A 200,608-nucleotide genomic window follows, 5' to 3' on the forward strand; every position below is an offset into this window, starting at 1 on the left:
CTCCCGCGCGTCCGCCGCGCGCCGGCGCGCCGCCGGCCTCCGCTCCCCCGAACGCCGCGCCACCGCGACGGCCCGCGACGGCAGCGGCCGAGACCGTGCCGGAGGCCCCGGCGCCGCGCCGCACGCCCGCGGCGGCGCCCGGCGCGCCGGCACGACCGCCGCGGGAGGCGACGCTTGCCGAGGCTCGGTGACCTCATGCGCGCCCTCTCCGACATCGCGCCGCTGGCGGACCGCGCCGCGGCGGCGGCCGGCACCGCGATCACCGCGCTCGCCGCCGACAGCCGCGCGGTGACGCCGGGGGCGCTGTTCGCCGCCCTGCCCGGCGCGCGCGCCGACGGCCGCGCCTTCATCGCCGAGGCGGTGGCGCGCGGCGCCGCCGCCGTGCTGGCGCCCGAGGGCACCGTCTGGCCCGAGGGCGTGCCGGAGCGCCCCCTGATCACCGCCGCCGACCCGCGCCGCGCCCTCGCCCTGATGGCGGCGGCCTTCCACGGCGGCGCGCAGCCGCGCCGCGTCGTCGCCGTGACGGGCACCAACGGCAAGACGAGCACGGTGGACTTCCTGCGCCAGCTCTGGACGCTCGACGGCACGCGCGCCGCCTCGCTCGGCACGCTCGGGCTGGTGGCGGAGGGGTTCGAGGCGGGGCCCTCGCTCACCACGCCCGATCCGGTGGCGCTGCACGCGACGCTCGCCGCGCTCGCGGCCGCCGGGGTGGAGCGCGCGGCGATGGAGGCCTCCTCGCACGGCATCGCGCAGCGGCGGCTCGACGGCGTGCGCCTGGCGGCGGCCGGGTTCACCAACCTGACGCGCGACCACCTCGACTACCACGGCACGATGGAGGCCTACCGCGCCGCCAAGCTCCGGCTGTTCGAGGCGCTGCTCCCGGCCGGCGCGCCGGTGGTGCTGAACGCCGACATGGAGGCCGCGACGCGCGAGGCCGTCGCGGCGGTCGCCAGGCGGCGCGGCCTGCCGGTGCTCTCGGTGGGCGAGCAGGGCGGCGACCTGCGCCTGCTGCGCCAGGTGCCGCTGCCGGACGGGCAGGCGATCGTCGTCGCGCGCCCGGGCGGCGCGGCGGAGGAGATCCGCCTCGCCCTGCCCGGCCGCTTCCAGGCCGACAACGCGCTGATGGCCGCCGGCCTCGCCATCGCCACGGGGATGGAGGCGGCGCGCGCGCTGGCGCTGCTGCCGCGCCTCAGGGGCGTGCGCGGGCGGATGGAACTCGCGGCGCGGCTGCCGAACGGCGCCGCGGTCTATGTGGACTACGCGCACACGCCGGACGCGCTCGAGCGCCTGCTCGCGGCGCTGCGCCCGCATGTCGCACCGGGGGCGCGGCTGCACGTGCTGTTCGGCGCCGGCGGCGACCGCGATCCGGGCAAGCGGCCGCTGATGGGCGCGGTCTGCGCGCGGCGCGCCGACGTCTGCTGGGTGACCGACGACAACCCGCGCAGCGAGGACCCGGCGGCGATCCGCGCCGCCGTGCTCGCCGGCTGCCCCGGCGGCGTGGATGCGGGCGACCGCGCCGGGGCGATCGCGCGCGCGCTGGCGGCGCTCGGCCCGGGCGACGTGCTGGCGGTGGCCGGCAAGGGGCACGAGAGCGGGCAGACCATCGCCGGCGTCACCCATCCCTTCGACGACGCGGAGACGGTGCGCCGCCTCGCGGGAGGTGCGCCGTGACGGCGCCGCTCTGGAGCGCGGCCGAGCTGCGCGCGGCGACGGGCGGGACGCTCGCCGCCGAGATCGCCGCGCGCGGCGTCTCCCTCGATTCCCGCACGGTCCGCCCCGGCGAGCTGTTCGTCGCCCTGCGCGGCGCGCGCGACGGGCACGAATTCGTCGCCGACGCGCTGGCCCGCGGCGCCGCCGGCGCGATGGTGGACCGCGATCCGCCGGGCGTCGCGCCGGGCGCGCCGCTGCTGCGCGTCGCGGACACGCTCGCCGGTCTCGCCGCGCTCGGCGCCGCCGGGCGGGCGCGCAGCGCGGCACGCGTGGTCGCGGTGACCGGCAGCGTCGGCAAGACGACGACGAAGGAGATGCTGCGCCACGCGCTCTCGGCCTGCGGCGCGACCCACGCGGCGGAGGCGAGCCACAACAACCACTGGGGCGTGCCTCTCACCCTCGCCCGCCTGCCGCGGGAGGCGGCCTTCGCCGTGGTCGAGATCGGCATGAACCACCGCGGCGAGATCGCCCCGCTCGCGCGCCTCGCCCGCCCGCACGCGGCGGTGATCACGGCGGTGGCGCCGGCGCACATCGGCCATCTCGGCTCGCTCGAGGCGATCGCCGACGAAAAGGCCGACATCCTCGCCGGGCTCGAGCCGGGCGGCAGCGCGATCCTGCCGCGCGACAACCCGCTGTTCGGCCGCCTCGCCGCCGCGGCCGCGCGGTGCGGCGCGCGCGTCGTGGCCTTCGGCGAGTCGCCGGAGGCGGAGGCGCGGCTGCTGTCCTACGCCGGCACGGCGGAGGCGGGGCGCGCGGAGCTGGACCTGCACGGGCGGCGGCTCCGTCTCGCGCTGGCGGCGCCGGGGCGGCACCTGGCGATGAACGCGCTCGCCGCGCTCGCCGCCTGCGCGGCGCTCGGCGCGGATCCGGGGCTGGCGGCGGCGGCGCTTTCCGGCTTCGGCGCGGTGGCCGGGCGGGGGATGCGGGTGACGCTGCACCTGGCGGGCGGCACGGCGCTGCTGCTCGACGACAGCTACAACGCCTCGACCGCCTCGATCCGGGCCGGGCTCGCGGTGCTGGCCGCGCAGCCGGCGCGGCGGCGCCTCGCCGTGCTCGGCGACATGCGCGAGCTCGGCGAGCACGGTCCGGCCCTGCACGCGGAGCTGGCGCCGGACGTCGCCGCCGCCGCCGACCTCGCCTTCTGCTGCGGCCCGCTGATGCGCCACCTCTACGACGCGCTGCCGGCGGAGCGCCGCGGCGACCATCAGCCCGACAGCGAGCGCCTCGCGCCCGTGGTGCGCGACGCGCTGCGCCCGGGCGACGCGGTGCTGGTCAAGGGCTCGCTCGGCTCGCGCATGAAGGTGGTGGTCGAGGCGCTGACGCGCGGGGAGCGGCCGGCATGATCTTCAACCTGTTCGCCCCCTACGCGGACGAGTTCGCGCTGTTCAACCTGGTGCGCTACATCACCTTCCGCTCCGGCGCCGCCTGCCTGACCGCCTTCGTGTTCTCGCTGGTGCTCGGCCCGAGCGTGATCCGCTGGCTGCGCGCGCGCCAGCGCGGCGGCCAGCCGATCCGCGCCGACGGGCCGGAGCGCCACCTGATCGAGAAGCGCGGCACGCCGACCATGGGCGGCGTGCTGATCCTCGCCTCGATGGTGCTCGCGACGGTGCTCTGGGCCGACCTGCGCAACGGCTACATCTGGGCGACGCTGCTGGTGACGGTGGGCTACGGCCTGCTCGGCTTCGCCGACGACTTCCTCAAGGTGACGAAGCGCAACACCAGGGGCGTATCGGGGCGGCACAAGCTGATCGCCCAGGCTGCGATCGGGCTGGCCGCCGCCGTGTGGATGTACTGGCTGATGCCGCCGGCGCTGGCCGACAAGCTCGCCGTGCCGGTGTTCAAGGAGGTGCTGATCCCGCTCGGCCTCGCCTTCCCGCTGTTCGCGATGCTGGTGATGATGGGCGCGTCCAACGCGGTGAACCTGACCGACGGGCTCGACGGCCTCGCCATCGTGCCGGCGATGATCGCGGCCGGGGTGTTCGGGCTGATCGCCTACCTGGTCGGGCGGGTGGACTACGCCAACTACCTCCAGCTCCACTACGTGCCGGGGTCGGGCGAGCTCGCGGTGTTCCTCTCCGCCCTGCTCGGCGCCGGGCTCGGCTTCCTCTGGTTCAACGCGCCGCCCGCCGCCGTGTTCATGGGCGACACCGGCTCGCTCTCGCTCGGCGGCGCGCTCGGCGCGGTGGCGGTGGCGACCAAGCACGAGATCGTGCTGGCGATCGTCGGCGGCCTGTTCGTGGTCGAGACGCTCTCGGTCGTGATCCAGGTGTTCTGGTTCAAGCGCACCGGGCGGCGCGTCTTCCTGATGGCGCCGCTGCACCACCATTTCGAGAAGAAGGGCTGGCCGGAGCCGACCATCGTGATCCGCTTCTGGATCATCTCCATGGTGCTGGCGCTGATCGGCCTCAGCACGCTGAAGATCCGATGAGCGGCGCGGCGCGGAGCTTCACCCCCTTCGCCGGGCGGCGCATCGCCGTGATGGGCCTCGGCCGCGCCGGGCTGCCGGCGGCCGCGCGCCTCGCCGCCTGGGGCGCCGAGATCGCCTGCTGGGACGACCGGGAGGAGGCGCGCGCCGCCGCGGAGGCCGCCGGGCTGCCGCTCCGCGACCTCGCCGCCTCCGGCCCGTTCCGCTTCGATGCGCTGCTCCTTTCGCCCGGCATCCCGCACCGGCTGCCGGCGCCGCACCCGGTCGCCGCGCGCGCCGCGGCGGCGGGCGTGCCGCTGCTGTGCGATGCCGAGTTCCTGTTCGCGGCGGTGCGCGCCGCGGGCTCCGGCGCCCGCTTCGTCGGCGTCACCGGCACCAACGGCAAGTCCACCACGACGGCCCTGATCCACCACCTGCTGCGCGGCGCCGGCGTGGCTGCCGAGGCGGGAGGCAATCTCGGCCCGGCGGCGCTCTCCCTCAACATGTTGGGGGACGGGGGCGTATACGTCCTCGAAATGTCGTCCTACATGTTGGAGCGAATCGCCGCGGTGCGCTTCAACGTGGGGGTGATGCTGAACCTCAGCCCCGATCACCTCGACCGCCATGGCGACATGGCCGGCTATGCCGCTGCGAAGGCTTGCATCTTCGCGCGGCAGACGCCGCAGGACGTGGCCGTGCTAGGCTGCGACGACGCGCCGAGCCGCGCCATGGCCGCCGGGATCGTGGCGCGCCTGGTGCCGGTCTCGGGCGTCACGGCGCAGCGCGGCGGGATCTGGGCCGAGGGCGACCGGGTGCTGCGCGACGAGCAGGGCCCGATCCTCGACCTGCGCGCGGCCCCGGCGCTGCCCGGCGCGCACAACGCGCAGAACGCCGCCGCCGCCTGCGCCGCCGCCTTCGCGCTCGGCGTGCCGCGCGAGGCCGCGGCGGCGGGCCTCGCGAGCTTCCCCGGCCTGCCGCACCGCCAGGAGCGGGTGGCCGACATCGAGGGCGTCCTGTTCGTCAACGACAGCAAGGCGACCAACGCCGATTCCGCGGCGCGGGCGCTCGCGAGCTACGAGCGGGTGGTGTGGATCGCCGGCGGCACCGCGAAGGCGGGCGGCATCGCCGCCCTCGCGCCGCTCTTCCCGCGCGTCGCGAAGGCGCTGCTGATCGGGCGCGACGCGCCGGAATTCGCGCGCACCCTCGCCGCGCACGGCGTGCCGCACGAGGTCGCCGGCACGCTGGAGGCCGCGGTGCCCGCCGCCGCCGCCGCCGCGCGCGCCGGCGCGGCGCCGGTGGTGCTGCTCTCGCCCGCCGCCGCCTCCTTCGACCAGTTCAGCGGCTTCGAGGCGCGCGGCGAGCGCTTCCGCGCGCTGGTGCGGGCGCTCGCACCGCGGGGCGCGCGGGGGAGGGCCGCCTGAGATGGTCGCCTTCTCCCGCGCCGACACCTCGGTCCTCGGCCGCTGGTGGTGGACCGTGGACCGCTGGACGCTCTCGGCGCTGTTCGCGCTGATCGGCTTCGGCTACGTGCTGCTGCTCGCCGCCTCGCCGGCGGTGGCGGAGCGCATCGGCGCCTCCTCGCGCCACATGTTCATCGTCAAGCAGGTGGTCTTCCTCGCCCTCGCCGCGGCGGTGATGGTCGCGACCTCGCTGCTGTCGGTGAAGGGGGTGCGGCGGGCGGCGCTCGTCGGCTGCGCCGCGGCGCTGGCGCTGACGGCGGCCACCCTCGTCGTCGGCGTCGAGATCAAGGGCGCGCGGCGCTGGCTGTCGATCCCCGGCCTCTCGCTGCAGCCCTCGGAGTTCCTCAAGCCCTGCTTCGCGGTCGTCGCCGCCTGGCTGATCGCCGAGGGCAAGGCGCCGGGCTCGCGCTTCCCCGGCGCGCTGGTCGCGATCGCCCTGTTCGGCGTGATCGCCGCCATCCTCAAGGGCCAGCCCGATATCGGCATGCTGCTGGTGATCACGGCGGTGTTCTTCACCCAGTTCTTCGTCGCCGGGCTCAACATGTTCCTGGTCGCCATCGTCGGCGCGATGGGCGTCGCCGGGGCGGTCGGCGCCTACCTGATGTTCCCGCACGTGCAGAGCCGGGTGCACCGCTTCCTCGACCCCGCCTCCGGCGACAACTACCAGATCACCGTGGCGCTCGAGGCCTTCGGCTACGGGGGCCTGTTCGGGCGCGGCCCGGGCGAAGGGCGGGTGAAGAACCTGCTGCCCGACGCGCATGCCGACTTCGTCTTCGCCGTCGCCGGCGAGGAGTTCGGCATGGTGGTCTGCATGATCATCCTCGCCCTGTTCGCCTTCATCGTGGTGCGCGGGATGCTGCGGCTGCTCGCCGAGAACGACCTGTTCGTGGTGCTGGCCGCGGCCGGGCTGCTCGCCCAGTTCGGGCTGCAGGCCTTCGTCAACATGGCCTCCTCGCTGCACCTGATCCCGACCAAGGGGATGACGCTGCCCTTCGTCTCCTACGGCGGCTCCTCGGTGATCGCGGTGGCGCTCGGCATGGGCTTCCTCCTCGCGCTGACGCGCCGGCGGCTGCACCGCCAGCCGGAGGAGGCCGCATGAGGGGTCCCGCGGTGCGCCCGATCGTCATCGCCGCCGGCGGCACGGGCGGCCACCTGTTCCCGGCCGAGGCCCTGGCGGCGGAGCTGCTGGCGCGCGGCGAGCGCGTGGCGCTGATGACCGACGCGCGCTCCGCCGCCTACGAGAGCCCCGCCTTCGCCGGCGCCGAACGCCTGGTGCTGAAGGGCGCGGGGATCGCGGGCCGGGGGCTGCGGGGCGCGGCGGCCGGCGCGGCGGCGCTCGCGCTCGGCGTCGTGCAGGCGCGGCGGCTGCTCGGCCTGCTCAACGCCTCGGCGGTGGTGGGCTTCGGCGGCTACGCCTCCTTCCCGCCGCTCGCCGCGGCGCGGCTGCTGCCGGCGGCGCGCCGGCCGCTGACGGTGCTGCACGAGCAGAACGCGGTGCTCGGCCGCGCCAACCGCGTGCTGGCGCGCGGGGCGGACGTGCTGGCGCTCTCCTTCGCCGCGACCGCCGCCGTCCCCGCCGCGGCCGCGAAGCGGGTGGCGGTGGTCGGCAACCCGGTGCGCCCGGCGCTCGCCGCCCTGGCCGGGCAGCCCTATCCGGTGCCGGCGGAGGATGCGGCGCTGCGCCTGCTGGTGCTGGGCGGCAGCCAGGGCGCGCGCATCTTCGCCGACGTGGTGCCGGAGGCGGTGGCGGCGCTGCCCGAGGCGCTGCGGGCGCGCCTCCTGGTGGCGCAGCAGTGCCGCCCGGAGGATCTCGCGCGGGTGCGGGAGGCCTACGCGCGTGCCGGCGTGCCCGCCGATCTCGCGCCCTTCTTCCCCGACGTCGCGGGGCGCCTCGCCACCGCGCATCTGGTGATCGCGCGCGCCGGCGCCTCCACCGTGGCCGAGCTCGCCTGCGCCGGGCGCCCCGCCGTGCTGGTGCCGCTGCCGCACGCGATCGACGACCACCAGAGCGCCAATGCCCGCGCCCTCGCCGGCGCCGGCGCGGCGGTGGTGATGCCGCAGCCGGGCTTCACCCCGGCGGCGCTCGCGCAGCGCCTCCTCGCCTGGCTCGGCGATCCCGCCGCGCTCGCCGCCGCCGCCGCCGCCGCCGCCGCGCTGGCGCGGCCGCAGGCGGCGCGGCGGCTCGCCTGCCTCGTCCTCTCCCTCGTCGCGCAGCGCGGGCCGGCGCCCGCCCTGCGGGAGGTGCCCTGACATGCGCGCCCTGCCGCTCTCGATCGGCCCCATCCACTTCGTCGGCATCGGCGGCATCGGCATGTCCGGCATCGCCGAGGTGCTGCACAACCTCGGCTACCGCGTGCAGGGCAGCGACATCGCCGAGAACTACAACGTGGCGCGGCTGCGCGAGGCCGGCGTGCCGGTCGCGATCGGCCACGACGCGGCCAATCTCGGCGCGGCGCAGGTGGTCGTGGTCTCGAGCGCGGTCAGGCGCGACAACCCGGAGGTGGCGGCGGCGCGCGCGCGCCTGATCCCGGTGGTGCGCCGCGCCGAGATGCTGGCCGAGCTGATGCGCCTCAAGTGGTCCATCGCCATCGGCGGCACCCACGGCAAGACGACGACGACGAGCCTGGTCGCCGCGGTGCTGGAGGCGGCGCGCCTCGACCCGACCGTGATCAATGGCGGCATCGTCAACGCCTACGGCACCAACACCCGGCTCGGCGCCGGCGACTGGATGGTGGTGGAGGCGGACGAGAGCGACGGCTCCTTCCTCAAGCTGCCCGCCGTGGTCGCGGTGGTGACCAACATGGACCCCGAGCACCTCGACCACTGGGGCACGGCCGAGGCGATGAAGGAGGGCTACGCCCAGTTCGTCGGCAACATCCCCTTCTACGGCTTCGCCGTGCTGTGCATGGACCACCCGGAGGTGCAGGCGATGATCCCGCGCCTCTCGGACCGGCGCATCGTCACCTACGGCTTCAGTCCCCAGGCCGACGTGCGCGCGGAGAAGGTGCTGACCGACCGCATGGGCGCGACCTTCGAGGTGACGGTGACCGACCGCGCGAGCGGGCGGACGCGCACGCTCAAGCCCTTCCGCCTGCCGATGCTCGGCAGCCACAACGTGCAGAACGCGCTCGCCGCGATCACGGTGGGCGTGGAGATGGACATCGACGAGCAGACCATCCGCACCGCGCTGGCCGGCTTCAAGGGCGTGAAGCGGCGCTTCACCCGTGTCGGCGAGGCGGGCGGCATCACCGTGATCGACGACTACGGCCACCACCCGGTGGAGATCGCCGCGGTGCTGAAGGCGGCGCGGCAGGCCGGGGCGCGCGACGTGATCGCGGTGGTGCAGCCGCACCGCTACACGCGGCTGCAGTCGCTGTTCGAGGAATTCTGCCAGTGCATGAACGACGCCGGCACGGTGATCGTGGCCGACGTCTACCCGGCCGGAGAGGCGCCGATCCCGGGCGTGGACAAGGACGCGCTGGTCGAGGGGCTGCGCGCGCACGGCCACCGCAGCGTGGTGCCGCTGCCCGGTCCGGAGAGCCTCGCCGAGATGGTCCACGCCATCGCCCGGCCCGGCGACTACGTGGTCTGCCTCGGCGCCGGCAACATCACCCAGTGGGCGCACGCCCTGCCGGAACAGCTCGCCGCGCTGCAGGCGCGGACGCCGAACCTGCGCCGCCTCGCCGCGGCCGGGGGGACGAAGTGACGGTGCCGGCCCGCGCCGCGACCGCCGCCGCCACCCTGCCGCCGCTGCGCGGACGGGTGCAGGCCGGCGCGCCGCTCGCGCCGGGCACCTGGTTCCGCGTCGGGGGAGCGGCGGAGTGGCTGGTGCGGCCCGCCGACCTCGGCGACCTCCTGCTGCTGCTGCGCGACCTGCCGGAGGCGGTACCGCTCACGGCGATCGGCGCCGCCTCGAACCTGATCGTGCGCGACGGCGGCGTGCCGGGCGTGGTGGTGCGGCTCGCCCCGCGCGGCTTCGGGGCGGTCGCGGTCGAGGCCGACGGGGTGGTGGCCGGGGCGGCGGCGCTCGATACGACGGTCGCCGAGCACGCGGCGGCGGCGGGCCTCGCCGGGCTCGAGTTCCTCTGCGGCATCCCCGGCACGATCGGCGGCGCGGTGGCGATGAACGCCGGCGCCTACGGCGCCGAGGTGAAGGACGTGCTGGACTGGGCAGAGGTCGCCACGCCCGGCGGCCTGCGGCGCCTGAGCGCGGCCGAGCTCGGCCTCGCCTACCGCCGCGCCGACGGCCTGCCGCCGCGCGGCGTGGTGGTGCGCGCCCGCCTGCGCGCCTCGCCCGACGCGCCCGCCGCGATCGCCGCCCGCATGGCCGAGATCCGCGCCGCGCGCGAGGCCGCCCAGCCGGTGCGCGCGCGCACCGGCGGCTCCACCTTCAAGAACCCGCCTGGCGGGGCGCGCGCGTGGGAGCTGATCGCGGCCGCCGGCTGCCGCGGCCTGCGGCGCGGCGGCGCGCAGGTGTCCGAGAAGCACTGCAACTTCCTGATCAACACCGGTGGCGCCAGCGCCGCCGACCTCGAGGGCCTCGGCGAGGAGGTGCGCGCGCGCGTCCGCGCCGCCTGCGGCGTGGACCTCGAGTGGGAGATCCGCCGCATCGGGGTGCCCCCGGCATGAAGCGCGTCGCGGTCCTCTACGGCGGCATCTCGGCCGAGCGCGAGGTCTCGCTCGCCTCCGGCGCGCAGTGCATCGCCGCGCTGCGCGAGGCGGGCTACGAGGTCGCGCCGATCGAGGTCGGCGAGGACCTCGCCGCGGTGATCGCGGCGCTGACCCGGCCGCGCCCCGACGTGGTGTTCAACGCCCTGCACGGCCGCTTCGGCGAGGACGGCTGCATCCAGGGCGTGCTCGACTGGCTCGGCATCCCCTACACGCATTCGGGCGTGCGCGCCTCCGCGCTCGCGATGGACAAGGCGGCGGCGCGGGCGGTGTTCGCCGCCGCCGGGCTGCCGGTCCCGCCCGCGCGCCTCGTCACGCGCGAGGAGCTGGAGGCGGAGGATCCGCTGCCGCGGCCCTACGTGGTGAAGCCGCTCAACGAGGGCTCCTCGGTCGGGATCGAGATCCTGCGCGCCGGCGACAACCGCCGCGCCGAGATCGCGCGCCGCTGGCGCTTCGGCCCGCGCATCCTCGCCGAGCGCTACGTTCCGGGGCGCGAGCTCACCGTCGCGGTGATGGGCGAGCGGCCGCTCGCGGTGACCGAGATCGCCACCGACAACGCCTTCTACGACTACGAGGCGAAGTACGCCGAAGGCGGCAGCCGCCACGCCATCCCCGCCCCGGTGCACCCGGAAGCCGCGGCGCGGGCGATGGAGATCGCGCTGCGCGCGCACCAGGCGCTCGGCTGCCGCGGGGTCTCGCGCGCCGACCTGCGCTACGACGACACGCGGGGCGAGCCGGGCGAGCTGTTCCTGCTCGAGGTCAACACCCAGCCCGGCATGACGCGCACCTCGCTCGTGCCCGAGCAGGCGGCGCATGTCGGCATCCCCTTCCCGGCGCTCTGCGCCTGGATGGTCGAGAACGCGCGCCATGGCCCGTGACGACGCGCTGACCGCCCCGCCGCGGCCGCCCGCGCGGCGCGCCGGCGCAGCGGCCCCGGCCAGGCAGCGCAGGCCCGACCGGCCGAGCCGGCTGCGCCTCTGGCTGCGCCGCCGCCGCGCCCTGCTGCGTCCCGCCGCGCTCGGCACGCTGGCGCTCGGCGCGCTGGGCGCGGCGGCGCTGACCCTCTACGCGCTCGACCCCGCCGGGCGCGCCGCGCGGCTCGTCGAGAGCGCCGCCGAGCTCGGCCAGCGCGCGGGCTGGCGCGTGCAGGCCGTGATCCTCGACGGGCGCGAGCACACGCCGGTCGAGATGATTCGCGCCGCGCTCGGCGTCAGCCGCGGCGACCCGATCCTCGGCTTCTCGCCCGAGGGGGCGAAGGAGCGGCTGGAGACGCTCGCCTGGGTGCAGCGCGCCCATGTCGAGCGCCGTCTCCCCGGCACCATCGTGGTGCGGCTCGAGGAGCGCCAGCCCTTCGCCATCTGGCAGCACTCCGGCCGCTTCGCGGTGATCGACCGCGCGGGCCACGTGGTCGCGACCGAGAAGCTCGACCAGTTCGGCGCGCTGCCGCTGGTGGTGGGCGCGGGGGCGGAGCGCGCGGCGGCGGCGCTGCTCGACCGCCTGCGCGAGCAGCCCGAGCTCGCGCGGCGCATCCAGGCGGCGATCCGCGTCGGCGACCGGCGCTGGAACCTGAAGCTGCACAACGGCACCGAGATCCTGCTGCCCGAGGGGCACGAGGCCGCGGCCATCGAGCGCCTCGGCGAGCTGCACCGCCAGCACGGGCTGCTCGACCGTCCTCTCGCCGCGATCGACCTGCGGCTGCCCGACCGGCTGGTGGTGCGCCAGCAGGCCACCCCGCAGGCGGAGCAGCCCGCCGCCGGCGCCCCGCGCGGCGGGGGACGGAGCCAGCGCGGATGAACCACGTCCTCCGCCTGCCCGCCCCTGTCGAGCCGCCGCCGGCCGGGCGCCGGCGGCGCGGCGCGCGCAGCGGCACCTTCGGCGTGCTCGACATCGGCTCGACCAAGGTCGTCTGCCTGATCGCGCGCGTCGAATCGGACGGCGAGCCGCGCGTGCTCGGCTTCGGCTGGCAGCGCGGCCGCGGCGTCAAGGGCGGCAACGTGGTGGACCTCGACGAGGCGGAGCGGGCGATCCGCGCCGCCGTGGGCCAGGCGGAGGAGATGGCGGACACGCAGCTCCGCGGCGCCATCGTCAACCTCTCCTGCGGCCAGCCGGACAGCCGCACCCTGCACATCCAGTGGCCGATCTCGGGCCGCGCCGTCACCGAGGCCGATCTGCGCGCCATCCTCCACGAGGGGCGCCGCCGCGCCACCGAGGACGGGCGCGAGACGGTGCACGCGGTCACGCTCGGCTTCATCGTGGACGCGACACCCGGCGTGGACGATCCGCGCGGCATGGTGTGCGAGACGCTCGCCGCGCGGCTGCACCTCGTGGACGCGGCGCAGGCGTCCTTGCGCAACCTCGGCGCCTGCCTGCTGCGCTGCGACCTCGAGATCGAGGAGCTGGTCTCCGCCCCCTTCGCCTCCGGCCTCGCCACGCTGGTCGAGGACGAGCGCCAGCTCGGCACCGCGGTCGTGGACATGGGCGGCGGCACCACCTCGATCGCCGTCTTCGCCGAGGGGCACCTGGTGCACACGGCGCAGATCCCGGTCGGCGGCGTGCACGTCACCAACGACCTCGCCAGCATCCTTTCGACCCCGGTCGCGCACGCCGAGCGGATGAAGACGCTGCACGGCAGCGTGCATGCGACCTCGGAGGACGAGCGCGAATACCTGCCCGTGCCGCTGCTCGGCGAGGACGAGCACCACATCGCCCGGGTGCCGCGCGCGATGGTGGTCGGCATCATCCGGCCGCGGCTCGAGGAGACGCTCGAGCTGGTGCGCGAGCGGCTCGACGCCGCTGGGCTCGGGCGCGAGCTGGTCAAGCGCGTGGTGCTGACGGGCGGCGCCGCGCAGCTCGTCGGCGCGCGCGAACTCGCCGCCGAGATCCTCGGCCGCCAGGTGCGGCTCGGCCGTCCGCGCCCGGTGCGCGGCCTGCCGGAGGCCGCCACCGCCCCGGGCTTCGCCACCGCCATCGGCCTGCTCGCCTGGGGCGCCGGCGAGGGGCGCCCGGTGCTCGACCTCGCCCCCGGCCCCGCGCGCCCGCGGGGCCTGTTCCGCCGCTTCGTCCACTGGCTCAGGGAGCGCGTCTGAGCATGAGCGACGCCGCGCCGCCCGCCGCCCCCTCCCGCAACCCCTACCTCCCGCCGTCAGGGACCGACGCCGTCAGGAAGGACCACGCCGCATGACCCTCACCCTCACCCTGCCGCAGACCCGCTACACCGACTTCAGCCCGCGCATCACCGTGATCGGCGTGGGCGGCGGCGGCACCAACGCGGTCAACAACATGATCGCGATGGGCCTGGACGGGGTCGAGTTCCTGGTCTGCAACACCGACGCGCAGTCGCTGCAGCACTCGCGCGCCGAGCGGCGCGTGCAGCTCGGCCCGCACCTGACGCAGGGCCTCGGCGCCGGCGCCAAGCCCGAGATCGGCCGCGCCGCGGCGGAGGAGGCGACCGAGGAGCTGGCGCGCCACCTCGAGGGCGCGCACATGGTCTTCGTCACCGCCGGCATGGGCGGCGGCACCGGCACCGGCGCGGCGCCGGTGATCGCGCGCATGGCGCGCGAGAGGGGCATCCTCACCGTCGGCGTCGTCACCAAGCCGTTCGACTTCGAGGGGCCGAAGCGCCGGCGCTGCGCCGAGCAGGGGATCGAGGAGCTGCAGCAGTACGTGGACACGCTGATCGTGATCCCCAACCAGAACCTCTTCCGCCTCGCCAACGAGCGCACCACCTTCGCCGAGGCCTTCAAGATGGCCGACACGGTCCTCTACATGGGCGTGCGGGGCGTGACCGACCTGATGGTCAACCCGGGCGTGGTGAACCTCGACTTCGCCGACATCCGCACGGTGATGGCGGAGATGGGCAAGGCGATGATGGGCACCGGCGAGGCCGAGGGCGAGGACCGCGCCGTGAAGGCCGCCGAGGCCGCGATCAGCAACCCGCTGCTCGAGGACACCTCGATGCGCGGCGCGCGCGGCGTGCTGATCAACATCACCGGCGGCCTCGACATGACGCTGTTCGAGGTGGACGAGGCGGCCAACCGCATCCGCAAGGAGGTGGACGAGGAGGCCAACATCATCTTCGGCTCCTCGATCGACGAGGCGATGAACGGGCGCATCCGGGTCAGCGTCGTCGCCACCGGCATCGACGCCCTCGAGGCGCGCGAGGCGGAGCGCCCGCGGCTGGTCGCGATCGGCGGCGGCGCGGCGGTGGCGGCGGCCACGGCCGAGCAGCCGCAGAAGGCGGTGCCGGCGCAGCCGGGCGCCGCGGGGGCGGCGCAGGGGCCGGGAGGGCCGGCGGCCGGCGCCGCGGCCCCTCTCGCCGGCGCGTTCCCGGCCACCGCCGGGCCCGGCACCCTCCCCTTCATCCGCCGCGCCGCGCAGGCGGCCACGGCGAGCGCCGCCGCCGAGCCGGCGGCCATGCGCGATCCCGGCGCCCCCCCCGCCGCGGCGCCGCTCACCCACCCGCTGGCGGCCGCTCCGGGTGCGGAGCCGCCCGTGATGCTCGGCGCGGCCGCGATCGCCGACGGCCCGGCCGGCGCCGCGCCGGTCGCCGGGGCGGCGGGAGGCGCGCCGCTGTCGCGCCAGGCCGCGCCGCAGCCCGGAGGCGGCGCGCCGGCGGTGCCGGGCGGCGTCGGGACCGGCAGCCCGCTGCGCGACATCTTCCGCCGCGTCACCGGCGGCGCCAGCGGGTTGATGAAGCGGACCATCGCCGAACCGGCGGCGGTCACGCCTGCGGCCCAGCCCCCCGGGCCACGCGCCGCCCGGATCGAGCCGGATCTGCGCGGCGCCGCCCCGGCCCCGCAGGGCGGGGCGCCGCGCCCGGCGCCGTCCTCTCCCGCCCAGGACGAGATGGGCATGGAGATTCCCGCCTTCCTGCGTCGCCAGAGCAACTGAGGGGGCGGGCGCCGGCTTCCGGCCGCGCCCCATTGCTGCCCCATTTGTGCGACGCAAAAATCAGAAATTACAAGGCGTTGTAGCGTAATATAGCGAAACAAGGCTTGAATGGCGCCCCTGGGCCGGCGGTGCAAGCTTGCCCAGGGGCGCCGCGCATTCACGCGAATGCGCACGCCGCCGAGGATCCGGCGAACGGGACGGACCGGATCGCGCCGGGGCCGGGGTGCGGCCCGGCGTCGGGTTCGTGCGCGGAACAGAGGTGCGGATGGACGGCTATCTCCTGGCCGGGGCGGGACAGACGGCGCGGCGGCGCCGGACGCTCAAGTCCTCGATCGGCTGCGTCGGCACCGGCCTGCACACCGGCCGGCGCGTCCGCCTCACCCTGCATCCCGCTGCCGCGGGCAGCGGCATCCGCTTCCGCCGCGCCGATCTCGGCGGCATCGAGATCCCGGCGCGCTTCGACCACGTGGTGGACACCCGTCTCTGCACCGCACTCCGCGCGCCCGGCGCGCCGGATGCCCGGGTCGGCACCGTCGAGCACCTGATGGCCGCCTTCGTCGCCTGCGGCATCGACGACGCCGTCGCCGAGCTCGACGGGCCGGAGGTGCCGATCCTCGACGGCTCCGCCGCCCCCTTCGTCTTCCTCCTCGATTGCGCCGGCAGCGTCGCCACCACCCTGCCGCAGGGCGCGATCGAGGTGCTGCGCCCGGTGCGGGTCGAGGACGGCGCCGGCGGCTGGGCCGAGCTGCGTCCCGGCCCCGAGCCCGCCTTCGACGCCGCGCTGGAGATCGATTTCCCGAACACGGCGATCGGCCGGCAGTCGCTTGCGCTGCGCCTCACGCCGCGCGCGGTGCGGAGCGTCCTTGCGCCGGCGCGCACCTTCACCCTGGCCGAGGACGTGGCGCGGCTGCGCGCCGCCGGGCTGGCGCAGGGCGGGTCGCTGGCGAATGCCGTGGTGGTGGACGGGCCGCTGGTGCTGAACCCGGGCGGGCTGCGCTGCCCGGACGAGTTCGTGCGCCACAAGCTGCTCGACCTGGTGGGCGATCTGGCGCTGGCCGGCCTGCCGATCCGCGGCCGCTTCGCCGGATACCGCTCCGGCCACGCGCTGAACAATCGGCTGCTGCACGCGCTTTTCGCCGAGGCCGGCGCCTTCCGGGTGGTCGGCGGCGCGGAGCGGGAGCCGGCCCTCGCCGGCGCGGCCCTCCCCGGGCCGGCGATGGCGGAGAATGGCGGCTCGGCCGGCACCGCCCGGCTGCCGGCCGCCGCCGCCCCGGCCGTCGCCTGACGGCGGCAGGCGGGCCAGCGCGGGGCGCTCGCGCGGCGCCGGGAAGACCCGTTTGGCGCACCGCCGGGACGCCGTGGTATAGGACGGCGCCACCGACCGCCGAGCCATGCCGGAAGACGCCGCGATCCGATGAACCATCCTGCCCAGCACCCTCACGCCCCCCGCGGCCACGCCCCCGGCTGCCGCCGCCGGGGCCGCGCCGCGCGACTGCCGCTCCTGCTGCTCGCCGGCCTCGTCCTCGCCGCCGGCGGCTGCGCCCGCCAGTGGGACGGCTCGGAACGCAGCCTGACCGGCCAGGCCGGGCAGCGCTACGCCGACATCGCCCCGGAGGCGCTCTACGCCGCCGGCATGCAGGAGCTGCGCGCGCGCCGCTTCCGCCAGGCGGTCGAGATCTTCGAGGCGATCGAGCGCGAGCACCCCTACTCGACCTGGGCGACCAACGCGAAGCTGATGTCCGCCTACGCCGAGTACATGCAGAACCGCTACACCGAGGCGATCGGCGCGCTCGACCGCTTCATCCAGCTCCACCCGGCGCACCGCGACATCGCCTACGCCTACTACCTGAGCGCGCTCTGCCAGTACGAGCAGATCAACGACGCCCAGCGCGACCAGCGCCAGACGGAGGTGGCAATGGCGGCGCTGCAGGAGGTGGTGAACCGCTTCCCGGACACGGCCTATGCCCGCGACGCGCGGCTCAAGATGGATCTCGCGCGCGACCATCTCGCCGGGCATGAGATGCACGTCGGCCGCTTCTACCAGCGCCAGGGCCTCTACGCGGCGGCGATCGGCCGCTTCCGCAAGGTGGTGGACGACTACCAGACCACCAACCACGTGCCGGAGGCGCTGCACCGCCTGACCGAGATCTACCTCACCCTCGGCCTGGTCGACGAGGCGCGGCGCACCGCCGCGGTGCTCGGGCACAACTATCCCGGCAGCCCGTGGTACCAGGACAGCTATGCCCTGCTGGTCGCCGGCGCGCCGCGCTCGGAGGACGAGCAGCCGGGCCTCCTCGGACGGGTCTGGGACAACACCCTCGGCCGGCTCCTCTAGGGGCGTCGCCGCCGGCGCATGCTCACCTCGCTCGCGATCCGCGACGTGGTGCTGATCGAGCGGCTCGACCTCTCCTTCGGGCCAGGCCTCACCGTGCTGACGGGCGAGACCGGCGCCGGCAAGTCCATCCTGCTCGACGCCCTCGGCCTCGCGCTCGGGGCGCGGGCGGAGGCCGGCATGGTGCGCGCCGGGCAGGCGCAGGCCGTGGTCGCCGCCGGGTTCCAGCCGCCCGCGGGGCACCCCGTCTTCGACCTCCTGCGCGAGCAGGGGATCGAGCTGCCGGCGGAGGACGAGCTGGTGCTGCGCCGCGTGGTGCAGGCCGACGGCCGCTCCCGCGCCTTCGTCAACGACGAGCCGGTCGGGGTGGCGCTGCTGCGGCGCATCGGCGCGACGCTGGTCGAGGTGCAGGGGCAGCACGAGCAGGTCGGCCTCGCCGATCCCGCGACCCATGCCGGGCTGCTCGACGCCTTCGGCGGGCTCGAGCCGCGCCGTGCCGCGGTGGCGGAGGCGTGGCGCGCCTGGCGCGAGGCGGAGCGCCGGCTGGCCGAGGCGCGCGCGGCGATCGCCGCGGCGCAGCGCGACGAGGAGTGGCTGCGCCACGCCGTCGCCGAGCTCGCCGAGCTCGCGCCGGCCGAGGGCGAGGAGGAGGAGCTGGCGAAGGAACGCCAGCGCCTGCAGCAGGGGGAGCGCCGCCGCGAGGCGATCGCCGCCGCGCTCGCCGAGCTGCAGCCGCGCGACCGCCGTTCCCCCTCCCCCGCCCGCGCCCTGCGCGAGGCGGCGCGCGCGCTGGAACGCCTGCCGGCGCCCAACGACGAGGCGCAGCCGGCGCTGGCCGCCCTCGCCGCGGCGCAGGACGCGATGGCGGAGGCGGAGACGCTGCTCGAGCGTCTGCTCGCCGAGGACGGCCCCGATCCGCGGCGCCTGGAGCGGGTGGAGGAGCGCCTGTTCGCCCTGCGCGCCGCCGCGCGCAAGCACGCGGTGGCGGTGGCGGAGCTGCCGGCGCTGCGCGCCGCGCTCGCGGAACGCCTCGCCGCGCTCGACGCCGGCACCGATCGCGTCGCCGCGCTGGAGGCGGCGGCGCGGGAGGCTCGCGCCGCCTATCTCGCCGCCGGCGCCGCGCTCACCGAGGCGCGGCGCACCGCCGCGCTGCGGCTCGAGAAGGCGGTCGCGCGGGAGCTGCCGCCGCTCAAGCTCGACCGCGCGCGCCTCGCGGTCGAGGTGGTGCCGCGCGAGGAGCCGGGCTGGGGGCCGGAGGGGATGGACCGGGTCGCCTTCCTGGTCGCGACCAATCCGGGCCAGGCGCCGGGACTGCTGGCGAAGATCGCCTCAGGCGGCGAGCTGTCGCGGCTGATGCTGGCGCTGAAGGTGGTGCTCGCCCGCGGGTCGCCGGTGCCGACGCTGATCTTCGACGAGGTCGATTCCGGTATCGGCGGCGCCACCGCCGCCGCGGTGGGGGAGCGCCTGGCGCGCGTCGCAGAGCGGCTGCAGGTGCTGGTGGTGACGCACTCGCCGCAGGTCGCGGCGCGCGGCGAGAGGCATTTCCGGGTCGCCAAGGCGGTGCGCGGCGGACGCGCGGCGACGCTGGTGCAGCCGCTCGACGGGCCGGCGCGGCGCGAGGAGATCGCCCGCATGCTGGCCGGCGAGCGCGTCACCGACGCGGCGCGCGCGGCCGCCGACAGCCTGCTCTCGAGGCCGGCGTGAGCGCCGTCCGCGTGCGCGCGGCAGGGGCCGGCGACGAGGCCGCCGTCGCCGCCCTCGCCGCGGCGCTGAACGCGGAGGAGGCGAACGAGGGCGCAAGCCGGTTGACCCCGGCGGCCGTGGCGCGCGATTTTCTCGGCGAGCATCCCGCCGGCCTGCTGCTGGTCGCCGAGACGCCCGAAGGCACCCTGATCGGCTATGCGACCGCCCACATGACCTACGAGACGCACCACGCCGAGCGCGGCCTCTACATCGGCGACCTCTACGTCGCCCCGGCGCACCGCCGCCGCGGCGTCGGCCGCGCGCTGATGGCGGCGGCGGCGGCGGCGGGGCGCGCGCGCGGCGCGGCGCACCTGTGGTGGACCGCGCGGCCTGGCAACGCGGCGGCGCACGCCTTCTACCGCCGCCTCGGCGGCCGCGGCGAGGCGGTGCTCGCCTTCGCATGCGCCGAGGACCGGTTCCGGCGCCTGGCGGCCGAGGGTGCGGCGCGGCGATGAGCGCCGCCGGCCTGCGCGCCCGCCCGGTCGAGGCGCTGACCGAGGAGGAGGCCGCCGAGGAGCTCGCCGCGCTGGCGCGCGAGATCGCGCACCACGACCACGCCTACTACGTGCTCGACGCGCCGGAGATCACGGACGCCGAATACGACGCGCTGGTGCGCCGCAACCGCGCGATCGAGGCGCGCTTCCCGCACCTGATCCGGCCCGACAGCCCCTCGCGCCGGGTCGGCGCCGCCCCGGCCGAGGGCTTCGCCAAGGTGCGCCACGGCGTGCCCATGCTCTCGCTCGACAACGCCTTCGGCGAGCAGGACTTCCGCGACTTCTGCGCGCGCATCCGGCGCTTCCTCAACCTGCCGGCCGAGGAGCGGCTGCGCTTCGTCGGCGAGCCGAAGATAGACGGCGTCGCGGTGAACCTGCTCTACGAGGAGGGGCGCTTCGTCCGCGGCGCCACGCGCGGCGACGGGATCGAGGGCGAGGACGTCACCCGCAACCTGCTGACGCTCAAGGACCTGCCGCGCCGCCTGAAGGGCCATCCGCCGGCGCGGATCGAGGTGCGCGGCGAGGTGTTCATGACCAAGGCCGACTTCCTCGCCCTCAACGAGCGCCAGGCGAAGGAGGGCGGCCGCGTGTTCGCCAACCCGCGCAACGCCGCCGCCGGCTCGCTGCGCCAGCTCGACCCGCGGATCACGGCGCAGCGCCCGCTCCGGCTGTTCGCCTACGCGATGGGCGCGGCGAGCGAGCAGCCGGCGCGCACGCACTGGGAATACCTGCAGCGGCTGCGCGAATGGGGCTTCGCCGTCAGCCCGCTCTCGCGCCTGCTCGAGACCGAGGCGGAGGCGGCGGCCTTCCAGGCCGAGATGGCCGACCGCCGCGCCTCGCTGCCCTTCGACATCGACGGCGTCGTCTACAAGCTCGACCGGCTCGACTGGCAGGAGCGGCTCGGCTTCGTCGGCCGGGCGCCGCGCTGGGCGATCGCCTGGAAGTTCCCCGCCGAGCGGGCGACGACGAAACTGCTCGACATCGAGATCCAGGTCGGCCGCACCGGCGCGCTGACGCCGCGCGCGGTGATGGAGCCGGTCAACGTCGGCGGCGTGATCGTGCAGCACGCCAGCCTGCACAACGAGGACGAGATCGCGCGCAAGGACATCCGCATCGGCGATACCGTGATCGTCCAGCGCGCCGGCGACGTGATCCCGCAGGTCGTGGGCGTCGTCCTCGAGAAGCGCCCGAAGGGCGCCAAGCCCTTCGTCTTCCCCGACCGCTGCCCCGCCTGCGGCAGCAAGGCGGTGCGGCCGGAGGGCGAGGCGGTGCGCCGCTGCACCGGCGGCCTCACCTGCCCCGCCCAGGCGGTCGAGCGGCTGATCCACTTCTGCAGCCGCAACGCCATGGACATCGAGGGCCTCGGCGCCGAGACCATCCAGAAGCTCTACGACGAGGGCCTGGTGCGGAGCCCGGCCGACCTCTTCCGCCTCGCCCGCCACGCCGAGCGGATGCGGAGCTGGGAGGGCTGGGGCGCGAAGACGAAAAAGGGCGGGGAGGCGAAGAAGGTCGCCAACCTGCTCGCCGCCATCGAGGCGCGGCGGCGCGTCCCCCTCGACCGCTTCATCTTCGCCCTCGGCATCCGCCGCGTCGGCGAGGCGACCGCGCGGCTGCTCGCCCGCCACTACCACTCCTTCGCCAACTGGCGCGCGCGCATGATCGAGGCGACGCGGGAGGGCTCGGAGGCGCGCGCGGAGCTGGAGAGCATCCAGGGCATCGGCCCCGCGATCGCGAGCGAGCTGGTGGCGTTCTTCTCCGAGCGGCGCAACCTGAAGGCGCTGGACGACCTCGTGCGCGAGGTCACGCCGGAGGACGTGACGGCGCCGGGCGCCGGCGCCTCGCCGCTCGCCGGCAAGACCATCGTCTTCACCGGCACGCTGGAGACGATGACGCGCGACGAGGCGGAGCACCTCGCCGAACGGCTCGGCGCCAAGGTGACGAAGAGCGTCTCGAAGAAGACCGATTACGTCGTCGTCGGCGCCGATCCCGGCAGCAAGGCGGCGAAGGCGCGCGAGCTCGGCGTGCGGATGCTGAGCGAGGCGGAGTGGCGGGAGATGGCGGGGGTCGGCCTGGTCGCCGAGCACCAGCTGCGTTGACGGCGTGCCTTCGCGCCGGGCGCGGCGCGCCCGCGCCTCGCCGCCCGCCCGCCCTCACGCCCCGATCGGCGCGCAGGCGGCGCGCAGCCAGGCTGCCGTCGCCGGATCGAGCAGCGGCGCGATCTCCTCGGCGACGCGCGCGTGGTAGGCGTCGAGCCAGGCGCGTTCCTCGGCCGCGAGCAGGCGCGGCGCGATCAGCCGGCGGTCGAAGGGGGCGAGGGTCAGCGTCTCGAACTCGAGGAAGGGCTTCGCCGCGCCGGGGGTCTCGGCCTCGCGCACCAGGAGCAGGTTCTCGAGCCGGATGCCGTACTCGCCGGGGGCGTAGAAGCCCGGCTCGTCGGAGAGGATCATCCCCGCGCGCAGCGGCACCGGCTTCGCCGCGCGGCTGAACGCCGCCGGCCCCTCGTGCACGGAGAGGTAGCTGCCGACGCCGTGGCCGGTGCCGTGGTCGTAGTCGAGCCCGGCGTCCCACAAGGCGCGCCGCGCGATGGCGTCGAGATGCGGGCCGGCCACCCCCTGCGGGAAGCGCAGCGTGGCGAGGGCGATGTGGCCCTTCAGCACCCGCGTCGCGCGCTCGCGCAGCGCCTCGGGCGGCAGGCCGGGGCCGGTCCAGAGCGTGCGCGTGACGTCCGTGGTGCCGTCCGGGTATTGCGCGCCGGAGTCGATCAGGTAGCACTCGTCGGCGCGGATCGGCCGGTTGCTCCCCGGCGTGACGCGGTAGTGGACGATGGCGCCGTGCTCGCCGGCGCCGGAGATGGCGGGGAAGCTCTCGCCGCGGAACTCCGGCGCCTCGGCGCGGAAGGCGAGCAGCCGGGCAGCGGCCGACATCTCGCTCTCGCCGCCCCGCGGCGCTGCCTCGCTGAACCAGGCGAGGAAACGCGCCAGCGCCACCGCGTCGCGCCGGTGGGCGGCGCGCGCGCCGGCCTGCTCGACGGCGTTCTTGCAGGCGCGCGGCAGGCGGCACGGGTCCTCGCCGGCGCGCACCTCGGCGCCGGCGGCACGCAGGCGGCGCGGGAACCAGGCCGGCGTCGCCTCGACGTCCACCCGCACCCGCCGGCCGGAGAGCGCATCCAGCGCCGCCGGCAGCTCGGCGCGCGGCCGCACCGCGACGTCGTTGCCGAGCCAGGCGCGGGTCTCGGCGCCGACCCGCGCCGGATCGAGGAACAGGTCCACCGCGCCGTCGTCGCCGAGCAGCGCGAAGGCGAGCGGCAGCGGCGTGTAGGGCAGGTCGGCGCCGCGGATGTTGAGCAGCCAGGCGACCGAGGCCGGGTCGCTGAGGACGCAGGCGGCCTCGCCGGCCGCGCGCAGCGCCGCCGCCGCCTGCTCGCGCTTCTCGCTCGAGGGGACGCCGGCGTAGTGCAGCGGATGCGGCACCACCGGGCTCGCCGGCGGCGCGGGCCGATCGGTCCAGACGGTGTCGAGCGGGTTGGGTTCGAGCGGCACCAGGGTCACGCCCGCGGCCTCGAAGCGCGCGAGCTGCGGCTCGGGATGCAGCCAGGGGTCGTAGCCGATGCGCCGGCCCGCCGCGTGCCGCTGCAGCCACTCCTGCGGCGGCTGCTCGGTGATGTGGCGCCGCTCCCACAGCGCCGGGTCGGTCTCCTGCGCCGCCTGCAAGGTGTAGCGGCCGTCGGTGAAGAGGGCGGCGCGGTCGGCCAGCACCACCGCGAGCCCGGCGCTGCCGGTGAAGCCGGTGAGCCAGGCGAGGCGCTCGGCCGAAGGGGGCACGTACTCGCCGAGATGCTCGTCGGCGCGGGGCACCAGGAAGCCGTCCACGCCGGCGGCGGCGAGGGCGGCGCGCAGGGCGGCGAGCCGGGCGGCGGGGGTGGCGGCGGAGGGGGTCATGGGGCGGTCCCGGCAGTGTCACACGATTTTAACATGGTTTCCGTCACAATCATGCGTTTAAGGCATGGCTAGGTTGATGTTGCGGTGCATCATCGGCGGCTCGGCCACCCCCATGTTGCAGGTGCGAAGCGCGCCCGCCGTCCCGGCGTGGATGGGCCCCGCCGGGCTCCGGGATCGCCGGGGCGCGCCGCGCACAGGAACGCTACCGATGAACCTCTCGCTTACCAAGGACGAGGCCCGCAGCGCCGCCTCCCCCGCCGTGGCGGGCCGCGCGCGCCGGGGCCTGGCCCGCCTGGCCGAAGGCGTCGCCGCCCTCGCCAGGGCGATCGCCGAGTATCCCGCCCGCCAGCGCGCCTACGACGAGCTCTCCCGCCTCAGCGACCGCGAACTGCGCGACATCGGCCTGAGCCGTAGCGACATCGCCCGGGTGTTCGACCCCGACTTCCCGGCCGGGCTGACCGCCGGCGCCCCGGGCGCGCCGGCACTCCGCGCGCCCGGCGGCGGCGAGGCGTTCCGCGCGCCGCAGGCCGCGGGCCGTGCCGGCATCGCGGAGCCGCTCTCCGGCGCGGCCTGACACCGGCCCGCGCCGCGCCTTCGCCGGCCGCCGCGCCCGCGCCGCGGCGGCCGCTCCGCGCGCCATCGCCCGCCCCGAGGCCATCCCCCGTCGCGGGATCGCCGCGACGGCTCCGGCCTGCCGCTGCGGAGCCGGTCCGCGCTCCCGGGCGGTTCCAGCCGCCCGCGATCTGCTCTAGCGTCGGCGCGACGCCGGATGCCGTCCCGGGAACGCGAGGAGGAACCATGCGCCTCGGCCTGTTCATGATGCCGCTGCACCCGCCGGAGCGGCCGATGCACGAGACGCTGGCGGAGGACACGGAGAAGTCCCTGCTCGCCGACCGGCTCGGCTTCGACGAGCTGTGGGTGGGCGAGCACTTCTCGGCCAGCTCCGAGCCGATCCCCTCGCCCCTGATGTTCATGGCGGCGCTGGCGCCGCGCACCAGCCGCCTCACCTTCGCCACCGGCGTCATCAACCTGCCCAACCACCACCCGGCGATCGTCGCCGCCGAGGCGGCGCAGTTCGACCACATGACGCGCGGCCGCTTCATCATGGGCATCGGCCCGGGCGGCCTCGCCTCCGATTTCGAGCTGTTCGGCAACACCGAGCCGATCGCGCGCGGGAAGCGGATGCTGGAGGCGATGGACATCATCCTCCGCATCTGGGCGCAGGACGGCCCGCCCTACGACATCGCCGGGCGGAACTGGACGGCGCGCATCGTCGATTCGGTCGTGCCCGAGCTCGGCGTCGGCACCATGCCGGTGCCCTTCCAGCGCCCGCACCCGCCGATCGCCATCACCGCGCGCAGCCTCGACAGCTTCGGCGTGAAGGTGGCGGCGCAGCGCGGCTGGGGCGTGGTGTCGGCGAACTTCGTCACCACCCGCGTGGTCGCCGGCCACTGGCGCACGCTGCGCGCCGCGCTGGCCGAGCACGGCAAGGCGGCGAGCGGCGAGAACTGGCGCGTCGCGCGCAACTTCTGCATCGCCGCGACCGAGGCCGAGGCGCGCGCGCGCGTCTTCGACGAGGCGGGGGCGAACCGCTACTACTTCCACTACCTCAGCACCCTGGCGCGGCCCGCGGGCCAGCTCGCCACGCTCAAGCCGGACGCCGAGACGCCGGACGAGGCGGTGACGCTCGAGCAGATCATCGCCGACTGCGTGATCTGGGGCTCGCCGCAGGGCGTGCTCGACCGGCTGGTGGCGTTCCGCGAGCAGGTCGGGCCGTTCGGCCACCTGCTGATGGCGGGCCTCGACTGGTCCGGGCCGAACGCGGCGTGGGAGCAGGAGACGATGCGGCGGCTCGCCGAGGAGGTGATGCCGCGCTTCCGCCAGCACGTCGCGGCGACCGAAGGCGGGCGGCGGGCGGCGGGGTAGAGCCGATCGCGGACGGGCGCAGGCGGCCGGGAGCGCGGAGCGGCGCTCCGGACGACGGGCCGGAGCCGCGGCCGCGAACCGAAGGGCGCGGAAGCGGCCCCGGCGCTCAGCCGCCGTTCCCCTTGCGCAGCACCAGCGTCGTCCAGGGGCCGATGTCGAGCCGCATGGCGAGGCGGAGCCCCTGGCGCCGGTGCGCCGCCAGCACCCAGCGCGCCTGCGCGCCGAGCAGCCCGGCGAGGATCGCCGCGCCGCCGGGCGCGAGATGCCGGGCCAGATCCCTCGCCATGGCGCAGAGCGGGCGGGCCAGGATGTTGGCGAAGACGAGGTCGTAGGGCGCGCCCGCGCGCACGGCGCGGTGCCGCCAGCCGTCGGCGAGCGCGACGCGCACCAGCCCGGCGACGCCGTTGCGGCGCGCGTTGTCGGCGGCGACGCGCACGCTCCAGGGCTCGATGTCGGTGGCGAGCACGGGGCGGCGCAGGCGCTTCGCCGCGGCGATGGCGAGGATGCCGGAGCCGGCGCCGAGGTCGAGCACGCGCCGCGGCCGGCGGCTGTTCGCCAGCCGCTCGAAGGCGATCAGGCAGCCCCGCGTCGAGGCGTGCTCGCCGCTGCCGAAGGCGAGGCCGGCGTCGAGGCGCAGCACGATGCGGCCGGGGGTCCGCCGGTCCGGCAGATGCGTCGGCCGGATCAGGAAGCGCGCGCCGATCGGCTGCTCCGGGAAGCTCTCGGCGCTGCGCTCGAGCCAGCCCTCCGCCGCGATCGGTTCCGCCGAGAGCGGCGGCGGCGCGATGCCCGCGGCGGCGGCGGCCAGCGCCAGCGCCGGCTGGAGCGTCTCCTCGCCGGCCCCCGCCTCGCGCACGCCCTCGACGCGCCAGGTGTCGCTCGCCTCGTCGCGGATGTAGGCGACGGTGGCGCAGACCGTCTGCAGGGCGGCCTCGAAGGCCGGCACCGCGGACTCCGGGAGGCCCTCGATCGAGAGCAGCTCCAGCGGCTCGGCGCGGCGGCGCGAGAGCGGCGTCGGGGACGGCCCGTCGGCGCGCATCACGCCTTCTCCACGAAGCGGTCGAGCACGCGCTTGGTGCCCGCCTTGTCGAAGGCGATGTCGAGCCGATCCTCCTCCACCGCGAGGACGCGGCCGTAGCCGAATTTCTGGTGAAACACGCGCTCGCCCACGGCGATGGGCTCGGCGCGCGGCGGGCGCTCGGCGATCTCCCACGATCCGGTCTCGTAGATGCGCGGCGGCGGGCGGCGGGCGGCGAGGGCAAGCGGCCCGGCGAACATGCTCGCGGCGCCCGCGGCGCGCTGGCGCTCGAGCGCCGCCCCGCCGGCCTTCTCGACATGCTCCTCGGGCAGCTCGTCGAGGAAGCGGCTGGGGATCGCGGCGGTCCAGTTGCCGTAGACGCGCCGGTTCGCCGCGTGGCTCACCACCGCCACCTTGCGCGCGCGGGTGAGCCCCACATAGGCGAGGCGCCGCTCCTCCTCGAGCGCCTTCTCCCCGCCCTCGTCGAGCGCCCGCTGCGAGGGGAACAGCCCTTCCTCCCAGCCGGGCAGGAAGACCATGTCGAACTCCAGCCCTTTCGCCGCATGCAGCGTCATCAGCGCGACCCGCTCGCCCTCCGCCTGCTCGTCGTTCTCCATCACCAGCGCGACGTGGTCGAGGAAGCCGGCGAGCGACTCGAACTCGCCGAGGGCGCGCAGCAGCTCCTTGAGGTTCTCGAGCCGCCCCGGCGCCTCCGGCGAGCGGTCCTGCTTCCACATCTCGGTGTAGCCGCTCTCGTCGAGCATGGCGGCGACGGTCGCGACATGCCCGTCGCGCCGGAGCTGCTCGCGCCAGCGGGCGAAGCCGCGCATCAGCTCGGCGAGCGCCTGGCGCGGCCGCGGGCGCAGCCCCTCGGCCGAGAAGGCGAGGCGCTCGGCGGCGACGGCAAGAGGGCTCCGCTCGAGGCGCGCGCGTTCGTGCAGCGCGCGCAGCGCGGAATCGCCGAGGCCGCGCTTCGGCTTGTTGACGATGCGCTCGAAGGCGAGATCGTCCGCCGGCTGGACGAGGACGCGCATGTAGGCCAGCGCGTCGCGGACCTCCTCGCGCTCGTAGAACCTGGCGCCGCCGACCACGCGGTAGGGGATGCCGAGGGCGATCAGCCGCTCCTCGAAAGCGCGGGTCTGGAAGCCGGCGCGCACCAGGATGGCGATCTCGGACAGCGGATGCCCGGCGCGCTGCGCGGCCTCGATGCGCTCGCCCACCATCCGCGCCTCCTCCTCGGAGTCCCAGAGGGCGACCACCTGCACCTTCTCGCCCTCGGCATCGTCGCGCCCGGGCCGCAGCGTCTTGCCGAGCCGGCTCCGGTTGTGCGCGATCAGGCCCGCGGCGGCGGCGAGGATCGGGCGCGTCGAGCGGTAGTTGCGCTCGAGGCGCACCACCCGCGCGTCCGGGAAGTCCCTCTCGAAGCGGAGGATGTTCTCGATCTCCGCGCCGCGCCAGGAGTAGATGGACTGGTCGTCGTCGCCGACGCAGCAGATGTTGCCGTGCCCCTGGGCGAGCAGGCGCAGCCACAGGTACTGCACCAGGTTGGTGTCCTGGTACTCGTCCACCAGGATGTAGCGGAAGGCGCGGTGGTACTGCGCCAGCACCTCCGGCTCGGTGCGCAGGATCTCCGTCGTGTGCAGCAGCAGGTCGCCGAAGTCGGCCGCGTTCAGGTCGCGCAGGCGCTGCTGGTAGGCGGCGTAGAGGGCGCGGGCGCGGCCGTTGGCGTAGTCCGAGTCCTCGGCGGGCGTCACGCGCTCCGGCGTCAGGCCGCGGTCCTTCCAGCGCTGCAGCAGCGCCATCAGCCCCGGCGCGGGCCAGCGCCTGAGGTCCACGCCCGCGGCCTCCATCACCTGCTTCAGAAGGCGCATCTGGTCGTCGGTGTCGAGGATGGTGAAGTTGCTCTTCAGCCCGACATGTTCCGCGTGCCGGCGCAGCATGCGCGCGCCGAGCGCGTGGAAGGTGCCGAGCCACAGCCCCTCGGCCGGCCGGCCGATGATGGCGGAGACGCGCTCCCGCATCTCGCGCGCCGCCTTGTTGGTGAAGGTGACGGCCAGCACCTGCGAGGGGAAGGCGCGGCGGGTGACCAGCAGGTGCGCGAAGCGCGTGGTCAGCACCCGGGTCTTGCCGGTGCCGGCGCCGGCGAGCACCAGCAGCGGGCCGTCCAGCGCCTCCACCGCCGCGCGCTGCTCGGGGTTGAGGCGCGCGAGGTAGTCGGGCAGCCCCGGCGGGGCGGCCGGGGAGGGCGCGGCGGGGAACGGCGTGGATGGCGCAGGCACGAAGGGCGATATAGAACGGCGCGCGAACTCCTCCAACCGCTGCCGCCGTCCGACCGCGCATGTTCCGTCGCCTCCTGGAATGGGCCGCCTGGCGCGGCAGCGTGCTGCTCGCCCTCAGCGTCGCGCTGGGGCTCGCCCTTCCGCCCCTCGCCGCGGCGGCGCGCGCCCTGGTGACGCCGGTGGTGGTGACGCTGCTCACCCTCGTGCTGTTGCGCGTGGATTTCGGCCGGCTCGGCGCGCTGCTGCGGCGGCCGCTGCTGATCGCGGCGCTGCTCGCCTGGATGATGCTCGCCGCGCCGGTGCTGGCGCACGGCCTGGTGCGGCTCGCCGGGCTCGACGGCCCGCTCGGGGCGGGGGTGGTGGTGGTCGCGGCCGGCTGCGCCATCACCTCGGCGCCGGCCTTCGCCCGCCTCGTGGGGCTGGACGCGGAGATCGCCCTGGTGCTGGTGGTGCTCTCCACCCTGCTCGTGCCCTTCACCGCGCCGCCGCTGGCGCTCGGCCTGCTCGGGCTCGACCTCGCCATCCCGGTCGGGGCGCTGATGCTGCGCCTCGCCCTGGTGGTCGGGCTGCCGCTGCTCGCCTCGCTCGCGCTCCGCCGCCTCGCCGGGCCGGAGCGGCTCGCCCGCTGGGGCGCCGCGGTGGACGGGGCCGCGGTGCTGACGGTGTGCGTGTTCGGCGTCGCGGTGATGGACGGCGTCCAGGCCCGCCTGCTTGCCGATCCGCTCTGGGTCGCGGGCGGACTGGCCCTCGCCTTCGTCGCGAATTTCGGCCTCAACCTGGCGACCGCCCTCGCCTTCGCCCCGGCGGGCCGGCACCTCGCCCTCTCCGCCGGGCTGGTCGCCGGCAACCGCAATTCGGCGCTCTACCTCGCGGTGCTGCCGGCGACGACGGAGCCCGGCATCGCGCTGTTCCTGGCGCTCTTCCAGGTTCCGCTGTTTCTCAACCCCTTCCTGCTGCGGCCGGTCTATGCTCGGCTCCGCCGCTCCGGCCCGGCGTGATCCGCCGGCCCGAGGGCCGATGAGGGAGGCAACGCCCATGCGGCTCACCGACGCCCAGCTGCAGCAATTCCACACCGAGGGCTGGCTGTTCCTGCCGGAGATCTTCTCGCCCGAGGAGATCGCCGTGCTGCGCGAGGAGGCCGAGGCGATCTACCGCGAGAACCGCCCCGAGATCTGGCGCGAGAAGTCCGGCGCCCCGCGCACCGCCTTCGCCGCCCACACCTACAACGAGGCGTTCCGCATCCTCGCCGCCCATCCGCGCATGATCGAGCCGATCGAGCAGGTGTTCGGCGAGAAGCTCTACATGCACCAGTTCAAGATCAACGCGAAGGCCGCCTTCACCGGCGACGTCTGGCAATGGCACCAGGACTACGGCACCTGGGCGCGCGACGACGGCATGCCGGAGCCGCGGGCGATGAACATCTCCGTCTTCCTCGACGAGGTGATGCCGATCAACGGCCCGCTGATGCTGATCCCGCGCAGCCACCGCCACGGCGTGCTGGAGGCCGGGCACGACACCGAGACCACCTCCTACCCGCTCTGGACGCTCGACGAGGCGACGGTGACGCGGCTGGTGGAGGCGGGCGGGATAGTCGCCCCGACCGGCAGGCCGGGCGGGATGCTGATGTTCCACGGCAACCTGGTGCACGGCTCGGCGCCGAACATCACGCCCTATCCGCGCAAGATCGTCTATCTGACGCTGAACGCGGTCTCCAACCACATCCGCAGGCCGACCCGGCCGGAATGGATCGCGCATCGCGACTTCACGCCGATCGAGCCGGTGGCCGACGACGCGCTGCTGCAGTACGCGCGCAGCCGGCGGCGGGCGGCGGCGGAATAGGGCGCCGTCGCGCGGCCGCGACGGGCGGGTGGCGGTGCGCCCTGCGCCGCGCCGCTTCGCCGGCGCTCAGCGGCCGGGCGGGCGCCTCCGCCGCCAGTCCTCCGGCGCCTCGAACCGCCCGGCCCAGAGGCCGCGCCCCTCCCGGCGGGCAGCGGTTTCCGCCGCCGCGTAGTCCTCCGCGTAGCGGCGGAACGCCACCGCCCAGCCGGACCGGACCATCGCCTCGCCGAGATCGGTGCCGTTAGCGCGGCAGACGGCGATGGTCCGCCCGTAGCGGTCCTCCCCGCGGCCGGCGCAGCGCACCTCGCGCCCGGCCACGAGGTCCGCCAGCGCGCGCGCCGCCGCGGCGCCGCAGGCATAAGCGCGCCCGTCGCGCTCGCAGTCCTGGTCGCTCTCCGGCGCGTCGATGCCGTACAGCCGCACGCGCCGGCCCATGACCTCGAGCGTGTCCCCGTCCACCACGCGCGCCGCCCCCTGCAGCGCCGCCACCGGCCCCGGTGCGGGCGAGGACGGCGCCGGTTCGAGCCGGTCGCGATGCAGGCCGAGCCGCAGCAGCACCCCGAGGGCGACGGCAAGCAGCGCGAGGCCGAACAGGAGAGGCGCGCGGCGCGGCATGGCGCCAGCGTAGCCGGAACCGCGGCCGGAGCCGGCACGGAGCGGGGGGGCGGCGCGCGCCGCCGCGCCTCCCGGCGGCCGCGCGTCCCCGCCCCGGCCCGATCCGGACCGGGCCTGTCGCCGCGGGCGGCGCGGCGGCAGGATGCGCGGCGATTGCGCAACAACGCGACGCGGCGCGGGCCGTCCTGGCCCCTTGCCCGGCCGGCGCGCGGGCGATAGGCCCGTTGTCAACCGACAAGAGGAGGAACGCGATGTCCCGACCGACCCGGCGCGGCCTGGCCGCAGGCGCCGCAGGCGCGCTGCTCGGCGCGCGGACGCTCTCCGCCCGCGCCCAGACCGCGCCGGGCGGCGCCTGGCCGAACCGGCCGATCACCATCGTGGTCCCGAACCCGCCCGGCGGCGGCACCGACTTCGCCGCGCGGCTCTACCAGGAGCCGCTCGCGCGCGCGCTCGGCACGACGGTAATCATCGACAACCGCCCCGGCGCGAACGGCAACATCGCCATCCAGCATGTCGTGCGCTCCGCGCCGGACGGGCACACGCTGCTCCTGCAGTACAACGGCTATCACGCCGGCAACCCGGCAATGATGCGGAACCTGCCCTGGGACCCGGTCCGGGACCTCGCGCCGGTCGGCATGGCGACGGTGGCGCCACACGGCATCTTCGCCGCGCCGAACCTGCCGGTGAACACGCTCGCCGAGCTGATCGCCCACGCCCGCGCCAATCCGGGGAAGCTGAACTACGCCTCCTCCGGCAGCGGCTCGATCCAGCACATCGCGGGCGTGCTGCTCGCGCGCGCCATCGGGACCGAGATGGTGCACGTGCCCTATCGCGGCGCGGCGCCGGCGCTGCAGGACGTGGCCGGCGGCCGGGTGGAGCTGTTCATCACCACCCCCTCCTCCGCCATCGCCCTCGCCCAGGCCGGGCGCGTGAAGGCGCTGGCGATCGCGAGCGCCAACCGCATCGCCGCGCTGCCCGACGTGCCGACGACGGCGGAGGCCGGCCTGCCCGGCTTCGTCGTGGACGCCTGGTTCGCCATCTTCGCTCCCGCCGGCACGCCGCGGGAGATCATCGAGCGCATCAACGCCGCCATGCGCTCCGCGACCGGGCTGCCCGAGGTGCGGCGCCGCGCCGAGGAGGGCGGCGTGATCCTGCGCCCGCTCACCGTCGAGCAGATGGACGAGGTGGCGCGGCGCGAGATCGCGACACTCGGGCGCGTCATCCGCGAGGCCGGGATCACGCTGGAGTAGGCGCCGCGCCGGGGACGGCGGGACGCGCCGCGATCACGCGAGCCGCCGCCAGAAGATCGCCGCGTCGCGGAGCGTGATCCGGTCGGCGTCCAGCACGCAGCCGGGGATGCGGCCCGCCTCCTGCCAGCCGAGCGCCCGGCAGAGCGCCTCCGCCGCGCCGTCCGCCGGGGCGGGCAGGGTGAGCAGGCGCCGGCCGCGCTCGGCCGCCGCCTGTTCCGCCCGCCGCAGCAGCATGCGCGCCACGCCGCGGCGGCGCGCGGCGGGATGCACCAGGAGCCCGGCGATCTCCGCCCGGTGCGGCTGGCTCTCCGGCGCGCCGAGGTCAAGCTGCACCGTGCCCGCCATCGCGCCGTCGCGCCACGCCGCCAGCAGCACGCGCTTCCCGGCCGCCACCTCGGCCGCGACCTGGCGCCAGTGGGCGCGCGCCCGCTCCGGCGCGAGCGGCGGAAGGAAGGACAGCGGGGCGCCGGCCGCGACGCAGGCGGTCAGGATCCCGCCGAGGCACCGCCCGGCCGAGGCGGCGGCGGCGGCGTCCAGCACCTCCACCGCCAGGCCGTGCGCGGGCTTGGCGTAGCGGAACTCGAGCGAGTTCGAGAGGTCGCCGAGCACGCGGATCGGGCCCGCGCGCACATAGCCGTGCTTCTCGTAGAAGCGGTGCGCGCGCTCGAAGCGCGTGTCCGACCAGAGCACGAGGCGCCGCGCGCCGGCGGCCCGGGCATGCGCCTCCGCGGCGCCGAGCAGGCGGTCGGCGAGGCCGGTGCCGCGCTCCTCCGCCGCGACGTACATGCGGCAGATCTCCCAGGCGTCGTCCCCGGGCAGCGGCTGCGCGCCCACCATCCCGACGATGCGCCCCGCGCGCTCCGCGGCCCAGAGGGCGCCGCCCCGGCCGGCGAAATGGGTGGCGAGCGCGCGCAGCTCCGGCAGCTCGCCGTCCACGTCGAGCACGCAGCCCGGATACTCGGCCCAGCAGGCGCCGATCAGCGCGATGAAGCCCGGGGCGTCGTCGTCCCGCCCGGGGCGCAGAACGGGGGCGCTCACCGCAGCTCGCGGCAGAACTCCTGGATGCGGGCGCAGGCCTCGCGCAGGCTTTCGGTGTCGGTGGCGTAGGAGATGCGGAGATAGGGGCTCATGCCGTAGGCGGCGCCCTGCACCGTCGCGACGTGCTTCTCCTCGAGCAGCGCGAGGGCGAAGTCGGTGTCGGTCTCGATCCGCCGCCCGCCGCGGCTGGTCTTGCCGAGGCAGCCGGCGATGTTGGGGAAGACGTAGAACGCGCCCTCCGGCTTGTGGCAGGCGATGCCCTCGGCCTGGTTCAGCAGCTCCACCACCAGGTCGCGGCGCGCCTGGTAGATCGCCTGGCGCTCGCGGATCAGGTCCTGCGGGCCGTCGAGCGCCGCCGCCGCCGCCGCCTGGGCGACGGTGCAGACCCCGGCGGTCGCCTGGCCCTGCAGGGTGAGCATGGCCTTGATCAGCGGCCGCGGCCCGGCGCCGAAGCCGATGCGCCAGCCGGTCATGGCGTAGGTCTTGGAGACGCCGTTGACGGTCAGCGTGCGCTCCCTGAGGCGCGGCTCGACCTCGGCAATGGTGCAGAACCCGAAGCCGTCGTAGATCAGGTGCTCGTACATGTCGTCGCTCAGCACCCAGACATGCGGGTGCCGCAGCAGCACCTCGGCGATCGCCCGCATCTCCTGCCGGGTGCAGGCGGCGCCGGTCGGGTTGTTGGGGAAGTTCAGCAGCACCCACTTGGTGCGCGGGGTGATGGCGGCCTCCAGATCCTCGGGGCGCAGGCGGAAGCCGTTGTTCTGCGGGCAGGGGACGAGCACCGGGACGCCGCCCGGGATCTTCGCGATCTCGGCGTAGCTGATCCAGAAGGGGGCGGGGATCACCACCTCGTCGCCGGGATCGCAGGTGGCCATCATCGCGCTGTGGATGATCTGCTTGCCGCCGTTGCCGATCAGGATCTCGTCGAGCGCGTAGTCGAGGTTGTTGTCGCGCCGGAACTTGCGCTGCACCGCGGCCTTGAGGGCGGGGGTGCCGTCCTGCGGCGGATACTTGGTGTCGCCGCGGAGCGCCGCCTGGTGCGCCGCCTCGACCGCATGGGCCGGCGTCGGGAAGTCGGGCTCGCCGGCGGTGAGGCTGATCACCTTGACGCCCTTCGCCGCCAGCTCGCGCCCCTTCACCGTCATCACGACCGAGGCGGAGATCGAGACCTTCTTCAGGCGTTCGGCGAGGGCGGGCATGCCGGCGTCTCTCCCCAGGCGGCCGGAGGCTCAGCGCATCCCGCGGCAGAAGCGCTGGATGCGCGTGCAGGCCTCCTTCAGCGAGGCGTCGTCGGTGGCGTAGCTGATGCGGAAGTGGCCGGGGAACATGAAGGCGGCGCCGTGCACGCAGGCCACCCCCTCCTCCTCGAGCAGCGCCAGCACGAAGTCCTCGTCGCTGCCGATCCTCCGCCCGCCCGCCGTCGTCCTACCGATGCAGCCCTGCATCGAGGGGAAGACGTAGAACGCGCCCTCCGGCTTGTGGCAGTAGAGGCCCGGCGCCTCGTTCAGCATCGCCACCACCAGGTCGCGGCGGCGCTGGTAGACCTTGCGCATCTCCTCGATCGAGTCCTGCGGGCCGGTCAGCGCCTCGACCGCCGCCGCCTGCGATATCGAGGAGGGATTGGAGGTGCTCTGGCTCTGGAGCTTGTCCATCGCCTTGATCAGCTCGACCGGCGCGCCGGCGAAGCCGATGCGCCAGCCGGTCATGGCGTAGGCCTTGGAGCAGCCGTTCATGGTGACGGTGCGGGCCTTGAGCCGCGGCTCGACCTCGACCACGGTCGCCGGGCGGAAGCCGTCATAGGCGAGCTTCTCGTAGATGTCGTCGGAGAAGATCCAGACGTCCGGATGGCGCAGCAGCACGTCGCAGAGCGGGCGCAGCTCCTCGGCGCTGTAGGCGGCGCCGGTCGGATTGCAGGGGTTGTTGAGGATCAGCCACTTGGTGCGCGGGGTGATCGCCGCCTCGAGCTGCTCGGCGCCGAGCTTGAAGCCCCGGTTCTGGCCGCAGGGGACGATCACCGGCCTGCCCTCGGCGAGGCTCACGATGTCCGGGTAGCTCACCCAGCAGGGTGCGGGGATGATCGCCTCGTCGCCCGGGTTGATGGTGGCGAGCAGCGCGTTGAAGATCACCTGCTTGCCGCCGGTGGAGACGATCACCTCCTCGGGGCGGTATTCGATGCCGTGGTCGCGGCGGAACTTCTCGCAGACGGCGCGGCGCAGCTCCGGCGTGCCGGCGGTGTCGGTGTACTTGGTCTCGCCGCGATCGATCGCGGCGATCGCCGCGTCCTTGACGTTGCGCGGGGTGTCGAAATCGGGCTCGCCGGCGGCCAGCCCGATCACGTCCTTCCCTGCCGCCTTCAGCGCCCGCGCCTTGGTCGTCATGGCGATGGTGAGCGAGGGGGATATGCGGTTGAGGCGGTCGGCGATCAGGCTCATGGCGGGTCCGGGCGCTGGCGGAGAGGCCGCGAACCTAGCCGCCGCCCCGCCGCGCATCAACCCGCGCGAGCACCAGGGCGGCGAGCCCCAGCGCCGCCGCCGCCACCGCCACGATCACCGCCCCCAGCGCGTTCACCTCCGGCGTCAGGCCGAGCTTGAGCCTGGAGAACAGCACCATCGGCAGGGTCGTCCCCGCCGGGCCGGAGACGAAGCTCGCCAGCACCACGTCGTCGAGCGAGAGGGTGAAGGCGAGCAGCCAGCCGGCGAACAGCGAGGGCGCCATCAGCGGCAGCGTCACGGTGCGGAAGGCGACGAAGGGCGTGGCGCCGAGATTGAGCGCCGCCTCCTCCAGGCTGCGGTCGGCCTCGGCGAGCCGCGCCTGCACCACCACCGCGACATAGGCCGCGCCGAGCGTGGCGTGGGCGAGCAGCACGGTCAACGCGCCGCGGCCGGCGGGCCAGCCGATCGCGCCCTCGAGCGCGACGAACAGCAGCAGGAGCGAGAGGCCAGTCACCACCTCCGGCAGCACCAGCGGCGCGCCGATCAGCGCGCCGAACAGGGCGCGGCCGCGGAACGGACCGAAGCGCGCCAGCGCGAAGCCGGCGAGGCCGCCCACCAGCACGGCGAGCGTCGCCGCCCCGGCGGCGACGCGAAGCGAGAGCAGCGCCGCCTCGACCAGCCGCTCGTCCTCGGCGAGGGCGCGGAACCAGCGCAGCGAGAAGCCGCCCCACTGGAACGGGATGCGGTCGGCGCTGAAGGCGTAGGCGACCAGCAGCACGATCGGCAGGTAGAGGAAGCCGAGGCCGAGCCGGAGGCCGAGGCGCGCGACGCTCACGGCCGCGCCTCCAGCCGCTGGAACAGCCGCAGCGGCAGGATCAGGAGGGCGAGCAGCACGACGGCGAGCGCCGCGGCGAGCGGCCAGTCGCGGTTCTGGAAGAACTCCCCCCACAGCACGCGGCCGACGAGCTGCGCCTCCGGAGGACCCAGCAGGTCGGGGATCACGAACTCCCCCGCCGCCGGGATGAAGACGAGCAGGAAGGCCGCCGCCGCCCCGGGCGCGGAGAGCGGCAGCGTCACGGTGAGGAACACCGTCGCCGGCCGCGCGCCGAGGCCGGCCGCCGCCTCCTCGAGCGCCGGATCGCGCCGCGCCAGGACGGCGTGGAGCGGGAGCACGGCGAAGGGCAGATAGGCGTGGACCATGCCGAGATACATGGCGAGATCCGAGTAGAGCAGCGGCAGCGGCGCCTCGATCAGGCCGAGCGCGCGCAGCACGCCGTTGAGCCAGCCCGCGTCGCGCAGGAGCCCGATCCAGGCGCCGACCCGGATCAGGAAGCCGGTCCAGAAGGGCAGCAGTACGGCGAGCAGGAGCGGCGTCCGCCGCGCCTCCGGCACGCGCGCGATGGCGAGCGCCATCGGATAGGCGATCAGCAGGCAGAGCGAGGCGGTGGCGAAGGCGACGACCAGCGAGCGCAGGAAGGCGTCGCGGTAGAACGGATCGGTGAGGACGGTGGCGAAGTTGGCGAAGCTCCCCTGCCACGTGCCGTCCGCGGCGAACGGCGGGCGGAAGGGCGGCACGCCCGCATCCGCCTCGCCGAGCGCGATCCCGAGCAGCACCACGGCCGGGGCGGCGACGAACAGCGCGAGCCAGGCCGAGGCCGGCGCGAGGACGGCGAGGCGGCGCATCAGTCGGCCAGCACCGTCAGCGCCTCGCCGGGCCAGGCGAGCGCGACGCGCGTCCCGCGCGCCGGCACGCCCTCGGCACTCGGGCGCGAGACGCGCAGCGCCGTCCCGCCGTCGAGCCGCACGAGGCAGGTGGAAAGCTCGCCGCGATAGGCGATCTCGACGACCGTGCCGCGCGTCGCGTTCGGCCCCTCCCCCTCCGCGGCCGCCGCCCGGTCCGCCGCCTCGGGCCGCATCCGCACCCGTTCCGGTCGCAGCGCCAGCGTGACGGCACTGCCGGCGGGCCGCGCGAGCGGCGCGGCGGGGCGTAGCACGCAGCCGGCCTCGGCGCAGTCCACGCCGCCGTCCGCCCGCACCGTCCCCGCGAGCAGGTTCGCCCCGCCGAGGAAGGTCGCGACGAAGCGCGTCGCCGGCCGCTCGTACACCTCCCGCGGCGGGCCGACCTGCACCAGCCGCCCGCGCTCGAGCACGCCGATGCGGTCGGCGAGTGCCATCGCCTCCGCCTGGTCGTGCGTCACCATCACGAAGGCCGCGCCGGTCGCCCGCTGCAGGGCGCGCAGCTCGAACCCGGTCGCTTCGCGCAGGCCGGCGTCGAGCGCGGCGAGCGGCTCGTCGAGCAGCAGCAGGCGCGGACGCACCACCAGGCTGCGCGCGAGCGCCACGCGCTGCCTCTGGCCGCCGGAGAGCCGGTGCGGCCGGCGGCGCTCCAGCCCCGCGAGCCGCACCAGGGCCAGCGCCTCGGCCACCCGCCGCCGGAGCTCCGCGGAGGGGACGCCGGCGCGGCGCAAGCCGTAGGCGACGTTGTCGAACACATCGAGATGCGGGAACAGCGCGTAGTTCTGGAACATCATCGCCACCGGCCGCCGATAAGGCGGCAGCGGGACGAGATCCCGCCCCTCCAGCAGCAGCCGGCCCGCGTCCGGCGTCTCGAACCCGGCGACCAGGCGCAGCAGGGTCGTCTTCCCCGAGCCCGAGCCGCCGAGCAGGGCGAAGAACTCGCCCGGTGCGATGGCGAGGTCGAGCCCCTCGAGCGCGACCGTCGCGCCGTAGCGCTTCGCCACCCCTTCGGCGCGCAGCAAGGACAACGGTCCTAGCGCCCCGCCTTGAAGCGGCTCCACAGCCGCGCGCGCAACCGCTCCGCCGCCGGCGACGGCGTGCCGGCGACGAAGCTGTTGGCGAGCACCGATTCCGGCGGATAGACGTTCGGGTCGTCGCGCACCTCGGGCGCGAGCAGCGGGCGCGAGGCCGGCACCGCGTTCGGATAGCGCGTGTGGTTGGTGATGGCGGCGATGATCTCCGGCCGCAGCACGAAATCGATGAACGCCATCGCCGCCTCGGGGTTGGGCGCGTCGGCCGGGATCGCCAGCATGTCGAAGGCGAGCTGCGCTCCTTCGCGCGGGGCGGCATAGGCGATCTCGATGCCGCGCCCGGCCGCGCGCGCCCGCACCGCGGCCTGGATCGCGTCGCCGGAGTAGGTGAGCGCGAGGCACACCTCCCCGGTCGCCAGCGCGTCCACGATCGCGCCCGAGCCCGGGATCGCGCGCAGATAGGGGCGGATCGCCATCAGCGCCTGCTCCGCCGCGCGCAGGTCGGCGGGGTCGGCGCTGTCCGGGTCGCGGCCGAGCCAGTGCAGCACGCTGGGCAGCACGTCGGTCGCGCTGTCCATCACCATGATGCCGCAGCGCGCGAGCCGCCGCGCGTTCTCTGGCTGCAGCAGCAGGCCGAGGCTGTCGCGCGGCGCATCCGGCGCCAGCGCGCGCACCTGGTCCACGCGCATGCCGAGCCCGGTCGTGCCCCACAGGTAGATCGCGCCGTGCCGGTTCCCCGGATCGGTCCGCGCCACCTTGCTCATCAGCCCCGGGTCGAGGTTGGCGAGATTCGGGATCCGCGCCGGGTCGAGCGGCCGCAGCGCGCCGGCGCGGACCAGGCGCGCGAAGGTCGGCTCGCTCGTCGGCACGATGATGTCGTAGCCGGAGCGGCCGGCGGAGAGCTTCGCCTCCAGCGTCTCCAGGCTGTCGTAGACGTCGTAGCGCACGCGGATGCCGGTCTCGCGCGTGAAGCGCCGCAGCACCTCCGGGTCTATGTAGTCGCTCCAGTTGTACACGTTGAGCACCGGCGCGGGCTGCGCCGGGGCGCGCCGGGCGGCAGGCGGCGAGGCGAGCGCCGCGGCGCAGACGCACAGCGCGAGCAGCACCGCCAGCGCGGCGCGGCGCCGCCCCGGCAGTCCCGCCTCCCGCAGGGGCGGCGATGGCGGCGGCGCGGCGGGGTGGCGGGGCATCGGCGGGCTTCCTGGCGCAGGCGGCGGTCGATTCGCGGTCTCTCGCGGGCGCGAGGCTTGTAACACGCGGCGCCGCGGCGGGCTGAGCCCCAGGAATAATTTCCTTGACTGCGCCCCCCGCCCCGGCGTATCGAGGGCGGGCCAAGGGGCGTATCGCGCCCGCTTCGGCCCCTCCCCTCACCCGACAATCCGTCCGTCCGGCCGGGCGCACGCCTGCCCGTCCGCGCCCGCGCGCGGCGGGCGATCCCGCGCCCGGCCGGCGGCGATGCCCGAGGAGATGATCCCCGCGTGACCCACCCTGCCCCCAGCGCCGCCCCCGCCGCGCGGCCGGCCCCGCGCCGCGCCGCCGCGCCGGCCGGCGGCTGAACCCGGGAGGCTCCCATGCCCTTCGACGCGCTGGGCCTGACCGTGCTCACCCAGGCCAACGGCTTCTCGCTCTGGCACTACCGCACCGCCGACTCCCGGGCCGCGGTGCTCGCCCCCGGGTACTTCGCCCCGGTGGCCGATCGCCTGCACGCGGGCGACGTGCTGATCGTGCAGGCGGCGGACGCGACCGCCCTGGTGCCCATCCGCGCCGACGGCACCGCCGCGGCCGGCCTCACCCTCGACAGCGCGGCCGCCGGGCTCGCGCTCATCCGCTCGGCGACGCAGGTGATCGACCTGAGCCAGGCCGCGGACGCGGTCGTGCGCGCGATCGTACTCGCACCGCTGCCCGGCATCGTCGTCGCCGGCCAGGAGGTCGTCGCCACCGCGACCGTGGCCGGCCCGATCGCCGCCGTCGTCTTCGGCCTGCTCGATCAGACCGGCGCGGCGGCCGCCCCCGCCCAGACCGTGCCGGTCGCCGGCGGCATCGCCGCGGCGAGCTTCCCGGCCCCCGCCCCCGGCGACGGCTACCGCGTCCGCGCCGCGGATGCCGCCGACCCGACGATGGTCGCGCTCTCGCCGCCCTTCTCGGCCGTCCTTCCCGGTCGCCTGCTGCTCGAGCAGGGCGGTCTGCTGCTGACCGAACAGGGCGTGGCGCTTCTGCTCTAGGACCGTCGCCGTCGGCGAGCGGATGCGCCCTCCCGGCCGCCCCGGGCCGCGCGCGATCCGCCCAGGCGCGCCGGCCGCCCGTCGCATCCCCGTTTCCCTGCAACAGGACCCCCACGCGATGTCGGACACCAAGATCACCGCGCTTCCCGCCGCCACCACCCCGACCGAGGCCGACCTCCTGCCGATCGTGCAGGGGATCGGGAACGTCCCGGTGACCCGCCGCACCAGCCTCGCCGGCCTGCGCGCAGGCCTCCTCGCCGACCGGCCCGTGCATGTGCGCGACTTCGGCGCCGCCGGCAACGGCGTGGCCGACGACGGCCCGGCGATCCAGGCCGCGATCGACGCGCTCGCCGCCGCCGGCGGCGGCACGCTGCTGTTCGGCCCGCGGCACTACCGGATCGCCTCGCCGGTCGTCATCAACGACGTCTCGGTCGTGCTTCAGGGCGCGGGCTACACCGAAGGCCCGGACGCCGCGGACGGCACCTGGATCCTCCTCGACACCACAGGCTTCACGCCCTTCACCTTCACCGGCCTCGGGGCGCGCGGCTCGGCGGTGCGCGATCTCGCGGTGCGCCAGACCCACACCGCGGCGCAGGACCCGTCCTGGGCGCCGACCGACTATCCCTTCGTGTTCCGGGTGGTGGACTGCTACGGCGCGGTGGACTTCGAGAACGTCTTCCTGTGCGCCGTCAACCGCGGGATCTTCTGCGACAACTCGGGGCGCCTGAACATCCAGCGCCTGCGCGGCCAGGTGTTCACGGTCGGCGTCGAGGTCGACCGCTGCTACGACGTCGCGCGCCTGCAGCACGTCCACTTCTGGCCCTTCTGGACGGGAGACACGGATGTGCTGCGCTGGCAGCAGGCGAACACCGATTGCCTGGTGCTGCGCCGCTGCGATGGCGTCTTCCTCGACGACATCTTCGGCCTCGCCTGCCGCAGCGTGGTCCGCCTCGCCTCCTCGGCCGCGGGGGTGACGACCAAGTTCTACCTCGGCAAGGGCTATGCCGACTTCGCCAAATACGGCGTCTGGGTCGAGGGCGACGGCGTCACCGGGCAGATCGCCTGCCTGACCACGCAGGGCGAGCTGATCAACGGGGCCGGCGCGCCGCTCGCCGGCTCCTCCGGCCTGCGCCTCGACGGCAGCAACGCCCAGATCCAGGTCGGCAATCTTCGGGTCGAGGCCTGCGAGTCGCACGCCATCCGCATCGGAGGCCAGGGCAACCGGCTGGACGTGTTCGCGCTGCGCTGCGAACGGTTCAACACGCTCAACGACGGCTCGGCGGCGCTGCACATCGCGGACTCCGGCGCCGGGACGGCGAACCAGGTGTTCCTCGGTACCCCCCCGGTCGTCGCCAACGGCAACGGCGGGCCGCTGGTCAATACCGGGACCAACGGCAAGGCGAGCCAGGCCGCCGTCGCGCCCGCTGGCACCGCGAACGCGGTGCAGATCAACGGTGCCGCAGCGGGGTCGGCGCCGGGCATCGCAGCGACCGGGACGGACGCGAATGTGAGCCTCTCTCTCGCGGCTAAGGGCGGGGGCGCGATCCTCGCCGGCGCGCCGATCCAGATCCCCTCCTACGCCGTCGGCGCCTTGCCAACCGCCGCCGGGTTCCCGCGCTGCCTGATCTATGTCGCGAACGGTGCCGGCAATCGCCGCCTCGCCGTCAGCGACGGCACGACCTGGCGCTGGCCGGACGGCACGGTGGTGTCCTGACCGGCCGGCGCGAGGAGGCACGCCCATGACCGCCCTCACCGACTACGCGAAGGACCTGCTCGCCCGCGCCCTCGTCGGCCGCCAGCCGGCGCTGCCCGCCGCGGTGTGGCTCGGCCTCGGCACCGGCGGCTCGGACGCAAGCGGCCTGACCGGCGAGCCGGTCGGCGCCGGCTACGCACGCCAGCCGGTCGCCTTCACCGGCAGCGGGACGCAGCGCAACGCCGCGGCGATCCGCTTCAGCTTCACCGCCGCGGTCGGCACGCTCACCCATATCGGCCTGTTCGACGCCCCCGCCGGCGGCAACCCGCTCACCTGGTCCGCGCTCGGCACGCCGGCGACGCTGAACGCGCCCGGCACGCTGACCATCCCGGCGGAGAGCCTGACCCTGCTCGCCGACTGAGCGGCGCGCGCCGGCGGCCCCGGCCAGGCCGGGGCGCGGGCGGCGCGGGCGCAGGCACGGCCCTTCCGCCCTCGCTGCCCGCCCCCTCCGCCTTGCCCGGGGCCGGCCGCGCCATTACCGTCGCGGCGTCGGGATCGCTCCCGCGTGCCGCGCCGCGCGCCCGTGGCGGGCAGCGGATGCCGGACCGGGACTGCGGGGAAGGCCTGCGCCTCGGGCGTCCGTCCGGTGCGGCCCGGCCCCGACGGCGCGAACGGAGGGAGCGGGAGTGTGGAGAGCGAGCGCACCCTGATCCGCCCGCGGACGGGATGCATCCGCCGCCGCGCGACCGGCCCCGCGGGCCCGAGCGGCGCCTTCCCGGCATGCGCCGGCGCGGCCCGGCCCGGGGCGCCCGCCTGCCCGGGAGGCGATGGCTAGCCGCGACGAGGCGCGGTGCGCCTCCGCGCCGCGCGCCGCCGTCGCCCCCGCATCGCTGCCGCCGGGGCGCGACCGCCGGGTGCTGCTCGGCATCCTGCTGATGTGCGCGGCCGGGACCCTGTTCCCGGTGATGAACGGGCTCGTCCAGGTGCTGAGCCGCACCTACCCCTCCGAGCAGATCATCTGGGCGCGCAACACCGGCCACCTGCTGGTCGTGCTGGCGCTGATCGTGCCGCGCTACGGGCTCTCCGTGCTGCGCACCGTGCGGCCGGCGGCGCAGCTCGCGCGCTCGATCCTGCTGCTGATGTCCACGGCGATGTTCTTCTTCGGCGTCAAGCACATCCCCCTCGCCCAGGCCGGCTCGATCAGCCAGATGGCGCCGTTCTTCGTCACCCTGCTCGCCTGGCCGCTGCTCGGCGAGCGCATCCGCCCCTCGCGCTTCGTCGCGGTGCTGGTCGGCTTCGTCGGCGTGCTGATCGTGATCCGCCCCGGGACCGACGTGTTCCACTGGGCGTCGCTGCTGATCATGGGCAGCGCCTTCTGCTATGCGCTCTACCAGATCTTCACCCGCCGCGTCGCCGGGCTCGACCGGCCGGAGACCTCGGTGATGTACAGCGCCCTGGTCGGCACGCTGGTGATGTGCGCGGTGGTGCCCTTCGTGTGGAAGGCGCCGCTCAGCCTGGCCGACGCGGTGCTGCACGGCTGCCTCGGCGTGCTCGGCGCCTCCGGCCACTACTGCGTGGCGCGCGCGCTGACCTACGCGCAGGCGAACGTGATCGCGCCCTTCCAGTACTGGCAGATCGTCGGCTCGGTGATCGTCGGCTGGTTCGTCTCCGGCCTGCTCCCCGACCTCGGCACCTGGATCGGCGCCGGCATCATCGTCGCCGCCGGGGTGTACATCGCCCTCACCGCGAGCCGCGCGCCGCGGCGCGGCTGAACGCGGCCCCTCACTCCGCGAGGCCGATCACGCCGCGCGCGGCGAGCGCCTCGATCGCCGCCGCGTCGTAGCCGAGCGCGGCGAGGATCTCGCGCGTCGCCTCGCCCGCACGCGGAGGCTGGCGGCGGACGCCGAGCGGGGCGCCCTCGATCGCGATCGGCAGCAGCGGCAGGAAGGCCTTCACCGTCTCGGACAGCGCCACCTCCGCCATCGCGCCGCCGGCGCGCAGGTGCGGATCGTCGAACAGGTCCTGCGGCCGGTTGACCGGCGCCGCCGGCACCAGCGCGGCGTTGCAGCGCGCGATCACCTCGCGCGCCGGCAGCTTCGCCAGCTCCGCGCGCAGCCGCGGCATCAGCCGCTCCCGCTCGGCGATGCGCCGGTCGTTGGTGGCGAGCCGCGGGTCGGCGAGCAGGTCGTCGAGCCGGAACGCCTCGCAGAAGCGCCGCCAGTGGGCGTCGCTGGTCACCGCGACGAAGACCGGCGCGTCCGCGGTCTCGAACACGTTGTAGACCGACCAGGCGGACTGGCGCGCCGGCATCGGCGGCACCGGCTGGCCGGTGAGCGCGGTGAAGGCCATGTGCTGGGCGACGAGGAAGGCGACGCTCTCGAACAGCGCGCTGCGCACGAGCCGCCCCCTGCCGGTGCGCTCGCGCTCGCGCAGCGCGGCGAGGATCGCGACCGCACCGAACACGCCCCCCAGGATGTCCACCACCGAGCTGCCGGCGCGCAGCGGCTGGCCCGGCGGGCCGGTCATGTAGGCGAGACCGCCCTGCATCTGCGCCACCTCGTCGAGCGAGGGCAGGTGCTCGTAGGGCCCCGGCAGGTAGCCCTTCAGCGCGCAGTAGATCAGCCGCGGATTGATCTCCCGCACCCGCTCCCAGCCGAGCCCGAGCCGCTCCATCGCGCCGGCGGCGAAGTTCTCGATCAGCACGTCGGTCGCGGGCAGCATCCGCTCGACGATGGCGCGCCCCTCGGGGTGCTTGAGGTCCACGCAGAGCGAACGTTTGTTGCGGTTGAAGGTGGCGAAGAAGCCGCGGGCGAAGCCGAACATGCGGCGCGTGCGGTCGCCCCCGGGCGGCTCGACGCGGATCACCTCGGCGCCGAGGTCGGCGAGCACCAGGCCGCAGGTCGGGCCCATCACCGTATGGCCGAAATCCAGCACCCGCAGGCCGGAGAGCGGCAGCTCCCCCGTGCTTGCGTCCGCCATGCCCCTCTCTCCGCTCCGCCACCGGGCGCGCCGCGGCCGCCCTTCCTCCTCCGCAGCATAGCGCGCGCCCCGCGCCCTGGCAGCCCGCCCGCCGCGCGGATTGACGCGGCGACGCCGGTGCGGGGATGCTCGGCCCGAGGAGGACACGCCGATGCTCAAGCCCTACACCGTCGTCTATCCGGTCCTGCCCGCGCGCGACGAGGAGGAGCGGGCGCGGCTGCGCCCGATCGGGCGCAATAGCGAGCTCTACCACGCGGCGATCCACGGCTTCACCGACGTGGTGCGGGCGGCGGACGAGATGGGGGTCTGGGGCGTGGCCGCCATCGAGCACCACTTCTGGTCCGAGGGCTACGAGGTCGGCCCCTCCCCCGGCGTGCTCGACGCCTACTGGGCGGCGATCACCAGGAACATCCATGTCGGCACGCTCGGCTACGTGATGAGCACGCAGAACCCGATCCGCGTCGCCGAGGAGACCGCGATCGTCAACCACCTCGCGCGCGGGCGCAGCTTCGTCGGCTTCGCACGCGGCTACCAGTCGCGCTGGACCAACGTGCTCGGCCAGCATCTCGGCGCGGCGGCGACCAAATCCCCGAGCGCGGCGATCTACAACCCGCAGACCCAGGCCGCCGGCTTCTCCACCGCCACCACCGTCGCCAAGGACAAGGACGACGACGCCCGCAACCGCGCGATCTTCGAGGAGAACGTCGAGATCGTGCTCAAGGCCTGGACGCAGGAGAGCTTCTCGCACAAGGGGCTGAACTGGCAGATCCCCTACCCCTACGAGACCGGCGTCGCGGACTGGCCGCTGGCGCGCGCCGGCGTGACGCAGCGCCTCGGCGCGCCGGGCGAGGTGGACGAGAAGACCGGGGCGACGCGGCGCGTGAGCGTGGTGCCGGCGCCCTACACCAGGCCGCACCCGCCGGTCTTCGTCGCCGGCTCCGGCAGCCCGGAGACGATCGCCTTCTGCGGCCGGCACGGCTTCATCCCGACCTACTTCACCTCGATCGCCTCCGCCGGCCCGCTCGCCGAGCACTACCGCGAGGCGGCCGCCGCCTCGGGCCACAGCTTCAAGCCCGGGCAGAACCAGTCGCTCGTGCGCTGGATCCAGATCGGCAGGACCGAGGAGGACGCGCTCAACCGCATCCGCGCCTACGACCTCGACATCTGGAAGAACTTCTACGCCGCGATGGGCCGGCGCAAGGTGGAGAACGACGACTACCTCGGCTCCCTCGTCAACTCCGGCCTGTTCGTGTTCGGCACCGTCGAGAGCGTGCGCCGGCAGATGATCGAGCAGTGGAAGGTGTTCCCGGCGGAGTACGTGGCGCTGATCAACCACTACGCGCAGACGCCGAAGGAGGTGGTGATCGAGACCCTCGACCTGTTCATGCGCCACATCAAGCCGGCGCTCGACGAGGTGATCCACGACGCGCACCGCGCCGCCGCCTGAGGCGGCCCGGGCGGCCGCCGCGGGCCCCGCCTTCGCGCGCGGCTCCGCGCCCCGCCGGCGCCCGGCGTCAGGCTCCCGGGGCTCGCCCGCGGGCGCCCTCGGCCTGCGCGCCGGCATGCGCCTTCAGGTCGAAGGCGGGATCCGCCGCCTGTTCCGGCGTCAGGTCGAGGCCGCGCTCCAGGATGCGCCGGGCCAGGACGTGCTCGAGCGGGCGGTTGACGGACTCCACGCCGGCCAGCCGCCCGCCCCGGAAGCAGAACACCGAGAAGCCCTGCCCGCCGGCGGGGTCGCCGCGCAGCACGGCGCGGTCGTGCGGCACGGAGAGCCCCGCGATCTGCAGCCTGAGCGCGCCCTGGTCGCTCCAGAACCACGGCAGGGCGGCATAGGGCGCGGCACGGCCGAGCAACCGCGCGGCAAGGCAGCGCGCCTGGTCCGCCGCGTTCTGCACCGATTCGAGCCGCACCGGCGCCCCCGCGGCGAAGCGGCACGGGAAGCGCGCGCAGTCGCCGATCGCCGAGATCGCCGGATCCCCGGTGCGGAGCAGCGCGTCCACCACGATGCCGTCCGCGACGGCGAGCCCCGCCTCGGCCGCCAGCCCGGCGTTCGGCACCACGCCGATGCCGATCAGCACGAGGTCGGCGGGGAATCGCCTCCCGTCCGCCGTCTCGACGGCGGCGACGCGCCCGGCCTCGCCCGCGATGCGCGTCACGGCGGCGCCGAAGGCGAAGCGCACGCCCGCGCGCTCGTGCGCCGCGCGCAGATGCGCCGCGACCAGGGGCGAGACGGAGCGCGCCATCGGCCGGTCCAGCGCTTCGACGACCGTGACCTCGAGCCCGCGCGCGGCCGCGACGGCGGCGAATTCGAGCCCGATGAATCCCGCGCCCACCACCACCGCCCGGCGCGCCGTCCCGAGCCGGCGGCGCAACGCCTCCGCCTCCGCCAGGGTGCGGAGCTGCATCACGCCGTCGAGCGCCGCGCCCGGCACGGGGAGGGCGCGGTTGCGGGCCCCGGTCGCGAGCACGAGATGGCCGTAGGCCAGCGCCTCGCCGGAGGCGAGCCGCACGCGCCGCGCGGCGCGCTCGATGCGGACGGCGCGCGCGCCGAGGCGCAGCCCGATGCGGTTCTCCGCGTAGAACGCGTCCGTCCGCAAGCGCAGCTGCGGCGCGTCGGCCTTGCCCGACAGGTAGGCCTTGGAGAGCGGCGGCCGCTGGTAGGGAAGCTCGGGCTCCTCGCCGAGGAGGAGGATCCGCCCGTCATGCCCGCCTTCGCGCAGCGCGGCGGCGAGCTGGACCCCGGCCTGGCCGGCGCCGAGGATGAGGACGTCCGCTCCGCTCACCGCCGCCCCCCGCGCCGGCCCGCGGAGGGGTGGCGGCCCGCGCGCCGCGGCGCCACGGCCGCCGCGGCACGCGTCGAGCCCGGCCAAGGCAGGTCCTGCCGCATCCTGAACCCCTTCGTCGGCCCGGCACCGGCACCGTTCCGGACACGATCCTCCCGCGGCCCGCGCCGGCGTGGCAAGCCGGGTCCGCCCGGCGCGGCGGGAGCACGGACCGGCGGCCGTGCCGGCGCCCCGGTCCCGCCGTGCCGGCCGTCAGGGCGACAGGACCCGGACCGGCCTGCCGGCGAGGTAGGCCAGCACGTCCTCGACCGCAGCCTCGAAGTAGGTGCGGTAGTTCTGCTCGGTCACGTAGCCGAGGTGCGGGGTCAGCACCGTGTTCGGGGCCGAGAGGATGGGATGGCCGGGAGGCAGCGGCTCGATGTCGAACACGTCGAGCCCCGCGCCCGCGATGCGCCGCTCACGCAGCGCGGCGATCAGCGCCTCCTGGTCCACGATCGGGCCGCGGCTGGTGTTGACCAGGAACGCGGTCGGCTTCATCAGCGCGAGCTCGGCAGCGCCGATCAGCCCCCGCGTGCGCTCGCTGAGCACGAGGTGGATCGTCACCACGTCGGACTCGCGCAGCAGCGTCTCCTTGTCCACGCGGGTGGCGCCGGCCTTCGCCGCCGCCTCCTCGGTCAGGTTCTGGCTCCAGCCGAGCACGCGCATGCCGAAGGCGGCGCCGACCCGCGCGACCCGGCTGCCGAGATTGCCGAGGCCGATGCAGCCGAGCGTCCTGCCCTCGAGGCCGACGCCGATCCGGGTCTGCCAGCGCCCCTCGCGCAAGGCCTGCTGCTGGCCCGGGATGTCGCGCGCGAGCGACAGGATCAGGCCCCAGGTGAGGTCCACCGTCGGGTTCCCGGCGCTCGGCGTGCCGCAGACGGTGATGCCGCGCTCCCGGCACGCCGCGACGTCGATCGCGCGGTTGCGCATGCCGGTGGTGATCAGCAGGCGCAGGTTCGGCAGGCGCTCGACGACGGCGCGGGGGAAGGGGGTGCGCTCGCGCATCGCGAGGATCGCGTCGTAGGGCGCGAGCCGCTCGGCCACCGCGTCGGGCCCGCCGAGCGGCTCGCGGAACACCTCGACCTTCAGCCCTTCCGGCAGCCGGACCCAGGGGCCGAACGACAGCGCCACCCCCTGGTAGTCGTCGAGAATCGCAAGCCTGGTCAATGCGTTGGTCATGCGGTCCGTTCCTCCATGCCCGCCTCCCGCTCGCCGCGCGGGCGCGCGGCGCGTCGCGGATGGCGGCGACGCCGATCGCCTCTTGCACCACAGCACCCGGCGCCGGGGAAAGCCAGCCGGCGGCGGGCGGGCGCGCCCGCGCCGCGACCCGCAGCGCATCGAGCGCCGCGCCGGGGAGGCCGAACGCGAGGCCGGGCGCCGCGATGGCGAGCGGGCGCGCCCCGCCGCGGCTGCCCGCCCGCCTCCGCCGTCGCCCCGCGCTCAGCCCGCGGGGGCGACGAGCAGCTCCCGCAGCGCCGCGCGCAGCCGCTCCGGCACCGGCGTGGTGCGGTCCTGGGCGTCGCGGCGGACATAGACGTGCACGAAATGCCCCTCCGCGCTCGCCCGGTGCTCGTCGTTGCGGAACACGCCGATCTCGTAGCGGACCGAGCTGGTGCCGATGCGCGCGCAGCGCAGCCCGACCGTGACGCGGTCGGGATAGGCGATCGGCGCAAAGTAGCGGCACTGCGTCTCGACGACGAGGCCGATCGCGGGGCTCCGCGCGATGTCGAGCGCGCCGCACGCGAGCAGGAAGTCGGCCACCGCGGTGTCGAAGAAGGAGTAGTACTGGACGTTGTTGACGTGCCCGTAGACGTCGTTGTCCATCCAGCGCGTCGTGATGGTGGTGAACCAGCGGTAGTCGTCGCGCGTGCCGATACGCTTCTCCGACGCCATCGCCTGCGGTGCTCCTGCCTGGCTGCGGCCCTCGGGCGGGCCGGTTAGCGCGCCAGCGCCTCCTCGACCAGGGTGTCGTCCACGCAGAGCTCGTAGGCGGGCGCGGCGGCGATGGCGCCGGCCGAGAGCATGGCGTCGCAGAGCCGCGCGAAGGCCGGGCGCGGGAAGCGCGGCGTGGCGGGCCAGATGCCGAGGGCCTAGTAGCGGGCGAGCGCGGCGCGCAGCGCGTCCGGCGGGACGTCGGGGAACCAGGGAGCGATGGTCGCCGCGATCTCGGCCGGCGGCGCCGCCGCGATCCAGGCGAGGGTCGCCGCCATCGCCCGGATCGCCGCCTCGAACGCGGCGCGCCGCGCGGCGATGGTGGTCTCCGTCGCGTAGAGCGCGGTGTAGGCGGTCGGACCGCGCCCGGCCTGCGCGTGCCACACCGCGCCGCCCTGCGCCTCGAGCAGCGCCGCATGCGGTTCGAAGAGCTGGGCGAGGTCGAGCCTCCCCTCGGCCACGGCGGCGGCGTTCTCCGCCATGGCCCGGTCGCCGACGCGCCGCGGCATCGCCGCCGGATCGACGCCGAGCCGGCGCAGATCGTCCTGCAGGCACCACCAGGGCGTGGGCACCTCGGCGACCGTGCCGAGGCACAGGCTCGGAAGATCTCGAGCCGGAACCCCGCCGGCCGCCGCCCCCGGCCGACCAGCAGGAACGGGTCGCGCATCGCCACGGCGCAGAAGCTGCGCAGGGGCGCGCGGGGGGCGCGCGCGCTCGCGGATCACCCGCATCGGGCCGGACCAGGCGAGGTCCGCCCGGCCGGACAGCAGGGCGGCCGCGGCCGCCGCCGGGTCGCCGGCGGTCTCGAGCCGCAGCGCGATCCCCTGCCGCGCCATCTCGCCCCGGCTGATCGCGGCGTAGAACGGGGCATAGAAGAGGGCCCGGAACGGCTCGATCAGGACGAGGCTCGTCGGCATGGCGCGGCTCCCTCGGCGGCCGAGTCGGAGGTCGTTGCCCGGCCGCAAGATCGAGGAATTTCACGCCTCTGGCGCAACGAGGCTTCGCCACCGGCCCGGCCCCCGCTATAGCTTCCCCGAGCTGCGCGCGTCCGGCCAGGGGGGAGCCTGAGCGGGGTGCCGCCGGCCCCCAGTCTCGGCACGGGAACCCCCGCCCCGCCATGTCCGTCGCGTCCCGCCCCGTGAGCGCCCCGCCCCGCCTCGAGCCCTTCCGGCTGCGCGGCGGGAACTTCAATCTGCTGGTCCTCCGGCTGCTCGATCCGCGGCCGGAGGTGGTGGTGCCGGCGATCGGCGACCAGTTCCGCCGCGCCCCCGGCTTCCTGCGCTTCGCCCCGGTGGTGATCGGGCTGTCCGAGCTCGAGGGGGTGGCGCCGGGGGAGGTGGACTTCGCGGGCCTCGCCCAGGGCCTGCGCGCGCTGGAGATCGTTCCGGTCGGCACCACCGGCGGCACGCCGGAGCTGCGCAACGCCGCCCTCGCCTGCGGCCTGCCGCCGCTGCGGCAGATCGGCAAGGAGGGGGCGGAGGAGCCGGCGCCGCCGGCCGCCGCGGCGGCGGAGCAGCCCGTCCCGCCCGCCGCCCCGCCGGCGCCGCCACCGCCGCCCGCCGCCGCGGGGCGCCCGGCGCTGGTGGTGGACCAGCCGGTGCGCGCCGGCCAGCGCATCTGGGCGCAAGGCGGCGACCTGATCGTGACCGCGACGGTCAACGCCGGCGCCGAGGTCATCGCCGACGGCAACATCCACGTCTACGGCGCGCTGCGCGGCCGGGCGATGGCGGGCGGCGCGGAGAACGTCGAGGCGCGGATCTTCGCCCTGAATTTCGATCCGGAGCTGGTATCCATCGCCGGCTACTACGCGGTGCGCGACGGGCTCACCGCGGCCCCGCTGGGCCGCGCCGTGCAGGTGCGGCTGGAGGGCGAGCGCATGCGGTTCGATCCGCTCGGCTAGCGGCGACAAGCGCAGGGGATTGAGGGGGACAGCGACATGGCGGAGGTGATCGTCGTCACTTCGGGCAAGGGAGGCGTCGGCAAGACCACCACGAGCGCCGCCTTCGGCACCGGCCTCGCCCAGCGCGGCAAGCGGACGGTGGTGATCGACTTCGACGTGGGCCTGAGGAACCTCGACCTCATCATGGGCGTCGAGCGCCGCGTCGTCTTCGACATCATCAACGTCATCCAGGGCGAGGCGAAGCTCAACCAGGCGCTGATCCGGGACAAGCGGGTGGACACGCTCGCCATCCTCCCGGCGAGCCAGACGCGCGACAAGGACGCGCTCACCAAGGAGGGCGTGCGGCAGATCATCGAGGAGCTGTCGCGCGACTTCGACTACATCATCTGCGACAGTCCGGCCGGCATCGAGAAGGGCGCCATGCTCGCCCTCTACTTCGCCGACCAGGCGCTGATCGTCACCAACCCCGAGGTCTCCAGCGTGCGCGACTCCGACCGCATCCTCGGCGTGCTGCAGTCGCGCTCGCGCCGCGCGGAGGAGAAGCTCGGCCGGGTGAAGGAGCACCTCCTCGTCACGCGCTACGACCCGGCGCGGGTCGAGCGCGGCGAGATGCTGAAGCTCGAGGACGTGCAGGAGATCCTGGCGATCCCGCTGCTCGGCGTGATCCCGGAGAGCGAGAGCGTGCTGCGCGCCTCCAACACCGGCACCCCGGTGATCCTCGATCCCGAGAGCGTCGCCGGCCAGGCCTACAAGGACGCGGTGGACCGCTTCCTCGGCGAGAAGGTGCCGCACCGCTTCCTCGAGCCGGAGCGCAAGGGCCTGTTCCGGCGCCTGTTCGGCGGGAGGGCCGCCTGATGCGCTGGCTCGACCTGTTCCGCGCGCGCAAGCCGGCACAGGCGAGCGCGGCGTCCGCCAAGGAGCGCCTGCAGATCGTGCTGGCGCACGAGCGCATCGGCCGCACGCGCGAGGACTTCCTGCCGAAGCTGCAGCAGGAGCTGGTCGCGGTGGTGGCGCGCTACGTCGCCATCGATCCGAACAAGGTCGCGGTCAACCTCGAGCGCGGCGGCGACATGTCCACGCTCGAGATCGAGATCGAGCTGCCCGGTCCGCAGGCGCAGCGGCTGGAGGCAGCCGCCTCGCGCTAGGCCGGGGCGCGGCGATGCGCGGGGAGCACCGGCCCGGCCCGGGCGCGGCCGGCGCCGCCGTCCCGGCGCCGGCGCTGTTGCGGCGCCGGGCCGCCTTCGCCTAGGCTCCGCGCCGCCATGGCCCGCTTCCTCCTCCGCCGCCTGCTGGTCGCGCTGCTGGTCGCGGCCACGGTTATGACGGTGAGCTTCCTGCTGACGCGCCTCTCCGGCGACCTCGCGATCTCGATCGCCGGCCCGAACGCGACCCAGCAGGACGTCGAGCTGGTCCGCCGCGCCTACGGCCTCGACCGCCCGCTCTGGCTGCAGTATCTCGACTGGGTGGCGCGCGCCCTGCAGGGCGACCTCGGCGAGAGCTACTTCTTCAAGGACCGCGTCGCCAACCTGATCGCCGAGCGGCTGCCGATCACGATGAGCCTCGGCCTGGTCGGCCTCTGCATCGCCCTCGCCGTCGCGCTGCCGCTCGGCATCCTCGCCGCGGTGCGGGAGAACACCTGGGTGGACCGCGCGGTGATGCTGGTCGCCCTGATCGGCCAGGCGATGCCGAGCTTCTGGCTGGGGCTGATCCTGATGATCGTGCTCGGCCTCCGGCTCGGCTGGCTGCCGATCTCCGGCACCGGGTCGTGGCAGCACTACGTCATGCCCGGGATCGTGCTCGCCTTCTCCGCCATCCCCTCGCTGATGCGCCTGACGCGCGCCGGGATGATCGACGCGCTCGCCTCCGACTACATCCGCACCGCCCGCGCCAAGGGGCTCTCGCGCCTCTCGATCCTGGTCAAGCACGCCCTGCGCAACGCCGCGATCCCCGTGGTCTCGATCGCCGCGGTGCAGCTCGGCTTCATGCTCGGCGGCTCGATCGTGATCGAGACCGTGTTCGCCCTGCACGGGGTCGGCTTCCTCGCCTGGGAGAGCATCAGCAAGAACGACTTCCCGGTGGTGCAGGCGGTGGTGCTGGTGCTGGCGCTGATCTATGTCGGCCTGACGCTGCTGGCCGACCTGCTGAACGCCGCGCTCGACCCGCGGCTGCGCGCGGCATGAGCGGGGCGGTCCTCGCCCCGGCCGCGGCGCGGCGGCACGGGCGGCTGCTGCGCCACTCCGGCCTCGTGCTCGGGGCGCTGATCGTCGGCTTCGTGGCCCTGGTCGCGCTCCTCGGGCCGTGGCTCGCGCCGCACGACCCGTTCGCGATCGACCTCTCGCGCCGCCTGATCCCGCCCGCCTGGATGGAGGGCGGGACGGCCGCCAACCCGCTCGGCACCGACCAGCTCGGGCGCGACTACCTCTCGCGCCTGATCTACGGGGCGCGGATCTCGATGGTGATCGGCGTCCTCACCGTCGTCACCTCCGGCCTGATCGGCACCACGATCGGCGTGCTCGGCGGCTATTTCGGCGGGCGGGTGGACGACGCGGTGGTGTTCGCCATCACCGCCCGGCTCTCGATCCCGGTGGTGCTGGTGGCGCTCACCGTCGCCGGACTGATGGGATCGAGCTTCACCCTCGTCATCCTCGTCCTCGGCCTGCTGCTGTGGGACCGCTTCGCGGTGGTGGCGCGCTCGACCACCATGCAGATCCGCAACCTCGACTACGTCGCCGCCGCCTGGTGTGCCGGCTGCTCGCGCACCGCGATCCTGCTGCGCGAGGTGCTGCCCAACATCGCGAGCCACCTCGCCGTCGTCGCGACGCTCGAGATGGCGCTCGCGATCCTGCTCGAGGCCGCGCTCTCCTTCCTCGGCCTCGGCGTGCCGGCGCCGCTCCCCTCCTGGGGCCTGATGATCGCGGAAGGCAAGGAGTACATGTTCTTCTCCCCGTGGGTGATCATGATTCCCGGCATCGCGCTGTTCGTGCTGATCCTCGGCATCAACCTGCTCGGGGATGCGCTGCGCGACATGATCGGCACCGACATCGCGCGATGAGCGCGCTGCTCGAGGTCGCGGGGCTCCACGTCCGCTTCGGCGAGGTGGCGGCGGTGCGCGGCGCCTCGCTCACGGTCGCCCGGGGCGAGACGCACTGCCTGGTGGGCGAATCCGGCTGCGGCAAGTCGGTCACCGCCCTCGCCGTGATGGGCCTGCTCGCGCGCGGCGCGAGGCGCGAGGCGGAGCGCCTCGCCTTCGCCGGCGAGGACCTGCGCGGCCTGTCCGACCGCGCGATGTCGCGGCTGCGCGGCGACCGGATGGCGATGATCTTCCAGGAGCCGATGACCAGCCTCAACCCGTCCTACACCGTCGGCAGCCAGATGACGGAGGTGCTGCGCCGCCACCGCCCCGGCACGACGCGCGCGCGGGCCCTGGACCGCGCGGTGGAGCTGCTCGGGCGGGTCGGGATCACCGCGCCCGCCATGCGCCTCGGCCAGTATCCGCACCAGCTCTCGGGCGGGCTGCGCCAGCGGGTGATGATCGCCATGGCGCTGATGTGCGAGCCGGAACTCCTGATCGCCGACGAGCCCACCACCGCGCTCGACGTCACCGTGCAGGCGCAGATCCTGCGCCTGCTCGCCGGGCTGCAGCGCGACCTCGGCCTCGCCATCCTGCTGATCACGCACGATCTCGGCATCGTCGCCCGCGTCGCCCATCGCGTCTCGGTGATGTACGCCGGCGAGGTGGTGGAGAGCGCGCCGACCGCCGCGCTGTTCGCCGCCCCGCGCCACCCCTACACGCGCGGCCTGCTCGCCTGCGTCCCGGTCCCCGGCAAGGTGCGGCGCGACCAGCCGCTCGGCAGCATTCCCGGCGTGGTGCCGCGCATCCCGCCGGGCTTCGCGGGGTGCGCCTTCCGCGACCGCTGCGCCCATGCCCGGCCCGAATGCGCCGCCGCGGTGCCGCGCCGGGCCGCCGGGCCGGAGCACGAATTCCGCTGCACCCTCGCGCCCGACTGGGCGACGCGCGCCGAGGCCGCCCTGGCATGAACGCCGCCCCGCCGCCGCCCGCGATCGAGGTGCGCGACCTGCGCCGCGTCTTCCGCGTGCGCCAGGGCCTGTTCGCGCCGCCGCGCGAAGTGGTGGCGGTGGACGGCGTCTCCTTCCGCGTGCCGGCCGGCGGCGTGCTCGGCGTGGTCGGCGAATCGGGCTGCGGCAAGTCCACCCTCGCCCGCCTCATCCTCGGCCTGCTGGAGCCGACCGCGGGCGAGGTGCTGGTCGAGGGCCGGCGCCTCGCCACGATGGACCGCAGGGCGCGGGCGCGGCTGATCCAGCCGGTGTTCCAGGATCCCTTCGCCTCGCTCAACCCGCGCCGGCGCGTGCGCGACATCGTCGCCATGCCGCTGGTCGCGCAGGGCGACGTCCCGCGCGAGGAGATCGCGCGCCGCGTCGCCGAGATGCTCGAGCGCGTCGGCCTCTCGCGCGAGCAGGGCGAGCGCTTCCCGGCCCAGCTCTCGGGCGGCCAGCGCCAGCGCGTCGCCATCGCCCGCGCGCTGGTGCTGCGCCCGCGCGTCGTCGTCTGCGACGAGCCGACCAGCGCGCTCGACGTCTCGGTGCAGGCGCAGATCCTCAACCTGCTGGCCGAGCTGCGCCGCGACCTCGGCCTGACCTACCTCTTCATCAGCCACAACCTCGCCGTGGTCGAGCATGTCGCGACCGAGGTCGCGGTGATGTATCTCGGCCGCATCGTCGAGCGGGCGGAGGCGGAGGCGCTGTTCGCCGCCCCGCGCCACCCCTACACGCGGGCGCTGCTCGCGAGCGTCCTCACGCCCGAGCCCGGCCTCGGCGTCCCCGATGTCGGCCTCGGCGATGCCCTGCCCGACCCGGCGAACATCCCGCCCGGCTGCCGCTTCCACCCGCGCTGCCCGCTCGCCTTCGCGCGCTGCCCGGTCGAGGCGCCGCGCCCCGTTCCGACCGCGACGGGGATCGTCGAATGCCACCTCGAGGACGCGGCCGCCGCCGCCCGGCCGGCGGCCGCCTGAGGCGCGCCTACTTCCACCGCGCGAGGTAGAAGCGCGGCAGCTCGTCCGGCCAGGGCCGGAAGTCGAGCTGCTTCGAGAAGGCGTAGGCGTTGACGTAGGTGTGCAGCGGGATCCAGTAGGCCTGCTCGGTGATGCGCCGGATCGCGGCGGCATAGGCGCGCCGGCGCGCCTCCTCGTCGTTGCTCGCCCCGCCCTCCTCCACCAGCCGCGTCACCTCCGGGTCGCGCGCGTAGTCGTTGCCGCCGCCGCCGAAGAAGTTGGGCAGGATCGCCGAGACGTCGTTGATCGAGTAGCTGCCCCAGCTTCCCATGTTCAGCGTCAGCTCCCCACGCATCGCACGCTGGATGTGCGCCGCCACCTGCAGGAGGTTGAGGCGCGCGCGGATGCCGACCGCCTGCAGGTAGTTCTGCACCGCCTCCGACCACTGCCTGGGCTGCACGTAGCTGGTCAGCTCCACGTCGAAGCCGTTGGGGTAGCCGGCCTCGGCCAGCAGCGCGCGCGCCTTCGCCGGGTCGTATTCGTAGCGGACGGCGGCCTCGGCCTCGCAGCCGAACTGGCTCGGGAAGCAGGGCGCGTCCGGCACGCGGGAGCCGCCCCGCACCAGCCTCTCGGCCAGCGCCCGGCGGTCGATGGCGTAATAGAGCGCCTGGCGCACCTTCTGCTTGGTCATCGGGTTGCCGGGCCCGCTGCGCCCCGCGGCATCGGGCTGCAGGTAGCCGACGCGCATGGATTCCTGCTGGACCGCCTGCAGGTTCGGCATGCGGTTGACGCTCTCCATCTGGTCCGGGTTGATGTTCCAGATCCAGTCCACCCGGCCCGAGAGCAGTTCGGTCATCTCGGTGGCGGCGTCCGAGAGGTAGCGCGCGGTGATGCGCTGGATCGCGGGGCGCCCCTTCGGCCCGCCCTGATAGTAGTCGTCGAAGCGCTCGTACTCGACGCCGGTCGAGACGTCCACCTTGGTGAAGCGGTAGGGGCCGGTGCCGACCGGGGCGCGCGCGAAGCCCTCCGGCCCGACCCGCTCGCGGTACGCCTTGGGCCAGATCGGGGTGACGAGGGCGAGGTATTCGAGCGCCGCCGGCATCGGGTGCTTCAGGTGCAGCCGCACGCTGTGCGGCCCGGTCTTCTCCGCCCCCTGCAGCCAGGCGTAGTTGCTCGGCGTGGCGACGCGGCTCGCCGGGTCGGCCACGGTGTTGATCGTGTAGACCACGTCGTCCGGGCCGAACAGGCTGCCGTCGTGGAACTTCACGCCCTGGCGCAGCGTGAACTCCAGCGTCTTGCCGTCCAGCCAGCGCCATTCGGTCGCCAGCGCGGGGACGATGCGGAAGGTCTCGGGGTCGCGGTGCACCAGGCCGTCGAAGGCCTGGTGGCCGATGATCAGCCCGGTGCGCTGGCTGTTGTAGTAGGGGTCCACGTTCGGCACCGCGTCGCGGAAGCCGATCCGCAGCGTGTTCGCGGCGCGCTGCGCCGTCGCCTCGCGCGTCGCGATCGCCGGCAGCGCCAGCCCTCCCGCCGCCGCCCCGAGCAGCCCCTTGCCGATGCTGCGTCGCCGCATGGTCATCCCTGCCTCCCTCGCGCCGATGGCGCGAGCCTAGGGAATCGCCGGCCGCCCCGGCAAGCGCCGCGCCGGCGCTCGGCCGGACCTCGCCTTGAGGAAGTCCGCCGGATCGGCGGCGCAGCGCGCCGGCGCCATGCCGCGGATGTCGCGCGGCATGGGCACGCAGGTGCGCATCCGCCGCTCCTTCCCGTGGCGCCGCAGGGCTCGTGCCCGTCCACCCCGCGCGCCGTCTCCGCGCCGGGAGGGGCCGCGCGCGTCGGGCAGCGGCTGCGTCCGAGGTCCCCGGCCCAGGCGCGGCCGGCCATGGGGCGGACGAAGCGGGCGACGAAGGCGGGCACTCGCGCCGCGGTCCGCCGCAGGAACCGCTGCACCGGCCCGGGCTCGGCGCGGGCGCGGCCGAGGCGCAGGAGGATCGCGCGCGAGGAAGGGCGTGCCGCCCTCGCGCCGGCTCTGCGGCATCCGCCCGAGCGCCGCCGGGCTCAGGCCGGGGGGCGAGCCGCAGGTGGCGAGGCCCGGCGCGCACGGGATGGCGGAGCGCGATCGGCCGCGCGACGCAGCCGCCCGCCGGATCGCCGGCGACGGGCGCCCGCGCGCGGCCGGGGCGGCCGGGCTGCGCGTTCGCATCCGCGGTCAGGCGCGCGAGAGCGAAGGGCTCGTCGGGCGCCGGCGTGCCGGAGCGGCCATGGCCGCACAGGTCCCTCGGCGCCACCGGAGGGCGGCGCGCGGACCGATGCCAGGGCGCGGGACCGGCGCGAACCGCCCGTCGCCGCGTGCGGTGGCGGGATCGGCGGCGGGAAGCACTTCGGACCGGCGACGTCATCCGCGCAGCAGGCGCTGCGCTGGCCGCGGCAGCGGCGCAGCGTGCCGGCCGGGGTCCGCGCCTCCCGCTCCTGCAGCCCGATCCCTGCACGGCGCCTCGGGCAGCGCGGCGGCAGCCCGGCGGGCAGTCTGTTCCCTGCCCCGGCGGCCGACAGGCGGACCGCCCGATCCCGCCGCCTCCGCAAGCAAACGAGCGGCCGGCGCGCTTGACAGGCGCCACCCCCGCCCCTGTCATCGCCGCGGGCGAGCCGCCGGAGGAGCACCGTGGGAGAGACGACGCCGCAGCAGGAACCGCCCGTCCTCGTCAGCCGCGAGGGGCCCGTGGTGCGCGCCGTGCTCAACCGCCCGGCGCAGCGCAACGCGATGAACACCGCCCTGGTCGAGGCGCTCGATGCGCTGATCGCCGCGCTGCGCGACGACCGCAGCGCGCGCGTCCTCGTCCTCTCCGGCGCCGGCGGCAATTTCTGCGCCGGCCTCGACCTGGTCGAGCTCGCCGGCGGCACGATGACGCCGGAGCAGCGCCTCGCCGCGAGCCAGGAGCGCAACCGCCGCACCGCCGAGCGCTTCCTCGCCCTCAGCGCGCTGCCGCAGGTGGTGATCGCCGCGGTCGAGGGCGCGGCCCATGCCGGCGGGCTCGGCTTCGTCTGCTGCGCCGACATCGCGCTCGCCGCGGCGAACGCCCGCTTCGCCGCGCCGGAGGTGCGCCGCGGCCTGGTGCCGGCGCAGATCCTCCCCTGGCTGGTGCGGCGCATGGGCCGCGCGCAGGCGACGCGCATGGTGCTGCAGGGCAGCGTCATCGACGCGCGCGAGGCGGAGCGGATCGGCCTCGTGCACCAGGTCGCGCCGGATGCGCAGGCGCTGCGCGCGCTGGTGGACGCCACGGTGCGCGAGGTGCTGCAGAACGCGCCCGGGGCGCTGGCCGAGACCAAGGGGCTGCTCGCCGCGCTCGGCCCGCTGGCGCCGGAGGGCTACGCCGAGGCGGGGGCCGCCGCCTTCGCCCGCTGCGCCGCCGGGCCCGAGGCCGCCGAGGGCATCGCCGCCTTCCGCGAGAAGCGCCCGCCGCGCTGGGCCGTCCCCGCGGCCGGTTGAGCGCCCCGGCCGGGAGGTCCCGACCCGCGATCCTTGGAGCCGTTTCCGCTCGGCGGTGCGCGCGGCAACGGCTCCGGCCTGTTGCGCGGTCGAGCGGATTCACGCTCCCGGCTGTCTCCGGCCGTCCGCGACCCGCTCGAGCGGCGAGGCGCGCCGTCATCGTCCGGCCGCACGCCCCCGCGGCGGCCCGGCGCGCGCCAGGAGGAGGCCGACGGCGCCGCCGACCAGCGCGAGCTGCGCCGCGAGCGCGAGAAAGGCCTCCTCCCACCCGGCCCGGGCGAGCACCGCCGCGAACAGCGACGGCCCGGCGGCATAGCCGAGGAAGATCACCAGCGTGCTGCCCGCCGTCGCCTCGGCGACGCGCTCGAGCGGGCAGAGCCGCGCCACCTCGGCGAGCACGACGCCGTTCCAGCCCGCTCCCGCCGCCGCCGCCAGCGCGCCGAGCGCCGCCACCTGCCACGGCGCGGTCCCCGGCGCGTGGATCCCGAGCGCGACGAGGAAGGCAGCCGCGGCGAAGGCCTGCGCCACGAGGTTGGGCAGCGCCCGCCCGGTGCGGTCGGCGAGCCAGCCGAGCGCGATCCGCGCCGCGATCCCCGCCGCCTGCATGGCCGCGAACACGCTGCCCGCCTGCACCAGCGAGAAGCCGCGCGCCTCGACCAGCCAGGTGACGGTGAAGGAGAACAGGCTGCCCTGGACCATCGCGAAGGCCACGGCGAGCGCCGAGAGGGGCGGCAGCAGCGGGTCGAGCCGCAGCGCGCGGAAGGGCGCGGCGAGCGCGCCCGGCGCCAGCAGCGCGCGCGGGCCGAGCGGCCGCGCCGGGTCGCGCTCCGCATCGAGCGCCGCCCGCACCGGCTGCACGATCGCGGCCGTGCCGAGCGAGACGGCGAGCGCGAGCAGCACCGCCGCCGGCCAGCCCGCCCATGCCGCCACCGGCGCGGAGATCAGGCCCGCGAGCACGCCGCCGAGCGGCGCCCCCGCCTGCTTGACCGAGAAGATCAGCGTGCGGTGCCGCGCCGGCGCCGCCGCGGCGAGGATGCGGCTGCCCGCCGGCGGCGACGGCCCGTAGCCGAGGCCGAGCAGCAACCCGGCCAGCATGAGCCCGGGCAGCGTCCCGCTCGCCAGCGCCGCCATGCCGAGAGCCTGCAGCACCGCCCCCGCCTGCAGCGTCCGCACCGGCCCGAGCCGCGCCAGCACCGCGCCGCCGCAGAGCAGGAACAGCACCGTGCCGAAGGCGACGAGCGAGCTGAGCGGCCCCATCCGCTCCGGCGGCCACCCGGCCGCGGCGATGATCAGCGGCGCGATCACCGGCAGGCTCTGGCCGAGGAAGGAGGCGACGGTCTGCGTCAGCAGCGTCGCCCACAGCGCGGCGGCCCAGACCGGCGTCACCGCGCGCGCCCCGCGGCGCGAGGCCCGGCCGTCGCACCGCCTCGCGGAAGGCGGCGGCGAGCCGTTCGCCGGCCACCGCCGGCACGCCGGCGGGGAAGCTGCATCATCGGGCCTTCCTCCCCTCCTCCCGGCGCGATGCTAGTCGGCGGCGGCGCCGGGTCCAGTCGCGGCGTCTCGCCGCCGCACCGGCCCGTCCTGCTCGCCTTCGTGCCGGGGGGCGTTGCCGATCCCGCCATGGCCTCCCGCGCCGCGAGCGACGACATGCGCCTCGCCAGCCGCGTGCGCCCCCTGGGCCAGCCGGCCCGTCCCGATGCTGCCGCTGCGCGCGGCGACCGGCGCCCGCCAAGGTCCGTGCGCCCTGGCCGCGTGCGGACGAGCCCGGTCCGGGCGCCTTGCCAACCGCGCCGCGGCGGCCGACGATCGGCAGCGGACGGAGGAGAGGAAGGCAATGGGTCCGATCGGCTTCATCGGCCTCGGCATGATGGGCCTGCCGATGGCGCGCTCGCTGCTCGCCAAGGGTCATCGGCTGCTCGCCTGCGACGCCGCCGAGGCGGCACGCGCCGCGCTGCGCGACGGCGCGCCGGCGGGGCGGCTGGAATTCGCGCCCACCCCCGCCGCCGTCGCCGCCGGTGCCGACATCGTCGTGCTGATGCTGCCGACCAGCGCCGTGGTGGCGCAGGTGATGGAGGGCGCGGACGGCCTGCTCGGCGCGCTACGGCCCGGCGCGCTGGTGATCGACATGGGCTCCTCGATCCCGGCCGAGACGCGCCGCCTCGCCGCGCTCGCCGCCGCGCGCGGCGCGGCGCTGATCGACGCGCCGGTCTCGGGCAGCGTGACCAAGGCGCGCGCCGGCACGCTCGCCATCATGGTCGGCGGCGACGACGCCGCCTTCGCCAGGGCCGAGCCGGTGCTGCGCGGCATGGGCGAGACGCTGATCCGCTGCGGCCCGGTCGGCAGCGGCCACGCGATGAAGGCGCTCAACAACTACGTCTATGCCGCCGGGCTGCTCGCCCTGTGCGAGGCGCTGCAGATGGGGGCGCGGCTCGGCCTCGACCTCGGCGTCCTCACCGACGTGATGAATGCCTCCTCCGGCCGCAACGTCGCCACCGAGACCAAGGCGAAGCAGGAGATCCTCTCCGGCCGCTACGCCGGCGGCTTCCAGCTCGGCCTGATGGCCAAGGACCTGGAGACGGCGGGCGCGATCGCCGAGGAGACCGGCTTCGACGCCCGCGCCCTCACGCTCTGCCGCGCGCTCTGGCGCGAGGCCGTGACGGCGCTCGGGCCGCGGGCGGACAACACGGAGATCCACCGCTTCCTCGGCGGCGCCGCGGACGCGGGCTGAGCCGCGGCGTCACCGCCGGAAGCGCAGGTCGAGTCCGCGCGCGATCCACTCCGCCTCGATCTTGTCGAGGTCGGTCTCGCCCGACGGGTTCGCCTTGCACGGCGCGCGCGCGAGCCCCGGTTCGCGCACCTGCCGCCACAGCCCGAGCAGGCGGCGCAGCTCCGCGAGCGGCTCCGGGTGGTCGTCCACCCGGAGGTCGAGGTCGGGGAAGTCCTCGGTGGTCGTCATCACCATCGCCGCCGACTGCCTGCCGCGCCGGTCCCCGCCCGCCTCCTGGCCGGCGTCGAGCGCGGCGAGCAGCCGCTCGGGCAGCGGCAGGTCGGTGCGCGCGGCGAAGGTGGCGAAGGTCGCCTCCAGCACCGCCGGGCCCGCCAGCATGTTGCCGGCGACGCTGAACCCCTCGCCCGTCCGCTCGCCGCACCAGGGGACGCAGTTCGCGCCGGTGAAGGCCGCGGCGCGGCCGTGGCGGTCCACGCAGTGCACCTGGCGGATGCCGCGCCCGGCGTCGCCGGCGAGCGCCCCCTCGATCGCCGCCGCCGGCGGCAGGCCGCGCGCGAGCGCGTCGAGGATCGCGGGTCCCAGATAGCGGTTGGTGAAGGACTGGGTCGAGCCGGCGCCGACCCCGGCGCGCACGAAGGGACAGCTCGCCCCGACCGCGAGGTTGCAGGTGGTGACGGCAACGGCGAAGGCGCCGCTCGCCGGGTCGTGCGCGACGATGGACCAGGTCATGGCAACGCTCCCGAATCCCCTTCCGCCCCCAGCCTCGCACGGCCGGGGCGGTTGCGCATCCCGCCGGCCAGTGCCATGAGCGGGCCGACAGGCTTGCGGGAGACGGAACGCCATGCCGACGCATCCCTCGCGCCGCGCCCTCCTCGCCGGCGCCGGCGCCGCCCTCGCCCTCGGCCCGCGCGGCGCGCGCGCCCAGGGGTCCTGGCCGGACCGGCCGGTCAGGCTGATCGTGCCCTTCGGACCCGGCGGGGCGGTGGACACCCTCTCGCGCATCGTCGCCAACGCCTTCCCGGCGCATGCCGGCGGCCAGAACCTGGTGGTGGAGAACCGCGGCGGCGCCGGCGGCACCATCGCCGGCGCCTTCGTCGCCCAGGCGCGGCCGGACGGCGCCACGCTGATGATGGCCGACGTCGGGGCGAACGCGATCGGCAAGCTGCTGCAGCCGGGCCTGATCTACGACCCTCCCACCGCCTTCACCCCGATCATCCATCTCGTCAACCTGCCGATCGTCATCATCGTGCGCGCCGATTCCCCGGTGCGCACGCTCGCCGACCTGCTCGAGCGCGCGCGCGCCCGTCCGGACGGCCTGCCCTACGCCTCGCCCGGGGTGGGGCACGTGACGCATCTCGCGCCCGAGCTGCTCGCCCGGCTCGCCGGGGTGAAGCTCAGCGCCGTGCACTACCGCAGCGGCGCCGACGTGATCCGCAGCCTGCTCGCGGGCGAGACCGAGTTCACCTTCCCCTCCGTCTCCACCGCGCTGCCCTTCATCCGCGAGGGCAAGGTGCGCCCGATCGCGCTCGGCACGCCGCGGCCGGTGCCGGCGCTGCCGGAGGTGCCGGCGGTGGCGGCGATGTTCCCCGGCTTCGAGGCGATGACCTGGCACGGCATCGTCGGCCCGGCCGGCATGGACCCGGCGCTGGTGCAGCAGATCCATCGCGTCTTCCACGCCATCATCACCGCGCCCGAGGTGAAGTCGGCGGTGGAGACGCGCCAGGCCGCCGAGGTGGTGGCGAGCACGCCGCAGCAATTCGCGGCGTTGATCGCGGGCGACGTGGCGAAGTGGGGGCCGGTGATCCGCGAGGGCAACATCCGCGCCGAGTGAGCGGTGCGGCGCGCCTCAGCAGCCGAGCCGCGCGGCGAGGTCCTCGAAGTCGCGCGCGATCACGTCCCACGCCTCCGCCGGCGCGAGGTCGCTGGTCTGCCCCGGCCCGTGCTCGCGCGGGCGGGGGACGAAGGCGGTGCGCAGCCCGCAGGCGCGCGCCGCCTTGAGGTCGCCGTTGTGCGCCGCGACCAGCGCCACCTGCCCGGGCGCGAGGCCGAGGATGTCGGCGGTGCGCAGGTAGGCTTCCGGCTGCGGCTTGTAGGCCTGCGCCACCTCGGCGCCGAGGATCGCATCCCAGGGCAGCCCCGCGCGCTTGGCCATGTTCAGCAGCAGCGCGACGTTGCCGTTGGAGAGCGGGGCGATGACGTAACGCGCCTTGAGGCGCGTCAGCCCGGGCACCACGTCCGGCCAGGGATCGAGGCGGTGCCAGGCGCGGTTCAGCGCGTCGAGCTCCGCCTCGGCGATCCCCGCCGGGTCGAGGCCGTGCGCGCGCAGCACCGCCTCCAGGTTCTCGCGGTGCAGGACGTCGAGGCGGGTGAAGGGCCGCCGCCCGCTGCGGCATTCCTCCATCGCCGGCTGGTAGCGCGCCCGCCAGGCGTCGGCGAAGGCGCGCGGGTCGAGGTCCGCGCGCCCGTGCCGCGCGAGGAAGGGCGCGGCCTCGCGCGCGATCCCCTCGCGCCAGTCCACCACGGTGCCGAACACGTCGAACACCAGCGCGCGCACGCCCTCCATCGCCGTCACTCCGCTGCCTGCCCGGGCTGTGCCCAGCGCCGCTCGAACGCCCACACCTCGGGAAAGCCCATCAGCTCGCACATGCGGGCGAAGCCGTAGGACATCTCCGGCGGCAGCCCGCTGGAATCGCCGTGCGCCTTGAGGTGCGCATAGGCCCGCTCCAGCGCCGCCGCCGCCGCCAGGAAGCCGAGCGCGGGGTAGATCGCGATCGCGTAGCCGATCTCGGCGAGCCGCCTCGCGGGCAGGATCGGCGTGCGCCCGCCCTCGACGCAGTTGGCGAGCAGCGGCCAGCGCGCGCCGAGCTGCCGGCCGATCTCGACCATTTCCGCCTCGCTCTCCGGGCTCTCGATGAAGACGACGTCGGCCCCCGCCTCCCCGTAGAGGCGCCCGCGCCGGATCGCCTCCTCGAGGCCGAGCGAGGTGCGCGCGTCGGTGCGGGCGACGATCAGGAAGTCGGGGCTCCGCCGCGCCTCGGCCGCGACCCGGATCTTCAGCACCATCTCCTCGGCCGGGATCACGCGACGGCCCGGCGTGTGGCCGCACTTCTTCGGCACCTCCTGGTCCTCGATCTGGATGCCGGCGATGCCCGCCGCCTCGTAGCCGCGCACCGTCTCGCGCACGTTGAGCAGCCCGCCGTAGCCGGTGTCGGCGTCGGCGATCAGCGGCGTGCGGCAGCCCTGCGCGATGCGCCCCATGCGGCCGAGCATGTCGGTGTAGGTGGCGAGCCCCGCGTCCGGCAGGCCGAGATGGGAGGCGACGACGCCGAAGCCGGTGCCGTAGAGGCAGGCGAAGCCCATGCCGTCCGCGATCCTGGCGGAGATCATGTCGTACACGCCGGGGGCGACGATGAAGCGCCGCTCGGCGAGGGCGCGGCGCAGGGCGGGATCGGGCATGGCAGGGTCTCCGTTCGGCGGGGCGGCGGCGCCGGCCGCGGCGGCCGGCGCCCCGCCCGGCTCAGTCTATGGTCGCGCCGGAGATGCGGATGATCGGCGTCCAGCGCTCGATCTCGGCGGCGATGAACTCCCGCGTCTTCTCCGGCGTGTAGCCGAGGGTGATCACGTTGCCGAGCTGCAGCAGCCGCTCGCGCACCGCGGGCGTCTGCAGCGCCGCCTGGATCTGCTCGTAGAGGAACTGCCGGATCGGCAGCGGCGTACCGAGCGGCGCCGACCACGGCGTCCAGGTGCTGGCGACGAACTCGGGCAGCCCGGCCTCCGCCGAGGTCGGCAGGTCGGGCAGCATCGGCGAGCGTTCGGGCGTCGAGACGAACAGGCCGCGCACCGTGCCGCCGCGGATGTGGCTCTCGAGGAAGGAGATCGTGTCGAGCTGGAACGCGACGCGTCCCGCGGCCAGGTCGGAGAACGCCGCCGCCGAGCCGCGATAGGGGATGTGGTTGGCCCGCACCCCCATCAGGTGCAGCATCATCACCGCCGCGATGTGCCCGGTCGAGCCGTTGCCCGCGGAACCGAAGTCGTAGCGCCCCGGATTGGCGGCGAGCAGCGCGCGGAACTCGGCGAAGTCGCGGGCCGGCACGCTCGGGTGCACGGCGAGGACCAGCGGCGAGAGGCTGTTGATGGTGATGTGGTCGAAATGCGTCAGCGGGTGCACCGGCAGGTTGCGGTAGAGCCCCGGCGTCAGCCCGTGCGTCCCGAGCGCGCCGACCAGCAGCGTGTAGCCGTCGGGCGCCGCCCGCGCCACGGTCTCGAGCGCGACGATGCCGCCGCCCGAGGGCCGGTTCTCGACCACGAACTGCTGCCCGGTCTGCGCCGACAGCGCCTGGCCGATCAGCCGCGCGTTCATGTCGGCGTTGCCGCCGGCGGCGAAGGCGACGACGATGCGCACCGGCCGGTTCGGATAGTCGCTGCCCGGCGCCCGCGGCTGCGCCGCCGCCACGCCGGCCGAGAACAGCAGCGCGCCGAGCGCCGCGATCCACGCCTTCATCGGTTCCCTCCTCCCCCAGTCGCGCGGGCGGCACGCCCGGCCGCCCGGTCGCGCTTATCCGATCGTGTGCTCCAGCACGCCGACGCGCTCGACCTCGAGGCGCAGGCGGTCGCCCGCGCGCAGCCAGCGCGGCGGGTCGCGGAAGGCGCCGGAGCCCGCCGGGGTGCCGGTGGCGATCAGGTCGCCCGGCTCGAGCGTCATGTAGCGGCTGAGATAGGCGATCAGCCGGGGCACGGGGAAGATCATGTCCGCCGTGTTCCCCTCCTGCACCAGCTCGCCGTTCAGCCAGCAGCGCACCGCGAGCCGCCACGGCTCGCCCACCTCGTCCGGCGTGGCGAGCCAGGGCCCGATCGGGCAGAACCCGTCCAGCCCCTTGGCGAAGGAGGTCTGCGGCGGGCTGACGTCGAACTGGAATTCGCGCGCGCTGACGTCGTTCAGCACCACGTAGCCGGCAACGTGCTCGAGCGCCGCATGCTCCGGCACGTCGCGCGCCGCGCGGCCGATGACGACGCCGAGCTCCGCCTCGTAGTCGGGCTTCGTCACCGCCTTCGGGATGCGCACGACGGCGCCCGGCCCGGCCACCGCCGAGGGGGGCTTGAGGAAGATGCGCGGCGCCGCCTGCGCGGGACCGCCCACCTCCTTCGCGTGCTCGGCGTAGTTGCGCCCGACGCCGAGGATCTTGCCGGGGCGGAGCGGCGCCAGCAGCTCGACCTCCGCGAGCGGGATGCGCAGCGCCGCGTTCTCCGGCCGCGCCGCGAAGGCGAGCGCGCGCGCCGCGGCGAGCATCGCCGCCTCGTCGGCGACCAGCGCCGCCATCTCGGCCGGGATCGCGGCGGCGCGGTCCGGCTCCCCCGCCGCCCGCAGCGCCGCGGCGAGCGCCGGCCGCAGCTCGGCCACCGCCTCCGTCCCGACCATCCCGCCCAGCGACGGCGCGCCGCCCCCGCGGCGGCGGAAGGTGACGAGCCTCATGCCGCGAGCGCCGCGTAGTCGAGGGTCGCCATCACCTGCACGCGATGGATCAGCCGCGGCTCGTCCGGCCCGTAGTCGGGCACCGCGTTGTGGATCGTGCCGATGTTGTCCCACATCAGGACGTCGCCCTCCGTCCAGCGGTGCGAGTAGAGGTACTTCTCCTGCGCCTGGTGGCGGAAAAGGAATTCGAGCATCGCCGCGCTCTCCACCGGGTCGAGGCCCTCGATCCGCACCGCGTAGCCGACGTTGCAGTAGAGCACCCGCCGCCCGGTGATCGGGTGCAGGCGGAAGATCGGCTGCGGCACCGGGGGCTTCTTCGCCCGCTGCTCCGGCGTCAGCGGCCCGCGGATCGAGCCCGGGCGCTGCCGCGCCATGTCCCAGAACTTGGCGAAGTCGTGGATCGCGACCTTGCCCTCCAGCCGCGCCTTCACCTCCGCCGGCAGGTCGTCGTAGGCCGCGTGCATGTTGCGGAACTGCGTGTCGCCGAGCGGGCGGCCGTCGCGGACCGGCACGCGCTTCGCGTGCAGCACGTTGGCGAGCGCGATCTCCCTCGAGTAGCTCATGTCGGTGTGCCAGCCCTGGCCGGCGTCGCCGAGCCCGATCGGCTTCCCGCTCTCGTCCCGGATGTTGGAGAGGATCATCACCTCCGGATGCCCCGGCGCGTGGAACCCGCCGGCGGCGACGTTCACCTCGAGCTCGCCGAAGCGGCGGCCGAAGGCGGCGAGCTGCGCCGGCGCTAGGTCCTGGCCCGGGAAGCACAGCACGCCGTGCGTGCCGAGCGCGCGCAGCAGCGTGCGGAACGTCGCATCGTCCAGGGGCCGGCGCAGGTCCACCCCCTCCACGCGCGCGCCCAGGCCGGCGTTGTTCGGCGTGATCCGCATCGTCGCTCCCTCCGCGCCGCACAGTGTGGCGCCGCCGCCGCCGCCGTCAACGCCGCCGCCCGAGGGCGGGCTTCCGCCGCCGCCTGCGGCGCGCCATCCTGCCGCGGAAGGGAAGCGCAAGGGGATCGCGCCCGCATGGACACCGCGCCTCGGCACGAGGAACGGCCGCGCGTCGCCGTGATCGGCGCCGGCGTCGTCGGCCTCTGCGTCGCCTGGCACCTCGCGCGCCGCGGCGCCCGGGTGACGGTGCTGGACGGCGCGGAACCCGGCAGCGGCGCCTCCTCCGGCAACGCCGGCGCGATCAGCGCCGGCTCGGTCGCGCCGCTCGCCATGCCGGGCGTGCTGCGGCAGGTGCCGGGGATGCTGCTCGACCCCGCCGGCGCCCTGCACGTCCCGCCGGGCTACTGGCCGCGCGCCGCGCCGTGGCTGCTGCGCTTCGTCGCCGCCGCCCGGCCGGCGCGCGTCGAGGCCATCGCCCGGGCGCTCGCCGGCCTGCTGTCCGGCGCCATGGAGCGCCACCGCGAGATCCTCGCCGCCGAGGGCGCGCTCGACCTGCTGCGCGCGGACGGCCAGCTCTACCTCTACCGCGACGAGGCGCACTACGCGAAGGACGCCGCGGCCTGGGCGCTGCGCCGCCGCCACGGCCTGCGCATCGAGGTCCTGCGCGGCCACGGCGCGATCCGCGCGCTGGAGCCCGAGGTCTCGCCAACCTACACGCTCGGCCTGTTCCTCCCCGACCAGGGCCATTCGACGAACCCGCTGCGGCAGGCGCAGGCCGTCGCGGCGGGGGTGCGGCGCATGGGCGGGGAGATCCACCGCCGCGCCGCGCGCGCCATCGCCACCGCCGGTGGGCGCGTCATCGGCGTCGAGCTCGCGGGCGGCCGCATCGAGGCCGACGCGGTGGTGCTCGCCGCCGGCGCCTTCTCGGCGCGCCTGCTGCGTCCGCTCGGCGTGCGCGTGCCGCTCGAGACGCAGCGCGGCTACCACGTGATGGTCCCCGAGCCCGGCCTGCGCCTCTCCCGCCCCGTCGTCCCGGCCGACCGCAAGGTGTTCCTCACGCCGATGGAGGGCGGGCTGCGCGTCGCCGGCACGGTGGAGTTCGGCGGCCTCGACCGCCCGCCGAGCGAGCGCCGCGCCGCGCTCCTGCTCGACGATCTGCGCCGCGTGTTCCCGCACGCCCGCACCGAGGGCGTGCGCGGCTTCTGGATGGGCCATCGCCCCTGCCTGCCGGACAGCCTGCCGGTGCTCGGCCCGGTGCGGCGCTGGCCCGGCCTCTGGTGCGCCTTCGGCCACGGCCATCTCGGCCTCACCGGCTCGGCCCCGACCGGCGCCGCGCTCGCCGCGGCGCTCCTGGGCGAGCGGCCGAACCTCGACCTCGCGCCCTTCGCGCCGGAGCGGTTCGGCTGACGGCGGCGCCGGTCGGCCCGCGCCTTCCGGCCGGGCCCGCCGGCCGTCCGCCCCGCGCCGCCTTCGCGCTTCCGGACCGCGGCCGGCCGGCGTAGCGTCACCGCTGCGGATGCGGCCGCCCGCACGCGGCAGCCCGCGGGAGGGAACGAGGATGACGCCACGCCGGGCCTTCGCATCGGCCACCGCGCTCGCGCTCGCGCTCGCCGCGGCGCCCGCGCTTGCCCAGCCCGCCGGGCCGCCGCAATACGGCGCCCCGATCGGCCTGGAGGCGGCGCGGCGCGCCATGGCCGCGGCGGAGGCCGAGGCCATGCGCAACAACTGGCCGGTGGCGATCGCCATCGTGGACAGCGGCGGCCATCTCGTCATGCTGCACCGCCTCGACAGCACGCAGATCGGCTCGATCCGCATCGCCGAGGGCAAGGCGCGCACGGCGCTGGAGTTCCGCCGCCCGACCAAGGCGCTCGAGGACGTCGTCGCCGGCGGCGGCGCCGGGCTGCGCCTGCTCGCCGTCGAGGGATTGACCCCGCTCGAGGGCGGCGTGCCGATCGAGATCGGCGGACGGATCGTCGGCGCGATCGGCGTCTCGGGCGTGCTGTCCGCGCAGGACGCGCAGGTGGCGCGCGCCGGCGCCGCCGCGGCCGCCGGGCCATGACGCCCGTCTCCCCCGGCCCCGACGCGACCGAGGGCCGCGGCCGCGTCGCGGTGGTGATCGGCGGCGCCAACGGGATCGGCGCCGCGACCGCGCGGCTGATGGCGGCGCGCGGCTGGCGCGTCGCCCTCGCCGATTGCGACGCCGCCGCGGGCGGGGCGCTCGCCGCCGCGCTCGCCGCTCCCTTCTTCGCGCTCGACGTCACCGACCGCGCCGCCGTCGCGGCGCTGCCGGCCCGGGTCGAGGCCGCGCTCGGCCCGGCCGCGGCGCTGGTCGTCTCCGCCGGCGCCTTCCAGCGCAACCTCCGCGTCGAGGAGGAGGATCCGGCGGAGCTCGACCGCATCCTCGCCGTCAACGTCAAGGGCACGTGGTGCGCCAACCGCGCCTTCGGGCCCGGCATGGCGCGCCGCCGCGCCGGCAGCATCGTCAACCTCGCCTCGACCGCCGCCTCGCTCGCCACGCCGCTCTCGATCTACGGCCCGTCGAAATCGGCGATCGTCGGCATGACGCGCAGCTTCGCCGGCGAATGGGGGCGCGCCGGGGTGCGCGTCAACGCCGTCTCGCCGGGGATCACCCTGGTCGAGCGCGTGCGCGCGCGCCTGCGGAGCGAGCCCGGCCGCTACGGCGCCGACCCGGCGCAGACCACCGCGCTCGGCCGCCTGGTCGCGCCGGAGGAGGTCGCCGAGGCCATCGCCTTCCTCTGCTCCGACCGCGCCTCCGCCATCACCGGCATCGACCTCACCGTGGACTGCGGCTGGGGGGTGAGCGCCGGATGGGCGATGTACGGCGGCGTGCGCCCGCCGCCCGCCTAGCGGGTCGTGGACGGCGGAAAACGGCCGGGAGCGGCAATCCGCTCGTCAGGCAACCTGCGAGAGCCGGCGCCGCACGCACCGCCCGGCGAACCCGCGCCCGCGCGGATCGCGGAGGGCGGGAGGCCGCCGGACGCGCGAACCCGCCCGCCGGAGCGAGCCGCAGCCGTCGCCGCCCGGGGCCGCCGCCCGCCGCGCCCCCGGCCGCTCAGGTGCGCGCCGGCGCGGGCGTGTCGAGGGACGTGAGCTTCGGCAGCACCTCCTCGGCCAGCAGGCCGAGCGAGGTCCGCCACGCCTCCGGATTCTCGGCGTAGTCGAAGCCGAACACCAGCAGCACGCCGAAGCCGCCCACCTCCTCGTGGATGCGCGCGAGCTTCTCCGCCGCCGTCGCCGGCGAGCCCACCAGCCAGTTGTGGCGCGCGCAGTACTCCACCGTCACCTCGGAGTCCGCCACCTCCGGGCTGTGCTTGAGGTATTCGAGGAAGCCGAAATTGGCGAGCAGGGGGAGGAAGTACTCGCGCATCATCCGCCCCATCATGCCGCCGACCGAGAGGCGCCAGGCCTCGGCGTCGGTCTCGGCGACGAACACCTCGCGCACCAGGCGCCAGTCGCGCCGGTCGGGCGTGCGCCCGGCGCGCCGCGCCCCGGCCTCGACCGACTCCCAGTGGCTGCCGACATAGGCCGGGTTGAGGTTGAGGCTCATCGGCAGGAAACCGCGCTCGCCGGCGAGCTTGAGCGTGTCGGAGTTCTTCGACAGCCCGGCGACGCCGATCGGCGGATGCGGCTTCTGCAGCGGCCGGATGTGCGGCTTGAGGAAGCCGAACATCGTCTCCGGCGCGCTCACCTTCCAGAACTTCCCGTCGTGCGTGAAGGGCGCCTCCTCGGTCCAGAGGCGGAGGATGATGTCGAGCGCCTCGCGCGTCATCTCGCGGTTCACGCCCGACATGCCGTCCACGTGGAACATCGCCCAGTCGCTGGGGAGGCCGGAGGCGGCGACGCCGAAATTCAGCCGCCCCTCCGAGAGGTGGTCGAGCATCGCCACCCGGTTCGCGAGCTCCGCCGGGTGGTGGTAGGGCAGCAGGAAGCCGCCCGGGCCGAGGCGGATGCGCTGCGTCTCCTGGAGCGCCTGCGCGACCAGGAGATCGGGCGCCGGGTGCGGCTCCCAGGGCGCGGTGTGGTGCTCGCCGATCCAGGCCTCGGCGTAGCCGAGATCGTCGAGCCAGCGCAGCACCTGGAGGTCCCAGTCGTGGCCCGCCTTCAGGCCGCGCTCGGGCGGGTGCGAGGGCATCGCGAAATAGCCGAGCTGCATGGTCGCTCCCTCCGGTGTGCCGGTCCCCCGGCGGCATTCTCGCGCCCGGCCGCAGCGCGGCGCAACCGCAACGTGGCGCCGCTCCCGCGGCCGGGTTCCGCGCCGCTCCGCCCGTGCTAGGCTGCCCGGCATCGGCGATGCGAGGCGGGAGGAAGCGATGGCGGCAAGGCGCGTGCTGTTCGTCACCGGCGGGGGGCGCGGCATCGGCGCGGCGGTGGCGCGCCTCGCCGCCGCGCGCGGCTACGACCTCTGCCTCACCTATCGCAGCGAGGCGGCGCGCGCCGAGGCGACCGCCGAGGCCTGCCGCGCCGCCGGCGCCGCCGTGCTGCTCGAGCGCGCCGACATGGCGGAGGAGGCCGAGGTCGCGCGCGTCTTCGCCGCGCTCGACGCCCGCTTCGGCCGGCTCGACGCGCTGGTGAACAACGCCGGCACGGCGGGCACGGTCGGCACGCTGCTCGACACGCCGCTCGCGACCTGGGAGGCGGTGTTCCGCCTCAACGTCCTCGGCCTCGTCGCCTGCACGCGCGAGGCGGTGCGGCGGATGTCCACGCGGCGCGGCGGGCGCGGCGGCGCGATCGTCAACGTCTCCTCCCGCGCCGCGGCCCTCGGCGGCGCCGGCGAGTGGATCCACTACGCGGCGAGCAAGGGCGCGACCGATACCATCACCATCGGCCTCGCGCGCGAGGTCGCCGCCGAGGGGATCCGCGTCAACGCCGTCAGCCCCGGCCTGATCGAGACCGAGCTGCACGCCCGCGCCGGCCTGCCCGACCGCGTCGCGCGCCTTGCCCCCGGCGTGCCGCTCGGCCGTCCCGGCACGCCGGAGGAGGTGGCGGAGGCGGTGCTCTGGCTGCTCTCCGACGCCGCGCGCTACATCACCGGCGCGATCCTGCCGGTCAGCGGCGGGCGCTAGAGCGGATCGCGGACGGCGGGAAACAGCCGGGAGCGCGGATCCGCCCGGCAGACGACGCGCCGGAGCCGTTGCCGCGCGCAGAGCCGGGCGGAAACGCCTCGGGGGGCCGATGGCGGGCGGCCGGCACCGGCCGGGGAGCGGGAATCACCTGCGGGCGATGGCCGGAGCCGCCGCGGCGCGCGCGGCCGGGCGGAAGCGGCTCGGGCGCGGGCGCCGGCCCTCAGGCGTCCGGCAGCAGCGGCCGCCGCGCGGCGACGAACTCCTCCACCGCCGCCACGTAGCGGTCGCAATCGGCCTCCGTCACCGGCAGGCTGAGCGCCGTCATGCCGCGCCGCGCGAGATAGATGCCCGCCTCCAGCATGTCGAGGAAGAACAGCTCGCGCAGCCCGGCCTCCGCCGGCGTCTCGGCATAGGGCCGCGTCACCGGCCCGCGGCGGAAGTGCACCGCCATCATGCTGCCGGCCCCGGTGAAGTGCATCGCGGTGCCGGCGCGCGCGCAGGCGGCGTTCAGGCGCTCGCGCAGCGCCTCGCCGCGCGCGAACAGCGCCTCCGCCTCCGCCGCGCCGAAGATCTCGCCCATCGCCACGCAGCCCGCGGCCATGGAGAGGACGTTGTTGTTGAAGGTGCCGGCATGGGGCAGCGCGCCCGGCCGGTGGCCGTCGAACACCGCCATCACCTCCGCCCGCCCGCCGAAGGCGCCGAAGCTCATCCCGCCGGCGATGTACTTGCCGAGCGTCGTCAGGTCCGGGATCACGCCGGTGCGCTGCTGCAGCCCGCCCGGCCCGTGGCGGCTGGTCATCACCTCGTCGAAGACGAGCAGCGCCCCGGTCTCGCGCGTCGCCGCGCGCAGTGCCGGCAGGAACTCCGGCCGCGCCGGGATGCAGCCGCCGGAGCCGAGCATCGGCTCCACCAGCACCGCGGCCAGCTCCTCGCCTGCCTGGCGGATCGCCGCCGCCGCGCCCTCCGCGTCGTTGTAGTCGGCGAAGAGCAGCGGCACCGGCAGCGACACCGCGCTCGACCCGCCCACGGGGAAGGTCAGCACCCCGCCGTGGTAGCCGCCGCGCATCACCATCACCGTCTGCCGCCCGGTGAAGGCCCGCGCCGCGGCGAGCGCCATGATGTTCGCCTCGGTCCCCGAATTGGTGAAGCGCACCAGCTCGACGGAGGGGAAGCGCCCGACGATCAGCGCCGCGAGCCGCCCCTCGTTCTCCCCCACCGCGGCGAGGTTGATCCCCCGCTCCAGCGCCTCCCGCACCGCCGCCAGGATGCGCGGGTCGGAATGGCCGAACAGCCCGGCCGTGTACTCGCCGCAGAGGTCGAGGTACTCGTGCCCGTCCACGTCCCACAGGCGGCAGCCCTCGCCGCGCGCCATGGCGGTGGGAAAGGGCGTGTAGAACAGCACGGTGCGGGTGTTGCCCCCGGGCATCACCGCGCGCGCCCGGGCGTGGATCGCCGCGCTCCTCGGCCGCGCCGCCGCGTAGCGCGCCCGCGCCTCCGCCAGGGCGGCGTCGAGATCGCTGTTGCGTGCGGGGGCCGGGACGTCGGGCGGGCTCATGCGGACCGGTCTCCTCGGGGCGGGCTGCGTCGGTCGAGCGTCCCCCCGTCCCCCTGCCGCGTCAACGCCCGCCCGCGCGGCACCGCCCCGGGCGATGCGCGGAGTCCGTGCAACGGCGCAAGAATTTCCCGCTGCCTCCTTGCGTAACGATTTGCGCCCGGCGCCGGACGCGACTATTGCTTTTCCCGTGAAGCTTCGGAGCCTCCTGCCGCTTCTTGCCGTCGCGCTGGCCGGATCGGTCGCCGCGCCGCCGCCGACGCTCGCCGGTTCCGCCCCGCCGGCCTCGCAGATCGTTCCGACCGCCGAGCCGCACGCCGGCCGGGAGGCCCTGCTGCGCCTGCGGGACCGGCTGCAGAGGCTGGAGGAGGACGGCCTCGACCCGGCCCACTACGACATCCCGCCCGCGGCCCTCGCCGCTTCCGACCCGGAGGGCTTCCACGCCGCCCTTCTCCGCGCCGCCGCCGCGGCGCTCGAGGATCTGCTGCACGGGCGGGTGCGCGATCCGCTCCCCGGCCGCGCCGACCTGCAGCGGGACCCGGCCGCCCATCCCCTCGCCCCCTGGCTCGCCGAGCTGGCCACCGCCGCCGAGCCCGCCGCGGTGATCGAGCGGGCCGCGACCCTGCACCCCGACGCTCCGGCGCTGAGGCGCGCGCTCGCCCGGCTGCGCGCCCGCGCCGCCGCCGGCGGCTATCCCGTGATCCCGCCGCTCGCCGGCCCCGGCGACACGATCGAGCCGGGCAGCGCCGATCCGCGCCGCATTCCCCTCCTGCGCGCCCGGCTCGGCCTCGAGGAGCCGGCCCTGGTTGCCGGCGCCCGCGCCGCCGACCCGCACTACGACGGCGCCCTGGTCGCGGCGGTGAAGCGCTTCCAGGCCGCCGAGGGGCTCGAGCCCGACGGGCGCATCGGCCGCCTCACCCTGGAGGCGCTCAACCGGCCGATCGAGGCGCGCATCCGCCAGCTCCGCGTTGCCCTCGACATGCGTCGCGGCCTGGCCCCGCCCCCGGCCGGACGCCGCATCGAGGTCAACGTCCCCGACTACCGCCTGCGCCTGATCGGGGAGGACGGCCGCGTCGCGCTCGAGATGGCGGTCGTCGTCGGCCGCCGCACGCGCCCCACGCCGATGCTGCGCGCCCAGCTCACCGCGGTGATGTTCAACCCGCCCTGGGGCGTGCCGCAGCGCAACGCGCGCGAGGACCTGCTCCCCCGCCTGCGCCGCGACCCGCGGGCGGTGATGGAGAAGGGCTTCCGCATCTTCGCCTACCGCGACGGCGAGCGGGTCGAGATCGACCCCACCACGGTCAACTGGCACGCCGTCAGCGCCGAGCGCTTCCCCTACGTGATCCGCCAGGACGCGGGCGACGCCAACGCCCTCGGCCGGATCAAGTTCATCATGCCGAACAGCGAGGACATCTTCCTGCACGACACGCCGGAGCGGCACCTGTTCCGGCGCGCCGACCGCGCCTTCTCCTCCGGCTGCATCCGGCTCGAGCGTCCCATGGAGTTGCTCGAGGCCGCGCTCTCGGGTACCCCGGGCTGGGACCGCGCCCGGGCCGAGCGCGCGATCGCCGCGCGCAGCACGAGCGTCGTGCAGCTCGCGCGCGGCATCCCGGTGCTCCTGCATTACACCACCGTGACCGTAGAGGAGGGGGACGGAGTGCGTGTGAGACCCGACATCTACGGCCTCGACGAGGCCTATGCCCGCGCCCTGGACGCGCCCCACCCGAGCCGGCGGCAGGTGGCTGCCGCCGGCTCCGGCGGACCGACGGCGATCCCGGCGTCGGGGCGCTAGGGATGCGATGGCGTCCTGAACCCGCCTGCCCCTGCTGTGGCGGAGAGGTGGCCGGCCGGCGCGCGGCGCTCCGCGCCGCGATCGGCGGCCTCGCCTGCGCCGCGGCGTTCCTGGCGGGAGGCGCGCCGGCCGCTCTCGCCGCCTCCGGCGCGGCCCGCGCCGTCAGCGTGCGCCGCGTGCAGACCGGCGACTCCTTCGCCGGCGTCTACTGGCGCGACGGCCAGTACGACCGCGAGGCGCTGCGCCGGCTCGACTGGGTGTTCCGCGACCCGGCGCTCGACGAGGCGACACCGATGGACCCCCGGCTGTTCGACGTGCTGCACCTCCTCGCGCAGCGCATGGAGAGCACCGAGGCGTTCGAGGTGATCAGCGGCTACCGCGCGCCGGAGACCAACGCGAGCCGCGCCTTGCGCTCGCGCCGGGTCAGCCGCGTCAGCCTGCACATGTCCGGCATGGCCGCGGATGTCCGCCTGCCGGGCCGCGACTCGCTCGGCCTCGCGCGGCTCGCGGCCGAGCTGCAGGTCGGCGGCGTCGGGCTCTACCGGCGCGACGGCTTCGTGCATCTCGACTGCGGGCCGGCGCGCCGCTGGTAGGCCGGGCACGGGCCCGGCGCCGGCGCCGCAGGCCGTTTCCGCCCGGCCCGGTCCGGCCGGGCGTCTCGCGGCCGCGGGCGGACCGGGGCGGGCCCGGCGCGTCTCCTTCCCCGCCCGTCCGGCGCCGCATGTCCTGACCTGGATCAAGGACGGAGCGCGACCACTCCTCTAGCGCTGGCAGTGCGTCGCCCCGTGGAGCGCGCGGCGGGCGGCGCCGCGGCCGCGGGCGGCGTTCCTGCGCCGCGAGGCCGGCCGGGCACCGCCCCGGCCGGGCGCCGAGGGAGGACCCGATGCCGCCGGACGACCGCTACGTGGCGTGGTTCGAGACCCTGGGCATCGCCGACGTGCCGCGCGTCGGCGGCAAGAACGCCTCGCTCGGCGAGATGATGCGGTCGCTCGCCGCACAGGGCGTGCGCGTCCCGCCCGGCTTCGCCACCACCGCTGCCGTCTACCGCGCCTTCGTCGCGGCGAACGGGCTGGAGCCGGAGATCCGCGCCCGCCTCGCCGCGCTGCAGGAGGGCCGCGCCACGCTGCAGGAAACCGGCGAGGCGATCCGCCGCCTGTTCCTCGAGAGCGGCTTTCCGCCCGACCTCGCGGACGCGATCCGCGCCGCCTACCGCGACCTCGGCGCGCGCCGGGGGGTGGAGGCGCCGGCGGTCGCGGTGCGCAGCAGCGCCACCGCCGAGGACCTGCCGACCGCGAGCTTCGCCGGCCAGCAGGAGACCTTCCTCAACGTCCGCGGCGAGGCGGCGCTGCTCGACGCCTGCCGGCGCTGCTTCGCCTCGCTCTTCACCGACCGCGCGATCAGCTACCGCGAGGCGCAGGGCTTCGACCACCTGCAGGTCGCGCTCTCCGTCGGGGTGCAGGCGATGGTGCGCGCCGACCTCGCCGGGGCGGGCGTGATCTTCACCCTCGACACCGAGACCGGCTTTCCCGGCGTCGTCGTGATCACCGCCGCCTGGGGCCTCGGCGAGACGGTGGTGCAGGGCCTGGTCGAGCCGGACCGGATCCTGGTCTTCAAGCCGCTGCTCGACGAGCCGGCGCGCACGCCGATCATCGAGAAGACGCGCGGCGCCAAGGAGCGCAAGCTGGTCACGGCGACCGGCGGCAGCGCCCCGACCGCGCTCGTCGAGACGACGCAGCGCGAGCGGCTCTCCTTCGTGCTGCAGGACGCCGAGGCGCTGCAGCTCGCGCGCTGGGCGGTCGCGGTGGAGCGCCACTACGGCCGGCCGATGGACCTCGAATGGGCCAAGGACGGCGAAACCGGCGAGCTGTTCATCCTCCAGGCCAGGCCGGAGACGGTGCAGGCGCGGCGCGCGGCAAGCGGCACGCTGCGCGTCTGGCGCCTCAGCGACCGCCGCGCCCGCCCGCTGCTGCGCGGCGCCGCGGTGGGAGAGGGGATCGCCGCCGCCGAGGCCTGCGTGCTGCGGAGCGTGGAGGAGATCGGCCGTTTCCGCGACGGCGCCATCCTGGTGACCGAGGCGACCGACCCGGATTGGGTGCCGGTCATGCGGCGCGCCGCCGGGATCGTCACCGACCATGGCGGCCCGACCAGCCACGCCGCGATCGTCAGCCGCGAGCTCGGCGTCCCGGCGGTGGTCGGCACCCGCCAGGCGACGGCGCTGCTGCGCGACGGGCAGCCGATCACCCTCTCCTGCGCCGAGGGCGACCAGGGCCTGGTCTACGACGGCCGGCTCGCGTTCACGGTGACGGAGCTCGATCTCCGCGACCTGCCGAGGACCCGCACGGCGATCATGCTCAACCTCGCCAACCCCGCCGCGGCGCTGCGCTGGTGGCGCCTGCCGGCGGCGGGCGTCGGCCTTGCGCGCATGGAGTTCATCATCAACAACCATGTCCGCATCCACCCGATGGCGCTGGTGCGCTTCGCGGAGGTCGCGGACCCCGAGGCGCGGCGGCAGATCGAGGAGCTGACGCGCGGCTACCCCGACAAGGCCGAGTACTTCGTCGAGCATCTGGCGCGCGGGATCGCCAAGCTCGCCGCGCCGTTCCACCCGAACCCGGTGATCGTCCGCCTCTCCGACTTCAAGAGCAACGAGTACGCGCATCTGATCGGCGGCGCGGCGTTCGAGCCGGCGGAGGAGAACCCGATGCTCGGGCTGCGCGGCGCCTCGCGCTACTACAGCGCGCGCTACCGCGACGGCTTCGCGCTCGAGTGCCGCGCCATCCGCCGCGTGCGCGAGGAGATCGGCCTCGCCAACGTCGTCGTTATGGTCCCCTTCTGCCGCACGCCGGCCGAGGCCGACCGGGTGCTGGCGGAGATGGCGCGGCACGGCCTGGTGCGCGGGCAGGCGGGGCTCGAGGTCTACGTGATGTGCGAGATCCCCTCGAACGTGATCCTCGCCGAGGAGTTCGCCGCCCGCTTCGACGGCTTCTCCATCGGCTCGAACGACCTCACCCAGCTCGTGCTCGGGGTGGACCGGGATTCGGCCGAGCTCGCCCACCTCTTCGACGAGCGCGACGAGGCGGTCAGGCGCATGATCGCCGACGTCATCCGGCGCGCCCACGCCTCGGGCGTCAAGGTCGGCATCTGCGGCGAGGCGCCGAGCAACCATCCGGAGTTCGCCGAGTTCCTGGTCGAGCAGGGGATCGATTCGATCTCCCTCAACCCGGACAGCTTCGTGCGGACGCTGCGGCACGTCGCCGCGGCCGAGGCCCGCCTGGCGCGGACGGCCGAGGCGGCCGCGGGCGACGCGCCGCGGCGCGAGGGCGCGCAGGAGGGGAGGACACCGTGAGCGGAGCGACGGTGCTGTCCGAGATCGCCGCCGAGCGGACACGGCAGGACGCGCAATGGGGCGGTCCGGCCCACGACGACACCATGCCTCTTGACGAGTTCGTCGCGCTGATCCGCGACTACGCGGGCTGGGCGCGGGTGAAGGCGCGCGAGGGCTCGATGGTCGAGGCGCGGCAGCGGCTGATCCAGGTGGCGGCGCTCGCGGTCGCCGCGGTCGAGAGCCTCGACCGTCGCGGCACCGGGCGGCCGGCGGTGGTGCCGCGCCGGAGCGCGGGGATGGACTGGGAGTGAGGGGCGCCGCCGGCCGCGCCGGCGCCCCGGCCCTCCGGCGCGGCCGTCCGGGCGCCGCCCGCGCGCTCAGGCGCCCGCTCCGCCCCTGGGCGCCGCCGCCCGCTCTCCCTTCCGCCAGAACTCGCGGATCTCGCCCGGCAGCGCCTCCGCCACCTTGTGCACCTGGCCGGGGTCCACGTGATGCGCGAGCGTCCGCAGCACCGCGAGCGTGGCGTCGCGCACGTCCATCGGCCGCGTGCCGCGCAGGCCCTCCGCCACCCGCTGCAGGAACTCGTCGAGCGAGCGCAGCTTCTCCGGCTGCCGGGCGACGTGCCACTGGTCGTAGTAGAGCCCGCGCACCAAGAGCGGCAGCTGCGCGCCGAGGTGCACGGCGAGCTCGAGCGGCAGCCGGTCGCGCAGCGCGTGCAGCACGGCGCCGAGCGCGTGCCACGCGGCGTGCCGGTCCGGCCCGATCGTCTTCATGATCTCGTCGAGCCAGATGTTGGTCGTCTGCACCGTCCGGTCGAACACTTCAAGCCCGGTGGCCGCCATGATCCTGTCTCCCTTGCGTTGTCAGCGGTGCCCCGCCGTCGCCCTCACGGCCGCACCTCGAGCCGGTTGACCACCCCGTCCACGCCGAACACGGCCCAGGCGTCGTCCTCCGCCATGTGCCGCTGGTCCTCGCTGGGCACGAAGCCCTCCAGCGTGACGACGCCGCGGTGCGTCGTGACCGCGATGCTCTCGGCGGCGAGCAGCGGGTCCTTCTCCAGCACCTGCCGCACGGCGTCGGTGATCGCCTCGTCGCTGTCCACATCGGGCGGGTTGACGCCGAGCCCGTTGACCACGTCGCGGCTGCCCGGCACCCACCACGCGAGCACGCCGGCCATGCGCTTCTGGCCGAGTCCGGCGACCTCGCCGTCGAGCGTCACCACGCCGTCCTCCACCGAGATCACGATCTCGCCATGCGGGTCGGGAGGCTCGCGCACCGTCTCGATCCCGTCCTTGGTCCGCACGCGCAGCGTGCAGTCGGCGAGCACGATCTCCTCGAGCAGCGCGTCGCGCACCGCGTCGCGGATCGCGCCGTCGCCCATCGGCGTCGCCGGCCGCACGCGCAGCCGGTCCACGATGCCCGTCACGCCGGGAACGCGGGCGGCCGCCTCCAGGGCGAGCTTCTTGCCGGCGAGGCGGTCCACCTCGCCCTCCATCGCCAGCGCGCCGTCCGGCGCGAAGGAGAGACGGATCGGCCCGGCCGTCGGGCGGATCCGCGGATCGCTGCGCAGCGCCTTGCGCACCTGCTCGAGGATGTCGTGCTCGCCGGTCATCCCGCTCGTCCTTCTGCGCCGCGCCCCGCCCCGGCCGCCAGCCGCGCCCGGGCGCGCCTGCCTCTCCCTTCCTGCCGCAGCGGCACGCCTTCGGCCTTGACCTGGATCAGTCCCGGCCTCCTCGCGCCGTCACGCATTGCGGAGCGTCCTCCGCCGGTACGCCCTCAGGTCGGGCAGATGCCTTCGGCGCAGCGGAGCTGCGCCATGTCCACCGCCTCATGCAGGCCGGGGTCGCGGATGCGGGCGAGCAGCGCGGCGAAGCGCTCCTCGTCCACCTCCTCCTCGGGCAGGTACTCGTAGCCGAGGGTCGCGTCCTCGGGCCGCACCGGCAGCACGGTGCAGGCGCGCACGTGCGGCTGGTGGCGCAGCAGGATGCGCCGGAAGCCCGCGAGGTCGAGGCCGCCGTCGGTGCGCAGCTTCATGGTGTAGCTCACCTGGTTGCCGCGCTCCTCCCCGATCCAGTGGCGCTCGAGCAGCCCGATCCAGCGATACTGCTCCTCGGCGCTGGCCTCGGTCGCGGTGACGAGGCGCGCGCCCATGCCGAGGCGCACCGCCATCGGCAGGGTGGGAAAGCCGACGATGCTCATGCCGGGCGCGTCGCGCAGCGCCCGCACCGGGTAGCCGCGCTGCTCGTACTCGGCGAGCAGCGGATCGGACCCCGGCGCCCAGCGGCCGTCCGGCCCGCGCGTGCCGCGGAACTGCACCCAGCGCAGGTACTGCCGCCTGGCCGGCAGGTGCGCGCCCTCGCTCAGCCCGAACAGCTTGGAGGTGGTGCCGGCCGGCTTGACCGTGGTGACGGTGACCGGCGGCGCCATGCCGAGCGATTCCGCATAGGCCAGCGCCTCCTGCTTCGCCGCCGCGGAGAGCCGCGCGAGCATCGCCCAGAACGGCGCCCCCCGTCCCGTCTCGTCGAGCAGGTCGCGGAAGCCCAGGCCGAAGCGCAGCCAGGCCCATTCGTGCAGGCCGGTCGGGCCGATGCCGATGCGGTTGGTGCGCCGCACCTCCTCCGCGTAGAGCGCGTCCATGCGGTTGACGCGGATCAGGAACCGCACGCCGAGCCGGACCGCATCCTCCACCCGCGCATCCCACAGCGCCGCGGTGTCCGGATCGGGCGCGCCCGGCGTCACCTGCTCGAACGGAACCGGGCAGGCGAGCAGCGGCGCGAAGTCGGCCACCACGCAGTAGCCGCCCATGACGTGCAGCACGACCTCGCCGCACGGATTGGTCGTGACCGGGAAGCGCGCGCGGGAAGCGCGGCGCGAAAGCTCGGCGAGCAGGCCGACCGCCGCGTCGGCCCGGTAGCGCGCGCTGCGGACGTCGCCGCCGTCCTCGCGGACGGGCCGCGCCCGGGCGAAGCCGGTGCGATGGTCCTCGAGGAGATCGGCGTTGAGGAATCCCGGCTCGCCGTTGATCCAGGCGCAGCGCGTCGCCTCCTCGAACAGCGTCAGCGCGTGCCGCGTCCAGGGATCGTCGAGCCCGCGCCGCGCCTGCCCGTCCCGCACCCGCTCCCAGAACTCGCGGTCCACCATCAGGGAGTGGTTGGCGGTCCAGAGGCCGCCCTGCGCCTTCAGGCGCACGAAGCGCAGCGCGCCGGGATCGCGCCAGCTCTTGGTCGCCATGCGCGCCGCGCGCCGCGCCCCGCCGCCCTGCACCTCGACCGAGAGGTAGTGGTCGGCGAGCAGCGCCTGCTCCCAGGGCTGCAGCGCCTCGCCCGCCGGGTCGCGCGCGCGCGCCGGCGCGATGACGTGGCGGCGCAGGTTCCACAGGCCGCGCAGCAGCGACAGCGGCCCCGGCGCGGGCCGCCCCTGCATGCCGCGGATCGGCGCGCCGCGCGGACGGATCGCGGAGAGGTCGAGCACCAGCGTCCGATGCCGCTCGCGGCGGAACGTCATCGCCTCGAGCAGCTCGACCGCCTTCGCCCATCCCTCCCGGCTGTCCTCGACCTCGTGCAGCACGGCATCCGGCGGCGGCGGCGCCGCGTCGGCGCCGGTGAGGGCGGCGAGCTCCCGCCACAGGCGCTCCTCGGCCGCCGCATCGAGGGCCGCCGGGGCGGGAAGCAGGCCGAACTCGGCCGCGAACTGGCGCAGCTCCGCAGGCCCGCGCGGATAGTCGGGATGCGCGGGCGAGAGCCGGAACCGCAGCTCCGGCGCCTCGGCCCAGTCGAGCGCCACCAGCTCGTCGTCGTAGGCGCGGCCGACGCCGGCGCCGTGCAGCAGCAGGTAGAAGCAGGTGAAGCTGGCGATCGCCGTGGCGCAGTTGACGAACACCTCCATCGGGCGGCGGGGCTGCGTCGCGTCGCCGTGCTGGAGATGCCGCCCCGAGGTGAGCAGCGCGCCGGTCGCGATCGCGTTGCGCAGCCGCGCGCGCTCGGCCTGTTCCGCCGCGGTCGGCGGGTGGCCGAGCAGCGCCATGTTCCCCTCGGCCACCCGATCGGCCACGCGGCCGAAGTCCTCCGCGTCCTCGGGCCGGAACAGGGTGCGGCGCGCGACCGCGAGCCCCATGCCGCGATCGAACGGCCGGGCCGGCAGCGGCGCCTCGCCGAAGGCCGTGCCGGGCACCCGCTCCGGGGGATCGCCGCTCCGATCCGCCATGCCCGATCCTCATCCCGCTCCGGCGGAGCGCTGGCGGTCGAGGTCGCGCCGCAGCGCCTCCAGCCACGCCTCGGCGCTCGCGTCGCTCGGCGCGCGCCAGTCGCCGCGCGGCGACAGCGACCCGCCCGAGCCGACCTTCGGCCCGTCCGGCATCGCCGACCGCTTGAACTGGCTGGTCTGGAAGAAGCGCCTGAGGAACACCGCCAGCCAGTGCTCGATCGTCGGCAGGTCGTAGGCGATGCGCTGGTCGGGCGGCACGGTGTCCGGCCAGGCCCCGCGCGCCGCGTCGCCCCAGGCATGCAGGGCGAGGAACGCCACCTTGCCCGGCCGGTAGCCGAACCGGCTGAGGTGGTACAGGTTGAAGTCCTGCAGCGCGTAGGGGCCGATGGTCTCCTCCGCGCGCTGGCCCGGCCCCTCGCGGTCCGCGGCGGGCACCAGCTCCGGCGAGATCGCCGTGTCGGCGATCGCGCGCAGCACCGGCGCGACCTCCGCGCCGAACCGCCCCGTCGCCGCGGCCCAGCGCAGCAGGTGCTGGACCAGCGTCTTGGGCACCGAGGCGTTGACGTTGTAGTGCGCCATGTGGTCGCCGACGCCGTAGGTGGTGTAGCCGAGCGCGAGCTCGGACAGGTCGCCGGTGCCGATGACCAGCGCGCCGTGCAGGTTGGCGAGGCGGAAGAGGTGCGAGGCGCGCTCGCCCGCCTGCACGTTCTCGAAGGTGATGTCGTGCACCGGCTCGCCGCGCCCGGCGGGATGGCCGATGTCCCGCAGCATCTGCTCCGCCGCCGGGCGGATGTCGAGCTCGGCGGCGGAGACGCCGAGCGCCCGCATCAGCGCCCAGGCGTTCCCGCGCGTGCGCGCGCTCGTGCCGAAGCCCGGCATGGTGTAGGCGAGGATGTCGCGCCGCGGCAGGCCGAGCCGGTCGAAGGCCCCGACCGTCACCAGCAGCGCCAGCGCGGAATCGAGTCCGCCCGAGACGCCGATCACCGCCTTGCGGATGCCGCTGGCCTCCAGCCGCTGCGCGAGGCCCACGACCTGGATGCTGTAGGTCTCCTCGCAGCGCGCGTCGCGCGTCGCCGGATCGGCCGGCACGTAGGGGAAGCGCGGCACGGCGCGCTCCAGCGGCACCTCGCCGGCGGGCAGCTCCAGCCGGAAGGGGACGCGCCGGAAGCCGGCGACGCGGTCGCGATGCAGCACGGCGCAATCGGCGAAGGAGGTCATGCGGGCGCGGTCCTGCCGCAGGCGGTCGAGGTCGATGTCGGCGGTGACCAGGCCCGGCGCCGGCGCGAAGCGTTCCCCCTCGGCGAGCAGCTCCCCGTTCTCGAACACCATGGCGTGGCCGTCCCAGGCGAGGTCGGTGGTCGACTCGCCCTGACCGGCCGAGGCGTAGAGGTAGGCCGCGATGCAGCGCGCGGACTGTGAGGCGCAGAGCAGGCGCCGGTACTCCGCCTTGCCGATGGTCACGTTGCTGGCCGAGAGGTTGGCGAGCAGCGTCGCGCCGGCGAGCGCGCCGTAGGTGCTGGGCGGGATCGGCACCCAGAGGTCCTCGCAGATCTCGACGTGCAGCACGATGTCTGGGTGGTCCTCGGCCTCGAACAGCAGGTCGGTGCCGAACGGCACCTCCCGCCCGCACAGCCGGAGGGTGGGCGGCGCGGCCGGGGCGCCCGGCAGGAAGTGGCGCCGCTCGTAGAACTCGCGGTAGTTCGGCAGGTAGGCCTTGGCCACGACCCCGAGCACGGCGCCGCGATGCAGCACCACGGCGCAGTTGAACAGCGTCCCCCGCGCGCGCAGCGGCGCGCCGACCACGAGGACCGGCGCCAGGCCCCGGCTCGCCGCCGCCAGCTCGGCGATCGCATCCTCGACGGCGTCCAGCAGCGCATCCTGGAGGAGCAGGTCCTCGTTGGAGTAGCCCGAGAGGCCAAGCTCGGGGAACAGGACGAGGATCGCCTGGCGCTCGGAGGCCTGCTGCGCCAGGTCAAGCGTTCTCGCCAGGTTGTCGCGCGGCCTGGCGAGCGCGACCCGCGGCGTGGCGACCGCGACGCGCACGAAGCCGTGCCGGTAGAGGGAGCGGAACGGCCTGGCCACGGGCCGCGTCATGGCCGTCGCCCGGCGCCGCCGCGCATCAGAGGCGCTGCTCCTCGTCGGTGATCGAGTAGCCGAGCTCGGCGAGCCCCTGCTCGATGAGGTCGCCGAGGTTGGGGGTCTCGATCAGGTAGTCCACCGTGCGGCGGTTGCGCGCCTCGCGCGCCGCGGCAAGCGCGGGCAGCCATTCGCTCGCCGCGTAGTCGCCGCGCCCGATCCAGACCAGGGCGAGAACCTCGGCGAGCTCGTCCTCGTTCAGGCTTTCGAGCGCGGCCCGCAGCTCGTCGCCGGTGGGGTTGTCGGAGGTGTCCTCCAGCACCGAGAACTCGCGGTCGTCGGCCGGGTTGGACCCCTCCTCCAGCCCCTCCGGCTCCACCTCGGCGTCGAACTCCCGCGCCTTCACGACGAGGTAGGCAAGCTTCTCCAGCGACGTCGAGAGCATGGCGGGCCTCCTGGGATGCCGACCGATCCTCTCCGCCACAGCTAGGCCCGGCACTGATCTGCCTCAACACCGCACCATGTCGCGGGGCGGCCGCTCGCGTTTCCGTGCGCCCCCTGGCCGGGCGGCCGGCGCCCGCCGCTCAGCCTTCGCCGGGCCGGGCGACGAGGAGGTGTCCGTGGCCGCCCTCCGCCCGCACCCGGACGCCGAACCGGCGGCTCTCGCGGTCGAGCCGCTCGGCCAGCCAGCGGACGTCGTCCGCCGCCGGGCGGTTCAGCCGCATCCGCCCGATCCGGAACGGGGCCAGCGTCAGCCCGAGCAGCTCCCCCGTCGCGCGGGAGAGCCGCGGCAGGTAGAGCACCGCGAGATCGCCCCGGAACTCCTCGTAGCCGCCGATGCCCTCGTAGTCGTTGAGGAAGTCGCCGGCGCCGTAGAGGATGAGCCGGTTCCGGTGGATCTCGAGGCCCTGGGCGTGGTGCGAGGAGTGGCCGTGGACCAGGGCGAACCCGGCCTGGTCCAGCAGGGCGTGCGCGAAACGCCGGAACGCGGGCGGGATGTCGTAGCCCCAGTTCGGCCCCCAGTGGATCGAGGCGATGGCGATGTCGCCGGGCCGCCGCGCGGCGCGCACCGCTTCGGCGATCCGCGCGACGGTGGCATCCGAGAGGTCGCGCAGCAGATGGACGCCGGGCCTGCCGGGCCCCGCCGCCCAGTCCGGCGGGATCCCGCTGGTCGGCGAGCCGTAGGCGAACACCAGCAGCCGGCCGCTGCCGGCCGGCGCCAGCGCGATCGCCGCGGGCGCCGCCGCCTGCGCGAGGTCGCGCCCGGCTCCGGCGGTGTGCACCCCGGCCCGCTCCAGCGTTTCCAGCGTCTCCAGCAGGCCGGCGACGCCCCAGTCGAGCACGTGGTTGTTCGCCAGCACGCAGCACTCGATCCCGGCAGCGCGCAGGCAGCCCACGTTGTCCGGATGCATGCGGTAGTTGATCCCCTTGGGCTCGAACGCCTCGCTCGTCGTCACGCTGGTCTCGAGATTGACGATCCGCGCGTCCGCCTGGCGCATCGTCTCCAGGGCGTCGCCCCAGACGTAGGCGAAGCCGACCGGGCGCGGGATCGGGCCGTTCGCGCGCTCGGCGAGCGCGACATAGGTCAGGGCCGAGCGCACATGGGGCTCGTGCAGCGTCGGCTCGCTCGGATGCGGCAGGATCTGGTCCACGCCGCGCCCGAGCATCACGTCGCCGGTCAGCGCCAGGGTGATCGTGTCCATGCTTCCTCCGCGGCTTCCCGCTGCCGGAGTCCCGGTCGCGGCCGCCCGGCCGGGCGGCGCGGGGGCGATCCGCCGCCAGCCCCCCGCCGGAGCGCGAGAACGGCACGCCGTGGCAGCGCGCGGCGGCCGGCCGCGTCCGCGCCCGCCGGGCGGCGGAGCAGGGCCGGTTCCGCCGCGATGCCTGCAGGCAGCGGCCCCAGCCCGGAGCGCCGCGCGGGAGGGACCGCCCGACCGGCCCCTCGGATCGCAGCCGACCTTGCGGCTCTTGCCGCTCGGCGGGCATTGGCCCCGGTCAGTTCGGCCGGCCCGGGCACGAGGCGCACGCCCCGCGCGAGGCGCGGAAGAGGCGAGCAGGCGGGACCGACGACGCCATACGCGTTGTGTCCATCGGCCACCGCCCAGCGTGCGCGGGGTCGTGGCGGCAGGCAAGCGGGTGCGCGCCGGGCCCGCGCGGCGGCCTTCCGACGCGCGGGGCCTGCGCCGCGCTCCCCGACCGGCCGCGGGCGCGGAAGGTCGAAGGGCCGGGGCCCACCGTCCACGGTCCGGGCCAGGGCCGCGGCGGCGCGCTCGTGGCGGTCGGCGGGCCGCCGCGCCGGGTGCGGCCGGTCACCGGCCTCTTAAGGTCCTCCGAGGGTGCGGAGCTGCGGACGGAGGCCGCATGGGCCGCGCCGCGCGCAGCACGACCGACCGGAAGGCCAGATCGCCGGAAAGGGCGCGCGCTCCGCGCCACCTCCACCCGCCCGCGATCGGCGCTCGGTGCAGGAAGCGAAAGGTGCCCAGGGGCGGAATCGAACCACCGACACTGCGATTTTCAGTCGCATGCTCTACCAACTGAGCTACCTGGGCCCAGGAGCACCCGGACCTGCGGCGGGTCCGGTGCGGCAGAGGCCCGCGCAATAGCCGAGGCCGCGCAACCTGTCCAGCCATCCGGCGCCGCGGGCAGGCGCGCACCTGTCCGCCTGGCCGCCGTCGCAGCGCGGCCGCCCGGTCAGCGATCCCACGGCTCGTCCTCCGCCCCGCCGGAGGTCGGCGGCGCGTCCTCGGTGGGGAGGGCATAGGCGCCGGCCAGCCAGCGCCCCAGGTCGATCTGCGCGCAGCGCGCGGAGCAGAAGGGGCGATACGGCGCCGCCGGCTCCCGCCCGCAGATCGGGCACCGCCCGCGCCCGCCCCGCGGCCGCGCCGGCCCGCCCCGCTCAGCCTCGTCCATCGCCGCCCGCCTCCTCGACCACCTCCGCTCCCGGTGAGATCGTGGGATCGGCGCGCAGTTCCAGCCCCTGGCCGAGCGCGGCGGCGCACTCGTCGAGCGCCCCCGGCCAGGCGCGCAGCGCCGCCACCACCGCCGGCGCCGCGCGCAGCGCGAGCGGCCGCCCGCTCCGGCGCGCCGCCGCCTCGCGCAGCACGCGCCGCAGCGCAGCGAGGCCCCGGGTCAGCGGCGAGGGCTCCGGCCAGCCGAGCACCTCGTGCAGCGGCGCATGCACCCGCGTGCGCACGATCTCGGCGAAGCCGAGGCCGGTCAGGCCCACCAGCCGGGCCAGCGGATCGGCGGCGAGGGCGGCACGCAGCCGTTCCAGCAGCGGCCCGCGCCGGCCCCGCCGCGCGGCGAGCCCCGCGAGGTCGAGGAAGATCGCGCCCCCCAGCCGGCGCAGCCGGATCTGCCGCGCCGCCTCCTCCACGGCCGCCTGGTTCAGCGCCTCCTGCGCCCGCCGGTCGCGCGCGCCGGCGGCGCTGCCGGCGTCCACGTCCATCGCCACCAGGGCCGGCGTCGGGTGGATCAGCAGCCGTCCGCCGCCGGGCAGCGGCACCTCGGGGCCGGAGAGGGTCTCGATCTCCGCCTCGAGCGCCTCGTCGAAGGCGGGGCCGGAGAGCAGCCGCACCCGCGCCGGGCCCAGCGCGCCGCGCAGCCGCGCCGCGAGCGCCGCGTCGTCGGTCTCCACCACCGCCCGCGAGTGGACGAGGGCGAGGCGCAGCGCCGCCTCCGGCGCCCGCCGCAGCAGCGCCGGGGCGGGCGCCGCCACGGCGGCGGCGAGCGCGGCCTCCTCCTCCGTCAGCTGGGCGGTGACGCGCGGCCCCTTGCCGCCCTGCGCCGCGCGGATGACGCGCACCGCCAGGACCTGACCCTCGCGCAGCACGCGACGGAGCGGCGGACGCGGTCCGGGCTGCGCCGCCCCTGCCGCCTCGGCCTCCGGCAGGAAGCCGGTCTCGCCGCCGGCCAGCTCCACGAAGGCGCCGCCCATCGCGGGCGCGAGCGCAACGACGCGGGCCCGGTGGAGGTCGCCGATCCCCTCCGGCCGGGCCGGCCGTTCCACCTCGTAATCCAGCAGCGTCGCGCCGCCGGCGCCGAGCACCGCGATGCGCCGCTCGCCCGGCCCGGCGCTGACGCGGATCAGGGCGCCGCCGCCCGTCCCGGCGGCGGGCCGCTGCGCGCGCGCGCTCACGGCCGGAGCCAGCCGACGCCGCGCAGCAATTGCGCCGTCTCGTACAGCGGCAGGCCGACCACGTTGGAGTAGGAGCCCGAGAGGAAGCGCACGAACGCCTCGGCCCGGCCCTGGATGGCGTAGCCCCCCGCCTTCCCCTGCCACTCGCCATGGGCGAGGTAGTCGGCGATCTGGGCCTCGGTCAGGCGCTGGAACAGCACGGTCGAGTCGGCGAGGCGCCGCAGCCGCCGGCCGTCCGGGAGGGCCAGCACGACCCCCGTGAACACGTGATGCCGCCGGCCCGAGAGCCGTTCCAGGCAGGCGCGCGCCTCCTGTTCGGTCTCCGCCTTCGGCAGGATGCGCCGGCCGACCCCGACCACGGTATCCGCCGCGAGGACCAGCGCCTCCGGCGCCAGGGCGGCGGCCGCCTCGGCCTTGGCGGCGGCGAGCCGGGCCGCGAGCTGGCGCGGCAGCTCCCCCTTGCGCGGGGTCTCGTCGATCGCGGTGGCGACGATCCGGTCGGGAATGATGCCGATGCGGGCGAGCAGCGCCCGCCGGCGCGGACTGGCGGAGGCCAGCACCAGCGGCGGCCGTTCGCGGCCGCACCCGACGCCCATGGTCCGGTTCCGCCTGGCCGGAAGGGAGCCGCTACTTGTAGCGGAAGGTGATGCGACCCTTGGTGAGGTCGTAGGGCGTCATCTCGACGTTCACGCGGTCGCCGGCCAGCACGCGGATGCGGTTCTTGCGCATCTTGCCGCTGGTGTGGGCGAGCACGATGTGGTCGTTGTCGAGCTTCACCCGGAACATGGCGTTCGGCAGCAGCTCCACGACGGTGCCGCTGAACTCCATCATGTCTTCCTTGGACATCAGGATCCTTCTTCGCGGTCGGGCATGGTCGGTCGCGGCGGTCCGGCCGGGCGGCGGGCGCGGGCCGCGCGTCGCGAGCGGGGGGTGACCGGCGCCGCGAAAGATGAGTGGGGCGCGGGGCGGGGTCAAGCGCGGGGGCCGGCCGGCGCGGGCCGTCCCCTGCCCCGCCGCCGGCTAGGCCCGGCGCCCCGGCAGCCGCGCCGCCACGCTGCGCGCGTGCGCGTCGAGCCCCTCGGCCTCCGCCAGCGCCACCGCCGCCGGGCCGATCGCGGCGAGGCCGGCCCGGTCGGCCTCCACCCAGGTGGTGCGCTTGAGGAAGTCGAACACGGAGAGTCCGGAGGCGAAGCGCGCCGTGCGCCCGGTCGGCAGCACGTGGTTCGGGCCGGCGACGTAGTCGCCGAGCGCCTCCGGGCAGAAGCGGCCCAGGAAGGCGGCGCCGGCGTGGCGGATGCGGGCGAGCACGGCGCGCGGCTCGGCGAGCATGAGCTGCAGGTGCTCGGGCGCGAGGCGGTTCACCAGCGCCGCCGCCTCCGTCCAGTCGCGCACCAGGATCACCGCGCCGTGGCGGCGCCAGCTCTCGCCGGCGATCGCGGCCCGCGGCAGGGCGGCGAGCTCGGCCTCCACCGCCGCGACGACGGCGTCGGCGAATCCGGCGTCGTCGGCGATCAGGATGGACTGCGCCGCCTCGTCGTGCTCGGCCTGGGCGAGCAGGTCGAGCGCGACATGGCGCGGGTCGTTCGCGGCGTCGGCGAGGACCACCACCTCCGACGGGCCGGCGATCGAATCGATGCCGACGCGGCCGAAGACCTGGCGCTTCGCCTCCGCCACATAGGCGTTGCCGGGGCCGACGATGCGGTCCACCGGGGCGAGGCTCTCCGTGCCCCAGGCCAGGGCCGCGACCGCCTGCGCGCCGCCGAGGCGCCAGATCTCGGAGACCCCGGCGCGCCGCGCCGCAGCGAGGACCAGCGGGTTGAGCGCGCCGTCCGGCGCCGGCACGCACATGGCGAGGCGCGGCACCCCGGCGACCCGCGCCGGGATCGCGTTCATCAGCACCGAGGAGGGATAGGCGGCCTTGCCGCCCGGCACGTAGAGCCCGACCGCGTCGAGCGGCGTCCAGCGCAGGCCGAGGCAGAGGCCCGTCTCGTCGCGCAGCTCCAGATCGCGCGGCATCTGCGCGCGGTGGAAGGCCTCGATCCGCCGGGCGGCGAGGTCGAGGGCGGCGCGCAGGTCGGCGGGCACGGTGCGCAGCGCCGCCTCGACCTCCTCCTCGGCGACGCGCAGCGCCGCGGGTCCGGCCGGGCGCCAGCGGTCGAAGCGGGCGGTGTACTCGACGAGCGCCGCATCGCCCCGCGCGCGCACCTCGGCGATGATCGCCGCCACCGCCGCGTCCACGCGCGCCGTCGTCTCGCGCGCCTGCGCGAGCAGCGCGGCGAAGCCGGCCTCGAAGCCCGGATCGGCGGTGGAGAGGCGGATCATCGCGCGCTCGCCGAGGCGAGCGCGGCGCGGAAGCGGGCGATCCAGCCGCCGATCACCTCCGGCCGGGTCTTCAGCGCCGTGCGGTTGACGATCAGGCGGGAGGTGACGTGCGCGATCACCTCCGTCTCCATGAGCCCGTTCGCCTTCAGGGTCGCGCCGGTCTGCACCAGGTCGACGATCAGCCGCGCGAGGCCGAGCGAGGGGGCGAGCTCCATCGCCCCGTTCAGCTCCACCACCTCCGCCTGCACGCCGCGCGCGGCGAAGTGGCGCTGGGCGATGTTCGGGTACTTGGTGGCGACGGTGACGCGCGACCAGCGGCTCGGGTCGTCGCGCCCGGCGAGCTCGGCGGGCTCGGCGACGCTGACGCGGCAGCGGCCGATGCCGAGGTCGAGCGGGGCGTAGATCTGGTCGTAGTCGAACTCCATCAGCACGTCGGCGCCGCAGACGCCGATCTGCGCCGCGCCGTGGGCGACGAAGGTCGCGACGTCGAAGCTGCGCACCCGCACCACGTCGAGGGCGGGGTCGTCGGTCGGGAAGCGCAGGCGGCGGCTGTTCTCGTCGGCGTAGTCGGGCGCGGGGCGGATGCCGGCGCGCGCGAGCAGCGGCGCCAGCTCGGACAGGATGCGGCCCTTCGGCACCGCCAGCACCAGCGTGCCGGAATCCGCCGGGGTCGCGGGATCGAGAGGGGTGGAGAGGGAGGTGTCCATGGGGGCGTCTAGCACAAGGCGGGCGCGTCTGTCCCGGGGTCAGCCGGGGATCCTCTCGATGTCGGCGCCGACGGCGGCGAGTTTCTGCTCCACCCGCTCATAGCCGCGGTCGAGATGATAGACGCGGCTGACGATCGTCTCACCTTCCGCCGCCAGGCCGGCAAGGATGAGCGAGACGGAGGCGCGCAGGTCGGTCGCCATCACCGGCGCGCCGGACAGCTTCGGGACGCCGCGCACGATCGCCGAGGCCCCGTGCACGTTGATGCGCGCGCCCATGCGGTTCAGCTCCGGCACGTGCATGAAGCGGTTCTCGAAGATCGTCTCGGTCACCATCGCCGCGCCCTCGGCGACCGACATCAGCGCCATGAACTGCGCCTGCATGTCGGTGGCGAAGCCCGGGAAGGGCTCGGTCATCACGTCGGTGCCGCGCAGGCCGTCGAGGCGGGAGACGCGGATGCCGCCGGGCGCCTCCTCGATCTCCACCCCGGCCTCGCGCAGGATGCGCGCGACCGCGCCGAGATGGTCGAGCCGCGCGCCCTCGAGCAGCACGGCGCCGCCGGTGATCGCCGCGGCGCAGGCGTAGGTCCCGGCCTCGATGCGGTCCGGGATCACCGCATGGGTCGCGGGGCCGAGGCGGCGCACGCCCTCGATCCGCAGCCGGTCGGTGCCGAGGCCCTCGATGCGCGCGCCCATCGCGATCAGGCAGCGCGCCAGGTCCTCGATCTCCGGCTCGCGCGCGGCGTTGACGAGCTCGGTCTCGCCCTCGGCGAGGGCGGCCGCCATCAGCAGGTTCTCGGTGGCGCCGACCGAGACCTGGGGGAAGAGGATGCGCGCGCCCCGGAGGCCGCGCGGCGCGCGGGCGTGGATGTAGCCGGCCTCGAGCGCGATCTCCGCGCCCATCTGCTCGAGGCCCTTGAGGTGGAGGTCCACAGGCCGCGTGCCGATGGCGCAGCCGCCGGGCAGCGAGACGCGCGCCTCGCCGTAGCGCGCGACCAGCGGGCCGAGCACGAGCACCGAGGCGCGCATCTTGCGCACGATGTCGTAGGGTGCGACCAGGCTGGCCGCGGCGCCCGAGAGGGTGAGCGTGCGCCCCGCCCGGTCGTGCGCGACCGAGAGGCCGTGCTGGGCGAGCAGCGCCGCCATGGTGGCGATGTCGGCGAGGTCGGGCACGTTGGTGAGCGTGAGCGGCCCGTCGGAGAGCAGCGCCGCGGCCATCAGCGGCAGCGCGGCGTTCTTCGCCCCGCTGATCGGGATGCGCCCCGCGAGCGGGCGGCCGCCGCGGATCCGGATGCGGTCCATCGCCCCGTCCCGCCTACAGCTTCGGCAGCGCCACGCCGCGCTGGCGCATGTACTTGCCCTGCCGGTCGGCGTAGCTGACGTCGGGCGGCGCCTCGCCCTTGAGGAAGAGGAACTGGCAGATCCCCTCGTTGGCGTAGATGCGCGCGGGCAGCGGCGTGGTGTTGCTGATCTCGATCGTCACCTGCCCCTCCCATTCCGGCTCGAGCGGGGTGACGTTCACGATGATGCCGCAGCGCGCGTAGGTGGACTTGCCGAGGCAGATCACCAGCACGTCGCGCGGGATGCGGAAGTACTCGACCGTGTGGGCGAGGGCGAAGGAGTTGGGGGGGACGATGCAGACCGGGCCGGTGCGGGTGACGAAGCCCTTCTCCGAGAAGGCCTTCGGGTCCACCACCGCGTTGTCCACGTTGGTGAAGATCTTGAACTCGTCGGCGACGCGGGCGTCGTAGCCGTAGGAGGAGAGCCCGTAGGAGATCACCCCCTCGCGCCGCTGGCTCTCGACGAAGGGCTCGATCATGCCGTGCTCGGCCGCCATGCGGCGGATCCAGTGGTCGGGCATGATCGGCATGGGCGGGGCGGGCCTTCGGCGTGATGGGCGGCGGCGGAGCGGCGGGCGGCCGGCAGGACCGGGGCGCGCCCGGTCCGGGGCCCGGAGCGATAGCGCGGCGGGGGCGGGGGCGGCAACCGCGGCGGATGGGCGGCGGAGCTAGGACCCGCGCTCCCCGGGCGGCTCCGACGGCGCGGGGGCAGGGGCGGTCCGCTGCGCCGCCTCCCGCGCCCGCGCCTGGGCCTTGCGGCGGCGCAGATTCTCGCGCAGGGCCGCGGCGAGCCGGTCGGCGCGCGGGGGCGCCAACGGCTTAGGCCGGCCGGTCGCGGCGGCGCCGGGCCGGCGCGGCGGCGGGTCGTCCTGGGGCGGAGTCATGGCGGGGCGGACCGTGGCAAGGCGGGGCGGCCGTGGCAAGCCGGGGGTTGCAGGGCCAGGGACCAGGGGCTAGGTAGCGCCCCTCGCGGGCCCTGCACGCCACGGCGCTGCTGTAGCTCAGTGGTAGAGCACTCCCTTGGTAAGGGAGAGGCCATGGGTTCAATCCCCATCAGCAGCACCACGAAAATCCCTGCATTTCCGGCGCTTTCGGCCCCTCCCTCCCCCGCCGCATGAGGCCGTGAGAGGCAGAACGGGGCAGGACCGGGAACGCCGGGGTGGTGCAACGACGGTGCAGCCCGGGCGCCCGCCCTTCGCCATGCATCCGGCCCCTGCGCGCGACCGCCCCGCTCTGGACAGCCGGGGGCATGGCCTCCATCGCCATCCCCGACGCAGACGCCCGCACCGCCTGCCCCGCGCGCGGCACCTCCCGGTCGTGCCGTCCGGCGCAGACCGAGCCCACGGGCGAAGACGGCGGGGAAGCGGTTCGGCCCTCCCGCCCCCGCCGCCCGGGAGAAGCCCGGCCGGCTCCGCGAGGAGCGGCCCCGTGCAGGGCGAAGCGCCGGCGCCTCTCCCGCGCTTCCTGCTCAGAACGGGTACGGCCGCGGGCCGGTCTGGATCGTGATCCAGCGCAGCTCGGTGAAGGCCTCCACCGCCGCCTTGCCGCCGAAGCGGCCGTAGCCCGAGGCCTTCATGCCGCCGAAGGGCATCTGCGCCTCGTCATGCACGGTGGGGGCGTTGATGTGGCAGATGCCGCTCTCGATCCGCCTGGCGACGCCGAGCGCCCGGCCGATGTCCCGCGAGAAGACCGCGGCGGCGAGGCCGTACTCGGTGTCGTTGGCGATGCGGATCGCCTCCTCGTCGCCGTCCGCCCGGATGACGGCGACGACCGGACCGAAGCTCTCCTCGCCATAGAGGCGCATCGCCGGGGTGACGCGATCGAGGATGGTCGCGGGCATGATCGTGCCGTCCGGCAGGCCTCCGCAGGCGAGCACGGCGCCCTTGCCCACCGCGTCCTCGACCAGCGCCTTTACGCGGCCGGCGGCTTCCCGGGAAACCAGGGAGCCGAGCACGACATTGCCCGCGCGCGGGTCGCCGGAAGGCAGGCTCTTCGCCCGGGCGACGAACTTCTCGAGGAAGGCGTCGGCCACCTTGGCGTCCACGATGACGCGCTCGGTGGACATGCAGATCTGGCCCTGGTTCATGAAGGCGCCGAAGGTCGCGGCTTTCGCCGCCTCCTCCAGATCGGCGTCGTCCAGCACGACCAGCGGCGCCTTGCCGCCCAGCTCGAGCAGCACCGGCTTGAGATAGCGCGCCGCCGTCTCGGCGACGATCCGGCCGACGGCGGTTGAGCCGGTGAAGTTGATGCGCCGCACCGCGCGATGGGCGATCAGCGCCTCCACGACCTTCGCCGCATCGGCGGGCGCATTGGTCACGACGTTGACGACCCCCGGCGGGAAGCCCGCGTCGCGCATCACCTGGCCGATCATCTGATGCGTGCCCGGGCAGGTCTCGGAGGCCTTCAGGACCACGGTGTTGCCGCAGGCGAGCGGCATGGCGATCGCGCGCACGCCCAGGATGACGGGGGCGTTCCATGGCGCGATGCCGAGGCAGACCCCGGCCGGCTGGCGGATCGCCATGGCCAGGTTGTTCGCCTTGTCGGACGGGATCACCTCGCCGGCGATCTGCGTCGTCATCGCGGCCGCCTCGCGCAGCATCCCGGCCGCCAGGCCGACATTGAAGCGGCCCCATTCGCGGGTGCAGCCCGTCTCCGCCATCATCAGCCCGCAGAAATCCGCCGCGCGCTGCTGCAGCAGCTCGGCGGCCGCCAGCAGTCTGGCCCGCCGTTCGCCGGGGCCGGTCTGCGACCAGGCCGGGAAGGCGTCCTGCGCCGCATCGGCTGCGGCGACGGCGTCGCCGCCGGTCGCGGCCGCGGCGCGCGTTGCGATCTCGCCGGTCACCGGATCGAGCCGATCGAAGGTGCGGCCGTCGGCGGCACCGATCTCGCGCCCCTGGATCATCAGGTTGACGTGGTTCATGGTTCGCTCCCGAGGGGTGGAGGGGACCGGCAGCGTCGGCGCCGTGGATCCGCCCATGCCGGCGATCGCGTGCCCGCCGAGATAGGCGGCGACGACCTTCGGATCGCGCGCCAGGGCGGCGGCCTCGCCCTGGCCGACGATGCGGCCGTTGGCGAGGAGGTAGGCGCGGTCGGCCAGCTTCAGGCTCTTGCGGGCGTTCTGCTCGACGATCAGGACCGCCGTTCCGCGCGCCTTGATCGCGGCCAGGGTCCGGAAGAGCTCGGCGGCCATCAGCGGGGAGAGGCCGAGCGACGGCTCGTCCAGCATCAGCAGGTCGGGGCGGGACATGAGCGCCCGGCCGATGGCGACCATCTGCTGCTCGCCGCCGGACATGGTGCGGACCTGCTGGCCCAGCCGCTCCCGCAGCCGGGGGAAGAGGGCGAGGACCTCCTCCAGCGTCGCGCGCTCCTGCGCGCGCGCGCGGCGCGGAAAGGCGCCGAGCTGCAAATTCTCGCGGACGGTCAGGTCCCCGAAGACGCCGCGGCCTTCCGGCACCAGCGCGATCCCGCGCTCGACGATGTCGTTGGCCGGGCGTCCGGCGAGCGGCACGCCGCCGAAGACGACGGCCGTTCCGCGTCCGACCGGCACGAGGCCGGCGATGGCCTTCAGCAGGGTCGTCTTCCCGGCGCCGTTCGCGCCCAGGATGGCCACCGTCTCGGCGCGTCCGACACGGAGGGAGACGCCGTCCACGGCCCGGTGCGCGCCGTGGGCCGCGGTCAGGTCGGCGACCTCAAGCATCCCCGTCCTCGCCGAGATAGGCGGCGATCACGGCCGGGTCGGAGAGCGCCTGCTCCGGCGTGCCCTCCGCAACGGCGCGGCCCGCGTTCATCACCAGGACGCGGGTGCAGAGCGCCCGGATCGCATCCATCACATGCTCGACCATGACGATGGTGATGCCGTCCTCCGCCAGCGCCCGAACCAGCGCGATCCCCTGGACGAGCTCGGACGGGTTGAGCCCGGCAAGCCACTCGTCGAGCAGCAGCAGCCGCGGGCGTGCGGCCAGCGCGCGCGCAAGCTCCACGCGCTTCTGGTCGATGTAGGTCAGGCGAGCGGCCGGATGGTCGGCGCGCCCGGCGAGACCGACGCGCGACAGCAGCGGCAGCGCGCGCGCCAGCGCCTCGGCGGGCGAGCAGGGGTCGGCTCCGAACATGGCGCCGATCGCCACGTTCTCCGCGATGGTGAGGGAAGGCATGATGCGGACGAGCTGGAAGGTGCGCGCGATCCCGAGCCGCGTGATGGCATGGGGCGGCAGCCGGTCCAGCCGCCGATCGCCGAACAGGATCATCCCCTGATCCGGCTTCAGCGCGCCGGTGATCAGGTCGAGGACGGTGGTCTTGCCCGATCCGTTCGGCCCGACCAGGCCGAGGACGTCGCCCTGCCGCACGGACGCCGCCATCGCCTCGACCGCGCGCAGGCCGCCGAAGCTCTTGTGCAGGCCGACGATGCGGAGCAGCGGCTGCACGGCGCCTCACGCTGCCGGACGCGGGTGCGTCCGCCGGGCAAGGCGCAGGGCGCCCCGTCCCTGCTCGATCAGCCCGACGACCCCGCGCGGCAGGAGGTAGACCACGCCGAGGAAGACGAGGCCGAGCAGGACCGAGAAGGCGTTGGGGAAATTGGCCTGCAGCAGCTCGAACAGGACGGCGAGCGGCACCACGCCGAGCAGGGGGCCGAACAGCCGCCCCGCACCGCCGAGCAGCGCCATGATCAGGACCTGGAAGGACAGGATCGGGTTGAAGGCGATCGCCGGGTCGATGTAGGTCCAGCGCGGCGCCATGATCGCGCCGACGAGGCTGATCAGGGTGGCCGAGATCGCGAAGACCGCGACCTTCGTGCGGGTCGTGTCCACGCCGCAGTGGCGTGCCGCGATCTCGTCATCGCCGATCGCGCGCAAGGCCCAGCCGAGACGCGACCGGCCGATCCACCAGCCGACCAGGAAGACCAGGACGCAGACGGCGAGCAGCAGCCAGTAGATGCCGCGCGGCGTGACGTCCACGAAGACGAAGCGCCCGACGGTGCCGCCGAGCCTGGCTTCGGCATAGGTGACGAGCTGGCGGATCAGCTCGGCCAGGCCGAAGGTGAAGATCACGAAATACACGCCCGACAGGCGCAAGGTGGAGAGCCCGACGACGGCGGCCACGACCGCGCCGGCGAGGGCGGCAGCGGGATAGACGAGGGGCAGCGGGAGCGCCTCGCCGAGGAAGGCCGTGGTGTAGGCGCCGATCCCGAAGAAGGCCGCGGTGGCCAGCGAGACGTAGCGCGTCGGCCCGGAAAAGAGCGCCCAGGCGGTCGCCAGCGCGGCGTACATCAGGACGTTCACCAGCAGCGACTGCCAGAAGGGACCGAGGAGGAGAGGCAGGGGCGCGAGCGCCAGGGCCGCGACGAGGACCGCGATCGGCACGGCAGGATCGCGGCGCCTCATCGGCCGGGTTTCCCGAACAGCCCGGTCGGCCGGACCAGCAGGACGGCCAGGAACAAGGCGAAGTTCACCGCCATGGTCAGGCCGGGATCGAGGAACCCCGTCGCCAGCGCCTCCGCCAGGCCGAGGATCAGCCCCGCCACGAGCGCGCCGAGCGCGTTGCCGACCCCGCCCATGATGACGACGATCAGCGCCTTCATGGTGAAGACGACGCCCATCGCGGCGTTGAAGGTGAGGAACATCGAGACGAGCACCCCCGACGCCGCGACCATGGCCCCGCCGAGGGCGAAGGCGAAGGCGGCATAGGACCGGGCGTCGATGCCGACGAGCGAAGCGGACGAAGGGCTGGCCGCGACGGCGCGGATCGCGGTGCCGATCCGCGTGCGCGTCAGCGCGCCGTAGAGCGCGACGGCCAGCGCCGCCGCGATCGCCGCCGCCAACAGCCGGTTCGCCGCGACCGGGGAGCCGGCGATCCGGATCGGCACGGCGAGGTAGGAATAGGAGAAGTAGGTGCCGCCGAAGAGCAGCAGCAGCACACCCTGCACGATGAAGAGCAATCCGAAGGTGGCAAGGATCGTGTCCACCTCCAGGGCGGCGGCATCCGGGGCGCGGCGGACCAGGGGTGCCAGCAGCCCCTGGTAGATGAGCCAGTTCGCCAGGAAGGACACCGGCATGGCGATGGCGAGCGCCAGGATCGGACTGACGCCCGCCAGCGCGAACAAGGCATAGGCCGCGAAGGAGGCGGCGACGGTGAACTCGCCATAGGCAAGGTTCATGATCCGCGCGACGCCGTATTGCAGCGTCAGCCCGATGGCGATCAGGGCGTAGATCCCGCCGAGCACCAGGCCGGACAGGACGACGTCGATGACGAACATCGGGCAGGCCGCGCGGATCGGCGACGAGGCCTAGGCGGCGCCCCAGGCCGGCTTCGGGAAGCGGATCGGCTGCACGCCGGGGACGCCGGGCGGGCCGACGGCCACGAACTCGCCGCCCTGCCACTGGCCCACCCACCATTGCCGGACGCGCTGGTTGTTCTCGAGCCTGACGGTGCCGATGACGGTCTCGAACGTGCCCGATGCGATCGCGCGGATCAGGGCGGGGCGGTCCACGCCGACCTGCGCGATCGCCTGTTCCAGCACCTGCAGCGAGGCGTAGGTGACAGGCGAGGCCCAGCCGTCGGGCGGGCGGCCGATCACCTGGGTGTGGCGCGCGATGTAGTCGCGGATGGCCGGGCTCTGCGTGTCCACCCCGCCGATCCCCGTCACCCCTTCCGCGTTGTTGCCGAAGCGCTGCCGGAACAGGGGGAAGGCCGTTCCCACCGCCGTGTAGAAGACCTTCGGGTTGAAATTCGCGATCCGCGCCTGCTCGGTGAGCGCGAGGGTGTCGGGCGGATAGGAGAAGGCGATGAAGATCTCCGGGTTCGCGCGGGCGGCTTCGGCGATGATGGGCGACAGGTCCTGGGAGCCGAGCGGATACTGCCGATCCATCAGGATGCGGAAGCCGGCGCGGTTCAGCGCCGCCCGCCCGGCGTTCATCAGCTCGATGCCGAACTGGTCCTGCACGGAGACCAGCGCGACCGTGCTGCCGAGGCCGTGCTCCTGCCGCAGCCCCTGCAGCGCCGAGACCAGCGCCTCGGCGGCGGCCGAGGAGCGGCCGAGGAAGAAGAAGGCGTTCGGCCAGCGCTGCACCAGCTCCGGGATCCGGTCGGTGACTGAGGTCACCGCGAGGTGCGGATAGCCCGCCCGGTTGAGCACCGGGCCGACCGCCAGGTTGAGCGCCGTTCCCCAGGGCGGCAGCACCAGATCCGCGCGGTCCTGGTTGATGAGCCGGTCCACGTTGCGGACGGCCTCCTCGGACTGGGAACGGTCGTCATACTCGATCAGCTCGATCGGACGACGCTGGCCATCGGGCAGACGCAAGCCGCCCGCCTCGTTCACCGTGCGGGCCCAGAGCTGGTAGTTCGGCAGGGTCGTCGTGTTCGCGCCGCCGGCATTCGGCCCGGTCTTCGAGATGGAGTAGCCGATGCGAACGGGCCGCGCCTGCGCGCGCGCCGCGGTGCCGAGGACCGCTGCCGTCGCGATGCCGCCGAGCAGGGCGCGGCGGTCCGGCGTGAAACGCGGGGGCATGTGCCTCGTGACCTCCCTTGGGCGGTGTTGTCGTTCAGCCTTCCTCGATCCGGATGCCGGCCTGGCGGATGATCGGCTCCCACATCTCGGCCTCGGCCCGCATGGCCTGCCCCAGGGCCTCCGGGGTCGAACCCACGGCGGCCGCGCCGAGCTCGGCCAATCGGCCGGTCACGGCCGGATCGCGCAGGGCCGCCGCCATGTCGCGCGCGATGCGCGCCACGATCTCGGCAGGCGTGCGCGCGGGGGCGAAGAAGGCGAACCAGGACGCGACGTCGAAGTCCGGAACCGTCTCGGCGATGGGCGGCACATCCGGGATCGCCGCCGCGCGGCTGCGCGTGGTGACCCCGAGGGCCCGGATGGTGCCGGCCCGGAGATGGGAGGCGGAGACGGTCAGGGTGTCGAACATCACGTCGAGACGGCCCGCGATCAGGTCGTTCATCGCCGGCGCCGCGCCGCGATAGGGGACATGGACGAGGTTGACGCCGGTGCGATGCTTGAACAGCTCGCCCGCGAGGTGGATGGAGGTGCCCACACCGGCCGAACCGAAGGTGAGCCGCCCGGGATTCGCCCGCGCGCGCGCGATGAAGTCCGCCACGCCGCGATCCGGCGAGGTGGCCGGCACGACCATCACATTCGGCACGCTGATCGCCAGCGAGACCGGCGCCACGTCCGCCGCCGGATCGAAGGGCATGCGCGCATAGAGGAAGCGGTTCACGGCGATCGATTGCGACGTGATCAGCAGGGTGTGCCCGTCGGGCTCGGCGCGCGCCACTTCGGCGCCGGCGATGTTGCCGCCGGCCCCGGCGCGGTTCTCGACAACCACCGGCTGCCCCCAGGCCTGCCGCAAGTGATCGGCCAGCAGGCGGGCGACGATGTCGGCGGCGCCGCCGGGCGGGAACGCCACCACGATGCGCACGGGGCGGGCAGGAAAGGCTTGGGCGCGACCGGGCGAGACGCGCAGGGCGGCCATCGCCGCCGCCGTGGCCAGCAGGCGGCGGCGTCCGGCCCCTCCGCGCGGCGTCCGAGTGCTCATGGCGTCCTCCTCCATCCTTGTCACGCCGCGGGTCGTTGCGCGCCCGGCGGTCGCGTCGTCGTTCATTCCATGAGGTGCGGCAGCCAGACATCCAGCACGGCGGCGCGCCCCTCCTCCTTCACCGCGCGCAGGGCCTCCGCGAGCGCCGCTTCCAGCTCGCCGGCGCGTTCCACCTTGCGGGCGTATGCCCCCCCGGCCGCGGCCGCGATCGCCGCGTAATCCGGCGGCGGGTCGAAGGCGACGCCGATTTCGGCCGCACGCGCCGCGTAGCCGGAGGGATGAAGGGCCAGCGCCGAGAAGCGCGGGGCCTTCCAGCCGCGGTTGTTGTAGACCACCTGCAGGAAGGGCGTGCGATACTGCCGTGCCATCCAGTGGACGGTGGACGGCTGCGAGAACATGTAGCAGCCATCGCCCATCAGGGCGATCACCGTCTTGCCCGGGTCGGCGAGCTTCGCGCCGATCGCGGCGCCCCCCGCCCAGCCCAGGTTGCCGCCGCCGGAATTCAGCATCTGCCCGGCGCGCGTCGGCGCGATGTGGTCGCAGATCACCGGGTAGTTCGTGATGCCCTCGTTGAGCACCAGGGTGTCGGCGTCCACATGGGCGCGCACGCAGGCGGTGAGGAATTCGGGGGTTATGCGATCGTCCGCCGGCCGCGCTTCCCGTGCGGCCAGCGCCTCCCGCCGGCGGCGATGCCGCTCCGCGTAGTGCCGGCGCCGCTCGGCGATCCGGACCGGGTCGGGCCGGAAGCGCGCGAGCTCCGCATTGAGCTGCGCCAGCGCCGTCGCCGCATGCGCCTTGAAGACCTGGCGTGCCGGGATGGACCACAGCGGCATCTGCTGCTTCAGCGGATCAACGTCCAGGTGCCAGATCCGCGCCCCGGGCCGCGGCCGCGAGACCGTGGGAATCCACGGCACGTCGGAATCGATCACGATGACCAGATCGGCCTCGGCCAGCGCCGGATTCTGCCGCGGCTCGTTCCACTGGCAGCCCTGGTACATCGGATCGTCGTGGGGCAGGTTCACCGCATTCGGCACGGAATCCAGCACGCCGATGCCGAGCGGCCCGACCAGGCGCTGCAGCTCCGCCACCGCCTCCCTGTTCCGGCCGAGATAGGAGGTGACGATCAGCGGACGGTGCGCCGCCAGGATGTCCTCGAGCAGCGCGTGCACCGCCGCCTGCGGCAGGGCGGCAGGGCCGACCGGCACGAAATCGGCGGGGTCGGTCTCGGCCGGCGGGACCACCTCCTCCAGCACTTCGCGGGCCGCCATCAGGTAGACCGGCCCCTTCGGATCGGAGTGCGCGAATTGCAGGGCCCGGAAGACCATCTGGCGGATGTTGCGCCCCGTGCGGATCTCCGCGTCGTAGCGCATGTAGCCGCGCACGATCCCGCGCTGGTCGTGCACGTCCTGGATCCACTGGATGAATTCGTTCCGGCTGCCCTTCAACTCGCCGAACTGGGTGAAGGGGGAGGCGCCGGCGAAGATCAGGACGGGCACGCGGCCCTTGTCCACGTTGTGGACCGCCCCGGCCAGCGATTGCGTGCCGCACTCCACATGGACGACGACCGCCTGCGCACGGCCTGACACCTGGGCATGACCCTGCGCCGCGGTCAGCGCCACCATCTCGTTCGGGCAGGTGATGACGCGCGGAATCGGTCGCCCGCGCGCCTTGGCCTCGGCGATCGCCTCGACGAGGCCGGGATGATCCGAGCCGAAATTCGCAAAGATGTATTCGACCCCTGCGTCCTGCAGGGCATGGAGGAAGGCCGCGGCCGCGGTGTGGCCGGCGCTGGCCGGCGCGGGCGCCCGAGCGGCGGGCTGGAACGGCGGGCCGTCCATGAACGATCCTCCCGACCGTCAATGTTTGAGATCCAACAGTTGGAGTCAAGGAGAAATCGTGCTCTCCTTCGCCGGCCCGGCGGGCAGGTCGGTGGGAACGCAATCATGGCAGGCGGCAAGGCTGCACGCGCACCGCGCGAGGACAACCCCACGGGGGCCGCGCGCGGCGAACCCCCGGTCCGCCTGGGGCCGCTCGCGGATTTCATAGGCTTCCATCTGCGCCTCGCGCAGGAGGCCTCCTTCCGCGCCTTTGCCCAGCGGGTCGGCGATCCGAAGCTCAAGCCCTCGCGCTTCGCCATGCTGACGCTGATCCACGAGAATCCGGGAATCACGCAAACGGCGCTGAGCCGCGCCAGCGGGCGCGACAAGTCCACTCTCACCGCGGCGCTGGACGACCTCGTGCAGCGCGGGCTGGTCCTGCGGGAGAAGGATGCCGGGGACCGGCGCAGCTACCGCCTGCATCTGACCGCCAAGGGCCGGCGGGTGCTCGCGCGTCTGACCGAGAAGGCGCGCGAGCACGACCTGAAGCTGGACCGGATCGTCGGCCCGGACCGGAAGCGGGAGTTCCTGCGTCTTCTCGCCCGCATCGCCACCGAGCTGGAGTGACCGTCCCGCCCGGGGCCCGCGTCCTGGCGGCTTCGCCCCTCGCCCGGCCGGACGATGGCGGCGGCGAGCCGGGTGCCGCCGCGCGGTCGCGGGCGAGGCGGAGGCGCCGGCCGGGCCTCGGCCCGACGGGTCCGGCGCGGCCTGGCGCCGGCGCGATCCGCCCGGCGCTGCGGGAGGCGGAGCCGCGCCACGCCGCCGTGGCCGTCGTGCGGGGCGGCAGGCGAGACCGCGGCCGGCGGCAGGCGCCCATCGGTGGTCCGCGCGCAGGGCGCCCGCGTTCGACCGCGCGCCGCGCGGCTGCGGCCCTCTCCGTTCCGCAGCGGGCCGCAACGCCGCGGGCACGCGCCGCGGACACGGAGCGGATCGCCGGGGCCCGGCGCCCCAACCGCACCTGCTGGCGGGCCTGCGCGAGGATGGTATGTCGGAGTGCGGGAACACCGGGGACGGGCCGGGGCGGCACGCGGCGACACGGCGCGTGGCCGGCGCGGCCGGCGGCCCCGGCGACGACCCGGGAGGAGACGGCCGCGGCGCGCGCCCGCGTCCGCGCCGCCGAGGAGAGCGAATCGGATGCCCATGCAGCCGCGCGAACGCGCGCCCTATTCCGCCATCGTGGACCGCCCTCCGCTGCGCCTGCCGGACGGCGCGCGCATCGTGCTCTGGACCGTCGTCAACCTCGAGGTCTGGGACATCGGCAAGCCGATGGCGCGGCAGGTGCTGCCGGCGCCGACCGGCCAGGCCCTGCTGCCGGACGTGCCGAACTGGTCCTGGCACGAATACGGCATGCGGGTCGGCGTCTGGCGCTTCTTCCGCCTCTACGCGCGTCTCGGCATCGCGCCCACGCTCTCGATCAACGCCCGCGTCGTCGAGGACTACGAGCGGGTGGCGGCGGAGGCGCGCGACGCGGGCTGGGAGTTCATGGGCCATTCCTGGGAGCAGGGGCCGATCCACAAGGAAGCGGACCAGCGCGCCATGATCCGGCGGTCGCTCGACCGGCTGGAGCGGTTCACCGGCACGCGCCCGATCGGCTGGCTCGGCCCCGGCCTGACCCAGACCCTGGAGACGCCGGAGCTGCTGGTGGAGGCCGGCATCAAGTACATCGGGGACTGGGTCTATGACGACGAACCGACCACCATCCGCACCGAGAAGGGCCCGCTGGTGACGCTGCCCTACACGGTCGAGATCAACGACATCCCGATGATGATCGTGCAGCACCACGAGAGCGACTACCTGCTCCGCCGCGCCCGCGACCAGTTCGACCGGCTCTACGCCGAGGGCGCGGAGCGGGCGAAGATCATGTGCATCGCCATCCACCCCTACATCTCCGGCCAGCCGCACCGCATCCGCTGGCTCGAGGAGTTCTACGACTACGTGAACGGGCATCCCGGCGTGCTGCACTGGAACGGACCGCAGATGCTCGACTGGTACGCGGGCCAGCCGAAGCCGTGACGCCCCGCGCGCGGCTGGAGGCGGCCGCGCGGGCGGCCGGATCGCCCGCCGGCCGTCCGGCGGCGGCCGCTGCGCCTGCCGGCGGTGCGCGCCGCGGGCTCCGGGGCCGGGACCGCCGCGGCGCGAGGCGGCGCCGCCCGGGCGCTCCCCGCGACCGCGCCATGCCGGCGCCCCCCGGGGATCGCGGCGTGGCCGTCGCGCGCCGCGCCTCGGCTTGACGGGCGTGGCCGCCTCGGCGAAGGGTAGGGCCGGAGGAAACGGTCAGGGACACGCAGTGTCGGACTTCGTCATCGGCTTGGTCCGGCGCGGCGCCGCCACGGCGTCGCGCTCCGCGTCGTGAAAGCCGGGCCGGCAGGGCGCGCGGCATGCAGTTCTGGCTGATCCAGACGCTGAACAGCCTGGCGCTCGGGGGGCTGCTGTTCCTGCTCTCCTCCGGCTTCTCCCTGATCTTCGGCCTGCAGCGGATCCCCAACCTCGCGCACGGGGCGCTGTTCATGCTCGGCGCCTACATCGGCACCAGCCTGCTCGCGCGCGAGGTGGACTTCTGGCTGGCGGCGCCGCTCGCCGGCGTGCTGGTCGGGCTGCTGGGGGTGGCGCTCGAACGCCTCGTGCTGCGCCGCCTCGCCGGCAACGAGCAGGGGCAGGTGCTGGTCACGCTCGGGGTCGCGTTCATCATCGCCGACCTCTGCCTGCTGGTCTGGACCGGCGATCCGATCCCGGTGCCGGCGCCGGAGGGGCTGCGCCGGCCGGTCTTCCTGTTCGGCTTCGCCTTCCCGACCTACCGGCTGGTGGTGCTGGGCATCGCCGTGGCCGCGGCGATCGGCCTGTTCCTGCTGATGGAGCGCACGCGGCTCGGCGCCATGATCCGCGCCGGCGTGGACGACCCGGAGATGGCGCGCGGCGTCGGCATCCGCGTCTCCGGGCTGTTTACCACGGTGTTCTGCCTCGGCGTGGCGCTGGCCGGGACCGCCGGCGTGCTCGGCGGGCCGATCCTCTCGGCCTATCCCGGGCTCGACGCCGACATGCTGCCGCTGGCGCTGGTGGTGGTGATCCTGGGCGGGGTCGGCAGCCTGCTCGGCGCCTTCGTGGGCAGCTTCGTCGTCAGCTCGATCTACAATTTCGGCACGGCGCTGTTCCCCGACCTCGCCTACGTCATCCTGTTCCTGCCCATGGTGCTGGCGCTGGTCTTCAAGCCGGAGGGGCTGTTCGGCCGGGTGCGGGCATGAGGAGGGAGGCGGCGGGCGCGGCGGTGCGCGGCGGCCTGGCCCTGCTGGGCCTAGCCCTCCTCCCCTGGGTGCTGGGCGGCGACTTCTACGTGAACCTGGCGAGCCAGGTTCTGATCTACGCGCTGCTCGCGCTCAGCCTGAACCTGCTGATCGGCGCCGCCGGCCTCACCTCGCTCGGCCACGCGGCCTATCTCGGCATCGCCGCCTACGCGGCGGCCTGGCTCACCGGCAACGCCGGCTTCGGCGCGCTGCCGGCGGCGCTCGCCGCGCTCGCGATCGGCACGGCCTCGGCGGCCGTCTTCGGGGTGCTGGCGCTGCGCGCCTCGGGCCTTGGCTTCCTGATGATCACCCTCGCGCTCGGGCAGATCGTCTGGGGCGTGGCCTATCGCTGGGTGTCGCTGACCGGCGGCGACAACGGCATCCGGCTGGCGGACAGGCCGGCGGTTCTGGGCTTCGACCTCGGGACGCCGGTCGCCTTCTACTACTTCGCGGCGGCCGTCTTCGCCCTCGCCTTCCTGTTCCTGCGCCGCCTCGCGCTCTCGCCCCTCGGCGCCTGCCTGCGCGGCACGAAGGAGCAGCCGCGGCGGATGGCGATGCTCGGCCACCACGTCTGGATGCTGCGCTGGATCGCCTTCGTGCTGGCGGGGTTCTGGGGCTCGGTCGCCGGGCTGCTCTACCTCTACTACCACAAATTCGTCAGCCCGCAGGCGCTGTCGCTGCAGCAGTCGGCGGAGGCGCTGCTGATGGTGCTGCTCGGCGGGTCGAGCACGCTCGCCGGCCCGGTCGTCGGCGCGGCGGTGATCACGCTGGTGAAGAACCTCGTCAGCTCCTACGTGGACCGATGGCTGACGCTGCTCGGCGTCATCTTCGTCGCGGTGGTCGTGTTCATGCCGCAGGGGATCGTTCCCGGCCTCGCCGGGCTGCTGCGGCGCCTCCGCGCCCTGCGGCCGGAGCGCGCGGGCGCCGCCCCGCCCCGCGCCGCCGCCGGCCACGAGGCGGCGCCGTGAGCGCCGCCGCCGCGCCGGCGCTCGCGGTCGAGGGGCTGGCCAAGCGCTTCGGCGGCCTGACTGTCACGCGCGACGTCTCGCTCGCGGTCATGCCCGGGGAGCGGCGCCTGATCATCGGCCCGAACGGCGCCGGCAAGACGACGCTCTTCAACCTCATCACCGGCGAGATCGCCGCGGACGCCGGCAGCGTGCGGCTGTTCGGGCAGGAACTGCTCGGCCTGCCGACCCGCCGGCGCGCGCATCTCGGCCTCGCCCGCACCTACCAGATCCTCACCCTCTTCCCTCGCGAGACGCTGCTGCACAATGTGGTGCTGGCCCTGCTCGGCCTCGCGCCCTTCCGCTGGGATCCCTGGAGCGCGCTCGCCTGCCGCCGCGCGCTGCGGGAGGAGGCGCTGGAGGCGCTCGCGCGCGTCGGCCTTGCCGGGGCGGCGGAGCGCACCGTCGCCGAGACCTCCTACGGCGAGCGGCGGCGCCTGGAGCTGGCGATGGCGCTGGCGCAGCGGCCGCGGGTGCTGCTGCTGGACGAGCCGCTGGCCGGCCTCTCCCAGCCCGAGCGCCACGCGATCCGCGAGCTGCTGGAGGCGATCCCGCGCGACGTCACCATCGTCATGATCGAGCACGACATGGACGTCGCCCTCGCCTTCGCCGAGCGCATCACCGTGCTGCACTTCGGCGAGGTGATCGTCGAGGGCACGCGCGCCGAGGTGGTGGCCGACCCGCGCACGAGGGAGGTCTATCTTGGCGAGTGACGCCGCGGCCCTGTCGCTCAGCGGGGTCGACAGCTTCTACGGCGACAGCCACGTGCTGCACGGCGTCGGCTTCGCGCTCCGGCCCGGGCGGCTGCTCGCGCTGCTCGGGCGCAACGGCGCCGGCAAGACCACCTGCCTCGCCACCATCATGGGCTTCCTCCGCCCGCGCCGGGGCGAGATCCGGCTGTACGGGGAGCGGATCTCCGGCCTGTCGCCGGAAGCGATCTGCCGGCGCGGCGTCGGGCTGGTGCCGCAGGGGCGGCGGGTGTTCCGCAGCCTCACCGTGCGCGAGAACCTGGCGGTGGCGGCGCGCGGCCGGGGCCCCTGGACCGTCGAGCGCGTCTTCGAGCTCTTCCCGCGGCTGCGCGAGCGGCACGGCCAGCTCGCCGGCTCGCTCTCGGGCGGCGAGCAGCAGATGCTCGCGATCGGGCGCGCGCTGATGGGCAACCCGCGCGTGCTGCTGATGGACGAGCCCTCCGAGGGCCTGGCGCCGCAGATCGTGGCCGAGGTCGGCCGCATCATCGGCCGGCTGAACGCCGAGGGGCTGTCCATCGTGCTGGTCGAGCAGAACGTGAAGATGACGCTCGGCCTCGCACACGACGTCGTCATCATCAACACCGGCGCGGTGGTGTTCGAAGGCCCGGTCGAGGAGGCGCGGCGCGACGAGGCGCGGCTCGCCCAGCACCTCGGCGTGTTCTGACGGGATTGCGGGGAGGAGGCGGACATGGAACGCAGGACGGTCCTGAAGGGCCTGGCGGGAGCGGCGGCGGCGCTCGCGGCGCCCGCGGTGCACGCGCAGCCGGCGCCGATCCGGGTGGGGATGCTGACGGTCAAGACCGGCCCGCTCGCCTCGGGCGGCATCCAGATGGAGAACGGGCTCCGGATCTTCCTCAACGACCGCGGCATGCGCCTCGCCGGCCGCCCGGTGGTGCTGACCGTCTCCGACACCGGCGGCGTGCCCGCCCAGGCCCGCACCAAGACGCAGGAGCTGGTCGAGCGCGAGCGCTGCCAGGTGCTGATCGGCCCGCTCGCCGCCTTCGAGGCGCTGGCGATCGACGACTACATCCGCCAGGCCGGCGTGCCGATCATCAGCTCCTCCGCCGCGGCCGAGGACCTGACGCAGCGCCAGCCGAACCCGTGGTTCGTGCGGCCCGTCGGCACCTCCGCCCAGTGCATGCACCCCTTCGCCGAGTACGCGGCCAAGGACCTCGGCTACCGGCGCATGTCCACCATCGCCGACGACTTCGCCTACGGCCACGAGCAGTGCGCCGGCTTCCAGCGCAGCTTCGAGGACAACGGCGGGCGGATCGTGCAGAAGCTGTGGCCGCCGCTCGCCGTGCCGGACTACGGCACCTACATCTCGCAGCTCAAGACCAACGCGGACGGGGCGTTCATCGGCTTCGCCGGCTCCAACGGCTTCCGCTTCGTCCGCCAGTTCAACGAGTACGGGCTGAAGGGCCGCCTGCCGCTGCTCGGCGGCATGACGGCGGTGGACGAGTCCATCCTGCAGCAGATGGGCAACGACGCGATCGGGATCGTCTCGACCAACTGGTACTCGGCGGAGATCGACAATCCCGCGAACCGCCGCTTCGTCGAGCAGATGCGGCGCGAGCACCGGCAGGACCCCGGCTACTACTCGGCCGGCGCGCACATCTCCGGCGCCGTGCTCGAGGCGGCGCTGGAGGCGGTGGACGGCCGGATCGAGGACAAGGAGGCCTTCATGCGCGCGCTCCGCACCGGCCGGGTGGAGGAGACGGTGCGCGGCCCGATCCGCTTCGACCAGTACGGCCAGTCCATCGGCAACGTGTACATCCGCCGCGTCGAGCGCAAGGACGGGCGCCTGGTGAACAGCGTCATCAAGGTCTACCCGGAGGTCAGCCAGTTCTGGACCTACGACCCGCAGGAGTTCCTGCGCAACCCGGTCTATTCGCGCAACTGGCCGCCGGCGCGCCACCTCGAGAACTAGGACCGGACATGAGCGAACCGACCAACCACTACGGCCCGACGGCGGCGCGCGCCCACGGCCGGCCCGGGCGCGAGACGCGGCCCGCCTCCGTCACCATAGACATCCACTCCCATGTGCTGGTGCCGGAGGCGGCCGCGTTCGCGGCGCCGCACCTCGACCTCTCGACCATCCCGCTCGCGCATTTCGCCACGCCCGAGACCCAGGCGCTGAACCGCAAGCAGGATGCGGACCGGCGCGAGGTGATGACGGCGATCGCGCCGCGCCTGCGCGACCTGGACGCGGCGGGCATAGACCTCCAGGTCGTCGCGCCGCCGCCGCCGCAGTGCTACTTCACGCTGCGGCCCGAGCATGCGGTGCCGGCGATCCGCATGGTGAACGACGGGATCGCCGCCTTCGTCGCGCGGCGGCCGGACCGCTTCGTCGGCCTCGGCACCGTGCCGATGCAGGAGCCGGCGGAGGCGGTGCGCGAGCTCGAGCGCTGCATGGGGCCGCTCGGCTTCAAGGGCGTGCAGATCCTCACCAACGTCGCGGGGCGGGAGCTGTCCGACCCCGCCTTCGCGCCGTTCTGGGCGGCCGCGGAGCGGCTCGGCGCGCTGGTGATGCTGCATCCCAACGGCTTCACCGAGGGCGAGCGCTTCCGCCGCTTCTACTTCAACAACGTCATCGGCAACCCGCTGGACACGGCGGTGGCGCTGCACTACCTGATCTTCGACGGCGTGCTGGAGAGGCACCCGGGGCTCAAGATCCTGGCGGTGCACGGCGGCGGCTACCTGCCGGCCTATTCCGGGCGCATCGATCACGCCTGGGGCGCGCGCAGCGACGCGCGCGGCAGCCTGCCGAAGCCGCCGACCCACTACCTGCGCCAGGTGTGGTTCGACTCGATCGTCTTCACGCCGCACCAGCTCGACCACCTCGTGCGCGTGTTCGGCGCGGACCGCATCGTGATGGGGACGGACTATCCGTACGACATGGCGGAGTCCGACCCGATCGGCCACGTCTGCTCGGTCGAGGGCTTCGACGCCGCGACCCGCGCCGCGATCTGCGGCGGGAACGCGCAGCGGCTGCTCGGCCTGTAGCCGGACGGCGCGGCCCGGGTCAGGCCCCGCCCCGGGCCGCCCGGAGCCGTTGCCGCCCGGCGGTGCGCGCGGCAACGGCTCCGGCGCGTTGTCCGGCGAGCGGATTCACGCTCCCGGCCGTTCCCGGCCGTCCGCGACCCGCTCCCGGAGCGCCGCCCAGACGCGCGCGGGCGAGGCCGGCATGTCGAGATGCCGCACCCCCGCCGGGCGCAGCGCATCGAGCACCGCATTCATCGCGGCGGGCAGCGCGCCGGTGGTGCCCGCCTCGCCCGCGCCCTTCACCCCGAGCGGGTTGTTCGGCGAGGGGACGCAGCGTTCGCGCAGCACCACCTCGCGCAGCAGGTCGGCGCGGGGCATGGCGTAGTCCAGGAAGCTGCCGGTCAGGAGCTGGCCGCTCTCCGGATCGTAGGCGCAGAGCTCGCCGAACGCCTGCCCCAGGCCCTGGACCATGCCGCCCAGGATCTGCCCCGCGAGCAGCGTCGGGTTCAGCACCACGCCGCAATCGTCCACGGCGACGTAGCGCAGCAGCGCGACCTCTCCGGTGTCGGGGTCCACCTCCACCTCCGCGACATGGGCGCCGGAGGGGAAGGCGCGGGTCGCCGGCAGCGCCGCGGTGGTGTCGAGCGGGTTCGGCCCCGGCCCGGCGTGGCGCCGCGCCAGCTCCAGCAGGCCGATGCGGCGGTCGGTGCCGGCGATGCGGTATTCGCCGGCGGCGAATTCGATGTCCGCCTCCGCCGTCTCCAGCGCCTCCGCGGCGAGGGCGCGACCCTTGCGCACCGCCTCCCGCGCCGCGACCAGGCCCGCCGCGCCATGCGAGAGCATCGAGCGCGAGGCGAAGGCGCCGCCGCCGAACAGCGGCGGCCCCTCGGGGTCGCCGGTGCGCAGCGTGACGCTTTCGGGCGGGACGCCGAGCGCGCGGGCGACGATCTCCGGCATCACCGTCTCGTGCCCCTGGCCGGAGGGGCCGATGACGCTGTGGATGACGATCCCGCCCTCGGGCGTGAAGGCGAGGGCGATCTCGTCGCGCGGCACGACGCCGCCGGAGGGCTCGACGAACAGCGCGCAGCCGATGCCGCGCAGCCTGCCGCGCGCCGCGGCCTCCGCCCGGCGCGCCTCGAAGCCCGCCCAGTCGGCGGCCTCCGCCGCGGCGTCGAGCAGCGCGGCGTAGTCGCCGCTGTCGTACTCGGCGGCACCGGACGGCACGCGGTAGGGGAAGGCGTCGCGGGGGATGAGGTTCAGCCGGCGCAGCGCGAGCCGGTCCCTGCCGGTCTGCCGCGCCGCCTCGTCCACCAGGCGCTCGATCACGTAGGCCATGTCGGGCCGCCCGGCGCCGCGGTAGGCGGTGACCGGCACGGTGTTCGTCACCGCGAGGCGGTGGCGGCCATAGACGACCGGGATGCGGTAGCAGCCCGTGCACATCATGGCCGGGTTCAGCGTGTTGATCAGCGGCCCCGTCGCCACCGGATAGGCGCCCTGGTCGCACAGCCAGGCGTGGCGGATCGCGAGGAAGCGGCCCTCCGCGTCCAGCGCCAGCTCGGCGGTCATGCGCAGCGCGCGGCCGTGGTAGTCGGAGAGGAAGGTCTCGCTGCGGCTCGCCACCCACTTCACGGGGCGCCCGAGGCGCTTCGCGGCCAGCGCCAGCGCGGCGTGCTCGGGGTAGGCCGGGCCGCGGATGCCGAAGCCGCCGCCGACGTCCTGCGCGCGGACGCGGATCCGCTCCGGCGGCAGGCCGGTCAGCGAGGCCAGGCTGTCGCGCAGCGCGACCATGCCCTGGGTGCCGGTCCAGAGGTCGAGCGTCTCGCCGTCCCAGGCGGCGAGCGCCGCCTTCGGCTCCATCGGATTGCCGACCACGCGCGCGCTCTCGAGCTCGAGCCGCACCACATGCGCCGCCCGCGCGAAGGCGGCGTCGGCCGCGGCGGCGTCGCCGTACTCGTAGTCGAAGCAGAGATTGCCCGGCACCTCGGCGTGGATCTGCGGCGCGCCGGGGGCGAGGGCGGCCTCCGGCGTCGCGGCGGCGGGCAGCGGGCGGTAGTCCACCGCGATCCGCTCGGCCGCGTCCCGCGCCTGGGCCGCGGTCTCGGCGACCACCAGCGCCACCGGCTCGCCCACGTAACGCACGCGCCCCGCGGCGAGCGCAGGGCGCGGCGGCGCCTTCAGCGCCTCCCCCCCGCGCCCCGTGTAGGGCAGCAGGGCCTGGGTCCGGTGGAAGCCCGCGGCCAGGGTATCGGCGCCGGTCAGCACCGCCACGACGCCCGGCGCGGCCAGCGCGGCGGAGGCGTCGAGGCCGAGGATCTCGGCATGCGCATGCTCGGAGCGCAGGAAGGCGGCGTGCAACTGGCCCGGCAGGGTCCAGTCCGCGGTGAAGCGCCCGGTGCCCGTCAGCAGCCTCTGGTCCTCGCGCCGGCCGGCGAACGGAACGGTCATGCCTGTCCTCCTGGATGCGTCATGCTCCCCGCCGGATGCGGACGGGGTCAAGCCATGCTGACGGCGCGCGCCGCCGGTGATAGGAGCGCGCCCGGGTGCCGCGCGCACTGCAGGGGAGGAACCGCCATGCCCGAACACCGCCTTGCCGCCGGCCGCGTGCGCGCCGAGGTGACGGGAGACGGCCCCGTCATCTGGCTGTTCCATTCGCTGCTCGCGGATGCCGGGAGCTGTGCGCCGCTCGCGCAGCGGCTCGCGCCGGCGCATCGGGTGGTGCTGCCGGACCTGCCCGGCTTCGGCGGATCCGAGGCCGTCGCCGGAGGGCTTCCGGCCGTCGCCGACCGCCTGGCGGAAGCGGTGGCGGAGGCCGGCGGAGGACCGGCGATCCTGTTCGGCAACGGCTACGGCAGCTTCGTCGCCCTGACGCTGGCGCTGCGCCACCCCGCGCTGGTGCGCCGCCTCGTGCTCGCCGGCACCGGCGCCGCCTTCCCGGAGCCGGGCCGCGCGGCCTTCCGCGGCATGGCCGCGGCGGCGCGGACGCAGGGGCTGGCGGCGATCGCGGAGACGGCGATGCGCCGGCTGTTCCCGCCGGAATTCCAGGCGGCCCACCCTGCGCTGGCGGCCGAGCGCCGCGCGCGCTTCCTCGCCACCGACCCCGCGGTCTTCGTCGCCGCCTGCGAGGCGCTCGCCGACCTCGACCTGCGCGCCGAGGTGGGCGCGATCACGGCGCCCACGCTCGTTCTGGTCGGCAGCGAGGACGAGGCGACGCCGCCCCCGATGGCGCGGGAGCTGGCGGCGCTGCTGCCGGATGCGCGGCTGCGCGAGCTTCCCGGCCTCGCGCACGTGCCGCAGCTGCAGGACACGGCGGGCTTCCATGCCGCGATCGGGGAATTCCTCGCCGGGCGGTGACGTCGGCGGCGCGGCATTGACCGGAGGCCGGGGCGGCGCTTACGTCGCGCCCGGTTTGCGAGGGGAGGAGACATGCGGCGAATCGAGGCGGCCGTGGTCGGCACCGGCTGGTGCGGAGGCATCCGCGCGGAGGCGCTGGCCAGGCACCCGCTGGTGGAGCGCCTGCACATCGCCGAGACGCGCGAGGAGCGGCTGCGCGAGGTGGCGGCGGCGACCGGGGCGGCGACCGCGACCACGAGATGGCGCGAGCTGCTGGAGATCCCGGGCATCGAGGCGGTCTATGTCTGCGCCACGCCGGAGCAGACGCACTACCCGATGGCCAAGGCGTTCCTCGAATCCGGCCGCCACGTCTTCCTCGAGAAGCCGATCGCCCTGACGCTCGAGGAGGCGGACGAGCTGGTGGCGCTGGCGCGCCGGCAGGGCGTGTTCTTCACCATCGGCTACTCGCAGCGCTTCAACCCGAAATACGCCTACGTGAAGAAGACCGTCGCCGAGGGGACGCTCGGCGAGCCGGTGAGCGTGCTGATCAGCCGCCACATCACGCGCGGCCTCGGCAACAAGATCAGCGGCCGGGTGAAGCTCTCGCCGGCGGCGATGGAGGCGACGCACGACATCGACTTCGTGCTGTGGTGCCTGGCGCCGGCGAAGCCCGTGAAGGTCTATGCGCAGGAGGTGAAGCGCGTGATGGCGCCGAAGAACGGCGCCGCGGACTGCAACTGGATCATGATCACCATGGACAACGGCGTGGTGGTCACGATCGGCGCCGGCTGGATCCTGCCGCCCGGCTACCCGAACTTCTCCTCCACCTGGATCGAGTTCGTCGGCTCCGAGGGCGCGCTGATGGTGGACGACACCCACCGCGACGTGACCCTGATGCGCATGAGCCAGCCGGGCGCGGTGTTCCCGATCTCCACCATGCCGGGCGAGTCGGCGGGCCACGTCTTCGCCGGCCCCATGGCGGGCGAGACCGCCGCCTTCGTCGAGGACGTGGTGCGCGGGCGCGCGCCCCTGGTGAAGCCCGAGGAGGCGCTGCTGGCGATGGAGGTCTACACCGCCGCCGACCTCTCGATCGAGCGCGGGGAGCCGGTGGCGCTGCCGATCCCGCGCAACCCCCAGGCCGAGCGCCTGAGCCTCACCCTGACGGAGGGCGTGCTGTGATCCGACCGAAGCAGCGCAAGAAGATCGGCCTCGCCATCGTCGGCGCCGGGCGTGTCGGCCTGTTCCGCGGCGGCGTCGCCGCGCGGCACCCGATGGTGGAGTGGATCGGCCTCGCCGAGCTGAAGCCGGAGCGCGGCCGCGAGGTCGGGGAGAGGATCGGCGCCGACTTCGTCACCACCGACTTCCGCGAGCTGATCGCGCGGCCGGAGGTCAACGCGGTGATCGTCGCCACCGACGAGCACCTGCACGTCGGGCCGGTGCTGGCCGCCGTGGAGCGCGGCCTGCCGCTGCTGATCGAGAAGCCCCTGGCCACCGACCTCCGCGACTCCGCGCGCGTGCTCGCGGCGATCCGCCGGGCCGGGGTGGACGCGGTGATCGGCTACACCCAGCGCTTCCGCCGCCGCTGGCTGGCGGCGAAGGAGAAGGTGCGCAGCGGCGCGCTCGGCGACGTCACCCTGGTGACGTCGCGCGCCTTCATGAACCGGCTGGTGGCGATCGACAACTACAAGCGGACCGACAAGCCGGAGACCATCTCGCCCATGGTCATCTCCGGCACCCACGCCCTCGACATCGTCATGTGGATGATGGAGGGCAAGCGGCCGGTGGAGTGCTACGCGCGCTCGGTGGACAAGGTGCTGGGGCCGGAGTGGAAGGGGATCGACGCCACCGCCGGCCTGATCGCCTTCGACGACGGCGCGATCTACCACCTCAACATCTCCTGGGCGCTGCCGGTGACCTGGCCGGGCGCGGTGTACAGCCTGGAGGTGGGGATCAACGGCACCGAGGGGGTGCTGACCATAGACGACACCCACCGCGACATCGTGCTGGCGGTGAGCCGACCGCAGTCGGAGGGCTACGCGCCGGACAGGCAGCGCCTGGTGGACTTCCTCGGCAGCTACCCGCCCGGCGACATGGCGCTCGGCGAGCTGCGCGGGCCGATGCGGGAGGAGACGGTGGCCTGGCTCGACCGCGTCTCGCTCGGCGTGCCGACGCAGCACGCCACCGCGGAGGACGGGCACGACCGGCTGATGCTGACCAAGGCGCTCGACCTCTCCGCGAAGCTGAAGCGGCCGGTGCGGCTGCCGATCGAGAGCGAGGACCCGGCGGAGGCGGCACGGGCGGCCTGACCGCGGGATGCTCGGATTCGGGGGAGGGGAACGGACACCATGCGCATCGCCATCGGCCGGCGGACACTGCTCGCCGGCACCATCGCCATCGCCGCGGCGCCGCCGGCGGCCCGCGCACAGACGGCCGCGGGCTATCCCGCGCGGCCGATCCGCGTCATCGTGCCCTTCGCGCCGGGCGGCGCCTCCGACGTCGCGGCGCGCATCCTGCAGCAGCCGATGGCCGAGGCGCTCGGCCAGCCGGTCGTGGTCGAGAACCGCGCCGGCGCGGCCGGCAACATCGGCATGGAGGCCGCCGCCCGCGCGGCGCCGGACGGCTACACCCTCTACCTCGGCAACGTCGGCACGCTGGCGGTGAACCCCGCCGTCTTCGCGCGCACGATCCGCGTCCGGCCGCAGCAGGACTTCGCGCCGATCTCGCTGGTGGCGGACACGCCGGACGCCCTGGTCGTGCATCCGTCGCTGCCGGTGCGGACCGTGCGCGAGTTCGTCGAGTACGCGCGCGCGCGGCCCGGCCAGCTCAACTACGGCTCCCCGGGTTCGGGCAGCTTCAACCGGCTGGAGATGGAGAAGCTGCGCGAGGCCGCCGAGCTCGACATGGTGCACGTGCCCTACGCGGGCGGCGCCGGCCCGGCGGCGGTCGCGATCGCCGCGGGCGACATCCACTGCCTGTTCACCACGCTGTCCTCGATCATCGGGCAGGTGCAGGCGGGGCGCGTGCGCGCGCTCGCCGTCACCGGCACCCGGCGCGTCGCCGCGCTGCCGGAGGTGCCGACGATGGTGGAGAGCGGGTTCCCGGACTTCGACAGCGGCTCCTGGCAGGGCCTGCTCGCGCCGGCCGGCACGCCGCCCGAGATCGTCCGCCGCCTGCACGCGGTGATCGTCGAGGTCGTGGCGAAGCCGGAGGTCCGCCAGCGCTTCGCGGCCTCCGGCACCGAGGCGGTGGCGAGCCGGTCGCCGGCGGAGTTCGCCGACCTGATCCGCCGCGAGGAGGAGAAGTGGGGCGCGCTGGTCCGCCGCGTCGGCGCGGTGGCCGAGTGATCGGGCAGGCAGGAGGGTTTCCAGGATGACCGCGTTCGGCTGCGGCTGCTGCCCGCCCGGCTTCCCGCACCGCCGCGCCGTGCCGCGCGCCGCCGGCGGCGGCGGAGGCGGCGCGGCGCGCCCGCGGGTGATAGACCCGCACGCGCACTACTTCCCGCAGGAGTTCCTCGACCTGCTCGCCTCGCCCGACGGCCGCGCCGAGGGCGCGGACTGCCTGCGCGGGCCGGAGGGCTTCACCGTCGTCGCCGGCGGCATGCGCAACGGCCCGCTGCCCGCCAGGTTCACCGACCTCGCGCCGCGCATCGCCGAGATGGACGCGGCCGGCGTGGACGTGCAGGTGCTCTCCCTGACCACGCCGATGGTGTACTGGGCCTCGCCGGCGTTCGGCGAGCGCCTGAGCCGCGCCTACAACGACGCGGCGAGCGCGGCGCACCAGCAATACCCGGACCGCTTCTTCGGCTTCATCACCCTGCCGCTGCAGGACACCGACCGCAGCCTGCGCGAGCTCGAGCGCGCCCGCGCGCTGCCCGGGATGCGCGGCGTGTACATGGGCACGCACATCGCCGGCACCGACCTCTCCGCCCCGCGCCTCATGCCGGTGTTCGAGGCGATCGAGGCGGCGGGGCTGAACCTGTTCCTGCACCCCTGCCAGACGCTCGGCGGGCCGCGGCTCGCCCCCTACTACCTCTCCAACCTGCTCGGCAACCCGTTCGAGAGCGCGGTGGCGGCGGCGCACCTGATCTTCGGCGGCGTGCTCGACCGCTGCCCGAGGCTCGAGGTGCACCTGGTGCACGCCGGCGGCGCGCTGCCGGTGCTGTTCGGCCGGCTCGACCACGGCCACCGCGTGCGCAAGGAGGCGCGCCACCTGCCGCGGCCGCCGAGCGCCTACAAGCGCCGCTTCGCCTACGACACGCTCTCGCACTCCGCCGAGATCATGCGCTGGGTGGCCCGCTTCGTCGGCCTCGACCGCGTGACCATCGGCAGCGACTACTGCTTCGACATGGGACTCGAGCGGCCGCTCGAGATCGTGGAGGAGCTCGGCCTGACGCCGGAGGAGCGCGCCCAGGTGGTGGGCGGCAACGCGGCGCGGCTGCTCGGACTCTAGGCCGCCGGACTCGGCCGGCGGCCCCCTCCGGCGCGGCAGGCGGGCGCCTGCCCGCCGTCAGTTGTTCACCTCGATCTTCGCCTCCTCGACGATCCGCCGCCAGTTGGCAAGCTCGCCCTCGAACCAGGCCCGCGCGTCGTCCACCGAGGCGTTCGGCACCGCGCGGATCCCCTGGCGGCGGAAGGCGTCCAGCACCGGCTCCGCGCGCAGCGCCTCCGTCGCGGCGCGGTGCAGCGCCTCCAGCGCCTCGCGCGGGGTGGCGGCCGGGGCGAACATGCCCTGCCAGGCGATGGTGCCGATGCCCGGGTAGCCGGCCTCGGCGAGCGTGGGGATGTCGGGGAATTCGGGCAGGCGGGCGTCGGAGATCGCGGCCAGCGCCCGGATGCGCCCGTCGCGGACGTGCCCCGCCGCGGTGGCGACGTTCAGCATGCAGAACTGGATGTTGCCGCTCAGCATCTCGGTGATGATCGGGCCGGCGCCGCCCGGCATGGGCACGTGCACCATCTCGATGCCGGCGCGGCGCGCGAACAGCACCGCATCGAACTGCGGGTAGCTGCCGACGCCGGCGCTGCAGTAGTTCACCTTGCCCGGATTGGCCCGCGCGTAGGCGACGAATTCTTCCAGCGTGCGCGGGGCGAAATTGGTCGCGGTGGCGAGCACGAAGGCCGGCAGGTCCGCGAGCCGCCCGACGGCGACCACCTCCTTCGCGTAGTCGAGCGGCATGCGCTGCCGGAAGAGCACCGGCGTGATGGCGTTGGTGGTGACGTTGCCGATCATCACCGTGTGGCCGTCGGGGCGGGAGCGCGCCATCGCCTCGATCGCGATGATGCCGGCGGCGCCCGGGCGGTTCTCGACCACGAGCGGCTGGCCGAGCTGGCGGCGCATCTCCTCGCCGAGCAGGCGCGCGACGATGTCGGTCGCGCCGCCGGGCGCGTAGGGCACGATGACGCGGATGGGGCGCGAGGGGAAACGTTCCCCAGGCGGCTGGCCCTGCGCCCGCGCCGCGCGGGGCAGGGCGGCAAGGCCCGCGGCCGCCGCCAGCAGGCTTCGCTTCGTGATCGTCATGGCGTATCCTCCCGGTGCGGGCGCCGGTCTCCGGCGCCGCGTTGCGGGACGACTGTAATCACGGCGCGGAAGCGCCGGTAATCATCTGATCTGTGGCGCGGCATCAGCGCCACTGATGCCGCCGAGGCGCGGCGCGCCGAGCGCGTCGGCGAGCCGGTCGAGCTCCGCGCGCAGCGGCGGCGGGATGGGGACGCCCCGCGCCGCGCGCTCCTCGCGGCGCAGGTGGCTCTGCTCGCCGGGGAGCCAGATGCGCTCGACGCCGGGAAGACGCGCCGAGCCGCGGATGTCGCGCACCAGCGCATCCACCCGGCGCTTGAACGCCGCCACCTCGCCGAAGGCGGCGATGTCGATGGCGAGGATCGCCTGCCCGGTGTTGGTGGGGGTGGTGTCGTCGGCGTTGAAGTCCACCACCTCGCGGCCCATCGCGGCGCCGTTCAGCGTGCCGGCGAGCAGGCCGAAGACCAGCGCCAGCCCGTAGCCCTTGTAGCCGCCGATCGGCAGCAGCAGGCCCTCCGCGGCGCGCCTCGGGTCGGTCAGCGGGCGGCCCTCGCGGTCCACCATCCACCCTTCGGGCATCGGCTCGCCGCGCTGCGCCCTGGTCTTCACCTTGCCGTAGGCGGCGACGGTGGTGGCCATGTCGAGCACCACCGGCGGCTCCTCGCCCGCCGGCACGGCGACCGCGATCGGGTTGGTCGAGAGCAGCAGCTCGAGCCCGCCCCAGGGCGGCAGGTGGTTGGCGCTGCCGACCGCGAGGTAGAGGCCGATCATGTCGTGCGCGAGCGCCATGCGCGCGTAGAGCGAGGCGGGACCGGCATGGTTGCCGTTGCGCACGCCGCACCACGCCACGCCCTGGCTGCGCGCCTTGGCGATCGCGGTCTGCGCCGCGACGCGCACGGCGAGGTGGCCGAGGCCGTTGTCGCCGTCCACCAGCGCGCTCGCCGGCCGCTCCGCGACGATGCGGATGCGGGGGCGGAGGTTGATGCCGCCGGCGCGGATGCGGCGGACGTATTGCGGCAGGCGGAAGACGCCGTGGCCGTCGGCGCCGATCAGGTCGGCCTCCGCCATCAGACCGGCGACGATCCCCGCGTCCTCCTCCGGCACGCCGGCGGCGGCGAGGACGCCGGCGATGAAGCGGCGGAGCGCCGCGCCGGGGACGCGGAGGGCGTCGCCGCTCACCGCGCCACCATGTCGAGGCGGAGCGCGTCGTGCGCGGCGGTGTGCACGGAGACGCCGGTGCCGGCGGACTGCACGTCGCCGCTGACGAGGTGGAGCCGGTCGCCCAGCACCGCGCCGGCCAGGCCGTGGCGCGGCACGGGCATGGAGGGCAGCACGTGCCAGCGGTTGGCGGCGGGCTCGTAGGCCTCGACGGCGCGGAAGGTCGCCATCAGGCGGGCGTCCTGGACCTCGCCGCCGGCGACGAGGATGCGCCCGCCATGCACGCCCGCGGCGAAGGCGCTGCGCGGCGTCGGCATGCGCGCGCGCGCCGCGCCCCAGGAGTCGGAGGCGGGGTCGTATTCCTCCACCACGTCGGTGTTGCTCGCGACCGTGATGAAGGCGCCGCCGAGCCGGCCGCCGATGGCGTAGATCCGCCCGCCGACCGCCGCCGCCGCGTGGTGGTTGCGCGGCGTCGGCATCGGGCTGCGCGGACGCCAGGCGTTCGCTTCCGGGTCGTATTCCTCGACGGTGGAGAGGGCGCGGTGCGGCCGGTCGGGCCGCAGGCCGGGCTCCGCGGAGCCGGGGGCGAGACCGGCGCCCCCCACCACGTAGAGCCTGCCGTTCACCGCCGCGGCCGCCGCCGCGCCGCGGCGCGAGGGCATCGGCGCCAGGGCGCGCCAGGTGTCGCCGCGCGGGTCGTACTCCCAGGCGGCATCGGTCGGCACCCAGGAGGGCGGGCGGCCCTCGCCCGGATGGGTGAAGCCGCCGAACGCGTAGATGCGGTCGTTCAGCACCGCGAAGGCCACGTGGTGCGTCGGCACCGGCATCGGCCGCCTGCGGGTCCAGGCGTCGGCGGCGGGATCGTACTCGTACACCAGGCCCTGCGGCCGCCAGCCGGGGGCGAGGCCGCAGAAGACGTAGAGCCGGCCGTTCGCCGCGGCGCCGATCAGCTCCTCGGAGGGTTCCGGGAACGGCGCGAGGCGCTGCCAGGGGCCCGCCTGCGGCGCCGGCGCGGGCTGCGCCAGCGCGCTGCCGGCCCCCGCGCGCCGGACGGCCAGCGCCGCCAGCCCGCCCACGACCGCGGCGCGGCGCCCCGTGAGGAGCCCGGACATTGCGTTCCTCCCTCGTCTGTTCGGAGGCGAGGCTGCGCGGGCGCCGGCCGGTGCGTCAAGCCGGTCGCGCCGCCTCGCCGCGCATCGCGGCCCCGGACCGGCCGCCCGACGTGGCGCGCGCGTCCCGCGCGGGGGCGCGGCGGGGGCGGCGCGGGCAGCCCCTTGGGTTCGGCCGGGCGCGACTCTACCTTCCCGCCGTGCCCGAGAGCTTCCGCGAACTCCGCCTCTTCGTCGCCGCCTACGAGGAGCGCTCCTTCACCGCCGCCGCGGCGCGCGAGAACGCCACCCAGTCCGGCGTCTCCCAGCACATCCGCAAGCTCGAGGACCGCTTCGGCGCGCGCCTGTTCCTGCGCGGCGCCGGGGCGGTGGTGCCCACCCCTGCGGGCGACGACCTCTATCGCCGCGCCGTGGCGCTGCTGCGCGCGCAGGAGGAGGCGGCGCGCGCCGTGCGCGCCCATGCGGGCGGCCTCGAGGGCGAGGTGCGCGTCGGCCTGATGCCGACCATGACGCGCTGCGCGCTCGCGCCGTCGCTGGCGCGCTTCATGGAGCGCCAGCCGAACGTCGCGGTGCGGGTGGTGGAGGCCTACAGCGCGGTGCTGACGCCGCAGGTCCGCGCCGGCGAGCTCGACTTCGCGATCGTGCCCGCCTTCGGCGGCGCCCCGGGCCTGCGCGTGCGCCCCTTCCTGAGCACGCCGGAGGTGCTGGTCTCGCGCCTCGATTCCGGCCTGCCGCATCTCGGCGGCGTGCGGCTGCGCGACCTCGGGCCGCTGCGCCTGGTGGTGCCGGGCCCGCGCAACACGCGGCGGCAGACCATCGAGACCTACCTCACCTCGAACGACGTGCCGGTGGAGCGGCTGGCGGAGCTGGACGCCATGCTCGGCACGCTCGACCTGGTGGCGAGCACGGGCTGGGTGACGATCCTGCCGGGGATCATGATGGCCTCCGAGGCGGGCGCGCCGGCGCGGCGGCAGTTCACGGTGAGCCCGCTCGCCGCGCCGCCGCTCGCGCTCGACCTCGTGCTGATCGAGCCGGCGCGGCGCGCGCTGTCCGCCGCCGCCGCCGCCTTCCTCGCGGTGCTCGAGGAGGAGACGGCGCGGCTGAACCGGGTGTGGGACGCCGTCGCAGCCCCCGCCCCCGCCGCTACTTGATCGCCAGCGGGTTGATCGGCGAGCCGGTGCCGCCGGTGATGACGAGCGGCGGGCCGCAGAAGAAGAACTCGTACACGCCGTCCGCGGCGCAGTCGCGCGCGAGCTCGTCGAGCACGAACATCTCGCCCATGGTCAGGCCCATGGCCGGGATCACCACCCAATGCCAGGGCTGCGACACCTCGTCGGTCTCGTTCGGCCTCACCTCCACGCCCCAGGTGTCGGAGCAGATGGCGGCGATCTCCTTCTCGGCGCACCAGTAGCAGTTCTCGAACTTGACGCCCGGCGCGGGGCCGCCGGCGTAGAGGCCCCAGTCGCCCTCCGCCTTGCAGCGCTCCATCTGGCCGGTGCGGATGATGACGAAGTCGCCGCGGCGGATCTCGACCCCCTGCGCCTTGGCGCAGGCGTCGAGCTCCGCGTTCGGGATGCCGTAGCCGTCGGGCAGCCAGTCCACGCCCTTGAAGCGCGCGACGTCGAGCAGCACGCCGCGGCCGACCATCCGGTCCCTGGTGTGCTCGATGCCGAGCACGTGGCACCCGCCGCCGTCCACGCGGCGCGCGTCGCGCCCGCCATAGGCCTTGTCGTCGAGGAAGATGTGGCCGAGCGAGTCCCAGTGCGTCGCCGACTGGATGGGCATGTTGATCGCGTCGTCGGCGTAGAGGAGCTTGGTGGTGTTGTCGAACCGCCCGGCCACCGCGTCGGTGCCGGTGGCGAGCATGGTGTGGATCGGGTTCCAGCGGCCGCCGAACAGGCCGCGCTGCGGGCCGTTGCTGTCGAGCGGCATGCCCATCGCGAACACCTTGCCGCGGCGGATCAGCCGCGCCGCCGCCACGATGTCCTCGGGGGTGACGAAGTTGAGCGTGCCGAGCTGGTCGTCGGGCCCCCAGCGGCCCCAGTTGCTGAGCTTCTCCGCCGCCTCGTAGATGGCGCGCTTGCTCACCCGGATGTCCATGCGTCGCTCTCCGCGTCGTCCTCGCCGACGCAGAGTCGGCCCGGCCTGCGGGGGCGTCAAGCGGGCCGCGGCGCGGCTTGACGCGCCACCGCCACGGCGCATGATCGGCGATGACGGAGCCCGAGAGATGCCCCTTCCCTCCCCGCGACGCGCCCTCATCGCCGGCGGCTCCATGGCCGGGCTGATCGCGGCGCACCTGCTGCTGCGGCGGGGCTGGGACGTGCAGGTGTTCGAGCGGGTGGAGGCGCCCCTGACCAGCCGCGGCGCCGGGATCGTGACCCACCCGGCGCTGTGGCGGGCGCTCGAGGCCTGCGGCCTCGACCCGACGCGCGATCTCGGCGTGGCGGTGCGCATCCGCCGGGTCTTCGGCCGCGACGGCCGGCTGCTGGGCGAGCGCGAGTGCCCGCAGGTCTTCACCGCCTGGGACCGGCTGTTCCGCCTGCTGCGCGACGCCTTCCCGGACGCGCGCTACCACGCCGGCCAGGCGGTCGAGGAGGTCGCGCAGGACGCCGACCGGGTGCGGGCGCGGATCAACGGCGAGACGGTGGAGGCGGCGCTGCTGGTCGGCGCCGACGGCATCCGCTCCACCGTGCGCGGCCTGCTGCTGCCGGAGGCGCAGCCGCGCTACGCCGGCTATGTCGGCTGGCGCGGCCTGATCGCGGAGGCGGCGCTGCCGCCGGCCGTGCACGCCGACCTCTTCGAGGGTATGTGCTTCTGCCTGCCGCCGGGCGAGCAGATGGTGGGCTATCCGGTCGCCGGGCCGGACAACGACCTGCGGCCGGGCCACCGCCGCTACAACACGGTCTGGTATCGCCCGGCCGACGAGGCGAGCGAGCTGCCGGCGCTGCTGACCGACGAGACCGGCCGGCAGCACGAGGGCTCGATCCCCCCGCCCCTGATCGCGCGCGCGACCGTGGCGGCGATGCGGGAGGCGGCGGAGCGGCTGCTGGCGCCGCAATTCGCCACCCTGGTGCGGCTGACGCCGCAGCCCTTCCTGCAGCCGATCTACGACCTCGAGTCGCCGCGCATGGCGCTCGGCCGCGTCGCGCTGATCGGCGACGCCGCCTTCGTCGCGCGGCCGCATGTCGGCGCCGGCGTGACGAAGGCCGCGGAGGACGCCGAGGCGCTGGCCGCGGCGCTGGATGCCGCCGGCGGCGACGTGCCGGCGGCGCTCGCCCGCTTCGAGGCCGCGCGCCTGCCGCGCAACCGGCGCGTGATCGAGCGCGCGCGCGAGCTCGGCCGCTGCATCGCCGCCGCCGGCCGGCCGGCCGACGAGACGGTGCGCGAGCCTTCCGTGCTGATGCGCGACATCGCGGTGGTGGACTTCCTCGACGCGGCGTAGCCCGCGCCCCGCACCGGGCGCGCCCGGTGCGGGACGGCGGCGGTCAGTTCTCGAGGTGGCGCGCCGGCGGCCAGTTGCGCGAATAGACCGGGTTGCGCAGGAACTCCTGCGGGTCGTAGGTCCAGAACTGGCTGACGTCCGCATAGGTCTTGATCACCGTGTTGACCAGCCGCCCGCCCTTGCGTTCGACCCTGCGGATATAGACGTTGCCGACGACGTTGCCGTACTGGTCGAAGCGCACCGGGCCGCGGCAGGTCTCCTCGACGCGATTGGTGCGCAACGCGTTCATGAAGGCCTGCTTGTCCTCGACGCGCCCGTCCACGGCGCGCAGCGCGGCCTCCAGCACCGCGCCGTTGGTGTAGGTGGCGGCGGCGTAGAAGCCGGGGTCCACGCGGTGCTCGCGCCGCATCATCTCGACGAAGCGGCGGTTCACCGGGTTGTCGAGCTCGGCCGAGTACCAGCAGGCGGAGATGATGCCGAGCGCCTCGTTGCCCATGTTCTGCAGCAGCGATTCGTCCACCGCCGTCATGCCGCCGGTCAGCGGGATGCGGCCGCCCAGGCCGTACTCGTGGAACTGGCGGACGAAGCGGAAGCCGTTGGAGCCGGCGAAGCCCATGAAGATGCCGTCGAGGTTCGCCTTGAACTGCGAGATGTAGGTGCCGTAGTCCGGCACGGCGAGCGGCGGCCACAGCTTCTGCACGATCCGCCCGCCGTTGTCCTCGAACACCCGCTGGAACCCCGCCAGCATCTCGTGGCCGTAGGCGATGTCGTCGGCGATCACCGCCGCGCGCCGCCAGCGCAGCTCCTTCGCCGCGTAGTCCGCCATCGGGTGGGCGCACTGGGCGGAGGTGGAGGTGGCGCGGACGAACCAGGGATTGGGGTTGCGCTGCGTCATGTCCTCGGCCGCGGCGACCGAGAGCGTCGGCAGGCCGACCTGGCGGATGTAGTCGTCGATCGCCAGCGCCTCGAAGGCGGCGAGCGGCCCGATGATGCAGTGGACGCGGTTGCGCTCCGCGAGCTCCTGCGTCTTGGTGCGGGCCTGGGCGGGGACGCCGCCGGTGTCGGCGGTGAACAGCTCGACCGGCCGGCCGGCGAGGCGCATGTCGCGCTCCTTCAGGTAGAGCAGCAGCCCCTGCTCCATCTGGATGCCGCCCGAGGCGAGCGGCCCGGTCTTGACCGTCAGGAAGCCGATCCGCACCGCGGCGGGCTGCGCGTGCACCGCGGGCGCGGCCAGCGTGCCGGCCGCGGCCGTGGCGGCGAAGCCCCGCAGCAGCGTCCTGCGTGCGATCTCTGTCATGGACCGATCCTCCTCCCGATGTCTCCCTGCGCCGGCCGGCCAGCCGCCCGGCACGGCAGCTTAGCGATCCTGGCCCGGCACGCGCCGCCGGTCAGCGTGCGGCCGCGGCCCCCTTCTCCGGCACGACGGGCAGCAGCACGAACGGGCGGCGGCCCGGCCCGGCATGCAGCGTCGTCGTGCCGGCGAACAGCTCCGGCGGCCGGTCGCGCGGGTCGTCGTGCAGGAAGGGGCCGCAGCCGGTCAGCTCGTTCTTGAAGTTGGAGAGGCGGCCGCCGCTGCCGCCTGGATAGACGTAGTCCCGCCCCCGCACCGAGAGCCCGATGCGGTAGCCCTGCGGGACGACGATGCAGGTCGGCCAGATCTCGATGTCGAGCTCGTACACCTCGCCCGGCGTCAGCGGCTGCTTCTCGTCGTGCGCGTGGTAGGGGCGCCAGGGCGTGCTCAGCGACGGATCGAGCTTGCGGTGCGAGGCGCGCAGCCAGCCCTGGCCGACCGGGGTGTGCGGGTCGATGGCGCCCTGGAACACCACCTCCTTGAGGTCCGGCGCGAAGACGCGCAGCACCAGGAACAGGTCGGCGTCGGCGGTGGAGGAGGAGACGAAGAGCTTCGCCGCCACCGGCCCGGTGATCTCGGTCTCGCGCTCGAGCGGCGGGGTGAGGAAGGTGAGGCCGTCGCCCGTCGCCGCGAAGCTGACGGCCGCCTCCCCGGCCGGCTCCTCGGGCGAGAGCGTGCCGTCGGCGAGGCCGAGATAGAGCCGCGTCCAGCGGGTGCGGGGGATCGGCCAGTCCTCCTCGGCGCGCGCGACGAAGCGCTCCCCGGGGTGGCGCACCTGCAGCAGCACGCGGGGCTGGCGGTCCCAGCCGTTGTCCAGCCCCTTCAGGAAATGGTCGAAGAAGCGGAGCTGCAGGCCGCGCCCGTAGTCCGTGTAGAAGTGGGTCCAGTGCTCGATGCCGTGCACCTCGAGCCACTTCTGCTTCGAGGCGGCGCGCAGGAAGCCCTCGAAGTTGCCGCGCGGGTGCAGGCCCTGGCCGCCCCAGTTGGCGGCGGACAGGAACGGCACCGTCACCTTGTCCCAGCGCGGCGAGCGTGCCTTGTGGTACTCGTCGTCCAGCGGGTGGGCGAGGATCTCGCGGCCGAGGTCGCAGCGGTTGGCGGCGAGCTGCTCCTCGCTCAGCAGCTCGTCGCCGCAGACGAGCCGGCCGGTGACCCGGCTGCGCCCGCCGCGCTCGCCGCAGCCGTACTGCACCGTCTTCACCTGCATGTCGTACCAGTGCTCCCAGAAGGTGCAGACGATGCCGCCGTGATGCGTCATGTCGCGGTACCAGTCGGCCGCGCCCTCCCAGATGCACATCGCGGCGAGGTGCGGCGGCTGCAGCGAGGCGACATGCCACTGGTTGATGGCGTAGTAGGAGATGCCGTTCAGCCCGACCTTGCCGTTGGACCAGGGCTGGACCCCGGCCCATTCGATGCAGTCGTAGAAATCCTTGGTCTCGCGCGGCGAGAAGTGGTCGATGTAGCCGGGCGAGCGGCCGCAGCCGCGGCTGTCCACGCGCACCACGGCATAGTCGTGCGGCACCCACTTCTCCGGGTCCACCACCTCCCAGCTCTGGTACTTGTTGGAGGAGCCGGCGGTGACGTCGGGGTGCTGCTCGGCCATCCGCTTCCAGGCGCTCGGGTAGCCGTCCTGGAAGGCGAGGCCCTTGGCATAGGGGCCATAGCTGAGGATGACGGGGTAGCGGCCCTCCGGGACCGGCAGGAACACGTCGGCGCGCAGCACCAGCCCGTCGTCCATGCGGATCGGCACGTCCCAGAGGATGCGCATGCCGTCGCGGATCTCGGGCTCGGGCATGCGGAGCGGCGGCGCGATCTCGTTCACGGCGGACGTCCCTCCCAAGGCTTTGGCCGAACGGTAGCCGCGCCGCGCGCGAGCGCCGAATGATCTGTGCTACTGCGCCGGATCAGCTTTCCTGATGCGACGGCGCGTCGCGCGCCACCCCGGCCAGGCGCTCCAGCACCGCGCACACCGCCGCCGTGTCCTGCGGCCCGAGGCCCTGCGCCATCGCCGCGGCGTAGACCGGCTGGGTGGCGCTGAACAGGGGCACCGGGCAGCCCAGCTCGGCCGCGAAGGCGCCGATCACCGCCATGTCCTTCTGCCAGGTGGAGACGCGCATGGTCGGCGGCTCGTAGCGCCCCTCCGCCATCAGCGGCGCGCGCAGCTCGAACACCCGCGAGGTGGCGGCGCCGGAGCCGATCAGCGCGACGAGCCGGCGCGGGTCGAGCCCCGCCTTCATGCCGAGCACCATCGCCTCGGCCGAGGCGACGTTGTGGATCGCCACCAGCAGGTTGGCGACGAACTTCATCTTGCTGCCGTTGCCGTAGGCGCCGAGGTCGTGCACCTCGCGCCCGAAGTCGAGGAACAGGGGCCGCAGCGCCGCGATCGTCGCCGCGTCGCCGCTGGCGTAGATCACCAGGTCGCGCGCCTGCGCCTGCGCGCCGGTGCCGCTGAGCGGGCAGTCGAGCGCGACGTGCCCGGCGGCGGCGAGCGCGCGCTCCGCCGCCAGCTTGTCCGCGAGCGCGAGGGTGCTGGTCTCCACCACCACGCGCCGCGGCAGGCCGGCGCCGGAGAGCGCCGCCACGGTCGCGGCCAGCGCCTCGCCGCTGGGGAGGCTGGTGATGAGGACCGGCGCCTCGCGCGCGAGGGCGACCGCGTCGGCGGCGGTCTCCACGCCCGCGGCGGCCAGCTCGGCGCGGCGCTCGGGTGCGATGTCGAAGCCCAGCACGCGCCAGCCCGCCGCCCGCAGGTTGCGCGCCATCGCCCCGCCCATGATGCCGAGCCCGATCACGCCCACCACGCCCTTCATCGCGTTCTCTCCTCCGCGTCCTTCTTGCGCGAGTGTGGCGCGGCGCGCGCGCGCCGTGAACCGCGCACGGGGGGCCTTGGCAGCGGCCGGGATCGTGCTACCGAGACGGGAGCAAGGTCGGGGGGAACGCAGGGCATGGCACGCATCGGCATCGCCGGTCTCGGCCGCATGGGCAGCGCGATCGGCGCGCGGCTGCTCGAGCTCGGCCACGAGCTCACCGTCTGGAACCGCACGCCGGAGAAGGCGCGCCCGCTCGCGGAGGCCGGCGCGGCGGTGGCGCCGACGCCGGCGGCGCTGGCCGGACGGGCGGAGGCGATCATCACCATCCTGACCGACGCCGCGGCCATCGAGTCCGTCTATGGCGGCGCGGAGGGGCTGCTCGCCGCCGATCTCTCCGGCAGGCTGGTGATCGAGATGAGCACCGTGCGGCCGGAGACCGAGGTCGCGCTGGCCGGGCGCGTGCGCGCCCGCGGCGGCGCCTTCGTCGAGTGCCCGGTCGGCGGCACCACCGGGCCGGCGCGGCAGGGCAAGCTGCTCGGCCTCGCCGGCGGCGAGGCGGCGGACGTCGCCCGGGCGCGGCCGCTGCTCGAGCAGATGTGCCGGCGCGTCGAGCATGTCGGGCCGGTGGGCGCGGGCGCCAGCATGAAGCTCGCGATCAACCTGCCGCTCCTCGTCTTCTACCAGGCGCTGGGCGAGGCGCTGACCCTCTGCCGCCATCTCGGCCATGACCCGGCCTGGCTGATGGAGCTGTTCGCCGACACCTCGGGTGGGCCGAACGTGCTCAAGGTGCGCGGCCCCGCCATCGCCAGGGCGCTGTCCGGCGAGGACCCGCAGCCGCCGAGCTTCGACATCGACTCGATCCGCAAGGACCTGCGCACCATGCTCGCGGAGGCCGAGGCGCGCGGGGCCGACCTGCCGCTGGTGCGCCGCACGCTGGCGATCTACGACGAGGCGGCCGCCGCGGGCTGGGGCCGGCGCGACGGCGCCGCGCTGCCGTCCTGGTGGCCGGGCCGCACCGCCCGCTGACCATCCCGCGATCCGACCCTTGCGCGACCGGAGGATGCCATGCCCAGCCTCACCCTCGCCCAGGCCAACACGATCATCGCCGCCGCGCTCGCCAAGGGGCGGGCGCTGAAGCTCGCGCCGCTGACCGTGGTCGTGCTCGACGCCGGCGGGCACCTCGTCGCCGCGCAGCGCGAGGACCGCTCCGGCATCCTCCGCGTGCAGATCGCGACCGCGAAGGCCTACGGCGCGCTCGGCATGGGCTGCGGCTCGCGCGAGCTGTTCGAGCGGGCGACGAAGACGCCGGCCTTCATCACCGCCCTCGGCCCGGTCAGCGAGGGGCGCATGATGCCGGTGCCGGGCGGCGTGCTGGTGCTCGACGCGCAGGGCGAGGTGCTGGGCGCGGTCGGAATCTCCGGCGACGCGTCCGATCGCGACGAGGAGTGCGCGCTGGCCGGCATCGCCGCCGCGGGGCTGAAGGCCGCGACCGGCATCCCGGGCGCCTGAGCGGCCAGGACGCACGGCGGCCCGGCCGCTGCGCCGAGACGACAGACCGAAGGAGAAGCGCCGATGACCGAGACCTGGGTGCAGGCGAAGGGCGCGCGGCTCTACGCGCGCGCCGACGGGCGGGAGGACGCGCCCGCGATCCTGCTCTGCAACAGCCTCGCCTCCGACCACACGATGTGGGACGCGCAGGTGCCGCTGCTTTCCGCCCGCTATCGCGTGCTGCGCTACGACCGGCGCGGGCACGGCCGGAGCGAGGCGCCGGAGGGTCCCTACAGCCTGCCGATGCTGGTCGCGGACGCGCTCGCGGTGCTCGACCGCTTCGGCGTGCGGCGTGCCGCCTTCATGGGCCTCTCGCTCGGCGGCATGACCGGCATCGGCCTCTGCCTCGCGCACCCCGAGCGGGTGGAGCGCCTCGTCTGCTGCGACTGCCGCGCCGACGCGCCGGAGCCCTTCCGCGCGAGCTGGGACGAGCGCATCGCGACGGTGCGCGCGGGCGGCATGCAGGCCGTGCTGCAGCCGACCATCGAGCGCTGGCTGCGGCCGGCCTTCCGCGAGGCCGACCCGGCGGCGGTGCGGCGCGTCGAGGCGATGATCCTCGGCACCCCGGTCGCGGGCTACGAGGGCTGCGCGCGGGCGATCCAGGGCCTCGACTACTTCAAGGACCTCGGCCGGATGCGCGTGCCGACGCTGTACGTCACCGGCGAGTTCGACGCCGGCGCGCCGCCCGAGGTGATGCGGGCGATGGCGGAGGCGACGCCGGGCGGCCGGCTCGCGGTGGTGCCGGGCTCGCACCACCTGCCCAACATCGACAACGAGGCGGGCTTCGCCGCGGCGATCGGGGAGTTCCTCGGCCTGCGCTAGGGCCGTTCCCGCCCGGCCGCGCGCGCTCCGCCGGCGCCGCCCGGCGCCGGCGGCGCCGGTTCGCGCCCCGGCCGTCCGCGATCGGTGCCGGGGCGGACCGCGGGCGGCTGCAGAGAGCCGGGAGCGCGAATCCGCACGACAGACAACGCGGCGGAGCCGTCGCCGCGCGCGCGGCCGAGCGGAACCGGCGCTAGACCGAGCAGTAGCGCTCCTGGATCGCCTCGTCGGCGAGCAGCTCGGCGGCCGGGGCGTGGTGCACGACCACGCCCTGGTCCAGCACGTAGGCGCGGTCGGCGAGGCCGAGCGCGAGCTCGACGTTCTGCTCCACCAGCAGGATCGTCGTGCCCTCGTCGCGCATGCGCCGGAACATCTCGAACATCTCGTCCACCAGCACCGGCATGATGCCCTCCGACGGCTCGTCGAGCATCACCAGCTTCGGGCCGGAGATCATGGCGCGGGCGATGGCGAGCATCTGCTGTTCGCCGCCCGAGAGGGTGACCGCGACCTGATCCAGGCGCTCCTTGAGCCGCGGGAAGGCGGCGGTCGCGCGCTCGATCCGCTCCGCCTCGTGCCGGCGTCCCTCCGGCGAGGCGACCAAGCCGAGGCGCAGGTTGTCGCGCACCGAGAGGCCGGGGACGATGCGCCGCTCCTCCGGCACGTAGGCGAGGCCGAGGGCGAAGCGCGCGTGGGCGGGGCGGTGCAGGATCTCCTGGCCCTCGAAGACGACGCGGCCGCGGCGCTTCTCGATCAGGCCCATGACGGACTTGAGCGTGGTGGTCTTGCCCGCGCCGTTGCGGCCGATCAGGCAGACGATCTCGCCCCGGTTCACCTCGAGCGAGACGCCCTGCAGGACATGGCTCGGCCCGTACCAGGCGTGCAGATCCTCGATGCGCAGCATCGCCTCAGTGCTCCCGCTGGCCGAGATAGACGCGCCGGACCGTCTCGTCGCGGCGGATCTCGTCGGGCGTCCCCTCGGCGAGCAGCTCGCCGTGGTGCAGCACCAGCACGCGGTCGCTGATGCCCATCACCAGCTTCATCTTGTGCTCGACCAGGATCACCGTGCGCTCGCGGGCAAGGCGGAGGATCAGCTCCATCATCGCCCGCGTCTCCTCCGGGCTCATCCCCGCGGTCGGCTCGTCGAGCAGCAGCAGGCGCGGCTGGGCGGCGAGCGCCATGCCGATCTCGAGCGCGCGCTGCTCCCCGTGCGCGAGCGCCGAGGCGGCGCGGTCGCGCCGCGCCCAGAGCCCGACGGTGGCGAGGATCTCGCCCGCCTGCTCGACCAGCCCTGTCATGCGCGCGCGCGGGCGCCAGATGTCGTAGCGGCTGACGCGCGCCTGGAGCGCGATGCGGACGTTCTCGAGCGCGGAGAGCTCGGGGAATACGTTGGTGATCTGGAAGGACTTGGCGATGCCCATGTGGGCGAAGCGGTGCTGCGGCAGGCCGGTGATGTCGCGCCCCTCGAACAGCACGCGGCCCTCGCTCGGCGGGAAGGCGCCGGAGAGGATGTTGAAGTAGGTGCTCTTGCCGGCCCCGTTCGGACCGATGATGGCGGTGAGCGCGCCGGCGCGGAACTCCGCGCTGACGCCCTTCAGCGCCGTGAAGCCGCCGAAGCGCTTGCCGAGGTTCTCCGTGCGCAGGATGACCTCGCCGCCGCCCGCGCTCATCGCCCGCCTCCCGCGGCCCAGTGCAGGATCGAGCCCCAGATCCCGCGCGGGAAGAACAGCACGCAGAGCACGAACACCGCCCCGACCACGAGCTGCCAGTGCACGGTCCAGACCGAGACGATGCTCTCCAGCAGCAGGAACACCGCCGCGCCGACGAAGGGGCCGAAGAAGGTGCCCATGCCGCCGAGCAGGCACATCATCACGGCGAGGCCCGAGGTCTCGATCGCCATGGACTCGATCGGCACGATCGAGAGGTGCAGCGCGTTCAGCGCCCCGGCGAGCCCGCAGAAGGCCCCGGACAGGACGAAGGCGAGCAGGCGCGTGCGCGTCACGTCGTAGCCGCAGGCCCGCGCCCGCGCCTCGTTCTCCCGCACCGCCTCGATCACCGCGCCGAAGGGCGAGGCGAGGATGCGCGAGAGCAGCCACAGCGCGAGGACGACGAAGGCGGCCACCACGTAGTAGCGCGTCCGCGGGTCGAGGAAGTCGAGCGTGGCGGGGCCGAGCGCGATCGCCTTCAGGTCCACCCCGCGCAGCCCGTTCTCGCCCCCGGTCCAGTCGGACGCCTGGTAGAAGATGTAGTAGAAGCACTGCGCCAGCGCGAGCGTCACCATCGAGAAGTAGATGCCGCGCGTGCGCACCGCGAGCGCGCCGACGATCGCCGCGATGGCGACGGCGCCGGCGATGCCGGCCGGGATCGCCACCCACCATGGCGCGCCGAAGTGCACGATGGCGATGCCGCAGAGATAGGCGCCGCCTCCGAACAGCGCCGCATGGCCGAAGGAGAGCAGGCCGAGGTAGCCGAACATCAGGTTGAAGCCGAGGGCGTAGAGCCCGTGGATCAGGATGTTCACCGCCAGCGCCTCGAACGGCGCGACCAGCGGGAAGACGGCAAGGAACGCCGCCGCGGCGAGCACGCGGTGACGCTCCAGCGCCCCGCTCAGGGCGGCGCGGGGGGCGGCGGGCTCGGCAGTCGTCGCGTGGGCCATCGTCGGCTCAGCTCAGCAGGCCGGGGCGGCCGAACAGGCCCTGCGGCCGCACCAGCAGCACCACGGCCATCAGCGCGAAGATCGAGACCTTGGCCATCTCCGGCACGAACAGAGAGGTCAGCGCCACCGTCACCCCCACCAGCAGCCCCGCCACCACCGCGCCGAGCAGCGACCCCATGCCGCCCACCACGGTGACGACGAAGGCCTCCGCCAGCACCGGCCCGCCCATCTCTGGGCTCACGCCCTGCAGCGGCGCCGCCAGCAGTCCCGCGAGCCCGGCGATGCCGGTGCCGAGGCCGAACACCAGGAGCCAGACGCGCGAGACGTCCACGCCGAGCACGCGCACGATCTGCGGATCGCGCGCGCCGGCGCGGATGATCAGGCCGTAGCGCGTGCGCTCGAGGAACAGCCAGAGGCCGAGCAGGATCGCCGCGGTGGCGCCGATGACGAACAGCCGGTAGGTCGGGAAGAAGCCGATGCCGATGTCGGTCGCCCCCTGCAGCGACTCCGGCGTGTCGAAGGGCAGGCCGAGCGTGCCGAAGGCGATGCGGATGCCCTCCACCATCATGTAGGCGAGGCCGAAGGTGAGCAGCAGCGGGTAGTCTATGCCGCGCCCATAGAGCGGGCGGATCAGGAAGCGCTCGACCAGCAGGCCGAAGGCGCCGACGATCAGCGGCACGGCGATGAGGCTCGCCCAGAAGCTCGCCCCGCGCGCGGCGAGGAACACGCCCGCATAGGCGCCGAACATGAAGAAGGCGCCGTGCGCGAAGTTCACCACCGTGAGCATGCCGAAGATCAGCGACAGGCCGATCGCCAGCAGCACGTAGATGGCCCCCAGCGCCACGCCCGCAAAGAGCTGCAGCGCCAGCAGGTCGAAACCGAGCGTTCCCACCCGCGTCGCTCAGCCGGCGTGGCCGAGCTCGGCGCAGGTGCGCAGGTTGGCCTCGTTCGGCTCCTCGATGTGGACGATGTTGAACACGTCGTTCTCGTCCTTCATGTCGCGCGACTTCGATTCGACGATCAGCACCGACTGCACCGACTGGTGGTCGCAGCGGCGGTAGTACTGCGGCCCCTTGTAGTAGTCGTAGCGCAGGCTGCGCATCGCCTCGATCACCTTGTCGGTGTCGGTCGAGCCTGCCAGACGGCACGCCTCCAGCAGCGTGCGCACGCCGCCGTAGCCGAGCGCGCCGTAGTCGGTCGGCACCGCGCCGTTGTGCATGCGGCGGAACTTGTCGTTGAACGCCTTGGCCGAGGGCACCGTGTCCTCCAGGCGCCAGTAGTAGGAGGTGCCGCCGACCACCCCCTCGAAGGCCTGCGGCCCGGCGGCGACGCGGGCGCTGTAGAGGAGGACGGGCGCGACGATCTTCATGCTGCGCTTGAGCCCGAAGTCGGTCGCCTGGCGCATGGTGATCTGCTGGTCGCGGCCGAAGTTGATCGCGATCAGCAGGTCCGGCCGCAGCGCCTGGATGCGCGGCAGCAGCGTCGAGAAGTCGGTCTGCCCGATCGGGTGGCGGATGTCCGCGAGCACCTGGATGCCGAGCGGCGCGCCGGCGCGCTGGAAGCCGCGCACCATCTCGTGCCCGTAGGCGTAGTCGGCGGTGAGGAACACCACCCGCTTGCCGAAGCGGGAGAAGACGTAGCGCCCGACCGCGCCTGCGGTCATGTGCGGGTTGAGCGCCTCGTGGAAGGTGTAGGGCGACCAGTCGGAGGCCTCGTTGATCGCGTCCGACTGGCTGATCGAGTTGAAGATCACCCGCCGCGCCTTGGTGACGTTGTTGACCGCGAGCTGCACCGAGGCGGAGAGCGAGCCGACGATGAAGTTCACCCGCTCGCGCTCGATCAGCTCCAGGGTGCGGGTCGCGGCCTCGCCCGGGTTGAGGCGGTCGTCGCGCGGCAGCAGCTCGGCCCGGCGGCCGTTCAGACCGCCCGACTCGTTGAACTCGGCGATCGCCACCTCGGCGGCGCGCACCTGGTTCTGCGCCTCGGTGGCGTAGGGCCCGGTGAGCGGCACCGGGAAGCCGACGCGGATCGGCCCCTCCTGCGCACGGAGGACATTGATCCGGAAGGGCGAGGCGGCCAGGGCGGCGCCGGCGGCGGCCGCGGCGAGGGCACGGCGGCGGGTGGTGGCGGTCATGGACGATCTCCCTGCGCGTTGCATCTTTCGTGGGCGCGGACGATAATTTGACGGGCTCGCGAGCGCAACGGGGGCTCGCGCATTCGGCCCGCAAAACGAAGGAGCACGAGATCATGCCGCTCGGCCGGCTCGACCACTACTCGATCCGCACCACGCGGCTGGAGGAGACCCGCCGCTTCTACGTGGACGTGCTCGGCCTCGAGGTCGGGCCGCGGCCGGAGTTCCGCTTCCCCGGCGTATGGCTCTACAACGGCGGCATCGCCGTGGTGCACGTGGTCGGCATCGACCCGAACGACCCCCAGGGGCTGATCGAGTACCTCGGCGAGAAGGGGATGGCGGCCGAGCCGGGCACCGGCACCATCGACCACGTCGCCTTCGTCGCCGAGGACGTGGAAGGCATGCGCGCCCGCTTCCGCGCCGCCGGCGTGCCGTTCCGCGAGCGCACCGTGCCCGGCCTGAACCTGCACCAGATGTTCCTCGAGGACCCGAACGGGGTGACGATCGAGCTCAACTTCCCGACCTGAGGGCCGCGCCCGGCCCGCGCGGGGCAGGCGGCGCTACGCCTTGATCCCGTGCAGGCCGTGCGAGGCGTCCTTCACGGTGAAGAACACCACGTCCCGGTCCTCGCCCGCCCGGCCGGAATGGACCACGTCCGCCGGGATGTAGAGCACCGAACCGGCCGGCACCTCGCAGGGCTGCCCCCCGACCACGGCGCGGAAGGTGCCCTCCAGCACGTAGATCCACTGCTCGTTGGGGTGCGAGTGCGGCTCCGCCCCGGTGCCGGCGGCCATGCGCATCAGGGCGACGATCATCCGCTCGCCCTCGACGCAGGTGCCGACGGCGGAGGAGTAGTCCGGCCCGCCGAGGATCCGGTTCAGCTTCGCCATCTCGAACACGTGCTCGCCCGGCTGGGCGCGCACGGCGCCCGGCGTGCGCGCGGCGGGGCGCGTCGTCGTCTCGGACATCTCCTCCTCCCTCCCCGGCTCAGATGCGGTGGCCGACGCCGGCGACCACGCCCTTGGCGCTGACCAGTTCCGTGTCCTCGATCATGCGCACCGAATGCGGCACACCGGGCGGGACGTGCACCGCCATGCCGGGGCCGATCTCGTGCTCCACGCCGTCCAGGATGAAGCGCGCGCGGCCCTTGAGCACCAGGATGATCTGCTCCTGCGGGTGCGCGTGGGTGGTCGCGCCCTCGCCCGCCTTGTAGCTCAGCACGCCGAGCTCGATCTGCTCGCCGGTGATCAGCGGGCCGAAGGCGGTGGAATGCTTGGGCGTGACGTATTCGGCCTTCAGCTCCTTCAGGCTGTAGACGGGCATCGCCGCTCCCCCTCATTCCGCGGCGGCACGCGCGCCCGCGCCGATCGCCGCGTTCACCTTCGGCAGCACCTTCTCCGCCAGCAGGATCATGGAGCGGCGGCCGAGCTCGCGGTCCGCCCAGTCCTTGCCGGCATAGAGCAGAGTGCCGAACTCGCCCACCTGCTCGCGGAAGGCAAGCAGCTTCTCCGCCACCATGTCCGGCGTCCCCCAGATCACCAGGCGGTCGAGCACGTAGTCGAGCGTCACCGCCTCGTCCGGCATGTCGCGTCGCTCCTTGAACAGCTCCCCCCGCCCGTTGCGCACCAGCTTGGTGAGCAGCGACCGGTAGTAGTGGCGGTAGGGGCTCTGCGGGCCGAGCGCGTATTCGCGCGCCGTCGCCAGGTCCTCGCAGACGAACACGCTCTTCGCCACGCGCCAGTTCGCGGGGTCGGCCGGGCGCCCGGCGCGCTCGCAGCCCTCGACGTATCTCGGCCAGTGGCTCTTCACCCAGACCGGCATCAGGAAGTTGGCCGAGATCGGATCCCAGCCGCGCGCCGCCGCCTCCGTCACGCCCTTGGAGAAGGGGGCGACGGCGGTCACCACGATCGGCGGGTGCGGCCGCTGCAGCGGCCTCGGGATGATGCCCTGGCCGATCTCCGGCAGGAAGGTGCGCTCGGTGGTGACGCCCCAGTACTTCCCCTTCAGCGCGTAGGGCGGGTCCCTGGTCCAGAGGTCGAGGATCATGTTGATGCCCTCGACGAACATCGCGTTGCGGTCGGCGTCGAGGTTGCCGAACGCCTCCGCGTCCGACAGCAGGCCGCCCGGGCTGATGCCGAGCAGGAACCGCCCGTCCAGCAGGTGGTCGAGCATCGCCGCCTGCGCCGCCACCGCCGCCGGGTGGCTGTTCGGGATGTTCACCGTGCCGGTGCCGAGTTTCATGCGCTTCACCCGGCCCGCCAGGGTGGCGAGGAACATCATGCAGGAGGTGATGTTCTCGGCGAGGTCGGTCACGTGCTCGCCGCACAGCCCCTCGACGAAGCCGAGCTCGTCGGCGAGCAGGAAGGCCTCCTGGTCCTCGCGCAGGGACTGGCGCCAGTCCTTGCCGAGGGGGTGGATCGGCATGGTGAAGAAGCCGAGCTGCACGAGAGGGATCTCCGCTCTGTCAGGAAGGAAGGCGCGTCACGGGGCGAGCCGCACCAGGGCGCCGGTCGCGACCGAGCGCGCCACGGCCTCCAGCACCGCGACGTTGCCGATCTTCTCGGCGTCGGTGAACGGGTACTCGGCCTCGCCGCGCACCGCGCGCGCGAAGGCCTGCAGGTTGAGCAGCACCGCGTTCTCCCAGGCGAACTCCTCCGTCTCCGGCGCGCCGCCGCGGCGCTGCACGGTGAGCGTCGCGGGGCCAGGCGTGTCGGGATGCGTGGCGTTGCGGATCTCCGCCCAGCCCTCGCTGCCGAAGACGCGGAAGCCGATGTAGAGCGGCGTCTCCAGGATGGCGCTGGCGAAGGCGGTGGCGCCGGAGGCGAGGCGGAGCTGCACCGAGACGAGGTCGCCGTTCGGCCGCTCGGAGACGAGGCGCGCGGCCGCCGCGTACACCTCCGTCGCCGGGCCGGCGAGCTCGAGGAAGGCGTCGGTCAGGTGCACGCCCATGCCGGTGAAGGCGGCCGGGTTCCTCGGGTCGGCGCGCCAGTCGCCCGGCCGGATGTGGCGCAGCTTGTCGTGGCTGAAATTCGCCTCGAGGTGCAGGATCGTCCCCAGCCGCCCCTCGCGCAGCATCGCCCGCAGCCGCCGCATCGCCGGCTCGAAGCGCCGCTCGTGGCCGACGCCGAGCACCACGCCCGCGGCGCGGCAGGCGGCGACGCTCGCCTCGGCGTCGGCGCGCGTCATCGCCAGCGGCTTCTCGCAGAACACGTGCTTGCCGGCGCGGGCCGCGGCCAGCACCTGGCCGGTGTGCAGGTCCTGCGGCGTGCACAGGATCACCGCGTCCACCTCGGGGTCGGCGAGCGCCTCCTCCAGCGCCGCGGAGAGCGGCAGGCCGTGCTCCCGCGCGAAGGCCTCGTGCGCCGCCCGGTCCGGGTCCACCGCGCGCACCACGCGGATCTCGCCCGATCCCGCGAGGCTCCGCGTGATCTGCCGCCCCCACCAGCCCAGGCCCACGACCGCGGCGCGGATCATGCCCCCTCCCTCTCCCCTCTGGCCGCGGCGAGCGGCGGCCCCGGCAGCCGGTAGCGGCCGCCGAGGAACAGCAGCGGCTCGCCCTCCTCGCGGTGGCTCGCGCGCAGGACGCGCCCGATCAGGACCACGTGGTCGCCCGCCTCCACCGCGCGCTCGGTACGGCACTCGAAGCGGGCGAGGCAACCCGGCAGCAGCGGGCTGCCGCCCAGGCCCTCCGCCCAGCCGAGCCCGGCGAACTTGTCCGCGCCGCCCGGCGTGGCGAAGCGCACCGACAGCGCCGCCTGGTCCGCCGCCAGCACGTTCACCGCGAACCAGCCGGCGGCGAGGAAGACGGGCCGCGTCGAGGAGCGCAGGTCGAGGCACCACAGCAGCAGCGGCGGCTCGAGCGAGACCGAGGTGAAGGAGTTCGCGGTCACGCCGACCGGGGCGCCGGCGGGCCCCGGCGCGCGCGCCGTCACCACCGTCACGCCGGTCGCGTACCGGCCGAGCGCCCGGCGCAGCGCGCGCGGATCGGGCGGCGCCGCCGCGACGTCCTCCGGCCCGGGCCCGGCCGATCCGGCGCACTCCTCCTGCAGGGTGGCGTCCAGCTTCATCCGCGCGTCGTCCCCTCCCGGGTCGCGGCCGGGCCGGACCCGGGCGGGACCATGCGCAGGACGACGGGATTGCGGAAGCAATTTGATCTACTGCCCGCCATCAGGGGCCGTGATGCGCCGGGACTGGCCGGCGGCGCCGGGGCGCGGCTGGAGCCGTTTCCGCTCGGCCGCGCGCGCGGCAACGGCTCCGGCGCGTCGTCCGGCAGGCGGATCCATGCACCCGGCTGTTCCCAGCCGCCCGCGATCCGCTCTACGCTCGGCAGCCCAGGGAAGGAAACGCACGGAGCACCGCATGACGCTCACCCGCCGCGCCGCGCTCGGCGTCGCCGCCGCCTCGCTGGCCGCCCCCGCGGTCCGCGCGCAGACCGCGCGGTTCCCCGAACGCCCGGTGGAGCTGGTGGTCGGCTTCGCCGCCGGCGGCGGCACCGACATCACCATCCGCACCTTCGCCCGGTTCCTCGAACCGCGCCTCGGCGGCCCCGTCGTCGTCATCAACCGCCCCGGCGCCGGCGGCGAGGTGATGATGGCCTCCGTCGCCCGCGCCCGGCCGGACGGCCACACGCTCGGCGTCGTCACCATGCCCGGCCTGCTCACCATCCCGATCGAGCGGACCGCGCAGTTCCGGCTCGAGGACTTCGCCGCCGTCGCGCTGATCGCCACCGACCCGAACGCGATGACGGTGCATGCCCAGAGCCCCTACCGCACCGTCCAGGAGCTGATCGAGGCGGCGCGGCGCGAACCGGACCGGCTGAACTTCGCCTCCTCCGGCATCGGCTCGGACGACCACCTGCAGCTCGTGCTGCTGCAGCAGGCGGCCGGCATCCGCATGACGCACGTCACCTATCCCGGCTCCGCCCAGGTGCGCTCGGCGCTGCTCGGACGCCAGGTGGACGTGGTCGGGATGAACGTCGGCGAGATCATGGGCGCGCCGGAGAACATGCGCATGCTGGTGCAGGCCGGCCCCGCCCGCTCGCGCTTCGCCCCGCAGGTGCCGACCTTCCGCGAGCTCGGCCTGCCGATCGAGATGGCCTCCGACCGCGGCGTGGTCGCGCCCGCCGCCACGCCGCCCGCGGTGCTCGCGCGGCTGCGCGAGGCCTTCGGCGCCGCGGCGCAGGATCCGGAATTCGCCCGCGCGCTGGAGGCGCAGTTCACGGAGGTCCGCTACATCCCCGGCGAGGCCTGGGGCGAGCAGCTGCGCGCGCTGCGCGAGAGCTACCGCGCCCTGTGGGAGCGCGCCCCCTGGCGGGAGCGCTGAGCGACCGCCGGCCCGGCGTCCCGCGCCGGGCCGGACGCCGGAGCCGGTTCGCGCGTCCGGCGCGCCCGGCCGTCCGTGACCGCCCCTAGATCCGCCCCAGCGCGGCGAGGATCCGCGCCGGGGTGAAGGGCTGCGCGAGCACGCGCGCCCCGAAGGGACGCAGCGCGTCGTTGATCGCGTTCTGCACCGCCGCCGGCGCCCCCGCCGTCCCCGCCTCGCCCGCCCCCTTGGCGCCGAGCGCGCTCTCGCGCGTCGGCGTCTCGACGTGGCCGACATGGATGTCGGGCATCTCGCCGCTCATCGGCACCAGGTAGTCGGCGAGGCTGCCCGAGAGGAGCTGGCCCTCCGGCGAATAGACGCAGTGCTCGAACAGCGCGCCGCCGATGCCCTGCACCACGCCGCCGCGGATCTGCTCCTCCACCAGCATGGGGTTGATCACCGTGCCGCAGTCCTCGACGCACCAGTGGCCGAGGAGGCGGACGAAGCCGGTCTCGACGTCCACCTCGAGGTAGCTCGCCTGCGCGCCGTTGGTGAAGCAGAAGGGATACTCCTTCGGCGTCCAGTGGCGCGTCGCCACCAGCTCGCGCGGCAGGTCCCGGGGCAGGGTGTCGCCGCGGAAATAGACGACGCGGCCGAGCTCCTCGAGCGGCAGGCGCTCCGCGCCGCTCGCGCGGTCCACGACGACGCCGCCGCGGATGTCGAGCGTCTCCGGCCGCGCCTGCAGCATCGCGCCGGCGACGGCGAGGATGCCCTCCTTCAGCGCGAGTCCCGCCTGCAGCATCGCCTCGCCGCCGATCCCGGCGCCGCGGCTGGCCCAGGTGCCGCCGCCGTAGGGCGTCACCTCGGTGTCGCCGGTGACGACGCGCACGCGCTCGACCGGCACGCCGACGGCGGTGGCCGCGATCTGCGCCAGGATCGCCTCGGTCCCCTGCCCCTGCTCGGTCACGCCCGAGGCGACCGCGAGCGAGCCGTCCGGGTCGAGCCGCACCGTCGCGCCGTCCATCGCCGAGATGCGCGCGCCGCCGATGCCGTACATGAAGGGCGAGGGGTTGGTCAGCTCGATGAAGCAGGCGAGGCCGATGCCGCGATGGATGCCGTGCTTGCGCAGCTCCGCCTGCTCCGCGCGCAGCCGCTCGTAGTCCATCATCTCGAGCAGCCGCGCCAGGCACTTGTGGTGCGACAGCGCCTCGAAGCGCATCCCGGAGAGCGAGGTGCAGGGATAGGCGTCGTCGGGGATCAGGTTGCGCCGCCGGATCTCGGCGGGGTCCATGCCGATCGCCTCGGCCGCCAGGTCCACCAGCCCCTCGGTCACCGCGGTCGCGATCGGGTGGCCGACGGCGCGGTACTGGCAGGTCGGCGTCTTGTTCTGGAACACCACCGTGGTCTTCGCGCGGTAGCCCTTCAGCACGTAGGGCCCGCCGCAGAGGTTCACCACCTGGTTGCCCTCGACCGCCGAGGTGCGCGGATAGACCGAATACGGGCCGATGCCGGTGAGGTCGTCCACCTCCATCGCCAGCAGCGTGCCGTCGCGGCGCACCGCCGCGCGCGCGCGCAGCCGGTGGTCGCGGGCGTGGATGTCGCTGACCATGCCCTCGATGCGGTCGGCGACGAACTTCACCGGCCGTCCCAGCATCTTCGACAGCGCGGCGGTCGCCACCTCGTCCGGATAGACGTGCACCTTGATGCCGTAGGAGCCGCCGACGTCCTTGCACACGACGCGCACCTGGCCCTCGCGCAGCCCGAGATGCCGCGCGAACACCGTCTGCATCATGTGCGGCGCCTGGGTGGACTGGTACACCGTCAGCCGCTCCTCGGCCGGGTTCCAGTCGGCGAGGATGCTGCGCCCCTCCAGGCAGACGCCGGTGTGGCGGCCGGTGTGGAAGGTGGCCTCCACCACCACCGCCTCCGGATCGGCGAAGGCCGCGTCCGGGTCGCCGCCGACATGCTCGCGCCGGAAGGCGAGGTTGTCGCCGAGATCCGGGTGGATCACCGGCGTCGCCGGATCGAGCGCCGTCTCCATGTCGGTGACGGCGGGCAGCTCCTCCCAGTCCACCCGGATCAGCGCGGCCGCGTCCTCCGCCTCCGCCCGGCTGCGCGCGACGACGGCGCAGACCGGCTCGCCCTGCCAGCAGGCGCGGTCCACCGCCATCGCGTGCTGCGGCGCCGACTTCAGCCCCTTCAGATGGTGCAGCACGCCGACCCAGGGCGTGCAGTGCGCGGCGAGCTCGCGCCCGGTGACGACGCGGATCACGCCCGGCGCCCGCCGCGCCTCCTCCGCGTGGATGGCGAGGATGCGCGCATGCGCGTGCGGGCTGCGCAGGAAGGCGACGTGCGCCATGCGCGGCAGCCGCAGGTCGTCCACGTAGGCGCCGCGGCCGGCGACCAGCCGGCGCGCGTTCGGGCGCGGCACGCTGCGGCCGATGTAGCTGTTCGGGCGGTCGATCTCGGACAGGGGGGAGCCGGTCATCGCGTCCTCACTCCGCCGGGGCGCCGTGCAGCGCCGCCGCGGCCTGTTCCACCGCGTCCACGATCGCGTGATAGCCGGTGCAGCGGCAGTAGTTGCCGCCGAGCCAGTCGCGGATGCGCTCGCGCGAGGGGCGCGGCTCGCGCCGCAGCAGCTCCGCCGCCGCGACCAGCATCCCCGGCGTGCAGAAGCCGCACTGCAGCGCGTTGCGCGCGACGAAGGCCTCCTGCAGCGCGGCGATCTCCCCGGTCTCGGTCAGGCCCTCGATGGTCCAGACCTCGGCGCCGTCGCACTGCGCGGCGAGCATGAGGCAGCCGCGCACGATCTCGCCGTTGACGCGGATCGTGCAGGCGCCGCAGACGCCGTGTTCGCAGCCGACATGGCTGCCGGTGAGGTCGAGCTGCTCGCGCAGGAAGTCCACCAGGTGGAGGCGGGCGTCCACCCGCGCCTCCACCGGCTCGCCGTTGACGGTCAGGCGGATGGCGACGAATCGGTCCATGGCGCGGATCACCCGAGCAGGCGCGCGGCGGCGCGGCCGAGCAGCACGCGCGCGAGGTGGCGGCGGAACTGCGGCGGCCCGTGCAGGTCCGCCGGCGGGTCGAGGTCGCGCTCGAGCGCCGCCTGCGCGGCCGCGACGCCGCCCGCCCCGGCGAGCGCCGCCTCCGCCGCCGCGGCGCGGACGGGCGTCGGCCCGACCCCGAAGAAGACCAGGCGCGGATCGCGCAGCGCGCCGTCGCCCTGCACCGTGGCGGCGGCGGCGAGCCCGACGATCGCATAGTCCCCCTGCCGCCGCGCGAGCTCCAGCACGCAGCCGCGCCGCTCCGGCGGCTGCACCGGGAACTCGACCGCCGCCACCAGCTCGCCCGGCTGCAGGTCGGTCTGGTAGAGGCCGCGGAAGAAGTCGCGCGCCGCGATCCGCCGCTCGCCGGCGCGGCCCATGGCGACGATCGTCGCATCGAGGGCCAGCGCGCAGGCCGGCAGCTCCGCCGCCGGGTCGGCCAGCGCGATGCTGCCCCCGAGCGTGCCGCGGCTGCGGATCGCGGGATGCGCGATCTGCGGCACCGCCTCGGCCAGCAGCGGCAGATGGCGGGCCACGATCTCGCTCGCCTCCAGCGCGGCGTGGCGGGTCAGCGCGCCGATGCGCACGACGCCGCCCTGCAGCGCGATGCCGGCGAGCCCGGCGAGGCCGTTGATGTCCACCAGCACGGCCGGCGTGGCGAGGCGGAGATTGAGCGCCGGGATCAGGCTCTGCCCGCCGGCGAGGAGCCGCGCCTCCTCGCCGTGGCGATCCAGGGCGTCGAACGCCTCGGCGAGGCTCCGGGCGCGCAGATAGGCGAAGGGGGCCGGCTTCACGGCGGACGTGTTCCTCGATGGCGGTGCGCGGCCGGCCGGCAGGGGGCCATGCCGGCGCCGCGTCTGTGCCGGCGAGGTTAGCCGAGCCTTCGCCGGCGGCAAGCCGGCACCGCGCGTTCGGGGATCGCACGGGCCACGGCCCCCCCGCGGCGGGCCGGCCGCCGGGCCATGCCGCTTCGGCCGGCCCGGGGAGCAGGGGGAGCGCCGGCGGGCGCGGTCAGGGCTCCGCCTTGCCGGTGTGGAGCCGCAGGCGGATGTGCTCCGGCACCTCCTGCCCGGCGTCCTCGAAGGCCTTGCGCAGCGCAGGGATCGAGGGGCCGAAGATGCCCTCGCGGTTGGCGCTGCACCATTCGCGCGAGGCGATGGTGGTCGCCGTCGAGCCCTGGAAGCGCGGCATCACCCAGCGCGCGAACAGCTCGTAGCTGCGCAGCGTGTCCTCGCGATTGGCCCATTCGTGGGCGCGGAACAGCACGCCGCCGCAGCCGCCTTCGGTGAAGGCGAGCAGCCGCTCGATCCCCCGGGCGACGGTGTCGGGCGAGCCGACCAGGGTGGTGCCGGCGGCGAGGCCCTCGGCCAGCGGATTCTCGCTGCGCATCGGCGGGCGGCCGAGGGTCTCGGAGAAGTAGGAGAGCGTCTCGAGGCGCTCGCCGTGGCGCACCTCGCGCATCGCGCGCTCGTCCTCCTCGGCGCAGTGCATGTTGACGACCAGCCGCCAGTTGGCGCGGTCGAAGGTGGTGCCGTGCCTCGCCGCCTCCGCCTCGCCCAGGCGCCAGTGCTCGGCGAGCTTCTGCGGCCCGCCCGGCAGGCCGGCGCCGAGCGAGAGCAGCCCGACGCCGTACTTGCCCGCGGTCAGCACGCCGGAGGGCGTGGTCGCGCTCGCCACCGCGATCGGGAAGCGCGGATGGGTGTAGGGGGCGAGGTGCAGCCGCGCCTCGCGCAGCTCGAACCAGTCGGTCCTGAGCGTGACCGGCTCCTCGCAGGCGAGCAGGCGCAGGATGGCGCCGAGCGATTCGTCCATCATGCGGCGCTGCTTCTCCGCCTCGATCCCCAGCATGTAGGCGTCCGAGACCAGCGCGCCGGGCCCGCAGCCGAGCATCACCCGCCCGCGCGTCATGTGGTCGAGCTGGACGAAGCGCTGCGCGACCAGGAAGGGGTGGTGGTAGGGCAGCGAGGTGACGCCGGAGCCGAGCCTGATGTGCTTCGTCCGCTCGGCCGCGGCGGCGATGAAGATCTCGGGGCTGGCGATGATCTCCCAGCCGGCGGAGTGGTGCTCGCCGATCCACGCCTCGTCGTAGCCGAGCCAGTCGAGCCACTCGATCAGCTCGAGGTCGCGCGCCAGCGCCAGGGTCGGATTGTCGCCGACGCGGTGGAAGGGCGCGAGGAAGATGCCGAAGCGCAGGCCGCGATGGGCCATCGGGGCGGATCCTTTTCCGGCCGCGGCGCGGACCGCGCCGGCGGAGGGGAGGGAGGGCGCAGCATGCCACCGCCGCCGCGCCGGGCAAGCCGGCGCCGGCGCTTTCGGCGGCGGAGTCACGGCATGAAGCTGCCGCCGCCGACGTCGAGCGTCGCGCCGTTCAGGTAGGAGGCGCCGTCGGAGGCGAGGAAGGCGACCGCCTCGGCCACGTCGCGCGGCGTGCCCAGGCGCCCGACCGGGATCGCCTGCAGCATCCGCTCGTTCACGCCCGCCGCCGCGCCCTGCGCCATCGGCGTGGCGATGCGTCCGGGGGCGACGCAGTTGACGGTGATGCCGTGCGGGCCGAGCTCGCCCGCCAGGCTGCGCGCGAGGCCCATCAGCCCGCTCTTCGCCGCGGCGTAGTGGGCGCCGGCGATGGTGGCGCGGGCGCGGGCGGCCTGGCTCGTGATCATCACGATCCGCCCCCAGCCGCGCGCCTCGAGCGGCGGGATGCAGGCGCGGCTGACGAGGAAGGCGCCGGTCAGGTTGACCTCCAGCACGCGCCGCCATTCCTCGGCCGGCATCGCCGCGACCGGGCGCGGCAGCCCGTCCGGCCCCTTGGGCGAGATGCCGGCGTTGTTGACGACGACGCCGAGCCGCTCCCACCAGTCGCCGAGCGCGCGCGGCAGCGCGGCGACCTCGGCCTCGCTCGCGACGTCCATCACCACCGCGCGCGCGCGATGGCCGGCGGCGGAGAGCCGCGCGGCGGTCGCCTCGACCGCCGCCAGCACGTCGGCGAGCACGACCGGATGCCCGGCCTCGGCCAGCCGCCAGGCGATGCCCTCGCCGATGCCGCGCGCGGCGCCGGTGACCAGCGCGACCCGGTCCGCGGCGGCGCTCATGGCGCGAGCATCACCTTGCTCGCGGCGCGCTGGCGCGCGAGCTCGAAGCCCTCGAGGCCGCGCTCGAGCGGCAGGCGGTGCGTGATCAGGACGCGGAACCCCTCCGGGTCGCGGGCGAGCAGCGCCAGAACCCGGTCCCAGGTGGACCGGGCGGCGCCGTGGGTGGCGCGCAGCTGGTGGCGCGCACGCACGAAGTCGGTGAGCGGCAGGGCGACCGGGCCGGGGTGGATGCCGGCGACGACGAGCACGCCGCCCTTGCGCAGCACGGAGAGGCCCTCGACGACGCTCGGCGGATGGCCGGTGGCCTCCAGCACCACATCCACCGCGCGGCCGCCGGTGGCGGCGAGCACCTGCTCGCGCAAAGGCGCCTCGGCGACGTCGATCAGCGCGTCGAAGCCGAGGCGGCGCAGCACCGCGAAGCGCGGCGCGTCGGCGCGCCCGGCGACGAGCACGCGCCCCGCCCCCGCGGCGCGCGCCATCAGCGCGATCCCCTGCCCGATCGTCCCGGGGCCGAGCACCAGCACCGTGTCGCCGAGCCCGACCTCGCCCACCAGCACCGCCTCGCAGGCGACGCCGAGCGGCTCGGCCAGCGCGCCGAGCTCGGTGTCCACCGCCTCGGGCAGGGCGATGCAGGCGGCGGCGGGGACGCGCGCGTAGCGGGCGAAGCCGCCGTCGCGCGTCAGGCCGACGGTCGCGCGCCGCTCGCAGTCGCGCGCCTCGCCGCGGCGGCAGGCGGGACAGGCGCCGCAGGCGACGAAGGGCATCACCGCGACGCGCGCCCCCTCCGCCCAGGGCTCGGCGCCGGGGCCGACCGCCGCGATGCGGCCGGCGAATTCGTGGCCCATGGTGAGCGGCAGGTGCGGGGCCATGAAGCCGTAGCCGTCGGTCCACTCGTAGGCGTGCACGTCGCTGCCGCAGATCCCGGCGTGCTCGACCCGCACCACCACCTCGCCGGGGCCGGGCGGCGACGGATCGGGCGCGTCGAGCAGCTCCAGGCCGAAGCCCGCGGCGGTCTTGCGCAAGGCGCGCACGGCGCTCAGGCCCCCCCGCCGAAACGCCCGGCGAAGGCGGTGATCGGCGGCCGCGCCTCGGGGTCGGTGACGACATCGAGCAGTGCCGGCGCGCCCGAGGCGAAGGCGGCATCGAGCGCGGGGCCGACCTCCTCGGCGCGCTCGATCCGCGTCCCCGCGATGCCGCAGGCGCGCGCGATGGCGGCGTGGTCCACGGGGGCGAAGTCCACGGCGTCGGTGTGCGCGCCGAAGCGCGCATCCTCGGCGTCCTTCTGGTAGGCGAGGATGCCGTTGTTCAGCACGATCACGGTGACGGGCAGCTTCAGCCGCCGCAGCGTCTCCAGCTCCGCCCAGGAGTGGCCGAAGCCGCCGTCGCCGGCGAGGCACACCACACGCCGCCCGGGGGCGGCGATCTGCGCCCCGATCGCCATCGGCAGCCCCCAGCCGAGCCCGGCGATGCCGCGCGGCGTCAGGTAGCGCGCGCCGGCCTTGCGCGCCGTCAGGCCCTGCGCGATCCAGATCGAGGCGTAGCTCGCATCCGCCACGGCGATGGCGTCGGGATCGAGGCGCGCGTCGAGCTCCGCCACCACGCGCTCCGGCCGCACCGGCCCGCCCGCGCGCGCGAGGAGGCCGGCGGTGCGCCGCCGCCAGTCGGCGACCGCGGCCGCGATCTCCGCCGCGATCCCGGCGCGCGCGGCGGCGCGCGCCGCGAGGTCGCACCGCCCCATCGCCTCGCGCAGCGCGGCGAGCGTCAGCTTCGCGTCGCCGACGAGGCGCAGCGCCGGCTCGTAGTTGCGGCCGATCTCCTGCGGGTCGGGGTCGAGATGGACGAAGCGCGCCCCGCGCGGGAACAGCGTCCAGCTGTCGGTGCCGTTCTGGTTGGTGCGCGTGCCGACCAGCAGGATCACGTCGGCGCGCTCGACGATCGGGCGCATGGCGTGGGTGCGCGTGCCCGCGCCCATGACGTAGCCGATCACGCCGAGGGTGAGGGGATGCGTCTCGTCCGCGGCCCCCTTGCCCATCACCGTGGTCGCCACCGGCAGGTGCGCCGCCTCCTGCAGCGCCGCCAGCTCCGCCGCCGCGCCGGAGAGGTGCACGCCGCCGCCCGCGACCACCAGCGGATGGCGCGCCTCGGCGAGCATCCGCGCCGCGCGCTCGACCAGCGCCGGGTCGGGCAGGGCGCGGTCGAGCGGATAGGTTCCGAGCGCGGCGCGGCGCGGGCCCGGCGGCGCCGCGGCCTCGCTCAGCAGATCGGCCGGCACCAGCAGCACCGCCGGGCCGGGGCGGCCGGAGGCGGCGGCGGTGAAGGCCATGTCCACGTAGTCCTCGACCCGCTCGGCGCGGTCCACGCGGCGCACCCACTTCGCCACCGCGTCGAACAGCCGGATGTGGTCGAGCTCCTGGAAGGCGTTGCGGTCGGTCTGGTCGCGGTTGACCTCCTGCACCAGCGCGACGACCGGCACGCTCGCCTTCAGGGCCTCGGCGAGCGGCGGCACCAGCAGCGTCGCCGCCGGGCCGTTCTGCGCCGTCACCACGCCGACGCGGCCGGAGATGCGCGCATAGCCGTCGGCCATGGCGCCGCCCATGTTCTCCTGCCGGTAGGCGGCCTGGCGGATGCCGACATGCGGGGCGGCGAGCCAGAAGGCGCTGGGCAGGCTCTGCCCGAAGCCGACCGTCACCCCGTGGCGCGCGAAGGCCTCGGCGAGACGGAGCGCGACGGTGGCGTTGCGGGCGGTGCTGGGGTCGGGCATGCGCGTCCTCCTCGCGGCGCCGGGGCGAACGCCGCGCCGGCGCGCCGGGGCGGGGAGCGCAGTCCGCCGCCGCCCTCCTGTCAAGCCCGTCCCGTGAGCCTCCTCACGCCCGCGACCAGGCGTCGCGCAGCGCCTCGGCGGAGACGCGCACGATCAGCTCCGCGGCGCGGATGAACCTTCCCATCGTCAGCGCCCCGTGGATCTGGTCGGCGAGGTGCAGGTGCGCGACCCGCACGCCGTCCTCGTCGAGCCGGCGGACATAGGCCAGGCCCTCGTCGCAGAGCGGGTCGATGCCGGCCGTGAGCACGAAGGCCGGCGGCAGCCCGGCGAGGCTCGGCGCGCGCAGCGGCGAGGCGCGCCAGTCCAGCGCCTGGCGCGGCTCCGCCAGGTAGTGGTCGCGGAACCAGCGCGCGGTCCGCGCCGTCAGCGGCACGCCCTCGGTGACGCGCTGGTAGGACGCCGCGGTCATCGCCAGGTCCAGCGCCGGGTAGATCAGGAGCTGGAACGCCGGCATCGGCGTCGCGCCGCCGTCCTCGCGCGCGGCGAGCGCCACCGCAGCGGCGAGGTTGCCGCCCGCGCTGTCCCCGCCCACCGCGATGCGCGCGCGGTCCACGCCGAGCCGCGCCGCCTCGGCGGCGACGAAGCGCAGCGCCGCCGCGGCGTCCTCGAAGGCGGCGGGGAATTTGTGCTCGGGCGCGAGGCGGTAGTCCACGGCGACGACGCGGCAGCGCGCCGCGTTGGCCAGCGCCCGGCAGGGACCGTCGTGCGTGTCGAGGTCGCCGACCACCCAGCCGCCGCCGTGGTAGAAGACGAGGCAGGGCGCGGTCTCCGGCGCGCCGACGCCGCGATAGGCGCGCAGCCGGATCGCGCCGCCCGGGCCGGGGCAGGCGAGGTCGCGCACCTCCGCGACCTCCTGCGGCTCCGGCTGCAGCACGCCGCGTCCCGCGGCATAGAGCCGCCGCGCCTCGGCGTGCGGCAGCGTCTCGTAGGGCGGCCGTCCCGTCTCGCGGATCAGGTCGAGGACGCGCTGCGCGTCGGGGTCGATCGGCATGGCGGGGTCCTCACGCGGTCCAAGCCAGGATCGCCGCGGCAACCTCGTCGGGCCGGTCGAGCTCGGCGAGGTGGCCGGCGCCGGGGACGAGACGGGTCTCGCTCGGGCCGGCGATCGCCCTGGCGAAGCGCGCGGCGTAGCTGCGCGGCATCACCCGGTCCTGCTCGCCCCAGAGCAGCAGCGTCGGCGCCTGGATCAGCGGCAGGCGCTTGGCGAGCCGCGTGTTGCCGAGCGGCCAGAGGAAGCGCGCCGCCGCCTCGCTCGCGCGCGTCTGCTCGATCGGCCACTCGATCGCGTCGGCGCCCTCCGGCGGCGCCTTGAGCCGCCGCCAGTTCTCCGGGTCGGCGCAGAGCAGGGCCGGCACCGCGTCGGCGCGCTGCGCCCAGGGGTCGGCCGGCGGCTCGGCCTCGTCGAACAGGCCGAAGGGGGCGATCAGCGCGAGCCGCCGCACCGTCTCCGGCCAGATCGCCGCCACCTCGGCCGCCAGCGCGCCGCCGACCGAGCTGCCGACGAGGTCGGCGCCGTCGAGTCCGGCGAGGCCGACCAGCCGCCGCGCCGCCAGCACCCAGTCGAGATGGTCGTCGAGCTGCGCATGCCCGCGCCCGCCGCCCGGGAAGCCCGGCAGCGACGGGACGACCACGGTGCGCCGCTCGGCCAGCCGGTCGAGGAAGGGGATCCAGCGCGGCAGCCCGCCGAAGCCGGCGAGGAAGCCGATCCGCGGTCCGCTGCCCTTGCGCCAGACGCGCGTCGGGACGCCGTTGAGCTCGACGAAGAAGACCTCTGGTTCGCTCACGCTGCTGCGCACTCCCGATGGACGAGCGAAGGGGAGCGCGGGGCGGGGCCGGCCCCGTCCCGCGCGGCGGCTACTCCGCGGCGAGCGCTTGCGGCGCGGCGACGAAGTCGGCCGGCAGCGCGCGTTCCGCCCGCCCCATCGGCTTCGGCCACCAGCGGTCCTCCCAGTCGGAGAACAGGTCGCGGAGCTGCGGCATCACCTTCTCGGCGAACAGGCGCGTGTTGTAGCGGGTGAGCTCCTTGCCCATGTTGCCGAACTGCAGCAGCAGCATGAAGTGGCCGACGTTGAGCGACTTCGCCACCTCGCGGAGCTGCTCGGCCACCTCGTCCGGGCTGCCGACGACGACGTAGCCGCGCTCGACGATGCCCTGCATGTCCTTCGCCGTGCCGGCGAAGCGCTCCTGCGTCCCCTTGCCGAGCGTGCTGTCGGCGCCGGCGGCCCTGGCGACCTGGCTGCTGAGGCCGGCGCGCTGCGTCGCCTCCGTCATGTAGCCGGGCGGCGTCGCCCAGCGCCCGTCCACGTGCAGGCAGCGGCCGTAGAAGTACTCGGCCGGCTCGCGGTAGAGCTCCATCGCCTGCGCGCGCGTCTCGGCGACGCCGACGAACTGCAGGAAGCCGGCGCGGTAGGGGTTCCGGTCCTTGCCCAGGCGGTCCATCTCCGCCCAGAAGCCGTCCATGATCGCCTTGCCGGCCTTGTAGCCGTAGTAGGAGAGGTAGCAGTAGACGTAGTCCATCTCGGCGCACCAGCGCCAGGTCTCGACCGACCCGCCGCCCGGGATCCACACCGGCGGGTGCGGCTTCTGCACCGGGCGCGGCCAGATGTTGACGTAGCGCTGCTGGTTGAAGCGGCCGTTGAAGGCGAAGGTCTCGGTCTCCGTCCACGCCCGGATCACCAGGTCGTGCGCCTCGAGGTAGCGCTCGCGCAGCATCGAGGGGTTCTGGCCGTAGGCGTAGCAGGTGTCCATCGGCGTCCCCACCGGGAAGCCGGCGATCAGCCGCCCGCCCGAGATCACGTCGATCATCGCGAACTCCTCCGCCACCCGCGTCGGCGGGTTGTAGAGCGCGAGCGAGTTGCCCATGACGCAGATCGGCGTCTCGCGCGTGCGGCGGGCGAGCGCGGCGGCGATCAGGTTGGGCGAGGGCATCAGCCCGTAGCCGTTGGAGTGGTGCTCGTTGACGCAGATCGCGTCGAACCCGCACTCCGCCGCGTACTCCAGCTCGTCCATGAAGTCGTTGTACATGCGGTGCGCGCGCTTCGGGTCGAACAGCGAGCTGTGGATGTCCACCCACACCGAGGGATGCTTCTCCCGGAAGTCGTCCGGCAGCTCGGTGTAGGGCATCAGGTGGAACCACATGAGCTTCATGGACCGCGCTCCCTCGCCCTCGGGCGGCCGCCTGCCTCGGGCGGCCGCCTGCCGGAAGCGAGCCTAGGCGGGGCGGGCCCGGGGCGGCAAGCCGGCGCGCCGCCGCCCCGTTGCGCGCCCGCGCCGGCCTTGCGAAGCTTTGCCGCGCGCGCCCGCCGCCCGCGCCTCGGCCGGCGGGGCGGAGGGAGGAGCACAGCATGAGCGGCATGCGCATGCGCGAGAGCGGCGGCGCCGACCGCTACGACCGCCGCGCCGGCGATCTCGGCAACAGCGTCGAGCTCGGCCACGTCAACGTCACCGTCCCCGACCAGACCAGGGCCACCGCCTTCTACGTCAGCGGCCTCGGCCTGACGCGCGATCCCTACCTGATGACCGGCGTCGACAACATGTGGGTCAATGTCGGCGCGAGCAGCCAGTTCCACCTGCCCGCCGGCCGGCCGCAGGTGCTGCGCGGCCGCACCGGGCTGCTGCTGCCCGACCTCGCGGCGCTGCTCGACCGCCTCGCCGCCGCGCGCCGCTGGCTCGACGGCACCGCCTTCTCCTTCCGCGAGGGCGAGGGCTTCGTGGACGTCACCTGCCCGTGGGGCAACCGCCTGCGCTGCCATCGCCCGGACCCGGCGCGCTTCGGCCGCCGCACCCTCGGCATGCCCTATGTGCGCTTCGACGTGCCCCCGGGGACGGCGCCCGGCATCGCGCGCTTCTACCGCGAGATCCTCGGCATGCCCGGCACGCTCGGGGAGGAGGAGGGCGCGCCCGCCGCGCGCGTCGCGGCCGCCGCCGACCAGTGGCTGGTGTTCCGCGAGAGCGACGCCCCGCTCGCGCCCTTCGACGGCCACCACATCCAGATCACGCTCGCCGACTTCTCGGGCCCGCACGCGCGGCTCTCGGCGCGCGGGCTGGTCACCGAGGAGAGCAACGAGCACCAGTACCGCTTCACCGACATCGTGGACCTCGACAGCGGCAAGGTGCTGTTCCAGGTCGAGCACGAGGTGCGCAGCATGCGCCACCCGCTGTTCGGCCGCCGTCTGGTCAACCGCAACCCGGCGCTCACCAACCGCAACTTCGTCTCCGGCCACGAGGACTGGCCGCCGGCGATGCCGCCGGCCTAGGACCGAGCGCGGGCGGCCGGCGGGGGCGGGGCGCCACCCGCCCCCAGGGGGCGGGCGCCGTCGCCGCGCGCCGCGGGGGAGCGGCCCTAGAAGCAGCCGAGGCCGAGGATGCCGTCCGGGCCGGGGCCGTCCGGCCCGACCAGGCGCTTGCCGATCAGGTCGCGCAGCGTCTCCGACGCGCCGCCGCCGAGCGAGCCGTAGCGGGCGCCGCGATAGAGGCGCGAGACCGGGTACTCGTCGGTGAAGCCGAAGCCGCCGTGCAGCTGCACCGCCTCGCTCGTCACGCGGATCGCCATCTCGTTGCAGAACACCTTGGCGGTGGCGGCGAGGAACGGGTCGGGGAACGGGTTCGCGGTGGCGCAGGCGCGGTAGAGCAGGCCGCGCGCCGCCTCGATGTCCTTGAACATGTCGGCGAGCTTCCAGCGCACGCCCTGGAAGTCGGCGATCGGGTGGCCGAACACCGTCCGCTCGCGCACGTAGCGCAGCGCCTCGTCGAAGGCGCCCTCGGCGAGGCCGAGCGAGATCGCGGGGTTGAGGCAGCGCTGGGTGTTGAAGGCGGAGAGCAGGCGGCGGAAGCCGTCCTCGCGGATCACCAGGTTCTCCTCCGGCACCGCGCAGTCGCGGAACTGCACCTCGTGCAGGTTCTCGCCGCCCATGGTGTGGAAGGTGCCGGTCACCTCGAGCCCCGGCGTGCCGCGCTCGATCAGCACGCAGCCGATGCCCTCGCGCCCCGGGCGCCCCTCGATGCGGGTGAAGACGACGAACATGCCGGCCTCGGCGGCGCGGCTGATCAGCGTCTTGGTGCCGTTCACCACCCAGCGGTCGCCGCGGCGCACCGCGTTGGTGCGGTAGCTCGCCACGTCGGTGCCGGCGTGCGGCTCGGTCATGCAGATGGCGAGGATGCACTCGCCGGCGCAGACCGCGGGCAGGATGCGGGCGCGGATGGATTCGGGCGCGTACCTGGCGATCACCCGCGTCTGCACCCCGGCCTCGCCGAGCACGGCCATCGCGGTCGGGTAGCAGACCTTGGCGATCTCCTCGAGGATCAGCGCCGTCTCGAACACCGGCAGGCCGAGGCCGCCGTACTCCTCCGGCACGCTCATCCCGAGCACCCCGAGCCTGGCGAGGTCGCGCAGGTTCTCCCAGGGGAAGGTGCCGTCCATCCAGCGCCGCGCCCGCTCGCGGAACGCGGTCTGGGCGAGCCGGCGGACGGGCGCGATCAGCGCGCGCTGCTCCTCGGTGAGGCGGAATTCCATCGCGAGTCGGTCCCGGTCCAGGAGGTGCGGCGCGCCGCCCGGAGCCGCGCGCCCGGGCCGCCGCAGGAGCCGGCGCGGCGGCCGCCCCGCGCTGCGGCGGCACGGCAGCCTAGGGCCGATCGCGGGCGGCGGGAACCGGCCGGAGGCGGGCACCGGCGCGACCGGCGCCTCGCGGGAGCGGCGGCGCCAACGCGGCCCGGGCGCGCGGCCGCCGCCCCGCGGGCCGGTGCCCGCCCGGCGGGGTGCTGAATTGCACGCCACGGGGTCGCGCCGCCCAGCGCGCCCCCCAGATTTGGGCTAGAAGGGCGCCAGGCCCAGCCACGCCGGCCGGGCGCCCGTGCCGCCGGCGGCGCGCCACCCCTCAGGCCGGCCACCGCGCAGGAGCACCATGAGCCCCCTCGACGTCACCCGCTCGCGCATGGACGGTCTCGGCAGCGAGGCGGAGATCTGCATCAACTGCGGCTCGCGCTCGGTCGGCCTCTGCGCCCCGCTCGACGCCGCCGCGCTCGGCGACATGGCGCGCGCGACGGAGCGGATCCGCCTCGCCCCGCGCGAGCCGCTGTTCCGCCAGGGCGAGCCGGCGACCCACGTCTACACCCTGACCGACGGCACGGCGCGGCTGACCCGCGTGCTGGCGGACGGGCGCCAGGCGGCGATCGGCTTCCGCTTCCCCGGCGACATCCTCGGCTTCACCCCGGGCGCGGAGCACGCCTTCGGCGCCGAGACGCTGACCGAGGCGACGGTCTGCCGGCTCGACCGCAAGCGCCTCGACGCGCTGTTCCGGCGCTACCCGGTGCTGGAGCGGCGCTTCCTCGAGCTCTGCGCGCGCGAGCTCGCCGCCACCCAGGACCACGTGCTCGCCCTCGGCCGCTTCACCGCGGAGGAGCGCTGCGCGGCGTTCCTGATCTCGCTGGTCGAGGCGCAGGAGAAGCGCGGCCACGCCGGGCCGGTGTTCCGCCTGCACGCCACGCGCGCCGACATCGGCGAATTCCTCGGCCTGACGCTGGAGACGGTAAGCCGCACCTTCTCCGCCTTCCGCAAGCGCGGCCTGATCCGGCTGCACGGCCAGAGCGGGATCGAGCTGACCGACCGCGACACCCTCGCCGCGCTCGCGGCCGGCGAGGGCGAGGCCTGACCGGGCCTGCCCGCGGCCGCGCGGGGGGGGGCGCGCCGCCCCGCCCGCCGCTCAGGCCTCCCGCACGCCGGCGAGGCGCAGCCCCTCGGCGTAGTGCGCGCGGTCCTCGGCGTTCCGCACCGGGGAGCGGCGCAGCGCCTTGGCCACGGTGAAGTCGGCCTCGATCGCGAGCAGCCGCGCGCGCAGCGCTGCCGCCGCCTCGCGCCGCCCGAGGTGGCCGAGCGCGGCGAGGGTGCACTTGTAGTTCAGGGCGAAGTTGGGCTGCAGCTCGATCGCCTGGCGCCCGTGCTCGGCCGCCTCCGCGTGGCGGCGCGCGAAGAACAGCGGGATCGCCCGCGCCCCGTCGTAGAAGAAGGAGAAGGGGTGGAACGGCGCGAGCTGCCGGTAGCGGTCCATCCGCGCCAGCGCCTCGGCGTGGTCGCCGGCGTAGCTGTAGGCCATGCCGGAGAAGGCCCAGGCCATGGCGAGGTTCGGGTTGAGCCCGAGCGCACGCTCGTGCAGCGTCAGCGCGTCCTCGGGCCGGTGGTGCAGGAAGGCGCGCACGTGGCCGCAGATGGTCAGCGCCTGCGCGTCCTGCGGGTCGAGCGCGATCGCCCGCACCGCGAGGCGCTCGGTGCGGGCGAGCACCTCCTCGCTGTCGCGCGCCCAGCCCTGGCCGACGAGCAGCAGATGCCAGTAGGCAAGCCAGGCGTGCGCCGCGGCGTAGTCGGGATCGAGCGAGGTGGCGCGCGCAAGCCACTCCCCGGCCGCCATGAAGGCGGTGCGGTCCATCCGGTGCAGCGCCGGGATCGCTCGCAGCACCAGGTTGTAGGCCGGGGCGTGCACGGGCTGGCGCCCGGCGGCGACCCGGCTGGCCTCGATCAGCAGGATCTCGGGATCGATCCGCGCCACCACCTGGGCCGCGATCCCGTCCTGCAGCGCGAGCAGGTCGTCGGCCTCGGCGTCGAAGCGCTGCGTCCAGGCCACCCCCTCGGGCGGGCGGAGGTCGAGCAGCGTCAGCACGATCCGGATGCGCCGGCCCGCGCGCTGCAGGGTGCCCGTCAGCAGCAGGTCGAGGCCGAGGGCGCGCGCCGCCGCCTGCGCCTCGCGCGGCCCGCCGGCGCGCGCCACCGCGGCGGCAAGCGAGGCGCTGTCGGTCACGAACAGCCAGCGGAACCGCGCCAGGGCGGCGGTGATCTCCTCGGCCAGGCCGACCGAGAGCGCCTCCGACTCGGCGGCCTCGGCCCCGCCGAGCACGCGCAGCGGGAGCACGCCGAGCCGCGCCCCGCGAAGGGGCGCCGCCGGCGGCTGCGGGGCCGGCGCCGGCGACGCCATGCCCCCGCCGCGCGCGGGCTGGGGCGCCGCCAGGGCCGCCGGCACCGGGGCGGCGGGGACGTCCTCGCGCAGCGCCTGGGCGAGGGCCTCGGTCTCGGCCGAGGGGCGGGCCTGGAAGCGGCTCGCCAGGACCTGGCGGCAGTCGGCATAGGCGGCGAGCGCCGCGGCGCGGTCGCCGCGCGCGGCCTCGGCGCGGATCAGGGCCCGCCAGGCACCCTCCTGCGCGGCGTCGATCGCCAGCACGCGCCGCGCCTCGGCGACGATCGCCTCCGGCTCGAGCGCGGCGGCGAGGCGCGCCGTCGCCACCGCGAGCGCGGCGTCGCGCAGCCGGCGGCGCTGCTCGGCGAGCCAGAGGTCGAAGGCGCTGTCCAGCCCCTCGAGATCGGCCAGCAGCGCGCCGCCCTCGAGCAGGTCGAGCGCCTCCGGGTGCTCCGGCGTCGCGCGCGCCACCTCCCGCGCATCCGTCCACACCGCGTCGTGGTCCAGCGCTACGGTGGTCCGCGTCGTGGCGAGCAGCGGCACGCCGACCGGCCGCAGCGCCTCGTGCAGCTCGTGCAGCGCCTGGCGCAGCGAGCCGCGCGCCTGCTCGTTGCCGCGGCGGGACCACAGCAGATGCGCGAGCCGCGAGCGGGCGACAGGCTGCGGCCCCGACAGCGCGAGGATGGCGAGCAGCGCGCGCGCCTTGCGGGTGCGCGGCAGCACCCGCTGGCTGGTCAGGCTCCACGCGTCCACCCGCCCGAGCAGTGTCAGGCGCAGGCGGATCCCGGCGCGCGGCGGCGCCTGGTCCGCGGCGGGCGCGCGCCCTGCGCCGTAACGGTCCATCACCGCGGGGCCATCGCGGCTGCCGGCTTCGGCGCGGGCGCGCCCGCCGAGCGGCGCGGTGGGCTCCGCCGGGCCGCCGGGGTCAGCTGGCGCGGCCTCGGTGCGGTGCGGCGGGTCCAAGGCGAACGCGGCGGTTCCGCGTCCGACGGCCGCCGGGGTTGCTACGCCGGGCACGGGCCTCTTGCCCTCGCCACCAGGCGCCACGCCACCATCCATGATGCGAAGATGTAGCGAACCGTTCCGGACGTGTCACCTAACGGTTGATAGGTCGGGCACCGATAACGACCGCACGGCGATTCTCCCCGAGCGGCCGCACGCGGACAAGCCGAAGGCTCCAGGCGTCCGCCGCCAAGCCGAGTACGGCCGGGCGATGCCGTCGCCGCGGACGCGGCGCGTCGCCTCCCGAAGCGCAACCCGCTACCCCGCCTGCGGTGCCGCCGCGGCCGGCGGCACCCCGTCCACGGCGCGCAGCGCCTCGCACAACTCGCGCGCCGCGCGCTCGAGGCGAAAGGCGAGCAGGTCGCGCTCCACCCCCTCGGCGAAGGTGAGCGGCGGCGGCGCCGAGAGGGCCGACAGCGCCGCCGCCTGCTCCTGAAGCGCGACAAAACGCCGCGCGGTCTCGACGATCCGAAGCAGCGCCGCCGCCGACAGGGGCCGGGGCGCAGGGGACGTTGCGTCCGTCAAGGCCGTCACCGTCATCGGTCGCCGTCACTCTCGCATTCGTGATCTCCTGCACAGCCTACCCCGCGCAGCCCGGCCCGGCGCGTGAGAACACCCCATGTTGACGTTAATCACGCGTTAATTTCTCGCGCTTGGCCTTGCCATCCGGCCGCCAGCCTCGCGAGGAAGCCGCGCCCCCGCCCCGCCCCCGGGCCGCCGCGCCAGCCGGAGCGGCTGGCCGAGCCGCGCGAGCGCCCCCGCGGCCCGCGCCCTGTGCCCCGGCTTCCGGCCGGTCCCGCCGACGGTGCGGCCGCCTGCCGCATCGGGAAGGCAGGCCTTGCGGACCAGCAGGCCGAAGGCCACCATCGCGCCCGCTCCCCCGAGGCGGGCCACGCCGATGCCGCGCGGCCGTCACGCCCGCCGCATCCGGAGACGCCCGCGCCATGCCCGACGCCCCGACCGACGCGACCGCAAGGCCGCTCGACGCCAAGGCCATCGCCGCGCTCGCCGAGCAGCTCGGCGCGCTGCTCCGGCTGCGCACCCTGCCGATCGGCATGAAGCTGTTCGAGAACATCGAGGAAATGGCGCAGGTCCCGGGCCTGCGCCGGCCGCCGCCGGGGAAGCGCTTCTCCACCTGCCAGCTCGTGACGCAGTCGCGGATCGCCGGCTTCACCCTCGGCATCACCGCGGAGAACGTGCCCGAACTGTCGAATTGCAGCGGCGTGATCGGCCTCGGCGGTCCCTCCGACCTCTACCTCTCGGGCCGCAAGATGGAGGGGGTGTGGTTCGAGAACCGCGAGGCCGCGGCGGCGCACCAGGCGCAGATGCCGCGCGTGCCGGCCGGGCGATACAAGGGCCTCGTCGTCTCGCCGCTGCGCGCGGCGCGGCTCGACCCGCCGGACATCTGCCTGTTCTACGGCAATCCGGCGCAGATGATCCTGTTCGTCAACGGCCTGCAGTGGCGGACCTACCGGCGCTACGACTTCTCCCTCACCGGCGAGAGCGCCTGCGCCGATTCCTGGGGGCGCGCGCTGCGCGACCGCTGCGTCTCGCTCTCCATCCCCTGCTACGCGGAGCGGCGCTACGGCGGCGTCGCCGACGACGAGATGCTGATGGCCTGCCCGCCGGAGGACCTCGCGCGCGCGGTGGCCGGGCTGCACGGGCTCTCCCGGGCCGGGCTGCGCTACCCGATCATGCCCTACGGCCCGCAGGTAGACCCCGCCGAGGGTATGGCGAAGAGCTACGGCGGGAAGCCGTCCGCCTGACCACCCGCACCGAAGCCGGAAGCCGAGCGCACGCACAGGCAAGCCGGTCGGTCCCGGAGGCGGCCGCCGCCGCACCACCGCGCGCCGCGGTCGCGCCCGGCCGCGCCGCCGCCCTCCGCGCAACGCTCGTCCAGCGCCCGCGCGTAAGGCCCGCGCCGGCCGCATCGGGTTGACCGCCGCGGCACGCGCCCGGATCATGCGCGCGGGAGGAGCGACGCGCCGCCTCCCGCCGACCGCCGCCTCTCCGCCCCGCGGCGCGGCGCCCGATCCCCGGGAGTGCGACCCCATGCGCCTCTGGTACCAGTCGCTGACCCGCGCGGACGCCTGGCCGGCCTACAACGCCGCGCTGCGCCGCATGCTCGCCGCCGCCGCCGATCCCGGCACGGAGGTCGAGGTGCATGGCATCACCCGGCGCGGCGGCATCGGCGACCAGTACCGTTCGCTGGAATTCGTCGAGACCGTCGAGGTGCTGGAGAACGTCGCCCGCGCCGACGCCGCCGGCTTCGACGCCGTCCTGCTCGGCAACATCGCCGATCCCGGGCTGCGGGCGGCGCGCGAGATGGCGCGCGTGCCGGTGCTCGGCCTGTGCGAGACGGCGCTGCTCACCGCCTGCCAGATGGGCGCCTCGATCGGACTCGTCGTCGCCAACGACAAGCACGGCGCGCGGGTGGCGGAGAACGTCGCGGGCTACGGGCTCTCCTCCCGCGTCGCGGCGGTGGAGCGGATGCGCCTCGAGCGCCTGGCGGACCTCGACGCCGCCTTCGCGGAGGGGCCGGTGCGCGAGCGCATCCTCGGCGCCTTCCGGGCCGCGGCCGAGGCGTGCGTCGCGCGGGGCGCGGAGGTGGTGATCCCGGCGGTCGGCGTCGCCATGGTGCTGATCGCGGAGGCGGGCATCGTCGAGGCCGGCCGCGGCGCCCCGGTGCTGAACGGCGCCATCGCGCTGCTCAAGGCCGGCGAGGCGGCGGTCAAGCTCGACCGGCTGATGGGCGGGCGCTTCACCAGCCGCCGCGGCGCCTATGCCCAGCCGCCGCCGGAGCAGATCGAGGAGCTGCGCCGCTACTACGGCCCCGTCTTCCCCGCGGTGAAGCCGGGCTGAGGGGGTGCCGCGCCGCACCCGCTATTCCGGCCTGATGCCCGCGGCGCGGATGACCGCGCCGGTCTCCTCGATGCGCCGCGCGACATAGTCGCGGAACGCCTCCGGCGTGCCGCCCACCGCCTCGACCCCGAGCTCGGCGAGGCGCCGTCCCAGCGCCGGCTCGCGGATCGCCGCGGCGATCGCGCCGTTCACCGTCTCGATCGCCGCGCGCGGCGTGCGCGCGGGCGCGAACAGGCCGAACCAGGAGGAGGACTCGCACCCCCTCCTCCGCCGCCGTCGGCACCTCGGGCAGCAGGGCGGAGCGGCGGCGCGCCGCGATCGCCGGCGCGCGCGCCTCGCCCGAGGCGAGGTAGGCCTGCACCGAGGGATAGTTCTCGAACATCGTGTCCACCCGCCCGGCGATCAGGTCCGCCGCGGCGGGCGCGGTGCCGCGATAGGGCACGCGGACCATGGCCACGCCGGCGCGCCACCGGAACAGCTCCGCCCTGAGGTGCGCGAAGGAGCCGACGCCGGCGGAGGCGAAGGTCAGCCGCCCCGGTTCCGCCTGCGCGCGCGCCACCAGTCCGCGCAGGCTGCGCAGCGGCGAATCGCGCCGCACCACGGCCACCGCCGGGCTGTCGCCGACCGGCACGACCGGCGCCAGGTCGCGCAGCGGCTGGTAGGGGATGCGCGGCTGCAGATGCGGGTTGATCGCGATCGGCCCCGGCGTGCCGGCGGGCAGCGTGTAGCCGTCCGGCAGCGCCTCGACGACGCGGCTCGCCCCGATCGTGCCGCCGGCGCCGGTGACGTTCTCCTCCACCACGGGCTGGCCGAGCCGCTCGGTCAGCGCCTGGGCGCAGAGCCGCGCGAGGATGTCGGTGCTGCCGCCGGCGGCGAAGGGCACGACGATGCGGAGCGGTCGCGACGGGAAGGGCGCGCCGGGCCACTGCGCGGCCGCCGGCCGGGCGCCGCCCAGCGCCCCGGCGGCGAGGAGCGCGCGGCGCCGCGCCGCCCGGCCGTCCCCCCACGGCGCCGCGGCGCCGCCGTGGCTCCGCCGGCGGAACCCGCGCCCCGCAGCGCAGTAGCCCGTGCCGCCGCCGCGCCGCTCCAGCCTCGCGCCTTCCCGCGCCAGGGCAAGAGGCACCCGCGCCATGCTCGACCGCTGGCGCGTCTCTCGCGCCTTCCCGCGCCAGGGCAAGAGGGCGCCGCCCCCCTTCCCGCCGCGGCGCGGGCCTGCTGCACTCCCGCCGAGAATCCCCGTGAGGCCCGTCGCGATGAAGCCCTGCCTGCCGCCGCTCCGCACCGTCACGCCGCCCTCCTGGCGCGCCCCCGCCGGCGCCTGCGACTGCCACTTCCACATCTTCGGCCCGTTCGACCGCTTCCCGCTGGACCCGGGCCGCGGCTACACGCCGGAGGAATGCCTGATCCCCGCCTACCGCACGGTGGCCGAGGCGCTCGGCATCGAGCGCATGGTCGTCGTGCAGCCGAGCGTGTACGGCACCGACAACGGCTGCACGCTGGACGCGGCCGAGGCGTTCGGCCTCGACCGCGCCCGCGCCGTGGTGGTGATCGACGGGCGCTTCGGCGCCGACGCGCTCGCCGCCATGGCGCGGCGCGGGGCTCGCGGCGCGCGCTTCAACGCGGTGAGCGGCAACGGCACGCCGCTCGAGCAGCTCGACGCGCTGGCGCGGCGCATCGCGCCGCTCGGCTGGCACTTGCAGCTCTACACCCACGGCGATACCCTGGCGGAGCTCGCGCCGCGCCTCGCCGCGCTGCCGGTGCCGGTGGTGGTGGACCACATGGGCGGGGTGCGCACGGCCGAGGGGCTGAACGGCCGCGGCTTCCAGGCCCTGCTGCGGCTGCTGGAAAGCGGCCGCGCCTGGGTGAAGCTGTGCGGCTACCGCATCTCCTCCGAGGGCCCGCCCTACGCCGACGTCGCGCCCTTCGCCCGCGCGCTGCTCGCCGCCGCGCCGGAGCGCTGCGTCTGGGGCACCGACTGGCCGCATCCCTCGCTCGCGCGCGACGTGCCCGACGACGGCGCGCTGTTCGACCTGCTCGGCGAATGGGCGCCGGACGCGGCGACGCGCCGGCGCGTGCTGGTCGAGAACCCGGCGGCGCTCTACGGCTTCCCCGCCCCGGCCGCGGCCGCCTGAGCCGCCCGCCCCCGGCTCATCCGAAGACGCCGGCCGCCCACCAGGCCGCGGCCGCGATCGCCGCGGCGGCCGGGATGGTGACGACCCAGGCGACGACGATGTTGCCCGCGATCCCCCACCGCACCGCGGAGACGCGGCGCGAGGTGCCGACGCCGATGATCGCGCCGGTTATGGTGTGGGTCGTCGAGACCGGCACGCCGAGCTCGGTCGCGGCGAACAGCGTGATCGCCCCGCCGGTTTCCGCGCAGAAGCCCTGCATCGGCGTCAGCCGCGTGATCTTCGAGCCCATCGTCTTGACGATCCGCCAGCCGCCGAACAGCGTGCCGAGCCCCATCGCCGCGTAGCAGCTGAGGACCACCCAGAACGGCACGTGGAAGGTCGGCCCCAGCAGGCCCTGCGAGAACAGCAGGGCGGCGATGATGCCCATCGTCTTCTGCGCGTCGTTGCCGCCGTGGCCGAGCGAGTAGAGCGAGGCGGAGACGAATTGCAGCGAGCGGAACGCCTGGTCCACCGCGAAGGGCGTGGCGCGCGCGAAGAGCCAGGAGACGACGAACACCAGCCCCAGCGCGAGGACCAGCCCGACCAGCGGCGAGACCACGATCGCCGCCAGGGTCTTGCCGAGCCCCCACCAAACGATCACGCCGAAGCCGGCCTTGGCGACGCCGGCCCCGAGCAGCCCGCCGACCAGGGCGTGCGAGCTGCTCGAGGGGATGCCGAGGCCCCAGGTGATGAGGTTCCACGCGATCGCGCCGCTCAGCGCGCCGAACACCACGCGCGGGTCCACGACCTGCGGGTCCACGATCCCGGTGCCGATCGTCTGCGCCACGTGCGCGCCGAAGAACAGGAAGGCGATGAAGTTGAAGAACGCCGCCCAGGCGACCGCGTAGTGCGGCCTGAGCACGCGCGTCGAGACGATGGTGGCGATCGAGTTGGCCGCGTCGTGCAGACCGTTGAGGAAGTCGAACAGCAGCGCGACGCCGATCAGGCCGGCGAGCGCCGGCAGGGCGAGGGTCGCATCCATCCGGGCCGCTCCCGCTCAGACGTGCTCGATCACGATGCCCTCGATCTCGTTGGCGATGTCGTCGAAGCGGTCCACCACCTTCTCCAGCCGGTCGAACACCTCGCTCGCCGCGATGTAGCCCAGCGCGCCGCCCTCGGCGCGGCAGCGCCGGTAGAGCGCGGTCACGCCGGCGTCGTGCACGTCGTCCGCCTCGCCCTCGATCTGGCGGATCTGCTCGCAGAGGGCGTTGATCTGCCCGGCGTTGCGGCCGATCGCGGCGAGCAGCGGGACCGTCTCGCGCAGGATCGCGGCGCAGCGCACGATGGCGTCGCCCATCTCGCGCATGCCATCCTCGAACTCCCGCATCTCGAACAGCGCGACCGCCTTGGCGGTCTTCTTCATCTCGTCGATCGCGTCGTCCATGCGGCTGATCAGCCCCTGGATGTCGCCGCGGTCGAAGGGCGTCACGAAGGTGCGGCGGACCGCCTGCACCACCTCGCGCGTCACGGCGTCCGCCTCGTCCTCGTGGGCGAGCACCGCGGGGTAGTGCCGCGCCACGGCGTCGCCGCCCTCGAGCATCGCGCGCAGCTCGGCCGCGCCGGCGGCGATGATCCCGGCATGGCGGTCGAACAGGGCGAAGAAGCGCTCCTCGCGCGGCAGGATGCGGCGGAACCAGGCGACCATGCGGGTGTCCTCTCGGCGAAGCCGTGCGGCGGGGACTTAGCCGGTCGGGGCGGCGGCCGGAACCGGCCGGCCCTGCCGCGGGCGCGGCGGCGGGTCCCGGCCGGGCCGAACGCGCCTCAGCCGCGGGCGCCGAGGGCGGCGAGCGCCACCTCGCGCTCCAGCGCCGCGCGGAACTCCTCGGGGGCGCGGACCGGCCGCAGCGCCGCGGCGTCCACGAAGGCGCAGACCAGCGTGCCTTCATAGACCAGCCGCTCCCCCACGCGCCCTGCGACCGCGAAGCGCAGGGAGGAGCCGCCGAGCCGCACCAGCAGCACCGTCGTCGCCAGCGTGTCGCGCGGCGTGACCGGGCTGCGGAAGTCGAGCGCGACGTGAACGAAGGGCGTGCCGATGCCCCGGTCCACGGTCATCTCGTACCAGTCGGTCCCGACGCGGTCGCGCCACCACGCCTCGATCGCCTCCACCGCGAAGTCGAGGAAGCGGGGGGTGTAGGCGATCCGCGCCGCGTCGGTCTCCGCCCAGGAGATGCGGCGGAGATGGACGAAGGGAGAGAGCGGCGCGGCCGCGTCAGCGGGTCTCACCATGCAGGCTCCTCGCGGCGCCCGGGCGGCGCCGGATCGGTCCGCCATCCCGTCATGCCAGGCCCTCCCCTTCCCTCCGGCGCGCGCGCCGTCCCCGCGGCGGACCGCGGATCGGCAGGCGTGTGCGGTGCCGTCCCCATTCTCGCACGTCCGGCGGGCTCGCGGCGGCCCGGCGCGTGGCCAGCCTGCGGCGGGGGCAACGCCCCGATCGGACCGCAGGGCGCACGCCCCGCCGGCCTGCAGGCCGGGCCGCGGCAAGCGCCCTACGGCGCGGCCGGCGGGGCGGCGGACCGGGCCATCGCGCGCGCCAGCCCGAAGCAGCGCGCCCGCGCCGCCTCGACGCGCCCCGCCGCCGCGGCGACCGCCGCCCGGTCCGCCTCCAGCGCGCGCCGCCGCGCCGCCCCCATCGCCGCCATGTTCGCCGGCGCCGGGCCGCCCAGCACCGTCCGCACCGCCACGTTCCGCGCCGGGTCGAGCGCCTCGGCCACCGCCTCCTCGCGCAGCCCGAGCGGGCGGCCGAACAGCGCCCGCGCCGCGGCGTCGAGGTCGGCGCCGCGGATCGCCTCGGCGCCGCGCCCGGCCTCGATCGCCTCGCGCACCACCGCCGCCACCACGTTATGGGCCATGCGGAAGCTCAGCCCCGTCTCGCGCACGATCACGTCGGCGAGCTCGGTCGCGCTGCCGAAGCCCTCCGCCGCGGCGCGCGCCATGCGCTCGGGCCGGAGCGTCAGCCCCTCCAGCACCTCGGCGAGGAGCGCGAGGATGCGCCGCGTGCGCAGCGCCGCCTCCATCACCGGCTCGTTCACGGCCGTCACGGCGTCGTTCACGTCGGCGAAGGGCGTGTTCTTGGCGCAGCCGAGCGCGGCGGCGAGCGCCCCCTGCACCGCCGCGGCCGCGGCGCGGATGTGCTCGAGCGCCACCGGGTTCTTCTTCTGCGGCATGATCGAGCTGACCGCGCAGTGCCGGTCGGCCAGCTCGACGAAGCCGTATTCCCAGGTGCTCCAGGCGTAGAGGTCGGTCGCGAGGCGCGAGAGGAAGGTCGCCAGCACCGCCAGCGCCGCCGCCGCCTCCAGCGCGTCGTCGCGCGAGGCGACCGCGTCGTAGGCGATCTCGAGCGGCGCGGCGAAGCCGAGCAGCTCGGCGGCGAGCGCGCGGTCGAGCGGGAAGGCCGTCGTCGTCAGCGCCCCCGCGCCGAGCGGGCAGAGATCCACCCGCGCCAGCGCGCCCGCGAGCCGCGCATGGTCGCGCGCCAGCACGTCGGCCGCGGCGAGCAGCCAGTAGCCGAAGGTCACCGGCTGGGCGTGCTGCGCGTGGGTGTAGCCCGGCATCACCGCCGCCGCGTGGCGCTCGGCGAGCGCCAGCGCCGTGCCGCGCAGGTCGGCGAGCGCGGCGAGCGCCTCCAGCAGCGCGCCGCGCAGCGCCATGCGCCAGGTGGTGGCGTTGAGGTCGTTGCGGCTGCGCCCGGTGTGCAGCCGCCCGCCGACATCGGGGCCGAGGCGCCGCACGATCGCGCGCTCGACGTAGGAGTAGAGGTCCTCCTGCCGGTGATCCACCGCGAGCGCCTCCGGCCCGCGCTCGGCGAGGTCGAGCACGGCGCCGAGCAGGGCGGCGACCGCCTCGCGCCCGACGATGCCCTGGCGCTCCAGCATCAGGGCGTGCGCGCAGTGCGCCCACATCTCGTGCCCGAACACCTGGGCCAGCGCGCGCCCGACCGCCGGGCGGTAGTAGCTCTCGACCAGGGCGGCGGAAGGGGGGTCCCTCACCCGCTCGCGCAGGCTGACTTCGGCTTCGGTCATGGGCGCACCCTCCGCGGCGCAGGCGCCGCCGATCGGGCGGCAGGACGGCCGGCCCGTCAAGGGCGGGCACGCCCAGGGCCGCGCGGCGGCACTGGAGCCGTTTCCGCCCGGAGGTGCGCGGCAACGGCTCCGGCGCGGTGTCCGGCGAGCGGATTCACGCGCCCGGCTGGTTCCAGCCGTCCGCGATCCGCTCTAGCATTTCCCGAGGCCCCTGCAGGAGCCCCGCCGATGCGCCCGCCCGCCGCCAGGCCGTCCCTTTGCCGCCTGCCGCGCCCCGGCCGCGGCGGCGCGCCGTTCGCCGTCCCCGGCGCCGCGCCATGAGCGCCCGCCTGCCGCCGCCCCGCGCGGCCGACCTTCCCGCCCTGATCCGCGCCGAGTCCGCCCGGCTCGCCGCCGCCTGCACCGCCTGCGGCGCCTGCGTCGGCGCCTGCCCGATGGTGCCCGCGTTGCCCGCCGTCGCCGCGGCCGCACCGGAAGCCGTCGCCGCCGGCCTGCGCGCCGTCCTCCGCGGCGAGGCGCAGGCCGCGCCGGAGGAGGCGGTCGCCTGGATCGGCGCCTGCACCCGCAGCGGCCTCTGCACCGCCGCCTGCCCGGAGCGGCTGGACGCCGCCTTCCTGATGCGCCTCGCCGGCATGCGCCTGCGCGGCGCGCTCGGCGCGCAGGAGGAAGGCGGCCCGCCGCGCCTGCCGGCCAGGGAGGACCCGGGCTGGTCGGCCCGCGTGAAGGCCTTCGCCCGCATGACCCTGACCGAGGAGGAGCAGGCGCGATGGCTCTGACCTCCCCGCCCCCCGGCCCCGGGGCCGCGCCGGACCGCGTCGTCTTCTGGTTCGGCTGCAACGTCGCCCGCCACGGCGAGATCGTCCGGCTCGCGACGCGTCTCCTCGAGGCGGTCGGCGTGGCGGCCGACCCGGCCGGCGGTCCCGCCTACTGCTGCGGCTCGCCGAAGGAGGCGAACGCCCGCATCGCCGGCGCCATGGCGCGCCGCACCGTGGAGGCGTTCAACGCCGCCGGCCGCGACACCGTCGTCACCTGGTGCCCGTCCTGCCACATGAACATGGACGACTTCATGGCGCCGGCGACCGAGGCCGCCTTCGCCGCCGCGCACATCAGCGAGGTGCTGCACGCCCGCCGCGACCGCCTCGCGCCGCTGCTGCGCCATCCGGTCGCCGTGCGGCGGGCGCTACCGCACCTGCACCACGGCTTCAACGGCCGGGTGCCGGTCAACACCCTGGTCCCGGACCTGCTCCGCCTGATCCCCGGCCTCGAGGTCGTGGACCACCCCTGCCGTGCGCCGGGGCACATGTGCTCCGCCCTCGCCGGGGTGCCGGGGGCGCTGGCCGCGGCGCAGCGCGCGCTCCTCGCGGCGGCGGAGGAGACCGGGGCGGATGCCCTCGTCACCCTCTTCCACTCCTGCCACCGCGAGACGGTGGCGCTGGAGCGCGGCCGGCCCGGGCTGCGGGTGGTGAACTGGATCCACCTGCTGGCCGAGGCCATGGGCCTGCCCTTCCAGGACGACTACAAGACCTGGCGCAATGCCCCCGACCCGCGCCAGGCGGTCGGCCCGGCGCGGCTCGCCGCCGCCGGGGAGACCGCGTTCGAGCGCCTGGTCGAGCCCGAATTGCGCCGCCCGCCGCCGGTCTGAACCGGGGCCGGTCCCGCTCCGCAGCGCCGGAGCGGGCGAAGCCCCTTCCGGCGGCGGAACCACAGGGAGAGGTCCGCTGTCCAGACCGGATCTCAGCCCTGCCCCTCGCTCCGCGCAACCCTCGCGCGACGTTCCCGATTGCCCGCGGGCCGTTTCAAAGGGTATTGGTCGCGCCCCGGAAACCCCATATTGCCTGCGCGCCGGCATGTGGCGCGTTCCCATCGGGACCGACCCTGTCGCGGCCGCTCCGCCGCCCTTCCCGGCGGCCGGCGGCGGACCGGCCCACAGACGGGTCGCGTGCCGGCTGGGCGGGTGCGTCGGGCGCGCGCCTGTGGGTGCGCATCGGCGTTGGGGAGACCGTTGGAACCGGCGCGTGGCGGAGCGATCCCTCGCCGCGCGCCGCGGGTTTATTTGGCCCGGTGCGGGCGGCACCCGGCCGGGCAGGAGCGTGTTGGTCAATGGACGGGATGTTCGCTGGCAGGAGCGCGGCGGAGCAGGCCGAGGTGGAGGCGAGCGCGGCCGCGCTTGGCCTGCCGGTCGCGACGATGGAGACGCTGCTGAGCCTCGGCCGGGAGCGCGGGCAGCTCACCCGCGACGAGATCGATTCGGTGCTCGCCCCGGAGCGGATCGGCGCCGCCGAGATCGAGGAGCTCATCGCCATGCTCGGCGAGATGGGCATTGACGTGGTCGAGGCCGCCGACGGGGCGGGCGAGGACGTCGCCTCCGCCCCGGAGCCGCGTGCGCCGGAACGCTTCGCCGCCGAGGACGGGGCGGAGCGGGGCGGGGCCAGGACCGTCTCCGCCGCCGAGCCGGCCGAGGGCGCCGCCGAGGCGGGGGCGAGCCGCAGCGACGATCCCGTCCGCATGTTCCTGCGCGAGATGGGCGGCACGCCGCTGCTCAGCCGCGAGGAGGAGATCGCCGTCGCCCAGCGCATCGAGGCCGGGCGGGACGCGATGCTCGCCGCGCTCAGCGCCAGCCCGACCACCTTCGCCGCCCTCGCCGCCTGGCGCGACGCCGTCGCCGCCGGCCGGCTGCTGCTGCGCGACCTGATCGAGCTCGAGTCCTCCGTCATCGCCGGCGCCGGCGAGGAGGAGCTCGCGGCGCCGCCGCTGCCGCCGGCCGCCGCCGAGGAGGAGGCGGGCGAGGAGGGGAGCCCGGCCGCCGCGCCGCTCGCCGCGCTGACGCAGGAACAGCGCCTGCGGCCCGAGGTCCTGGCCGCCTTCGACGCCGTGCTCGCCGAGCGGGAGCGGGTCGCCGCGAGCGCCGCCCGCGGCGAGCCCCTGCGCGCCGAGGACGCGGCCGCGCTGGCCGGCCGGATCGCCGCGCTGCGGCTGCGCCCGGGCCGCGTCGAGGAGCTGCTCGGCCGGGTGCGCGAGGCGCACCGCCGCGTCACCGCGCTCGACGGCAAGGCGCTGCGGCTCGCGCAGGCGAGCGGGATCGCGCGCGAGGAGTTCCTCCGGCTGTGGGACGGCGGCGAGGCCGGGATGCGGCGCCTGCAGCGCGCCGCCGCCGGCCGGGCCGACGCCCGCGAGGACGCGCGCGCCGCGCTGCGCCAGGGCCTCGCCGAGATCCGCGCCGAGCTGCGCCGGCTCGAGGCCGAGACCGGCATCGCCATCCCGGCGCTGCGCCGCATCCACGCGGAGGCGGTGCGCGGCGAGCGCGAGATGCGCAAGGCCAAGGAGGAGCTGACGCGGGCCAACCTGCGCCTGGTCGTCCATCTCGCCAAGCGGTTCCGCAACCGCGGCCTGATGTTCGGCGACCTGATCCAGGAGGGCTCGATCGGGCTGATGCGCGCGGTGGACAAGTTCGACTGGCGCCGCGGCTTCAAGTTCGCGACCTACGCCACGTGGTGGATCCGCCAGTCCATCACGCGGGCCATCGCCGACCAGGCGCGCACCATCCGCGTCCCGGTCCACATGACCGAGACCGCGGCCCAGGTCGCGCGCACCGGCCGGCGCATCGCGCAGGAGACCGGGCGTGAGCCGACGCCGGAGGAGCTCGCCCGGCGGCTCGGCATGCCGGAGGAGAAGGTCCGCACCGTGCTCCGCCTCGCCCGCGAGCCGGTCAGCCTCGAGGCGCCGATCGGCGAGGACGAGGACGGCCGCCTCGGCGACCTGATCGAGGACCGCAACGCGGTGCTCCCCTTCGACGCCGCGGCGCGCGCCGGCCTGCGCGAAGCGGCGGCGCGCATGCTCGCCGGCCTCACCCCGCGCGAGGAACGCATCCTGCGCATGCGGTTCGGCATCGGCATGAACACCGACCACACGCTGGAGGAGGTCGGCCGGACCTTCAACGTGACGCGCGAGCGGATCCGCCAGATCGAGGCCAAGGCGCTGAAGAAGCTCGAGCGCAGCCGCGGCGGCCAGGCGCTGCGCAGCTTCCTCGAGGGCTGAGCCCGCCGCCGGCGGCGGGGCGCCGCCGGCGTTTCGCGCTCGCCAGGCGCCCGCCGGCTCCGTTACCGTGTCCGGCATGAAACGGAGCCAGGCGATCGCCCTGTGCTCCTGGGCGGCGGGGCGGTCCTCGGGCCCGGCGGCTGCGGCGACTCCGACCGCGAGGCGTGCGAACGCGCACGCCGCGAGCTGCGCCCCGACGCCGAGCAGATCTGCGCCCGGGCCGCCGCCTCCTCGGGCCATCGCTCCTCCGGCGGTTCCTGGTTCCTCGGCCGCAGCGGCGCCACTGCGCGCACGGCCCCGGCCGCCGGCGGCGGCAGCCCGATTGCGACCTCGGCCCGCGGCGGCTTCGGCAGCACCGCCGCCCGCTTCGGCGCCGGCTCCTGAGCGGGAGGACCCGCGATGCAGCGCCTCCCCCAGGACCCCCGGCCGGACCGGCTGGCGCGCGCCCGGCGCATGGGCTTCGTCTTCGCCGAGATCGAGGGCGAGCCCTACTGGGACGAGACCGCCTACTACCGCTTCGCCGCCGCCGAGGTGGACACGCCGGAGGCGGCCACCGCCGAGCTCGAGGCGCGGATGCGCGAGGCCGCCGACCACGCCGTCCGCCACGGCCTCAACCGCCCGCTCGGCATCCCGGACGGCGCCTGGGCGCTGGTGCGGCGCTCCTGGGAACGGCAGGAGCCCTCGCTCTACGGCCGGATGGACCTGCGCTGGGACGGCGCCGGTCCGCCCAGGCTCCTGGAATACAACGCCGACACCCCGACGGCGCTGTTCGAGGCCGCGGCGGTGCAGTGGGAATGGCTGGAATCGAGCGCCTTCCCCGGGCCCGCGGACCAGTTCAACGCGATCCACGAGCGGCTGATCGCCGCCCGGCCGCGCCTCGGCCTGCCCGGCCGCGTCCATTTCGCCTGCGCCCGCGACTCGGCGGAGGACAGGGGCACGGTGGACTACCTGCGCGACACGGCGCTGCAGGCGGGGCTCGAGGCGCCCTTCCTCCATCTCGACGAGATCGGCTGGGACGGACGCGGCTTCCGCGACCTCGAGGAGCAGCCGATCGCCGCGATCTTCAAGCTCTACCCCTGGGACTGGCCGCTGCGCGAGGCGTTCGGCCGCCACATCGGCGCCGCCGCGACGCGCTGGATCGAGCCCGCCTGGCGCCTGGTGCCGAGCTCCAAGGCCTTCCTCTCGCTGCTCTGGCATCTCTTTCCGGACCACCCGAATCTGCTCCCGGCCTTCCTCGAGCCGGGCCGGACCGGCGGGCCGGAGATCGCGAAGCCGCTGTTCGGGCGCGAGGGGGCGAACATCCTCGCGCCCGGCCTCGGCGAGACGCCCGGGCCCTACGGCGACCAGCCGCGCGTCTGGCAGGCCTATGCCGAGCTGCCGGCCTTCGCCGGACGCTATCCGGTACTCGGGAGCTGGGCGATCGCCGGCGAGCCCGCCGGCCTCGGCATCCGCGAGGACGCGACGCCGATCACCCGCGACAGCAGCCGCTTCGTGCCGCACCTGTTCGCGCCGTGACGGGCCGGCCGATGCGCGCCAGGGGGGACACCACGCCGCCATGACCAGCCTCGCGACCCTGCCGGGATTCCTCACCCATTTCCCTGCCGGCCTGGCGCTGCTCGGCGTCGCCGTGGCCGTGCATGTCCGGGCGACGCCGCATGAGGAGCTGGCGCTGATCCGCCGCGGCAACACCGCCGCCGCGGTCTCGCTCGGCGGCACCGTGCTCGGCTTCGCCGTCCCCCTCGCCGCGGCGATCGCCAGTTCGGCGAACCTGCCGGACGTCGCGGTGTGGGGCGTGGTCGCGCTGCTCGCCCAGCTCGGCGCCTGGTTCGCGGTGGCGCGCCTGCTCGGCTCGATGCGCGCCGCGGCGATGAAGGAGGCGGCGGCGATGGCGCGGGCGGTGCTCAAGGCCGCGGTCGCGATCGCGGCGGGCGTGCTCAATGCCGCGGCGATGACCACCTGACGGCGCGCCCGCGCCGGGCCGGGAGGGGGCGGCCGGACGCTCCGCGTTGACCTCGCGCCGGGACGCGGCATAAAAGCCCTCCGCGAGACCGAGACCTCCGCCGTCCGCACGCCGGCACGACCGCGTTCGGCGGCAACCGGAGCAGCCTGCGCATGAGCATCGTGAAGGACGGCCGGGAGGCGACGATGATCGGCCACCGGTCGGACGGCACCGCGATCCGCCGACCGCTGTCGCCGCATCTGCAGGTCTACGACATGCTGCAGATGAGCAGCGCGCTCTCCATCTCGCATCGCATCACCGGCGTGATCTGGGCGATCGGGCTCCTCTTCCTGGTGTGGTGGCTGGTCGCCGCGGCCGCCGGCCCCGCGGCCTTCGCCGCCGCGCAGTGGTTCTTCTCCTCCTTCCTCGGCGTGGTGCTGCTGCTCGGGCTGACCGCGGCGGCCTGGTTCCACACCCTGAACGGGGTGCGCCACCTCGCCTGGGACGCCGGCTGGGGCTACGAGATCCCGACCATGTACCGCACCGGCCGGGCGGTGCTGGTCGGCACGGCGGCGCTGACGGTCCTCACCTGGATCGTCGTGCTGGTCGCCTTCTTCTGACGGACGCGAAGGACGGGCGCGCCACCCATGGCCAAGGAACTCGCCGAACGCACCACGCTCCGCTCGCCGCTCGGACGGGTTCGGGGACTGGGCGCCTCGAAGTCCGGGGCGCACCACTGGTGGCTGATGCGCGTCACCTCGGTGGCGCTGCTGCCGCTCTCGATCTGGCTGATCTTCGCCCTCGCCGGCCTTGCCGGGGCGAGCCACGCCGAGGCGGCGGCCTTCGTCGGGCGGCCGGTCAACGCGGTGCTGCTGCTCGCCTTCCTCGCCGCCGCCTTCCACCACACCGCCTACGGCGTGCAGGTGATCATCGAGGACTATGTGCGCTCGGAATGGGGCCGGATCGGCGGCATCCTGGCGGTGAAGGGGCTGTGCGCGCTGCTCTGGCTCGCCGCCTCGCTCGCGGTGCTGCGCCTCGCGGTGGGCGGCGTCCCCGCGGCGGCGGGCTGAGGCGGGCGGCCGCCTTGCACGTCGGAAGAAGGCGCGCGGGCCACGCGGCCCCGGCCGCGCGGCCGCGATCGGAGGGATCGGCGCGGCGGCGACGGGGCGGCCTGCGCCGGCTGGCGGAAGCCCCGCGCTGCCGCAACGGAATGGACGGATCGGGCAGGACATGAACGCGATCGGCAAGCCGTCCCGGGGCGCGTACCGGGTGGTGGACCACACCTACGACGTGGTCGTGGTCGGCGCCGGCGGCGCCGGGCTGCGCGCCACCTTCGGCATGGGCGCGGCGGGCCTCAAGACCGCCTGCATCACCAAGGTGTTCCCGACCCGCAGCCACACCGTCGCCGCCCAGGGCGGCATCGGCGCCGCGCTCGGCAATATGGGCGAGGACGACTGGCGCTGGCACATGTACGACACCGTGAAGGGGTCGGACTGGCTCGGCGACCAGGACGCGATCGAGTACATGTGCCGCGAGGCGATCCCGGCGGTGATCGAGCTCGAGCACTACGGCGTCCCGTTCAGCCGCACCGAGGACGGGCGCATCTACCAGCGCCCCTTCGGCGGGCACATGAAGCACTTCGGCAAGGAGCCGGCGATGCGGGCCTGCGCCGCCGCCGACCGCACCGGCCATGCCATCCTGCACACGCTCTACCAGCAGTCCCTCAAGCACGGCTGCGAGTTCTTCGTCGAGTACTTCGCCCTCGACCTCCTCATGGACGACGACGGCACCTGCCGCGGCGTGATCGCCTGGTGCCTGGAGGACGGCACGATCCACCGCTTCCGCGCGCAGCTCACGGTGCTGGCGACGGGCGGCTACGGGCGCGCCTACTTCTCCTGCACCTCCGCCCACACCTGCACCGGCGACGGCAACGCGATGGTGCTGCGCGCCGGCCTGCCGCTGCAGGACCAGGAGTTCGTGCAGTTCCACCCGACCGGCATCTACGGCGCCGGCTGCCTGATCACCGAGGGCGCGCGCGGCGAGGGCGGCTACCTCACCAACTCCGAGGGCGAGCGCTTCATGGAGCGCTACGCGCCGACCGCCAAGGACCTTGCCAGCCGCGACGTGGTCTCGCGCGCCATGAGCATGGAGATCCGCGAGGGCCGCGGTTGCGGGCCGCACAAGGACCACGTGCTGCTGCACCTCGAGCACCTCGGCGCCGACATCCTGCACGAGCGGCTGCCCGGCATCTCCGAGACGGCGAAGATCTTCGCCGGCGTGGACGTGACCAAGGAGCCGATCCCGGTGCTGCCCACCGTGCACTACAACATGGGCGGCATCCCGACCAACATCCACACCGAGGTGCTGGACCCGACCCCGGACGACGAGGACCGCGTCGTGCCCGGCCTGATGGCGGTGGGCGAGGCGGCGTGCGTCTCGGTGCACGGCGCCAACCGGCTCGGCACCAACTCGCTGCTCGACCTCGTGGTGTTCGGCCGCGCCGCGGCGCACCGCGCCGCCGAGATCGTCAGGCCCGGCGCGCGCCAGCCGCCGCTTCCGCCCGGCGCCGGCGAGCAGTCGCTCGACCGCCTCGACCGGCTGCGCCACGCCAAGGGCGGCACGCCGACGGCCGAGCTGCGCCTGCAGATGCAGCGCACCATGCAGACCCACGCCGCGGTATTCCGCACCTCCGCGCTGCTGCGCGAAGGGGTGGAGAAGATGCGCAAGATCTGGGCGGGGATGAGCGACCTGCGCGTCACCGACCGCTCGATGATCTGGAACAGCGACCTCGTCGAGACGCTCGAGCTCGAGAACCTGATGGGCAACGCGATGACGACCATCGTCTCCGCCGAGGCCCGCAAGGAGAGCCGCGGCGCCCACGCGCACGAGGACTACCCGGAGCGCGACGACGAGAACTGGCTCAAGCACACCCTCGCCTGGTGCGACGCGGAGGGGAACGTGCGCCTCGGCTACCGCGGCGTGAAGCTGCGCACCCTCACCAACGAGGTGCAGGTCTTCCCCCCGAAGGCCCGGGTCTACTGAGGAAAGACGGCGCACGATGGCCACCTTCACCCTGCCCAGGAACTCCCAGATCCGCGAGGGCAAGACCTGGCGCGCCCCGGCCGGGGCGAAGAACGTCCGCAACTTCAGGATCTACCGCTGGGACCCCGACAGCGGCGAAAACCCGCGCCTCGACACCTACGAGATCGACCTCGACGCCTGCGGGCCGATGGTCCTCGACGCGCTGATCAAGATCAAGAACGAGGTGGACAGCACCCTCACCTTCCGCCGGAGCTGCCGCGAGGGCATCTGCGGCTCCTGCGCGATGAACATCGACGGGCTGAACACCCTCGCCTGCCTCAAGCCGATCGAGGACATCCAGGGCGATGTGCGCATCTACCCGCTGCCGCACATGCCCGTGGTGAAGGACCTGGTGCCGGACCTCGGCCAGGTCTACGCCCAGTACCGCCTGATCGAGCCCTGGCTGAAGGCCGACAGTCCGCCGCCGCCCGACGCCGAGCGGCGCCAGAGCAAGGAGGAGCGGGCGAAGCTCGACGGCCTCTGGGAGTGCATCCTCTGCTTCTGCTGCTCCACCGCCTGCCCCTCCTACTGGTGGAACGGCGACCGCTATCTCGGCCCGGCGATCCTGCTGCAGGCCTATCGCTGGATCGCCGATTCGCGCGACGAGGCGACGGGCGAGCGGCTCGACCAGCTCGACGACTCGTTCCGGCTCTTCCGCTGCCACACCATCATGAACTGCACCCGCACCTGTCCGAAGGGGCTGAACCCGGCGCGGGCGATCGGCGAGATCAAGAAGCTGCTCGTCGAGCGGCAGGGCTGACGCATCGCGCCGCCGGCCGCAGCGGCCGCGGCGCCGTCCTCGCCGGTCCCGCCGCCGGTCCGGGAGCCCCGCTCGCGCAGCGCGCCGGCCGGCGCGCCGTCCGCGCCCGGACGCCGATCGGCGCGAGGCCTCGCGAACCGTCGGCGACCGCCAGGCCGCGATGCCGGCGCAGCCGCGCCGCGCCGGACGCCATCGGCACCGATCCCGCTGCGGAACGCCGCGCATCCGCGGGCCCGCCGCGCCGTTGCCGCCTCCGTGCCCGCCACGTGCCCAGGCGGAGCGAGGACGAGAGGAGAGCGGCCGATGGCGACGATCAATCCCTCGGACATCCGGAGCACATGCCGGTCGTGGGTTCCGACGGCCAGCACGTCGGCACGGTGGACCGCGTGGAGGGCGACCGCATCAAGCTCGCCCGCTCCGACGACCCGCACGGCGCCGGCGGGCACCGTTATCTCCCGCTCGACGCGGTCGCCTCCTGCGATGGCGGGCACGTGACGCTCTCCCTCACGGCCGAGCAGGCGCAGCGCCAGGCGGAGCGCGGCCCCTCGCCCGGCTGAGGCGGGCGCGCCCGGCAGGAGCGCGGTGGCGCGTCCGCCCGTTCCTCAACATTTTGTGATCGAGGCTCGGCTCGCGGAAGGACCGGGCGGGCCCGACACTCCCGCGGGGCTGCAATGCCGCCTCCTTCCCGGCGGCGCAGCCCTGGGGAGACAGTCCATGATCCGCAGAAGCCTTGCATTCGGCCTTGCCGTGGCGCTCGCCGCGTCGGGCGTGGCGTGGGCGCAGCAGCAACAGCAGCAGCCCCCGCCCGCCTGGGCGCAGGGCCGCCCGCCCGAGATGGCGAATTCCCGTCTCGCGCCGCATCCGCCGCGGCTGACCGTCACGCCGCCGGAGCAGGTGCCGGTCGCGGCGCTGCGCGTGCCGGCCGGCTTCCGCGTCGAGCTCTGGGCGCACGGCATCCCGGGCGCGCGCATGATGACGCTCGGCCAGAACGGCACGGTCTTCGTCGGCACGCGCGTCATCGGGCGCGTCTATGCCGTGACCGACGAGGGCGGCCAGCGCCGCGTCCGCACCATCGCCGAGCGGCTCAACCAGCCGAACGGCGTCGCCTTCCGCGACGGCAGCCTCTACGTCATCGCCATCAACCGCGTGCTCCGCTACGACGGCATCGAGGGCCGGCTCGACGATCCCGGCACGCCGGTGGAGCTGACCGCCGCCTTCAACCTGCCGCCGGACGAGCACCACGGCTGGAAATTCGCCGCCTTCTCGCCGGACGGGCGGCTCACCATGAACATCGGCGTGCCCTGCAACATCTGCGAGTTCGACCGCGACCGCTACGGGCTGATCGTCTCCTTCCGTCCCGACGGCTCCGACCGGCGGATCGAGGCGAAGGGCATCCGCAACAGCGTGGGCTTCGACTGGCACCCCGTCACGCGCGAGCTGTGGGCCACCAACAACGGCCGCGACTGGGCCGGCAACGACGTCCCGCCCGACACGCTGCACCGCATCCGCCGCCCCGGCGAGGACCACGGCTTCCCCTTCTGCGTCGGCGACTGGAACGACCCCGCCGTGCCGCGCCGCAACTGCAGCGAGTTCGTCCAGCCCGCCGCCTCGCTCGGGCCGCATGTTGCGGCGCTCGGCATGCGCTTCTACACCGGCGCCATGTTCCCCGAGCAGTATCGCAACCAGATCTTCATCGCCCGCCGCGGCTCCTGGAACCGCGAGCAGCTCATCGGCTACGACGTGGTGGTGGCGAGGCTCGACGCCCAGGGCAACGTGACGGGCATCGAGCCCTTCCTGACCGGCCTGCTCGACCAGGCGAACGACCGCTTCCTCGGCCGCCCCGTGGACGTGCTGCAGCTCCGCGACGGCTCGCTGCTGGTCTCGGACGAGCAGAACGGGGCGATCTACCGCATCTCGCGCGCGCAGTGACCTTTCCGCTGCGGTCCCTGGCGGCGGTCGCCCTCGCGGCCGCCGCCTTTCTCTGCACGGCGGCGGGAGCCGGCGGCAACGACGCCGCGCAGCGGGGAGCCGCGCTGGCCGAGGCGCGCGGCTGCGGCGGCTGCCACGGCGAGCGCGGCCACTCGCCGACCCCGAACGTCCCCTCGCTTGCCGGCCAGCCGCCCGAGGCCATCGTGCTCAACATGATCCTGTTCCGCGAGGGCCTGCGCGACGCGCCGCCGATGCCGGACCTCGCGCGCGACCTGACCGACCGGCAGATCGAGGACCTGGCCGCCTTCTATGCCTCGCTCCCGCCGGGCCCGCCGGAGGACCGCGGCGCTCCCGACCCGGCGCGGATGCGCGAGGGGGCGCTGCTCGCCGAGCGGCTGAACTGCGGCGTGTGCCACCTGCCGGACTATCGCGGACAGAACCAGGTGCCGCGCATCGCCGGCCAGCGCGAGGACTACCTGCTGCTGAGCCTCAGGGGCTACCGCGACGGCACGCGGCGCGGCACGGACACGAACATGAACGCGGTGGTGTACGGGCTGAGCGACGCCCAGCTCGCGGCGCTCGCCCATTACCTGGCGCAGCAGGGGGAACGCTGACCGGCCCTCCGGCGCGCCGCGCGCCGCGGGCGGCGCGGTTGACCGCCGTCCCCCGGCGCGGTTCCCTGCCGCGGCAGGACCCGCCCGACGCGAGGAAGGCCGCACGCGCATGACGCCCGATCCCGTCAACCCCGCCGACCAGGTCGTGCTCGGCGCCCTCTACGGCACCGACGCCATGCGCCGCGTCTTCGGCGAGACCGCGTGGCTCCAGCGCATGCTGGACGTGGAGGCGGCGCTCGCCCGCACGCAGGCGCGGCTCGGCATCATCCCCGAGGACGCGGCGCGCGCCATCGCCGCGGCGGCGCGGGCGGAGAATCTGGACCGCGCCGCGCTCGCCGCCGCGACGCGCAACACCGGCTATCCGGTGGTCGGCCTGGTGCGCCAGCTCAGCGCCCTCGCCGGCGCCGAGGCGGGGCGCTGGACGCACTGGGGCGCCACCACGCAGGACATCATGGACAGCGCGCTGGTGCTGCAGATCCGAGACGCGCTCGACCTGATCGCGCCCGATCTCGACGCGCTCTGCGCCGCGCTCGCCGCGCGGGCGCGCGAGCATCGCGGCACGGTGATGGCGGGGCGGACGCATCTCCAGCACGCGCTGCCCGTCACCTTCGGCTACAAGTGCGCGGTCTGGCTCTCGCCCCTCCTCGCCATGCGCGAGCGCCTCCGGGAACTGCGCCCGCGCGTGCTGCGCCTGCAGTTCGGCGGCGCGGCGGGGACGCTGGCCTCGCTCGGCCCGTGCGGCCTCGAGGTCGCGGCCGGGCTCGCCCGCGAGCTCGGCCTCGCCGAACCCGACATCCCCTGGCATGTGGCGCGCGACGGGCTGGCGGAGACGGTGTGCTGGCTCGGCCTGCTGTGCGGCGCGCTGTCCAAGCTCGCGACCGACGTCATGCTGCTGATGCAGACCGAGGTCGCCGAGGTGGCGGAGCCGCACCAGGAGGGGCGCGGCGGCTCCTCCACCATGCCGCAGAAGCGCAACCCGATCGCCTGCGAGTACGTGCTCGCCCAGTCGCGCGGCGTGCACGCGCTGGTGCCGCAGGTGCTCGCCGCGATGGCGCAGGACCACGAGCGCGCCACCGGCCCGTGGCAGGCGGAGCCGCTGGCGATCCCGCAGGCCTTCCTGCTCGCCCATGGCGCGCTGGCGCAGGCGCGCACGATCGCCGAGGGGATGACGGTGGATGCCGCGCGCATGCGCCGCAACCTGGAGAGCACCGGCGGCCTGATCGTCGCCGAGGCGGTGATGATGGGCCTCGCCCCCCTGCTCGGGCGCGGCGAGGCGCATCACGTCGTGAACCGCGCCTGCGACGTCGCCCGGGCGGAAGGCATCCCGCTCGCCGCGGCGCTCGCGCGCGAGCCGGCGGTCGCGGCGCGGCTCGATGCGGCGGCGCTGGCGCGGCTGACCGATCCGGCGGGCTATCTCGGCGCGGCCGAGGCGTTCGTGGACCGCGTCCTCGCGCGCGCCGCGGCGGCCTCCCTGCCGGCCCGCTGAGGCCGCGGCGCGCGGCCGTCGCTGCCGCGGTGCGGACAGGGCCGCCGGATCGCCGCCGGGCGCGCCGAGCACCTCGCGCAGCACCTGCGCCGCGAAGGAGGAGGTGAAGGGCTTGGCAAGGAAGCGCGCGCCGGGCACCGCCCGCTCCTTGGCCATCGCCGGGTGGCCGCCCGAGGCATAGACGACCGGCAGGCCCGGCCGCAGCACGCGCGCGGCGCGCGCGAGGGCATAGCCGTCGGCGCCGCCGGGCAGGCCGATGTCGGTCAGCACCGCAAGGACGTCACGGCGCGCGCACAGCAGCGCGAGCGCGGCCTGCGCGTCGCCCGCCTCGATCACCGCGAAGCCCGCCTCGGTCAGCCCGTCCGCCAGCGTCAGCCTGACCAGCGGATCGTCCTCGACGACCAGCAGGACCGGCCGGTGCTGAGCCGCTTCCGTGCCCGACACGTCCTTCATCCCGCCCGCGCCGACGGAGAAGATGGGCGCAGGCGCAGCGGCCCGCCGCGCGCGGCGCGTGACGTTGCCGTGATCCGGCGGGCTCGTGATCGGCGAGGACCGGCGGCGGGTGGCGCACCCGTCCGCCCGCCGGCGGCTCACGGCTCGCCGGCGGCCTCGGCGAGCTCGAGCAGCGCCCGGCCGTCGCGCCGCAGCCGCGCCACCGCGGTTCCGCCGTCGCAGCGGGAGCCGTCGAGCACGGACCGGCCCGGCGCCGTCACCTCCATCTTGCCGCGCACCTGGCAGACGACGCGGGCCGAGCTCTGCGGCGAGCCGCCGTGCCAGCGCATCAGGGCGCGCGTCCAGTCGCCGGTGCGCTCGTAGTGGCTGCGCAGGTAGCGCGCCGCCCAGTCGGCGGCGAGCGCGGGATCGAGCGGCCAGTCGCCGCCGCGCGCATGCACGCCCGCGTTCACCTGCACGCAGCCCGCCATCACCTGGCGCCGGCCGAGGAGCGCGCTCCGGTATAGCCGCCGCGCCTCCTCGGCGCTCGCGGGAAAGTAGGAGCGGCCGCCGATGTTCAGCGCGTAGGCGTGCAGCCCGCTCTCGTTGAGCGCGATGGCGACGAGCAGGCCTTCCGGGATGCCGTGCGCGCGTTCCGCCGCACGCACGGCCTCGAGACAGGCGGCGCGCGGCGAGACGATGGCGCGGCGCTCCGGCGACGGCTGCGCCAGCGCCGGCGCGGGAGATGTCGCTGCAAGCATCGTCCCGGCGACCATCGCGCAGCCGAGCGTCGCGCCGAGCACGCGCCGCTGCCTCCATCGCATGGCGCGCGCCCTTGTCCCGTTGCACCGGGCGCCCCGCGGCAACGCACGCGGGCACGCCGCTACCCGTCGCCGGCGCGGGGGCACCGGCGTTCCGTTCGCGGTCGTCATGGCGGCGAGTCGCTAGCATGATCGCACGCCCATGCAAACATTTTCGCGCGGCGCGGCGCGCCACATTTTTGCCACGATGCGTCGTGCGATCCCTGCAGCGCGCGACGTGCCGCGCGCAACGGCATGGTCCTCGCGTGCGCGCATGCCGATCGTGCGATCTTGGCGCGACGCGCCGTGCATCGCGTCCGCGATGCCGCGCACGGCAGGCGCGCGGAAGGTGCGTTGCGCGCCGTCGCGTTCCGCTGCCGCGATCGCACTCCGCACGGAGCCGCGCGGAATGACGCCGCGCCTGCCGCTCCGTCGCCGTCACGCGACGCGCAGCCGCACCGGCGCGACCGCGCGCGGCGGAGGCGGAGGACCGTTGTCCCGCGGCGGGCGCGGACGGCACGCCGCGGCGCAAACGCCGCAGCGGGTCGCGCTCGCGCGCCGCTCCGGCGTGCATCCGACGCGGACGCGCGCGCAGGAAACGCGGGAGGCGGGACGCCGATGCGGTTCGCCGCACCCGGGATCGCGCGGAGGACGCGCCACGATGTGCGGCGACGGACCGTGCGGGCCGGCGGCTGCCTCCTCGCCGTGTCCGCCACGTGCGCGGCAGCGGCGCCGCGCCCGCCTCAACCCGGGCGCGCAGCCCGCGCGCCGGCATCGGCGATCTTGACGGCCTGCCGCCTCTTCAGGGATGCTCATGCACAAGGGGCCGGCCGCGATCGCCCCGTGAGGCGACAGCCGAAGCATCGCGTCCATCTCTCCTCCGGGGAGTGACGCACCATGCCGTCGCCAGACATTCTCACCGCTGCCCGGCTCTCGCGCCTCGTCGGCCTGCCCGGCGCGCCCGTGATCCTCGACGTCCGCACCGAGCAGGACCACGCGGCCGATCCGCGCGCCCTGCCCTGCGCCCTGCGCCGCGATCACCGCTCGGTCGCCGACTGGGCGCCGGAACTCGCCGGACGCCACGTCGCCGTGGTCTGCCAGCGCGGGCTGAAGCTCAGCCAGGGCGTCGCCGCCTGGCTCCGCCACCACGGCGCCCGCGCGGAATCGCTCGATGGCGGCTTCGAGGCCTGGCGCGAGGCCGGCGCCCCGCTCGTCCGCACCGACCGCCTGCCGCCGCGCGACGCGCGGGGCCGCACCGTCTGGGTGACGCGCGCGCGGCCGAAGGTGGACCGCATCGCCTGCCCCTGGCTGATCCGCCGCTTCGTGGACCCCGCCGCGGTGTTCCTCTTCGTCGCCCCGTCCGAGGTGCGCGCCGCCGCGGAACGGTTCGGCGCCGCGCCCTTCGACATCGAGGGCGTGTTCTGGAGCCACCGCGGCGAGGCCTGCACCTTCGACGTGATGCTGGAGGAGTTCGGCCTCGCCGGCGCGGAGCCGCTCGCGCGCCTCGCGGTCATCGTGCGCGGCGCGGACACGGCGCGGCTCGATCTCGCGCCGGAGGCGGCCGGGCTGCTCGCCGCCTCGCTCGGCCTGTCGCGGATGCACCGCGACGACCTCGAGCAGCTCGAGGCCGGGATGGCGCTCTACGATGCCTTCCACCGCTGGGCGCGCGACGCCACGGCCGAGACGCACAACTGGCCGGCGCCGGGCCGGGGCGCGTGACATGCACGCGCCCGTCCGGGATGTCCCGAGGAACGACGGCGCCGCCCGGGCGGCGGCCGGGCAGCGGCCCGCCGCCCCCGCCTTCCCCAGCTTCGCCCAGGCGCTGCGCGTCTGGCTGCGCATCGGCCTGCTCTCCTTCGGGGGCCCCGCGGCGCAGATCGCGGTGATGCACCGCGAGGTGGTGGACGAGCGGCACTGGGTCTCCGACGCGCGGTTCCTACACGCGCTGAACTTCTGCATGCTGCTGCCGGGGCCGGAGGCGACGCAGCTCGCCACCTATCTCGGCTGGCTGCTGCACGGCGTGAAGGGCGGCGTCGCGGCGGGGGTGCTGTTCGTGCTGCCCGGCGCGGCGGTGATGATGGCGCTCAGCGCCATCTATGCGCTCTACGGCGAGGTGCCGCTGATCGCCGCGCTGTTCTTCGGGCTGAAATGCGCCGTGCTGGTGCTGGTGGTGGAGGCGCTGCTCCGCGTCGCGCGGCGCGCGCTGAGGACGCCGCCGGCCTGGCTGCTCGCGGCGGCGGCGTTCCTCGCGCTGTTCGCCTTCTCCGTCCCCTTCCCGGTCGTCGTCCTCGCCGCGGCGGCGATCGGCTACGCGGTGCCGCGGCACTTCCGCGCCGCCGGGCACGGCGCCGCGGCGGACGGCCCGCCGGCGCTGCTCGACGCGGCGCTCGCGGCCGATCCCGGCCGCGTCGCGCGCATGACGGCGGCGGCGCGGCGGGCGGGATTCGCGGCGCTCGCGCTCTGGCTCGCGCCGGTGGCCGCGCTGATGGCGGCCGGCGCGGGGGCGTTCGCCGACATCGCCTGGTTCTTCTCGAAGATGGCGGTCGTCACCGTGGGCGGCGCCTACGCCGTGCTCGCCTATGTCGCGCAGGAGGCGGTGGAGGGCTACGGCTGGCTCGACGCGGGCCAGATGCTCGCCGGCCTCGGCCTCGCCGAGACCACGCCGGGGCCGCTGATTTTGGTGCTGCAGTTCGTCGGCTTCCTCGCCGCCTTCCGCGACGGGGGCCTCTGGGGCGGCGTGCTCGGCGCCATCGTGACGCTCTGGGCGACCTTCGCCCCCTGCTTCGCCTGGATCTTCCTCGGCGCGCCCTTCGTCGAGCGGCTGCACGCGCACCGCGCGCTGACCGGCGCGCTGGCGGCCGTGACGGCGGCGGTGGTCGGGGTGATCCTGAACCTCGCGGTCTGGTTCGGGCTGCGCGTGCTGTTCGGCGCGGTGCGGACGGTGGCGATCGGCCCGCTCGCGCTCGACCTGCCGGTGCCGGGGAGTCTCGATCCGCCGGCGCTCGCGCTGGCGGCGCTGGCAGCGGCCTGCCTGTTCTGGTGGAACCTCGGGCTGGTCCGCACGCTGGGCGTCACGGCGCTCGCCGGCTTCGCCTTCCGGCTGGCGACCGGCTGAGCGGTCCGGCGCCGCTCAGTCGAGGGTGAAGGCCTCGTGCGTCGAGGTCTGCAGCGCGCCGCCGACGACCGGGCCGCCGCCCGCCACATGGATCCACCGCCCGAGCACCGCGGCGCCGAGCCCGTGCCGCGGCGTCGGCATCGGCGCGTGGCTCGCCCAGGTGTCGGTCGCCGGGTCGTAGCTTTCCATCTGGCCGTGCACCGTGCCGGTGAGGCGGCCGTTCTCGAACCGCCCGGTCTCGCCGCCCATGGCGAAGAGGCGCCCGTCGAGCACGACGAGGCCGTGGCCGGAACGCGGCGTCGGCATCGGCGCGCGCTCCTCCCAGGTGTCGCGGTCCGGCAGGTACACGTGGTGCAGGCCGGTGTTGTACTCGAAGGTGTTGAAGCGCCCGCCGATCAGGTGGATGCGGCCCGCATGGGCGACCGCGCCGGCGTGGTCGCGCGCGCCGGGCAGCGGCTTGCGGATCTCCCAGCGGTCCGCCCGCGGGTCGTACACCTCGTGCCAGCCGACGCTGGCACGCTCGCGCTCGGGGTCGGAAGCGCCGCCGATGTGGTGGATGCGGCCGTCCAGCGCGACCACCGCGCCGGCGCCGCGCGGGCGCGGCAGCGGCGCGATCCGGTCCCAGCGGTCGGCGGCGATGTCGTACACGAAGGCGTCGGCGTGGGCGCCGCGGTTCTGGCCCGTGAACCCGCCGAGCGCGTAGATGCGCCCGGCATCGGCGACGACGCCGACATGGTTGGCGCCGCGCGGCAGCGGCGCGGCCTGGTGCCAGCGGTCCTCGCGCGGGTCGTAGACGTGGTGGTAGGGCCGGTCCACCGCGCCCTCGCCGTAGCCGCCGATCACGTGCATCCGCCCCTCCCAGGCGGTGGCCCAGGCCATCTCGCTGCGCGGGACGGGCAGCGGCGCGCGCGCCACCCAGCGGCCCGGCCGGCCGGGCGGCGCCGGACTCGCGACGACGCGCTGGGCGAGCTGCTCGGGCGTGAGGCCGGGCGGCGTCGGCCCGCGCAGCGCGCGGAGCTGCTCCGGCGGGACCGGCAGGCCGTGGTGCGGCGCGGTCTGCGCGGCGGCGGCGCGCGCGCCGAGCGCGAGCCCGGCGACGCCCGAGGCGAGCAGGGTGCGGCGATGCATGGCGGACGGCTCCCGGACAACAGGCGGCTCGCCCGAGCCTAGGGCGACACGCCCGCCCCGGCCAAGACGCCGCGCGGATGCGCCTCAGCGTCCGGCGATCGCCGCCGCCATGCGCCGCAGTCCGGCCACCTGCTGGCGCCACCAGCCGCCCCTCACCAGCGCCTCCGGCGCCTCCGGGTCGCCGGTGCGCGGATAGACCTCGCGGCGGAAGTCGGCGGTGCCGAACAGCCAGTCCCAGAGCGGCAGCAGGGTGGCGTAGTTCCTGCCCTGCTCGCCGGCCGAGAGCTCGCCGTGGTGCAGGCGGTGGAAGCGGGGCGAGACCAGCAGCCGCTCGCCGAGCCGGCCGAAGGAGAGGCGCACATTGGCGTGGCTCAGGCTCTCGGCGAGCCGCAGCACCAGCACCACCACCGGGAACTGCCCGGGCGGCACGCCGATCAGCAGCGCCAGCCCGCCGAACCACAGCGCCGCGAGCACCTCGTCCAGCACGTGGTTGCGGTCGTCGGTCCAGAACGTCATCTGGCGCTGCGCGTGGTGGATCGAGTGCAGCGCCCACCACCAGCGGAAGCGGTGCTGCAGGCGGTGGCGCCAGTACTCGCCGAAGTCGAGCACGACGATGTAGAGCAGCAGCGCCCAGAAGGGATGCTCGCGCAGCCAGGGCAGCAGCGTCTCGAGGGTGGGAGGGACGAAGCCGGAATCGGCGATCCACCCCTCCCAGCGCGCCTGCAGGCTGGCGAACAGCACGAAGGCGAGCATCGGCAGCAGGCCGAGGCGCGTGAGCAGCGTATAGACCACGTCGGTGCGCACCGGCGCGCCGTCGTCCCAGCGCTCGACCGGGCGCCACAGCTCGAGCGGCCGGCAGACGGCATAGACGACGCCGATCGTCACCAGCCCGAACAGCGCGAAGTCGAGCCACTGGTAGGCGTCGTCGGCCCAGTCCATCAGGCCGAGCGCGTAGAGGACGGGCTGGATCGCCTGCTCGAAGATCCAGCCGGTGGCGGTGGCGTAGAGGTCCTGCAGCATGGGCGGTTCCGTCCTCGCGCCTCCTCCCTAACGGCCTCGTGGCGGCAGCGTGTCGAAACAGAAACCCCTGGCCTGGAGGCCCTCGATCAGCGGCTCGAGCACCGCGGCGAAGGGCTCGCGCCGGCCGCGCACGCCCCAGTGCATCACCAGCACCTCGCCGTCGCGCACGGTGCGCAGGGCGCGGGCCAGCAGCGCGGCATTGGGGTGGCGGTCGGAGGGCAGCTCGTCGCCGAGGAAGCCGTGCGCGGTCCAGCCCTGGTGCGTCAGGCCGCAGGCGCGCGCCATCGCCAGCGCCCCCGGCGTGGCGATGCCGCCCGGGGCGCGCCACAGCGGCAGCACCCGCGCCTCCGGCGCCAGCTCGCGCAGGCGGCGGAGCGGGCGCTGCAGCTCCTCGCACAGCGCCGCCTGGTCGAGCAGCTCGGCCGCCCGGCCGTCGCGCGCGGCGTAGCGCACCCGCCCCGGCCCGGCATCGCCGCGGAAGTACCAGTGCCGCCAGGTGTGGCTGGCGAAGGCGTGGCCCTCGGCGGCGCGCGCGCGCCAGAATTCGCCCCAGGAGTCGGAGAGCGTGGTGTCGCCGCGCCAGCTCGGCTCGTCGGCGACGAAGAGCGTGGCGCGCACGCCGCGGCGGCGGAGGATGTCGGCGATCCGCTCCGCCTCGCGCGACCAGCCCGTGTCGATCGTGAGGTAGAGCGTGCCGGCCGGGCAGGGTCGGGGCGGCGCCGGCTGCGCGCCGGCGGGACCGGACGCGGCGAGCAGCGCCGCGGCCGCCACGGCAAGCCGCCGCCGCGCCGTCCTCACCGCCGCCCGTCCCCGCCGCGCGGGCGGAAGCATGGCCGCATCGTCACGGTCCGCATCCGCGCACCGGCCGGCGCGCCCGCCGCCTCATCCGCCGCCGCGCGGCTGGACGAAGATGCCATGCGGGCTGCGCCCCACGCGGATCGTCTCGACCTGCGCGGTGCGCGGGTCGATCACCGCGACGCGCTGGATCCAGCGCAGGGTGACCCAGAGCCGCCCCTCCGGGTCGAAGGCGATGCAGTCCGGCCCGCCCGGCAGATCCCAGCGGTGCAGCGCCTCCAGCGTGGCGGCGTCGAGCGCGGTGATGCGGCTGTCCACCCGGCTGGTGGCGTAGAGGACGCGCCCGTCCGGCGCGGCGAAGATGGTGTGCGCCCCGCGCCCGACCGGGATGGTCCGCTCCACCTGCCGCGTCTCGGGATCGAGCACGGCGAAGTGGTCGGCGCCCATGATGCCGACGATCAGCTTGCCGCGGTGCCAGAGGATGCCCGCAGGCTCGCGCCCGACCTCGGCCTGCCAGACCGGCTGGCGCGTCTCCAGGCTGATCGCCACCACCGACCGGCTGCCCTGCAGCGTCACGTAGACCATGCGGCTGTCGGGACGGAAGGCGAGGTGGCTCGGCTTGTCCGGCAGGCGCAGGCGCTGCAGCAGGGTCGGCCCCTCGGCGTCGTAGATGTCCACCTGGTCGCGCCGCAGCGAGGCGATCACCAGGAACTTCCCGTCCGGCGAGTAGTCGAGATGGTAGGGGTTGCTGATCCGCTCCCGCCGCTGCAGCGCGCCGGTGGCGGGGTCGAGGAACAGCAGCTCGTTCCCGCCCGAATCGGCGACGACGAGCGAGCGGCGGTCCGGCGTCAGCACCAGGTGGTGGGTCTCGCGCAGCACCGGGATGCGGCGCACCTCCTCGCGCGTGGCGCCGTCGAGGACGGTGATCGAGGCGTCGCCGGAGTTGAGCACATAGACGATGTCCGCCCCGGCCGGCCCGGCCCGGCCGAGCAGCGGCGCAGCGAGGGCGAGCAGCAGGGCGGCACGGCGGATGGTCTGGGGAGGCCGCATGGCGGCTCCATCGGGCTGGGCAGCGGGTTGTGGCCGCATCATTCCTGACGCGCCGGCGCGGCGCGTTCAAGCGCCCCCGGCGCGCCGGCCCCTCCCGCCCGGGAACTCCGCCGCGCCGCCGCGGCGCGCCCGCGGCGGGAGCCGCGCCCCGGCCCCGGCGCGGGTCAGCCGTCGGCCGGCTCGAAGCGCAGGGCGACGCCGTTCATGCAGTAGCGCAGCCCGGTCGGCGGCGGCCCGTCCGGGAAGACGTGGCCGAGATGGCCGCCGCAGCGCGCGCAATGGACCTCGGTGCGGGTCATGAGGAGGCGGCGGTCCACCGAGGTGCCGACGGCGCCCTCGAGGGGCTGCCAGAAGCTCGGCCAGCCGGTGCCGCTCTCGAATTTCGCGCCCGAGTCGAACAGCGCGTTGCCGCAGCCGGCGCAGACGAAGGTGCCGCGCCGCTTCTCCGCGTTGAGAGGGCTGCTCCCGGCGCGTTCCGTGCCGTGCTGGCGCAGCACGCGGAACTGCTCCGGCGTGAGCTGCGCGCGCCATTCGGCCTCCGACTTGCGGACCGCGAAGGCGGCCTCGCCCGCCCCCTCCGCGCCGCCACCGCCGCGATCGCGCCTGAACAGCATGGGCCGGTCTCCTCCTTGCATTGCCTTGCCGGTCTCGGGCGCCAATTGGGGGCGGCGGCGGCCCGCCGCCAGCGCCGCCGCCCGCTTCCGGCCCCCGGCACGGCGCCGCCCGGTCGCCGCCGCGGCCCGGAGTCCGCCCCGGCCGCTTGCCGGAGGCGGCGCGATCGCGCAGATCTTGCGGCGCGCCCGCCGCCGGGCGTCCGCGCCTGTCCCCTTGGTTCGCCGGCACGGCCCGGCGGCCCGCCGCCCCGCACCGCATGACCACGCCAGCGACGATCCCGCCCCTCCGCTCGCTCGACGAGCTCGCCCCCGGCCAGACCTACGACCTCGGCGGCTTCGCGCTGAGCGAGGCGGAGGTGATCGAGTTCGCCCGGCGCTACGACCCGCAGCCCTTCCACCTCGACCGCGAGGCGGCGCGGGAGAGCCTGTTCGGCGAGCTGGTGGCGAGCGGCCTGCACACCCTCGCCGCGACCTTCGGGCATCTGATGCGGAGCGGCTGGCTCGCCGCGGTCTCGCTCGGCGGCAACCGGATCGACACGCGCTGGCCGGCGCCGCTCCGCCCCGGGGAGCCGGTGCGGCTGAAGGTGGAGGTGCTGGAGGTGCAGCCCTCGCGCTCCGGCCGCCCGCTCGGGGTGGCGAAGCTGCGCTACCTGCTCGCACGCGAGGCGGACGGCGTGGTGGTGCTGGACTCGGTCGGGACGCACTTCCTGCGGCGCTGAGCGTCGCCCGCGTCCTCTGCTATCCTCGCCCCGCGTCGGCTCGGAGAGGCGGACCGGGGAGGAGAGGGATGACGGCGGGAAGCGAAGCGGCCCAGCAGCAGCGCGCGAGGCGCAACACGATCGGCGACGCGCTGCGGCGCTCCGCCCGGCGGTTCCGCGACCGGCCGGCGCTCCGCTTCGGCGAGCGGCTGTGGAGCTACGCCGCGCTCGACCTCGCCGCCGACCGGGTGGCGCGCTGCCTGCTGGCGCAGGGCCTGAAGCCCGGCGACCGCGTGCTCGCCTACGGGCGCAACTCCGACGGCTACCTGCTCGCCTGGCTCGGCTGCGCGCGGGCGGGGCTGATCCACGTGCCGGCCAATTTCGCGCTGACCGCGGGCGAGCTCGAGCACATCGCGCGCCAGTCCGGCGCCGCGGCGCTGCTCACCCAGCCGGCGCTGAGGGCGACCGCGGAGGCGGTGCGCGGCCGACTCGGCATCGCCGTCGCCGGCACGCTCGAGGAGGGCGCCGCCGGGCCGGGCGAGTTCGACGTGCTGGCCGCGGCAGGGGATGCGCGCTGGGGCGGGCCCGGCGACCCGCCGCCGGGCGAGGCGGTGCGCGACGAGGACGTGGCGCAGCTCCTCTACACCTCGGGCACCACCGGCCTGCCCAAGGGCGCGATGATGACCCACCGCGCCCTGCTCGCCGAATACATGAGCTGCATCGTCGAGCTGGAGTTCGCCGGCGAGGACCGGGTGCTGGCCAGCCTGCCGCTCTACCACTCGGCGCAGATGCACTGCTTCACCATGCCGCAGCTCCTGGTCGGCGCCTCGATCGTGCTGATCGAGGCGCCGGAGCCCGCGCGCGTGCTGGAGCTGATCGAGCGGCACCGGATCAGCTCCTTCTTCGCCCCGCCCACGGTCTGGATCGGCCTGCTGCGGCACCCGGACTTCGCCCGGCGCGACCTGCGCTCGCTGCGCAAGATCTACTACGGCGCCTCGATCATGCCGGTGCCGGTGCTGCAGGAGCTGCGCGAGCGCCTGCCCGGCGTGCGGCCCTTCAACTGCTACGGCCAGAGCGAGATCGCCCCGCTCGCCACCGTCCTCAGGCCGGAGGAGCACGACGCCCGCCCCGGCTCGGTCGGCCGGCCGATCCTTAACGTCGAGACGCGGGTGGTGGACGCCGCGATGCGCGACGTGGCGCCGGGCGAGCGCGGCGAGATCGTGCACCGCTCGCCCCAGCTCCTGGTCGGCTACTGGGACAACCCGGAGGAGACGGCGCGCGCCTTCGCGGGCGGCTGGTTCCACTCCGGCGACGTCGCCGAGGTGGACGCGGAGGGATACCTCTACATCGTCGACCGCACCAAGGACCTGATCAACACCGGCGGCGTGCTGGTGGCGAGCCGCGAGGTGGAGGAGGCGCTGTTCACCCACCCCGCGGTCGCCGAGGTGGCGGTGATCGCGGTGCCCGACCCGCGCTGGATCGAGGCGGTGACGGCCGTGGTGGTGCCGCGCGCCGAGGCGGCCGGCCTCGCGCCGGAGGAGATCGAGCGCGCGCTGATCGCCCACGCGCGCGAGCGTCTCGCGCCGTACAAGGTGCCGAAGCGGGTGATCGTGACCGACGCGCTGCCGAAGAACACCGCGGGCAAGCTGCTCAAGCGCGAGCTGCGGGCGCGCTATGCGGGGACGGGCGATGCGGCGCTGGGGCGCGACCTCGCCGCGCCGGCCGCGGCGGACGGCGGCCGCCGCTAGGGCGGCTCCGGGACGGCCGGGCGTCGGCCGGGCGCGTGGCTCGGCCCGGCAAGCGACGGGCCGGAGCCGCTGCCGCGGGCACCGCCGGGCGGGAGCGGCTCCGGGCCGGGCGGAGCGGCGGGGGGCGGCGTGTCGGCGCGCCCTCCCGCGTCGCGCCTCAGATCTTCTCCACCTGGCCGTATTCCAGCTCCACCGGCGTGGCGCGGCCGAAGATGCTGACCGAGACCTTCACCCGGCCGCGCTCCTCGTCCACCTCCTCGACCACGCCGACGAAGCTGGTGAAGGGGCCGTCGGCGACGCGCACCTGCTCGCCCACCTCGAACACCACGCTCGGGCGGCGCGGCTTCTCCACCCCCTCCTGCACCTGCTTGAGCAGGCGCTGCGCCTCGGCCTCGCGGATCGGCGTCGGGCGGTTGCGCTCGCCGAGGAAGCCGGTGACCTTGGGCGTGTTCTTGATCAGGTGCCAGACGTCGTCGGTCATCTCCGTCTTCACCAGCACGTAGCCGGGGAAGAACTTGCGCTCCGTCTCGACCTTCTGGCCGCGGCGCACCTCGGTGACCGGCTCGGCCGGAACCAGGACTTCCTCGATCTTGTCGGCGAGGCCCTTCTGCGCCGCCTGCTCCTTGATCTGCTGGGCGATCTTCTTCTCGAAGCCCGAATAGACGTGGATGACGTACCACTTCTTCTCGGCCATGGCGGCTCGCTTGCGCCTCCCTCATCCTGCGACCCGGCCGGCATCGCCACGCGCCCCTGGCGCCGCGACAGGCCGGCCGCGCCGCACCCGCCCGGGCATCAGCCGAGCCCGAACACGCCGCGCATGACCTGCGAGATCACCAGGTCCACCACCAGGAAGAACAGCGCGGCGAGCGCCGACATCCCGAGCACCAGGCCGGTGGTGATCAGCGTCTCCTTGCGCGTGGGCCAGGTGACCCGGTTCACCTCCTGGCGCACCTCGCGGATGAACTGCGCGGGGTCGAGCTTGGCCAAGTCCCAATCCTTCAACGAAAGCCGGGCGGCGCCCGCAGGGGCGCCGCCCCGGAGAAACGTCCCGGTCCGCGCGGCCGCCGGATTGGCGCTGGCAGGGGCGGAGGGTCTCGAACCCCCAACCTCCGGTTTTGGAGACCGGCGCTCTAGCCAATTGAGCTACGCCCCTCCACGCGCCGCCCGGCCGACCGGGCCGCGCGCGAAGGCCGGTCTATAGGTCAGTGCCGCAGGGCTGTCGAGGGCGGCACCGGCGCGCATGGCGGATGCGGCGCACCGCGCGGCCGGCGTCCGGCCGACGCCTCGCGCCCCCGGCGGCGCCATCGGGAGCGGATCCGGCAGCGTGCAGCGGGCGCCGTTCCCGGCGCGACGGGGCCGGCGGCGGCGCGGGCGAAAGAGCGGGTGACGGGAATCGAACCCGCACAACCAGCTTGGAAGGCTGGGGCTCTACCATTGAGCTACACCCGCGGCGTCCCGGGACCGCCGCCGCGTCCCCGGCGGGAGCGACCGCCGCGCTCCGCGGCGTCGTCCCTTGGCACCCGCCGATCCTATGGAGGGGGTTGGATTCGAACCAACGTAGGCGTGCGCCAACGGATTTACAGTCCGTCCCCTTTAGCCGCTCGGGCACCCCTCCGCAGGGACCGGCGAACCGGCGGGAGCGCGCGGGACTATCGCCTTTGGGGGCCGGCTGTCAACGCGGCACCACGCCGCGGCCCGCCGCCCGGCTCGCCCCTCCGGCTCAGCCGACCGCCGCCAGGCACGCCTGCCCGGCCAGCACGCGCCGCACCGCCTCGATCAGCCGCTCCGGCGCGAAGGGCTTGGCGAGCAGCGCGAAGGGCTCGGCCGGCGAGCCCGGTCCGCCGATCAGCGCGTCCCCGTCCTCGGAAGGCAGGCGCCCGGTCATGACCACCACCGGCAGAGCGGGGCGGCCGGCGCGCAGCCGCCGGATCAATTCCCGCCCCCCGAGGCGCGGCATGTCGAGGTCGGTCAGCAGCACGTCCACGTGCCGGCGCCCCGCCCGCTCCAGCGCCTCGAGCCCGTCGGCGGCGAGAACGACCTCGAAGCCCTCGGCCGCCAGCAGGTCGCCCAGCAGCCCGGCGAGCAGCGCCTCGTCCTCCGCCAGCAGCACCACCCGGCGCCGCGCCGCCGGACGCGTGCGGAATGCCGGCAGCGCTCGTGTGACAATCCTCACGACGGTACTCCGAGCAACCAATGCCTCGGTTGTGGATTATCGGTTCAACCGCAGGTCATCGCACGTCACGGTTGCGAGAGAACGCAACGAATCGGGAGAACGGCGAAACGCCGGCGCCGGAGCGCCGCTTGCCAGGACGGCGCCACGGGGCAGGATGACCGCGCCATGCGACACCCCCCTTCGCGCCGCCGCGGCG

179 protein-coding genes, 5 tRNA genes and 1 pseudogene are annotated in these 200,608 nt (G+C 75.2%); 88 read left to right on the forward strand and 97 right to left on the reverse strand.

Going from position 1 to position 200,608, the window contains the following annotated elements; translation table 11 throughout:
- Positions 1-195: 195 nt before the first annotated feature.
- The 17 genes from K1J50_RS00005 to ligA all read left to right on the forward strand — a co-directional run bounded on the left by K1J50_RS00005 (position 196) and on the right by ligA (position 21,797).
- Positions 196-1,671, forward strand: coding sequence for a UDP-N-acetylmuramoyl-L-alanyl-D-glutamate--2,6-diaminopimelate ligase (locus K1J50_RS00005; RefSeq protein ID WP_220115549.1), 1,476 nt, complete (start codon positions 196-198; stop codon positions 1,669-1,671).
- Positions 1,668-3,053 (forward strand): UDP-N-acetylmuramoyl-tripeptide--D-alanyl-D-alanine ligase, encoded by a 1,386-nt coding sequence (locus tag K1J50_RS00010; protein WP_220115380.1) that lies wholly within the window; start codon positions 1,668-1,670, stop codon positions 3,051-3,053. Before K1J50_RS00005 ends, K1J50_RS00010 begins: the two co-directional genes overlap by 4 nt.
- On the forward strand, positions 3,050-4,138 hold the full coding sequence (gene mraY / locus K1J50_RS00015; protein ID WP_220115381.1) for a phospho-N-acetylmuramoyl-pentapeptide-transferase: 1,089 nt from the start codon (positions 3,050-3,052) through the stop codon (positions 4,136-4,138). Before K1J50_RS00010 ends, mraY begins: the two co-directional genes overlap by 4 nt.
- A complete protein-coding gene (gene murD / locus K1J50_RS00020; protein ID WP_220115382.1) occupies positions 4,135-5,535 on the forward strand; it encodes a UDP-N-acetylmuramoyl-L-alanine--D-glutamate ligase in 1,401 nt (466 codons plus the stop codon). Before mraY ends, murD begins: the two co-directional genes overlap by 4 nt.
- Position 5,536: 1 nt before the next feature.
- Positions 5,537-6,673 carry an FtsW/RodA/SpoVE family cell cycle protein gene (locus tag K1J50_RS00025; RefSeq protein WP_220115383.1) on the forward strand — a complete coding sequence of 379 codons (1,137 nt, stop codon included), beginning with the start codon at positions 5,537-5,539 and terminating at the stop codon, positions 6,671-6,673.
- On the forward strand, positions 6,670-7,824 hold the full coding sequence (locus tag K1J50_RS00030; protein ID WP_220115384.1) for a glycosyltransferase: 1,155 nt from the start codon (positions 6,670-6,672) through the stop codon (positions 7,822-7,824). Before K1J50_RS00025 ends, K1J50_RS00030 begins: the two co-directional genes overlap by 4 nt.
- Before the next feature lies 1 nt (position 7,825).
- Positions 7,826-9,280 (forward strand): UDP-N-acetylmuramate--L-alanine ligase, encoded by a 1,455-nt coding sequence (gene murC / locus K1J50_RS00035; RefSeq protein WP_220115385.1) that lies wholly within the window; start codon positions 7,826-7,828, stop codon positions 9,278-9,280.
- A 2-nt stretch (positions 9,281-9,282) separates the two neighbouring features.
- On the forward strand, positions 9,283-10,203 hold the full coding sequence (murB, locus tag K1J50_RS00040) for a UDP-N-acetylmuramate dehydrogenase (RefSeq protein WP_408869352.1): 921 nt from the start codon (positions 9,283-9,285) through the stop codon (positions 10,201-10,203).
- On the forward strand, positions 10,200-11,120 hold the full coding sequence (locus K1J50_RS00045) for a D-alanine--D-alanine ligase (protein WP_220115386.1): 921 nt from the start codon (positions 10,200-10,202) through the stop codon (positions 11,118-11,120). The genes murB and K1J50_RS00045 overlap by 4 nt, the downstream gene beginning before the upstream one ends.
- Positions 11,110-12,036, forward strand: a complete 927-nt coding sequence (locus tag K1J50_RS00050; protein ID WP_220115387.1) for a cell division protein FtsQ/DivIB — start codon at positions 11,110-11,112, stop codon at positions 12,034-12,036. The genes K1J50_RS00045 and K1J50_RS00050 overlap by 11 nt, the downstream gene beginning before the upstream one ends.
- Entirely contained in the window at positions 12,033-13,328 is a 1,296-nt protein-coding gene (gene ftsA / locus K1J50_RS00055; RefSeq protein WP_220115388.1) for a cell division protein FtsA, read from the forward strand. Before K1J50_RS00050 ends, ftsA begins: the two co-directional genes overlap by 4 nt.
- Before the next feature lie 91 nt (positions 13,329-13,419).
- Positions 13,420-15,132 carry a cell division protein FtsZ gene (gene ftsZ, locus K1J50_RS00060; protein ID WP_220115389.1) on the forward strand — a complete coding sequence of 571 codons (1,713 nt, stop codon included), beginning with the start codon at positions 13,420-13,422 and terminating at the stop codon, positions 15,130-15,132.
- Positions 15,133-15,397: 265 nt separating this feature from the next.
- A complete protein-coding gene (lpxC, locus tag K1J50_RS00065) occupies positions 15,398-16,417 on the forward strand; it encodes a UDP-3-O-acyl-N-acetylglucosamine deacetylase (protein ID WP_220115390.1) in 1,020 nt (339 codons plus the stop codon).
- A gap of 129 nt (positions 16,418-16,546) precedes the next feature.
- Positions 16,547-17,467 (forward strand): outer membrane protein assembly factor BamD, encoded by a 921-nt coding sequence (locus K1J50_RS00070; RefSeq protein ID WP_220115391.1) that lies wholly within the window; start codon positions 16,547-16,549, stop codon positions 17,465-17,467.
- 18 nt (positions 17,468-17,485) lie between these two features.
- The gene (gene recN / locus K1J50_RS00075) at positions 17,486-19,168 is read left to right on the forward strand and encodes a DNA repair protein RecN (protein WP_220115392.1); all 1,683 of its coding nucleotides are present in this window, start codon (positions 17,486-17,488) and stop codon (positions 19,166-19,168) included.
- Entirely contained in the window at positions 19,165-19,662 is a 498-nt protein-coding gene (locus K1J50_RS00080; RefSeq protein ID WP_220115393.1) for a GNAT family N-acetyltransferase, read from the forward strand. The genes recN and K1J50_RS00080 overlap by 4 nt, the downstream gene beginning before the upstream one ends.
- On the forward strand, positions 19,659-21,797 hold the full coding sequence (gene ligA / locus K1J50_RS00085) for an NAD-dependent DNA ligase LigA (RefSeq protein ID WP_220115394.1): 2,139 nt from the start codon (positions 19,659-19,661) through the stop codon (positions 21,795-21,797). Before K1J50_RS00080 ends, ligA begins: the two co-directional genes overlap by 4 nt.
- A gap of 54 nt (positions 21,798-21,851) precedes the next feature.
- Here ligA and K1J50_RS00090 read toward each other — a convergent pair whose 3' ends face one another.
- On the reverse strand, positions 21,852-23,639 hold the full coding sequence (locus K1J50_RS00090; protein WP_220115395.1) for an aminopeptidase P family protein: 1,788 nt from the start codon (positions 23,637-23,639) through the stop codon (positions 21,852-21,854).
- A gap of 208 nt (positions 23,640-23,847) precedes the next feature.
- On the opposite strand from K1J50_RS00090, the gene K1J50_RS00095 reads away from it, so the two are divergent.
- Positions 23,848-24,213 carry a DUF1127 domain-containing protein gene (locus tag K1J50_RS00095; RefSeq protein WP_220115396.1) on the forward strand — a complete coding sequence of 122 codons (366 nt, stop codon included), beginning with the start codon at positions 23,848-23,850 and terminating at the stop codon, positions 24,211-24,213.
- Between the two features lie 224 nt (positions 24,214-24,437).
- Positions 24,438-25,565 carry an LLM class flavin-dependent oxidoreductase gene (locus K1J50_RS00100; protein ID WP_220115397.1) on the forward strand — a complete coding sequence of 376 codons (1,128 nt, stop codon included), beginning with the start codon at positions 24,438-24,440 and terminating at the stop codon, positions 25,563-25,565.
- Between the two features lie 106 nt (positions 25,566-25,671).
- Here K1J50_RS00100 and K1J50_RS00105 read toward each other — a convergent pair whose 3' ends face one another.
- The gene (locus tag K1J50_RS00105; RefSeq protein WP_220115398.1) at positions 25,672-26,604 is read right to left on the reverse strand and encodes a 50S ribosomal protein L11 methyltransferase; all 933 of its coding nucleotides are present in this window, start codon (positions 26,602-26,604) and stop codon (positions 25,672-25,674) included.
- On the reverse strand, positions 26,604-28,862 hold the full coding sequence (locus tag K1J50_RS00110) for an ATP-dependent helicase (RefSeq protein ID WP_408869353.1): 2,259 nt from the start codon (positions 28,860-28,862) through the stop codon (positions 26,604-26,606). The genes K1J50_RS00105 and K1J50_RS00110 overlap by 1 nt, the downstream gene beginning before the upstream one ends.
- A gap of 59 nt (positions 28,863-28,921) precedes the next feature.
- Here K1J50_RS00110 and K1J50_RS00115 point away from each other — a divergent pair, with 59 nt between their 5' ends.
- Both K1J50_RS00115 and K1J50_RS00120 read left to right on the forward strand, forming a co-directional pair.
- Positions 28,922-29,860, forward strand: a complete 939-nt coding sequence (locus tag K1J50_RS00115) for a hypothetical protein (protein WP_220115399.1) — start codon at positions 28,922-28,924, stop codon at positions 29,858-29,860.
- A 37-nt stretch (positions 29,861-29,897) separates the two neighbouring features.
- The gene (locus K1J50_RS00120) at positions 29,898-30,701 is read left to right on the forward strand and encodes a phytanoyl-CoA dioxygenase family protein (RefSeq protein ID WP_220115400.1); all 804 of its coding nucleotides are present in this window, start codon (positions 29,898-29,900) and stop codon (positions 30,699-30,701) included.
- A 66-nt stretch (positions 30,702-30,767) separates the two neighbouring features.
- Here K1J50_RS00120 and K1J50_RS00125 read toward each other — a convergent pair whose 3' ends face one another.
- Positions 30,768-31,316, reverse strand: coding sequence for a thermonuclease family protein (locus K1J50_RS00125; protein ID WP_220115401.1), 549 nt, complete (start codon positions 31,314-31,316; stop codon positions 30,768-30,770).
- Positions 31,317-31,567: 251 nt separating this feature from the next.
- Between K1J50_RS00125 and K1J50_RS00130 the strand changes: the two genes are divergently transcribed.
- Positions 31,568-32,566: a Bug family tripartite tricarboxylate transporter substrate binding protein gene (locus K1J50_RS00130; protein ID WP_220115402.1), complete on the forward strand. Its 999-nt coding sequence runs from the start codon at positions 31,568-31,570 to the stop codon at positions 32,564-32,566.
- A gap of 33 nt (positions 32,567-32,599) precedes the next feature.
- On the opposite strand, the gene K1J50_RS00135 is transcribed toward K1J50_RS00130, so the two are convergent.
- Genes K1J50_RS00135 through K1J50_RS00165 form a run of 7 tightly spaced genes read right to left on the reverse strand, consistent with a single transcriptional unit; the run spans position 32,600 to position 39,994 of the window.
- Complete coding sequence (locus K1J50_RS00135; RefSeq protein ID WP_369413491.1) at positions 32,600-33,604, reverse strand: GNAT family N-acetyltransferase; 1,005 nt, start codon at positions 33,602-33,604, stop codon at positions 32,600-32,602.
- Positions 33,601-34,803 (reverse strand): pyridoxal phosphate-dependent aminotransferase, encoded by a 1,203-nt coding sequence (locus K1J50_RS00140; protein WP_220115403.1) that lies wholly within the window; start codon positions 34,801-34,803, stop codon positions 33,601-33,603. The genes K1J50_RS00135 and K1J50_RS00140 overlap by 4 nt, the downstream gene beginning before the upstream one ends.
- A 30-nt stretch (positions 34,804-34,833) precedes the next feature.
- The gene (locus tag K1J50_RS00145) at positions 34,834-36,036 is read right to left on the reverse strand and encodes a pyridoxal phosphate-dependent aminotransferase (RefSeq protein WP_220115404.1); all 1,203 of its coding nucleotides are present in this window, start codon (positions 36,034-36,036) and stop codon (positions 34,834-34,836) included.
- A gap of 34 nt (positions 36,037-36,070) precedes the next feature.
- Entirely contained in the window at positions 36,071-36,871 is an 801-nt protein-coding gene (locus K1J50_RS00150; RefSeq protein WP_220115405.1) for an ABC transporter permease subunit, read from the reverse strand.
- Positions 36,868-37,719, reverse strand: a complete 852-nt coding sequence (locus K1J50_RS00155; protein WP_220115406.1) for an ABC transporter permease — start codon at positions 37,717-37,719, stop codon at positions 36,868-36,870. The genes K1J50_RS00150 and K1J50_RS00155 overlap by 4 nt, the downstream gene beginning before the upstream one ends.
- Complete coding sequence (locus tag K1J50_RS00160; RefSeq protein WP_255574760.1) at positions 37,719-38,795, reverse strand: ABC transporter ATP-binding protein; 1,077 nt, start codon at positions 38,793-38,795, stop codon at positions 37,719-37,721. Before K1J50_RS00160 ends, K1J50_RS00155 begins: the two co-directional genes overlap by 1 nt.
- Positions 38,796-38,806: 11 nt before the next feature.
- On the reverse strand, positions 38,807-39,994 hold the full coding sequence (locus tag K1J50_RS00165) for an extracellular solute-binding protein (protein WP_220115408.1): 1,188 nt from the start codon (positions 39,992-39,994) through the stop codon (positions 38,807-38,809).
- Positions 39,995-40,375: 381 nt separating this feature from the next.
- On the opposite strand from K1J50_RS00165, the gene K1J50_RS00170 reads away from it, so the two are divergent.
- From K1J50_RS00170 to K1J50_RS00185, 4 genes are all read left to right on the forward strand, one after another.
- The gene (locus K1J50_RS00170; protein ID WP_220115409.1) at positions 40,376-41,026 is read left to right on the forward strand and encodes a hypothetical protein; all 651 of its coding nucleotides are present in this window, start codon (positions 40,376-40,378) and stop codon (positions 41,024-41,026) included.
- 118 nt (positions 41,027-41,144) lie between these two features.
- Positions 41,145-42,740, forward strand: coding sequence for a glycosyl hydrolase family 28-related protein (locus tag K1J50_RS00175; RefSeq protein ID WP_220115410.1), 1,596 nt, complete (start codon positions 41,145-41,147; stop codon positions 42,738-42,740).
- Positions 42,741-42,765: 25 nt separating this feature from the next.
- Positions 42,766-43,140, forward strand: coding sequence for a phage tail fiber protein (locus K1J50_RS00180; protein WP_220115411.1), 375 nt, complete (start codon positions 42,766-42,768; stop codon positions 43,138-43,140).
- Positions 43,141-43,546: 406 nt separating this feature from the next.
- Complete coding sequence (locus tag K1J50_RS00185; protein WP_220115412.1) at positions 43,547-44,491, forward strand: DMT family transporter; 945 nt, start codon at positions 43,547-43,549, stop codon at positions 44,489-44,491.
- Between the two features lie 10 nt (positions 44,492-44,501).
- Here the strand turns inward: K1J50_RS00185 and K1J50_RS00190 are convergent, their stop codons facing one another.
- Positions 44,502-45,698, reverse strand: a complete 1,197-nt coding sequence (locus K1J50_RS00190; RefSeq protein WP_220115413.1) for a CaiB/BaiF CoA transferase family protein — start codon at positions 45,696-45,698, stop codon at positions 44,502-44,504.
- 151 nt (positions 45,699-45,849) lie between these two features.
- On the opposite strand from K1J50_RS00190, the gene K1J50_RS00195 reads away from it, so the two are divergent.
- Positions 45,850-47,145, forward strand: a complete 1,296-nt coding sequence (locus tag K1J50_RS00195; protein ID WP_220115414.1) for an LLM class flavin-dependent oxidoreductase — start codon at positions 45,850-45,852, stop codon at positions 47,143-47,145.
- A 67-nt stretch (positions 47,146-47,212) separates the two neighbouring features.
- Here K1J50_RS00195 and K1J50_RS00200 read toward each other — a convergent pair whose 3' ends face one another.
- The 4 genes from K1J50_RS00200 to K1J50_RS00215 form a co-directional block, all read right to left on the reverse strand.
- Positions 47,213-48,481 carry an NAD(P)/FAD-dependent oxidoreductase gene (locus tag K1J50_RS00200; protein WP_220115415.1) on the reverse strand — a complete coding sequence of 423 codons (1,269 nt, stop codon included), beginning with the start codon at positions 48,479-48,481 and terminating at the stop codon, positions 47,213-47,215.
- A gap of 252 nt (positions 48,482-48,733) precedes the next feature.
- Complete coding sequence (locus tag K1J50_RS00205; RefSeq protein WP_220115416.1) at positions 48,734-49,699, reverse strand: D-2-hydroxyacid dehydrogenase family protein; 966 nt, start codon at positions 49,697-49,699, stop codon at positions 48,734-48,736.
- Positions 49,700-49,960: 261 nt separating this feature from the next.
- A complete protein-coding gene (locus K1J50_RS00210; RefSeq protein ID WP_220115417.1) occupies positions 49,961-50,413 on the reverse strand; it encodes an acyl-CoA thioesterase in 453 nt (150 codons plus the stop codon).
- Between the two features lie 197 nt (positions 50,414-50,610).
- Positions 50,611-51,369 carry a substrate-binding domain-containing protein gene (locus K1J50_RS00215; protein ID WP_220115418.1) on the reverse strand — a complete coding sequence of 253 codons (759 nt, stop codon included), beginning with the start codon at positions 51,367-51,369 and terminating at the stop codon, positions 50,611-50,613.
- 221 nt (positions 51,370-51,590) lie between these two features.
- Here K1J50_RS00215 and minC point away from each other — a divergent pair, with 221 nt between their 5' ends.
- The 7 genes from minC (at position 51,591) to K1J50_RS00250 (ending at position 57,382) form a co-directional block, all read left to right on the forward strand.
- The gene (gene minC, locus K1J50_RS00220) at positions 51,591-52,352 is read left to right on the forward strand and encodes a septum site-determining protein MinC (protein WP_369413492.1); all 762 of its coding nucleotides are present in this window, start codon (positions 51,591-51,593) and stop codon (positions 52,350-52,352) included.
- 36 nt (positions 52,353-52,388) lie between these two features.
- Positions 52,389-53,207, forward strand: coding sequence for a septum site-determining protein MinD (gene minD, locus K1J50_RS00225; protein WP_220115420.1), 819 nt, complete (start codon positions 52,389-52,391; stop codon positions 53,205-53,207).
- Positions 53,207-53,497 (forward strand): cell division topological specificity factor MinE, encoded by a 291-nt coding sequence (gene minE, locus K1J50_RS00230; protein ID WP_220115421.1) that lies wholly within the window; start codon positions 53,207-53,209, stop codon positions 53,495-53,497. The genes minD and minE overlap by 1 nt, the downstream gene beginning before the upstream one ends.
- A 117-nt stretch (positions 53,498-53,614) precedes the next feature.
- A complete protein-coding gene (locus K1J50_RS00235; protein WP_220115422.1) occupies positions 53,615-54,532 on the forward strand; it encodes an ABC transporter permease in 918 nt (305 codons plus the stop codon).
- On the forward strand, positions 54,529-55,404 hold the full coding sequence (locus K1J50_RS00240; protein WP_220115423.1) for an ABC transporter permease: 876 nt from the start codon (positions 54,529-54,531) through the stop codon (positions 55,402-55,404). The genes K1J50_RS00235 and K1J50_RS00240 overlap by 4 nt, the downstream gene beginning before the upstream one ends.
- Positions 55,401-56,390, forward strand: coding sequence for an ABC transporter ATP-binding protein (locus K1J50_RS00245; RefSeq protein ID WP_220115424.1), 990 nt, complete (start codon positions 55,401-55,403; stop codon positions 56,388-56,390). Before K1J50_RS00240 ends, K1J50_RS00245 begins: the two co-directional genes overlap by 4 nt.
- Positions 56,387-57,382, forward strand: coding sequence for an ABC transporter ATP-binding protein (locus tag K1J50_RS00250; protein ID WP_220115425.1), 996 nt, complete (start codon positions 56,387-56,389; stop codon positions 57,380-57,382). Before K1J50_RS00245 ends, K1J50_RS00250 begins: the two co-directional genes overlap by 4 nt.
- Before the next feature lie 7 nt (positions 57,383-57,389).
- Here K1J50_RS00250 and K1J50_RS00255 read toward each other — a convergent pair whose 3' ends face one another.
- Positions 57,390-58,940 carry an ABC transporter substrate-binding protein gene (locus K1J50_RS00255; RefSeq protein WP_220115426.1) on the reverse strand — a complete coding sequence of 517 codons (1,551 nt, stop codon included), beginning with the start codon at positions 58,938-58,940 and terminating at the stop codon, positions 57,390-57,392.
- A gap of 1,080 nt (positions 58,941-60,020) precedes the next feature.
- Between K1J50_RS00255 and K1J50_RS00260 the strand changes: the two genes are divergently transcribed.
- Positions 60,021-60,845 (forward strand): enoyl-CoA hydratase/isomerase family protein, encoded by an 825-nt coding sequence (locus K1J50_RS00260; RefSeq protein WP_220115427.1) that lies wholly within the window; start codon positions 60,021-60,023, stop codon positions 60,843-60,845.
- Between the two features lie 156 nt (positions 60,846-61,001).
- On the opposite strand, the gene K1J50_RS00265 is transcribed toward K1J50_RS00260, so the two are convergent.
- The gene (locus tag K1J50_RS00265; protein WP_220115428.1) at positions 61,002-62,231 is read right to left on the reverse strand and encodes an MFS transporter; all 1,230 of its coding nucleotides are present in this window, start codon (positions 62,229-62,231) and stop codon (positions 61,002-61,004) included.
- 448 nt (positions 62,232-62,679) lie between these two features.
- Here K1J50_RS00265 and K1J50_RS00270 point away from each other — a divergent pair, with 448 nt between their 5' ends.
- Positions 62,680-63,573: an NAD(P)-dependent oxidoreductase gene (locus K1J50_RS00270; RefSeq protein ID WP_220115429.1), complete on the forward strand. Its 894-nt coding sequence runs from the start codon at positions 62,680-62,682 to the stop codon at positions 63,571-63,573.
- A gap of 9 nt (positions 63,574-63,582) precedes the next feature.
- Here the strand turns inward: K1J50_RS00270 and K1J50_RS00275 are convergent, their stop codons facing one another.
- Positions 63,583-64,302 carry a DUF1028 domain-containing protein gene (locus K1J50_RS00275; protein WP_220115430.1) on the reverse strand — a complete coding sequence of 240 codons (720 nt, stop codon included), beginning with the start codon at positions 64,300-64,302 and terminating at the stop codon, positions 63,583-63,585.
- 112 nt (positions 64,303-64,414) lie between these two features.
- On the opposite strand from K1J50_RS00275, the gene K1J50_RS00280 reads away from it, so the two are divergent.
- Positions 64,415-65,404: a Bug family tripartite tricarboxylate transporter substrate binding protein gene (locus K1J50_RS00280; RefSeq protein WP_220115431.1), complete on the forward strand. Its 990-nt coding sequence runs from the start codon at positions 64,415-64,417 to the stop codon at positions 65,402-65,404.
- A gap of 15 nt (positions 65,405-65,419) precedes the next feature.
- Here the strand turns inward: K1J50_RS00280 and K1J50_RS00285 are convergent, their stop codons facing one another.
- The 5 genes from K1J50_RS00285 to K1J50_RS00305 all read right to left on the reverse strand — a co-directional run bounded on the left by K1J50_RS00285 (position 65,420) and on the right by K1J50_RS00305 (position 69,924).
- The gene (locus K1J50_RS00285; protein WP_220115432.1) at positions 65,420-66,136 is read right to left on the reverse strand and encodes a haloacid dehalogenase type II; all 717 of its coding nucleotides are present in this window, start codon (positions 66,134-66,136) and stop codon (positions 65,420-65,422) included.
- Positions 66,137-66,141: 5 nt separating this feature from the next.
- Positions 66,142-67,029 (reverse strand): isocitrate lyase/PEP mutase family protein, encoded by an 888-nt coding sequence (locus K1J50_RS00290; protein WP_220115433.1) that lies wholly within the window; start codon positions 67,027-67,029, stop codon positions 66,142-66,144.
- Between the two features lie 61 nt (positions 67,030-67,090).
- Entirely contained in the window at positions 67,091-68,074 is a 984-nt protein-coding gene (locus tag K1J50_RS00295) for a Bug family tripartite tricarboxylate transporter substrate binding protein (RefSeq protein ID WP_220115434.1), read from the reverse strand.
- 54 nt (positions 68,075-68,128) lie between these two features.
- A complete protein-coding gene (locus K1J50_RS00300; RefSeq protein ID WP_220115435.1) occupies positions 68,129-69,043 on the reverse strand; it encodes a fumarylacetoacetate hydrolase family protein in 915 nt (304 codons plus the stop codon).
- Positions 69,040-69,924 carry a TauD/TfdA dioxygenase family protein gene (locus K1J50_RS00305; protein ID WP_220115436.1) on the reverse strand — a complete coding sequence of 295 codons (885 nt, stop codon included), beginning with the start codon at positions 69,922-69,924 and terminating at the stop codon, positions 69,040-69,042. Before K1J50_RS00305 ends, K1J50_RS00300 begins: the two co-directional genes overlap by 4 nt.
- 135 nt (positions 69,925-70,059) lie before the next feature.
- On the opposite strand from K1J50_RS00305, the gene K1J50_RS00310 reads away from it, so the two are divergent.
- From K1J50_RS00310 to K1J50_RS00320, 3 genes are all read left to right on the forward strand, one after another.
- Positions 70,060-71,331 carry an NAD(P)/FAD-dependent oxidoreductase gene (locus K1J50_RS00310; protein WP_220115437.1) on the forward strand — a complete coding sequence of 424 codons (1,272 nt, stop codon included), beginning with the start codon at positions 70,060-70,062 and terminating at the stop codon, positions 71,329-71,331.
- A gap of 151 nt (positions 71,332-71,482) precedes the next feature.
- On the forward strand, positions 71,483-71,983 hold the full coding sequence (locus tag K1J50_RS00315; protein ID WP_220115438.1) for a GlcG/HbpS family heme-binding protein: 501 nt from the start codon (positions 71,483-71,485) through the stop codon (positions 71,981-71,983).
- Positions 71,980-72,792: an SDR family NAD(P)-dependent oxidoreductase gene (locus K1J50_RS00320; protein WP_220115439.1), complete on the forward strand. Its 813-nt coding sequence runs from the start codon at positions 71,980-71,982 to the stop codon at positions 72,790-72,792. Before K1J50_RS00315 ends, K1J50_RS00320 begins: the two co-directional genes overlap by 4 nt.
- A gap of 205 nt (positions 72,793-72,997) precedes the next feature.
- Here K1J50_RS00320 and K1J50_RS00325 read toward each other — a convergent pair whose 3' ends face one another.
- Positions 72,998-74,098, reverse strand: a complete 1,101-nt coding sequence (locus K1J50_RS00325) for an LLM class flavin-dependent oxidoreductase (RefSeq protein WP_220115440.1) — start codon at positions 74,096-74,098, stop codon at positions 72,998-73,000.
- A gap of 157 nt (positions 74,099-74,255) precedes the next feature.
- Here K1J50_RS00325 and K1J50_RS00330 point away from each other — a divergent pair, with 157 nt between their 5' ends.
- Positions 74,256-75,008, forward strand: a complete 753-nt coding sequence (locus K1J50_RS00330) for an SDR family oxidoreductase (RefSeq protein ID WP_220115441.1) — start codon at positions 74,256-74,258, stop codon at positions 75,006-75,008.
- A gap of 220 nt (positions 75,009-75,228) precedes the next feature.
- Here K1J50_RS00330 and K1J50_RS00335 read toward each other — a convergent pair whose 3' ends face one another.
- Positions 75,229-76,563 (reverse strand): aspartate aminotransferase family protein, encoded by a 1,335-nt coding sequence (locus tag K1J50_RS00335; RefSeq protein WP_220115442.1) that lies wholly within the window; start codon positions 76,561-76,563, stop codon positions 75,229-75,231.
- Positions 76,564-76,750: 187 nt separating this feature from the next.
- Here K1J50_RS00335 and K1J50_RS00340 point away from each other — a divergent pair, with 187 nt between their 5' ends.
- From K1J50_RS00340 to K1J50_RS00355, 4 genes are all read left to right on the forward strand, one after another.
- Entirely contained in the window at positions 76,751-78,352 is a 1,602-nt protein-coding gene (locus K1J50_RS00340; protein WP_220115443.1) for a L,D-transpeptidase family protein, read from the forward strand.
- Positions 78,353-78,399: 47 nt separating this feature from the next.
- Positions 78,400-78,945 (forward strand): DUF882 domain-containing protein, encoded by a 546-nt coding sequence (locus K1J50_RS00345; RefSeq protein WP_369413493.1) that lies wholly within the window; start codon positions 78,400-78,402, stop codon positions 78,943-78,945.
- A 290-nt stretch (positions 78,946-79,235) separates the two neighbouring features.
- A complete protein-coding gene (gene ppsA, locus K1J50_RS00350; RefSeq protein WP_220115445.1) occupies positions 79,236-81,698 on the forward strand; it encodes a phosphoenolpyruvate synthase in 2,463 nt (820 codons plus the stop codon).
- Positions 81,695-81,988 (forward strand): hypothetical protein, encoded by a 294-nt coding sequence (locus tag K1J50_RS00355; RefSeq protein WP_220115446.1) that lies wholly within the window; start codon positions 81,695-81,697, stop codon positions 81,986-81,988. The genes ppsA and K1J50_RS00355 overlap by 4 nt, the downstream gene beginning before the upstream one ends.
- A 66-nt stretch (positions 81,989-82,054) precedes the next feature.
- On the opposite strand, the gene K1J50_RS00360 is transcribed toward K1J50_RS00355, so the two are convergent.
- The 15 genes from K1J50_RS00360 to dcd all read right to left on the reverse strand — a co-directional run bounded on the left by K1J50_RS00360 (position 82,055) and on the right by dcd (position 96,990).
- Positions 82,055-82,519 carry a DUF2267 domain-containing protein gene (locus K1J50_RS00360; protein WP_220115447.1) on the reverse strand — a complete coding sequence of 155 codons (465 nt, stop codon included), beginning with the start codon at positions 82,517-82,519 and terminating at the stop codon, positions 82,055-82,057.
- Between the two features lie 44 nt (positions 82,520-82,563).
- Complete coding sequence (locus K1J50_RS00365; protein WP_220115448.1) at positions 82,564-83,289, reverse strand: BON domain-containing protein; 726 nt, start codon at positions 83,287-83,289, stop codon at positions 82,564-82,566.
- A gap of 164 nt (positions 83,290-83,453) precedes the next feature.
- Entirely contained in the window at positions 83,454-85,880 is a 2,427-nt protein-coding gene (locus tag K1J50_RS00370; protein ID WP_220115449.1) for a recombinase, read from the reverse strand.
- A gap of 9 nt (positions 85,881-85,889) precedes the next feature.
- Positions 85,890-87,974 (reverse strand): NAD(+) synthase, encoded by a 2,085-nt coding sequence (locus tag K1J50_RS00375; protein WP_220115450.1) that lies wholly within the window; start codon positions 87,972-87,974, stop codon positions 85,890-85,892.
- A 25-nt stretch (positions 87,975-87,999) separates the two neighbouring features.
- Complete coding sequence (locus tag K1J50_RS00380) at positions 88,000-88,401, reverse strand: DUF3775 domain-containing protein (RefSeq protein WP_220115451.1); 402 nt, start codon at positions 88,399-88,401, stop codon at positions 88,000-88,002.
- Positions 88,402-88,540: 139 nt separating this feature from the next.
- Positions 88,541-89,659 (reverse strand): CapA family protein, encoded by a 1,119-nt coding sequence (locus K1J50_RS00385; protein WP_220115452.1) that lies wholly within the window; start codon positions 89,657-89,659, stop codon positions 88,541-88,543.
- A gap of 773 nt (positions 89,660-90,432) precedes the next feature.
- Positions 90,433-90,505, reverse strand: a tRNA-Phe gene (locus tag K1J50_RS00390).
- Positions 90,506-90,647: 142 nt separating this feature from the next.
- Positions 90,648-90,866 (reverse strand): DNA gyrase inhibitor YacG, encoded by a 219-nt coding sequence (locus tag K1J50_RS00395; RefSeq protein WP_220115453.1) that lies wholly within the window; start codon positions 90,864-90,866, stop codon positions 90,648-90,650.
- On the reverse strand, positions 90,853-92,094 hold the full coding sequence (locus tag K1J50_RS00400; RefSeq protein ID WP_220115454.1) for a ribonuclease E/G: 1,242 nt from the start codon (positions 92,092-92,094) through the stop codon (positions 90,853-90,855). The genes K1J50_RS00395 and K1J50_RS00400 overlap by 14 nt, the downstream gene beginning before the upstream one ends.
- Complete coding sequence (locus K1J50_RS00405; RefSeq protein ID WP_220115455.1) at positions 92,091-92,690, reverse strand: Maf family protein; 600 nt, start codon at positions 92,688-92,690, stop codon at positions 92,091-92,093. The genes K1J50_RS00400 and K1J50_RS00405 overlap by 4 nt, the downstream gene beginning before the upstream one ends.
- Before the next feature lie 31 nt (positions 92,691-92,721).
- Positions 92,722-92,940, reverse strand: coding sequence for a translation initiation factor IF-1 (gene infA, locus K1J50_RS00410; protein WP_188904004.1), 219 nt, complete (start codon positions 92,938-92,940; stop codon positions 92,722-92,724).
- 174 nt (positions 92,941-93,114) lie between these two features.
- The gene (gene hisD / locus K1J50_RS00415) at positions 93,115-94,416 is read right to left on the reverse strand and encodes a histidinol dehydrogenase (protein ID WP_220115456.1); all 1,302 of its coding nucleotides are present in this window, start codon (positions 94,414-94,416) and stop codon (positions 93,115-93,117) included.
- Positions 94,413-95,123, reverse strand: a complete 711-nt coding sequence (gene hisG, locus K1J50_RS00420; protein ID WP_220115457.1) for an ATP phosphoribosyltransferase — start codon at positions 95,121-95,123, stop codon at positions 94,413-94,415. Before hisG ends, hisD begins: the two co-directional genes overlap by 4 nt.
- A gap of 39 nt (positions 95,124-95,162) precedes the next feature.
- Positions 95,163-96,422, reverse strand: a complete 1,260-nt coding sequence (murA, locus tag K1J50_RS00425) for a UDP-N-acetylglucosamine 1-carboxyvinyltransferase (protein WP_220115458.1) — start codon at positions 96,420-96,422, stop codon at positions 95,163-95,165.
- Between the two features lie 13 nt (positions 96,423-96,435).
- Positions 96,436-96,990: a dCTP deaminase gene (gene dcd / locus K1J50_RS00430; RefSeq protein ID WP_220115459.1), complete on the reverse strand. Its 555-nt coding sequence runs from the start codon at positions 96,988-96,990 to the stop codon at positions 96,436-96,438.
- Between the two features lie 460 nt (positions 96,991-97,450).
- On the opposite strand from dcd, the gene K1J50_RS00435 reads away from it, so the two are divergent.
- A tRNA-Thr gene (locus tag K1J50_RS00435) sits at positions 97,451-97,525 on the forward strand.
- A gap of 403 nt (positions 97,526-97,928) precedes the next feature.
- Here the strand turns inward: K1J50_RS00435 and K1J50_RS00440 are convergent.
- The 7 genes from K1J50_RS00440 to K1J50_RS00470 form a co-directional block, all read right to left on the reverse strand.
- Positions 97,929-100,157, reverse strand: a complete 2,229-nt coding sequence (locus K1J50_RS00440) for an aldehyde dehydrogenase family protein (protein WP_220115460.1) — start codon at positions 100,155-100,157, stop codon at positions 97,929-97,931.
- Positions 100,150-100,881: an ABC transporter ATP-binding protein gene (locus K1J50_RS00445; protein ID WP_220115461.1), complete on the reverse strand. Its 732-nt coding sequence runs from the start codon at positions 100,879-100,881 to the stop codon at positions 100,150-100,152. The genes K1J50_RS00440 and K1J50_RS00445 overlap by 8 nt, the downstream gene beginning before the upstream one ends.
- A gap of 6 nt (positions 100,882-100,887) precedes the next feature.
- Entirely contained in the window at positions 100,888-101,838 is a 951-nt protein-coding gene (locus tag K1J50_RS00450) for a branched-chain amino acid ABC transporter permease (RefSeq protein ID WP_220115462.1), read from the reverse strand.
- Positions 101,835-102,710, reverse strand: coding sequence for a branched-chain amino acid ABC transporter permease (locus K1J50_RS00455; protein ID WP_220115463.1), 876 nt, complete (start codon positions 102,708-102,710; stop codon positions 101,835-101,837). The genes K1J50_RS00450 and K1J50_RS00455 overlap by 4 nt, the downstream gene beginning before the upstream one ends.
- Positions 102,711-102,740: 30 nt before the next feature.
- Positions 102,741-103,961 (reverse strand): amino acid ABC transporter substrate-binding protein, encoded by a 1,221-nt coding sequence (locus K1J50_RS00460; RefSeq protein WP_220115464.1) that lies wholly within the window; start codon positions 103,959-103,961, stop codon positions 102,741-102,743.
- A 34-nt stretch (positions 103,962-103,995) separates the two neighbouring features.
- On the reverse strand, positions 103,996-104,994 hold the full coding sequence (locus K1J50_RS00465; RefSeq protein WP_220115465.1) for a Bug family tripartite tricarboxylate transporter substrate binding protein: 999 nt from the start codon (positions 104,992-104,994) through the stop codon (positions 103,996-103,998).
- Positions 104,995-105,056: 62 nt separating this feature from the next.
- Positions 105,057-106,832, reverse strand: coding sequence for a thiamine pyrophosphate-requiring protein (locus K1J50_RS00470; RefSeq protein ID WP_220115466.1), 1,776 nt, complete (start codon positions 106,830-106,832; stop codon positions 105,057-105,059).
- 105 nt (positions 106,833-106,937) lie between these two features.
- Here K1J50_RS00470 and K1J50_RS00475 point away from each other — a divergent pair, with 105 nt between their 5' ends.
- The 8 genes from K1J50_RS00475 to K1J50_RS00510 all read left to right on the forward strand — a co-directional run bounded on the left by K1J50_RS00475 (position 106,938) and on the right by K1J50_RS00510 (position 114,908).
- Positions 106,938-107,438, forward strand: a complete 501-nt coding sequence (locus K1J50_RS00475; RefSeq protein WP_220115467.1) for a MarR family winged helix-turn-helix transcriptional regulator — start codon at positions 106,938-106,940, stop codon at positions 107,436-107,438.
- 567 nt (positions 107,439-108,005) lie between these two features.
- Positions 108,006-108,884 carry a polysaccharide deacetylase family protein gene (locus K1J50_RS00480; protein WP_220115468.1) on the forward strand — a complete coding sequence of 293 codons (879 nt, stop codon included), beginning with the start codon at positions 108,006-108,008 and terminating at the stop codon, positions 108,882-108,884.
- Between the two features lie 365 nt (positions 108,885-109,249).
- On the forward strand, positions 109,250-110,110 hold the full coding sequence (locus K1J50_RS00485; RefSeq protein WP_220115469.1) for a branched-chain amino acid ABC transporter permease: 861 nt from the start codon (positions 109,250-109,252) through the stop codon (positions 110,108-110,110).
- A complete protein-coding gene (locus K1J50_RS00490; RefSeq protein ID WP_220115470.1) occupies positions 110,107-111,117 on the forward strand; it encodes a branched-chain amino acid ABC transporter permease in 1,011 nt (336 codons plus the stop codon). Before K1J50_RS00485 ends, K1J50_RS00490 begins: the two co-directional genes overlap by 4 nt.
- A complete protein-coding gene (locus tag K1J50_RS00495) occupies positions 111,114-111,866 on the forward strand; it encodes an ABC transporter ATP-binding protein (protein ID WP_220115471.1) in 753 nt (250 codons plus the stop codon). The genes K1J50_RS00490 and K1J50_RS00495 overlap by 4 nt, the downstream gene beginning before the upstream one ends.
- Complete coding sequence (locus tag K1J50_RS00500; RefSeq protein ID WP_255574765.1) at positions 111,856-112,566, forward strand: ABC transporter ATP-binding protein; 711 nt, start codon at positions 111,856-111,858, stop codon at positions 112,564-112,566. Before K1J50_RS00495 ends, K1J50_RS00500 begins: the two co-directional genes overlap by 11 nt.
- Positions 112,567-112,590: 24 nt before the next feature.
- Positions 112,591-113,832 carry an ABC transporter substrate-binding protein gene (locus K1J50_RS00505; RefSeq protein ID WP_220115472.1) on the forward strand — a complete coding sequence of 414 codons (1,242 nt, stop codon included), beginning with the start codon at positions 112,591-112,593 and terminating at the stop codon, positions 113,830-113,832.
- Positions 113,833-113,840: 8 nt separating this feature from the next.
- A complete protein-coding gene (locus K1J50_RS00510) occupies positions 113,841-114,908 on the forward strand; it encodes an amidohydrolase family protein (protein ID WP_220115473.1) in 1,068 nt (355 codons plus the stop codon).
- A 105-nt stretch (positions 114,909-115,013) separates the two neighbouring features.
- Here the strand turns inward: K1J50_RS00510 and K1J50_RS00515 are convergent, their stop codons facing one another.
- Positions 115,014-117,332, reverse strand: coding sequence for a xanthine dehydrogenase family protein molybdopterin-binding subunit (locus tag K1J50_RS00515; RefSeq protein ID WP_220115474.1), 2,319 nt, complete (start codon positions 117,330-117,332; stop codon positions 115,014-115,016).
- Between the two features lie 126 nt (positions 117,333-117,458).
- Here K1J50_RS00515 and K1J50_RS00520 point away from each other — a divergent pair, with 126 nt between their 5' ends.
- The 5 genes from K1J50_RS00520 (at position 117,459) to K1J50_RS00540 (ending at position 122,666) form a co-directional block, all read left to right on the forward strand.
- Positions 117,459-118,238: an alpha/beta fold hydrolase gene (locus tag K1J50_RS00520; RefSeq protein WP_220115475.1), complete on the forward strand. Its 780-nt coding sequence runs from the start codon at positions 117,459-117,461 to the stop codon at positions 118,236-118,238.
- Positions 118,239-118,310: 72 nt separating this feature from the next.
- Entirely contained in the window at positions 118,311-119,396 is a 1,086-nt protein-coding gene (locus K1J50_RS00525) for a Gfo/Idh/MocA family protein (RefSeq protein WP_220115476.1), read from the forward strand.
- Positions 119,393-120,523, forward strand: a complete 1,131-nt coding sequence (locus K1J50_RS19460) for a Gfo/Idh/MocA family protein (protein WP_220115477.1) — start codon at positions 119,393-119,395, stop codon at positions 120,521-120,523. Before K1J50_RS00525 ends, K1J50_RS19460 begins: the two co-directional genes overlap by 4 nt.
- Before the next feature lie 39 nt (positions 120,524-120,562).
- Positions 120,563-121,561: a Bug family tripartite tricarboxylate transporter substrate binding protein gene (locus K1J50_RS00535; protein WP_255574766.1), complete on the forward strand. Its 999-nt coding sequence runs from the start codon at positions 120,563-120,565 to the stop codon at positions 121,559-121,561.
- A 25-nt stretch (positions 121,562-121,586) separates the two neighbouring features.
- Positions 121,587-122,666, forward strand: coding sequence for an amidohydrolase family protein (locus K1J50_RS00540; protein WP_220115478.1), 1,080 nt, complete (start codon positions 121,587-121,589; stop codon positions 122,664-122,666).
- A 57-nt stretch (positions 122,667-122,723) separates the two neighbouring features.
- Here K1J50_RS00540 and K1J50_RS00545 read toward each other — a convergent pair whose 3' ends face one another.
- From K1J50_RS00545 to K1J50_RS00555, 3 genes are all read right to left on the reverse strand, one after another.
- Positions 122,724-123,731, reverse strand: coding sequence for a Bug family tripartite tricarboxylate transporter substrate binding protein (locus K1J50_RS00545; RefSeq protein WP_220115479.1), 1,008 nt, complete (start codon positions 123,729-123,731; stop codon positions 122,724-122,726).
- A gap of 81 nt (positions 123,732-123,812) precedes the next feature.
- On the reverse strand, positions 123,813-124,907 hold the full coding sequence (locus tag K1J50_RS00550) for an Ldh family oxidoreductase (protein WP_220115480.1): 1,095 nt from the start codon (positions 124,905-124,907) through the stop codon (positions 123,813-123,815).
- Positions 124,904-125,998, reverse strand: a complete 1,095-nt coding sequence (locus K1J50_RS00555; RefSeq protein ID WP_220115481.1) for a Kelch repeat-containing protein — start codon at positions 125,996-125,998, stop codon at positions 124,904-124,906. The genes K1J50_RS00550 and K1J50_RS00555 overlap by 4 nt, the downstream gene beginning before the upstream one ends.
- A gap of 197 nt (positions 125,999-126,195) precedes the next feature.
- Here K1J50_RS00555 and K1J50_RS00560 point away from each other — a divergent pair, with 197 nt between their 5' ends.
- Positions 126,196-127,146, forward strand: coding sequence for a LysR family transcriptional regulator (locus K1J50_RS00560; RefSeq protein WP_220115482.1), 951 nt, complete (start codon positions 126,196-126,198; stop codon positions 127,144-127,146).
- Here the strand turns inward: K1J50_RS00560 and K1J50_RS00565 are convergent.
- Positions 127,139-128,095: a cyclase family protein gene (locus K1J50_RS00565; RefSeq protein ID WP_220115483.1), complete on the reverse strand. Its 957-nt coding sequence runs from the start codon at positions 128,093-128,095 to the stop codon at positions 127,139-127,141. The two genes, K1J50_RS00560 and K1J50_RS00565, sit on opposite strands and share 8 nt — an antisense overlap.
- A 127-nt stretch (positions 128,096-128,222) precedes the next feature.
- On the opposite strand from K1J50_RS00565, the gene K1J50_RS00570 reads away from it, so the two are divergent.
- Positions 128,223-129,437: an FAD binding domain-containing protein gene (locus K1J50_RS00570; protein ID WP_220115484.1), complete on the forward strand. Its 1,215-nt coding sequence runs from the start codon at positions 128,223-128,225 to the stop codon at positions 129,435-129,437.
- 43 nt (positions 129,438-129,480) lie between these two features.
- Here the strand turns inward: K1J50_RS00570 and K1J50_RS00575 are convergent, their stop codons facing one another.
- The 3 genes from K1J50_RS00575 to K1J50_RS00585 all read right to left on the reverse strand — a co-directional run bounded on the left by K1J50_RS00575 (position 129,481) and on the right by K1J50_RS00585 (position 133,805).
- Positions 129,481-130,734 carry an ABC transporter substrate-binding protein gene (locus K1J50_RS00575; RefSeq protein ID WP_220115485.1) on the reverse strand — a complete coding sequence of 418 codons (1,254 nt, stop codon included), beginning with the start codon at positions 130,732-130,734 and terminating at the stop codon, positions 129,481-129,483.
- 91 nt (positions 130,735-130,825) lie between these two features.
- A complete protein-coding gene (locus tag K1J50_RS00580; RefSeq protein ID WP_220115486.1) occupies positions 130,826-132,610 on the reverse strand; it encodes a CocE/NonD family hydrolase in 1,785 nt (594 codons plus the stop codon).
- A gap of 82 nt (positions 132,611-132,692) precedes the next feature.
- Positions 132,693-133,805 (reverse strand): NAD(P)-dependent oxidoreductase, encoded by a 1,113-nt coding sequence (locus K1J50_RS00585; protein WP_408869354.1) that lies wholly within the window; start codon positions 133,803-133,805, stop codon positions 132,693-132,695.
- On the opposite strand from K1J50_RS00585, the gene K1J50_RS00590 reads away from it, so the two are divergent.
- From K1J50_RS00590 to K1J50_RS00600, 3 genes are all read left to right on the forward strand, one after another.
- Positions 133,731-134,621 carry an NAD(P)-dependent oxidoreductase gene (locus K1J50_RS00590; RefSeq protein WP_220115488.1) on the forward strand — a complete coding sequence of 297 codons (891 nt, stop codon included), beginning with the start codon at positions 133,731-133,733 and terminating at the stop codon, positions 134,619-134,621. The two genes, K1J50_RS00585 and K1J50_RS00590, sit on opposite strands and share 75 nt — an antisense overlap.
- A gap of 39 nt (positions 134,622-134,660) precedes the next feature.
- On the forward strand, positions 134,661-135,104 hold the full coding sequence (locus K1J50_RS00595; RefSeq protein WP_220115489.1) for a GlcG/HbpS family heme-binding protein: 444 nt from the start codon (positions 134,661-134,663) through the stop codon (positions 135,102-135,104).
- Positions 135,105-135,167: 63 nt separating this feature from the next.
- Positions 135,168-135,965, forward strand: coding sequence for an alpha/beta fold hydrolase (locus tag K1J50_RS00600; protein ID WP_220115490.1), 798 nt, complete (start codon positions 135,168-135,170; stop codon positions 135,963-135,965).
- 190 nt (positions 135,966-136,155) lie between these two features.
- On the opposite strand, the gene K1J50_RS00605 is transcribed toward K1J50_RS00600, so the two are convergent.
- Genes K1J50_RS00605 through K1J50_RS00625 form a run of 5 tightly spaced genes read right to left on the reverse strand, consistent with a single transcriptional unit; the run spans position 136,156 to position 140,749 of the window.
- Entirely contained in the window at positions 136,156-136,863 is a 708-nt protein-coding gene (locus K1J50_RS00605; protein ID WP_220115491.1) for an ABC transporter ATP-binding protein, read from the reverse strand.
- Between the two features lie 4 nt (positions 136,864-136,867).
- Positions 136,868-137,629 (reverse strand): ABC transporter ATP-binding protein, encoded by a 762-nt coding sequence (locus K1J50_RS00610; RefSeq protein ID WP_220115492.1) that lies wholly within the window; start codon positions 137,627-137,629, stop codon positions 136,868-136,870.
- The gene (locus K1J50_RS00615; RefSeq protein WP_220115493.1) at positions 137,626-138,615 is read right to left on the reverse strand and encodes a branched-chain amino acid ABC transporter permease; all 990 of its coding nucleotides are present in this window, start codon (positions 138,613-138,615) and stop codon (positions 137,626-137,628) included. Before K1J50_RS00615 ends, K1J50_RS00610 begins: the two co-directional genes overlap by 4 nt.
- Positions 138,616-138,622: 7 nt before the next feature.
- Positions 138,623-139,507 carry a branched-chain amino acid ABC transporter permease gene (locus tag K1J50_RS00620; protein ID WP_220115494.1) on the reverse strand — a complete coding sequence of 295 codons (885 nt, stop codon included), beginning with the start codon at positions 139,505-139,507 and terminating at the stop codon, positions 138,623-138,625.
- Between the two features lie 9 nt (positions 139,508-139,516).
- Positions 139,517-140,749: an ABC transporter substrate-binding protein gene (locus K1J50_RS00625; RefSeq protein ID WP_220115495.1), complete on the reverse strand. Its 1,233-nt coding sequence runs from the start codon at positions 140,747-140,749 to the stop codon at positions 139,517-139,519.
- Positions 140,750-140,862: 113 nt separating this feature from the next.
- Between K1J50_RS00625 and K1J50_RS00630 the strand changes: the two genes are divergently transcribed.
- A complete protein-coding gene (locus K1J50_RS00630; protein ID WP_220115496.1) occupies positions 140,863-141,273 on the forward strand; it encodes a VOC family protein in 411 nt (136 codons plus the stop codon).
- A 33-nt stretch (positions 141,274-141,306) separates the two neighbouring features.
- Here the strand turns inward: K1J50_RS00630 and K1J50_RS00635 are convergent, their stop codons facing one another.
- The 5 genes from K1J50_RS00635 to K1J50_RS00655 are packed head-to-tail and all read right to left on the reverse strand — an operon-like array spanning position 141,307 to position 144,813.
- Positions 141,307-141,714, reverse strand: a complete 408-nt coding sequence (locus K1J50_RS00635; RefSeq protein ID WP_220115497.1) for a cupin domain-containing protein — start codon at positions 141,712-141,714, stop codon at positions 141,307-141,309.
- A gap of 19 nt (positions 141,715-141,733) precedes the next feature.
- Positions 141,734-142,069, reverse strand: a complete 336-nt coding sequence (locus K1J50_RS00640) for a cupin domain-containing protein (RefSeq protein ID WP_220115498.1) — start codon at positions 142,067-142,069, stop codon at positions 141,734-141,736.
- 12 nt (positions 142,070-142,081) lie between these two features.
- A complete protein-coding gene (locus K1J50_RS00645) occupies positions 142,082-143,191 on the reverse strand; it encodes an LLM class flavin-dependent oxidoreductase (protein ID WP_220115499.1) in 1,110 nt (369 codons plus the stop codon).
- Positions 143,192-143,227: 36 nt separating this feature from the next.
- Positions 143,228-144,220 carry a Gfo/Idh/MocA family protein gene (locus K1J50_RS00650; protein WP_220115500.1) on the reverse strand — a complete coding sequence of 331 codons (993 nt, stop codon included), beginning with the start codon at positions 144,218-144,220 and terminating at the stop codon, positions 143,228-143,230.
- Positions 144,217-144,813 (reverse strand): flavin reductase family protein, encoded by a 597-nt coding sequence (locus K1J50_RS00655; protein WP_220115501.1) that lies wholly within the window; start codon positions 144,811-144,813, stop codon positions 144,217-144,219. The genes K1J50_RS00650 and K1J50_RS00655 overlap by 4 nt, the downstream gene beginning before the upstream one ends.
- A 292-nt stretch (positions 144,814-145,105) precedes the next feature.
- On the opposite strand from K1J50_RS00655, the gene K1J50_RS00660 reads away from it, so the two are divergent.
- Complete coding sequence (locus tag K1J50_RS00660; protein ID WP_220115502.1) at positions 145,106-146,068, forward strand: tripartite tricarboxylate transporter substrate binding protein; 963 nt, start codon at positions 145,106-145,108, stop codon at positions 146,066-146,068.
- A gap of 85 nt (positions 146,069-146,153) precedes the next feature.
- On the opposite strand, the gene K1J50_RS00665 is transcribed toward K1J50_RS00660, so the two are convergent.
- From K1J50_RS00665 to K1J50_RS00710, 10 genes are all read right to left on the reverse strand, one after another.
- Positions 146,154-148,535 (reverse strand): xanthine dehydrogenase family protein molybdopterin-binding subunit, encoded by a 2,382-nt coding sequence (locus K1J50_RS00665; RefSeq protein WP_255574768.1) that lies wholly within the window; start codon positions 148,533-148,535, stop codon positions 146,154-146,156.
- A gap of 7 nt (positions 148,536-148,542) precedes the next feature.
- Entirely contained in the window at positions 148,543-149,031 is a 489-nt protein-coding gene (locus K1J50_RS00670) for a (2Fe-2S)-binding protein (RefSeq protein ID WP_220115503.1), read from the reverse strand.
- Positions 149,032-149,039: 8 nt separating this feature from the next.
- Positions 149,040-149,885, reverse strand: a complete 846-nt coding sequence (locus K1J50_RS00675) for an FAD binding domain-containing protein (RefSeq protein ID WP_220115504.1) — start codon at positions 149,883-149,885, stop codon at positions 149,040-149,042.
- Between the two features lie 217 nt (positions 149,886-150,102).
- Positions 150,103-151,299 (reverse strand): LLM class flavin-dependent oxidoreductase, encoded by a 1,197-nt coding sequence (locus tag K1J50_RS00680; protein WP_220115505.1) that lies wholly within the window; start codon positions 151,297-151,299, stop codon positions 150,103-150,105.
- Positions 151,300-151,415: 116 nt separating this feature from the next.
- Positions 151,416-152,180 carry an SDR family oxidoreductase gene (locus K1J50_RS00685; protein ID WP_220115506.1) on the reverse strand — a complete coding sequence of 255 codons (765 nt, stop codon included), beginning with the start codon at positions 152,178-152,180 and terminating at the stop codon, positions 151,416-151,418.
- On the reverse strand, positions 152,177-153,211 hold the full coding sequence (locus K1J50_RS00690) for a zinc-dependent alcohol dehydrogenase (RefSeq protein ID WP_220115507.1): 1,035 nt from the start codon (positions 153,209-153,211) through the stop codon (positions 152,177-152,179). Before K1J50_RS00690 ends, K1J50_RS00685 begins: the two co-directional genes overlap by 4 nt.
- A gap of 5 nt (positions 153,212-153,216) precedes the next feature.
- Entirely contained in the window at positions 153,217-154,941 is a 1,725-nt protein-coding gene (locus K1J50_RS00695; protein ID WP_220115508.1) for an acetolactate synthase catalytic subunit, read from the reverse strand.
- 103 nt (positions 154,942-155,044) lie between these two features.
- A complete protein-coding gene (locus K1J50_RS00700; protein WP_220115509.1) occupies positions 155,045-155,992 on the reverse strand; it encodes an alpha/beta hydrolase in 948 nt (315 codons plus the stop codon).
- Positions 155,993-156,002: 10 nt separating this feature from the next.
- Positions 156,003-156,785 (reverse strand): alpha/beta fold hydrolase, encoded by a 783-nt coding sequence (locus tag K1J50_RS00705; RefSeq protein WP_220115510.1) that lies wholly within the window; start codon positions 156,783-156,785, stop codon positions 156,003-156,005.
- 70 nt (positions 156,786-156,855) lie between these two features.
- Positions 156,856-158,148: an LLM class flavin-dependent oxidoreductase gene (locus K1J50_RS00710; RefSeq protein WP_220115511.1), complete on the reverse strand. Its 1,293-nt coding sequence runs from the start codon at positions 158,146-158,148 to the stop codon at positions 156,856-156,858.
- Between the two features lie 197 nt (positions 158,149-158,345).
- On the opposite strand from K1J50_RS00710, the gene K1J50_RS00715 reads away from it, so the two are divergent.
- A complete protein-coding gene (locus K1J50_RS00715) occupies positions 158,346-159,257 on the forward strand; it encodes a VOC family protein (RefSeq protein ID WP_220115512.1) in 912 nt (303 codons plus the stop codon).
- Between the two features lie 86 nt (positions 159,258-159,343).
- On the opposite strand, the gene K1J50_RS00720 is transcribed toward K1J50_RS00715, so the two are convergent.
- A complete protein-coding gene (locus tag K1J50_RS00720) occupies positions 159,344-160,513 on the reverse strand; it encodes an acyl-CoA dehydrogenase family protein (RefSeq protein WP_220115513.1) in 1,170 nt (389 codons plus the stop codon).
- 388 nt (positions 160,514-160,901) lie between these two features.
- On the opposite strand from K1J50_RS00720, the gene K1J50_RS00725 reads away from it, so the two are divergent.
- Positions 160,902-161,648 carry a Crp/Fnr family transcriptional regulator gene (locus K1J50_RS00725; RefSeq protein ID WP_220115514.1) on the forward strand — a complete coding sequence of 249 codons (747 nt, stop codon included), beginning with the start codon at positions 160,902-160,904 and terminating at the stop codon, positions 161,646-161,648.
- 51 nt (positions 161,649-161,699) lie between these two features.
- Here the strand turns inward: K1J50_RS00725 and K1J50_RS00730 are convergent, their stop codons facing one another.
- Entirely contained in the window at positions 161,700-163,784 is a 2,085-nt protein-coding gene (locus K1J50_RS00730; RefSeq protein ID WP_220115515.1) for a BTAD domain-containing putative transcriptional regulator, read from the reverse strand.
- 417 nt (positions 163,785-164,201) lie between these two features.
- A complete protein-coding gene (locus tag K1J50_RS00735; protein WP_220115516.1) occupies positions 164,202-164,468 on the reverse strand; it encodes a hypothetical protein in 267 nt (88 codons plus the stop codon).
- 419 nt (positions 164,469-164,887) lie between these two features.
- On the opposite strand from K1J50_RS00735, the gene K1J50_RS00740 reads away from it, so the two are divergent.
- Positions 164,888-165,709 (forward strand): DUF169 domain-containing protein, encoded by an 822-nt coding sequence (locus K1J50_RS00740; protein WP_220115517.1) that lies wholly within the window; start codon positions 164,888-164,890, stop codon positions 165,707-165,709.
- Between the two features lie 286 nt (positions 165,710-165,995).
- Positions 165,996-166,805, forward strand: coding sequence for an aspartate/glutamate racemase family protein (locus K1J50_RS00745; protein ID WP_220115518.1), 810 nt, complete (start codon positions 165,996-165,998; stop codon positions 166,803-166,805).
- Here the strand turns inward: K1J50_RS00745 and K1J50_RS00750 are convergent.
- Entirely contained in the window at positions 166,705-167,928 is a 1,224-nt protein-coding gene (locus K1J50_RS00750; RefSeq protein ID WP_220115519.1) for a tripartite tricarboxylate transporter substrate-binding protein, read from the reverse strand. The genes K1J50_RS00745 and K1J50_RS00750 overlap by 101 nt on opposite strands.
- A 115-nt stretch (positions 167,929-168,043) precedes the next feature.
- Here K1J50_RS00750 and K1J50_RS00755 point away from each other — a divergent pair, with 115 nt between their 5' ends.
- Positions 168,044-168,937 carry an amidohydrolase family protein gene (locus tag K1J50_RS00755; RefSeq protein ID WP_220115520.1) on the forward strand — a complete coding sequence of 298 codons (894 nt, stop codon included), beginning with the start codon at positions 168,044-168,046 and terminating at the stop codon, positions 168,935-168,937.
- A gap of 16 nt (positions 168,938-168,953) precedes the next feature.
- On the opposite strand, the gene K1J50_RS00760 is transcribed toward K1J50_RS00755, so the two are convergent.
- The 4 genes from K1J50_RS00760 to argH all read right to left on the reverse strand — a co-directional run bounded on the left by K1J50_RS00760 (position 168,954) and on the right by argH (position 172,995).
- The gene (locus K1J50_RS00760; protein WP_220115521.1) at positions 168,954-169,958 is read right to left on the reverse strand and encodes an inorganic phosphate transporter; all 1,005 of its coding nucleotides are present in this window, start codon (positions 169,956-169,958) and stop codon (positions 168,954-168,956) included.
- Positions 169,959-169,973: 15 nt separating this feature from the next.
- Positions 169,974-170,621, reverse strand: coding sequence for a DUF47 domain-containing protein (locus K1J50_RS00765; protein WP_220115522.1), 648 nt, complete (start codon positions 170,619-170,621; stop codon positions 169,974-169,976).
- 116 nt (positions 170,622-170,737) lie between these two features.
- Positions 170,738-171,202: an acyl-CoA thioesterase gene (locus K1J50_RS00770; RefSeq protein ID WP_220115523.1), complete on the reverse strand. Its 465-nt coding sequence runs from the start codon at positions 171,200-171,202 to the stop codon at positions 170,738-170,740.
- 260 nt (positions 171,203-171,462) lie between these two features.
- A complete protein-coding gene (argH, locus tag K1J50_RS00775) occupies positions 171,463-172,995 on the reverse strand; it encodes an argininosuccinate lyase (protein ID WP_220115524.1) in 1,533 nt (510 codons plus the stop codon).
- Positions 172,996-173,312: 317 nt separating this feature from the next.
- Here argH and K1J50_RS00780 point away from each other — a divergent pair, with 317 nt between their 5' ends.
- From K1J50_RS00780 to pcaB, 13 genes are all read left to right on the forward strand, one after another.
- Positions 173,313-173,771, forward strand: a complete 459-nt coding sequence (locus K1J50_RS00780; RefSeq protein WP_220115525.1) for a 4Fe-4S dicluster domain-containing protein — start codon at positions 173,313-173,315, stop codon at positions 173,769-173,771.
- Positions 173,762-174,637: a (Fe-S)-binding protein gene (locus K1J50_RS00785; RefSeq protein WP_220115526.1), complete on the forward strand. Its 876-nt coding sequence runs from the start codon at positions 173,762-173,764 to the stop codon at positions 174,635-174,637. Before K1J50_RS00780 ends, K1J50_RS00785 begins: the two co-directional genes overlap by 10 nt.
- Before the next feature lie 458 nt (positions 174,638-175,095).
- Positions 175,096-177,030: an RNA polymerase sigma factor RpoD gene (gene rpoD / locus K1J50_RS00790; RefSeq protein WP_220115527.1), complete on the forward strand. Its 1,935-nt coding sequence runs from the start codon at positions 175,096-175,098 to the stop codon at positions 177,028-177,030.
- Positions 177,031-177,429: 399 nt separating this feature from the next.
- The gene (locus K1J50_RS00795) at positions 177,430-178,545 is read left to right on the forward strand and encodes a glutathionylspermidine synthase family protein (protein ID WP_220115528.1); all 1,116 of its coding nucleotides are present in this window, start codon (positions 177,430-177,432) and stop codon (positions 178,543-178,545) included.
- A 40-nt stretch (positions 178,546-178,585) separates the two neighbouring features.
- Positions 178,586-178,990: a DUF350 domain-containing protein gene (locus tag K1J50_RS00800; protein ID WP_220115529.1), complete on the forward strand. Its 405-nt coding sequence runs from the start codon at positions 178,586-178,588 to the stop codon at positions 178,988-178,990.
- A gap of 152 nt (positions 178,991-179,142) precedes the next feature.
- Positions 179,143-179,589: a succinate dehydrogenase, cytochrome b556 subunit gene (gene sdhC, locus K1J50_RS00805; RefSeq protein ID WP_220115530.1), complete on the forward strand. Its 447-nt coding sequence runs from the start codon at positions 179,143-179,145 to the stop codon at positions 179,587-179,589.
- A 27-nt stretch (positions 179,590-179,616) separates the two neighbouring features.
- Positions 179,617-180,039, forward strand: a complete 423-nt coding sequence (gene sdhD / locus K1J50_RS00810; protein WP_220115531.1) for a succinate dehydrogenase, hydrophobic membrane anchor protein — start codon at positions 179,617-179,619, stop codon at positions 180,037-180,039.
- Between the two features lie 160 nt (positions 180,040-180,199).
- Entirely contained in the window at positions 180,200-182,011 is a 1,812-nt protein-coding gene (gene sdhA, locus K1J50_RS00815; protein WP_220115532.1) for a succinate dehydrogenase flavoprotein subunit, read from the forward strand.
- Positions 182,012-182,027: 16 nt separating this feature from the next.
- Positions 182,028-182,810 carry a succinate dehydrogenase iron-sulfur subunit gene (locus K1J50_RS00820; protein ID WP_220115533.1) on the forward strand — a complete coding sequence of 261 codons (783 nt, stop codon included), beginning with the start codon at positions 182,028-182,030 and terminating at the stop codon, positions 182,808-182,810.
- 338 nt (positions 182,811-183,148) lie between these two features.
- Positions 183,149-183,367 carry a DUF2171 domain-containing protein gene (locus K1J50_RS00825; protein WP_220115534.1) on the forward strand — a complete coding sequence of 73 codons (219 nt, stop codon included), beginning with the start codon at positions 183,149-183,151 and terminating at the stop codon, positions 183,365-183,367.
- Positions 183,368-183,524: 157 nt separating this feature from the next.
- Positions 183,525-184,739, forward strand: coding sequence for a PQQ-dependent sugar dehydrogenase (locus K1J50_RS00830; protein ID WP_220115535.1), 1,215 nt, complete (start codon positions 183,525-183,527; stop codon positions 184,737-184,739).
- On the forward strand, positions 184,736-185,353 hold the full coding sequence (locus tag K1J50_RS00835) for a c-type cytochrome (protein ID WP_220115536.1): 618 nt from the start codon (positions 184,736-184,738) through the stop codon (positions 185,351-185,353). The genes K1J50_RS00830 and K1J50_RS00835 overlap by 4 nt, the downstream gene beginning before the upstream one ends.
- A gap of 109 nt (positions 185,354-185,462) precedes the next feature.
- Positions 185,463-186,839: a 3-carboxy-cis,cis-muconate cycloisomerase gene (gene pcaB / locus K1J50_RS00840; protein ID WP_220115537.1), complete on the forward strand. Its 1,377-nt coding sequence runs from the start codon at positions 185,463-185,465 to the stop codon at positions 186,837-186,839.
- A gap of 111 nt (positions 186,840-186,950) precedes the next feature.
- Here the strand turns inward: pcaB and K1J50_RS19465 are convergent.
- Together K1J50_RS19465 and K1J50_RS00850 are read right to left on the reverse strand one after the other, a co-directional pair.
- Positions 186,951-187,292: pseudogene (locus tag K1J50_RS19465) on the reverse strand (response regulator); the annotation flags it as partial.
- A 137-nt stretch (positions 187,293-187,429) separates the two neighbouring features.
- Entirely contained in the window at positions 187,430-188,095 is a 666-nt protein-coding gene (locus K1J50_RS00850) for a transglycosylase SLT domain-containing protein (protein WP_255574773.1), read from the reverse strand.
- Positions 188,096-188,968: 873 nt separating this feature from the next.
- Here K1J50_RS00850 and K1J50_RS00855 point away from each other — a divergent pair.
- Both K1J50_RS00855 and chrA read left to right on the forward strand, forming a co-directional pair.
- Positions 188,969-189,790, forward strand: coding sequence for a chromate resistance protein ChrB domain-containing protein (locus tag K1J50_RS00855; RefSeq protein ID WP_220115538.1), 822 nt, complete (start codon positions 188,969-188,971; stop codon positions 189,788-189,790).
- A gap of 1 nt (position 189,791) precedes the next feature.
- Positions 189,792-191,186: a chromate efflux transporter gene (gene chrA, locus K1J50_RS00860; RefSeq protein ID WP_220115539.1), complete on the forward strand. Its 1,395-nt coding sequence runs from the start codon at positions 189,792-189,794 to the stop codon at positions 191,184-191,186.
- A 15-nt stretch (positions 191,187-191,201) separates the two neighbouring features.
- On the opposite strand, the gene K1J50_RS00865 is transcribed toward chrA, so the two are convergent.
- The 5 genes from K1J50_RS00865 to msrB form a co-directional block, all read right to left on the reverse strand.
- Entirely contained in the window at positions 191,202-192,314 is a 1,113-nt protein-coding gene (locus K1J50_RS00865) for a Kelch repeat-containing protein (protein WP_220115540.1), read from the reverse strand.
- Positions 192,315-192,398: 84 nt separating this feature from the next.
- Complete coding sequence (locus tag K1J50_RS00870; RefSeq protein WP_220115541.1) at positions 192,399-193,334, reverse strand: sterol desaturase family protein; 936 nt, start codon at positions 193,332-193,334, stop codon at positions 192,399-192,401.
- Between the two features lie 27 nt (positions 193,335-193,361).
- A complete protein-coding gene (locus K1J50_RS00875; RefSeq protein ID WP_220115542.1) occupies positions 193,362-194,165 on the reverse strand; it encodes a polysaccharide deacetylase family protein in 804 nt (267 codons plus the stop codon).
- A gap of 51 nt (positions 194,166-194,216) precedes the next feature.
- Positions 194,217-195,179: a YncE family protein gene (locus K1J50_RS00880; RefSeq protein ID WP_220115543.1), complete on the reverse strand. Its 963-nt coding sequence runs from the start codon at positions 195,177-195,179 to the stop codon at positions 194,217-194,219.
- 164 nt (positions 195,180-195,343) lie between these two features.
- A complete protein-coding gene (gene msrB, locus K1J50_RS00885) occupies positions 195,344-195,793 on the reverse strand; it encodes a peptide-methionine (R)-S-oxide reductase MsrB (RefSeq protein ID WP_220115544.1) in 450 nt (149 codons plus the stop codon).
- A gap of 257 nt (positions 195,794-196,050) precedes the next feature.
- Here msrB and K1J50_RS00890 point away from each other — a divergent pair, with 257 nt between their 5' ends.
- Together K1J50_RS00890 and K1J50_RS00895 are read left to right on the forward strand one after the other, a co-directional pair.
- Positions 196,051-196,512: a MaoC/PaaZ C-terminal domain-containing protein gene (locus tag K1J50_RS00890; protein WP_220115545.1), complete on the forward strand. Its 462-nt coding sequence runs from the start codon at positions 196,051-196,053 to the stop codon at positions 196,510-196,512.
- Positions 196,513-196,580: 68 nt separating this feature from the next.
- Positions 196,581-198,239, forward strand: coding sequence for a fatty acyl-CoA synthetase (locus K1J50_RS00895; RefSeq protein WP_220115546.1), 1,659 nt, complete (start codon positions 196,581-196,583; stop codon positions 198,237-198,239).
- Positions 198,240-198,396: 157 nt separating this feature from the next.
- Here the strand turns inward: K1J50_RS00895 and nusG are convergent, their stop codons facing one another.
- From nusG to K1J50_RS00925, 6 genes are all read right to left on the reverse strand, one after another.
- Entirely contained in the window at positions 198,397-198,933 is a 537-nt protein-coding gene (gene nusG / locus K1J50_RS00900) for a transcription termination/antitermination protein NusG (protein ID WP_220115547.1), read from the reverse strand.
- Positions 198,934-199,031: 98 nt separating this feature from the next.
- Positions 199,032-199,226 carry a preprotein translocase subunit SecE gene (secE, locus tag K1J50_RS00905; RefSeq protein ID WP_220115548.1) on the reverse strand — a complete coding sequence of 65 codons (195 nt, stop codon included), beginning with the start codon at positions 199,224-199,226 and terminating at the stop codon, positions 199,032-199,034.
- 89 nt (positions 199,227-199,315) lie between these two features.
- A tRNA-Trp gene (locus tag K1J50_RS00910) sits at positions 199,316-199,392 on the reverse strand.
- A gap of 225 nt (positions 199,393-199,617) precedes the next feature.
- Positions 199,618-199,688: transfer RNA gene (locus tag K1J50_RS00915), tRNA-Gly, on the reverse strand.
- Positions 199,689-199,771: 83 nt separating this feature from the next.
- A tRNA-Tyr gene (locus K1J50_RS00920) sits at positions 199,772-199,854 on the reverse strand.
- 105 nt (positions 199,855-199,959) lie between these two features.
- Positions 199,960-200,412 (reverse strand): response regulator, encoded by a 453-nt coding sequence (locus K1J50_RS00925; protein ID WP_369413494.1) that lies wholly within the window; start codon positions 200,410-200,412, stop codon positions 199,960-199,962.
- Between the last annotated feature and the right edge of the window lie 196 nt (positions 200,413-200,608).

The sequence above is a fragment of the Caldovatus aquaticus genome, from assembly GCF_019458025.1.
Taxonomy (GTDB): domain Bacteria; phylum Pseudomonadota; class Alphaproteobacteria; order Acetobacterales; family Acetobacteraceae; genus Caldovatus; species Caldovatus aquaticus.

Coding starts and splice junctions, on each gene's coding strand:
- K1J50_RS00005 (WP_220115549.1), top strand. CDS start 196: ATGCGCGCCCTCTCCGACATCGCGCCGCTGGCGGACCGCGCCGCGGCG.
- mraY (WP_220115381.1), top strand. CDS start 3,050: ATGATCTTCAACCTGTTCGCCCCCTACGCGGACGAGTTCGCGCTGTTC.
- murD (WP_220115382.1), top strand. CDS start 4,135: ATGAGCGGCGCGGCGCGGAGCTTCACCCCCTTCGCCGGGCGGCGCATC.
- K1J50_RS00025 (WP_220115383.1), top strand. CDS start 5,537: ATGGTCGCCTTCTCCCGCGCCGACACCTCGGTCCTCGGCCGCTGGTGG.
- K1J50_RS00030 (WP_220115384.1), top strand. CDS start 6,670: ATGAGGGGTCCCGCGGTGCGCCCGATCGTCATCGCCGCCGGCGGCACG.
- murC (WP_220115385.1), top strand. CDS start 7,826: ATGCGCGCCCTGCCGCTCTCGATCGGCCCCATCCACTTCGTCGGCATC.
- K1J50_RS00045 (WP_220115386.1), top strand. CDS start 10,200: ATGAAGCGCGTCGCGGTCCTCTACGGCGGCATCTCGGCCGAGCGCGAG.
- K1J50_RS00050 (WP_220115387.1), top strand. CDS start 11,110: ATGGCCCGTGACGACGCGCTGACCGCCCCGCCGCGGCCGCCCGCGCGG.
- ftsA (WP_220115388.1), top strand. CDS start 12,033: ATGAACCACGTCCTCCGCCTGCCCGCCCCTGTCGAGCCGCCGCCGGCC.
- ftsZ (WP_220115389.1), top strand. CDS start 13,420: ATGACCCTCACCCTCACCCTGCCGCAGACCCGCTACACCGACTTCAGC.
- lpxC (WP_220115390.1), top strand. CDS start 15,398: ATGGACGGCTATCTCCTGGCCGGGGCGGGACAGACGGCGCGGCGGCGC.
- K1J50_RS00070 (WP_220115391.1), top strand. CDS start 16,547: ATGAACCATCCTGCCCAGCACCCTCACGCCCCCCGCGGCCACGCCCCC.
- recN (WP_220115392.1), top strand. CDS start 17,486: ATGCTCACCTCGCTCGCGATCCGCGACGTGGTGCTGATCGAGCGGCTC.
- ligA (WP_220115394.1), top strand. CDS start 19,659: ATGAGCGCCGCCGGCCTGCGCGCCCGCCCGGTCGAGGCGCTGACCGAG.
- K1J50_RS00090 (WP_220115395.1), bottom strand. CDS start 23,639: ATGACCCCCTCCGCCGCCACCCCCGCCGCCCGGCTCGCCGCCCTGCGC.
- K1J50_RS00095 (WP_220115396.1), top strand. CDS start 23,848: ATGAACCTCTCGCTTACCAAGGACGAGGCCCGCAGCGCCGCCTCCCCC.
- K1J50_RS00100 (WP_220115397.1), top strand. CDS start 24,438: ATGCGCCTCGGCCTGTTCATGATGCCGCTGCACCCGCCGGAGCGGCCG.
- K1J50_RS00105 (WP_220115398.1), bottom strand. CDS start 26,604: ATGCGCGCCGACGGGCCGTCCCCGACGCCGCTCTCGCGCCGCCGCGCC.
- K1J50_RS00115 (WP_220115399.1), top strand. CDS start 28,922: ATGTTCCGTCGCCTCCTGGAATGGGCCGCCTGGCGCGGCAGCGTGCTG.
- K1J50_RS00120 (WP_220115400.1), top strand. CDS start 29,898: ATGCGGCTCACCGACGCCCAGCTGCAGCAATTCCACACCGAGGGCTGG.
- K1J50_RS00125 (WP_220115401.1), bottom strand. CDS start 31,316: ATGCCGCGCCGCGCGCCTCTCCTGTTCGGCCTCGCGCTGCTTGCCGTC.
- K1J50_RS00130 (WP_220115402.1), top strand. CDS start 31,568: ATGTCCCGACCGACCCGGCGCGGCCTGGCCGCAGGCGCCGCAGGCGCG.
- K1J50_RS00140 (WP_220115403.1), bottom strand. CDS start 34,803: ATGCCCGCCCTCGCCGAACGCCTGAAGAAGGTCTCGATCTCCGCCTCG.
- K1J50_RS00145 (WP_220115404.1), bottom strand. CDS start 36,036: ATGAGCCTGATCGCCGACCGCCTCAACCGCATATCCCCCTCGCTCACC.
- K1J50_RS00155 (WP_220115406.1), bottom strand. CDS start 37,719: ATGCGCCGCCTCGCCGTCCTCGCGCCGGCCTCGGCCTGGCTCGCGCTG.
- K1J50_RS00165 (WP_220115408.1), bottom strand. CDS start 39,994: ATGCCCCGCCACCCCGCCGCGCCGCCGCCATCGCCGCCCCTGCGGGAG.
- K1J50_RS00170 (WP_220115409.1), top strand. CDS start 40,376: ATGCCCTTCGACGCGCTGGGCCTGACCGTGCTCACCCAGGCCAACGGC.
- K1J50_RS00175 (WP_220115410.1), top strand. CDS start 41,145: ATGTCGGACACCAAGATCACCGCGCTTCCCGCCGCCACCACCCCGACC.
- K1J50_RS00180 (WP_220115411.1), top strand. CDS start 42,766: ATGACCGCCCTCACCGACTACGCGAAGGACCTGCTCGCCCGCGCCCTC.
- K1J50_RS00185 (WP_220115412.1), top strand. CDS start 43,547: ATGGCTAGCCGCGACGAGGCGCGGTGCGCCTCCGCGCCGCGCGCCGCC.
- K1J50_RS00190 (WP_220115413.1), bottom strand. CDS start 45,698: ATGGCGGACGCAAGCACGGGGGAGCTGCCGCTCTCCGGCCTGCGGGTG.
- K1J50_RS00195 (WP_220115414.1), top strand. CDS start 45,850: ATGCTCAAGCCCTACACCGTCGTCTATCCGGTCCTGCCCGCGCGCGAC.
- K1J50_RS00205 (WP_220115416.1), bottom strand. CDS start 49,699: ATGACCAACGCATTGACCAGGCTTGCGATTCTCGACGACTACCAGGGG.
- K1J50_RS00210 (WP_220115417.1), bottom strand. CDS start 50,413: ATGGCGTCGGAGAAGCGTATCGGCACGCGCGACGACTACCGCTGGTTC.
- K1J50_RS00215 (WP_220115418.1), bottom strand. CDS start 51,369: ATGCCGACGAGCCTCGTCCTGATCGAGCCGTTCCGGGCCCTCTTCTAT.
- minD (WP_220115420.1), top strand. CDS start 52,389: ATGGCGGAGGTGATCGTCGTCACTTCGGGCAAGGGAGGCGTCGGCAAG.
- minE (WP_220115421.1), top strand. CDS start 53,207: ATGCGCTGGCTCGACCTGTTCCGCGCGCGCAAGCCGGCACAGGCGAGC.
- K1J50_RS00235 (WP_220115422.1), top strand. CDS start 53,615: ATGGCCCGCTTCCTCCTCCGCCGCCTGCTGGTCGCGCTGCTGGTCGCG.
- K1J50_RS00240 (WP_220115423.1), top strand. CDS start 54,529: ATGAGCGGGGCGGTCCTCGCCCCGGCCGCGGCGCGGCGGCACGGGCGG.
- K1J50_RS00245 (WP_220115424.1), top strand. CDS start 55,401: ATGAGCGCGCTGCTCGAGGTCGCGGGGCTCCACGTCCGCTTCGGCGAG.
- K1J50_RS00250 (WP_220115425.1), top strand. CDS start 56,387: ATGAACGCCGCCCCGCCGCCGCCCGCGATCGAGGTGCGCGACCTGCGC.
- K1J50_RS00255 (WP_220115426.1), bottom strand. CDS start 58,940: ATGACCATGCGGCGACGCAGCATCGGCAAGGGGCTGCTCGGGGCGGCG.
- K1J50_RS00270 (WP_220115429.1), top strand. CDS start 62,680: ATGGGTCCGATCGGCTTCATCGGCCTCGGCATGATGGGCCTGCCGATG.
- K1J50_RS00275 (WP_220115430.1), bottom strand. CDS start 64,302: ATGACCTGGTCCATCGTCGCGCACGACCCGGCGAGCGGCGCCTTCGCC.
- K1J50_RS00280 (WP_220115431.1), top strand. CDS start 64,415: ATGCCGACGCATCCCTCGCGCCGCGCCCTCCTCGCCGGCGCCGGCGCC.
- K1J50_RS00285 (WP_220115432.1), bottom strand. CDS start 66,136: ATGGAGGGCGTGCGCGCGCTGGTGTTCGACGTGTTCGGCACCGTGGTG.
- K1J50_RS00290 (WP_220115433.1), bottom strand. CDS start 67,029: ATGCCCGATCCCGCCCTGCGCCGCGCCCTCGCCGAGCGGCGCTTCATC.
- K1J50_RS00295 (WP_220115434.1), bottom strand. CDS start 68,074: ATGAAGGCGTGGATCGCGGCGCTCGGCGCGCTGCTGTTCTCGGCCGGC.
- K1J50_RS00300 (WP_220115435.1), bottom strand. CDS start 69,043: ATGAGGCTCGTCACCTTCCGCCGCCGCGGGGGCGGCGCGCCGTCGCTG.
- K1J50_RS00305 (WP_220115436.1), bottom strand. CDS start 69,924: ATGCGGATCACGCCGAACAACGCCGGCCTGGGCGCGCGCGTGGAGGGG.
- K1J50_RS00310 (WP_220115437.1), top strand. CDS start 70,060: ATGGACACCGCGCCTCGGCACGAGGAACGGCCGCGCGTCGCCGTGATC.
- K1J50_RS00315 (WP_220115438.1), top strand. CDS start 71,483: ATGACGCCACGCCGGGCCTTCGCATCGGCCACCGCGCTCGCGCTCGCG.
- K1J50_RS00320 (WP_220115439.1), top strand. CDS start 71,980: ATGACGCCCGTCTCCCCCGGCCCCGACGCGACCGAGGGCCGCGGCCGC.
- K1J50_RS00325 (WP_220115440.1), bottom strand. CDS start 74,098: ATGCAGCTCGGCTATTTCGCGATGCCCTCGCACCCGCCCGAGCGCGGC.
- K1J50_RS00330 (WP_220115441.1), top strand. CDS start 74,256: ATGGCGGCAAGGCGCGTGCTGTTCGTCACCGGCGGGGGGCGCGGCATC.
- K1J50_RS00335 (WP_220115442.1), bottom strand. CDS start 76,563: ATGAGCCCGCCCGACGTCCCGGCCCCCGCACGCAACAGCGATCTCGAC.
- ppsA (WP_220115445.1), top strand. CDS start 79,236: ATGCCGCCGGACGACCGCTACGTGGCGTGGTTCGAGACCCTGGGCATC.
- K1J50_RS00360 (WP_220115447.1), bottom strand. CDS start 82,519: ATGGCGGCCACCGGGCTTGAAGTGTTCGACCGGACGGTGCAGACGACC.
- K1J50_RS00365 (WP_220115448.1), bottom strand. CDS start 83,289: ATGACCGGCGAGCACGACATCCTCGAGCAGGTGCGCAAGGCGCTGCGC.
- K1J50_RS00370 (WP_220115449.1), bottom strand. CDS start 85,880: ATGGCGGATCGGAGCGGCGATCCCCCGGAGCGGGTGCCCGGCACGGCC.
- K1J50_RS00375 (WP_220115450.1), bottom strand. CDS start 87,974: ATGACGCGGCCCGTGGCCAGGCCGTTCCGCTCCCTCTACCGGCACGGC.
- K1J50_RS00380 (WP_220115451.1), bottom strand. CDS start 88,401: ATGCTCTCGACGTCGCTGGAGAAGCTTGCCTACCTCGTCGTGAAGGCG.
- K1J50_RS00385 (WP_220115452.1), bottom strand. CDS start 89,659: ATGGACACGATCACCCTGGCGCTGACCGGCGACGTGATGCTCGGGCGC.
- K1J50_RS00395 (WP_220115453.1), bottom strand. CDS start 90,866: ATGGACGAGGCTGAGCGGGGCGGGCCGGCGCGGCCGCGGGGCGGGCGC.
- K1J50_RS00405 (WP_220115455.1), bottom strand. CDS start 92,690: ATGGGCGTCGGGTGCGGCCGCGAACGGCCGCCGCTGGTGCTGGCCTCC.
- infA (WP_188904004.1), bottom strand. CDS start 92,940: ATGTCCAAGGAAGACATGATGGAGTTCAGCGGCACCGTCGTGGAGCTG.
- hisD (WP_220115456.1), bottom strand. CDS start 94,416: ATGATCCGCCTCTCCACCGCCGATCCGGGCTTCGAGGCCGGCTTCGCC.
- hisG (WP_220115457.1), bottom strand. CDS start 95,123: ATGGACACCTCCCTCTCCACCCCTCTCGATCCCGCGACCCCGGCGGAT.
- murA (WP_220115458.1), bottom strand. CDS start 96,422: ATGGACCGCATCCGGATCCGCGGCGGCCGCCCGCTCGCGGGGCGCATC.
- dcd (WP_220115459.1), bottom strand. CDS start 96,990: ATGCCGATCATGCCCGACCACTGGATCCGCCGCATGGCGGCCGAGCAC.
- K1J50_RS00440 (WP_220115460.1), bottom strand. CDS start 100,157: ATGCTTGAGGTCGCCGACCTGACCGCGGCCCACGGCGCGCACCGGGCC.
- K1J50_RS00450 (WP_220115462.1), bottom strand. CDS start 101,838: ATGAGGCGCCGCGATCCTGCCGTGCCGATCGCGGTCCTCGTCGCGGCC.
- K1J50_RS00455 (WP_220115463.1), bottom strand. CDS start 102,710: ATGTTCGTCATCGACGTCGTCCTGTCCGGCCTGGTGCTCGGCGGGATC.
- K1J50_RS00460 (WP_220115464.1), bottom strand. CDS start 103,961: ATGCCCCCGCGTTTCACGCCGGACCGCCGCGCCCTGCTCGGCGGCATC.
- K1J50_RS00465 (WP_220115465.1), bottom strand. CDS start 104,994: ATGAGCACTCGGACGCCGCGCGGAGGGGCCGGACGCCGCCGCCTGCTG.
- K1J50_RS00470 (WP_220115466.1), bottom strand. CDS start 106,832: ATGGACGGCCCGCCGTTCCAGCCCGCCGCTCGGGCGCCCGCGCCGGCC.
- K1J50_RS00475 (WP_220115467.1), top strand. CDS start 106,938: ATGGCAGGCGGCAAGGCTGCACGCGCACCGCGCGAGGACAACCCCACG.
- K1J50_RS00480 (WP_220115468.1), top strand. CDS start 108,006: ATGCCCATGCAGCCGCGCGAACGCGCGCCCTATTCCGCCATCGTGGAC.
- K1J50_RS00485 (WP_220115469.1), top strand. CDS start 109,250: ATGCAGTTCTGGCTGATCCAGACGCTGAACAGCCTGGCGCTCGGGGGG.
- K1J50_RS00490 (WP_220115470.1), top strand. CDS start 110,107: ATGAGGAGGGAGGCGGCGGGCGCGGCGGTGCGCGGCGGCCTGGCCCTG.
- K1J50_RS00505 (WP_220115472.1), top strand. CDS start 112,591: ATGGAACGCAGGACGGTCCTGAAGGGCCTGGCGGGAGCGGCGGCGGCG.
- K1J50_RS00510 (WP_220115473.1), top strand. CDS start 113,841: ATGAGCGAACCGACCAACCACTACGGCCCGACGGCGGCGCGCGCCCAC.
- K1J50_RS00515 (WP_220115474.1), bottom strand. CDS start 117,332: ATGACCGTTCCGTTCGCCGGCCGGCGCGAGGACCAGAGGCTGCTGACG.
- K1J50_RS00520 (WP_220115475.1), top strand. CDS start 117,459: ATGCCCGAACACCGCCTTGCCGCCGGCCGCGTGCGCGCCGAGGTGACG.
- K1J50_RS00525 (WP_220115476.1), top strand. CDS start 118,311: ATGCGGCGAATCGAGGCGGCCGTGGTCGGCACCGGCTGGTGCGGAGGC.
- K1J50_RS00535 (WP_255574766.1), top strand. CDS start 120,563: ATGCGCATCGCCATCGGCCGGCGGACACTGCTCGCCGGCACCATCGCC.
- K1J50_RS00540 (WP_220115478.1), top strand. CDS start 121,587: ATGACCGCGTTCGGCTGCGGCTGCTGCCCGCCCGGCTTCCCGCACCGC.
- K1J50_RS00545 (WP_220115479.1), bottom strand. CDS start 123,731: ATGACGATCACGAAGCGAAGCCTGCTGGCGGCGGCCGCGGGCCTTGCC.
- K1J50_RS00555 (WP_220115481.1), bottom strand. CDS start 125,998: ATGTCCGGGCTCCTCACGGGGCGCCGCGCCGCGGTCGTGGGCGGGCTG.
- K1J50_RS00565 (WP_220115483.1), bottom strand. CDS start 128,095: ATGGACATCCGGGTGAGCAAGCGCGCCATCTACGAGGCGGCGGAGAAG.
- K1J50_RS00570 (WP_220115484.1), top strand. CDS start 128,223: ATGCCCCTTCCCTCCCCGCGACGCGCCCTCATCGCCGGCGGCTCCATG.
- K1J50_RS00575 (WP_220115485.1), bottom strand. CDS start 130,734: ATGACAGAGATCGCACGCAGGACGCTGCTGCGGGGCTTCGCCGCCACG.
- K1J50_RS00590 (WP_220115488.1), top strand. CDS start 133,731: ATGGCACGCATCGGCATCGCCGGTCTCGGCCGCATGGGCAGCGCGATC.
- K1J50_RS00595 (WP_220115489.1), top strand. CDS start 134,661: ATGCCCAGCCTCACCCTCGCCCAGGCCAACACGATCATCGCCGCCGCG.
- K1J50_RS00600 (WP_220115490.1), top strand. CDS start 135,168: ATGACCGAGACCTGGGTGCAGGCGAAGGGCGCGCGGCTCTACGCGCGC.
- K1J50_RS00605 (WP_220115491.1), bottom strand. CDS start 136,863: ATGCTGCGCATCGAGGATCTGCACGCCTGGTACGGGCCGAGCCATGTC.
- K1J50_RS00610 (WP_220115492.1), bottom strand. CDS start 137,629: ATGAGCGCGGGCGGCGGCGAGGTCATCCTGCGCACGGAGAACCTCGGC.
- K1J50_RS00615 (WP_220115493.1), bottom strand. CDS start 138,615: ATGGCCCACGCGACGACTGCCGAGCCCGCCGCCCCCCGCGCCGCCCTG.
- K1J50_RS00625 (WP_220115495.1), bottom strand. CDS start 140,749: ATGACCGCCACCACCCGCCGCCGTGCCCTCGCCGCGGCCGCCGCCGGC.
- K1J50_RS00630 (WP_220115496.1), top strand. CDS start 140,863: ATGCCGCTCGGCCGGCTCGACCACTACTCGATCCGCACCACGCGGCTG.
- K1J50_RS00635 (WP_220115497.1), bottom strand. CDS start 141,714: ATGTCCGAGACGACGACGCGCCCCGCCGCGCGCACGCCGGGCGCCGTG.
- K1J50_RS00640 (WP_220115498.1), bottom strand. CDS start 142,069: ATGCCCGTCTACAGCCTGAAGGAGCTGAAGGCCGAATACGTCACGCCC.
- K1J50_RS00650 (WP_220115500.1), bottom strand. CDS start 144,220: ATGATCCGCGCCGCGGTCGTGGGCCTGGGCTGGTGGGGGCGGCAGATC.
- K1J50_RS00655 (WP_220115501.1), bottom strand. CDS start 144,813: ATGAAGCTGGACGCCACCCTGCAGGAGGAGTGCGCCGGATCGGCCGGG.
- K1J50_RS00660 (WP_220115502.1), top strand. CDS start 145,106: ATGACGCTCACCCGCCGCGCCGCGCTCGGCGTCGCCGCCGCCTCGCTG.
- K1J50_RS00665 (WP_255574768.1), bottom strand. CDS start 148,535: ATGACCGGCTCCCCCCTGTCCGAGATCGACCGCCCGAACAGCTACATC.
- K1J50_RS00670 (WP_220115503.1), bottom strand. CDS start 149,031: ATGGACCGATTCGTCGCCATCCGCCTGACCGTCAACGGCGAGCCGGTG.
- K1J50_RS00680 (WP_220115505.1), bottom strand. CDS start 151,299: ATGGCCCATCGCGGCCTGCGCTTCGGCATCTTCCTCGCGCCCTTCCAC.
- K1J50_RS00685 (WP_220115506.1), bottom strand. CDS start 152,180: ATGAGCGCCGCCGCGGACCGGGTCGCGCTGGTCACCGGCGCCGCGCGC.
- K1J50_RS00695 (WP_220115508.1), bottom strand. CDS start 154,941: ATGCCCGACCCCAGCACCGCCCGCAACGCCACCGTCGCGCTCCGTCTC.
- K1J50_RS00700 (WP_220115509.1), bottom strand. CDS start 155,992: ATGCCGATCGACCCCGACGCGCAGCGCGTCCTCGACCTGATCCGCGAG.
- K1J50_RS00710 (WP_220115511.1), bottom strand. CDS start 158,148: ATGAAGCTCATGTGGTTCCACCTGATGCCCTACACCGAGCTGCCGGAC.
- K1J50_RS00715 (WP_220115512.1), top strand. CDS start 158,346: ATGAGCGGCATGCGCATGCGCGAGAGCGGCGGCGCCGACCGCTACGAC.
- K1J50_RS00720 (WP_220115513.1), bottom strand. CDS start 160,513: ATGGAATTCCGCCTCACCGAGGAGCAGCGCGCGCTGATCGCGCCCGTC.
- K1J50_RS00725 (WP_220115514.1), top strand. CDS start 160,902: ATGAGCCCCCTCGACGTCACCCGCTCGCGCATGGACGGTCTCGGCAGC.
- K1J50_RS00730 (WP_220115515.1), bottom strand. CDS start 163,784: ATGGACCGTTACGGCGCAGGGCGCGCGCCCGCCGCGGACCAGGCGCCG.
- K1J50_RS00740 (WP_220115517.1), top strand. CDS start 164,888: ATGCCCGACGCCCCGACCGACGCGACCGCAAGGCCGCTCGACGCCAAG.
- K1J50_RS00745 (WP_220115518.1), top strand. CDS start 165,996: ATGCGCCTCTGGTACCAGTCGCTGACCCGCGCGGACGCCTGGCCGGCC.
- K1J50_RS00760 (WP_220115521.1), bottom strand. CDS start 169,958: ATGGATGCGACCCTCGCCCTGCCGGCGCTCGCCGGCCTGATCGGCGTC.
- K1J50_RS00765 (WP_220115522.1), bottom strand. CDS start 170,621: ATGGTCGCCTGGTTCCGCCGCATCCTGCCGCGCGAGGAGCGCTTCTTC.
- K1J50_RS00770 (WP_220115523.1), bottom strand. CDS start 171,202: ATGGTGAGACCCGCTGACGCGGCCGCGCCGCTCTCTCCCTTCGTCCAT.
- argH (WP_220115524.1), bottom strand. CDS start 172,995: ATGACCGAAGCCGAAGTCAGCCTGCGCGAGCGGGTGAGGGACCCCCCT.
- K1J50_RS00780 (WP_220115525.1), top strand. CDS start 173,313: ATGAGCGCCCGCCTGCCGCCGCCCCGCGCGGCCGACCTTCCCGCCCTG.
- K1J50_RS00785 (WP_220115526.1), top strand. CDS start 173,762: ATGGCTCTGACCTCCCCGCCCCCCGGCCCCGGGGCCGCGCCGGACCGC.
- rpoD (WP_220115527.1), top strand. CDS start 175,096: ATGGACGGGATGTTCGCTGGCAGGAGCGCGGCGGAGCAGGCCGAGGTG.
- K1J50_RS00795 (WP_220115528.1), top strand. CDS start 177,430: ATGCAGCGCCTCCCCCAGGACCCCCGGCCGGACCGGCTGGCGCGCGCC.
- K1J50_RS00800 (WP_220115529.1), top strand. CDS start 178,586: ATGACCAGCCTCGCGACCCTGCCGGGATTCCTCACCCATTTCCCTGCC.
- sdhC (WP_220115530.1), top strand. CDS start 179,143: ATGAGCATCGTGAAGGACGGCCGGGAGGCGACGATGATCGGCCACCGG.
- sdhD (WP_220115531.1), top strand. CDS start 179,617: ATGGCCAAGGAACTCGCCGAACGCACCACGCTCCGCTCGCCGCTCGGA.
- sdhA (WP_220115532.1), top strand. CDS start 180,200: ATGAACGCGATCGGCAAGCCGTCCCGGGGCGCGTACCGGGTGGTGGAC.
- K1J50_RS00820 (WP_220115533.1), top strand. CDS start 182,028: ATGGCCACCTTCACCCTGCCCAGGAACTCCCAGATCCGCGAGGGCAAG.
- K1J50_RS00825 (WP_220115534.1), top strand. CDS start 183,149: ATGCCGGTCGTGGGTTCCGACGGCCAGCACGTCGGCACGGTGGACCGC.
- K1J50_RS00830 (WP_220115535.1), top strand. CDS start 183,525: ATGATCCGCAGAAGCCTTGCATTCGGCCTTGCCGTGGCGCTCGCCGCG.
- pcaB (WP_220115537.1), top strand. CDS start 185,463: ATGACGCCCGATCCCGTCAACCCCGCCGACCAGGTCGTGCTCGGCGCC.
- K1J50_RS00850 (WP_255574773.1), bottom strand. CDS start 188,095: ATGCGATGGAGGCAGCGGCGCGTGCTCGGCGCGACGCTCGGCTGCGCG.
- K1J50_RS00855 (WP_220115538.1), top strand. CDS start 188,969: ATGCCGTCGCCAGACATTCTCACCGCTGCCCGGCTCTCGCGCCTCGTC.
- chrA (WP_220115539.1), top strand. CDS start 189,792: ATGCACGCGCCCGTCCGGGATGTCCCGAGGAACGACGGCGCCGCCCGG.
- K1J50_RS00865 (WP_220115540.1), bottom strand. CDS start 192,314: ATGCATCGCCGCACCCTGCTCGCCTCGGGCGTCGCCGGGCTCGCGCTC.
- K1J50_RS00870 (WP_220115541.1), bottom strand. CDS start 193,334: ATGCTGCAGGACCTCTACGCCACCGCCACCGGCTGGATCTTCGAGCAG.
- K1J50_RS00875 (WP_220115542.1), bottom strand. CDS start 194,165: ATGCTTCCGCCCGCGCGGCGGGGACGGGCGGCGGTGAGGACGGCGCGG.
- K1J50_RS00880 (WP_220115543.1), bottom strand. CDS start 195,179: ATGCGGCCTCCCCAGACCATCCGCCGTGCCGCCCTGCTGCTCGCCCTC.
- msrB (WP_220115544.1), bottom strand. CDS start 195,793: ATGCTGTTCAGGCGCGATCGCGGCGGTGGCGGCGCGGAGGGGGCGGGC.
- K1J50_RS00890 (WP_220115545.1), top strand. CDS start 196,051: ATGACCACGCCAGCGACGATCCCGCCCCTCCGCTCGCTCGACGAGCTC.
- K1J50_RS00895 (WP_220115546.1), top strand. CDS start 196,581: ATGACGGCGGGAAGCGAAGCGGCCCAGCAGCAGCGCGCGAGGCGCAAC.
- nusG (WP_220115547.1), bottom strand. CDS start 198,933: ATGGCCGAGAAGAAGTGGTACGTCATCCACGTCTATTCGGGCTTCGAG.